The 228,352-nt window shown below is 72.2% G+C and carries 195 protein-coding genes, 5 tRNA genes, 1 other RNA gene, 4 pseudogenes and 1 riboswitch (1 of these 206 cut by a window edge); of the genes and pseudogenes, 85 read left to right on the top strand and 120 right to left on the bottom strand.

Annotated elements, in window-relative coordinates; all coding sequences use genetic code 11:
* From IO33_RS0102785 to IO33_RS0102775, 3 genes are all read left to right on the top strand, one after another.
* Positions 1–572, top strand: partial view of a carbohydrate ABC transporter permease gene (locus tag IO33_RS0102785; protein ID WP_031159713.1) — the 3' portion only. 454 nt of this gene lie to the left of the window's left edge; only the last 572 of its 1,026 coding nucleotides appear in the window; its start codon lies beyond the left edge, outside the window; its stop codon occupies positions 570–572.
* Entirely contained in the window at positions 569–1,462 is an 894-nt protein-coding gene (locus IO33_RS0102780; RefSeq protein WP_031159712.1) for a carbohydrate ABC transporter permease, read from the top strand. The genes IO33_RS0102785 and IO33_RS0102780 overlap by 4 nt, the downstream gene beginning before the upstream one ends.
* Before the next feature lie 91 nt (positions 1,463–1,553).
* On the top strand, positions 1,554–2,984 hold the full coding sequence (locus tag IO33_RS0102775) for a GH1 family beta-glucosidase (protein WP_031159710.1): 1,431 nt from the start codon (positions 1,554–1,556) through the stop codon (positions 2,982–2,984).
* 117 nt (positions 2,985–3,101) lie between these two features.
* Here IO33_RS0102775 and IO33_RS0102770 read toward each other — a convergent pair whose 3' ends face one another.
* The 3 genes from IO33_RS0102770 to IO33_RS0102760 form a co-directional block, all read right to left on the bottom strand.
* Complete coding sequence (locus IO33_RS0102770) at positions 3,102–4,577, bottom strand: glycoside hydrolase family 18 protein (RefSeq protein WP_031159709.1); 1,476 nt, start codon at positions 4,575–4,577, stop codon at positions 3,102–3,104.
* A gap of 132 nt (positions 4,578–4,709) precedes the next feature.
* Entirely contained in the window at positions 4,710–6,092 is a 1,383-nt protein-coding gene (locus IO33_RS0102765) for a sensor histidine kinase (protein ID WP_031159708.1), read from the bottom strand.
* The gene (locus IO33_RS0102760; RefSeq protein ID WP_031159707.1) at positions 6,089–6,805 is read right to left on the bottom strand and encodes a response regulator transcription factor; all 717 of its coding nucleotides are present in this window, start codon (positions 6,803–6,805) and stop codon (positions 6,089–6,091) included. The genes IO33_RS0102765 and IO33_RS0102760 overlap by 4 nt, the downstream gene beginning before the upstream one ends.
* 99 nt (positions 6,806–6,904) lie before the next feature.
* Here IO33_RS0102760 and IO33_RS0102755 point away from each other — a divergent pair, with 99 nt between their 5' ends.
* Positions 6,905–7,411 carry a hypothetical protein gene (locus IO33_RS0102755; protein ID WP_031159706.1) on the top strand — a complete coding sequence of 169 codons (507 nt, stop codon included), beginning with the start codon at positions 6,905–6,907 and terminating at the stop codon, positions 7,409–7,411.
* Between the two features lie 4 nt (positions 7,412–7,415).
* Here the strand turns inward: IO33_RS0102755 and IO33_RS0102750 are convergent, their stop codons facing one another.
* Positions 7,416–8,303, bottom strand: a complete 888-nt coding sequence (locus IO33_RS0102750; protein WP_031159705.1) for a spermidine synthase — start codon at positions 8,301–8,303, stop codon at positions 7,416–7,418.
* Positions 8,304–8,337: 34 nt separating this feature from the next.
* The gene (locus IO33_RS0102745; protein WP_031159704.1) at positions 8,338–8,733 is read right to left on the bottom strand and encodes a hypothetical protein; all 396 of its coding nucleotides are present in this window, start codon (positions 8,731–8,733) and stop codon (positions 8,338–8,340) included.
* A 266-nt stretch (positions 8,734–8,999) separates the two neighbouring features.
* On the opposite strand from IO33_RS0102745, the gene IO33_RS0102740 reads away from it, so the two are divergent.
* On the top strand, positions 9,000–10,472 hold the full coding sequence (locus IO33_RS0102740; protein WP_031159703.1) for an NsdA family TPR-like regulatory protein: 1,473 nt from the start codon (positions 9,000–9,002) through the stop codon (positions 10,470–10,472).
* A 136-nt stretch (positions 10,473–10,608) separates the two neighbouring features.
* Here the strand turns inward: IO33_RS0102740 and IO33_RS0102735 are convergent, their stop codons facing one another.
* Complete coding sequence (locus IO33_RS0102735; RefSeq protein WP_031159702.1) at positions 10,609–11,205, bottom strand: histidine phosphatase family protein; 597 nt, start codon at positions 11,203–11,205, stop codon at positions 10,609–10,611.
* 214 nt (positions 11,206–11,419) lie between these two features.
* Between IO33_RS0102735 and IO33_RS0102730 the strand changes: the two genes are divergently transcribed.
* The 7 genes from IO33_RS0102730 to IO33_RS0102700 all read left to right on the top strand — a co-directional run bounded on the left by IO33_RS0102730 (position 11,420) and on the right by IO33_RS0102700 (position 17,724).
* A complete protein-coding gene (locus IO33_RS0102730) occupies positions 11,420–12,364 on the top strand; it encodes a phosphatase PAP2 family protein (protein ID WP_031159699.1) in 945 nt (314 codons plus the stop codon).
* Positions 12,261–13,523 (top strand): hypothetical protein, encoded by a 1,263-nt coding sequence (locus IO33_RS0102725; protein WP_425347949.1) that lies wholly within the window; start codon positions 12,261–12,263, stop codon positions 13,521–13,523. The genes IO33_RS0102730 and IO33_RS0102725 overlap by 104 nt, the downstream gene beginning before the upstream one ends.
* A complete protein-coding gene (locus IO33_RS0102720) occupies positions 13,514–15,103 on the top strand; it encodes a hypothetical protein (RefSeq protein WP_031159695.1) in 1,590 nt (529 codons plus the stop codon). Before IO33_RS0102725 ends, IO33_RS0102720 begins: the two co-directional genes overlap by 10 nt.
* Positions 15,100–16,437: an AAA domain-containing protein gene (locus IO33_RS0102715; RefSeq protein WP_031159693.1), complete on the top strand. Its 1,338-nt coding sequence runs from the start codon at positions 15,100–15,102 to the stop codon at positions 16,435–16,437. Before IO33_RS0102720 ends, IO33_RS0102715 begins: the two co-directional genes overlap by 4 nt.
* Before the next feature lie 139 nt (positions 16,438–16,576).
* Positions 16,577–16,945, top strand: a complete 369-nt coding sequence (locus IO33_RS0102710) for a hypothetical protein (RefSeq protein WP_031159690.1) — start codon at positions 16,577–16,579, stop codon at positions 16,943–16,945.
* 145 nt (positions 16,946–17,090) lie between these two features.
* The gene (locus IO33_RS46555) at positions 17,091–17,660 is read left to right on the top strand and encodes a bifunctional DNA primase/polymerase (protein WP_031159688.1); all 570 of its coding nucleotides are present in this window, start codon (positions 17,091–17,093) and stop codon (positions 17,658–17,660) included.
* Positions 17,651–17,724 (top strand) — tRNA-Lys (locus tag IO33_RS0102700). Before IO33_RS46555 ends, IO33_RS0102700 begins: the two co-directional genes overlap by 10 nt.
* Before the next feature lie 102 nt (positions 17,725–17,826).
* On the opposite strand, the gene IO33_RS0102695 is transcribed toward IO33_RS0102700, so the two are convergent.
* Positions 17,827–19,086, bottom strand: coding sequence for a M6 family metalloprotease domain-containing protein (locus tag IO33_RS0102695; protein ID WP_031159685.1), 1,260 nt, complete (start codon positions 19,084–19,086; stop codon positions 17,827–17,829).
* 322 nt (positions 19,087–19,408) lie between these two features.
* Here IO33_RS0102695 and IO33_RS0102690 point away from each other — a divergent pair, with 322 nt between their 5' ends.
* A complete protein-coding gene (locus IO33_RS0102690) occupies positions 19,409–21,214 on the top strand; it encodes a putative bifunctional diguanylate cyclase/phosphodiesterase (RefSeq protein ID WP_031159683.1) in 1,806 nt (601 codons plus the stop codon).
* On the opposite strand, the gene IO33_RS0102685 is transcribed toward IO33_RS0102690, so the two are convergent.
* The 3 genes from IO33_RS0102685 to IO33_RS0102675 form a co-directional block, all read right to left on the bottom strand.
* Positions 21,193–22,290, bottom strand: a complete 1,098-nt coding sequence (locus IO33_RS0102685) for an LLM class flavin-dependent oxidoreductase (protein ID WP_031159681.1) — start codon at positions 22,288–22,290, stop codon at positions 21,193–21,195. The two genes, IO33_RS0102690 and IO33_RS0102685, sit on opposite strands and share 22 nt — an antisense overlap.
* Positions 22,291–22,396: 106 nt before the next feature.
* On the bottom strand, positions 22,397–23,128 hold the full coding sequence (locus IO33_RS0102680) for a maleate cis-trans isomerase family protein (protein ID WP_031159679.1): 732 nt from the start codon (positions 23,126–23,128) through the stop codon (positions 22,397–22,399).
* Complete coding sequence (locus tag IO33_RS0102675) at positions 23,125–23,916, bottom strand: maleate cis-trans isomerase family protein (protein WP_031159677.1); 792 nt, start codon at positions 23,914–23,916, stop codon at positions 23,125–23,127. Before IO33_RS0102675 ends, IO33_RS0102680 begins: the two co-directional genes overlap by 4 nt.
* A 207-nt stretch (positions 23,917–24,123) precedes the next feature.
* Here IO33_RS0102675 and IO33_RS0102670 point away from each other — a divergent pair, with 207 nt between their 5' ends.
* Complete coding sequence (locus tag IO33_RS0102670) at positions 24,124–25,074, top strand: D-2-hydroxyacid dehydrogenase (protein ID WP_031159675.1); 951 nt, start codon at positions 24,124–24,126, stop codon at positions 25,072–25,074.
* 15 nt (positions 25,075–25,089) lie between these two features.
* Positions 25,090–26,484 carry an amidase gene (locus IO33_RS0102665; protein WP_031159672.1) on the top strand — a complete coding sequence of 465 codons (1,395 nt, stop codon included), beginning with the start codon at positions 25,090–25,092 and terminating at the stop codon, positions 26,482–26,484.
* Positions 26,485–26,607: 123 nt separating this feature from the next.
* Here the strand turns inward: IO33_RS0102665 and IO33_RS0102660 are convergent, their stop codons facing one another.
* A complete protein-coding gene (locus tag IO33_RS0102660) occupies positions 26,608–27,069 on the bottom strand; it encodes a MarR family winged helix-turn-helix transcriptional regulator (RefSeq protein ID WP_031159670.1) in 462 nt (153 codons plus the stop codon).
* A gap of 51 nt (positions 27,070–27,120) precedes the next feature.
* On the opposite strand from IO33_RS0102660, the gene IO33_RS0102655 reads away from it, so the two are divergent.
* Positions 27,121–27,753, top strand: a complete 633-nt coding sequence (locus tag IO33_RS0102655; RefSeq protein WP_031159668.1) for a TIGR03086 family metal-binding protein — start codon at positions 27,121–27,123, stop codon at positions 27,751–27,753.
* Between the two features lie 75 nt (positions 27,754–27,828).
* Here the strand turns inward: IO33_RS0102655 and IO33_RS0102650 are convergent, their stop codons facing one another.
* Positions 27,829–28,323: a DUF3830 family protein gene (locus tag IO33_RS0102650; protein WP_031159665.1), complete on the bottom strand. Its 495-nt coding sequence runs from the start codon at positions 28,321–28,323 to the stop codon at positions 27,829–27,831.
* Positions 28,324–28,370: 47 nt separating this feature from the next.
* Here IO33_RS0102650 and ehuB point away from each other — a divergent pair, with 47 nt between their 5' ends.
* The 6 genes from ehuB (at position 28,371) to IO33_RS0102620 (ending at position 32,590) form a co-directional block, all read left to right on the top strand.
* Complete coding sequence (gene ehuB / locus IO33_RS0102645; RefSeq protein WP_031159663.1) at positions 28,371–29,288, top strand: ectoine/hydroxyectoine ABC transporter substrate-binding protein EhuB; 918 nt, start codon at positions 28,371–28,373, stop codon at positions 29,286–29,288.
* Entirely contained in the window at positions 29,285–30,028 is a 744-nt protein-coding gene (gene ehuC / locus IO33_RS0102640; protein WP_031159660.1) for an ectoine/hydroxyectoine ABC transporter permease subunit EhuC, read from the top strand. The genes ehuB and ehuC overlap by 4 nt, the downstream gene beginning before the upstream one ends.
* The gene (gene ehuD, locus IO33_RS0102635) at positions 30,025–30,675 is read left to right on the top strand and encodes an ectoine/hydroxyectoine ABC transporter permease subunit EhuD (protein ID WP_031159658.1); all 651 of its coding nucleotides are present in this window, start codon (positions 30,025–30,027) and stop codon (positions 30,673–30,675) included. Before ehuC ends, ehuD begins: the two co-directional genes overlap by 4 nt.
* Positions 30,665–31,447 (top strand): ectoine/hydroxyectoine ABC transporter ATP-binding protein EhuA, encoded by a 783-nt coding sequence (gene ehuA, locus IO33_RS0102630; protein ID WP_031159655.1) that lies wholly within the window; start codon positions 30,665–30,667, stop codon positions 31,445–31,447. Before ehuD ends, ehuA begins: the two co-directional genes overlap by 11 nt.
* Before the next feature lie 224 nt (positions 31,448–31,671).
* Positions 31,672–32,430 carry an IclR family transcriptional regulator gene (locus tag IO33_RS0102625; protein ID WP_031159652.1) on the top strand — a complete coding sequence of 253 codons (759 nt, stop codon included), beginning with the start codon at positions 31,672–31,674 and terminating at the stop codon, positions 32,428–32,430.
* An 86-nt stretch (positions 32,431–32,516) separates the two neighbouring features.
* Positions 32,517–32,590: transfer RNA gene (locus IO33_RS0102620), tRNA-Lys, on the top strand.
* 308 nt (positions 32,591–32,898) lie between these two features.
* Here the strand turns inward: IO33_RS0102620 and IO33_RS0102615 are convergent.
* The 4 genes from IO33_RS0102615 to IO33_RS0102600 all read right to left on the bottom strand — a co-directional run bounded on the left by IO33_RS0102615 (position 32,899) and on the right by IO33_RS0102600 (position 36,549).
* A complete protein-coding gene (locus IO33_RS0102615; RefSeq protein ID WP_031159650.1) occupies positions 32,899–33,366 on the bottom strand; it encodes a DUF3592 domain-containing protein in 468 nt (155 codons plus the stop codon).
* Between the two features lie 117 nt (positions 33,367–33,483).
* Positions 33,484–34,089 (bottom strand): lytic polysaccharide monooxygenase auxiliary activity family 9 protein, encoded by a 606-nt coding sequence (locus tag IO33_RS0102610; RefSeq protein ID WP_031159648.1) that lies wholly within the window; start codon positions 34,087–34,089, stop codon positions 33,484–33,486.
* Between the two features lie 132 nt (positions 34,090–34,221).
* Positions 34,222–35,364, bottom strand: coding sequence for an SPFH domain-containing protein (locus IO33_RS0102605; protein ID WP_031159646.1), 1,143 nt, complete (start codon positions 35,362–35,364; stop codon positions 34,222–34,224).
* A gap of 120 nt (positions 35,365–35,484) precedes the next feature.
* Complete coding sequence (locus tag IO33_RS0102600) at positions 35,485–36,549, bottom strand: peptidoglycan-binding protein (RefSeq protein ID WP_051926364.1); 1,065 nt, start codon at positions 36,547–36,549, stop codon at positions 35,485–35,487.
* Between the two features lie 186 nt (positions 36,550–36,735).
* Between IO33_RS0102600 and IO33_RS0102595 the strand changes: the two genes are divergently transcribed.
* The 4 genes from IO33_RS0102595 (at position 36,736) to glxA (ending at position 41,888) form a co-directional block, all read left to right on the top strand.
* Positions 36,736–36,809: transfer RNA gene (locus IO33_RS0102595), tRNA-Lys, on the top strand.
* Between the two features lie 104 nt (positions 36,810–36,913).
* Positions 36,914–37,663 carry a FadR/GntR family transcriptional regulator gene (locus tag IO33_RS0102590; RefSeq protein ID WP_031159642.1) on the top strand — a complete coding sequence of 250 codons (750 nt, stop codon included), beginning with the start codon at positions 36,914–36,916 and terminating at the stop codon, positions 37,661–37,663.
* Positions 37,664–37,974: 311 nt separating this feature from the next.
* Complete coding sequence (locus IO33_RS0102585; RefSeq protein ID WP_031159640.1) at positions 37,975–39,954, top strand: glycosyltransferase family 2 protein; 1,980 nt, start codon at positions 37,975–37,977, stop codon at positions 39,952–39,954.
* Positions 39,951–41,888 (top strand): radical copper oxidase GlxA, encoded by a 1,938-nt coding sequence (gene glxA / locus IO33_RS0102580; RefSeq protein WP_031159637.1) that lies wholly within the window; start codon positions 39,951–39,953, stop codon positions 41,886–41,888. The genes IO33_RS0102585 and glxA overlap by 4 nt, the downstream gene beginning before the upstream one ends.
* On the opposite strand, the gene IO33_RS0102575 is transcribed toward glxA, so the two are convergent.
* The 15 genes from IO33_RS0102575 to IO33_RS0102505 form a co-directional block, all read right to left on the bottom strand.
* Positions 41,889–42,911, bottom strand: coding sequence for a glycoside hydrolase family 6 protein (locus IO33_RS0102575; RefSeq protein WP_031159634.1), 1,023 nt, complete (start codon positions 42,909–42,911; stop codon positions 41,889–41,891).
* Positions 42,912–43,009: 98 nt separating this feature from the next.
* Positions 43,010–43,678: a class F sortase gene (locus tag IO33_RS0102570; RefSeq protein ID WP_031159631.1), complete on the bottom strand. Its 669-nt coding sequence runs from the start codon at positions 43,676–43,678 to the stop codon at positions 43,010–43,012.
* A gap of 9 nt (positions 43,679–43,687) precedes the next feature.
* Entirely contained in the window at positions 43,688–44,245 is a 558-nt protein-coding gene (locus tag IO33_RS0102565; protein WP_031159629.1) for an LPXTG cell wall anchor domain-containing protein, read from the bottom strand.
* 116 nt (positions 44,246–44,361) lie between these two features.
* A complete protein-coding gene (locus tag IO33_RS0102560) occupies positions 44,362–45,141 on the bottom strand; it encodes an HAD-IIA family hydrolase (RefSeq protein ID WP_031159628.1) in 780 nt (259 codons plus the stop codon).
* Positions 45,142–45,294: 153 nt separating this feature from the next.
* Positions 45,295–46,350, bottom strand: a complete 1,056-nt coding sequence (locus IO33_RS0102555) for a 2-aminoethylphosphonate ABC transporter substrate-binding protein (RefSeq protein ID WP_031159627.1) — start codon at positions 46,348–46,350, stop codon at positions 45,295–45,297.
* Between the two features lie 37 nt (positions 46,351–46,387).
* Positions 46,388–47,185 carry an ABC transporter permease gene (locus IO33_RS0102550; protein WP_031159626.1) on the bottom strand — a complete coding sequence of 266 codons (798 nt, stop codon included), beginning with the start codon at positions 47,183–47,185 and terminating at the stop codon, positions 46,388–46,390.
* Positions 47,172–48,020 carry a 2-aminoethylphosphonate ABC transporter permease subunit gene (locus tag IO33_RS0102545; RefSeq protein ID WP_078963251.1) on the bottom strand — a complete coding sequence of 283 codons (849 nt, stop codon included), beginning with the start codon at positions 48,018–48,020 and terminating at the stop codon, positions 47,172–47,174. The genes IO33_RS0102550 and IO33_RS0102545 overlap by 14 nt, the downstream gene beginning before the upstream one ends.
* Entirely contained in the window at positions 48,010–49,071 is a 1,062-nt protein-coding gene (locus IO33_RS0102540; protein ID WP_031159622.1) for an ABC transporter ATP-binding protein, read from the bottom strand. The genes IO33_RS0102545 and IO33_RS0102540 overlap by 11 nt, the downstream gene beginning before the upstream one ends.
* A 1-nt stretch (position 49,072) precedes the next feature.
* Positions 49,073–49,771: an HAD family hydrolase gene (locus IO33_RS0102535; RefSeq protein ID WP_031159619.1), complete on the bottom strand. Its 699-nt coding sequence runs from the start codon at positions 49,769–49,771 to the stop codon at positions 49,073–49,075.
* An 8-nt stretch (positions 49,772–49,779) separates the two neighbouring features.
* A complete protein-coding gene (locus tag IO33_RS0102530) occupies positions 49,780–50,904 on the bottom strand; it encodes a TIGR03364 family FAD-dependent oxidoreductase (protein WP_037684817.1) in 1,125 nt (374 codons plus the stop codon).
* A 153-nt stretch (positions 50,905–51,057) separates the two neighbouring features.
* Entirely contained in the window at positions 51,058–51,813 is a 756-nt protein-coding gene (locus IO33_RS0102525) for a GntR family transcriptional regulator (protein ID WP_031159615.1), read from the bottom strand.
* Positions 51,814–51,866: 53 nt separating this feature from the next.
* Positions 51,867–52,757, bottom strand: coding sequence for a hypothetical protein (locus IO33_RS0102520; protein ID WP_031159613.1), 891 nt, complete (start codon positions 52,755–52,757; stop codon positions 51,867–51,869).
* A 93-nt stretch (positions 52,758–52,850) separates the two neighbouring features.
* Entirely contained in the window at positions 52,851–53,135 is a 285-nt protein-coding gene (locus tag IO33_RS0102515) for a hypothetical protein (RefSeq protein ID WP_031159611.1), read from the bottom strand.
* Positions 53,136–53,179: 44 nt separating this feature from the next.
* A complete protein-coding gene (locus IO33_RS0102510) occupies positions 53,180–53,536 on the bottom strand; it encodes a hypothetical protein (RefSeq protein WP_245235661.1) in 357 nt (118 codons plus the stop codon).
* A gap of 263 nt (positions 53,537–53,799) precedes the next feature.
* On the bottom strand, positions 53,800–55,005 hold the full coding sequence (locus IO33_RS0102505; RefSeq protein ID WP_031159606.1) for an ROK family transcriptional regulator: 1,206 nt from the start codon (positions 55,003–55,005) through the stop codon (positions 53,800–53,802).
* A 55-nt stretch (positions 55,006–55,060) separates the two neighbouring features.
* Here IO33_RS0102505 and IO33_RS0102500 point away from each other — a divergent pair, with 55 nt between their 5' ends.
* Positions 55,061–56,128 carry a Gfo/Idh/MocA family protein gene (locus IO33_RS0102500; RefSeq protein WP_031159605.1) on the top strand — a complete coding sequence of 356 codons (1,068 nt, stop codon included), beginning with the start codon at positions 55,061–55,063 and terminating at the stop codon, positions 56,126–56,128.
* The gene (locus IO33_RS0102495; protein ID WP_031159604.1) at positions 56,128–56,640 is read left to right on the top strand and encodes a heme-degrading domain-containing protein; all 513 of its coding nucleotides are present in this window, start codon (positions 56,128–56,130) and stop codon (positions 56,638–56,640) included. Before IO33_RS0102500 ends, IO33_RS0102495 begins: the two co-directional genes overlap by 1 nt.
* Positions 56,641–56,745: 105 nt before the next feature.
* Here the strand turns inward: IO33_RS0102495 and IO33_RS0102490 are convergent, their stop codons facing one another.
* The 3 genes from IO33_RS0102490 to IO33_RS0102480 all read right to left on the bottom strand — a co-directional run bounded on the left by IO33_RS0102490 (position 56,746) and on the right by IO33_RS0102480 (position 58,897).
* The gene (locus tag IO33_RS0102490; protein ID WP_031159603.1) at positions 56,746–57,603 is read right to left on the bottom strand and encodes a fumarylacetoacetate hydrolase family protein; all 858 of its coding nucleotides are present in this window, start codon (positions 57,601–57,603) and stop codon (positions 56,746–56,748) included.
* A gap of 128 nt (positions 57,604–57,731) precedes the next feature.
* Positions 57,732–58,457, bottom strand: coding sequence for a YidC/Oxa1 family membrane protein insertase (locus IO33_RS0102485; protein WP_031159602.1), 726 nt, complete (start codon positions 58,455–58,457; stop codon positions 57,732–57,734).
* An 86-nt stretch (positions 58,458–58,543) separates the two neighbouring features.
* Positions 58,544–58,897, bottom strand: coding sequence for a DUF6412 domain-containing protein (locus IO33_RS0102480; protein ID WP_051926362.1), 354 nt, complete (start codon positions 58,895–58,897; stop codon positions 58,544–58,546).
* A 184-nt stretch (positions 58,898–59,081) separates the two neighbouring features.
* Between IO33_RS0102480 and IO33_RS0102475 the strand changes: the two genes are divergently transcribed.
* The gene (locus tag IO33_RS0102475) at positions 59,082–59,918 is read left to right on the top strand and encodes a serine hydrolase domain-containing protein (RefSeq protein WP_031159598.1); all 837 of its coding nucleotides are present in this window, start codon (positions 59,082–59,084) and stop codon (positions 59,916–59,918) included.
* 31 nt (positions 59,919–59,949) lie between these two features.
* Here the strand turns inward: IO33_RS0102475 and IO33_RS0102470 are convergent, their stop codons facing one another.
* Positions 59,950–60,477, bottom strand: a complete 528-nt coding sequence (locus IO33_RS0102470) for a winged helix-turn-helix transcriptional regulator (RefSeq protein ID WP_031159596.1) — start codon at positions 60,475–60,477, stop codon at positions 59,950–59,952.
* 146 nt (positions 60,478–60,623) lie between these two features.
* Between IO33_RS0102470 and IO33_RS0102465 the strand changes: the two genes are divergently transcribed.
* Entirely contained in the window at positions 60,624–62,018 is a 1,395-nt protein-coding gene (locus IO33_RS0102465; RefSeq protein ID WP_031159594.1) for an MFS transporter, read from the top strand.
* Positions 62,019–62,040: 22 nt separating this feature from the next.
* On the opposite strand, the gene IO33_RS0102460 is transcribed toward IO33_RS0102465, so the two are convergent.
* Positions 62,041–62,862 carry a class E sortase gene (locus tag IO33_RS0102460; protein WP_031159592.1) on the bottom strand — a complete coding sequence of 274 codons (822 nt, stop codon included), beginning with the start codon at positions 62,860–62,862 and terminating at the stop codon, positions 62,041–62,043.
* A 218-nt stretch (positions 62,863–63,080) separates the two neighbouring features.
* Between IO33_RS0102460 and IO33_RS0102455 the strand changes: the two genes are divergently transcribed.
* A complete protein-coding gene (locus IO33_RS0102455; protein ID WP_031159590.1) occupies positions 63,081–64,556 on the top strand; it encodes a glycoside hydrolase in 1,476 nt (491 codons plus the stop codon).
* Here IO33_RS0102455 and IO33_RS0102450 read toward each other — a convergent pair.
* Both IO33_RS0102450 and IO33_RS0102445 read right to left on the bottom strand, forming a co-directional pair.
* Positions 64,546–65,295 carry a TIGR03943 family putative permease subunit gene (locus IO33_RS0102450; protein ID WP_031159588.1) on the bottom strand — a complete coding sequence of 250 codons (750 nt, stop codon included), beginning with the start codon at positions 65,293–65,295 and terminating at the stop codon, positions 64,546–64,548. The two genes, IO33_RS0102455 and IO33_RS0102450, sit on opposite strands and share 11 nt — an antisense overlap.
* The gene (locus IO33_RS0102445) at positions 65,292–66,347 is read right to left on the bottom strand and encodes a permease (protein WP_078963248.1); all 1,056 of its coding nucleotides are present in this window, start codon (positions 66,345–66,347) and stop codon (positions 65,292–65,294) included. The genes IO33_RS0102450 and IO33_RS0102445 overlap by 4 nt, the downstream gene beginning before the upstream one ends.
* Before the next feature lie 207 nt (positions 66,348–66,554).
* On the opposite strand from IO33_RS0102445, the gene IO33_RS0102440 reads away from it, so the two are divergent.
* Positions 66,555–67,565 (top strand): hypothetical protein, encoded by a 1,011-nt coding sequence (locus IO33_RS0102440; RefSeq protein WP_031159584.1) that lies wholly within the window; start codon positions 66,555–66,557, stop codon positions 67,563–67,565.
* A gap of 126 nt (positions 67,566–67,691) precedes the next feature.
* Here IO33_RS0102440 and IO33_RS53995 read toward each other — a convergent pair whose 3' ends face one another.
* Together IO33_RS53995 and IO33_RS53990 are read right to left on the bottom strand one after the other, a co-directional pair.
* Positions 67,692–68,147 (bottom strand): HNH endonuclease, encoded by a 456-nt coding sequence (locus tag IO33_RS53995; protein ID WP_425347952.1) that lies wholly within the window; start codon positions 68,145–68,147, stop codon positions 67,692–67,694.
* Positions 68,148–68,285: 138 nt separating this feature from the next.
* Positions 68,286–68,691 (bottom strand): annotated as a pseudogene (locus IO33_RS53990) (YDG/SRA domain-containing protein); the annotation flags it as partial.
* Between the two features lie 47 nt (positions 68,692–68,738).
* On the opposite strand from IO33_RS53990, the pseudogene IO33_RS0102435 reads away from it, so the two are divergent.
* Positions 68,739–69,056 (top strand): annotated as a pseudogene (locus IO33_RS0102435) (HAD family hydrolase); the annotation flags it as partial.
* A 4-nt stretch (positions 69,057–69,060) separates the two neighbouring features.
* Here IO33_RS0102435 and IO33_RS52055 read toward each other — a convergent pair.
* Together IO33_RS52055 and IO33_RS0102425 are read right to left on the bottom strand one after the other, a co-directional pair.
* A pseudogene (locus IO33_RS52055) lies at positions 69,061–69,420 on the bottom strand (NsdA family TPR-like regulatory protein); the annotation flags it as partial.
* A gap of 309 nt (positions 69,421–69,729) precedes the next feature.
* The gene (locus IO33_RS0102425; protein ID WP_031159576.1) at positions 69,730–70,221 is read right to left on the bottom strand and encodes a DUF2267 domain-containing protein; all 492 of its coding nucleotides are present in this window, start codon (positions 70,219–70,221) and stop codon (positions 69,730–69,732) included.
* 384 nt (positions 70,222–70,605) lie between these two features.
* Between IO33_RS0102425 and IO33_RS0102420 the strand changes: the two genes are divergently transcribed.
* On the top strand, positions 70,606–70,908 hold the full coding sequence (locus IO33_RS0102420) for a hypothetical protein (RefSeq protein WP_031159575.1): 303 nt from the start codon (positions 70,606–70,608) through the stop codon (positions 70,906–70,908).
* Between the two features lie 41 nt (positions 70,909–70,949).
* On the opposite strand, the gene IO33_RS0102415 is transcribed toward IO33_RS0102420, so the two are convergent.
* Together IO33_RS0102415 and IO33_RS0102410 are read right to left on the bottom strand one after the other, a co-directional pair.
* Positions 70,950–71,750, bottom strand: a complete 801-nt coding sequence (locus tag IO33_RS0102415; protein WP_031159573.1) for a hypothetical protein — start codon at positions 71,748–71,750, stop codon at positions 70,950–70,952.
* 79 nt (positions 71,751–71,829) lie between these two features.
* Positions 71,830–72,798 carry a GlxA family transcriptional regulator gene (locus tag IO33_RS0102410; RefSeq protein ID WP_031159571.1) on the bottom strand — a complete coding sequence of 323 codons (969 nt, stop codon included), beginning with the start codon at positions 72,796–72,798 and terminating at the stop codon, positions 71,830–71,832.
* Positions 72,799–72,940: 142 nt separating this feature from the next.
* On the opposite strand from IO33_RS0102410, the gene IO33_RS0102405 reads away from it, so the two are divergent.
* A complete protein-coding gene (locus IO33_RS0102405; protein ID WP_031159569.1) occupies positions 72,941–73,384 on the top strand; it encodes a hypothetical protein in 444 nt (147 codons plus the stop codon).
* A gap of 12 nt (positions 73,385–73,396) precedes the next feature.
* Here the strand turns inward: IO33_RS0102405 and IO33_RS0102400 are convergent, their stop codons facing one another.
* Both IO33_RS0102400 and IO33_RS0102395 read right to left on the bottom strand, forming a co-directional pair.
* Positions 73,397–74,953: an MFS transporter gene (locus IO33_RS0102400; RefSeq protein ID WP_031159567.1), complete on the bottom strand. Its 1,557-nt coding sequence runs from the start codon at positions 74,951–74,953 to the stop codon at positions 73,397–73,399.
* A gap of 88 nt (positions 74,954–75,041) precedes the next feature.
* Positions 75,042–76,385, bottom strand: coding sequence for a DUF445 domain-containing protein (locus tag IO33_RS0102395; RefSeq protein ID WP_031159564.1), 1,344 nt, complete (start codon positions 76,383–76,385; stop codon positions 75,042–75,044).
* Positions 76,386–76,566: 181 nt separating this feature from the next.
* Between IO33_RS0102395 and IO33_RS0102390 the strand changes: the two genes are divergently transcribed.
* Positions 76,567–77,901, top strand: coding sequence for an SGNH/GDSL hydrolase family protein (locus IO33_RS0102390; RefSeq protein WP_031159562.1), 1,335 nt, complete (start codon positions 76,567–76,569; stop codon positions 77,899–77,901).
* Between the two features lie 92 nt (positions 77,902–77,993).
* Positions 77,994–78,596 (top strand): RdgB/HAM1 family non-canonical purine NTP pyrophosphatase, encoded by a 603-nt coding sequence (rdgB, locus tag IO33_RS0102385; RefSeq protein WP_031159560.1) that lies wholly within the window; start codon positions 77,994–77,996, stop codon positions 78,594–78,596.
* A 4-nt stretch (positions 78,597–78,600) separates the two neighbouring features.
* On the opposite strand, the gene IO33_RS0102380 is transcribed toward rdgB, so the two are convergent.
* A tRNA-Leu gene (locus IO33_RS0102380) sits at positions 78,601–78,687 on the bottom strand.
* A 47-nt stretch (positions 78,688–78,734) separates the two neighbouring features.
* Positions 78,735–79,202, bottom strand: a complete 468-nt coding sequence (gene bcp, locus IO33_RS0102375) for a thioredoxin-dependent thiol peroxidase (RefSeq protein WP_031159558.1) — start codon at positions 79,200–79,202, stop codon at positions 78,735–78,737.
* A 93-nt stretch (positions 79,203–79,295) separates the two neighbouring features.
* On the opposite strand from bcp, the gene IO33_RS0102370 reads away from it, so the two are divergent.
* From IO33_RS0102370 to IO33_RS0102360, 3 genes are all read left to right on the top strand, one after another.
* A complete protein-coding gene (locus IO33_RS0102370) occupies positions 79,296–79,625 on the top strand; it encodes a DUF3618 domain-containing protein (protein WP_031159556.1) in 330 nt (109 codons plus the stop codon).
* Positions 79,626–79,668: 43 nt separating this feature from the next.
* Complete coding sequence (locus tag IO33_RS0102365) at positions 79,669–80,028, top strand: GroES family chaperonin (RefSeq protein ID WP_031159553.1); 360 nt, start codon at positions 79,669–79,671, stop codon at positions 80,026–80,028.
* Positions 80,029–80,114: 86 nt separating this feature from the next.
* Positions 80,115–80,183, top strand: a riboswitch (guanidine-III (ykkC-III) riboswitch).
* Positions 80,184–80,219: 36 nt separating this feature from the next.
* A complete protein-coding gene (locus tag IO33_RS0102360; protein WP_031159550.1) occupies positions 80,220–80,540 on the top strand; it encodes a DMT family transporter in 321 nt (106 codons plus the stop codon).
* A gap of 11 nt (positions 80,541–80,551) precedes the next feature.
* Here the strand turns inward: IO33_RS0102360 and IO33_RS0102355 are convergent, their stop codons facing one another.
* Complete coding sequence (locus tag IO33_RS0102355; protein ID WP_031159548.1) at positions 80,552–83,371, bottom strand: transglycosylase domain-containing protein; 2,820 nt, start codon at positions 83,369–83,371, stop codon at positions 80,552–80,554.
* Between the two features lie 1,235 nt (positions 83,372–84,606).
* On the opposite strand from IO33_RS0102355, the gene IO33_RS0102345 reads away from it, so the two are divergent.
* The 4 genes and pseudogenes from IO33_RS0102345 to IO33_RS0102330 all read left to right on the top strand — a co-directional run bounded on the left by IO33_RS0102345 (position 84,607) and on the right by IO33_RS0102330 (position 88,100).
* Positions 84,607–85,407, top strand: a complete 801-nt coding sequence (locus IO33_RS0102345; RefSeq protein WP_031159546.1) for an ABC transporter permease — start codon at positions 84,607–84,609, stop codon at positions 85,405–85,407.
* 37 nt (positions 85,408–85,444) lie between these two features.
* The gene (locus IO33_RS0102340) at positions 85,445–86,221 is read left to right on the top strand and encodes an ABC transporter permease (RefSeq protein WP_107069215.1); all 777 of its coding nucleotides are present in this window, start codon (positions 85,445–85,447) and stop codon (positions 86,219–86,221) included.
* Positions 86,222–86,224: 3 nt separating this feature from the next.
* Positions 86,225–87,193, top strand: coding sequence for an ABC transporter ATP-binding protein (locus tag IO33_RS0102335; RefSeq protein WP_031159542.1), 969 nt, complete (start codon positions 86,225–86,227; stop codon positions 87,191–87,193).
* A 9-nt stretch (positions 87,194–87,202) separates the two neighbouring features.
* Positions 87,203–88,100, top strand: a pseudogene (locus IO33_RS0102330) (DUF1707 SHOCT-like domain-containing protein).
* On the opposite strand, the gene IO33_RS0102325 reads toward IO33_RS0102330, so the two are convergent.
* The 3 genes from IO33_RS0102325 to IO33_RS0102315 all read right to left on the bottom strand — a co-directional run bounded on the left by IO33_RS0102325 (position 88,057) and on the right by IO33_RS0102315 (position 89,602).
* Positions 88,057–88,449: a hypothetical protein gene (locus tag IO33_RS0102325; RefSeq protein ID WP_031159537.1), complete on the bottom strand. Its 393-nt coding sequence runs from the start codon at positions 88,447–88,449 to the stop codon at positions 88,057–88,059. The pseudogene IO33_RS0102330 and the gene IO33_RS0102325 overlap by 44 nt on opposite strands.
* A 95-nt stretch (positions 88,450–88,544) precedes the next feature.
* On the bottom strand, positions 88,545–89,282 hold the full coding sequence (gene rph / locus IO33_RS0102320) for a ribonuclease PH (protein ID WP_031159534.1): 738 nt from the start codon (positions 89,280–89,282) through the stop codon (positions 88,545–88,547).
* Between the two features lie 86 nt (positions 89,283–89,368).
* Positions 89,369–89,602 (bottom strand): PTS sugar transporter subunit IIB, encoded by a 234-nt coding sequence (locus tag IO33_RS0102315; RefSeq protein ID WP_031159531.1) that lies wholly within the window; start codon positions 89,600–89,602, stop codon positions 89,369–89,371.
* Between the two features lie 185 nt (positions 89,603–89,787).
* On the opposite strand from IO33_RS0102315, the gene IO33_RS0102310 reads away from it, so the two are divergent.
* Both IO33_RS0102310 and IO33_RS0102305 read left to right on the top strand, forming a co-directional pair.
* Positions 89,788–91,104, top strand: coding sequence for a PTS transporter subunit EIIC (locus IO33_RS0102310; protein WP_031159530.1), 1,317 nt, complete (start codon positions 89,788–89,790; stop codon positions 91,102–91,104).
* A gap of 133 nt (positions 91,105–91,237) precedes the next feature.
* Positions 91,238–92,488 (top strand): PTS transporter subunit EIIC, encoded by a 1,251-nt coding sequence (locus IO33_RS0102305; protein ID WP_031159528.1) that lies wholly within the window; start codon positions 91,238–91,240, stop codon positions 92,486–92,488.
* Between the two features lie 83 nt (positions 92,489–92,571).
* On the opposite strand, the gene IO33_RS0102300 is transcribed toward IO33_RS0102305, so the two are convergent.
* Positions 92,572–93,324: an MBL fold metallo-hydrolase gene (locus IO33_RS0102300; protein ID WP_031159525.1), complete on the bottom strand. Its 753-nt coding sequence runs from the start codon at positions 93,322–93,324 to the stop codon at positions 92,572–92,574.
* A 213-nt stretch (positions 93,325–93,537) separates the two neighbouring features.
* Here IO33_RS0102300 and IO33_RS0102295 point away from each other — a divergent pair, with 213 nt between their 5' ends.
* On the top strand, positions 93,538–93,996 hold the full coding sequence (locus tag IO33_RS0102295; protein WP_031159523.1) for a type II toxin-antitoxin system PemK/MazF family toxin: 459 nt from the start codon (positions 93,538–93,540) through the stop codon (positions 93,994–93,996).
* A 27-nt stretch (positions 93,997–94,023) separates the two neighbouring features.
* Here IO33_RS0102295 and IO33_RS0102290 read toward each other — a convergent pair whose 3' ends face one another.
* From IO33_RS0102290 to clpS, 9 genes are all read right to left on the bottom strand, one after another.
* Positions 94,024–94,479 carry a hypothetical protein gene (locus IO33_RS0102290; RefSeq protein WP_031159521.1) on the bottom strand — a complete coding sequence of 152 codons (456 nt, stop codon included), beginning with the start codon at positions 94,477–94,479 and terminating at the stop codon, positions 94,024–94,026.
* A 132-nt stretch (positions 94,480–94,611) separates the two neighbouring features.
* A complete protein-coding gene (locus IO33_RS0102285; protein ID WP_031159520.1) occupies positions 94,612–96,678 on the bottom strand; it encodes a putative Ig domain-containing protein in 2,067 nt (688 codons plus the stop codon).
* 274 nt (positions 96,679–96,952) lie between these two features.
* The gene (locus tag IO33_RS0102280) at positions 96,953–97,903 is read right to left on the bottom strand and encodes a PLP-dependent cysteine synthase family protein (protein WP_031159519.1); all 951 of its coding nucleotides are present in this window, start codon (positions 97,901–97,903) and stop codon (positions 96,953–96,955) included.
* 17 nt (positions 97,904–97,920) lie between these two features.
* Positions 97,921–98,199 carry a MoaD/ThiS family protein gene (locus IO33_RS0102275; RefSeq protein WP_031159518.1) on the bottom strand — a complete coding sequence of 93 codons (279 nt, stop codon included), beginning with the start codon at positions 98,197–98,199 and terminating at the stop codon, positions 97,921–97,923.
* A 93-nt stretch (positions 98,200–98,292) separates the two neighbouring features.
* Complete coding sequence (locus IO33_RS53730) at positions 98,293–98,388, bottom strand: putative leader peptide (RefSeq protein ID WP_342448257.1); 96 nt, start codon at positions 98,386–98,388, stop codon at positions 98,293–98,295.
* A gap of 79 nt (positions 98,389–98,467) precedes the next feature.
* Positions 98,468–98,890, bottom strand: a complete 423-nt coding sequence (locus IO33_RS0102265; protein WP_031159517.1) for a M67 family metallopeptidase — start codon at positions 98,888–98,890, stop codon at positions 98,468–98,470.
* A gap of 145 nt (positions 98,891–99,035) precedes the next feature.
* Positions 99,036–100,472, bottom strand: a complete 1,437-nt coding sequence (locus IO33_RS0102260; RefSeq protein WP_031159511.1) for an amino acid permease — start codon at positions 100,470–100,472, stop codon at positions 99,036–99,038.
* Between the two features lie 339 nt (positions 100,473–100,811).
* A complete protein-coding gene (locus IO33_RS0102255) occupies positions 100,812–101,417 on the bottom strand; it encodes a DUF2017 domain-containing protein (RefSeq protein ID WP_031159509.1) in 606 nt (201 codons plus the stop codon).
* A 13-nt stretch (positions 101,418–101,430) separates the two neighbouring features.
* Positions 101,431–101,748, bottom strand: coding sequence for an ATP-dependent Clp protease adapter ClpS (clpS, locus tag IO33_RS0102250; protein ID WP_031159507.1), 318 nt, complete (start codon positions 101,746–101,748; stop codon positions 101,431–101,433).
* A gap of 57 nt (positions 101,749–101,805) precedes the next feature.
* Here clpS and IO33_RS0102245 point away from each other — a divergent pair, with 57 nt between their 5' ends.
* Both IO33_RS0102245 and IO33_RS0102240 read left to right on the top strand, forming a co-directional pair.
* On the top strand, positions 101,806–103,152 hold the full coding sequence (locus IO33_RS0102245; RefSeq protein ID WP_031159505.1) for a nicotinate phosphoribosyltransferase: 1,347 nt from the start codon (positions 101,806–101,808) through the stop codon (positions 103,150–103,152).
* A gap of 97 nt (positions 103,153–103,249) precedes the next feature.
* Complete coding sequence (locus IO33_RS0102240; protein WP_031159503.1) at positions 103,250–103,837, top strand: nicotinamidase; 588 nt, start codon at positions 103,250–103,252, stop codon at positions 103,835–103,837.
* 19 nt (positions 103,838–103,856) lie between these two features.
* Here the strand turns inward: IO33_RS0102240 and IO33_RS0102235 are convergent, their stop codons facing one another.
* From IO33_RS0102235 to IO33_RS0102225, 3 genes are all read right to left on the bottom strand, one after another.
* Positions 103,857–105,392 (bottom strand): hypothetical protein, encoded by a 1,536-nt coding sequence (locus tag IO33_RS0102235; protein WP_031159501.1) that lies wholly within the window; start codon positions 105,390–105,392, stop codon positions 103,857–103,859.
* A gap of 115 nt (positions 105,393–105,507) precedes the next feature.
* Positions 105,508–105,825 carry a hypothetical protein gene (locus tag IO33_RS0102230; RefSeq protein ID WP_031159498.1) on the bottom strand — a complete coding sequence of 106 codons (318 nt, stop codon included), beginning with the start codon at positions 105,823–105,825 and terminating at the stop codon, positions 105,508–105,510.
* 121 nt (positions 105,826–105,946) lie between these two features.
* Complete coding sequence (locus IO33_RS0102225; protein WP_031159496.1) at positions 105,947–108,301, bottom strand: immune inhibitor A domain-containing protein; 2,355 nt, start codon at positions 108,299–108,301, stop codon at positions 105,947–105,949.
* A gap of 393 nt (positions 108,302–108,694) precedes the next feature.
* Here IO33_RS0102225 and IO33_RS0102220 point away from each other — a divergent pair, with 393 nt between their 5' ends.
* A complete protein-coding gene (locus tag IO33_RS0102220; protein WP_425347948.1) occupies positions 108,695–108,895 on the top strand; it encodes a hypothetical protein in 201 nt (66 codons plus the stop codon).
* A gap of 78 nt (positions 108,896–108,973) precedes the next feature.
* Here IO33_RS0102220 and IO33_RS0102215 read toward each other — a convergent pair whose 3' ends face one another.
* Both IO33_RS0102215 and IO33_RS0102210 read right to left on the bottom strand, forming a co-directional pair.
* Positions 108,974–109,771: an RDD family protein gene (locus tag IO33_RS0102215; RefSeq protein WP_031159490.1), complete on the bottom strand. Its 798-nt coding sequence runs from the start codon at positions 109,769–109,771 to the stop codon at positions 108,974–108,976.
* A gap of 95 nt (positions 109,772–109,866) precedes the next feature.
* Positions 109,867–111,774 carry an RDD family protein gene (locus tag IO33_RS0102210; RefSeq protein WP_031159489.1) on the bottom strand — a complete coding sequence of 636 codons (1,908 nt, stop codon included), beginning with the start codon at positions 111,772–111,774 and terminating at the stop codon, positions 109,867–109,869.
* A 245-nt stretch (positions 111,775–112,019) separates the two neighbouring features.
* Between IO33_RS0102210 and IO33_RS0102205 the strand changes: the two genes are divergently transcribed.
* Positions 112,020–112,433: an SsgA family sporulation/cell division regulator gene (locus IO33_RS0102205; protein WP_031159488.1), complete on the top strand. Its 414-nt coding sequence runs from the start codon at positions 112,020–112,022 to the stop codon at positions 112,431–112,433.
* Between the two features lie 17 nt (positions 112,434–112,450).
* Here the strand turns inward: IO33_RS0102205 and IO33_RS0102200 are convergent, their stop codons facing one another.
* Positions 112,451–113,866 (bottom strand): FAD-binding oxidoreductase, encoded by a 1,416-nt coding sequence (locus tag IO33_RS0102200; protein WP_031159486.1) that lies wholly within the window; start codon positions 113,864–113,866, stop codon positions 112,451–112,453.
* A 92-nt stretch (positions 113,867–113,958) separates the two neighbouring features.
* On the opposite strand from IO33_RS0102200, the gene IO33_RS0102195 reads away from it, so the two are divergent.
* A complete protein-coding gene (locus IO33_RS0102195) occupies positions 113,959–115,422 on the top strand; it encodes a tetratricopeptide repeat protein (RefSeq protein ID WP_031159484.1) in 1,464 nt (487 codons plus the stop codon).
* A gap of 8 nt (positions 115,423–115,430) precedes the next feature.
* On the opposite strand, the gene hppD is transcribed toward IO33_RS0102195, so the two are convergent.
* Complete coding sequence (gene hppD / locus IO33_RS0102190) at positions 115,431–116,576, bottom strand: 4-hydroxyphenylpyruvate dioxygenase (protein WP_031159482.1); 1,146 nt, start codon at positions 116,574–116,576, stop codon at positions 115,431–115,433.
* A gap of 121 nt (positions 116,577–116,697) precedes the next feature.
* Between hppD and IO33_RS0102185 the strand changes: the two genes are divergently transcribed.
* Positions 116,698–117,180, top strand: a complete 483-nt coding sequence (locus IO33_RS0102185; RefSeq protein WP_031159480.1) for an Lrp/AsnC family transcriptional regulator — start codon at positions 116,698–116,700, stop codon at positions 117,178–117,180.
* Between the two features lie 34 nt (positions 117,181–117,214).
* Here the strand turns inward: IO33_RS0102185 and IO33_RS0102180 are convergent, their stop codons facing one another.
* Genes IO33_RS0102180 through IO33_RS0102170 form a run of 3 tightly spaced genes read right to left on the bottom strand, consistent with a single transcriptional unit; the run spans position 117,215 to position 119,915 of the window.
* Positions 117,215–118,006, bottom strand: a complete 792-nt coding sequence (locus IO33_RS0102180; RefSeq protein WP_031159478.1) for a S16 family serine protease — start codon at positions 118,004–118,006, stop codon at positions 117,215–117,217.
* Between the two features lie 32 nt (positions 118,007–118,038).
* Positions 118,039–119,148, bottom strand: a complete 1,110-nt coding sequence (gene menC / locus IO33_RS0102175) for an o-succinylbenzoate synthase (protein WP_031159476.1) — start codon at positions 119,146–119,148, stop codon at positions 118,039–118,041.
* Positions 119,145–119,915 (bottom strand): chorismate synthase, encoded by a 771-nt coding sequence (locus tag IO33_RS0102170; RefSeq protein WP_037684807.1) that lies wholly within the window; start codon positions 119,913–119,915, stop codon positions 119,145–119,147. The genes menC and IO33_RS0102170 overlap by 4 nt, the downstream gene beginning before the upstream one ends.
* Positions 119,916–120,017: 102 nt before the next feature.
* Between IO33_RS0102170 and IO33_RS0102165 the strand changes: the two genes are divergently transcribed.
* Positions 120,018–121,574: a PucR family transcriptional regulator gene (locus IO33_RS0102165; RefSeq protein ID WP_031159472.1), complete on the top strand. Its 1,557-nt coding sequence runs from the start codon at positions 120,018–120,020 to the stop codon at positions 121,572–121,574.
* Here IO33_RS0102165 and dapE read toward each other — a convergent pair.
* The 6 genes from dapE to IO33_RS0102130 form a co-directional block, all read right to left on the bottom strand.
* A complete protein-coding gene (dapE, locus tag IO33_RS0102160) occupies positions 121,555–122,610 on the bottom strand; it encodes a succinyl-diaminopimelate desuccinylase (protein WP_031159469.1) in 1,056 nt (351 codons plus the stop codon). The genes IO33_RS0102165 and dapE overlap by 20 nt on opposite strands.
* Positions 122,607–124,061: an amino acid permease gene (locus IO33_RS0102155; RefSeq protein ID WP_031159467.1), complete on the bottom strand. Its 1,455-nt coding sequence runs from the start codon at positions 124,059–124,061 to the stop codon at positions 122,607–122,609. The genes dapE and IO33_RS0102155 overlap by 4 nt, the downstream gene beginning before the upstream one ends.
* 511 nt (positions 124,062–124,572) lie before the next feature.
* A complete protein-coding gene (locus IO33_RS0102150) occupies positions 124,573–125,214 on the bottom strand; it encodes an IclR family transcriptional regulator (RefSeq protein WP_031159464.1) in 642 nt (213 codons plus the stop codon).
* Between the two features lie 294 nt (positions 125,215–125,508).
* A complete protein-coding gene (locus IO33_RS0102145) occupies positions 125,509–127,308 on the bottom strand; it encodes a DEAD/DEAH box helicase (protein ID WP_031159461.1) in 1,800 nt (599 codons plus the stop codon).
* 117 nt (positions 127,309–127,425) lie between these two features.
* Positions 127,426–127,800, bottom strand: a complete 375-nt coding sequence (locus IO33_RS0102140) for a type II toxin-antitoxin system death-on-curing family toxin (RefSeq protein WP_031159459.1) — start codon at positions 127,798–127,800, stop codon at positions 127,426–127,428.
* Between the two features lie 259 nt (positions 127,801–128,059).
* On the bottom strand, positions 128,060–129,490 hold the full coding sequence (locus IO33_RS0102130; RefSeq protein WP_031159458.1) for an MFS transporter: 1,431 nt from the start codon (positions 129,488–129,490) through the stop codon (positions 128,060–128,062).
* A gap of 173 nt (positions 129,491–129,663) precedes the next feature.
* Here IO33_RS0102130 and IO33_RS0102125 point away from each other — a divergent pair.
* Together IO33_RS0102125 and IO33_RS0102115 are read left to right on the top strand one after the other, a co-directional pair.
* A tRNA-Cys gene (locus IO33_RS0102125) sits at positions 129,664–129,738 on the top strand.
* 529 nt (positions 129,739–130,267) lie between these two features.
* Positions 130,268–132,406, top strand: coding sequence for an FG-GAP-like repeat-containing protein (locus IO33_RS0102115; RefSeq protein WP_031159456.1), 2,139 nt, complete (start codon positions 130,268–130,270; stop codon positions 132,404–132,406).
* A 19-nt stretch (positions 132,407–132,425) separates the two neighbouring features.
* Here the strand turns inward: IO33_RS0102115 and IO33_RS0102110 are convergent, their stop codons facing one another.
* The 8 genes from IO33_RS0102110 to IO33_RS0102075 all read right to left on the bottom strand — a co-directional run bounded on the left by IO33_RS0102110 (position 132,426) and on the right by IO33_RS0102075 (position 142,135).
* Entirely contained in the window at positions 132,426–133,586 is a 1,161-nt protein-coding gene (locus IO33_RS0102110) for an SUKH-4 family immunity protein (RefSeq protein ID WP_031159453.1), read from the bottom strand.
* A gap of 136 nt (positions 133,587–133,722) precedes the next feature.
* Positions 133,723–133,863: a hypothetical protein gene (locus IO33_RS50240; protein ID WP_157857782.1), complete on the bottom strand. Its 141-nt coding sequence runs from the start codon at positions 133,861–133,863 to the stop codon at positions 133,723–133,725.
* Positions 133,860–136,172 (bottom strand): xanthine dehydrogenase family protein molybdopterin-binding subunit, encoded by a 2,313-nt coding sequence (locus IO33_RS0102100; RefSeq protein WP_031159450.1) that lies wholly within the window; start codon positions 136,170–136,172, stop codon positions 133,860–133,862. The genes IO33_RS50240 and IO33_RS0102100 overlap by 4 nt, the downstream gene beginning before the upstream one ends.
* Positions 136,169–138,166: a 2Fe-2S iron-sulfur cluster-binding protein gene (locus IO33_RS0102095; RefSeq protein WP_031159447.1), complete on the bottom strand. Its 1,998-nt coding sequence runs from the start codon at positions 138,164–138,166 to the stop codon at positions 136,169–136,171. Before IO33_RS0102095 ends, IO33_RS0102100 begins: the two co-directional genes overlap by 4 nt.
* Entirely contained in the window at positions 138,163–139,056 is an 894-nt protein-coding gene (locus IO33_RS0102090) for an FAD binding domain-containing protein (RefSeq protein ID WP_031159445.1), read from the bottom strand. The genes IO33_RS0102095 and IO33_RS0102090 overlap by 4 nt, the downstream gene beginning before the upstream one ends.
* A 257-nt stretch (positions 139,057–139,313) precedes the next feature.
* The gene (locus IO33_RS0102085) at positions 139,314–140,936 is read right to left on the bottom strand and encodes a beta-N-acetylhexosaminidase (RefSeq protein ID WP_031159442.1); all 1,623 of its coding nucleotides are present in this window, start codon (positions 140,934–140,936) and stop codon (positions 139,314–139,316) included.
* Between the two features lie 315 nt (positions 140,937–141,251).
* Positions 141,252–141,533, bottom strand: coding sequence for a DUF3039 domain-containing protein (locus IO33_RS0102080; RefSeq protein WP_031159440.1), 282 nt, complete (start codon positions 141,531–141,533; stop codon positions 141,252–141,254).
* Between the two features lie 29 nt (positions 141,534–141,562).
* On the bottom strand, positions 141,563–142,135 hold the full coding sequence (locus tag IO33_RS0102075) for a YqgE/AlgH family protein (RefSeq protein ID WP_031159437.1): 573 nt from the start codon (positions 142,133–142,135) through the stop codon (positions 141,563–141,565).
* 286 nt (positions 142,136–142,421) lie between these two features.
* Between IO33_RS0102075 and murA the strand changes: the two genes are divergently transcribed.
* On the top strand, positions 142,422–143,762 hold the full coding sequence (gene murA, locus IO33_RS0102070; protein WP_031159434.1) for a UDP-N-acetylglucosamine 1-carboxyvinyltransferase: 1,341 nt from the start codon (positions 142,422–142,424) through the stop codon (positions 143,760–143,762).
* Between the two features lie 186 nt (positions 143,763–143,948).
* Here the strand turns inward: murA and IO33_RS0102065 are convergent, their stop codons facing one another.
* The 6 genes from IO33_RS0102065 to IO33_RS0102040 all read right to left on the bottom strand — a co-directional run bounded on the left by IO33_RS0102065 (position 143,949) and on the right by IO33_RS0102040 (position 151,111).
* Positions 143,949–144,230, bottom strand: a complete 282-nt coding sequence (locus tag IO33_RS0102065) for an HU family DNA-binding protein (RefSeq protein WP_023550134.1) — start codon at positions 144,228–144,230, stop codon at positions 143,949–143,951.
* 392 nt (positions 144,231–144,622) lie between these two features.
* Positions 144,623–146,038, bottom strand: coding sequence for an NAD-dependent malic enzyme (locus IO33_RS0102060; RefSeq protein ID WP_031159429.1), 1,416 nt, complete (start codon positions 146,036–146,038; stop codon positions 144,623–144,625).
* A 390-nt stretch (positions 146,039–146,428) separates the two neighbouring features.
* Positions 146,429–148,792, bottom strand: coding sequence for a HelD family protein (locus tag IO33_RS0102055; protein WP_031159427.1), 2,364 nt, complete (start codon positions 148,790–148,792; stop codon positions 146,429–146,431).
* 60 nt (positions 148,793–148,852) lie between these two features.
* Complete coding sequence (locus IO33_RS0102050; RefSeq protein WP_245235659.1) at positions 148,853–149,635, bottom strand: anti-sigma factor family protein; 783 nt, start codon at positions 149,633–149,635, stop codon at positions 148,853–148,855.
* Between the two features lie 50 nt (positions 149,636–149,685).
* A complete protein-coding gene (locus IO33_RS0102045) occupies positions 149,686–150,270 on the bottom strand; it encodes a sigma-70 family RNA polymerase sigma factor (RefSeq protein WP_030167252.1) in 585 nt (194 codons plus the stop codon).
* 247 nt (positions 150,271–150,517) lie between these two features.
* The gene (locus IO33_RS0102040) at positions 150,518–151,111 is read right to left on the bottom strand and encodes a CGNR zinc finger domain-containing protein (RefSeq protein WP_031159419.1); all 594 of its coding nucleotides are present in this window, start codon (positions 151,109–151,111) and stop codon (positions 150,518–150,520) included.
* A gap of 163 nt (positions 151,112–151,274) precedes the next feature.
* Between IO33_RS0102040 and IO33_RS0102035 the strand changes: the two genes are divergently transcribed.
* On the top strand, positions 151,275–151,793 hold the full coding sequence (locus IO33_RS0102035; protein ID WP_245235658.1) for an anthrone oxygenase family protein: 519 nt from the start codon (positions 151,275–151,277) through the stop codon (positions 151,791–151,793).
* 117 nt (positions 151,794–151,910) lie between these two features.
* The gene (locus IO33_RS0102030; RefSeq protein ID WP_107069204.1) at positions 151,911–153,386 is read left to right on the top strand and encodes an FG-GAP and VCBS repeat-containing protein; all 1,476 of its coding nucleotides are present in this window, start codon (positions 151,911–151,913) and stop codon (positions 153,384–153,386) included.
* 76 nt (positions 153,387–153,462) lie between these two features.
* On the opposite strand, the gene IO33_RS0102025 is transcribed toward IO33_RS0102030, so the two are convergent.
* From IO33_RS0102025 to IO33_RS0102015, 3 genes are all read right to left on the bottom strand, one after another.
* Positions 153,463–154,623 (bottom strand): uroporphyrinogen-III synthase, encoded by a 1,161-nt coding sequence (locus IO33_RS0102025; RefSeq protein WP_031159412.1) that lies wholly within the window; start codon positions 154,621–154,623, stop codon positions 153,463–153,465.
* Positions 154,624–154,709: 86 nt separating this feature from the next.
* The gene (locus IO33_RS0102020) at positions 154,710–156,092 is read right to left on the bottom strand and encodes a nitrate/nitrite transporter (protein WP_031159409.1); all 1,383 of its coding nucleotides are present in this window, start codon (positions 156,090–156,092) and stop codon (positions 154,710–154,712) included.
* Positions 156,093–156,231: 139 nt separating this feature from the next.
* Positions 156,232–157,209 (bottom strand): LysR family transcriptional regulator, encoded by a 978-nt coding sequence (locus IO33_RS0102015; RefSeq protein WP_031159407.1) that lies wholly within the window; start codon positions 157,207–157,209, stop codon positions 156,232–156,234.
* Between the two features lie 84 nt (positions 157,210–157,293).
* Between IO33_RS0102015 and IO33_RS0102010 the strand changes: the two genes are divergently transcribed.
* On the top strand, positions 157,294–158,487 hold the full coding sequence (locus tag IO33_RS0102010) for an MFS transporter (protein WP_031159405.1): 1,194 nt from the start codon (positions 157,294–157,296) through the stop codon (positions 158,485–158,487).
* 80 nt (positions 158,488–158,567) lie between these two features.
* Here the strand turns inward: IO33_RS0102010 and ssrA are convergent.
* The 5 genes from ssrA to ftsE form a co-directional block, all read right to left on the bottom strand.
* Positions 158,568–158,936: a transfer-messenger RNA gene (gene ssrA, locus IO33_RS46550) on the bottom strand.
* A gap of 125 nt (positions 158,937–159,061) precedes the next feature.
* Positions 159,062–159,604: an SsrA-binding protein SmpB gene (gene smpB / locus IO33_RS0102005; RefSeq protein ID WP_031159403.1), complete on the bottom strand. Its 543-nt coding sequence runs from the start codon at positions 159,602–159,604 to the stop codon at positions 159,062–159,064.
* Positions 159,605–159,691: 87 nt separating this feature from the next.
* Entirely contained in the window at positions 159,692–160,864 is a 1,173-nt protein-coding gene (locus IO33_RS0102000) for a S41 family peptidase (RefSeq protein WP_078963246.1), read from the bottom strand.
* Between the two features lie 67 nt (positions 160,865–160,931).
* Positions 160,932–161,849, bottom strand: a complete 918-nt coding sequence (gene ftsX / locus IO33_RS0101995; protein ID WP_031159398.1) for a permease-like cell division protein FtsX — start codon at positions 161,847–161,849, stop codon at positions 160,932–160,934.
* Positions 161,850–161,882: 33 nt separating this feature from the next.
* Positions 161,883–162,572, bottom strand: coding sequence for a cell division ATP-binding protein FtsE (gene ftsE, locus IO33_RS0101990; RefSeq protein ID WP_031159396.1), 690 nt, complete (start codon positions 162,570–162,572; stop codon positions 161,883–161,885).
* A gap of 244 nt (positions 162,573–162,816) precedes the next feature.
* Here ftsE and IO33_RS0101985 point away from each other — a divergent pair, with 244 nt between their 5' ends.
* Entirely contained in the window at positions 162,817–163,008 is a 192-nt protein-coding gene (locus IO33_RS0101985) for a hypothetical protein (protein WP_031159393.1), read from the top strand.
* A 93-nt stretch (positions 163,009–163,101) separates the two neighbouring features.
* Here the strand turns inward: IO33_RS0101985 and IO33_RS0101980 are convergent, their stop codons facing one another.
* From IO33_RS0101980 to IO33_RS0101965, 4 genes are all read right to left on the bottom strand, one after another.
* Entirely contained in the window at positions 163,102–164,082 is a 981-nt protein-coding gene (locus IO33_RS0101980) for a hypothetical protein (RefSeq protein ID WP_031159391.1), read from the bottom strand.
* A 295-nt stretch (positions 164,083–164,377) separates the two neighbouring features.
* Positions 164,378–165,484: a peptide chain release factor 2 gene (prfB, locus tag IO33_RS0101975; RefSeq protein ID WP_031159389.1), complete on the bottom strand. Its 1,107-nt coding sequence runs from the start codon at positions 165,482–165,484 to the stop codon at positions 164,378–164,380.
* A 112-nt stretch (positions 165,485–165,596) separates the two neighbouring features.
* Complete coding sequence (locus IO33_RS0101970; protein ID WP_031159386.1) at positions 165,597–166,820, bottom strand: serine/threonine-protein kinase; 1,224 nt, start codon at positions 166,818–166,820, stop codon at positions 165,597–165,599.
* A 143-nt stretch (positions 166,821–166,963) separates the two neighbouring features.
* Entirely contained in the window at positions 166,964–168,655 is a 1,692-nt protein-coding gene (locus IO33_RS0101965) for a serine/threonine-protein kinase (RefSeq protein ID WP_031159383.1), read from the bottom strand.
* A gap of 301 nt (positions 168,656–168,956) precedes the next feature.
* Between IO33_RS0101965 and IO33_RS0101960 the strand changes: the two genes are divergently transcribed.
* The 7 genes from IO33_RS0101960 to IO33_RS0101930 all read left to right on the top strand — a co-directional run bounded on the left by IO33_RS0101960 (position 168,957) and on the right by IO33_RS0101930 (position 183,837).
* Positions 168,957–173,141 carry an FtsK/SpoIIIE domain-containing protein gene (locus IO33_RS0101960; protein ID WP_031159380.1) on the top strand — a complete coding sequence of 1,395 codons (4,185 nt, stop codon included), beginning with the start codon at positions 168,957–168,959 and terminating at the stop codon, positions 173,139–173,141.
* A gap of 164 nt (positions 173,142–173,305) precedes the next feature.
* The gene (locus IO33_RS0101955; RefSeq protein ID WP_031159377.1) at positions 173,306–174,685 is read left to right on the top strand and encodes an ABC transporter substrate-binding protein; all 1,380 of its coding nucleotides are present in this window, start codon (positions 173,306–173,308) and stop codon (positions 174,683–174,685) included.
* Positions 174,686–174,758: 73 nt separating this feature from the next.
* Positions 174,759–176,039 (top strand): ABC transporter permease subunit, encoded by a 1,281-nt coding sequence (locus tag IO33_RS0101950; RefSeq protein WP_031159374.1) that lies wholly within the window; start codon positions 174,759–174,761, stop codon positions 176,037–176,039.
* On the top strand, positions 176,036–176,875 hold the full coding sequence (locus IO33_RS0101945) for a carbohydrate ABC transporter permease (RefSeq protein ID WP_031159371.1): 840 nt from the start codon (positions 176,036–176,038) through the stop codon (positions 176,873–176,875). Before IO33_RS0101950 ends, IO33_RS0101945 begins: the two co-directional genes overlap by 4 nt.
* A gap of 156 nt (positions 176,876–177,031) precedes the next feature.
* Positions 177,032–179,269: a bifunctional glycosyltransferase/CDP-glycerol:glycerophosphate glycerophosphotransferase gene (locus IO33_RS0101940; RefSeq protein WP_031159368.1), complete on the top strand. Its 2,238-nt coding sequence runs from the start codon at positions 177,032–177,034 to the stop codon at positions 179,267–179,269.
* Between the two features lie 152 nt (positions 179,270–179,421).
* A complete protein-coding gene (locus IO33_RS0101935; protein WP_031159365.1) occupies positions 179,422–181,623 on the top strand; it encodes a bifunctional glycosyltransferase/CDP-glycerol:glycerophosphate glycerophosphotransferase in 2,202 nt (733 codons plus the stop codon).
* A 6-nt stretch (positions 181,624–181,629) separates the two neighbouring features.
* The gene (locus IO33_RS0101930; protein ID WP_031159362.1) at positions 181,630–183,837 is read left to right on the top strand and encodes a bifunctional glycosyltransferase/CDP-glycerol:glycerophosphate glycerophosphotransferase; all 2,208 of its coding nucleotides are present in this window, start codon (positions 181,630–181,632) and stop codon (positions 183,835–183,837) included.
* Between the two features lie 59 nt (positions 183,838–183,896).
* Here IO33_RS0101930 and IO33_RS0101925 read toward each other — a convergent pair whose 3' ends face one another.
* The gene (locus IO33_RS0101925) at positions 183,897–184,310 is read right to left on the bottom strand and encodes an organic hydroperoxide resistance protein (RefSeq protein ID WP_031159360.1); all 414 of its coding nucleotides are present in this window, start codon (positions 184,308–184,310) and stop codon (positions 183,897–183,899) included.
* A gap of 96 nt (positions 184,311–184,406) precedes the next feature.
* Between IO33_RS0101925 and IO33_RS0101920 the strand changes: the two genes are divergently transcribed.
* Positions 184,407–184,889 carry a MarR family winged helix-turn-helix transcriptional regulator gene (locus IO33_RS0101920; RefSeq protein WP_078963245.1) on the top strand — a complete coding sequence of 161 codons (483 nt, stop codon included), beginning with the start codon at positions 184,407–184,409 and terminating at the stop codon, positions 184,887–184,889.
* Here IO33_RS0101920 and IO33_RS0101915 read toward each other — a convergent pair.
* Positions 184,846–186,384: a glycosyltransferase family 39 protein gene (locus IO33_RS0101915; RefSeq protein ID WP_031159355.1), complete on the bottom strand. Its 1,539-nt coding sequence runs from the start codon at positions 186,382–186,384 to the stop codon at positions 184,846–184,848. The two genes, IO33_RS0101920 and IO33_RS0101915, sit on opposite strands and share 44 nt — an antisense overlap.
* A 242-nt stretch (positions 186,385–186,626) precedes the next feature.
* Here IO33_RS0101915 and IO33_RS0101910 point away from each other — a divergent pair, with 242 nt between their 5' ends.
* From IO33_RS0101910 to galE, 3 genes are all read left to right on the top strand, one after another.
* Positions 186,627–187,895 carry a glycosyltransferase 87 family protein gene (locus IO33_RS0101910; RefSeq protein WP_031159353.1) on the top strand — a complete coding sequence of 423 codons (1,269 nt, stop codon included), beginning with the start codon at positions 186,627–186,629 and terminating at the stop codon, positions 187,893–187,895.
* Positions 187,896–187,939: 44 nt separating this feature from the next.
* A complete protein-coding gene (locus IO33_RS0101905) occupies positions 187,940–189,589 on the top strand; it encodes a glycosyltransferase family 2 protein (protein WP_078963260.1) in 1,650 nt (549 codons plus the stop codon).
* 117 nt (positions 189,590–189,706) lie between these two features.
* The gene (gene galE, locus IO33_RS0101900; RefSeq protein ID WP_031159348.1) at positions 189,707–190,687 is read left to right on the top strand and encodes a UDP-glucose 4-epimerase GalE; all 981 of its coding nucleotides are present in this window, start codon (positions 189,707–189,709) and stop codon (positions 190,685–190,687) included.
* Positions 190,688–190,714: 27 nt separating this feature from the next.
* Here galE and IO33_RS0101895 read toward each other — a convergent pair whose 3' ends face one another.
* The gene (locus IO33_RS0101895) at positions 190,715–191,341 is read right to left on the bottom strand and encodes a TetR/AcrR family transcriptional regulator (protein WP_037684838.1); all 627 of its coding nucleotides are present in this window, start codon (positions 191,339–191,341) and stop codon (positions 190,715–190,717) included.
* A 220-nt stretch (positions 191,342–191,561) separates the two neighbouring features.
* Between IO33_RS0101895 and IO33_RS0101890 the strand changes: the two genes are divergently transcribed.
* The 4 genes from IO33_RS0101890 to IO33_RS0101875 all read left to right on the top strand — a co-directional run bounded on the left by IO33_RS0101890 (position 191,562) and on the right by IO33_RS0101875 (position 197,266).
* Positions 191,562–192,476 carry an ABC transporter permease gene (locus tag IO33_RS0101890; protein WP_031159343.1) on the top strand — a complete coding sequence of 305 codons (915 nt, stop codon included), beginning with the start codon at positions 191,562–191,564 and terminating at the stop codon, positions 192,474–192,476.
* Positions 192,469–193,203 (top strand): ABC transporter ATP-binding protein, encoded by a 735-nt coding sequence (locus IO33_RS0101885; protein WP_031159341.1) that lies wholly within the window; start codon positions 192,469–192,471, stop codon positions 193,201–193,203. Before IO33_RS0101890 ends, IO33_RS0101885 begins: the two co-directional genes overlap by 8 nt.
* A gap of 164 nt (positions 193,204–193,367) precedes the next feature.
* Complete coding sequence (locus tag IO33_RS0101880) at positions 193,368–195,590, top strand: CDP-glycerol glycerophosphotransferase family protein (RefSeq protein ID WP_031159339.1); 2,223 nt, start codon at positions 193,368–193,370, stop codon at positions 195,588–195,590.
* Positions 195,587–197,266: a glycosyltransferase family 2 protein gene (locus tag IO33_RS0101875; RefSeq protein WP_031159337.1), complete on the top strand. Its 1,680-nt coding sequence runs from the start codon at positions 195,587–195,589 to the stop codon at positions 197,264–197,266. The genes IO33_RS0101880 and IO33_RS0101875 overlap by 4 nt, the downstream gene beginning before the upstream one ends.
* 113 nt (positions 197,267–197,379) lie before the next feature.
* Here the strand turns inward: IO33_RS0101875 and IO33_RS0101870 are convergent, their stop codons facing one another.
* From IO33_RS0101870 to IO33_RS0101860, 3 genes are all read right to left on the bottom strand, one after another.
* A complete protein-coding gene (locus tag IO33_RS0101870; RefSeq protein WP_245235657.1) occupies positions 197,380–198,891 on the bottom strand; it encodes a hypothetical protein in 1,512 nt (503 codons plus the stop codon).
* Complete coding sequence (locus tag IO33_RS0101865) at positions 198,872–199,354, bottom strand: GtrA family protein (protein ID WP_037684799.1); 483 nt, start codon at positions 199,352–199,354, stop codon at positions 198,872–198,874. Before IO33_RS0101865 ends, IO33_RS0101870 begins: the two co-directional genes overlap by 20 nt.
* Positions 199,355–199,507: 153 nt before the next feature.
* Complete coding sequence (locus IO33_RS0101860; protein WP_031159331.1) at positions 199,508–204,445, bottom strand: NAD-glutamate dehydrogenase; 4,938 nt, start codon at positions 204,443–204,445, stop codon at positions 199,508–199,510.
* A gap of 704 nt (positions 204,446–205,149) precedes the next feature.
* Here IO33_RS0101860 and IO33_RS0101855 point away from each other — a divergent pair.
* Positions 205,150–205,716, top strand: coding sequence for a DJ-1/PfpI family protein (locus tag IO33_RS0101855; RefSeq protein WP_031159329.1), 567 nt, complete (start codon positions 205,150–205,152; stop codon positions 205,714–205,716).
* 547 nt (positions 205,717–206,263) lie between these two features.
* Here the strand turns inward: IO33_RS0101855 and IO33_RS0101850 are convergent.
* Positions 206,264–206,932, bottom strand: coding sequence for an HAD family hydrolase (locus IO33_RS0101850; protein ID WP_031159328.1), 669 nt, complete (start codon positions 206,930–206,932; stop codon positions 206,264–206,266).
* A gap of 156 nt (positions 206,933–207,088) precedes the next feature.
* Positions 207,089–207,601 carry a DUF6912 family protein gene (locus IO33_RS0101845; RefSeq protein ID WP_031159327.1) on the bottom strand — a complete coding sequence of 171 codons (513 nt, stop codon included), beginning with the start codon at positions 207,599–207,601 and terminating at the stop codon, positions 207,089–207,091.
* A 277-nt stretch (positions 207,602–207,878) separates the two neighbouring features.
* Here IO33_RS0101845 and IO33_RS46840 point away from each other — a divergent pair, with 277 nt between their 5' ends.
* Entirely contained in the window at positions 207,879–208,358 is a 480-nt protein-coding gene (locus IO33_RS46840) for an Rv3235 family protein (protein WP_425347951.1), read from the top strand.
* Between the two features lie 109 nt (positions 208,359–208,467).
* Here the strand turns inward: IO33_RS46840 and secA are convergent, their stop codons facing one another.
* A complete protein-coding gene (gene secA, locus IO33_RS0101835) occupies positions 208,468–211,278 on the bottom strand; it encodes a preprotein translocase subunit SecA (RefSeq protein WP_031159325.1) in 2,811 nt (936 codons plus the stop codon).
* A gap of 252 nt (positions 211,279–211,530) precedes the next feature.
* Between secA and IO33_RS0101830 the strand changes: the two genes are divergently transcribed.
* Both IO33_RS0101830 and IO33_RS0101825 read left to right on the top strand, forming a co-directional pair.
* Positions 211,531–212,103, top strand: a complete 573-nt coding sequence (locus IO33_RS0101830; RefSeq protein ID WP_031159323.1) for a GNAT family N-acetyltransferase — start codon at positions 211,531–211,533, stop codon at positions 212,101–212,103.
* A gap of 49 nt (positions 212,104–212,152) precedes the next feature.
* Entirely contained in the window at positions 212,153–213,355 is a 1,203-nt protein-coding gene (locus IO33_RS0101825) for a winged helix-turn-helix domain-containing protein (protein WP_031159321.1), read from the top strand.
* A 10-nt stretch (positions 213,356–213,365) separates the two neighbouring features.
* Here the strand turns inward: IO33_RS0101825 and IO33_RS0101820 are convergent, their stop codons facing one another.
* The 7 genes from IO33_RS0101820 to mtnA form a co-directional block, all read right to left on the bottom strand.
* A complete protein-coding gene (locus IO33_RS0101820; protein WP_031159318.1) occupies positions 213,366–214,112 on the bottom strand; it encodes a response regulator in 747 nt (248 codons plus the stop codon).
* A gap of 202 nt (positions 214,113–214,314) precedes the next feature.
* The gene (gene hpf, locus IO33_RS0101815; RefSeq protein WP_031159316.1) at positions 214,315–215,007 is read right to left on the bottom strand and encodes a ribosome hibernation-promoting factor, HPF/YfiA family; all 693 of its coding nucleotides are present in this window, start codon (positions 215,005–215,007) and stop codon (positions 214,315–214,317) included.
* Positions 215,008–215,319: 312 nt separating this feature from the next.
* The gene (locus IO33_RS0101810) at positions 215,320–216,180 is read right to left on the bottom strand and encodes a ComF family protein (RefSeq protein ID WP_031159312.1); all 861 of its coding nucleotides are present in this window, start codon (positions 216,178–216,180) and stop codon (positions 215,320–215,322) included.
* Between the two features lie 125 nt (positions 216,181–216,305).
* Complete coding sequence (locus tag IO33_RS0101805) at positions 216,306–218,141, bottom strand: LpqB family beta-propeller domain-containing protein (protein ID WP_031159310.1); 1,836 nt, start codon at positions 218,139–218,141, stop codon at positions 216,306–216,308.
* Complete coding sequence (gene mtrB, locus IO33_RS0101800; RefSeq protein WP_031159308.1) at positions 218,131–220,233, bottom strand: MtrAB system histidine kinase MtrB; 2,103 nt, start codon at positions 220,231–220,233, stop codon at positions 218,131–218,133. Before mtrB ends, IO33_RS0101805 begins: the two co-directional genes overlap by 11 nt.
* Position 220,234: 1 nt before the next feature.
* Positions 220,235–220,924, bottom strand: coding sequence for a two-component system response regulator MtrA (gene mtrA / locus IO33_RS0101795; protein WP_191870552.1), 690 nt, complete (start codon positions 220,922–220,924; stop codon positions 220,235–220,237).
* 367 nt (positions 220,925–221,291) lie between these two features.
* Positions 221,292–222,434 carry an S-methyl-5-thioribose-1-phosphate isomerase gene (gene mtnA, locus IO33_RS0101790; protein ID WP_031159307.1) on the bottom strand — a complete coding sequence of 381 codons (1,143 nt, stop codon included), beginning with the start codon at positions 222,432–222,434 and terminating at the stop codon, positions 221,292–221,294.
* A gap of 140 nt (positions 222,435–222,574) precedes the next feature.
* Here mtnA and IO33_RS0101785 point away from each other — a divergent pair, with 140 nt between their 5' ends.
* The 5 genes from IO33_RS0101785 to IO33_RS0101765 are packed head-to-tail and all read left to right on the top strand — an operon-like array spanning position 222,575 to position 228,206.
* On the top strand, positions 222,575–223,930 hold the full coding sequence (locus IO33_RS0101785; protein ID WP_031159306.1) for a glycerophosphoryl diester phosphodiesterase membrane domain-containing protein: 1,356 nt from the start codon (positions 222,575–222,577) through the stop codon (positions 223,928–223,930).
* 4 nt (positions 223,931–223,934) lie between these two features.
* A complete protein-coding gene (locus tag IO33_RS0101780; protein WP_031159305.1) occupies positions 223,935–224,714 on the top strand; it encodes a DUF4129 domain-containing protein in 780 nt (259 codons plus the stop codon).
* Complete coding sequence (locus tag IO33_RS0101775) at positions 224,711–225,907, top strand: DUF4350 domain-containing protein (protein WP_031159304.1); 1,197 nt, start codon at positions 224,711–224,713, stop codon at positions 225,905–225,907. The genes IO33_RS0101780 and IO33_RS0101775 overlap by 4 nt, the downstream gene beginning before the upstream one ends.
* Positions 225,907–226,896, top strand: a complete 990-nt coding sequence (locus IO33_RS0101770) for an AAA family ATPase (RefSeq protein ID WP_107069203.1) — start codon at positions 225,907–225,909, stop codon at positions 226,894–226,896. Before IO33_RS0101775 ends, IO33_RS0101770 begins: the two co-directional genes overlap by 1 nt.
* Positions 226,896–228,206 (top strand): DUF58 domain-containing protein, encoded by a 1,311-nt coding sequence (locus IO33_RS0101765; protein WP_031159302.1) that lies wholly within the window; start codon positions 226,896–226,898, stop codon positions 228,204–228,206. Before IO33_RS0101770 ends, IO33_RS0101765 begins: the two co-directional genes overlap by 1 nt.
* Positions 228,207–228,352: the final 146 nt, after the last annotated feature.

Below are 228,352 nucleotides of genomic sequence, written 5' to 3'. Positions count from 1 at the left end.
TGCTGACCCCGTACGCCACCTCGGTGGCGGCGGCGACCCTGGTGTTCACGCTGCTGTACTCCTGGGACGGCGGCATGGTCAACTGGCTGCTGCACTTCCTCGGGTTCGGCCCCGTCAACTGGCGTGAGTCCGACTGGGGTTCGCAGTTCGCGGTGTCGTCGATCGTGATCTGGCGGTGGACGGGCTACAACGCGCTGATCTACCTCGCCGCGATGCAGGCGATCCCGACGGACCTGTACGAGTCGGCGGCGCTCGACGGCGCGAACCGCTGGCAGCAGTTCCGGCATGTGACCGTCCCGCAGCTGCGTCCGACGATCCTGTTCACGGTCGTCGTGTCGACCATCGGCGCGACCCAGCTCTTCGGTGAGCCCCTGCTGTTCGGCGGGGTCAGCGGGTCCAAGGGCGGGTCCGAGCACCAGTACCAGACGCTCGGTCTGTACATGTACGACCAGGGCTGGATCATCGGCAACCTCGGCAAGGCGTCCGCGATCGCCTGGTCGATGTTCCTGATCCTGCTGGTCATCGCCGCGATCAACCTGCTGCTGACCCGACGGCTGAGGAAGTCCCAATGACCACCAGCGAACTGACCCTGCCCCGGAGTCCCGGTCGGACGCGGCGGTCCCGGGGCCGCGGGGGCGCCGGCAAGCAGCTGCACGCGGGCCCTCTGACGTACGTCGTGCTCACCGTGTTCGCGCTGGTCTCCCTGGCCCCGCTGGTGTGGACGGCGATCGCCGCCTCCCGCACCTCCCACCGGCTGGACGAGACCCCGCCGCCGCTGTGGTTCGGCGGCAATCTGTTCAGGAACCTCCAGTCGGCCTGGGACCAGGCGGGGCTCGGCACCGCGATGTTCAACTCGGTGATCGTGGCGGGCACCATCACGGTGAGCACGGTGCTGTTCTCCACCCTGGCCGGGTTCGCCTTCGCCAAGCTGCGGTTCCGCTTCTCCGGCCTGCTGTTGCTGCTGACCATCGGCACGATGATGATCCCGCCGCAACTGGCAGTCGTACCGCTGTACCTGTGGATGTCGGATCTCGGCTGGTCGAACCAGCTGCAGACGGTGATCCTGCCGAGTCTGGTGACGGCGTTCGGCACCTTCTTCATGCGCCAGTACCTGGTGCAGGCGCTGCCGACCGAGCTGATCGAGGCGGCCCGGGTGGACGGCGCGAGCAGCGTCCGGATCGTGTGGCACGTGGTCTTCCCCGCCGCGCGGCCCGCGATGGCGGTGCTCGGCCTGCTGACGTTCGTCTTCGCCTGGAACGACTTCCTGTGGCCGATCATCGCCCTGAACCAGCAGAACCCGACCGTGCAGGTGGCCCTGAACTCGCTCGGCACCGGCTATGTCCCGGACCAGGCGGTGATCATGGCGGGCGCGCTGCTCGGCACGCTGCCGCTGCTGCTCGCGTTCGTCCTGTTCGGCAAGCAGATCGTGGGCGGGATCATGCAAGGCGCGATCAAGGGCTGACGTCTCCTTCCCAGGGGGCCGGGCCACCGCCGCCCCGGCCCCTCGGCCACCACTACGCCAGGTCTCCTCCGACCCCCATGGGAGCGCTTCCATGCCTGAACCCGTTACCTCCGTGACCTTTCCTCCCGCCTTCCTCTGGGGCGCCGCGACCTCGGCGTACCAGATCGAGGGGGCGGTGCGGGAGGACGGCCGTACGCCCTCGATCTGGGACACCTTCAGCCATACGCCGGGCAGGACGGCCGGCGGCGAGACCGGTGACATCGCCGTCGACCACTACCACCGCTACCGCGACGACGTGGCGCTGATGGCGGAGCTGGGCCTGACCGCGTACCGCTTCTCGGTCTCCTGGTCCCGGGTGCAGCCCACGGGCCGGGGCCCGGCGGTCCAGCGCGGCCTGGACTTCTACCGCCGTCTGGTGGACGAGCTCCTCGCCCATGGGATCAAACCGGCGCTCACCCTCTACCACTGGGACCTGCCGCAGGAGCTGGAGGACGCGGGCGGCTGGCCGCAGCGGGACACCGCGTTCCGGTTCGCCGAGTACGCCCGGCTGGTCGGCGAGGCGCTGGGTGACCGGGTGGAGCAGTGGATCACCCTCAACGAGCCCTGGTGCAGCGCCTTCCTGGGCTACGGCTCCGGTGTGCACGCCCCGGGCCGCACCGACCCGGCGGCCTCCCTGCGCGCCGCCCACCACCTGAACCTGGCGCACGGCCTGGCGGCCTCGGCGCTGCGCTCGGTGATGCCGGCCCGGAACGAGGTCGCGATCAGCCTCAACTCGTCGGTCGTACGGCCCCTTTCCGAGGACTCGGCCGACCTCGCGGCGGCGCGCCGGATCGACGACCTGGCCAACGGGATCTTCCACGGCCCGATGCTGCACGGGGCGTACCCCGCGTCACTGCTGGAGGCAACGTCCTCGGTCACCGACTGGTCGTACGTCCAGGACGGCGACACGCGCACGATCAACGCCCCGCTGGACGCGCTGGGCCTGAACTACTACACCCCGGCCCTGGTGTCGGCCGCGCCCGGCGGGGTCGGGGGCCCGCGCGCGGACGGCCACGGCGCCAGCGAGCACTCCCCCTGGCCGGGCGCCGACGACGTGCGGTTCCACCAGACGCCGGGCGAGCGCACGGAGATGGGCTGGACGATCGATCCGACGGGCCTGTACGACCTGATCACGCGGTACACGAGGGAGGCACCCGGACTGCCCCTGTACGTCACGGAGAACGGGGCCGCCTACGACGACAAGCCCGACCCCGACGGTCGTGTGCACGACCCCGAGCGCATCGCGTACCTGCACGGCCATCTCTCCGAGGTCCGCCGGGCCATCGCGGACGGCGCCGACGTCCGGGGCTACTACCTGTGGTCGCTGATGGACAACTTCGAGTGGGCGTACGGCTACGGCAAGCGGTTCGGGGCGGTCTACGTGGACTACGCGACGCTGCGGCGAACACCGAAGTCGAGCGCCCGGTGGTACGGGGAGGCGGCACGGACGGGGGTGTTGCCGGGGGTGGAGCCGCGCATCTGAGGACGCCGGAAGGGGTACGGCACCCGCCTTGGGTGCCGTACCCCGCGTCCGCCGGGCCCCGCCCCGCCGGATGCCCCGACGCCGCCGGCCCGCTCTCCGCTCGCGCCGTCCGGCGTGTCAGTTGAAGGCGCCGAACGCCTTCGCGAAGGCGTTCTTGTCCTGGGCGATCGAGCTGCAGGTGGCGTCGGCGGTGGGCTTGGTGCCGCCGGCGCACTGCTTGTCGCGGGTCGCGGACCACATCGACAGGCCGCCGAGGCCCTTGGACTTCGCGAAGCCGGCCAGCTGGGTGGCGTCGTCCACCGTGAAGACCTCGGAGGAGACGTCGTTGACACCGATCATCGGGGTGACCGCGACGGTCTTCCAGGCGGCGGAGTCGGACCGGCCCAGGACGCTCTTGACCTGCGCCTGGGTGGCGGTCGCGGCCTGCTCGGCGTAGGTGCCCATGTCGCCGTTGTACGAGGGGCCGTAGTCCATCGCCATGATGTTGACCGTGCTGATCTCCACGCCGTTCGACTTGGCGTCGGACAGGAGGTTCACGCCGTCCTGGGTGAGGCCCTCGGGCATCACCGGGAGGGTGAAGGAGACGTCCAGGTCCGGGTGCTGGGCCTGGAGCTTGGCTATCGCCTTCGCCCGGAGCGTGTTGGCGGCCGCGTTCGGCAGTGCGCCGCCCTCGACGTCGAAGTCGACCTTGGTGAGCTTGAACGCGTCGACCGCCTTGCCGTACGCCGCCGCCAGCGCGTCGGCCGAGGAGCAGGTGGTGGCCAGTTCGGAGCCGGAGGCGCCGCCGAAGGAGACCCGGACGTCACCGCCCTCGGCGCGCAGGGAGCCGATCTGCGCGGCGACGCCGTCGCTGGTCAGGTCGGTCACGCCGCCCCATTTGGGGGTGCAGCCGCCGCCGTCGGTGACGAAGGCCAGGTTGTAGTTCTTCACGCCGGTCGCGTCGGCCGCGCCGAGCAGGTCGAACGCGGGGTAGAGGGAGGTGTCGACGTACGGGGCGAAGCGGGCGGAGGCGGTGGTGCCGCTGCCCGTTCCGCTGCCGGTCGTCCGGGAGGCGGTCGGGGTCGGGGTGGCGGTCCGGGTCGGGGTAGGCGTGCTCCCGGTCGGGGTGGCGGTCGGCGCCGGCGGCCGGGTCGCGGTGGGACGGCCGCTCGGCTCGGGGGTGGGGCTCGCGTCCGCGGAACACTGGGCCGTGTCGATACGACAGCCGGTCGGGGCGCCCTTGCCGTCGACCACGAAGCCGACGGTCACCGACTTGCCGGGGGCGAGGCCCTCGGTGTCCCACTTCGCGGGCTTCACGGTGACATGCGTGCCGCTGACGCTCGACTCGGCGTTCCACAGGGAGCTGAGCCTGGCGCCCGCCGGGAGGTCGAACTCCAGCGTCCAGGTCTTCTCCTGCTGCCCGCTGTTGTTGGTGACGACGTACTGGGCGGTGTAGCCGGTGGACCAGTCGCTGGTCCTGGTGTACGCGGCGTTCACGCCGGCCGCGTTGGCGGTGCCGGTGAGCAGGAGCGCGCCACCGCCGACGACGGCCGCGGCGACGAGGCCGCCTATCGCCTTGTTCCTGCCACTGATCCTGCGCCGGTGCGTGCTCATGCGCGTGCCTGCCTTCGCTGTTCACGGGGTGGGGGTGCGGCAGCACGCTAGCGATCCGGAATCGGGCAAACGACCTGATAGGGACGGCCGTTGCAGACCTTAGGGTTCGCTTAAGGAAGGGATCGGGGACGATTAATGGTCGAGACCAGTCAGGACCGGTTTGCCCGATCGGCGTCTGCGCACCCGCCCGCGCGCCACCGGCTTGCGCCCGTCCAGCTGGAACCAGATCCGCACCTCGGTGCCGCCCAGCACCGAGGAGCCGATGCGGACGTCCCCGCCGGTGGACTCGGCGAGCCGGCGCACGATGTCGAGGCCGAGACCGGTCGAGCCGGTGTTCCCGGAGCCGCGGCCACGGGCCATCGCGGCGCCGGGGTCGGGTATGCCGGGGCCCGCGTCGGAGACCAGCACGATCACCGCGTCCTCGCCGTTGTGCACGTCGACCGCGAAGGCGGTGCCCTCGGCGGTGTGCCGGAAGACATTGCCGAGCAGGGCGTCGAGGGCCGCGGCCAGGTCGGGGCGGGCCACGGGTACGCGCACCGGCCGCTCGACGCCGGCCACCCGCCACTTGCGGCCCTCGTCCTCGGCGAGCGCGGACCAGAACCCCATGCGTTCGCGCACCACTTCGGCCGCGTCGCATCCGGCGCCGGGCCCGGCCGCGGCCGTCTGCGGCTTGGCCTCCCGGGCCGTACGGATGATGGTGTCGACCTCGCGCTCCAGCTGGGCGACGGCGGCCCGGGTCTGCTCGGCGGCCGGTCCGCCGCCCAGGGAGGCCGCGTTGAGCCGCAGGACGGTGAGCGGGGTGCGCAGCCGGTGGGAGAGGTCCGCCGCCAGCTCCCTCTCGTTGGCGAGGAGCTGGACGACCTGGTCGGCCATGGCGTTGAACGCCACCGCCGCCAGCCGCAGTTCGTTCGGGCCGTCCTCCGGCACCCGGGCGCCCAGCCTGCCCTCGCCCAGTTCTTGCGCGCCCCGGACCAGCCGCTGGGCGGGCCGCACCATGCGCACCCCGAGCCGGTCGGCGACCGCGACCGAGCCGACGACCAGCGCCAGTCCGACGGCCGTGAGCACCGCCCAGGCGGTGCCGACACCGTGGGTCACCTCGGACTCGGGGACGTAGACCTCGACGACCGCTATGGCGGCGGAGCCGAGCGCGACCGGCTGGAGCAGCGTGAAGCCGCCGGAGACGGAGGTCGTGGAGGCGCGGCCCATCTTGCGCACCGCCTGGATGTCGCGGCCGGCGGCGCGCTGTCTGCCGAGGTCGAGGGCGGGCCGGCCGTCGGTGGCGGGCAGATGGACGGCCATGCCGGAGTCGGCGCCGGCGGAGGCGACGACGCGCTCCAGTTTGTCCCGGTCGGTGGTGATGGACAGCGCGGGCGCCACCGCGGCGGCCTGCCGCTCGGCGCCTGCGAACGCCCGGTCGCGGGCCATCTCCTTGACGACCAGCCCGAGCGGGACCGCGAAGGCGACCACGACCATCGTGGTGACCGCCAGGCAGACCTTGACCAGGGCCCATCTCATCGCGCCGGCTCCCCCTCGCGCCCGTCGGCCGGGGGTTCGATCTTCACGCCGACGCCCCGGAGGGTGTGCAGATAGCGCGGCCGGGCGGCCGTCTCCCCCAGCTTCCGGCGCAGCCAGGACAGATGCACATCGATGGTCTGGTCGTCGCCGTAGGACTGCTGCCAGACCTCGGCGAGGAGTTCCTTGCGCGCGACGACGACCCCGGGGCGGCCGGCGAGGAAGGCGAGCAGGTCGAACTCGCGGCGGGTGAGGTCGAGGCGGACGCCGTCCAGTTCGGCCTGGCGGCGCAGCGGGTCCACGGTCAGGCCGCCGACGCGGAGCACGGACGAGGGCGGGGCCTCCGCGCCGCCGGAGCGGGCCCGGCGCAGTACGGCCGCGATCCGGGCGGAGAGGTGCTCGACGGAGAACGGCTTGGTCAGGTAGTCGTCCGCGCCGGCGTTGAGCAGCCGGACGACCTCCGTCTCGTCGTCCCGGGCGGTGGCGATGATGACGGGCACGTCGGTGATGCCGCGGAGCATCTTCAGCGCCTCGGAGCCGTCCAGGTCCGGCAGTCCGAGGTCCAGGATGACCACGTCGAAGGGGAAATGCGCGACCTCGCGCAGCGCCTCCAGCGCCGTACCGACACTGCGCACGGTGTGTGCGGCGTCGGTCAGATGCCGGATGAGCGCCGAGCGTACGAACTGGTCGTCCTCGACCACGAGCACACTTGCCATGCGCCGCACCGTACGCCATGCGGAGCACACCGGGCGGGCGCCTGTGGACAACTCGGAGCATGTGCGCACCGCGGTGTCCCTGAGGCAGGATGGCCCGCGATGCGCAGAGGACTCGTACACGTACTGGCGTGGCTGCTCGCGACGGGAGCGGCGGTCACGCTGTCGTGGTGGGGTGTGCACACGGTGATGGCCGGGACGGCGTACGACCCCCCGCGCGCCCTGCCCGTCACGGACGCCGGCGCCACCGCGCCGGGCACGAAGGCGCTCGGCTCGCCGACGCACCGGCCGTCCCCGTCGAGGCGGCCGGCGGCCGGTCCGCCGGCGCGCACGCCGGCCCCCGCCCGCAGGCCGGCGCCCTCCGCCACCTCGTCCGCGTCCGCCGCAGGCCAGGTCAAGTCCTACGACACCGACGGCGGGCGGGCGGTGTTCGAGCTGGACACGTCCAGCGCCACCCTCGTGTCGGCGACGCCGGGTACCGGCTGGTCGATGCAGGTGTGGAAGACCGAGACGTGGATCCGCGTGGAGTTCAGCCGGGGCACGGACCGTGTGTCGGTGTTCTGCACCTGGCACGACGGGCCGCCGCACGTGGAGATCGGGAACTACTGAGCGCTCACCGGAACACCGAGGGCGGCGGTGCCGGTGAGGCGACCGCCGCCGCGTCCGTCACGGGGGCCGCGCCGCCGGTGAAGTCGCTCAGCGGCCTGCCGTGTTCGACCCGGCCCGGGTGCGGGTCGGAGGCGGCGCGGCGGGTGAGTTCGGCGAGCGGGAGCGGCGCGTCGGAGGCGACCAGGACGGCGTTGCCGAAGCGCCTGCCGCGCAGGACGGCCGGGTCGGCGATCAGCGCGAGTTCGGTGAACCGGGCGGCGGCGGTGGCGATCTGGCCGCGCAGATGGGCGAGCGGCGGGCCGTCGGCGAGGTTGGCGGCGTAGACCCCGGACGGTTTCAGGGCGCGGCGGACCTCGTCCAGGAACTCGGTGGAGGTGAGGTGGGCGGGGGTGCGGGCGCCGCTGAAGACGTCCGCGATGACCAGGTCCGCCCAGCCGTCCGGCACCCTGGCGAGACCCGCGCGGGCGTCGGCCGAGCGGACCCGGATCCGGGCGTTCGGGTCCAGCGGCAGTTCCCGGCGGACCAGTTGGACCAGGCTCGCGTCCCGTTCGACGACCTGCTGGGTGGAGCGGGGCCGGGTGGCGGCGGCGTACCGGGCGAGGGTGAACGCGCCGCCGCCGAGGTGCACGGCGTGCACGGGCTTGCCGGGCGGGGCGACGAGGTCGATGACATGGCCGAGGCGGCGCTGGTACTCGAAGGAGAGGTACGCGGGGTCGTCCAGGTCGACGTGCGACTGGGGCGCGCCGTCGATCAGCAGCGTCCAGGCCCGGCTGCGGTCGGGATCGGGGACGAGCTGTGCGAGGCCGCCGTCCACCGCCTCCACGACGGCTTCGACGGCGGCCGGCCTGCGCCTCGTGTCCCGTGTCTGCCGTGGGTTCCTGGACCTGCCCATCGGACCATTTTCGCAGCAGGCCGGGGCGGGCGCCTCACCGGCAGTTGTCGGCCGCCTCGATCGTCCGGGCCGCCTCCCCGAGGGCCCGGCGCAGCACCGCCGGGTCGGTGGCGAGGTCGGCCTCGCCGGGCGGCAGCAGCCAGTCGGAGCCCTCCACCGGCGGCTGCGGGGTGAGTCTGAGTCCGCGCCCGTCCGTCTTCGTGCAGGTGCTGCCCGGCACGTCCCAGCCGGCCGCCGTGCCGGCCGGGACCAGGAAGCCGAGGGTGGCGCAGCCGCCGTCGTGCAGCACGGGGCCCATCGCGTCACCGGCGCCGCGCCGCAGGATGTCGACCGCCTCAAGGCCCTGCCGGGCCGGTACCGTCACGAGGTCGCAGGCCTCCGCGGCCGACGACGGCGACGTACACGGTTCGTTGCTCTGGCTGGTCTCCATGCCGGCCTCCACCACACAGCCCTGTTGCGGTCCACGGGGTCCAACGCGTGAACGCGTCAACGGCTACGGCACAAGTGCGCCGCAAAGGATGGCACTTCATGGCAGATCGTGGATGAGATATCCGGTTTGTAGCTAAACACTGCGTGGCGGGTCCTTCACAGCAGGTACGTTCATGCCCGCCGGAACCAGGGCGTCACTCGGACAACTCGTCACGAAACCGTCCCGGATCCGGCATGGTTCGACGGTTCGCACGAGAGGACCCGGCCATGGCGTCGTCAACCGTGACCTCGTCACAGCCCGAACGGCCACCCCGGCCGAACCTCGCCTTCCGGCACCTGCGTGGCAGTCGTTCACCCGCCGAGTTCGCGGCACTGGTACGCCGTGCCGCGCGCGAGATCGGTGAACGGGTCAGCTGTGACGCGCGTTACGTCGGCAGGGTGGAGGCGGGCGAGATCCGCTGCCCCAACTACGCGTACGAACGGGTGTTCCTGCATATGTTCCCCGGCCGCACGCTCACCGACCTGGGCTTCGCGCCCCGCTCGTCCGTCCGCGGGCGCGCGGCGCGGACGACGGCGGACGGACCCGAGGCGCTCCTCACCGCTGAGGGTGAGGGCCACGGCGCCGGTGAGTCGTCTGCGGCCTTCGAACCGTATGACACGCAGGACCCGTACGGCCCGCACGAGCCGTGCGCGAAAGACCATCTGAACCACGAGGAGAGCGACGTGCTGCGTCGCGCATTCATGACCGGCGGCGCCACGGTGGCCGCCGCCACGCTGGGCCCGCTGCGGCTCACCACGGACGCCGCGGCCCCGGTCCGGCCCGCGCGCCGGGCCGGCGGCCCCGAGGCGGCCGCCCTGGAGGAGGCGGTCCGCCGTATCCGGTTGCTGGACGACCGGCACGGCGCGGACGGTCTCTACCGGCGCGCGGCAGCTCCGTTGCGGGCGGCCTACGCGCTGCTGGACGCCGGCGCGACCCGGCAGACCACCGCCGACCGGCTGCACTCGGGCGCCGGTGAACTCGCCATCTCCGTGGGCTGGCTGGCGCACGACTCCGGCCGCTTCGACGACGCCCGCTCGCACTACGCGGAGGCGCTGGCCACGGCCCGTATGACCGGGGACCCGGCACTGGAGGCGCACGCCTTCTGCAACACCGCGTTCCTGGCACGGGACGCCGGCCGTCCCCGGGAGGCGGTCCGCGCCGCGCAGGCCGCCCAGCGCGCCGCCCGTCCGCTGGGCTCCGCCCGCCTGATGTCGCTGCTCGCGCTGCGCGAGGCGGGCGGCTGGGCGGGCCTCGCCGACCGCACCGGCTGCGAGCAGGCGCTGGTGCGGGCACAGGCCCTCTTCGAGCGGGGCCACTCGGACGCCGACCCCGAGTGGATGAGCTTCTACGGAGAGGCCGAGCTGGAGGGGCTCGAGGCACAGTGCTGGTCCACGCTCGGCGACTGGCGGCGCGCGTCCCGGCACGCCCGCCGGGCGGCGCATCTGCAGGATCCGCACTTCACCCGGAACATCGCCCTGTACACGGCCGAGCTGGCCGACGACCTGGCCCGCGAGGGCCGTCCCGACGAGGCGGCCGCCGCCGGGCTGCGGGTGCTGGCCCTGCTGGACCAGGTCCAGTCCTCGCGGATCCAGAGCATGCTGGCGGGCACGGCCCGGGTGCTGTTGCCGCACCGGCGGGCTTCGGGGGTGTCGGAGTTTCTCGACCGGCACGCCTCGGTGCCGAGGACGGGGAGGGCGTAGGCGGTCCGGGGAGGGTCTGCCGGTGGTCTTCGGGCTGCGGGCCGGACGCACGGTTTCCCTCGCCCGGGGAGCCGCGGTCCCGTCGGCCTTGCGGCACCCGGCATCCCGCACGCGCGGGTGAGCGGCCCACCCCGGCTCAGCCGGCCAGGTGCCCCACGTCGTTCCAGCTCTCGATCGCCGGCTCGCCGTAGGCCCAGCCGAGGACGGACAGCGAGGTCGGGTTCAGGCGTATCCGCGCGGCGAAGTCCAGCGGCAGGCCCAGCCAGCGCGCGCCTATGGAACGCAGTACGTGGCCGTGTGCGAAGACCAGGACGTCGCGGTCGGACGAGCGGGCCCAGGAGACCACCTCGTCCGCGCGCGCGGTCACCTCGGCGAGGGTCTCGCCCCGCGGCACCCCGTCCCGCCAGATCAGCCACCCCGGCCGCACCGCCTGGATCTCGGCCGGCGTCATGCCCTCGTAGGCGCCGTAGTCCCACTCCATGAGCGTGTCCCACACGGTGGCCCGGTCCCCGAAGCCGGCCAGTTCGCACGTCTCACGCGCGCGTGCCAGCGGGCTGGTGCGCACCTCCACCCCGGGCAGCCCGTCCAGCGGGGCGCGGTGCAGACGCTCACCGAGCAGCTTGGCTCCCCGCCGGCCCTCCTCCAGCAGCGGCACGTCGGTCCTGCCGGTGTGCTTGCCGGACAGCGACCATTCCGTCTGTCCGTGCCGGGCCAGCAGGATGCGCGGTGCCATGGGGGGCCTTTCCGGGAAGGGGACGCCGCACGGACGCCACGGGAACGACGAGAGAGGACTTCTCCATCATCGCTCACACCCGTTCGGGGCAACCCGGCGGGCGATCCCCGCGTCTTTGTGGGCCGGAGCGCCGTCATGGGCGGGATACGGACACCGTAAAGTGGCACGGTCGCCCTCCGGGGCGGGCCGCACGCAGAAGGGGGAGGGCGATCGGATGCCGCAGACCGAGACACCGGGCACCGAGGTGGCCCCGCGAACCCGGCTGCGCTGGTGGACCGAGCTGCCCCTGATCCTCCTGGTCTACGGCTGCTACTCGGCCGGCCGGCTCCTCGCCCGCGGTGACGTCTCCTCCGCCGTCGACCACGGCCTGGCGATCCTGCGCTTCGAGAAGGCCCTGCACCTCAACGCGGAGCACCCGCTCAACCGGCTGTTCACGCGCGAGCCCTGGCTCGGAGTGCCGGCGGACTTCTGGTACGCCTCGCTGCACTACGTGGTCACGCCCGCGCTCCTGATCTGGCTGTTCCGGACCCGCGCCGAGCACTACCGGCGGGCCCGCACCTGGCTGATGACGTCCACGTTCATCGGCCTGATCGGCTTCACGCTGCTGCCCACCTGCCCGCCCCGGCTGCTCTCCGCCGGTCACGGGTTCGTGGACACCATGGCGCACTACAGCTCGTACGGCTGGTGGGGCGCCGAGGCGAGTGCACCGCGCGGCATGGGCGGGATGACCAACCAGTACGCGGCGATGCCGAGCCTGCACGTCGGCTGGGCGCTGTGGTGCGGGGTGATGCTGTGGCGCCACGGCCGCACCCGGCTCGCCAAGGTCCTCGCGGTCGGCTATCCGCTCGGGACCGCGCTCGTGGTCATGGGCACGGCCAACCACTACTTCCTCGACGCGGTCGCGGGCGTCGCCGTGATGGGCGTCGGCCTGCTGCTGGCGCCGCCGGTGATGCGGCTCGTGGACCTGCTCCGGGCCCGCCTGTCCCCACGCCGCACACCGGTCACGGACGGCACGGGTTCCCCGATTGTCAGTGCCGGGTGCCAGACTTCCGCGGGTGAGCGAATTCCACGGCAGCGCGAGTCCCGGCTCGACGCCGGGGCCGAACCGGACGCATCCCCCAGCGACGCGGGCGAAGGGGCTGCGGCACCGGCTCGCTGAGCTGCGCGGTCCCGACGTACCCGCCAAAGCCCTGGACGCGCGCGCCCTCGCGGCGCTCGCCGCGAACCCCGGGTGCGCCAGGCGGGCGATCCTGGACGGCGCCGGGGTGGACAAGGCGCGGCTGGCGAGCGCGCTGGGCACGCCGTCCGCGTTCGGTCAGTCACAGTTCGCGCTGACGCGCGGGAACGCGTTCGAGGCGAGGGTGAAGGCCGACGGCGGCGCCGAGCTGCTCCGGCTGGTGCACGCCCGGCTCGACCCCGGCGCCCCGGCGCCGGAGGGGGCCGCCGTACCCGACCTGACCGCGCACGGCCCCGAGGGGCGTACGGCCCGTACGGCGCTGGCGCTGCGCGAGGCCACCCGCGCGGGCGGCTGGACGCTGCTGGACCATCCGATGCTGGCGCTGGACGTGGCCGGCTCACTCGCCTTCCTGGAGCCGGACGCGGTGGTGGTGCACCCGGACGGCAGCTGGTCGGTGGTGGAGATCAAGTCCTTCCCGATGCTGGACGGGGCGGCGGACCCGGCGAAGGTCGGCGCGGCGGCCCGGCAGGCGGCGGTGTACGTGCTGGCGCTGGAGGAGGTCGCCACGCGTCTCGGCGCGGAACCGGCACCGGCTCGGGCGCCCCGTGACGGGAGCGCCCACCCGAGCGGTCCGCCCGCGCGCGTGCACCACCGGGTGCTGCTGGTGTGCCCGAAGGACTTCTCGAACCTGCCCGCCGGTTCCGCCGTCGACGTACGCAAGCAGCGCGCGGTCACCGCCCGTCAGCTGGCCCGGCTGACCCGGATCGAGGAGATCGCCGGGGCCTTGCCCGAGGGCACGTGCTTCGCGCCCGACCGGAGCGCCGAGGAGCTGACGGCGGCCGTGGCGGCCGTCCCGGCGACGTACGCGCCCGAGTGCCTCTCCGCGTGCGAACTGGCCTTCCACTGCCGGGAACGCTCCCGCGAGCAGGGCGCCGTCACCCGCCTCGGCCGTCCCCTGCGCGCGGAACTGGGCGGGCTGACCACGGTCGAGGACGTCCTCGCGGCGGCCCGCGGCGAGAGGGGCGACCCGGACGACCCGGCGATCGCGGCCCTGCGCCGGGCGGCGGCCCTGCGTGCCGAGGCCCTCCGGACGGCGGCCGCGCACGCCAAGGCCCGGGCGGAGGTCGCCCCGTGTCCCTGATGACCACCCTCGCCCGGCTGGAGGCCGTCGCCACCGGCCGGGCCCAGCCCGCCGCGACCGTCCGGCACCGGCATCTGTCCGCACACCCCCTGGTGTTCGTGCCGCTGACCACCGCCGGTGAGGCCGGCGCCCCGCTCGGCGCGCTCGTCGGCACCGACCGGGACGCCCCGCGCCTGCTCGTCGTACCGCAGCCCCGCGACCGCGATCTGCGCTTCACGTTCCTCGCCGAGCTGGCCGACGTCGTGCTGCCGTACATCGACGCCTACGCCGCCTCCGTGGAGGCGGCCGAGCGCACCGAGACCGACCCGGAGACCGGCAAGCGGGTCAAGGTCGAGGCGGAACTGTGCGCGGACGCGCCCCAGCTGATCGTGCCGAGCCGCGCGGGCCTGGACTTCGTACGGCTGCTGGGCCGCTCGATGCGTTTCCGCCGTACGGCCGAGCAGGACCCCGAGGCGCCCTATCCGGCGCCGCCCCGGGTGCCGCTGCTCGGCCGCTGGCTGACCCACTACGGCGAGCGTGCCCGGGTCCCCGGCTCTGCCCTGCTCCTCGCCCTGACCGAGCTGCTGTCCCGGCACTGGGCGACCGGCCAGTCCAGCCTGGAGGACCAGCACCTGGGCGCCCTGCTCGCCTGGATCGACCCACCGCGGGACACGAGCGGCGCCGAGGCCGCGCGCCGGGCCGAGCTCGCCCGGGACGCCGCCGGGCAGCTGCTGTGCCCGCCGGCCGGTCCCGCCACCGACCCGGCGTTCGACAACAAGCTGCTGGCCCCGGCGATCGAGCGCTACGACCGCGCCCGCAGCGCCCTCGCCGCCGCCGAGGACGCCCTGGCCGCCGACGACCGGATGGCCGCGCTCACGGCGGCCGAGCGGGAGATCCGCGACCTGGTGGCGAGCCGCACCCGGCCCACCTGGGACGCGGTGTGGCGGGGCCTGGACCTGCTGCGGACGCTGCCCGAGGGCGCGCGTGCCGAGGAGCGCTGGACCCGCGACCGCTGGTCCTTCACCGGCCACCGTGACCGGGTGCTGGCGGGCGAACCCCCGCAGCCGCGCCGGGACGACGCGGTGACGGCGGCGAACAAGCTGGCCACCCGCGAGCGCGAGCAGGCCCGGCTGGAGGCGCAGGAGGCGCTGGACGACCCGCTGGTGATGGCGGGGCGGCGGCTGGCCGGGGAGGCGTTCGCGGGCGAGGTGACCGAGGTCGTCCTGGCGTACAGCGAGGGCAGGCGGCCGAGCCCGCGCCCGCTGGTGACGGTCCGCACGGACGACCGGCCGCATCTGGCGGAGGGCGCGAGGGTGTACCGCTCGCTGGGCGGCAGGCCGCAGTCGGCGGAGTTCGCCGGGTACGACGGCGAGGACGGTCTCGTGCTGCGGATCGTGGACAAGATGGGCTGCGGCAAGGAGCCCGAGCCCGGTTCGGTGCCGGAGAAGGGCGATGGGGTGTGCTTCACCCTCTTCGAGCACGAGCAGCGCGGCGGGGCGAAGCTGCCCGACCCGGAGGAGACCCCGTGGACGCACGGCGGGCCGCCGGGCGAGGCCGTACCGGAGGCACCGGACACCGTGACCGAGGAGGACGCGCTGTGACGACCGCCGACCTCGATCCCGGAGCCGCGGCCGCCCGCGCCACCGAGGCGATCCTCCACGACACCCTGCACGGCACCGCCCGCGGTGTGGTCGTGGACTCCCCGCCGGGCGCCGGCAAGTCGACGCTCGTGGTCCGCGCGGCGCTCGAACTGGCGGAGGCGGGCCGCCCGTTGATGGTGGTGGCACAGACGAACGCCCAGGTCGACGATCTCGTCCTCAGGCTCGCCGAGAAGAACCCGGACCTGCCGGTCGGCCGCCTGCACAGCAGCGACGGCGACCCGTACGACAAGGCGCTGGACGACCTGCCGCAGGTCCGCACGTCCGCGAAGGCGGCCGACCTGAACGGCCTGCCCGTGGTCCTCTCCACGGCGGCGAAGTGGGCGCACGTGAAGGTCGACGAGCCCTGGCGGCACGCGATCGTGGACGAGGCCTACCAGATGCGCTCCGACTCCCTGCTGGCCGTGGCCGGACTCTTCGAGCGGGCCCTGTTCGTCGGCGACCCCGGCCAGCTGGACCCGTTCGCGATCGTCGGCAGCGAGCAGTGGGCGGGCCTGTCGCACGACCCCTCGGCCTCCGCGGTGACCACCCTGCTGGCCCACAACCCGGACCTGCCGCAGCACCGCCTCCCGGTCTCCTGGCGTCTGCCGGCCTCCGCCGCGCCCCTGGTCTCGGACGCCTTCTACCCCTACACGCCCTTCCGCAGCGGTACCGGCCCCGACGACCGCCGCCTCACCTTCGCCGTCCCGTCCGACGGCTCCGGCCCCGACCGGGTGATCGACGAGGCGGCGGCATCCGGCTGGGGCCTGCTGGAGCTGCCCGCCCGGCACACCCCGCGCACGGACCCGGAGGCGGTGCGGGCGGTGGCGACGGTCGTACGCCGCCTGCTGGACCGGGGCGGCGCGGCGACCTCGGAACGCTCGCCCGCCCCCACCCCCCTCACCGCGGACCGCGTCGCCGTCGGTACGGCCCACCGCGACCAGGCGGCGGCGGTCCGCGCGGCGCTGGCCGAGCTGGGCGTCACGGACGTCACGGTCGACACCGCGAACCGTCTCCAGGGTCGTGAGTACGACATCACGGTCGTCCTGCACCCGCTCTCGGGCCGCCCCGACGCCACCGCCTTCCACCTGGAGACGGGCCGCCTGTGCGTGCTGGCCTCCCGGCACCGGCACGCCTGCATCGTGGTCTGCCGCGCGGGCGTGGCCGACCTCCTGGACGACTACCCGTCCACGGAACCGGTCCAGCTGGGCACGCTGGTGAAGTTCCCGGACGGCTGGGAGGCGAACCACGCGGTGCTGGCCCACCTCACGGAACACCGGGTGACCTGGCAGGCGTGAGCGGGCTCCGCCGGTCGGCGCACTCATGGAACACCGCGTGAACTCGCGGCCATGAGGGGCCCTTGCGCGGGCGCGGGACAATGGACGATGGCCCACCTGAAGGCGGTGCCCAGCGAACCGTACGAGGAGGAGACAAGACATGGCGGAGCCCACGCCGCGTCGTAACGAACCGCGGCTACGCCCCGCGCCCCTGATCTTCGAGCCCGCGGAGGCGGCCGCCGATCCCGAGCACTTCTTCGACCTGGAGTCGATCGAGGATCCGCGGGCGCTGCTGGCCCGGGCCACGGAGCTGACCCAGGCGTTCCGCGCGGCCGCCGACCGGGCCGTGGAGTTCCAGGCCGTCGCGGCGGCCCAGCTCGCCGATCCGCGCCGGTTCGACCGGCTGACCCCGGCGGACATCGCCGAGCGGGCGGAGTGGACCGAGGACTACGCGAAGAAGATGGTCGAGTTCGGGCGGGACCTGATGCGCGGCAACACCGAGGGCCGGACCTCCGCCGACCCCGTGTGACCCCGCGCCCGCGTCAACCCGGAGCCCGTGAGTCAACCCTTCTGGCATATGCCAGCGGGGCAAGATACTCCCCCTCCACCGCCTCTGTCCCGATTATCGGCAACTCAGCGGAACAGCCCCCTCACGCCCGGTACATCTGGGTGGCATGAGCAGCACACCGAACGTCACCCGGGTCACCTCCGACGGAGTCGGCTGGCTCGCCTCGGCGGCCACGTACCCCCGCAGCACGCTGGCCCTCTGGGAGGAGCGCCCGGACGCCCCCGTCGTCCTGCCCTGCGGCACCGTCTTCGACGTGGTGAGCGCGCCGGCGATCTTCGGCCGCCGGATGCTGGACCGGCTGTGGGACGACGGCCCGGGCTCCGGCCCGGTCGCGATGTTCCGGGGCCGTGTGCTGCTGTTCGCCGCGCCGGGCACGGCCCAGCGGCTGCCCTCGCTGCTGGCGTGGGAGGAGTGGGGCTCGAACCGTACGGAGGCGGTGCCGCCGCTGCTGTGCCACGGCACGGGCGACGCCGTGACGGTCCCGGCACCCACCGGGGACGACGGCGCCGGCGCCGCACGCTGGCTGGTCGCCCCGGACACGCGTCACCCCTGGCTGCCGGGTCCGGAGGTGGTGCTCTGGGCGGCCGTACGGGCGGCCCGCGCGGCCGTGCGGATATCGATTTTTCCTCCCGCCGACCAGGATGCTAATGTCTACGACGTCAGCAGGCGCCGCTAGCTCAGTTGGTTAGAGCAGCTGACTCTTAATCAGCGGGTCCGGGGTTCGAGTCCCTGGCGGCGCACGATGACGAATGGCGAGGCATGTCCGCTAAAAGCGCGGAAATGCCTCGCCATCGTTTTTTCGCGCGGCTTCACCGTGCGTTGCGGGGGCTTCGCCCCGTGTGTCAGCCGGTGACTCTCGGCGTGAGCCGTACCGTCCACGTCCCCGAGGCCGACCTCCCCTCCACCTCCACCTGTACGCCCTCGCCGGGCACGGTGAAGCTCTCGCCGAGGGCGACCGGGGCGTCGGCGAGCGGCGGGTAGACCGAGTCCTCCCAGCAGGCCTCGGTGTGCGGGTGGGCGTCCACGACCTCCACCGGGCCGCCGCCGGATTCCGCTCCGCTGCGGATCCGGTACACCAGCACCCCCTGCCGGCAGCCGGCCCGGTCGTTCCCGGCCGGACCACGCACCTCGAAGCCCAGGGCGCTGTCCGGCCCGGTGCGCACGATCGCCAGCTTCACCCCGTGCCCGAGGCCGAAGGCCGGGGCGCCCGCCGTGCCCTGCACCGGGCTTCCCTGGCCGGCTTCCAGCGGCTCCAGGGTCAGCCGGGTCGACCCCGCGCCGCGCACGCACATCACCTGACGCGGATCCAGCCAGCCCAGCTTCCACTTGTGCCAGGCGAACAGGTCCGGGGACAGCCCGAACTGGCTTCCCATCAGGTCCCAGTCTCCGACGTACGTGTCCCAGTCGCCCTTGCCGTCGACGGGACGGTGGTAGAGGTCGGGCAGGTCGAAGACATGGCCGGTCTCGTGGGCGAGGACCAGCCGGTCCGGCGGGTGTTTCTCGAACACGGTGACGACCCGGCGGACGTCTGTGCCGTCCACGTGCAGGGGTGTGTCGAGGTTCACGACCTTCGTGGCGTCCGAGTCCACTCCGGGCGCGTCCGGATCGGCGACGAGGTACACGACCTGATAGCGGGAGAAGTCGACCTCCCTGTCGGCGATCGCGAACGCGTCCCGCAGATAGGCGGCCCGGTCCTGCACGCTCCAGTCCCGCCTTATGGCGTACGCGGTGGACGGCCGGGGCATGCGCAGCCAGTGCTTGACCGGGTGCGGGCGCAGGGTGAACCTGCCGTAGGAGGCCCGTTCGAAGTAGCGGCTGGTGGCCGGGAAGTGGTCGGCGGTCAGCTGGGCGGGCGTGGTGCGCGGAGCGGAGTCCGGGAAGGAGAGGAAGACCATCACGGCGTCCAGCACGCCGGTCGGGCGGGTGTAGTCCGGGTTCCAGGTGTCCACACCCTCGGAGTGGTGGGCGTCGGTGCGGTGCAGGGCACAGGGGGTGGTGGAGAACGGCTCGGCGACCGACGGGCTACCGAGGATCGAGGTCGCGGCGAGCGCCGACAGCGTGGTGCACACGGCGGCGGTGCTGCGCAGCATGGGCACGGACATGACCTCCGGACGCGGTTCGACAGGACCCACATCCAGATTGCTGTTATTTAGTGCGGTATGCCCTGTTCATCTGCACCACAAGGGTGAGTGCGCCCCCCTGATGCTCCGGCGCGCTCCGGCGCCCGACACCCCGAAACACTCACGGAACGTCACAACTGGTCGGGGGCCCTTAGAACCCGCCCACGCGCGGGCAGAAACGATCTGTCAGAACCAGTGTTCGGTCCGGGACACTGGACACCGGCTGGAAGGGCCCGGTGCCAGCCTCTATGATCGGCACACTTTCCGGCACGGACAGCGATCGAGTGCACTGCGGGAGCGAGCGGTGAGCGGAACGTCCGAAGGGCCGACGCCCGCGGCAGACCTCGACCGGTCAGCCGTCACAGACAGTGACCACACCACCTACCAACGTGTCTTCGCGACGGCCCCGCTCGCCATGGCCGTCGTGGACCGCGCCGGACTCGTCACCGGCGCCAACGCGGCCTTCGGCGAGCTGCTCGGCACCGATCCGGCCACGCTCACCGGGCGGGTCGCCGCCGATCTGGTGGACCTGTCCTCGGACACCCGCAGCTGGCACGCCTACCGCGAGGTGCTGCGCGGCCGGCAGGCGAAGCTGCGCTGCACCCGCCGGCTGAAACATCCCGAGGGGCACTCGGTGTGGGTGCAGGTGACCGTGGCCCCCCTGAGCGGGGAGGCCGGGGTGCTGCTGTCCGTCGCCGACATCAGTGCCCGCCGCGAACTCCAGGCGCGGCTGCGGCACTTGCAGATGCACGATCCGGTGACCCGGCTGCCCAACCGCACGCTGTTCTTCGAGCGGCTGTCGGCCGCGCTGGAGGCGGAGTCGTACGAGCAGAGCGGCACCGGCCGGATCGGCCTGTGCTATCTGGACCTCGACGGCTTCAAGGCCGTCAACGACACCCTCGGCCACCGCGTCGGCGACCGGCTGCTCGCCGCCGTCGCCGAGCGCCTGACCCGGGTGGCCGACGAGGCCGGCTACGCCCGCGCCGTGACCCCGCTGGTGGCGCGGCTCGGCGGCGACGAGTTCGCCCTGCTCGTGGAGGACTCCACCGGCACCGAACAGCTCGCCGAGCTCGCCGAGTCGGCGCTGAAGGCGCTGGAGGACCCCTTCGACCTGGCCGGGCAGCGGCTGTCGTTGACGGCGTCCATCGGTGTCGTCGAGCGGCACGCGGCGGGTACGACGGCCACGGGCCTGATGCAGGCGGCCGATACGACCCTGTACTGGGCGAAGGCCGACGGCAAGGCCCGCTGGACCCTGTTCGACCCCGAGCGCAACGCGCACCGGATGACCCGTCAGGCCCTCTCGTCCACTCTGCGCCCCGCCATCGACCGCAACGAATTCGCGCTCGAATACCAGCCGTTGGTCGGCATGGAGGACGGCCGTCTCTCCGGGGTCGAGGCGTTGATCCGCTGGAATCATCCTCAGTTCGGCACACTGACGCCGAATCGGTTCATCGGACTGGCCGAGGAGGACGGCTCGATCGTGCAGCTCGGCCGCTGGGCGCTGGCCACCGCCTGCCGCCAGGCCCGCCGCTGGCAGCTGGACCACCCCGAGGAGCCGCCCATCTTCGTCAGCGTCAACGTGGCCGTACGGCAGGTGTGGGACTCGGACCTCGTGGCCGATGTGGCCAAGACCCTCTCCGAGACGGGACTCGCCCCGCACCTGCTCCAGCTGGAGCTGACCGAGTCGGCGGTGATGGGCTCGGCCGGCCGGCCGCTGCAGGCCCTGCAGGCCCTCAGCGACATGGGCGTCCGCATCGCCATCGACGACTTCGGCACCGGCTACTCGAACCTCGCCTACCTCAGCCGGCTGCCGGTCTCGACGCTGAAGCTGGACGGTTCCTTCGTGCGCGGCTTCCAGTACGAGGCCGACAAGAACCCCGCGAGCACGCCCAACCCCGCCGACGAGGTCATCGTGGAGGCGATGATCCAGCTCGCCCACCGGCTGGGCATCACCGTCACCGCCGAGTGCGTGGAGACCTCGGCCCAGGCCACCCGGCTGCGCCGGATCGGCTGCGACACCGGCCAGGGCTGGCTGTACTCCCGCCCGGTGCCGCCGGATCGTATCTCCGAACTCCTCGGCGAGCAGACCTACGCGGTCGGCAACCCGTAGGCGTCCGCGATCAGCTCGTAGGACCGCAGGCGCAGTTCACCGCGGTGGGCGTGGGAGACGAGCATCAGCTCGTCGGCGCCGGTGCGCTTGTGCAGGTCGTCCAGGCCAAAGCGGACCTCGTCGGCGGTGCCGTGCACGATGTTGGCCGTCCAGGAGGTGATGAACTCCTCCTCCATCGGGCTGAACTCGTGCTTCTCGGCCTCCTCCGGGTCGGGGAAGAGGCCGGGGCGGCCGGTGCGCAGCCGGAGCATGTTCAGGGCCACCGCGCGGGTCTGGCGGCGGGCCTCCCGCTCGTCGTCGGCGGCGAGGGCGGAGACACCGATGAGGGCGTACGGCGCGTCGAGGACGGCGGAGGGGCGGAAGGTCTGCCGGTACAGGTCCAGGGCCGGGATGGTGTTCTGCGCGGAGAAGTGGTGTGCGAAGGCGAACGGCAGGCCCAGCATTCCGGCGAGGCGGGCACTGAAGCCGGAGGAGCCGAGCAGCCAGACGGGCGGCCGGTGCGGGGACTGGACGCCGCCGGGGGCGGTGGCCTGGACGGGGCCGGGGATGGCGTGGATCCGGCGGTAGGGGTGCCCGTCGGGGAAGTCGTCGTCCAGGAAGCGGACGAGTTCCGCGAGCTGCTCCGGGAAGTCGTCGGCGCCCTCGTTCAGGGTGTCGGTGCGGCGCAGGGCCGCGGCCGTGGCGCCGTCCGTGCCCGGCGCCCGCCCCAGGCCCAGATCGATCCGCCCCGGCGCCATCGCCTCCAGGGTGCCGAACTGCTCGGCGATCACCAGGGGGGCGTGGTTGGGCAGCATCACACCGCCCGAGCCGAGCCGGATGCGGTCGGTGTGGGCGGCCAGGTGGGCGAGCATCACGGCGGGCGAGGAGGAGGCGACGCCGGGCATGGAGTGGTGCTCCGCCACCCAGTACCGGTGGAAGCCGCGCGACTCCGTCAGCCGGGACAGCGCCACGCTGGTGCGCAGGGCGTCGGTCGCGGTACTGCCCGCGCCGACGGTCACCAGGTCCAGTACGGAGAGGGGGGCGGGGGCGGTCCCGTGCGTCGTGCCCCGGATCTCGTCTGCCTCGTCTGCCGACACGGTGTGGGCCTCCTGTTCGTGGCGTGGGCGCTGTCCTGCCCGCACTTAACAGGAGACGGTCTCCGGTTATTCCGTGAGGCGGGTCTCCGGTCGTTCCGCGAGGCGCTCAGACCTGCACGATCGGCTCCCTCGTGAACAGCGTCCCCAGCGTCGGCGCGTTCACCCGCCGGTCCGCGAGCCTGAGCCCCTCCCACACCGACACCTGGTTCGCCGTGAGCACCGGCTTGGACAGCGCCTTCTCCAGCAGCGACAGATGCGCGGCCGTGTGCAGGGCGGTGTCCGGGAGCAGTACCGCCTCCGCGTCCGGGACGTCGGCCGCGCGGGCCAGCGTCAGCACGTCCTCCTCGCCCCACGTACCGACCTCCGCGGCCGTGACGATCCCGGACGCGCGCATCCCGGTCACCTCCAGGCCCCCGGCCCGCAGGAAGTCCGCGAACAGCGCGGCCACGTCCTGCGGATACGTCGCCCCGACCGCGACCCGCCGTACGCCGATCTCCCGGGCGGCGTGCACGAAGGCGAACGACGTCGAGGACGCCGGCATGCCGGCCAGCCGGGCGAGGGTGCGCACCTGCTCCTGCGCGCCCTCCCAGCCGTGCACGAAGCCGCCACTGGTGCAGGCCCACACCACCGTCTCGGCGCCGGTCAGCCGCAGTGCCTCCATGCCCGCCGCGAGCCGCTCGGCGGACCCCATCTCGCGCAGCGTCGCCACCCGGTGCGCGTCCTCGCCGATGTCGGTGTGGACCAGGTCCACCCGGATGTCGCTGCCCAGGAGCTGCTCGATGCGTGGATAGTCGTCCTCGGCGGAGTGGCCCGGGTAGAGGAATCCGAGTGCGGTCATGTCCAGCCTTCCTGCGTCTCTTCGGGCAGTACGGGAGGCCAGGCACGCGCGGCCTCGTCCAGCAGCGCCTGATAGGGCCCCACGGCCCGGGTACCCAGCCGGCGCAGTGCAGCCCACATCGTGACCTGGTTGGCGGTCAGCACCGGAATGCGCAGCTCGGCCTCCAGCTGGGGGATCACGTCGTACGTCGGCAGGTTGGTGCAGGAGATGAACAGCGCGTCGGCGCTTCCGGGGCGGACCACCGCCCGCCGTGCCATGGCGACGACGTCCCGGTACGGCACCTGCCAGATGTGCCGGGTCAGCCCCATGAAGGCGCACCCGCTGACCTGGACGCCGGCCTCGGCGATGAACTCCTCCAGCGCCCGGGTCACCGACACCGTGTACGGCGTGACCAGCGCGACCCGTCGTATCCGCAGCTCGTCCAGCGCCTCCAGCAGCGCGCCGGAGGTCGTCACGGAGGGGGGCGCGCCCGCCAGGCTCATCGCCGCGCGCATCGCCCGCTCCCCGGCGATCCCGCCGACGAAGCTGCCGGAGGTGCAGGCGTAGGCGACGGCCTCGGGCGCGACGGCGGTCAGCGCACGCACCGCGTCACCGAGGGTCTCGTGCTCGCTGACCAGCCGGGCCAGGTCCAGGCTCACCTCCACCGGCACGAACGGGGTCCGGGTCAGATGCAGCGACACCTCGTCGGGCACCCAGCGCCACAGCTCGCGGTCGAGGGCGAAGTCGAAGGGGGCCACCACGCCGACACCGCGCTGGGGGCGGGGGCCGCCGAGAAAGGAGACGTCCATGGCACTGGCCTCACGGTGAGAGACGAGTGGGTAACGGATCGCGAGTACGCCCGTGTTGACGAAGGTAGATTCGGGTGCGAGCGTGGTCAATCCGCGCATGTCACCGTGCCTGTCACCGCGCTTCTCACCGCGCATGTCACGCCACCGTGCCACGCCGCTGTGTCACGCGTACGTCAGACGCCTGTCCGACGCCGGGAGCCGCCCCGTATGACGACCCTCCCCACCGTCCTCGTCCTGGACGCCGAGCCGCCGCCCCGGCTCGGCCGGCTCACCGGCCGCGCCCGGATCGTGCACACCGACGCCGCGCACCTGGCCGAGCGGCTGCCGCAGGCGGACGTCCTGCTGGTGTGGGACTTCACCTCGCACGCGGTGCGCGAGGCATGGCCGGGTGACGGGCCCCGGCCGGCCTGGGTGCACACGGCGAGCGCGGGCGTGGACCATCTGATGTGCCCGGAGCTCGCCGGGTCCGACACGGTGGTGACCAACGCGCGCGGGATCTTCGACCAGCCGATCGCCGAGTACGTGACGGCCCTGGTGCTGGCGGTCGCCAAGGACCTGCCGCGCACGCTGGAGCTGCAGCGGGAGCGGGTCTGGCGGCACCGGGAGGGCCGGCGGGTGGCGGGCACGCGCGCGTGCGTGGTCGGCTCGGGTCCGATCGGCCGGGCGATCGTACGGACCCTGAAGGCCCTCGGCGTGACGACGGCGTTGGTCGGGCGGGTGCCGCGGACGGGCATCCACGGCCCGGCGGACCTGGACCGGCTGATCTCCCGCGCGGACTGGGTGATCGCGGCGGCGCCGCTCACCGAGGAGACGTACCGCATGTTCGACCGCCGCCGGTTCGGCGTGATGCAGCCGTCGGCGTTCTTCGTGAACGTCGGGCGGGGCGCCCTGGTGGACGAGGAGGCCCTCGCCGACGCGCTGACCCGGCGCTGGATCGCGGGAGCCGCACTGGACGTGTTCACCGCCGAACCGCTGCCCGGGGACAGCCCGTTGTGGACGCTGCCGGGGCTGATCGTCTCCCCGCACATGAGCGGGGACACGGTCGGCTGGCGGGACGACCTGGGCGCGCAGTTCGTGGAGTTGTACGAGCGGTGGGCGGCGGGCAGATCACTGGTGAACGTCGTCGACAAACAGCGTGGCTACGTACCCGGGCACTGACCTCTTGGAGGGTGCATGCAGCTCACCGACCTCACCGCCGTCCAGCTCCTCGCGGGGTACCGCAAGGGCGAGTTCAGTCCCGTGGAGGCGACCGAGCAGGCCCTGGAGCGGGCGCGGCGCGGTCAGCCGGAGGTGAACGCGTTCGTACGGCTCACCGAGGAGGACGCGCTGGCACGGGCGCGGGAGTCGGCTGAGCGCTGGCGGCGCGGTGAACCGGCCGGGCTGGTCGACGGGGTGCCGGTGACGGTGAAGGACCTCCTGCTGCTGCGTGGCCACCCGACCCTGCGCGGCTCCAGGGCGGTCTCCGAGCAGGGGACCTGGCAGGAGGACGCGCCCTCGGTGGCCCGGCTGCGCGAGCACGGCGCGGTGTTCCTCGGCAAGACCACGACCCCCGAGTTCGGCTGGAAGGGTGTCACCGACTCGCCGCTCACCGGCGTCACCCGCAACCCGCACGACCCCTCGCGCACCGCCGGCGGCTCCAGCGGGGGCAGCGCGGCGGCCGTGGCGCTCGGCGCGGGGCCGCTGTCACTGGGCACGGACGGCGGCGGCAGCATCCGCATCCCGGCCGCGTTCTGCGGGATCTTCGGGCTGAAGCCGACGTACGGCCGGGTGCCCCTGTATCCGGCGAGCCCGTTCGGCACCCTGTCCCATGTGGGCCCGATGACCCGGGACGCGGCCGACGCGGCCCTGCTGCTGGACGTCATCGCCGCGCCCGACCCCCGCGACTGGTCGGCGCTGCCGGTGGCGCAGAGGTCCTTCGTGGCGGCCCTGGAGGGCGGGGTGCACGGGCTGCGGGTGGCGTACTCGCCGTCGCTGGGCGGGCAGGTGCCGGTCCAGCCGGCGGTCGCGGCGGCCGTACGGCGCACGGTGGCCTCCCTCGCCGACCTCGGCGCGTACGTCGAGGAGACCGACCCCGACTTCAGTGAGCCGCTGGAGGCGTTCCACACCCTGTGGTTCAGCGGCGCGGCCCGTCTCACCGAGCGGTTCTCCCCGCGCCGCCGCCAGTTGCTGGACCCCGGCCTGCGGGAGATCTGCGTCCGGGGCGCCCGGTACAGCGCGCTGGACTACCTGGCCGCGGTGGACGTCCGCATGGACCTCGGCCGGCGCATGGGCCGCTTCCACGAGCGCTACGACCTGCTGGTGACGCCGACCCTGCCGGTGACGGCGTTCGAGGCGGGGGCGGAGGTGCCGGCCCGCTCCGCCTTCCGGCGCTGGACGGGGTGGACCCCCTTCACCTACCCCTTCAACCTCACCCAGCAGCCCGCGGCGAGCGTCCCGGTGGGGACGGACGGGGACGGGCTGCCGGTGGGCCTGCAGATCGTCGCGGCCCGGCACCGGGACGACCTGGTGCTCAGGGCTGCGCATGCGTTGTACGAGGCTGGGGTGGCTCAGAGCCTTCGCTCTGCGTGACCGCTGGATCGGGCGCGAACGACCCGCCGGGACGAGAGCTTGCGGTACCCCTGGTGACAGGAGACCCGGGCGGGCTGGTGCCGGGGCGTCAGCCCGCCGGGCGCCGAGGACCGGTCCTCAGGATCAGCTGGGCTCTCCGGTGATCTCGGCGGGGGGCATGGCGGCCAGTGCCTGCAGAGCGCGCAGGAAGCCACGCCGGTCCTCCTCCGAAAGCCGCGCCAGCAGCCGCTCCTCCCGCTCCTGGATCGCCGACTGCGCCGCGTCGCGCACCCGGCGCCCCTGCGCGGTGAGCGAGAGCAGACGAGCGCGCCGGTCGCTCGGATCGGGCTGTCGACGGATGAGCCCGCGCTCCTCCAGGTCGTCGAGGACGCCGATGATCCGCGTCTTGTCCGCACCGATGTCCCGGGCCAACGCGGCCTGGGTGCGTACGGGTTCGTCGTCGAGCCGCAGCAGCACCCCATAGGCCCACATCGTCAGCCCGTGCTCGCGCAGTACCGGCAGCTCCGCGGCCACCAGCGCGCGACCCAGCGGAACGATCATGGCCGCGAGGTCGGGGCGCCTTTCCGATCCGGTGTCTCCAGCCATGAGGAGACCATACTCGTTGACAGACCATAAACACCTGCTTACCGTAAGCAGATGCATACGAAATTATCCTCCCTCAGGGACCTGGACACCCGCGCCGTACGCGACAGCGTCACCGTGGTCGGCCACGCGACCGTGGACGACCTCAGACGTCCCACCCCTTGCGCGGCGTGGAATCTTGGCGAGCTGCTCGAACACATGACGGTCCAGCACCGGGGTTTCGCGGCAGCGGCACGAGGGGAAGGCGCCGACCCCGCGCTGTGGAAGGCCGAGCATCCGGGGCCGGAGACCATCGAGCGGTACATGACCGCCGCGGAAGCGGTCATCGAGGCCTTCGCCGAAGTGCGCTCCGCGGACCAGGACTTCACCCTGCCGGAATTCGGCACCGGATCCGCCTTCCCCGCGGTCCGGGCCATCGGCTTCCACTTCCTTGACTACGTGGTGCACGCCTGGGACGCGGCCCGCGCTCTCGACGTCCCCTTCACCCCCGCCCCCGGCCTCCCGGACGCGGCCCTCCCCATCGCGCTCGCCGTCCCGGACGGCGCTCACCGGCTACGGCCGGGCGCCGCGTTCGCCCCGCCCCTTTCCCGGTCCATCGCCCGGAACCCCCTGCCCCGCATCCTGCTCCACCTCGGCCGGTCCCCCTCCTGGGCTCCTCCACCGCGTCACGCTTCGGCCCGTCGGTGAGCCGGGGACCCCGACGGCGCCCCACACCTCGGCCCGGATGACAAGGAAGGGCCGGGGACCGGACCTTCCCCGCCCTCACGCCCGGCGGAAACTGAGCGTCTCCCCCGCCGCACCGCTGCGCCACAGGTCGTTGCAGGCCTCGGCCATCGCCTCCAGGCCCTCCACCACCTGGCCCCACACGATTCCGGGTACCCAGCCCACGTCGCCGTTGAGCAGCAGGTTGTTGCGCTCGTAGAAGAGGGCCAGGTCGACGACCGTGGTGCCGGGGCGGACCTCGCGGTCGTAGCCGTAGGCGTTCGTGCCGAGTTCGGTGCCGGCGAAGGAGAAGTAACAGAGGTCGCCGGGAATCGGGGTGACCGTCGGGTTCTCCAGTGGGGGTTCCGTGGAGGCGAACGGCGGGAAGAGGGCGTAGATCTCGTTGCGGGCGTATTTGGCGTGGTAGACCTCGCCCGTGAGGGGCAGCGCCTGCCAGACCGCCGCGCAGGTCAGGGGCGCGCGGTCGTCCAGCAGTCGTGCCGTGCAGCGCACGTCCCGCTTGTCGAGCGAGACGGTGACGAATCGATCGGCCATGAGAACAAGGGTGCATAGCCGCAGAGCGCTTGGGTAGCCGCGCCGCCATGGCTCCACCACTTGGGAACGACGTACACACAATTCGGGCGGAACACAGACGCACCCGGCGGTCCGTGCTCGGTGGTCTCGCCGCCCTCGGTGCGCTGGGCGCGGCGGGCTGCACGCGGGTGGCCGCGGCCTCGGGCAAGGCGGGCGGTGACCTGCTGGACCGGCTCCGCGCGCAGGGCGTCGTGCGGCTCGGGATCGCCGGCGAGGTCCCGTTCGGGTACATCGACAAGGACGGCCGTCTCACCGGCGAGGCCCCCGAGCTGGCGAAGGTGATCTTCAAGCGGCTGGGGGTCGGCCGGGTGCAGCCGGTGCCCACCGAGTTCGGTTCGCTGATCCCGGGGCTGAACTCGCAGCAGTTCGATGTCGTGGCCGCCGGGATGTACGTCAATCCGGAGCGCTGCCAGCAGGTGATCTTCGCCGATCCGGACTACCAGATGCTGGACTCGTTCATCGTGCGCAAGGGGAACCCGTTGGGGCTGCACTCCTACCGCGATGTCGTGGCGAAGAAGGCGAAGTTCGCCACCGGCACCGGATACGCCGAGATCCAGTACGCGGTCGAGGCCGGGTACGAGGAGGGCGACATCCTCATCGTCCCGGACCAGGTCGCCGGGCTGAACGCCGTCGAGGCGGGCCGGGTCGACGTGTTCGCCGGTACGGCGCTCACCACGCGGGAGGTGGTGAAGAAGTCCGCCAAGGCGGAGGCCACACGGCCGTTCGCGCCGCTGGTCAAGGGCACACCGCACGTCGACGGCGGCGCGTTCGCGTTCCGGCCGGCCGAGACGAGCCTGCGGGACGCCTTCAACGGGGAGCTGCGCAAGCTGAAGAAGAGCGGCGAACTGTTCCGGATCCTGCGGCCGTTCGGCTTCACCAAGGCCGAGATGACCGGCCTCACCGCGAAGGAGCTGTGCGGCGGATGACCCCGGGACTGTGGGACCTCGTACTCAAGGGCGTCTGGACCACGGTCCAGCTGCTGGTGTTCAGCGCGCTGCTGACCGCGGCGGTGTCGTTCGTCGTCGGTGTCGCGCGCACCCACCGGCTGTGGATCGTGCGCTTCGTCGCCGGCTTCTACACCGAGGTGTTCCGCGGCACCTCGGCGCTGGTGATGATCTTCTGGGTGTACTTCGTGCTGCCGGTCGCCGTGGGCTGGCAGCTGGTGCCGATGTGGGCGGGCACGCTGGCGCTGGGGCTGACGTACGGCGCGTACGGCTCGGAGATCGTGCGCGGCGCGCTGAACGCGGTGGACCCGGCGCAGAAGGAGGGCGGGATCGCGCTCGGCTTCACGCCCTGGCAGCGGCTGCGGCTGATCGTGCTGCCGCAGGCGGTGCCGGAGATGATCCCGACCTTCTGCAACCTGCTGGTCGAGCTGCTCAAGGGCACGGCCCTGGTGTCGGTCATGGGCATGGGTGATCTGACGTTCAGCGCGAACCTGGTGCGGCTGGCGTTGCAGCAGAGCGCGGAGATCTACACCTACGTCCTGGTGATCTACTTCGCGATCGCCTTCGTGCTGACGCGGCTGATGCGCGGACTGGAGAAGCGGCTGAAGGCCGGGGTCGGCAAGGACCCCGGGACGGAGTGGGCGGCGCGTGAGCTCAAGCGGGCCCAGACGACCGGCGTGGGCGCCGCGGGCGGCGTGGGCATGGGCGGGGGTGCCGCATGAAGTGGGACTGGAACGCCGTCGGCGACTTCATGCCGGCGTTCTGGCACGGGCTGCTGGTCACGCTGCAGGTCCTCGCGCTCGGTTCGCTGGTGTCCTTCACGCTCGGCCTGGTGTGGACGCTGCTGATCCGGACGCCGCCGCGGTGGGTGCGCTGGCCGGTCGGGGTGGTCACGGAGTTCGTGCGCAACACCCCGCTGCTGGTGCAGCTGTTCTTCCTGTTCTATGTGCTGCCCGAGTGGGGTCTGACGTTCTCGGCGCTGGCCACCGGCGTCTTCGCGGTCGGCCTGCACTACTCGACGTACACCATGCAGGTCTACCGGGCCGGTATCGAGGCGGTCCCGGCCGGCCAGTGGGAGGCGGCGACCGCGCTGAACCTGCCCCGGCGGCGGACCTGGACCGCGGTGATCCTGCCGCAGGCGATCCGCAGGGTGGTGCCGGCCCTCGGCAACTACGTGATCGCCATGCTCAAGGACACACCGATCCTGATGCTGATCACCGTGCCGGAGATGCTCCAGCGGGCCCGGCTCTTCTCGCAGCAGCACTTCCAGTTCACCGAGCCGATCACGGTGATCGGTGTGGCCTTCGTCCTCATCTCCTACCTGGCCTCCCTTCTCCTGCGAGCCCTGGAGCGTCGCCTTGTCCGTTGAGACCCATCCGCAGCCGTCCCTGTCCGACGCCCAGCCGGGCGAGCTGATCCGCCTCGCGAACATCACCAAGCGGTTCGGCGCGAACACCGTGCTCGACGATCTGAGCTTCACCGTCGACCCGGGCAAGCACGTGACCCTGATCGGCCCCTCCGGTTCCGGCAAGACCACGATCCTCAGACTTCTGATGACCCTCACCCGGCCGGACGAGGGCACGATCACCGTCGACGGGGACCAGCTGTTCCCGGCGCCGGAGAAACGGGTCCGGGAGGTCCGCAAGAAGATCGGAATGGTGTTCCAGCAGTTCAACCTGTTCCCGAACATGAGCGTGCTGCGCAACATCACCGAGGCCCCGGTGCAGGTCCTCGGCATGTCCGGGGACGAGGCCGAGGAGCGGGCCCGGGAGCTGCTGGACCTGGTGGGACTGGCCGACAAGTGCGACGCGAAGCCGACCCGGCTGTCCGGCGGGCAGCAGCAGCGGGTGGCGATCGCCCGGGCACTGGCGATGCGGCCCCGGGTGCTGCTGCTGGACGAGGTGACCTCCGCCCTCGACCCGGAGCTGGTGGCGGGCGTGCTCGACCTGCTCAGGGACATCGCCCGCAGCACGGACATCACGATGCTCTGCGTGACCCACGAGATGGGTTTCGCCCGCGACATCTCCGACCAGGTCCTGATGTTCGACGAAGGCCGGGTGATCGAGTCGGGCTCCCCGGAGAAGATCTTCACCGACCCGGAGCAGGACCGGACCCGGGAATTCCTCAGCGCGGTGCTGTGACCGCGGCGGCCGGGTCCGGACGATACCGAGGTCCGGCCGCTGGGTCATACCCGTGGCATATGCCAACGGATCTGCCCGCAGCTGAGAGGGGACGGCGAGCGGAACAATCTCGCCAACCCCCTCTCCCGGCAGGGGGTTTGCCCGTTATCGTGGTAGCGATCCGCCGACCGGATCTCGCGGCTACCGACAGGCGAACAGACAGGCGAGCGCAGGGGGAGACCACCGTGGCGCTGATGCACGAGCCGACCGCCCCGTACCACTCCGCCCAGGACGCGCTGCGCGTGCTGGAGACCGTCGCCCGCCACTCCGCCGGCGTCACCGACACCGAGCTGGCCCGCCGCACCGGCCTCGGCTCCGAGCGGCTCACCGCCCTGCTGCGGATGCTGCGCCGCGAGGGCTATGTCGAGCAGATCACCGACGGGGCGTACGTCACCGGCGACACCCTGCGCCGCCTCACCTCCGCGCACGATCGCGAGCGGGCCCTGCGCGAGAAGCTCCAGCACACCCTGGACCAGTTGCGCGACTCGGTCGGCGCGGCGGTCTACATGAGCCGGTACGTCGACGGCGAGGTCAAGGTCACCCAGTACGCCGCCGGGCCCACCACCCCGGCGGTCAACGAGTGGGTCGACTTCCGCTGCTCCGCCCATGCCACGGCCGTCGGCAAGAGCCTGCTGACCCAGCTGGACCACAACGCCCGCCGCGACCACCTCTCCCGGTACAAGATGGCGCGCCTCACCTCGCGCACCATCACCAGCGACAAGCTGCTGCTCTCCCGCCTGGAGTCCCAGCCGCCGACGGTGCCGGTGCTGGACCTGCAGGAGTACGCGGTCGGCACGGTCTGCGCCGCGGTCCCGATCACCGCGGGCTCCTCGGTCGGCTGTCTGGCGCTGTCGCTTCCCGTGGAGCACGCGCACCGGCTGAAGCAGGCCGCGGACACGCTCAACCGGAGCGCGACACCGGTGCTGCTGTCCCTGGCCCTGTAGGTGGTCACGAGCACCCCTGGGGACCAGGTAGTATTTTCTTCGTCGCCAGCCGCGGAGGGCAGAAATCCGCGGGAGGCGAGAGTCATGCGCCGCTAGCTCAGTTGGTTAGAGCAGCTGACTCTTAATCAGCGGGTCCGGGGTTCGAGTCCCTGGCGGCGCACATGGACGAAGGGTCCTTCGCGAAAGCGAGGGGCCCTTCGGCGTTCTCCGCGGCGAGGCGCCGGTACGAGGTCTCCCCTGGTGGCCTCCACCACACCGGATCGGTACCCCTCACGCCTGAGCAGGGACCCCCGTACACGGCGACGGCCGCGGCGGCACCCGTGGCCACCTCGTGCTGGGTCAGCACTCGCGCCTCACACACCGGCCCCGGCCGGTGGTCCCCCCACCGGGCCGCGACCAGCTCCGCGACCGTGCGCGCCGTGGAATCCACGGGGCACACGGTGGCTGGCACGCCATCAGATCGGGAGGCTAGGGAAGGAAGTCGTCCGCCATCGAGAACGCGGCGTGGGCGGTGATCATGAAGAGGACGCAGCCCCCGATGAACACGCCGAAGAACGCCACCATGCAGCCGGATTCGGCGGCGAGCTTCCCGCGCGCCGGGGCGTGCGCCGTCGCCCGCTCGGGATGCTCCGCCGCGTAGTACACGGTGACGACGTCGCCGACGATCCGCGTCCCCGGCCCGTTGCCCTCTTCGAAGCGCACGGTACGGCCCTCGCGGGTGGTGAACTCGTACACATGGTGGAGCGTCGTGCTCACGGAGGTCTCACCGCCGCCGCCGCTGGTCGTGGTGTACGTCTGCAGGCAGCGCGCCTCGGCCGTCAGTCCGCCGTTCCACGCCCGGCGCACCTCCCGCGACCGGCGCAGCAGCCTGACCAGGCCGAAGACGGCCAGGGTGATCATGAGCGCGGGCACGGCATAGAAAAGCAGCTCGAACATGAGGTTCCCCCGAGGTCGTACGCCGTCCCGCTCGGCCGGCGTGCGAGGAACGTACCCGGCGGTAGGGCCGGCCCGCCTCAAGGGAACCTCAGTTTCCGTGCTGTGGCGGTACGGCCGTCAGAAGGTGACGTCCGAGCAGGCGTAGAACGCGTTGCCCGTGTCGGCGATCGTCCACACCGCGAGGATGACGTGGTGTCCGCTCAGCCCGGTCGGCAGGGTGCCGCTGTGGCTGAGGGTCTGCGGCGGGCGCTGACCGTTGTACGGCACCGTCAGGAACGGGGTGAGGGTGAGGTCCGAGCGGGACAGGGGGTGGTTCTGGTTCCAGCCCTGCCTGGTGACGTAGTACTTGAAGTCCGTCGTGGCGTGCATGGCGGTGAACTGCCAGCGGAAGGTGTACGACTGGCCGCCCGTCACCCTGGTGGTGGGCCAGGCTCCGCCGGACGGGGTGACCGGCGAGCTGAGCTGGGCGAACCGGCTCAGACCGCCGTTGCAGAGCTGGCCGTCGGCGGGCCCCGCGGCCGGGAAGCCCTTGGGGCCCTCGACGCTCTGCGGCTCGTACTGGATGTCGCCGCAGCCCGTCACGGTGCCGTTGGCACAGAGTTTCTGCCTGCTGATGGGGAGGTCGGTGTAGCCGTGCCCGCTGGCGGCGCCGCTGGAGAGCGCGAACGCTCCGGCGGTCACCGCGCCCAGCACGACCGCGGACAACTTGGTCCTCGTGCGCATACTGCCGCTCCTGGAGAACGTGGGGAGTTCGATGAGCTGTGCAGGTAGGTCTAGACCAAGTGTCAGATTATTACCGGCCATTGACTGTGTCCATACAAACGACGCCCGCCGTGGAGTTCCGGTGATCGCCCGCTACAGCGGCTCCCCCCGCCCCGAGCAGAAGGCGACCGTCAGGTCCTTCACCAGCGCCTTGCGCTCGTAGTCGTCCAGTTCCACCAGGCCGCGCACCGTCAGCCGGGTCACCGTGTCCTCCACCGAGTCCACCACCGAGCTGAGCACACTCGCCCGCTGCCGGGCGTCCAGCGCGGCGATCCTGCGCCGGTGCATCGCGGCGGCGACCTCCGGGGCGTACTCCACCCGCACCGGCTGCACCGAGAACACCTCCACACCGACCGGCGCGGTCTCCTCCGCCACCAGCCGGGTCAGCGCGTCCCCGGCCGCCGTCACCCCGCCCCGCGGCCCACCCGCCGGCTCCACCGGCACCCGGGCCAGCGCCGCCTCCACGCACTCGCGCAGATACGTCTCGTGGTCCTCCAGGCCGAGCGCGGCCCGCGCGGTGTCCCGCACCCGCCACACCACCAGCACCGTCACCCGCAGGGCCATCCCCTCGGGATCCGCCGCCGGCACCGCCTCGCTGCGCCAGTGCCGCAGCCGCACATCGACCCGGCGGCGGCGCAACAGCGGATTCACCCAGAGCAGCCCCGTGCGCCGGACCGTCCCCCGGTAGCCGCCGAACATCCCGAGCACCCAGGCCCGCCCGGTCCGCCCCCGGGCCAGCCCGGCGAAGCCGAACATCCCGAGCGCCCCGGCCCCGGCGTACGCCGCCCACTGCGCCGGGCCGAGACCCGCGGCCGCCGAGGCGGGCAGCCCCAGCGCCTCCAGCGCGGCCGACGGCAGCAGCCCCGCCCACCAGGAGGTCGCCAGACATCCGGTGAGTCCGCAGGCCCCGGCGAGCAGTCCGGCCATCCCCGGCAGCACCCGCCCCGGGCGCTCGACCAGTGCCGCGTCGACCTCCGGCAGCGGACGGCGGCGCACCGGCGCCGGGCGCCCGAGGCGCGGCTGCTCACCGGTGCCCTGGCGGCGGCCCACCACGGCGGGCTTGAGCGGCACCTTCACCGGGTTGAGGGGGTCGGGATCGTCACGGAAGAGCAGATGGACGGGGATCTCGGTGGTCACCTCGTTCTGGATCAGCCGGGCCGGGCGCCCGCCCGGCACCGGACCGCCCTCCGGCTGCCCCTCGGATTCGGGCGGTGTGTGTGACGTGGTCGTACTCATGCGTTCCTCCAGCCTCCGCGCCAGATACGTCATGAAGGGGGTGGACAGGGGGATGGACAGGGGGTGGTGCGGGTGAGGGCGGGACGTGGCGGCCGGGCAGCGGCCGCCACGGTCAGGCGCTCAGCCGCCACTCTCGTGGCCGGGGTCCGCCTCCATGAAGAGCCGTCGCCAGGTCTCCGGCCCCGGGTAGCCGTCCGCGGCGCCGCCGCGCCAGCCCTGAGCACGCTGGAAGGCCTCCACGGCACGCCGGTCCGCTTCGCCCCAGCGTGGGCCGGGGCCGCCGGCGTAGAACCTGCCGAACCCCTTCTTCACCAGCCGGCGGCCCAGCTGGGTGACGTACGGGTTCTCCGCGCCCGGGCGGAACAGGCTCCGGCCGGGATAGCCGGGCACCCGGTGCGAGGCGGGCCGGCCCGGGACTCTCGCCTTGCCGTCGTCCCGCTCGGCGTCCGCCGTGCCGGCGGTCACGCCCTTGTAGCGGTAGGGGACGTACTTGTCGGCGTTGCTCCAGTAGGGGTACGGGGTGGGCTGGCTGCGGGTGTGCGGGGGCGTCTGCTCGTAGACCGTGTAGGTGGTGTGCGCGGTGTCCGTCCAGCCGCCGAAGATCACCACGTGGGAGCCCTTCTCGGGGTTGTCGGGGTTGTGGAAGAGCAGCATGTCCCCGGGCTGCAGCTCCTCCTTGGTGATCTTCACGCCGAACTGGTCGAGGCTGCCGGTCCATTCGTTGGTGCCCAGGTTCCAGGCCATGGAGACGTAGCCGGAGCAGTCCTGCCGGTAGCCGTCGGACCAGTAGTCCGACATGCTGTACGGCACCTGTGCGGCCACCCAGACCTTGGCCCGCTTGATGATGTCGGCCCGGGTGGTCGCGGGAGTGGGGACGTCGGCGGGCGCGACCGGCTTGCCCGCCGCGCCGTGCAGCTGGGACCTGCCGCCCTGGGGGGTCTCGGGCTCGCCGTCGGCGGGGACGTGGGGACGGTGCCCGGCGGGCCGGGCGGGGGTGACGGCCGCGGCCGGGGTGACCGCGCCGAGTACGGCCGACGCGGCGGCCACGACGACGATTCCGCACGCCGCCGGGCGGCCGCCTTGTCGGCCGGACGACGGGCGGGGGCTCGCCCGTCGTCCTTCGACACAACCGGGGCAGTCGCAGTCCCTCGCGGGCTCGACTTCCTCGAACACCGGAGTGGTCATGCGATCTACCTCACATTCGGGGGTGTTTTGTCCGCGCTTGTGCACGATGATCAGTTTCTCAACTGTCCATCCGGCCGCCACTTTGACGGTCCGAACGATGTACGCGGCCCCAGGGGAGGCCTTCCGGCCATCCCTGGATGGTCGGAGGCACCCCGAAAGGTCGGGTAGAGTTCTCTCTGTCAGCAGGCGCCGCTAGCTCAGTTGGTTAGAGCAGCTGACTCTTAATCAGCGGGTCCGGGGTTCGAGTCCCTGGCGGCGCACCGACCGGAAGGCCCCTCGCGAAAGCGGGGGGCCTTTCGCACACCCGGACATCCCCCTGTCCGGAACCGGGCCGTCCCCCCGATTGGCCGGATACCCTCTCGCCATGGCAGCCCGGGACCTTCAGGAGCGCATCAAGAAGCTGATCATCGATCGGCGGCTGCCCTCGGGCGCCCCGCTGCCGACCGAACCGGAGCTGATGGAGTACCTCGGCGCGAGCCGGAACTCGGTGCGCGAGGCCCTGAAGGCGCTGCAGGCGATGGGGATCGTGGAGATCCGGCACGGCTTCGGGACGTACGTCGGCTCCATGTCGTTCGCACCCATGATCGAGGGGCTGGCCTTCCGCACCGTCGCCGGGCACTACCGGGGCGAGGAGTCCCTGCTGCAGCTGCTGGAGCTGCGCGAGGCCGTGGAGACCGGACTGGTCTCGCGGCTGGCCGGGCGGCTGCCCGAGGCGGACCTCGTTGAACTGGACGCCCTCGTGGACCGTATGGAACAGGAGGCCGCACAGGGAGCCGGCCTCGCCGAGACCGACCGCGCTTTTCACGCCACCCTCTACCGGGGGCTGGACAACGTGCTGCTGAGCGAGGTACTGGAGGCGTTCTGGGACGCCTTCCACCGGGTGCAGCGGGATCTGGTGGAGGTGCCGCAGGACCCCCGGGTCACCTGCCGCCAGCACCGGGAGATCCTGGACGCGGTCCGGTCCGGCGACTCGCTGCGGGCGGAGGAGGCCATAAGGGACCACTTCGGCAACATCCGTGTCCGCCTCTCCACCAGCGGCGCGCCGCGGTCCCCCGAGACCACCGGCGCACCCCGGCCTCCCGAGCCCCACCCGCGCCACAATGAACGGGTTTGACCGGTAAACACCGCGTTTCGCATCTTGCGATCATGCGGAGCGCCGTAGAACCCTGGACATTCAACCTGCCGCTGTCTGACGGCAGTTGGGGGGAATCAAGCGGTTGCCCGCAGGCGGGGAGGGGGCCCCGCTCATGAATCGATGCCGAGGGGGGCATCATGCAACCGGAAGCTCGCCGTCCCGTGTCTATAACGTGGGGAAGACGTGGGTATGGCAGCCACCACTGATCCGCGCGCGGGCTTAAGGGGAGCCTGCCGGGCGGAAGAGGACCGACGAAACACGCGGTGACCTGCGTGTGGGGGGAATGACTCATGACGTCGTCGACGCCGCCGGGCGCCGGACCGAGCCACGCTCACAACGACTCGCAGACCACACAGCTCAGGGCGGTCACACACCGGACGGGCCAGTTCCGCCGGATAAGGAAGAGCCTGCCGAGATACGACTACGAGCACTACAGCCGGCTCGCGGGCCCCCTCACCCAGCCCGACCCGACGAAGCCGTACACGGTGCAGTACCGCTCGCTGCTCTCGCAGGAGCCGCACCGCGTGCGCGCCGCGCTCATGCTGGGCGCGGCCCCCGTGCTCTCCCTCGTCCTGCTGTTCTGGCTGCTCCAGCCCGAACACTGGACCGAACGCGACTACCCGGCCTACGACTTCCTGCCGGCGCTCGACACCGTCATGCTCGTCTCGATCGGCCTGATCGAGTTCTTCCGCTGCATGAACGTGCTGTCCAACGCGCACGCCACACTCGTCGCTCGCGACCCGGTCCCGGTCGTCCCGGAGGCCGGCACCCGCGTGGCCTTCCTCACCTCCTTCGTGCCCGGCAAGGAGCCGCTGGAGATGGTGACGAAGACCCTGGAAGCGGCGGTGAAGCTCCGTCACCGGGGGCTGCTGCACGTGTGGTTGCTGGACGAGGGCGACGACCCGGCCGTCAAGGAGGTCTGCGCCCGGCTCGGCGTGCACCACTTCTCCCGTAAGGGCGTCGCGCGGTGGAACCAGCCCAAGGGCCCGCACCGCGCCAGGACCAAGCACGGCAACTACAACGCCTGGCTGGAGGCGCACGGCGGCGACTACGACTTCTTCGCCTCCGTCGACACCGACCACGTGCCGCTGCCCAACTACCTGGAGCGGATGCTCGGCTACTTCCGCGACCCGGACGTCGGCTTCGTCATCGGCCCGCAGGTCTACGGCAACTACGACACGTTCGTCACCAAGGCCGCCGAGTCGCAGCAGTTCCTCTTCCACGCCCTGATCCAGCGCGCCGGCAACCGCTACGGCGCCCCGATGTTCGTCGGCACCTCCAACGCCGTACGGATCAGGGCGCTCAAGCAGATCGGCGGACTGTACGACTCGATCACCGAGGACATGGCGACGGGCTTCGAGATGCACCGCGCCAAGAACCCGGTGACAGGGCGGAAGTGGAAGTCGGTCTACACCCCGGACGTGCTCGCCGTCGGCGAGGGACCGAACGCCTGGACGGACTTCTTCACCCAGCAGCTGCGCTGGTCCCGGGGCACCTACGAGACGATCCTGAAGCAGTACTGGAAGGGCCTGTTCACGCTGGGGCCGGGCAAGCTCTTCAACTACACCATGATGATCATCTTCTATCCGATGTCCGCCCTCAACTGGATCCTCGCCGCGCTGAGCTGCGCGCTGTTCCTGGGCCTGGGCGCCTCGGGTGTGAACATCGACCCGACCGTGTGGCTGATGCTGTACGGCAACGCCTCCGCGCTGCAGATCGGCCTGTACATCTGGAACCGGCGGCACAACGTCTCCCCGCACGAGCCGGAGGGCTCCGGCGGTGTCGCGGGCATGGTGATGTCCGCGCTGTCCGCGCCGGTCTACGCGCGCTCCCTCATGGACGCCGTACTGCGCCGCAAGAGCAAGTTCGTGGTGACGCCCAAGGGCGAATCGGCGAGCCCCGACACGCTGTTCGGGACGTTCCGGATCCACTGGTTCTTCATCCTGGTCTTCGCCGGCTCCCTCGCGGCCGGCTTCGTGTTCGGGCACTCCCACCCCGCGATGATCACCTGGGCGTGCTTCGCGCTGCTGATCACCGCCTCGCCGATCTTCGCCTGGCAGTACACGCTGTGGCAGGAGAAGAGGAGGCCGAAGCCGGCGCCGGCCGTCGCCGAACCGCAGGACGCGGTACCGGCGCCGTACGCGGCCCGCGCGCCGCATGTGCCGCAGCAGCGGCCCACCTGGGCGAACGCCGGGCAGGGCGACCGGGACGGGGAGAACGAGCAGTCCATGCAGATCGCCCTTGGCGGACTTGGGGGACGTAAGGAATGAAGGACCAGGCAGGCCGCCGTCGCGCCCGTCGACTCGCGATCGGGACGGCGGTGGTACTCGCGCTGGCCGGGATGAACGGGCCGTGGGTGTACCGCTTCGGCACCGCGCAGTACCACCAGTACAAGATCAACAGACCCGAGTACAAGGCCGGGAACGGCCACTGGGACATCATCGAGTTCCCACCGGAGTACCGGCAGGACACCATCCACGCGGCGCTCCTGCACACCGGCAAGGTGCTGCTGGTCGCCGGCTCGGGCAACAACCAGGACAACTTCGACAAGAAGAAGTTCGACACCCGGATCTGGGACCCGGTCAAGGGCACGATCAAGAAGATCCCCACGCCCAACGACCTGTTCTGCACCGGCCACACCCAGCTGGCCAACGGCAATCTGCTGATCGCGGGCGGCACCAAGCGCTACGAGAAGCTCAAGGGCGACGTCACCAAGGCCGGCGGCCTGATGATCGTCCACAACGAGAACCCGGACAAGCCGATCACGCTGCCCGCGGGCACCAGGTTCACCGGCAGGACCAACGGCAGGACGTTCGTCTCCAAGGACCCGGTGCTGGTGCCGCGCGCGAAGAAGGTGTTCGACCCGGGCACGGGCGCCTGGCTGCGCAACGACCCGGGGCTGGGCCGGATCTACGTCGAGGCGCAGCGAAGCGGCACCAGGTACGAGACCGGCACCCAGGACAACTACCGGATCCAGGGGCTGACCGGCACCGACGCGCGCAACACGTACGGCATCGCGCAGAAGCTCGCCCTCGACAAGAAGGACTTCCAGGGCATCCGCGACGCCTACGAGTTCGATCCGGTCGCCGAGCGGTACATCAAGGTCGACCCGATGAACGAGGCCCGCTGGTACCCGACGCTCACCACGCTGTCGGACGGCAGGATCCTCAGTGTCTCCGGGCTGGACGACATCGGTCAGCTGGTGCCGGGCAAGAACGAGATCTTCGACCCCACGACCAAGAAGTGGACGTACACGAAGAAGATCCGGCAGTTCCCGACGTATCCGGCGCTGTTCCTGATGCAGAACGGGAAGATCTTCTACTCGGGGTCGAACGCGGGGTACGGGCCGGACGACGTGGGCCGCGACCCCGGGATCTGGGACGTCGGCACCAACAAGTTCACCAGGCTGCCCGGGCTCTCCGATCCGAACATGATGGAGACCTCCGGGACCGTGCTGCTGCCTCCGGCGCAGAACGAGAAGTTCATGGTGATCGGGGGTGGCGGCGTCGGTGAGTCGGAGCTGTCCAGCAGGAAGACGCGGCTGATCGACCTGAAGGCCAAGGCGCCCAGGTTCGTGGACGGGCCCGAGCTGGAGAAGGGCACCCGGTATCCGCAGTCCTCGATCCTGCCCGACGACACGGTTCTGGTGTCCGGCGGCTCGGAGGACTACCGGGGGCGCGGCGACTCCGACATCCTGCAGGCCCGGCTGTACCACCCCGACAGCAACAGCTTCACGCAGGTCGCCGACCCGCTGGTGGGGCGGAACTACCACTCCGGGTCGATCCTGCTGCCGGACGGACGGGTGATGTTCTTCGGGTCCGACTCGCTGTACGCGGACAAGGCGAACACCAGGCCGGGGAAGTTCGAGCAGCGGATCGAGATCTACACACCGCCCTATCTGTACCGGGATTCCCGGCCGACGCTGAGCGGGGGGCCGCAGACGATCGCCCGGGGCGCCTCGGGCACGTTCACGTCGAAGCACGCGGCCGGCATCAAGAAGGTGCGGTTGATCCGGCCGAGTGCGTCGACGCATGTGACGGACGTGGACCAGCGGTCCATCGCGCTGGACTTCAGGACGGCCGGCGACCGGGTCACGGTGACCGTCCCGAAGGACCGCAACCTGGTGCAGTCCGGGTGGTACATGCTGTTCGTGGACGACGACCAGGGGACACCGTCGACGGCACAGTGGGTCAGGGTGCCGTGATCACCTGCTGTTCCGGGCGAGGGTGAGTGCGTAACTCGCCCACCACTGCCCGGCCTTCGGCCCTCCCTTGCAGGTGCCGTCGGACTCGCCGGGCCGCTTGACCCACAGATAGGCGTCCACCAGGGGGTCGGCCGTCTTCGTCGTCGGGGTCTCTCCCAGGGCCCGGCCCGGCGGGTTGCACCAGCGCTGGGCCGGGTCGCCGCCGGTGTAGGGGCCGTTGCCGTTGCGGCTGGTGTCGATGACGAAGTGCTTGCCGCCCACCTTCGACGACAGCTGCTTGCCGTAGGCGAGGGAGTCCTTCGTGGAGTAGAAGTTGGAGACGTTGACGGAGAAGCCGTCGGCCCGGTCGACGCCGGCCTGCTGGAGGGACTGGTAGATCTGGTCGGGGTGGCCCCAGCCGGCGTTGCCCGCGTCCAGGTAGACCTTGGTGTTCTTCAGGGACTTGAGCCTGGCGATCGCGCCCCGCAGGAGGTCGTAGCGCTCCTCGTGGAACTCGGCCGGGGTGCAGCCGTCCACGAGGTGCAGGATGGCATCGGGTTCGAGGACCACCATCGCGGAGCGGTCGCCGATGCCCCTGGCCACGGCGTCGACCCAGGCGCGGTAGGCGTTGCCGTCGGCGGCACCGCCCTGGGAGTACTGGCCGCAGTCGCGGTGCGGGATGTCGTAGAGGACGAGCAGGGCCGTGCGGTCGGACTTCTCGGCGGCCTCGGTGAAGCCGCGGGCCTCGTTCTCCGGGTTCTCGGGGCCGATCCACTCCCCCACCGGCTGCTCGGCGAGCTTGCGGACCTGCGCGGCCTCGGTCTTCCGGCCGGCCTTCGCGTAGGCGGCCAGCTGGCGGGCCGCGGTGCCGTCCGGGTTGACCCAGAACGGGTCGGCCGCCTTGGGCTGTTGGGTGATCCGGGACGCCGGGTCACCGCTCCCGTCCCCGCCGCCGGAGGAGCATCCGGCGAGCAGCAGTGCCGCCCCCAGCACCGCCGCCGCCGACACCCGTGCGGAAGGGTGGGCCCCCCTGCTGCCGTCCATGCGCATCCCCCTGGTCCCCCTGGGCGAACTGGTCCGGGTGCCAATCGTGGCATATCCGGCCGGTGCGTCACGAGGTCGCGTGGCGGGGCGTACGGGGGTCAGCGGGTGGTACCGGTGAGGTACGCGGAGACCACCACGTTGGCCGTGTAGCTGTGGCTGGCGCGGTCGAAGGAGCCGCCGCAGGTGATCAGGCGCAGCTCGGCCCGGCCGGGCCGGTGGGGGCCGTAGGCCTGGTCGGCGTCGAAGCCGGCGCGGGGCAGGACCCGGACGTCGTCGATGGTGAACTCGGCGACCGTGCCGTCCGAGCGGACCACCCGGACCGTCTCGCCGGCCTTGAGGGTGCTGAGCTTGTAGAAGACCGCGGGCCGGGTGGCGGTGTCGACGTGCCCGACCAGGAGCGCCGCACCCTTGGCGCCCGGGGCGGTGCCGGCGCCGTACCAGCCGACCACGCCCGGTTGGTCGAGGGGCGGCGGGTCGACGGCGCCCTGGGCGTCGAGGCCCCTGCTCACCACCGGTGCCCGCACCCCCAGCTGGGGGATGTCGACCCGCTGGGGCACGGCGTCGCCGAGCGGCGTGGCGGGGCGGGGCAGCCGGGCGGGGTCGACGGGGGTGACGGCGAACAGGTCACCCGTGGCGGGGTCGCCCGTGCCGTGCGGTGTGCCGGTCACCCCGAGCCCCCACAGCCACAGGCCGAGCAGCAGCAGCGCCCAGGTGAGGCCGGTGATCAGCCGTCCGCTGCCGGTGGCGGGCTCGCGGTCGTCGGACATCCGGCCGCTTCAGCGGTTACGGCGGCTGCGGCGGGCGCCGAGTCCGACGGCGACCGCCGCGATCCCGGCGAGGGCCAGACCGGTCACCTCCTGGCCGGTGTCGGGTCCGGACTCACTGGTGGCCACCGTGGCGAAGTGGGCGGTGCCACCGCCGCCCGCGCGGACGGGGGCGACGGGCGTGGCGTCGGCGCCGGGCTGCCGGCTGGGTTCCTGGCTCTGGGCGGCTCCTTTGCCGCCCACGGTGATCTTTCTGGTGATCACGGAGTCGGCGCAGGTGATCCGGACGTCGTAGAGGCCGGGCTCAAGGGAGGAGCGGACGCGCGTCTCACCGGAGAGGGTGCCCTGGCCGCCGGTCAGCCGGGCGTCGGAGACGAACGCGGCCGAGGTGGCGGTGGCCTGCTGCCCGGAGCAGCCGCGGACCTGCAGGGACACGTCGGAACCGGGGGCGGGGAAGGCGGGGGTCACGGAGACCGAGCCCGCGTCGGCAGCGGGGGCCGCGTGCGCCGCCGGCGCGAGCGCGGTGCAGGCCAGGATGCCGGTACAGAACGTGAGGCGTAGTGAGCCCATCGTGAACCTCCAGATATCAGGAGGCTCCCCCGGCCGGAGCGCCCCCGCATCCTCGGGGGGCGCCCCATTGCTCCGAATGGGTGGTTCGGGGTGTGGGAATCCCTGGAAACCCCTGGTCAGACCAGATCGACCAGGTCCGCGATGGAGTCGGCGACCTGGGAGGGGCGGAAGGGGTAGCGGTCGACGTCGTCGGGCTGGGTGACGCCGCTGAGCACCAGGAAGGTGCGCATGCCGGCCTCCAGGCCCGCGAGGACGTCGGTGTCCATGCGGTCGCCGATCATCGCGGAGGTCTCGGAGTGGGCACCGATCGCGTTCAGGCCGGCCCGCATCATCAGCGGGTTCGGCTTGCCGACGAAGTACGGCTTCTTGCCGGTCGCGGCGGTGATCAGAGCGGCGACCGAACCGGTGGCGGGCAGGTCGCCCTCGGTGGACGGGCCCACGTTGTCGGGGTTGGTGGCGATGAACCGGGCACCGTCGTTGATCAGCCGCACGGCCTTCGTCAGCGCCTCGAAGGAGTAGGTGCGGGTCTCGCCGAGGATCACGAAGTCGGGGGCGTGGTCGGTGAGGATGTAGCCGATGTCGTGCAGGGCCGTGGTCAGACCGGCCTCGCCGATCACGTAGGCGCTGCCGCCGGGGCGCTGGTCGTCGAGGAACTGGGCGGTGGCCAGCGCGGAGGTCCAGATGTTCTCCTCCGGCACGTCCAGGCCCATACGGCGCAGGCGGGCGTGCAGGTCACGGGCGGTGTAGATGGAGTTGTTGGTCAGCACCAGGAAGGGCCGCCCGGACTCGCGCAGCTTCTTCAGGAAGGCGTCGGCGCCGGGGATCGGGACACCCTCGTGGATCAGGACACCGTCCATGTCGGTCAGCCACGACTCGATCGGCTTGCGGTCTGGCATGTTGTGCGTCTCCTGGCGTACGTACGGTCAAGAAAGCGGGGGCGCCGGAACCACGGCGTACCGACGCCCTCAGCCTAGTCAGACCTGGCTGATCCGTACCCCCTCGATCACCTCGGCGGCAGGTGCCGCAAGGGCGGCGAGTTACCGGAGGGCTCAGCTGCCGGTGGCCGACTTCCAGTCCTCCACGTACGAGGCGAGGTTCTTGTCGACGTCGTTCCAGTCCGGTGCGAAGAACTCGACGCCGTCCATCACCTTGGTGAGGGCGATGGCGTTGGTGTCGGTGGCCTTGACGTCCTGGCGGGCGGCGAACCCGCCGCCGATCTCGCTGACCTCCTGCTGCTGCTTCCGGGCGAGCATGAAGTCGAGGAGCTTTCTGCCGTTCTCGCTGTGCGGGGCCTTGGTGACCAGGCCGGCCGCGTAGGGCAGCGCGAAGGTGGTGGGCTTGCCGTCCTTGCCCGCCGGGAACCAGATGCCGAGGTTCGGCATGGTCTTGGACTGGGCGTAGTTCATCTGCACATCGCCGTTGGCGACGAGCAGTTCGCCCTTGTCGACCTTGGGGGCGAGCTTGCCGGTGGAGGCGGACGGGCCGACGTTGTTGGCCTGCAGCTTCTTCAGGTAGGCGAGGGCCGCCTCCTTGCCGCCGAAGTCGTGGACGGCCTTGATGAGCACGGCGGTGCCGTCACCGGCGACGCCCGGGGTGGAGTACTGCAGCTTGTTCTTGTAGGTGGCGTCGAGCAGTTCGTCCCAGGTCCTGGGGGCCCGCTTCAGTTCCTTCTTGTTGTAGACGAACCCGAAGTAGTTGCCGACCACGGAGGTCCAGGTGCCGTCCTCGGCCTTGTCGGCGCCGCTGACCTGGTCGGAGTCCTTCGGCTCGTACTTCTGCAGCAGGCCCTTGCTGTCGGCCTCCTGGATGAACGGCGGCAGGGTGACCAGCACGTCGGCCTGCGGGTTGCTCCTCTCGCGGACGGCGCGCTGCACCATCTCGCCGGAGCCGCCCTCCACGTACTTGACCTTGATGCCGGTCTGCTTCTGGAAGTCCGCGAAGACCTTGTCGTACCAGCCGTCGCCGTTCTCGCCCTTGAGGCCGTCGGCACTGTAGACGGTGACGACCTTGGCGTCGGAGGCGGCGGAGGAACCGCCGCAGGCGGACAGCACGGGGGTGGCGAGCAGAGCGAGGGCTACGGCGAGCGCGAGGCGGTTTCTGGGCATGGCGAGGCGAACTCCTTGCCTGGGGAGGGGGAAGGGATCAGCGGTAGGAGGCCCGGGTGCGGACCCGGGAGACGGCGAACAGGACGAGCAGGGTCCCCGCCATCAGGACGACGGCGACGGCGGAGCCGGTGAACAGGGCGCCGCGGTCGGTGGCCGCGTAGATCAGGACGGGCAGCGGGGTCCAGTCGGGCGGGTAGAGCATCATCGTGGCGCTCAGTTCGCCCATGGACAGGGCGAAGCAGAGGCCGGCCGCGGCGGTCAGCGAGGGCAGCAGCAGGGGCAGCCGTACCCGCAGCAGCACGTAGGAGGGCCGGGCGCCGAGGGAGGCGGCGGCCTGTTCGCAGGCCGGGTCGAGGCGGGCGATCGCCGCGGACACGGACTGGTGGGCGAAGGCGGTGACCAGCACGGTGTGCGCGAGGATCACGATCCACCGGGTGCCGTTGAGCAGCATCGGCGGCTGGGAGAAGGCGACCAGGACCGACAGTCCGACCACGACCGACGGCACGGCGACCGGCAGCACGAACAGCGCGTCCATGAGCCGCCGGTACCGCCGGTTCAGGGCCGCCCCGGCCAGCGCGGCCCAGGTCCCGACGACCAGCGCGAGCAGGCTGGCGCCGGTGGCGGTGAGCAGGCTGGTGGTGAGGGCCTGCAGGGCGTCGCCCCGGGTCGCCGCCCGGTAGTTGGCGGTGGTCAGCCCGGCGGGCAGGACGCCGGACCAGTGGGTGGCGAAGGAGGCGCCGAGGACGACGAGGAGCGGAAGCGCGAACAGCGGCAGGAACAGGACGAGGAACACCGCCCACACGGCCCACCTGGCCCCGCGACTATGCACCAGCACGACGGCTCACCACCCGGTAGAGGCCGTACAGCCCCACGGAGAGCAGGACGTTGACGACGGCGACCACGCACGCGCCCGGGTAGTCGGACTCCAGGATCGCCTTGCTGTAGACGAGCATCGGCAGGGTGGTGACCCCTTTCGCTCCGGTGAACAGGACGATCCCGAACTCGTTGAGGCAGAGCACGAGGACGAGGCTCCCGCCGGCCGCGAGCGCGGGCAGCGCCTCGGGCAGGATCACCCGGCGCACGATCCGCGGCGCCCGCGCCCCCAGCGAACTGGCCGCCTCCAGCTGCGCGGTGTCCAGCTGCGAGAAGGCGGCGAGCAGCGGGCGCATCACGAACGGCGTGAAGTAGGTGACCTCCGCCAGCAGCACCCCCCAGGGCGTGGTCAGGAACTGGAAGGAGCCGATGATGCCGGTCGTGCCGTAGATGAACAGCAGCGCCAGCGTGATCAGGAAGGACGGGAAGGACAGGTACACATCGATGAACCGCGCCACCCCCTTCGCCCCCGGGAAGGGCACGAAGGAGATGACCAGCGCCAGCAGGAAGCCGAGCACCAGGCACCCGGCCGTGGACGCGACGGCCAGCCAGACGGTGGTCCACAGCGCGTGCCGGAACGCCTGGGAGGCGAACACATCGGCGTAGGGCCGGAGCGAGGTGCCTTTGCTGTCCGGCTGGAAGGACTGCCGGACGACGAGGGCGAGGGGGTAGAGGAAGAAGAGGGCGAGTGCGGCTGCCGGGGGAGCGGCCCACAGCTGTGGGCTCCACCGCCGTGGGCGGTCGGTCCGCGGGGCGGAACGGGTGGGCACGGCCCGCAGTACCGGGTCACCTGCCATCGCCGGCCACCCCCGCGGGCAGCAGCACCGCGTCCTCCGCGGCGAAGTGCAGACTCACGGACTCCCCGTGCAGGGGCGGGTCCCTCAGCTCACGGAGGTCGGCCATGACAGCGTGCCCGTCGACCTCGACGTACAGCCGGTGTGTGGCCCCCCGCCACTGGATCTCCCGTACGACACCCACGAGTTGGTTGGGCCCGGCCCCCAGCCCCACCAGATGCGGCCGCACGCACAGCGTGGCCCGCGCCCCCGCGACGACGTCCCCGGTCTCGACCTTCAGCTCGGCACCGGCGAAGGACACGCCCCCGGAACCCACCGTCACCGGCAGCAGATTCGCCCCGCCCACGAACGACGCCGTGAACGCGTCGGTGGGCGCCCGGTACAGCTCCCTCGGCGTCCCGCACGCCCGCAGCCGCGCCTTGTCCATGACCGCGATCCGGTCGGCCAGGGTGAGCGCCTCGACCTGGTCGTGGGTGACGTACAGCATCGACACGTCCGGCAGCTCCCGGTGCAGCCGGGCCAGTTCGGCCAGCATCCCGGACCGCAGCTGGGTGTCCAGCGCGGACAGCGGCTCGTCCAGGAGCAGCACGCGGGGCCGGATGGCCAGCGCGCGGGCGATGGCGACCCGCTGCTGCTGCCCGCCGGACAGCTCACGCGGGTGCCGGCGGGCGTAGGCGGCCATGCCGGTCATCTCCAGCGCCTCGCCGACCCGCTGCCGTATCTCGCCCCTGGGCGTCCTGCGGGCGCGCAGCCCGAAGGCCACGTTCTCGTCGACGCGCAGGTGCGGGAAGAGCGCGTACTGCTGGACGACCATCCCGATGCCACGCCGGTACGGCGGCAGGTCCGTCACATCCCGGCCGCCGAGGAGCACCCGCCCGGACACGGGCCGTACGAACCCGGCGACCGCCCGCAGCGCGGTGGTCTTGCCGGAGCCGGACGGCCCGAGCAGCGCCATGACCTCACCGGGCTCGACGGTCAGGTCGAGCGCGTCGAGGGCGAGGCTGTCGACGTTGCCGTCGTAGGCGACGGTGACGGAGTCGAAGCGGATGCTCATCTCACCGGGCTCCCGAAAGGAGGGCGGGCAGGCCGGCGACGGAGTCGAGGACGTGGGTGGCGCCGGCGGCGCGGAACTCCTCGTCCCCGTGGGCCCCGGTGCGTACCCCGGCGACCAGGCCGGCCCCCGCCCGTACGCCGCTGAGCACGTCGTAGGAGGTGTCCCCGACGACGGCGACCTGCGTGACGGCCTCAGCGGCCTTGGTGCGCACGAAGGCCTCCAGGACCATGTCCGGGTAGGGCCGTCCGCGCCCACCCGCGTCGGCCGGGCACAGGGTGAGCGGGACGAGGCCCCGCCAGCCGAGGGCGTCGAGGACGGCATCCTGGGTGACGCGGGCGAATCCGGTGGTCAGGACGACGGTACGACCGCCGTCGGCCAGCTCCTCGATGGCCTCGCGGGCGCCCGGCACGGGGGCGATCAGTCCGCCCTGGACGAGTTCGCCGTACGCCTTCTCGAAGGCGGTGTTGGCGCGCCGGGCGCTCTCCTCGTCGCCGAACAGATGGCGGAAGACGGAGATCTTGGACTCGCCCATGGTGGCGCGGACGTAGGCGAGGTGTTCGGCGTGCCGGGCCGAGCCGGGTTCGACGTCCAGTTCGGTGGCGGCGGCCTCGAAGGCGCGCTCGACGAGGCCGCCGTCGGCGACGGTCGTGCCCGCCATGTCGAGGACGACCAGACGGATGTCGGTGGTCTGTGCGGTCATGGGATCGGTCACCAGCCCAGTTCGTTCGCGGTGGTCTCGGCTATCGCGGGGGAGCAGGTCATACCGCGCCCACCGGGCCCGGTGACCAGCCACACTCCCTCACTCACCCGCTGGCGGTGCACCACCCGGCCGGGGTCGGTGCACTGTGCGTACACGCCCGCCCAGCGGCGGCGGATGCGTGGCAGCGGCCGGCCGAGGAGGGACTCGACGACAGCGGTGAGGTGCTCGTAGGGCTCCTCGACGGTGTCGAAGGCGAAGGGGTGTTCGTACTCGTGGGTGTCGCCGATGGTCAGGCCTCCGTCGGCGCGCTGCACCATGAGCAGCTGCATCCGGTGCGTGGCGGGGATCTCCGGCTGCGGCTGCCGGGCGTTGAGTTCGTCCAGCGCCGGGGAGGCGTAGGCCGGGTAGTAGCGGAAGCTGTCGGCGTCGGCGACCGAGGTGGTCAGCGGTTCGCCCAGCGGGTCGGTCTGCATCATCTGCAGGCGGACGCGGCGCACGGGCAGCTCGGGTCCGGCCAGTTCGCGCACGAGTCCGCCGAGCCAGGCGCCGGTGCACAGCACGACGGCGTCGGCCCGGTGCACGACCCCGTGGTCGTCCCGGACGGTGCCGGCGCCGACCACCTCGCGCACCTCCCGGCCCGGCAGGAAGGTGTAGTTCGGGGACTTCAGCAGTTCTTCCCGCAGGGCCAGCTGGGCGGTGCGCGGCTCCACGGCTGCGTCCCGCTCGCAGTACAGGGCGGCGGTGAAGTCGCCGCGCAGGGCCGGGTTGAGGGCGCGGGCCTCGCCCGGGGTCAGGAGCTTGTAGCCGCGGGCGGCGGCGTCCGGGCGGGCCGCGGCGGCCTCGGCGACGGCGCGTTCGAGGGGGCCCCGGACGGGGGTCAGGGACCCGTTGGCCCGGAAGCCCAGCGCCGGGACGCGGCCCCCGATCCCCTCCCACAGCTCTCGCGCCCGCAGCGCGGTCTCCAGCTCTTCTCCACCGGCGCGGCCACTGACCCAGATCTGCCCGAAGTTGCGCAGCGAGGCGCCGCGCGCCTCGGTCTCGCGCTCGATCTGGACGACCTGATGGCCGCGCTCCACGGCGTGCCAGGCATGCATGGTGCCCACCACGCCGGCTCCGACGACTGTCACTCTCACGGCTGCAACGCTCCTCGCGATCGGGTAACCGGAAGGGTCCGGCTGACAACGAGAGCGTGAACGACCCATCACGTTTGGGCTAGACCCGTTATCTTTTCGTGATACTACGGCGCCCGTCGGCAGGGTGCTTTTCAGCCTTTGAGCTGCGTGGTGTCAGCCTTTGAGATGCGTGGTGAAGGAGAACCGGTCGCCCCGGTACAGCGACCGCACGCGCTCCAGGGGCCGCCCCTCGGTGTCCCGGGAGATCCGGTGGATCAGCAGCATGGGCAGGGCGGGCGGGGTGCCGATGAGCAGGGCTTCGCGGGGCGTGGCCAGCACGGTCTCGATCCGCTCGTCGGCGTCGCCGAAGGAGATGCCCTGGGTGGTGAGGTAGCCGTAGAAGGAGGAGTCGGGGTCGAAGTCGCCGTCCAGCCGTGGCACCCGCGCGACGGCGACGTACGTGCTCTCCAGGCCGACCCGCTCCTCGTCGGCGAGCAGCACGCGCTCCAGGTGCCAGACGGGCTCGCCCCGGGTGAGCCCGGTCTCGGCGGCGAGGGCGTCCGGGCAGGGGAAGCGGTCCAGGGTGACGAGGGTCCGTCCGGGCGTACGGCCCTGCCGGCGCACCCCCTCGGTGTAGCTGGCGAGGGACAGCGGCTGGGCGAGCTTGGGCCCGGCGACGACGGTCCCCCGGCCGCGCCGTTTCAGCCGGCCCTCCAGCACCAGCTCCCGCACGGCCTGCCGCACGGTCTCCCGGGCGACGTCGTACCGCTCGGCGAGGTCCCGCTCGGTGGGGATGACGCTGTCCTGACCGAGTTCCTCCAGCAGGGCGGCGATGCGCGCCTTCACCGCGTAGTACTTGGGGATGCGCCCGTGCTCGGGAATGCCGGAGCGGACGGGGGCGCCGGGAGCCTGGTCGTTCGGGTAGTCCACGAGAGGGATCGTCGCAGACGGGACGGGCCCCGCCCGACGGGGCCCCGGACAGGTCAGCGGCGTCCGCGGGCCAGCAGCAGCGCCCCCGCGCCGGCGGCGACGAGCACGGCGGCGCCCGCGAGCAGCCCGCCGGCCCGGCCGGGTCCCGTACGTGCCAGCTCCCGGGCCCACGCCCCGGCCTCCACCGGCTGCTGGGCGAACGACAGGGAGGGGTCGGGCGTGGCGGCGGGGGTCGCGGCCACGGGTGTGGCCCGGGGGCTGCCGGAGACGCCGGGGTCCACGCCGCCCTCCTGCGTGCCGTCCGGGTCCGGCGTCGCTTCCCGCGTCGGGCCCGGCGTCGCTTCCTGCGTCGGGTCCTGCGTCGCGTCCCCGCCGTCCTCGCCGACGCCGAACCGGTACGCGTTGGACTCCCCGACCCAGTCACCGTCGTCACCCCGGCGCTGGACGACGGCGGCGGTGGCGGTGATCCGGTCGATCGCCACGTCGGAGCGCAGCGCGAGTCTGACCCGGACGCTGACGGTCGCGCCGGCCGGTACGGCGAACCCGTCGAACCCCGCGCCGTCGAGCACGCCGACCAGCTCCTTCTCGTCGGTGCTCTCGAACGTCACCGGCCGGGCCCGGGCACCGTCGTAGAACTGCAGGTCCGGCTGGTCGGGCCGCAGGACGCGCTGGTCGTCGACGAGGACGATCACCGGGTGGACGCCGGCGCAGGCCCGTCGGGTGGTGTTGGTGAGGTCGATGTACCAGGTGCCGTATCCGCCGCCCGCCTCGTAGGAGCCCGGGCCGCCGCGGATCCGGGTGGTCAGCGGGAAGGAGCGCGCGTCGGCGCCGACGCAGGCCGGGGGCGTGTCGGCGAACGCGGGTGCCGGCGACGACACGGGGACGACCACGGCGGCGGCTGCGGCAAGGCAGAGGGACAGGGGCGTGCACAGTCGCATGAACACATGACCATGCCGGGTCGCGGGCGGGGGCCGCGCACGCCACCCCGGGACGGGCCGGAACTCCGCCCGATCAGCGCAGTTCCGCCCGCCGGGACGTCAGGTCCCGCAGACACGCCGGGCCTGGGAGGCCGTCGAGACCCGCTGGGCACCGGCGTCCTGGAGTGCCTGCAGCTCGGCCGCGCCCGGATGCCCTCCGTCGGCGATCTGGCGCTCGATGCCCTTCTTCAGTGCTTCGTAGTCGTGTTCGGCCCTGTCGGCGGCCGCGACGGCCCTGTCGCAGGCGCTGTCCGTGCCGCCCGCGGAGGCGGCACGGGCCGCCGGGGAGAACGCGAGGAGCAGCACGGCACCGGCGGCGAGCGCCGGCAGGCGTTCGGACACCATGAGGAACCTCCGGGGCGAGGGAGTGGGGCCGGGCGGGGCCGCGGTCAGGACGTCAGTGTGACCAGCCGGGTGGCGTCCCGGGTGTCGGCGCACTGCTGGTACGGGTCGGGGTCGCCCTGGCGTTCCCGGCACCTCCATACGGCTCCGGCCGCGCGCACCTGGACGGGGGCGCCGGCCGTGCCGTGCCAGACCTCGGTGTAGGCGGCCGCGACCTGCAGCGCGGCGGCGCAGGACACGCTCCCGCCGGCGGACACCCCGAGCCCGGTGGCCCGGTCCGTACCGCAGTAGGGGGTGGATCCCGGGGGCGCGCCGGTGTCCGCGGACGGCTGGGCGGGCACCGCGAGGCAGAACGCGGCGGCTCCCAGCAGACCGACGGCCGTTCTCATCCTGGTCGAGCGCACGGGGTACCTCCTTGCGGGGAGCCCGGGCCGGGCCCTGGGCGCACCGAGTACCCGGGATGCGAGGAACAGGTGCGCGGGGAGTTCCGTCGGGGGCAGGCGGTGCACGTGGTGCCGGTGCGTCGTGGCTGGTCGCACGCGCCCCAGGAAGCACGATGCCGCCGGCCCGCCCCGGCGGTCTCAGCAGCCCGCGGCGAACACCTCCGGCGCCCCCGCGACCGTCCGCCGCCAGGAAGCCACGGTGCCACCGGCCCGCCCCCGCTGTCTCAGCCGTCGCCCCGCCCGAACAACGGCCCCAGCAGCAACTGCGCCGCACCCTCGGCGACCACCCGTTCCCCGCCCGCGGCCACCCGGACCGGCACCGTCCCCCCGAGCACGCCCTCCCTGCGGGACCGGGCCTCAAGGACCTCCCGCACGCCCGCGGCGAACACCTCCGGCGCCCCCGCGACCGTCCGCCCCCCGAGCAGCACCAGGTCGATGTCCAGCAACCCGACCAGATTCGCCGCCCCCACCCCCAGGACCCGCGCCGCCTCCCCGGGCTCCCCCCGGCCCACCGCCGTCAGGCACAGCACCTCCACGCACCCTCGGTTCCCGCACCCGCACAGCGGTCCGTCCAGCTGGATCACCTGGTGTCCGAACTCCCCCGCCCCGGTCCGTGCCCCCCGGTGCACGCGCCCACCGATCACCAGCCCGGCGCCGAGCCCGGTACCGAGATGCAGATACGCGAAGGAACCGCCCTCACCGCCCACCGACAGCCCGAGCGCCGCGGCGTTGGTGTCCTTGTCCACCACCACCGGCACCCCGAGCCGCTCCCCGAGCGCCTCCCGCAGCGGAAAGCCGTCCCACTCGGGAAACCCGGTGACCCGGTGCAGCACACCCCGCGCGTGGTCGAGCGGCCCCGGCAGCGCCACCCCCACCCCGAGCAGCGTCCCGCCCCCGGCGCGCCCCTCCTCGCCGAAGCCGCCCAAGCCGCCCAAGCCGCCGACGCCGCCGACGCCGAGCCCCAGGCCGTCGCGGACGACTCCTTCCACCACACCGGCGACCATCCCGAGCACGGTCTCCGCCCCGGCCCCCAGATCCAGCCCGGTCCGCCGCTCCCCCACCACGGCCCCGTCCAGGTCGGCCAGCACCACCCGCAGCTCGTCCCGGTCCAGGTGCACGCCCACCGCGTGCCCCGCCTCCGGCACGAGCCGCAGCACGGTCCGCGGCTTGCCGCCCGTCGACGCCCGCCGCCCGGCCTCCGCGGCGAGCCCCGCCTCCCGCAGCCGCGCGGTGATCTTGCTGACGGCCTGCGGGGTCAGCCCGGTCCGCTCGGCCAGTTCCAGCCGGCTGACGCCCTCCGCTCCCGCTTCCCGCAGCAGCCCCAGCACCAACGCGGTGTTGTGGCTGCGTACGGCGCCGAGGTTCGCCCCCGCCGCCCCGCCGCTCCCGGCCCCGCTCCCCGTGCCGGTCCCCGGCCTCGTCCTGTTCACGCCCCCATTGTCCCCGCCACTTGCACTTTGGCAACAGCGTTGCGAAAGTGGACGCATGACAGCTACCCCCCTCCGCGTCGGCCTGATCGGCTACGGCCTCGCCGGCTCCGTCTTCCACGCCCCGCTGATCGCCGCCACCGAGGGCCTCCGCCTGGACACCGTGGTCACCTCCCGCCCCGAGCGGCAGGAGCAGGCCCGTGCCGAGTTCCCGGACGTGACGGCCCTCGCCACGCCCGAGGAGCTGTTCGACCGCGCGGACCGGCTGGACCTGGTCGTCGTCGCCTCCCCGAACAGGACGCACGTCCCGCTGGCCTCCGCCGCCCTGAAGGCGGGTCTGCCGGTCGTCGTCGACAAGCCGCTCGCCGGCACGGCGGCCGAGGCCCGCGGCCTCGCCGCCCTCGCCGAGGAGCGCGGCCTGCTCCTGTCCGTCTTCCAGAACCGCCGCTGGGACAACGACTTCCTGACCGTCCGCCGGCTGGTCTCCCAGGGCGAACTGGGCGACGTATGGCGCTTCGAGTCCCGCTTCGAGCGCTGGCGCCCGCAACCGAAGGGCGGCTGGCGCGAGTCCGGCGATCCCGCAGAGATCGGAGGTCTGCTCTACGACCTCGGCAGCCATGTCGTCGACCAGGCCCTGGTCCTCTTCGGCCCGGTCACCGAGGTCTACGCCGAGACCGACGTCCGCCGCCCCGGTACCGAGACCGACGACGACACCTTCCTCGCGCTCACCCACGCGAACGGCGTCCGCTCCCACCTCTACGTCTCCGCGACGACCGCCCAGTCGGGCCCCCGCTTCCGCGTCCTGGGCTCCCGCGCCGGCTATGTGAAGTACGGCCTCGACCCGCAGGAGGCGGCGCTGCGCGAGGGCCTGCGCCCGGGTCCCGGGTGGGGCGCGGAGGACGAGGCCCTGCACGGCCGTATCGGCGCCGGCACCTCACCGGCGACCGGCGGCGGCACCCCCGTACCGACCCTGCCCGGCGACTACCCCGCCTACTACGCGGCCGTCGCGCGCGCCCTGACCGGTACCGGCCCCAACCCGGTGACCGCGCTGGAGGCGGCCGCCGCCCTGGACGTGCTGGAAGCGGCCCGCAGGTCCGCACGGGACAAGGTGACGGTGACCCTCTGATGCAGCACCAGCAGCACCCTGCGCGGACCACGCCCGGGACCACCCCCGAACCGCCCCCGTCCGTCGAGGAACTGGAGGCCCAGGAACGCCGCCTGGTCTTCCGGCGGTTCACCCACGACGACGCCTGGGCCCTCGGCTCGCTCCTGGTCGGGCTGGCCCGGGAGCGCCGGGCCCCGGTCGCCGTCGACATCCACCGCGCCGGGCAGCAGCTCTTCCACGCGGCCCTGCCGGGCTCCACCCCGGACAACGACGCCTGGATCGCCCGCAAGCGCCGCGTGGTGGAGCGCTACGGCGCCTCCTCCTACCTGGTCGGCGCCCGCTTCCGCGCCAAGGGCACGACGTTCGAGGACTCCTCGCGCCTGGACCCCGGCACCCATGCGGCGCACGGCGGCTCGTTCCCGATCACCGTCGAGGACGTGGGCGTGATCGGCGCGGTCACGGTGTCCGGCCTGCCCCAGCTGCAGGACCACAGGCTGGTCGTGGAGGCGCTGGAGCGGTTCCTGGAGGTGTGACGCGGCCGGGACGGCCGGGGGCTGCCAGGTGCCGGCCGCCCCCGGCCCCGAAGGCCCTTAGGCCGCCCGGCCCGCCCGGCCCGCCCGGCCCGCGCGGCCCCGGCCTCAGGCGTCCTTGAGCTCCTGCCGCTGACGGCCGAGCCCGGCGATCTCCAGCTCGACCACGTCTCCGGCCCTCAGGTACGGCTTGGGTTCGGGCTGCCCCATGGCCACCCCCGCCGGCGTCCCCGTGTTGACGACGTCCCCGGGGTACAGCGTCATGAACTGGCTGACGTACCGCACGACCTCCCCCACGGGAAAGATCTGCTCGGCCGTCGTGCCGTCCTGCTTCAGCTCCCCGTTGACCCACAGCTTCAGCGACAGCGCCTGCGGATCGGGCACCTCGTCCGCCGTCACCAGCCACGGGCCCAGCGGATTGAACGTCTCGCAGTTCTTGCCCTTGTCCCAGGTCCCCCCGCGCTCGATCTGGAACTCCCGCTCGGACACGTCGTGCGCCACCGCGTACCCCGCGACGTGCGCGAGCCCCTCCTCGGCGGACCCCAGGTAGCGGGCGGTGCGCCCGATGACGACCGCCAGCTCCACCTCCCAGTCGGTCTTGGCCGATCCCCTGGGGACGAGAACCGTGTCGTGGGGCCCGACCACCGTGTCCGGCGCCTTGAAGAAGACCACCGGCTCGGCGGGCGGCTCGGCACCGGTCTCGCGGGCGTGGTCGTGGTAGTTGAGCCCGATGCACACGACCTTCCCGATCCGGGCGAGCGGCGGCCCGACCCTGAGGCCCGTCGCGTCCAGCGCGGGCAGCTCGCCGGCCTCGGCCGCCGCCCGCACCCGGCCGAGGGCGGCCTCGTCGGCGAGCAGCGTGCCGTCGATGTCGTCCACGATGCCCGACAGGTCCCGCAGGGTCCCCTCGGCGTCGAGCAGCGCAGGCCGCTCCGCCCCTGCCGTACCGACGCGCAGCAGCTTCATGGTCACCATCTCCCTCGATCGCGGGCGCCCGACCGACGGGTGCAGCCATCGGAGGACTGGTCGATCCTCCAAGCGGACCGTCCACTCCGCAAGACCCTGTTCAGGTACTGGACCGTAACCGCACGCCTCTACCGGTACAGCGCGGCCCGCTCCACCGCGCTCCAGGCCGTGCTGGTGACGACGTACAGCGCGGCGGCGAGCGGTACGACCGCCACGGTGACGAGGGTGAAGAAGGACATGAACGGCATGACCTTGCCGACCGCGCCGAGCCCCGGTATCTGCTCACCGCCCCCGGCGGCCACGGCGCCGGAGCCGGCCGCCGTCATCCGCTTGGTCCGCAGGAAGTTGAAGGTGGCAATGACCGCGACGACCGCGAAGAGCCCGAGATAGACCAGCCCGGCCGGGCCGAACACCCCGCCCCCGCCGAGCGCGTCGGCCCACCGCCCGCCGAGCGGCGCGGCGAGCAGCTGGTGGCTGAGCAGGCCGTTGCCCTCGCCGCCGATCGTGGAGCTGGAGAACAGGTGGTAGAGCAGGAAGAAGGCGGGCAGCTGCAGCAGGCTGGGCAGACAGCCGGAGAGCGGCGAGACCCGTTCCTCCGCGTGCAGTTCGAGCACGGCCCGCTGCAGCCGCTGCGGGTCCTCGGCGTGCTTCTCGCGCAGCTCGGCGATCGCCGGCTGGAGCGCGGCGCGGGCGCGCTGGCCACGGGCGGCGGCGCGGGACAGGGGGTGGACGAGGAGTCGTACCAGCGCGGTGAACAGGACGATCGCGGCGGCGGCCGCGGAGGCGTGGAAGAGCGGCTGGAGCAGGTCGGCGAGCTGCCCGACCAGGCGGGCGAAAACAGAGAAGACGGACATGGGTGAGCCCTCCGGGGGTCTCGTCGTGCCGGAAAGTTCCGGAATGCTCCGGAAGCGAGCAGAACGGCATGACGACCCGCGCGGGGTCACGTACGGGACGAGTGAGGCGTGCCCTGGTGAGAGGTGCCCTGCGCGGCGGTCGCCGGAAGGGCCTGTCCGGGTGCCCTGGGCCGGCGCCGGCCGGGCGCGTCGGGATCGCGTTGCGGCAGGAAGGCCGTGCGCCGGGCCCGGTCGCGGATGGCCGTGCGTACCCGGGTGGGCGGGACGGCGGGCGCCGAGCGGGCGGTGAGGAGGGAGCAGAGGGCGAGCGCGGAACCGGCGGCGGCGGTGGCGGCGAGGGCCACGGTCGCGGAGAGACTGCCGGTGTCGAGCAGCAGGACGGGCAGCAGCAGAAGCAGCAGCGAGGCGAGCGCACGCGACCGCTCCGGTGTGCGGATCACCCGGCCCCCTCCCCGTGGTCCCAACTGCCGACGTTTCTCCGCCTTTTATACCTGAACGGCGGGAACAGCGCGTACAGCGGCCGGTGATGACCGAAAGGCGCTCCCCTCGCCGCGCCCCTGACGGACAATGGGCGTGGCCCACCGGCCCGATGACACCGCCCGCCACACCCCGAAGGGCCCGCACGTGCCTCGCACCCCCACCTGCGTCCTGAGCAGCGCGTCTCCCGCACGGGCCGCGGACGGTCACGCGGTGGACCGGTTCGTCGAGATCGGCTCCTTCACCAAGGTGCTCACGGGTACGGCGATGACGCGCATGGCCGCCGCGGGCCTGCTCGACGTCGACGCCCCGGTCGAGCGCCTGCTCCCCGCCGCTCCCGGCACCGGGATCACACTGCGGCACCTGGCCGAGCACACCTCCGGGCTGCCGCGCCTCCCGCCCGGCACCCGGTTCCTCGACCCGTACGCCCCGTTCGACGAAGCCGCCCTGCACCGGCTGCTCGGCCGGCTGGACAAGGTCGCCCTCCGGCCGCCGGGACAGCGGGAGGAGTACTCCAACCTCGGGTACGCCGTCCTGGGCGCGGCCCTGGTGAGCGCGGCCGGTACGGCGTACGAGGAACTGCTCGCCGAGCACGTCCTGCGGCCGCTGGAGGTCGAGGAGGTGAGCGTCCGGCCCGACCCCGCCCGGCGCCTCCTGGCGCCCGGGCTGTTCGGCGGGGAGCGCCGGCCCTGGACCATGGACGGGGCGATCCTCCCGGCGGGCGGCCTGTGGGCCACCCCGCGCGCGGTCGCCGATCTGCTGGTCCGGCTGGCGGTCGAGCGCCGGCTGGGGGATCCCGCCCCCTCCTGGGTGACGACCGGCCGGCTGCGCTGGCACAACGGCGCGACCCGTCACGCCTCCCTCTTCGCCGGGGCCACGGAGGACGGCCGGTGGGTGGTGGTCCACCGGCTGGGCGGCCGGTCGGTCCGGACCGACCGGATGGCCGTCGAACTGCTCGGGAACAGCGGCTCACAGGCCTCCTGAGCGGTCCGGCACCGCTTGAGGGCCCGCGCGGTCAGGCGGGGTCCGTCTCCAGCGGCTCCAGCAGCCGCTTCGGCTTCAGCAGCGCCCGGCTGACCGGATCCGCCGGCTGCGGGTCGAGACCCGGACCGGGCTCCATGAGCACGTCCTCGACCGGTACGACGGTTCCGCACACCGCGCATTCGCCGTACGGGCCGAGTTCGGTGCCGCAGGCCGCGTGCCGGAAGTACCGCAGCTGGGTCTCGCCGAAGTGCCGGCGCCCCCACAGGCCGAGGGCGCGCAGGGTGGGCCACAGGGCGATGCCGCGCTCGGTGAGGACGTACTCGTCGCGCGGCGGCGACTGCTGGTAGCGGCGCTTTTCGAGGATGCCCTCGGCGGTCAGGGCCTGCAGGCGGGCGGCCAGGACGGCGCGCGGGATGCCGAGGTGGACCAGGAAGTCGTTGTAGCGCCGCACCCCGTACAGCGCGTCCCGGACGACGAGCAGCGTCCAGCGTTCGCCGACGACCTCGAGCGCGCGGGCGATCGAGCACTCCTGTGTCGCGTAGTCCTTGCCCAGTGCCATGCCGTCCACTGTAGCCACTTTCCGACACCTTGGTTCGGTGACCGAACCTATGGTGCTACGGTGGTGGAGTCAGGTCAGTTCAATGAACGAACCTAGAAGCGGTCCGACGTACGTCGCCGCAGCCCCCGGAAGGACAGGACCACGCCATGACCGGGCTCGACTCCGCCACCACCCCCGCGGCCACCGCCACCGGCGGCGAACCCGCCCGGGACACCCCCGCACGCCCCCGGGCCACCCTCGCCCTGACCAGCGCGGCCACCGCCGTGGCGCTGATGACCTACACGGCCCCGATGGTCACGCTGCCGGACACCGCGGCCGCCCTGCACACCCCGCTCTCCGCCCAGGCCTGGCTGCTCAACGGCACCCCGCTCGGCCTGGCCGCCCTGCTGCTGGTGGCCGGCAGCCTCGCCGACGACTACGGCCGCCGCCGGATCTTCCTCGGCGGCACGCTGGCCCTCGGCCTCACCACCGCCCTCGGCGCCCTCACGACGTCGACCTGGCAGTTCACCCTCGCCCGCATCGCCCAGGGCGCGGCGAGCGCGGCGATCCTGGCGAGCAGCCTCGGCCTGCTGGTGGCGGCCTACCCCTCGCCGCGCGGCCGGCTGCACGCGACCGGCGTGTGGGGCGCGTTCGTCAGCGGCGGGATCGCGGCGGGCCCGCTGGTCGCGGGCGCGCTGCCGACCTGGCGGATCGCGTACGGCGTCCTGGGCGCCGCCGCCCTCCTGGCCACCGCGCTCGGCGCCCGCGCGCTGACCGAGTCCCGCGCCCCGCGCGGCGGCCGGCCGGACATACGCGGCGCCCTGACCTTCGGCCTGGCCCTGGTGGCCCTGGTCGCCGCCCTGACCCTGGGCCGCGACGGCTGGCTGCGCGCCCCGGTCGAGCTCCTCCTGGCGGCCGCCGCCGTCCTGATCGCGCTCTTCGCCGCGGTGGAACACCGCACCGAGACCCCGATGATCGACCTCGGTCTGCTGCGCCACGCCCGCTTCCTGGCCTCCGCCGCCGGCGGTCTGTTCACCGGCCTCGCGGTGATCGGCATGTTCAGCTTCCTGCCCGCCCTGCTCCAGCAGACGCTCCGGCTGTCCCCGATGGCGACGGCCTGGCTGTTCCTGCTCTGGTCCGGGCTGAGCTTCGCGGTGGCCCTCCAGGTCAAGCACCTGGCCGGCCGTGTCGCCCCGCGCGTCCAGCTCGCCGTCGGCTTCGCCCTGCACACCGTCGCCGTCCTGACCATGCTCGGCGCCGTCGCCTCCGGCTCCTGGACCCGGCTGCTGCCCGGCCTGATCGTCGGCGGATTGGGCAGCGGCCTGCTCAACGGCGCGCTGCCGCTGCTCGCCGTGGAGTCGGTCCCGCGCGAACGCGCCGCGATGGGCTCCGGCGCCCAGCAGACCTTCCGCTACATCGGCTCCTGCGCCGGAGTCGCCCTGACCATCGCCCTCGCCACCTCGGCCCGCACCCTGGCCGCCGGCACGAACACCGCCCTACTGGTGTCGGCGGGGCTGGCGGCGGTCGGCGCGGTGAGTGTGGTGGCGCTGCGGGAGCGGTGAGGGCCGGCGTCTTTCACGGGGCTCACCGGGGCCGCACGGACACCAGCTTCCCCCACACCACCATCCGGTAGCGCGAGGTGAACTCCGGGGTGCAGGTGGTCAGGGTGATGTAGTGGCCGGGCTCGTCGTACCCGTACGCCGGCCGGACGAGGGAGCGCGGAACGGCGCGCACGACCCCGGAGTCCGTCGCCGAGGTCCGCGGCAGGATCTGGTCGACGTCGTAGGTGTACGTCGCCGTCCGCGTCTCCACCTCGATGTCGTCCCCGCGCCGCAGCCGGGGCAGATACCGGAAGGGCTCTCCGTGGGTGTTCCGGTGCCCGGCGAGCGCGAAGTTCCCCACCCGGCCCGGCTGCTGGGTCCCCCGGTAGTGGCCGACGTACCCCTTGTCGAGGACGCCGGCCTTGCTCACCCCCTCGGCGACGGGGACGCGCAGACCCAGCCGCGGGACGGTGAGCACGGCGTACGCCTGGGACCGCCGGGGCAGGACGACGGGGACGTACGACCGCTTCGATGCACGGGACGGTGCCGAGCCGTCGTCCGACGCCCCGGCGTCCGGCGCGGGCGTGGCGGCCGGGGCGGACACGGTCGGCGCCGCGGCCCCGCCACCGCCGCCGGCCGTACCGGCCCGCACACTCCCCCACTCCCGCTCCAGCGCCTCCACCTGCCGCTCGGCCGCGCGCCTGGCCTCCCGGTTGGTCCACCACAGCTGGTGCACGACCAGCAGCATGAGCAGCACCCCGACGGTGACGAGCACCTCGCCCCCGCCCCACAGTGCCCGTCTGCGCCGGGCACGCCTGCGCCGATCACTGTGCCGTACCACCCGCGCGCCCGACCATGCCGGCATCCGCACCCACCTCCACGGGAGCCGCCCGCACGATAGGCGCAACACCGTCAACTGGCCATACCCGTAAGGGACCAGGACACCGTCCGGTCTTCCTCAACGGGCCGCACCCGGCTTTCGCAACGGGTTTGAGAAACCCCTGTCAGAACCCTCGACAACCCGACCCCGACCCCCGATGCTTCCTGCTGCCGAAGCCGCGACGAAGAGGCGGAGAAGAAGCCATGATCCGACGCAGAACCCTGTTGGCCGCAGCGGGCGGCGGCCTCGCCGGCAGCGCCCTGGCCACGGGCACGGCACGGGCGGACGCGACGACAACGGTCGACCCGGCGATCACCTACGGCAGTTGGGAGGGCTGGGGTACCTCGCTGGCCTGGTGGGCGAACGTCTTCGGCGCGCGGGACGACTTCGCCGACCTCTTCTTCACGACGAGGACGACGACGTACAACGGCACCTCGCTCCCCGGTCTAGGCCTCACCATCGCCCGCTACAACCTGGGCGCGTGCAGCTGGAACAGCGTGGGCGGCGAGTCGATGACCGCCTCCCCCGACATCCCGGGGTTCAAGCAGATCGAGGGCTACTGGCAGGACTGGACGAACGAGGACCCGACGTCGTCGTCCTGGAAGTGGACGGCGGACGCGGCACAGCGCGCGATGCTGGTGAAGGCGACCCGACGAGGCGCGACCAGCGAACTGTTCGCCAACTCCCCGATGTGGTGGATGTGCCTCAACCACAACCCGTCAGGCGCGTCCGGGGGCGGAAACAACCTCCAGTCCTGGAACTACCGCCGGCACGCCTCCCACCTGGCGGCCGTGGCGCTGTACGCGCGACAGCACTGGGGTGTCACCTTCACCTCGGTGGAGGCCTTCAACGAACCGTCCTCCTCCTGGTGGACGGCGACGGGCACCCAGGAGGGCTGCCACATGGACGCGGCCGTCCAGGCCGCCGTCCTCCCCTGCCTCCGCAGCGAGCTGGACAAACGGGGCCTGACGGCGACGAGGATCTCCGCGTCGGACGAGACGAGCTACGACCTGGCCCGCACCACATGGAACTCCTTCTCCGCGACGGCGAAGGGCTGTGTGGACCGCGTCAACGTCCACGGCTACCAGGGCTCGGGCGGCCGCCGCGACCTCCTCTACACGGACGTGGTGACGACGGCCGGCAAGGCCCTGTGGAACTCCGAGACAGGGGACGGCGACGCCACGGGCCTCACCCTGGCCGGCAACCTCCTCTACGACTTCCGCTGGCTGCACCCCACGGCCTGGGTCTACTGGCAGGTGATGGACCCCAGCGCCGGCTGGGCGGCCATCGCGTACGACGCCTCGACCCTCCAGCCCGGCGCAGTACAGACGAAGTACTACGTACTGGCGCAGTTCACCCGGCACATCCGCCCGGGCATGACGATCCTGGACGCGGGAGCGAGCTACGCGGCGGCGGCCCTGGACAAGCAGGCGAAACGCCTGGTGATCGTGGCCGCGAACACCTCGTCCTCGGCCCAGAACCTGACCTTCGACCTCTCCCGCTTCTCCTCCGTGACCGGCGGCCCGGGAGGCCTGGTCCCCCGCTGGAACACGGTCACGACGGGCGGCGCGGACCTGTACACGCCCCACGCGGACACGTACCTGTCGGGGAAGGCGGTGACGGTCCCCTTCGCGGCGAAGTCGGTGCAGACGCTGCAGGTGGACGGTGTCACCGTGTGAGGGTCGAGGGCAGCGGAAGGGCGTCCTGGTAGCCGTTGACCGGCCGCGGGACCTTCTTCACCGTCTGCACGTCCAGCGCGACCGGCGCGGACGCGGTCCCCAGCGTCCCGCCGGGGTGCCAGGTCCCGGTGACGGTCACCCAGCTGTCGGCAGACGGGACGGTACCGCCGTAGACGCGCACCTTGACCGACTGGGCGTCCGCCGCACAGCAGCTGATGATGATCCGCGTCAGATCCCAGCCGCCCTCACGCGGGGTGACGATCCCGGTCATCAGGACGGTCCGCCCGCTGATGGCCCGCTCGCGGTCCTGCTGCACCCGGCTGGTGAAGTCGGAGAGCGTCATGGGCAGCGGCGAGACGGCGGGCAGCGGGCCGAAGTCGCTCTGCCGGGCGACCGGCTTGGCCGGCTGCCGGGAGGCGGTGTAGGCACCGAGGGCGGGCGGGGCGTGGAAGAGGAGGCTCAGCGCGGGCAGGAGCAGCAGCCAGGCGACACGGGGAAGACCGGAGTGGTCGTGTCCGTGGCCGTCATGCCCGTCGTCCTGGTTCCTGAGGTCGGCCCCGGCGCGGCGGTCGAGGACGGCACTCGCCGCCCCCAGCAGGACCAGGACGGCCCCGGAGACGATGAGCATGGGCCGCATGCTCTCCTTCACGTACCGCAGGCAGAGGTCGGTGAGGAGGGAGACGCGCAGCAGACCGAGCCCGCACAGGACGAGCAGCACCGCCCGAAGCGACCGTTTCACAGCAGTCCTCCCCCGATCAGTGCGCTGCACGCGACGGCGACGACGACGGTGGCGGCGGAGAACCGCACGGCGAAGGGCCGCCCGAACGTCCCCGCCTGCAACGCGATGAGTTTCAGATCGACCATGGGCCCGACGACCATGAACGCCAGCCGCGCCACCGGCGGGAACCCGGTGAGCGAGGCGGCGAGGAACGCGTCCGCCTCGGAACAGACGGCGAGCAGTACGGCGAGCCCGGCCAGGAAGAGCACGGAGAGCCAGGCGGACCCGGCGAAGGTGTCGAGCACGGACCGGGGCACGGTGACGTTGAAGGTGGCCGCCGCCATCGCCCCGAGCACGAGGAACCCGCCGGCATGCAGGAAGTCGTGCTGGAACCCGGCCCTGAACTCCTCCCAGCGGTTGCCGCCGTCCCGGTGCCCGGTGTGCCGCACGGCGGGTCGCAGCCACTGCGCCCGCCCGAACCGCAGCCACAGCCAGCCCATGACGACGGCGGTGGCGAGCGAGGCGAGCAGCCGGGCCAGCACCATGGCGGGATTCCCGGGGAACGCGATGGCGGTGGCGGTCAGCACCACGGGATTGACGGCCGGCGCGGACAACAGGAACGCGAAGGCGGCGGCCGGCGGAACCCCCCGCCCGATAAGACTGTTGGCGACCGGCACGGACGCGCATTCGCATCCCGGCAGGACGACCCCGGCGACCCCGGCGACCGGCACGGCGAGGACGGGATGCCGCGGCAGCACACGCCGGAACACCCGCTCGGGCACGAAGGCGTTGATGGCCCCGGACAGAGCCGTACCGAGCAGCAGGAACGGCAGCGCCTGCACGGTCACGGCAAGACACACGGTCCGCCACGCCTGCACGGCCGGCGCGTCCCCGAAGCGCGCGACGAGATAGAGCACGGTGCCCGGCACGACGGCGGCACCGACAAGCAGCAGGGGCCAGTACCGGGGCGGCTCGGCCCGACCCGGGACAGCGCCGACCGGATCCCCCGCACCCGCTGGATCCCGCTCGCGCGCCGTGGCCTCCTCGCCCGCGATGAGCCCCTCGTCCGCCATGCGCCCCTCGTCCGCTATGAGCCCCTCGTCCGCTGTGACTCCCTCGTCTGCCACGTCGTCGCCCGCGGCCGACCCACCCGACGTCCTCTGCACGCCACCCCCACCGCTCGCCCACACCTGTGGCTGTCCGCCCCGAAGATAGCGACCCTGTCCGAGCGCCCCCTCCGCGCCTCACTTTTGTCACCGGGCGGCAGTACGGTGTCCCCCATGCGCCCCGACACTCCTGCCGAGAACGTCGACCACACCGCCGAAGCGGCACGCCTGGAGCGGACCGCCGGACTGTATCCCGAGGACACCGAGGCCCTGCTGCTGAGGGCGGCGGCCCACCTCGAACTCTCCGGCGACCGCCCCGCGGCCACCGCGCTCTACGACCGCCTCCTGTCCGCTTCGGACGGCCTGGAGAACCCCGCCCTGATCCGTGCCCTCAAGGCGTCGAACCTGTGGGAGTACGACCACGAGGCCGAGGCACGGGCGATCATCGACGGCGTCCGGCTGACCGCCCCGCGCGACCCCGCCCCCTGGGTGATCGTCGCGGAGAGCCTGGAGTCGCACGACGAGCTGGAGGCGGCGGAGGAGACCTTCACGGAGGCGGCTCGCCTGCTGCTGACCGAAGGGCAGGAGCCGCCCGCGTCCACTCACGCCCTCCTCTACGGCCGCCACCGGGTGCGCCGCATGCGCGGCCTCCCGCACGACGACTGGGACACCCTGGCGGACAGCCTCCACTCCGCCCCCGTCTCCCTGGACGAACTCCACGACCCCAAGCGGGTCTGGTCCCTGGGCTCGGACAACCCGGCGGAGCTCGAAGCCGAGATCTCCCGGCTGCGAGCCGAACTGGGCGCCTACCGGGAGGCACTGTCCCGCCCCTTCCCGGTGGCGGTCCTCCACTGGCCGGTCCCCGAACTGGCGGAGCTGCTGTCGGCGTACCCGGCCCTGACCTCGGAGTACCCGTCCCACGAGACGCACCTGTCGACCATAGAGTCCTCGCTGCGCGAGCTGTCTTCGTCGGGCACGGGGAATCTGGGCATCGTGACGGGCACGGTCCCGTCGTACGAGGCCTTCGCGGCGTCGGAGGGCTCGTCCCCGGACGATGCGACCCTGCTCCCCCAGTACGCGACGACACTGGCGGCCCGGGGGCGGGCGGTGGCTTGGCCGCCACAGAGGGGGGCGGAGTGCTGGTGCGGGGCGGGGGAGGTCTATGTGGAGTGCCACGGAGCATAAAGACCGGGACGCACTGCTCACTCCGGCCGCCCCAGCCGGCCAAACAGCCACTCACCTGGAGCCGACCTTGCCCGGGCCGCCCGCTCGCTTCCTTGCGTCCTAGAGCGGCCCGGCTTTTCCTCACGCCTAGCTGGGCCGGCTCTTTTTCTGCCACCAGTCCCTGTGGTACTGAACGTACTCCTCATGCACCCTGTGCTTCTTGTGCCGCTTGAGCTCTGACCGCACGTCATGCCCAAAGACTCCGGCCCGCACAATGATCGACCAATCTTCGTCGATGACTACGGCGCCGATATCAAGGCGGACGTGACAGTTAGGACAGAGGCACAGAATGTTCCTCTCAACATCAGGCCCGTTATGCGGATTACCCAGCGGCCTTATATGCGCGCCTTCGCTATAAGGCTTGCCATCCGGCCCGACCAAACGCATGCCACACACTTGACATTCATGATCGTACAGCTCTTTGATTCGTCGCGCCGCGGCGGCGTCACGGACAATCCTCTGAATAGAGGTGGCCCGTGTCGTAGGGAACCGCTCACTCTCCCCATCGGCAAACTCGCTGGGGTCAGAAGCAGTCTCGTTCATCTCCTCCTTTAGTCGCACCTCCTGCCGCACCAGCACGGAGGCGACCTCGCGTTCGACCGGGGTCAACTCCTGCTCAGGGTCTGGGAGTCGCTCAAGGTCAACCTGGCATATTTCTATCGGGGAACCATCAGGAGCTGGCGTTTTGGAGAAAGTCGTCCGAGACGCAGTGATCCGGTATAGGCCGTCATACCGATAGTTCCCAGGCAGCGAATAGCGCGAGTCTCCCTCGGGGCCGCGGATGATGCGTATAGGGTAGCCGCGCTCAAAGCTCAGTTTGAGTGCGACGTTATCACGATACTCCCAAGACTGGCTGCGCAGGAGCCTCTTGCCGTCCTTACTCTTCTCTTTGTCCGGGGAGGCGCCGGTGTACATAGCCACCGTTCAAGACAATCGCGTCTGCAACGTAGCTACCGTCGGTATCCTTCAACCGCGAGATGCCTCGCATAGTGTCCCCATGCAGGTTCGCTCGCTTCACATTCGTCCGACGCGGAAAGACCGCACCAGGGACTACGCCGCCTATGTGACCGATGACTCGCTCTCCCATCGCCCCATACTGACGCAGGTTGATCACCCGTGTCACACCTCATGCGCGATCTGTACACAGACGTACGGCCTGCTCTGGCCAGACTGCGGGATGACGGGCTGTGGCTCGGTATCGCCGGGAACCAGACCACGCGCGCTGGGCGGATACTGCGTGAGCTGTTTGCAAGCGACGTCGACTTGATCGGCACCTCTGATGACTGGGGTGCCAGCAAGCCCGACCCCGAGTTCTTCAAGCGGGTCGCCGAGGCGGTGCCGTTCGACGTCGGTGAAATCCTTTACGTCGGGGACCGCTGCGACAACGACATCCGGCCGGCACGTGAGGCAGGTATGCATACGGCACTCGTGCATCGCGGACCCTGGGCAACGGCACGTTGACCGTCGTCGACCAGTCGTACAGCCGATCGTCTAGGTCCCGGACGCAGCGCTCATGCTGGTAGGGCGCTAGCGCACGGCGAGCCTCACGCACTCGATCCATGCCGGCGGCGTACCAGGTGACCGCCAATTGGTCGAGGGCCTGCCCCACGTACCCGCATGCCTGCTCCACGTTTCCCGACGCCACCTCCACTGCTGCCAGGTCACCGTGGATCACTGAACGCTGTTTGTCCTCGGCAGACGTCATCGAGGACAAAGCGTGGAGCAAGCTCTCGCGAGCCTGTGGCAGGTGGCCCGCGATCACCTGGGTGTTGCCCTTGAAGGCCGCCAGACGGGCCGGGGAGAACCAGTCCAACCACGTTCCTTGGTGCGGGGGACGCGGGAGGAGGGGAGGGGCGCCGCTGCCTGGGTCGAAGCGCGTGTGGCCGAGTACGCGCACCGATTCGCCTCCGCCTGGGAGCGCGACTCCGGCGATCCGGGGGCGCTGGTGGCCTCTGTGGCGGACAAGCTCTGTTCGGGCAGCGACGTGTCCCTCGGGTTCTATCTCGAACGCCCCTCGTACCTGTCCCTTGCGGCGGTGACATGCTCGCCGAACCGGTCGAAGCCCGAACTGACGTGCCCTGTTGATGACCTGGCCGTTGCTAACGGGTTGCCGTAGGGCGGGCCGTCAAGTCGTCGGTGCCAGGTCCGCCCGGCCGAAGAGGAGGGCGTAGCCCGGGGGGAGTTGGGTGAGGAGGTGGGTGGTCAGGGGGGCGCCTGCCCACGTTGCCAGGACGGTCAGGACCGAGCTGACGTGCCAGCGGGCCGTCGCCGGGGTCGCGCCGTCGATGCGGGTGGCCACCGAGTCGACGAACTCCCGGGCTGTGAGGAGGTGTGTCGTGGGGATCTGGGAGGCGATCAGCCGGGCTGCCTCCCGGGGGAGGGACTGGGCGAGGGCGACGCGTTCGTCGCCGGTCACGTGGCCGCCCAGGGCCGAGAGGACCGTGCAAGTCACGCGTTCCGCTTCCGCCCTCGTCGGGTACTGGCCCGCCTCTCGTACCGCCTCGGTCAGCTTCTCCCAGCCCGCGGACTCGGCGTCGGCGTCACGGCCACGGTCGCGGGTCAGGGGGGATGCGGCGGGGATCGTCGTTCTCTGCGGCGGGGTCGTCGTCACGGTCATCGCGGTGGCTCCTTCTCCGGGACGCTGCGAAGCATCGGCGCTTCGACAGTTCGGGGTACCGGGGGGCAGTACCCCCGGTACCCCGTAATGCGAGCTGCATGAGCTGGAGTTCGGCCAATGTGCGGCTTGGGGCGGGGGTGCCGGGGGGTGCAGGGTGGTGGTGTTGAGGGGCACCGAGGCGGTCGCCGGGACCCTGGGGCGGTCGGCCGGGGTCGCCGGGGTTGCCCGCGGCCGCCGGCGGTCGACCGGGGTCGACTGGGTGGCCCGCGGTCGACGGGGTCGCCTGCGGGGACTGCACTTGACAGCGGCCGACTCAAGTCGGCGGGGTCCGGTCGCCTGCGCGTTAGCCTCGGCCCGAGACATAGGGCAACAGAGGAGGCAGTCATGGCCAGGGTTCCCAGTGCGGTCGTCGCCGGTGCCGGGCTCGTCGGCGGTTACGGCGTCGCCCGGTGGACCAAGAAGCGGCAGCTGGGCGGTGCCGTGCTGGCCGTCGCCGGGGTCACCGCCGCTCAGCAGTGGCGCAGGCAGGCCGGCGGGAAGGCCGCGGGTGCGCTGAGCGCCGCGTACGTCGCCGCGTTCGCCGGGTCCCACCCGCTGGCGAAGAAGGTCGGCGCCTGGCCGTCCGTCCTCGGTGTCGCCGGCGCCGTCGCCCTCGCCTCCTGGGCCGTCGCCGACCGCCGGGGCTGATCGGCTCCGTCGGACACCTGCTCCGAGTGGGGCGCCGGGAGCTACCTTCCCAGCGCCCGCCGAAGCGTCACCCCGTGCCGCGCCCGCAGCCTTCGCACCTCCCAGACCGACAGTGCCGTCACCGACACGGGGCCGCCGAGCAGGAAGGTGTAGAGCACCACGGGCGGCGCCGCCACGTCCGGGCCGTCGAAGAGGCCGAGGGCGAAGAGGGACCAGATCAGGAGGGGGGAGATCCAGGGCGGCAGGAGCTCGTGCACATCACCGAGGCGGAAGCAGGAGTTCAGCCCGTACACCAGCGCGGCCAGAGTGAAGAGCACCGCGAAGACCAGGGCCACCACGCAGATCAGCCAGCCGACGAAGAACAGCAACAGCACCAGCAGGCCGATCAGGAAGCCGTGGTAGCCGACGTCGGCCGTCGAGATGATCTCGCCCTTCAGCATCTTCACCATCAGCCACGATCCCCCGGCGCCCAGCGCGATCCCGGCCAGCGAGCACAGCGGGCCGGCCAGCCGGGCGGCGTACCGGCGGCCCAGCGGTGAGCGGGCCGCGATGATGAAGGTGGTCACCGCGGCAGCCCCGACGGCGAGGGTGAGCCCGCTGCCGACGAGCAGGTCCTCCACCTTGCCCATGACGAACTGCTCGCCCCCCTCCGCCAGCGGATATGCCATCAGCAGCCACAGCGTGGCGATGAGCCCCACCGCCGTACGGGCCCGCTGCAGGCCGGTGACGACCGGGTCCTCGACGCGGTCGGGACGAGACGGCGCGGCCACCGTCGTGGCGAGCGTGAACGGGCTGGGTATCGACCAGAAGGACGCGGACGCGCCCCTGCTGCTGTTGTGCACCGATTGCTCCCCCGAAGACATGCCGGACAGTGACACGCCACGGCGTTCCACCTGCCCGTGCCTGCCACGGCCCGGAATCCTAGCTGATCGTGAGGGGCTTTTCGTCACCCTGCCGAAAAGACCTCCGGTACGCCTGCGGGCTCGTCCCCACCACCCTGCGGAAGCGTTCGCGGAAGGCCGTCGGCGAACCGAAGCCGGTCTGGGCGGCGATGCGTTCCACCGGGTGCGCCGTGGTTTCCAGCAGGTGCTGGGCCCGCCGTACCCGGGCCCGGTGCAGCCACTGCAGCGGAGTCGTGCCGGTCTGTTCGCGGAAGCGGCGGTTGAGGGTGCGGGTGCTCATGCCCGCCCGGGCCGCGATCTCGTCCACCGTCATGGCGCGGTCGCAGTGGTCCTCCAGCCAGTGCAGCAGGGGCTCCAGCGTGGCGCCCGACGGCGCTGGGGGCAGGTCGTGGACGATGAACTGGGCCTGGCCGCCCTCCCGTTCCAGCGGCATGACGGACATGCGTGCCGCGTGCGCCGCCACGGCCGAGCCGAAGTCCCTGCGGATCAGGTGCAGGCACATGTCCAGCGCCGCCGCCGCGCCCGCCGACGTCAGGAACTGGCCGTCGTCGACGTACAGGACGTTCGGGTCCACCGTCACCTCCGGGTACCTCGCCGCCAGGTCCCGCGCCGCGACCCAGTGCGTCGTCGCGCGCCGTCCGTCCAGCAGGCCCGTCGCCGCGAAGAGGAACGCGCCCACGCAGATGGAGGCGATGCGGGTGCCGGCCGCCGCCGCGGCGCGCAGTGCCTCGGCCACCCCCGGTGGCAACACCTCCGGCGGTTCCGCCACGCCGGGCAGGATGATCGTGTCCGCCTCCGCCAGCGCGTCCAGGCCGTACGGCGCCCGCACCGTGAAGGCGCCCGCGCTCACCTCCTCCCGCACCGAGCACACCCGTACCCGGTACGGCTGACGGCCGTCGGGCAGCCGCGCCCAGCCGAAGGTGTCGACGGGGGCGGAGAGGTCGAACGGGATGACGCCGTCCAGCGCCAGTACGGCCACGGTGTGCATGGCGGGATCGTAGGTCTGCGACGGATGACCGCCGACGGCACCTGTCCGTGCAGGGGGCACGTGCGTCCTGCTGGCGGGAATCCGTCGGAGCCTGGCACTCCCGCCACTTCTGCGCGGTCCCGCCGCCTCCTACCGTCACCGCGTGACCAAGTTCCTCCTCGCCGTCCACGTCCTCGCCGCCATCGTCGCCGTAGGCCCCGTGACCGTCGCCGCCAGCATGTTCCCGCCCGCCGCACGCCGCGTCCTCGCCGCACCCGACGACCCGAGCGCCGTCGGAACCCTGACCGTGCTGCACCGGATCTGCCGGGTGTACGCCCTTGTCGGCGTCGTCGTCCCGGCCTTCGGGTTCGCCACCGCGAGCGAGATGGGCGTCCTCGGCAGCGCCTGGCTGATCGTGTCGATCGCGCTGACCGCCCTCGCCGCCGTGGTCCTCGGCGCGCTGGTGCTGCCCGCGCAGGGCGCGCTGCTGGAGGGCCGGGGGGCGAATCCGGCGCGGCTGGCCATGTTCACCGGTGCGTTCAACCTGCTGTGGGCCACCGTGACCGTGCTGATGATCGTGCGGCCGGGGTCCACGACGGGTGCCTGACCGTCGTGGCCGTCACGGCCTGCTCGCCGCCGGCGGTGCCGAGGGCCCCGGCATGCCCTGCGTACCCGGCGTGCCCTGGGCACCCCGCGCCGCCGCCCTGGCCCGGTCCGCCACCGCCGTCAGCGGGCGGGCGATGTCCTCCAGGGAGCGGCGTTCGGCCCGTACGGCCAGGAAGGCGGCGACCAGGCCCGCCGCGCACATCAGGGCCGCGCCGATGGAGAAGGCCAGGACCGTGTCGCCGACCCTGCCGGTACCGGTGAGGTCGGCGAACAGCAGCGGGCCGCTGATCCCGCCGGCCGCGGTGCCGAGGGCGTAGAAGAAGGCGATGGACATCGCCCTGGTCTCCATCGGGAAGATCTCGGACACGGTCAGATACGCGCTGGAGGCTCCCGCCGAGGCGAAGAACAGCACCGCGCACCAGCAGGCGGTCAGCGTGACCGCGCTCAGCACACCCCGGTCGAACAGCCACGCCGTGCCGAACAGCAGCAGGCCCGACAGCAGGTAGGTCGAGGAGATCATCACCCGGCGGCCCACCGTGTCGAACAGCCTGCCCAGCAGCAGCGGGCCGCAGAAGTTGCCGACCGCGATCACCGCGAAGTAGTAGCCGGTGCGGTCGGCGGGCACGGCGAAGAACCTGGTCAGGATGGCGCCGAAGCCGAAGGTGATCGCGTTGTACAGGAACGCCTGGCCGATGAAGAGGGAGAAGCCGAGCACCGCCCGCCTGCGGTACCGGCCGAAGACCGTGCGGGCGATCTCCAGGAACGTCACGCTCTCGCGCTGACGGATCTCCAGTTCGCCCCGCGGCTGGGGCAGCGTGACCCCGGTGTGCTGCTCCACCTGGCGTTCGATGCCGGAGACGATCTCCTCCGCCTCCCGGTCCCTGCCGTGGATGAGCAGCCAGCGGGGGCTCTCCGGGACGTGCCGCCGTACGAGCAGGATGACCAGGGCCAGGACCGCGCCGAGGGCGAACGTCAGCCGCCAGCCGACGTTCCTGGCCAGCAGGCCGGTGTCGAGCGCGACGATCGAAAGCAGGGAACCGCCGACCGCGCCGAGCCAGAAGCTGCCGTTGATGACCAGGTCCACCCGGCCCCGGTAGTCCGCCGGGATCAGCTCGTCGATCGCGGAGTTGATCGCCGCGTACTCACCGCCGATGCCGAAGCCGGTCAGGAAGCGGAACAGGAAGAACCACCAGGCCTCCCAGGACACGGCCGTCAGAGCCGTGGCCGCCAGATACACCGCCAGGGTGATCATGAAGAGCTTCTTGCGGCCGAAGCGGTCGGTCAGCCGGCCCCAGAACAGCGCGCCCGAGCAGGCGCCGGCCACGTACAGCGCGGCGGCGGCGCCGGTGATCTGGCCCGAGGTGATCGACAGCCCGCTGCCGGGTTCGGCCAGTCGGCCGGCGATGTTGCCGACGACCGTCACCTCCAGGCCGTCGAGGATCCATACGGTTCCCAGGCCGATCACGATCGTCCAGTGCCAGCGGGACCAGGGCAGACGGTCCAGGCGGGCCGGGATGTCGGTGGTGATCGTGCGGCCGGTCTGCGGCGACGGCGCGTCGGCTGTGGCCATGGGGCCCCCTCCTCGTCGAAGGACGTCCCCTCACGTGCGGGGACGGCAACACGGGTGCCCCCGCCGCGCGGAAACACTCGGAACCGGCTCAGGCACCCAGTGTCCGCGTCACCGCGAAGATCAGCAGCCCCGCCAGCGACCCCACCACCGTGCCGTTGATCCGGATGAACTGCAGATCCCGGCCGATGTGCGCCTCGATCTTCCGGGTGGTGTGCTCGGCGTCCCAGCTCGCCACCGTGTCGGTGATCAGCGAGGTGATCTCCTTGCGGTACGTCGTCACGACGTGCACCGCCGCGCCCTCGACCCAGCTGTCGACCTTCCCCTGCACCTTCGGCTCGGTCGCCATCCGCGCGCCCAGCGACAGCAGCGCCGCCCGCACCCGCGTCCGCAGCTCGCTCCGCTCGTCCTCGGCCGCCGCCACGATCATGGACCGTACGGCCGTCCAGGCGGACGCGATCAGGTCCTGCACCTCGCCCCGGCCCAGCACCTCGCCCTTGAGCCGCTCCACCCGCTCCCGGGTGTCGGTGTCGGACTGCAGGTCGGAGGCGAAGTCGGTGAGAAAGCGGTCCAGCGCGCCGCGCGCCGGATGCGAGGGCATGTCCCGCATCTCCGTGACGAACCGCAGCAGCTCCTTGTAGACCCGCTCACCGACCCTGCGGTCCACGAACCGCGGCGTCCAGCCCGGCGCGCCCCCCTCCACGGCGACCATCACATCGTCCCGGTGCAGCACCAGCCAGTCGTGCGCCCGCGCCACCACCAGGTCCACCGCTCTGCGGTGCCCGCCGTCGGCGACGATCCCCTCCAGCATCTTGCCGATGCCCGGCGCGATCTCCTTGGTGTTGGCGCGCCGCGTGATCGCCTCGCTCACGACCGCCTGGACGTCCCTGTCGCGCAGGACCGTCAGCGCGCCCCGCAACGCCGTGGCCAGCTCCGCCGTCACCCGGTCCGCGTGCTCCGGCTCCGCCAGCCACGCCCCGAGCCGGCTGCCGATGCCGACCGACCGCAGCCGCTGCCGTACGACGTCCTCGGAGAGGAAGTTCTCCCCGACGAACTCGCCCAGCGACACACCCAGCTGGTCCTTCTTCGTGGGGATGATCGCGGTGTGCGGGATGGGCAGCCCCATCGGGTGCCGGAAGAGCGCGGTGACCGCGAACCAGTCGGCCAGCGCGCCCACCATGCCGGCCTCGGCGGCCGCGGCCACGTACTCCGCCCAGGGCCCCGCGCCCTCGTGCCCGGCGAGCTTGGCCGCGACGTACACCACCGCCACGAACAGCAGCAGGGCCGTCGCCGTCAGCTTCATCCGCCGCACCCCGCGCCGGCGCTCCTCGTCGGCCGGGGTGAAGGCCGTCATGGTGCGATACGACACACCCCGCCCCGGCGCCGTTCCGGTCTCCGTCGGTCCCATCAGCTCCACCCGTTCGACTCCACCCATGCGGTGATCCCGCACACAATTGTCCCTTCCTGACCGACTCCCGGAACGGAACAAGAGTTCCCGGCGTCTGTCCGCACGGGGGTTTGGGCAGGGCCCTGACAGCTCTCCCCGGCCCATGACGCATCATGGGCACATCACGATCGGAGCCTCGGGCTCCCATCCCTAGGAGAACAACACAAGCGTGACCAAGCGTCATGGTTATGCGGTCCTGAGTGCGATCGTCGCACTGATCCTGGCCGTGTCCGCCGCCATCTACCTCACCGTGGCGTCCGACGACGGCACCCCGCCCGGCACCCTCGCCGACAACCGCCCCCATCACGGCTCCTCCGCCGCCCCCGCCTCCACCGGCACCTGGGTGGGCTCCTGGTCCACCGCCCCGGTCGCCGGCGAGCCCGGCACCGAGACCGCGGGCCTCGCGGGCCACTCGGTCCGCAACGTCGTCCACGCGGGCACCGGCGGCACCAGTGCCCGCATCACGCTGTCCAACCTCTACGGCCACGCCCCGCTGGCCCTCACCCACGCCTCGATCGCGCTGTCCGCGGGCGACGGCACCGCCGCGGCCGACCCCGAGTCGATGCGCCGCCTCACCTTCAACGGCGCCACCAGCGTCGTCATACCCGCCGGCGGACAGATCGTCAGCGACGCCGTACGCCTCACCGTCCCGCACGACAGCGACGTCCTGGTCACCACCTTCTCCCCCACCCCGTCCGGCCCGGTCACCTACCACCCGCACGCCCGGCAGATCTCCTACCTCGCGGACGGCGACCGCACCGAGGACGCGACCGGCGCCCCGTACACCCGACAGACGCCCTACTGGCGCTACCTCACGAGCCTGGACGTCCTCAGCAACGAAGCCGACGGCACCGTCGTCGTCTTCGGCGACTCCATCACCGACGGCATCACCTCCACCACCGGCGCCAACCACCGCTGGCCGGACATCCTCGCAGGCCGGCTGCGCACCGCCGTCGAGGGCGGCCGGCAACTGCCGCGCTACAGCGTCGTCAACGAAGGCATCAGCGGCAACCAGGTGCTCGCCGACGGCCTCGGCCGGCCCGCCGAGAACCAGAGCGGCCTCGGCCGCTTCGGCCGCGACGCGCTCTCCCACCCGGGCGTCAAGGTCGTCGTCATCGACCTCGGCGTCAACGACATCCTGCGCAACCCGAGACTCGCCGACCCGAACCGCATCCTCACCGGCCTGCGCACCCTGGTCCGCGAGGCCCACGCCCGCGGCCTGAAGGTGGTGGGCGCCACGCTGATGCCCTTCCAGGGCCACCGCGGCTACAGCCCGGCCCGCGAGGCGGTACGCCAGCAGGTCAACGCGCAGATCCGGGCCGGCGGGGTGTACGACGCCGTCGTCGACTTCGACAAGGCCCTCCGCGACCCCTACGCCCCCGGCCGCCTGCGCCCCGACTACGACTCCGGTGACCACCTGCACCCCAGCGACCTGGGCTTCAGCAGGATGGCCGAGGTCTTCGACCTGAGCACGCTGGGCGGCGCCGGGCAGGCGGAGCTGTAGCCGGCGGGCGCGCGGCCGAAACCGCCGGGCGCGCCGGGAGCGGGCTCGGGCCGGAGGGATCCGTGATCGGCGGGCGAGGAATACTGGCGGGCATGACCCGCTTGATCCTCGCCACCCGTAACGCCGGAAAGATCACCGAACTGAGGGCGATCCTCGCCGAGGCCGGTCTCCCCCACGAGCTGATCGGCGCCGACGCCTACCCCCATGTCCCCGACGTCAGGGAGACAGGCGTCACCTTCGCCGAGAACGCGCTGCTCAAGGCCCACGCCCTCGCCCAGGCCACCGGCTTGCCCGCGGTCGCCGACGACTCGGGCCTGTGCGTCGACGTCCTGAACGGGGCCCCCGGCATCTTCTCCGCCCGCTGGGCCGGCCGCCACGGCGACGACAAGGCCAACCTGGACCTCCTGCTGGCCCAGCTCGCCGACATCGCGCCGGAGCACCGCGGGGCGCACTTCGCCTGCGCCGCCGCCCTGGCCCTGCCGGACGGCACGGAACGGGTGGTCGAGGGCCGGCTCCGGGGCGTCCTCCGGCACGCCCCGGCGGGCACGAACGGCTTCGGCTACGACCCGGTCCTCCAGCCGGAGGGCGAGACCCGCACCTGCGCCGAGCTGAGCCCGGACGAGAAGAACGCGATCAGCCACCGGGGGAAGGCGTTCCGGGCGCTGGTGCCGGTGGTGCGGGAGCTGCTCGGCTGAACTCTGGTGCGGCCGGAGGGACTCGAACCCTCACGGGAGTTACCCCACTGGGACCTAAACCCAGCGTGACTGCCAATTCCACCACGGCCGCTCGGTGCTGCCCGGCCATGCTAGCGGCCGGGCAGCGGGACCCGTTGGTCAGATGCCAAGGTCCTTGATGATCTTTGCCACGTGGCCCGTGGCGCGGACGTTGTAGAGGGCCCGTTCGACCTTGCCGTCCTCGTCCACGACGACCGTGGAGCGGATGACGCCCATGTACGTCTTGCCGTAGTTCTTCTTCTCGCCGTAGGCGCCGTAGGCCTCGGTGACCTTCTTCTCCGGGTCGGCCAGCAGCGTGACCTTCAGGGACTCCTTCTCGCGGAATTTCGCCAGCTTCTCCGGGGCGTCCGGGGAGATACCGATGACGTCGTAGCCCGCGGAGGCCAGGACCTCCAGGTTGTCCGTGAAGTCGCAGGCCTGCTTGGTGCATCCGGGAGTCAGGGCGGCCGGGTAGAAGTAGACGATGACCTTGCGGCCCTTGTGGGCGGCAAGGGACACCTCGTTGCCGTCGGCGTCCGGGAGGGTGAAGGCGGGGGCCACGTCCCCCGGCTGGAGTCGCTCGCTCATCGGGCCAGGGTAACCGGGGGGCCTTGCGGTGCGCCGGGAGCAGAAGCTGACAGACTGTCCGGGACAGCATCAGGAGACTTCGGAGGCCGTACGGTGGCGGACACGTCGGACACCAGAACCCCGGCGCAGATCGAGGCGGACATCAAGCGCCGCCGCGAAGTGCTGGCCGAGACGCTCGACGAGATCGGGGTGCGGGTGCATCCGAAGACGATCGTCGGGGACGCCAAGGCCAAGGCCGTCGCCCATCTCGATCACACGGTCGGACGGGCGTACGTCCAGGTCAATCGCGTGGTGAGCGAGGTGCGGGCGCAGTTCGTGGACGCGGAGGGCGACCTGCGGCTGGAGCGGGTCGTGCCGGTGGCGCTGCTCGCCGTCGGCGTGGTCGGGCTGCTGACCGTGGGCTCCCGGCGGCGCAAGGACTGACCCGGGCGGGTACGGGCAGGGCGAGGACAGGTAGGTTCGAGGCGTGAGCGCCAACAGAAACCAGCACAGCACCCCCCATCACGACAAGCTCCCGATCCGGATGCTGCACGACCGGGTTCTGGTCAAGCAGGAGACCGGTGAGGGTGAGCGGCGGTCGGGGGGCGGCATTCTGATTCCCGCCACCGCGGCGGTCGGTCGGCGGCTGGCCTGGGCCGAGGTCGTCGCGGTGGGGCAGAACGTACGGACCGTGGAGCCGGGCGACCGGGTGCTGTTCGACCCGGAGGACCGGGCCGAGGTGGAGGTGCGTGGGGTGGCGTACGTGCTCATGCGCGAGCGGGACCTGCACGCCGTGGCCGCGGACCGCTTCGAGGGGTCGGAGGACTCCACGGGCCTGTACCTGTGAGCGGGTCCGCCCGTTAAACGGGTCCGCCCGTCTTTCGGCAGTGCAAAAGGGGCCGGTGACCATCGTCACCGGCCCCTTTTGCACTGCCTTTGCTATGTTCGGGAGTGAGCCCGACGAGACGCGCCGTACCGGGATGAAGGCAAAGACGACGCACCGCAAGAGAGTCGTCATCCGTCTCGGAGGTGCCTGTCATGGCCTGGGTTCTGCTGATCGTCGCCGGACTGCTGGAAGTCGGCTGGTCGATCGGGATGAAGTACACGGACGGTTTCACCCGGCTGGTGCCCAGTGTGTGCACCGGTGCCGGGATCGTCGCCAGCATGCTCCTGTTGTCGTACGCCGCGAGGTCGCTGCCCATCGGTACCGCCTACGGCGTGTGGGTGGGCATCGGGGCGGCCGGTGCGGCGGTGCTCGGCATGGTGGTGCTCGGTGAGCCGGTCACCGCCGCCCGGATCTTCTTCGTGTGTCTGCTGCTGGTCGCCGTGGTGGGACTGAAGGCGACCAGCGGTCACTAGGCGGGCGGGCGTCAGGTGAGGGGGCCGCCTCCCGCGCCGGCGGCGGTGCCCGTCGTGCCGCCGCCGTCGGTGCCGCCGCCCGTGTCCGTTCCTCCCCCGGTCGCGTCGCCGCCGGTTGCGTCCCCGCCGGTGGTGTCCCCGCCCGTGGTGCCCCCGCCGGTCGTGTCCCCGCCGGTGGTGGTGCCACCGCCGTCGGTCGTGGTGGCGCCGCCGGTGGTGTGGGTGCCGCCGGTGGGGGTGCCGCCGCCGGTCGGGGTACCGGTGGTGCCGCCGCCGGACGGGGTCGCGGTGCCGCCGCCGGTCGGGGTCGCGGTCGTGCCGCCGTCGTTCTGGCCGCCGGTGGTGCCCGGCTGGGCCGAGGAGGTGGAGCTGGGCGGCTGGGGCTCGTCGGCGCCCTGCTGCAGTTGCAGGTCGAAGTCGCCGGCCGGGGTGCCCTTGAGGGCGTTACGGGTGTACTGCGCCCAGATCTGGGTGGGCGGGCCGCCACCGTTCATACGGGGCTGGCCGAGGGCGCCGTACAGCGGCATGTGCTTGGCGGTCACCGGGTCCTGGCCCATGACGGAGACCACGGTGGCCAGGTCGGGGGTGTAGCCGGCGAACCAGGCGGCGGTGTCGTTCTCCGCGGTACCGGTCTTGCCGGCCGCGGGACGGCCGGCGCCCTGCGCGGCGACGGCGGTGCCGTTGTCGACCACGCTCTGCAGCATCGACGTGGTGGTGTCGGCCGCTTCCCGGCTGACGGCCTGCTTGACCGACTGCTCGGGCAGCTTGACCACGTCCGAGCCGTTCTTGGTGAGCTTCTCGACCAAGGTGTACGTGCCGTGCTTGCCGTGGTTGGCGAGCGTCGCGTACGACTCCGCCATGTCCAGCACGCTGGCGGTGGCGGTACCGAGGGCGATCGACGGGTACGGCTGGAGGTCCGGGGTGCCGGAGGGGACGCCCAGGTCGACGGCGGTCTCCTTGACCTTGCTGGGGCCGACGTCGACGGCCATCTGCGCGTAGACGGCGTTCACGGACAGGTCCGTCGCCTTGGTGACGGTGATCTGGCCGTACGACTTCTGGTCCTCGTTCTGCGGGGCGTAGGTGCCGCCGCTCCAGCCCTGTACGGGGCGCTCGTTGGTGCCGTCGTACATGGTGTTCGGGGTGATGGTGCGGCCGTCCTGGGTGGTCGAGCCGTTCTGCACCGCCGAGGTGAACACGAACGGCTTGAACGTCGAGCCGACCTGGAAGTCACCGCGGGTCGCGCCGTTGGTGTACTGCTTCACGTAGTCGATGCCGCCGTACATCGCGACGACCTCGCCGGTCTTCGGGTCGACGGAGGCGCCGCCCGCGCGGACGTACTTGTCGGCCGTCACGTTCTTCTTGTCCAGCTTGGAGATCAGCTGGTCGTTCACCGCCTTGACGAAGGCGTTCTGCTTGTTCTTCTGGATCGTGGTGGTGATGCGGTAGCCGCCTGCGGCGAGCTGGTCCTCGGTGAGGATGTTGTTGGTGGTCAGGTAGTGCTTGACCGCCTCCACGAGGTAGCCGCGCTGACCGGTCAGGCCGGTGGAGACCGTCTGCTCCTTGGGCATGGGGAACTTCATGCCGGCGCGCTCGGACTCGCTGAGCCAGCCCTTCTTGACCATGCCGTCCAGGACGTAGTTCCAGCGGGCGAGGGCCGCGGCCTTGTTCTCGGGGTGGGCGACGACGTCGTACTCGCTGGGCGCGTTGACGAGCGCGGCGAGGTAGGCGGCGCGGGCCGGGTCGAGGCCGGCGGCGTCGCGGCCGTAGTACGCCTGGGCGGCGGCCTGGATGCCGTAGGCGCTGCGGCCGAAGTAGCTGGTGTTGAGGTAGCCCTCCAGGATCTGGTCCTTGGACTTGGTGCGGTCCAGCTTGATCGAGATGAAGAACTCCTTGGCCTTGCGGGTGAGCGTCTGTTCCTGGCCCAGGTAGTAGTTCTTCACGTACTGCTGAGTGATCGTCGAGCCGGACTGCTTGCCCTTGCCGGTGGCGGTGTTCCAGCCGGCGCGGAGCATGGCCTTGGGGTCGACGGCCGACTCCGTGTAGAAGTCGCGGTCCTCGGCGGCCAGCACGGCGTGCTGGGCGTCCTTGGAGACCTCGGCGAGGCTGACGCTCTCCCGGTTGACCTGGCTGTCGCGTGTGTCGCGGGCGATCTGGGAGCCGTCGGCGTAGAGGTAGACGTTGGCCTGCTTGGTGGCGAGGGCGTTGGCCGGCGGGATCTTGACCAGGGAGTAGCCGAGGAAGAAGAGGCCGACGAGCAGGAGGATGCCGATGATGAAGGTGCCGAGCACCATGCGCCAGGTCGGGATGATCCGCCGCCACCCGGTCCGCTTGGGCCGCTTGGGCTTCTTCGCCTTCCCCTTGCCGTCGCCGTCGCCTCCGGGGGGCTGAGCGTCACCGGGGGTGGCGGCGAGGACGGTGGTGTCGCGGTCGGGGGCGGTGGTGGTGCCCGTAGGGCCGGTGCGGGGGCCGCCGGTGGCTGCTCCGGCCGCACCGAGCGCGCCCGCGGGGCCCGCCTGGGCGGCCTGCCCGGCGGCGGCGCCCGCGGCACCGGCCGCGGCACCGGCCGCACCGGCGGCGCCGTTCGTACGAGGGCGGCCGGGGGCGCTCGCACCGGTCGCCCGGGAGGTGCGGCCCGTGGGGTTCGCCGCGTCGGCCGGAGAGGCGGCCGTCTTGGCGGGGCCGCCGGGCTCGGCCGCTCGGGGCGCGCCGACGCGCCGCAGGACCTGGGTGGTCTCGGGCGCCCGCGTCTCGCCGGCGCCCTGAGCCGCGTCGGCCGTCTCGCCGGACTGGTTCTCCTGCGATCCCCGGGGCGGGGTGACCCGCCGGAGCACCTGGGTGCTCTCGGCCGACTGCGCCGGCCCGGAGCCGTCCCCGGCCCCCGCGGCCTGCGGCGCAGAGCCACCACGCGGCCGGCCGGCCGCGCCGGCGTCGTCCGCCGCATCGGACGCCCGGGAGGCCTGGGAGGCCTGGGACGCCGTGGCCCCACCGGACCCCGGCCTCTCACCGGCCGCGGAGCCCCCGCGAGCCGCCGGCCCCCTGCCGGAACCGGAGGCCGCCCCCTCACCGGAACCCGAGCCGCCACGAGCCGCCGGACCGCCACCGGAAGCCGAGCCCTCGCGGGCCGCCCGGCCGTCGCCAGGGGCCGGACCACCGCGAGGTGCCGGACCACCGGCCGAGGCCGAAGCCGAACCCTCGCGGGCCCCCGAACCCCCACCGGAGCCCGAACCGCCGCGAGCCCCCGGCACGCCGGCAGCCCCGCCGGGGCCCGCGTCGGACGCCGAACCCGCACCGGAGCCCGAGCCGCCGCGGGCCCCCGAACCCTCACCAGAGCCCGAGCCCCCGCGCGCCCCCGGACCGCCGGCCGAAGCCGAACCCTCGCGGGCCGCCCGGCCATCACCGGAGCCCGAGCTGCCGCGAGGTGCCGGGGCGGCGTCGGTGTCGGTGTTCTCGCGGGACGTCGGTGCGCCGGTGGCGGGACGCGGCGCGGAAGCCCCTTCGGGGGCCGTGGCGGATGCCCGGGCCCCGTCGGAACCCTGTGCGGGCGTCGGCTCGTCCGTGCGGCCGCCTCGGGCCGCCTGGCGGGCTCGGGCCATGGAGGCCGTCCGCTCCTGGGCAGAGCGGTCCGCCGGAACCGGCACCACCCCGTCACCCGTACGGCCGTCGCCGGTCCTGCGGTCACCGGCGGCCCCCTCGGGCCGTGCCGGTGCGCCGGGCTGCTCGGGCGGTGTCGGCCTGCCGGTCCCCCTGACCGTGCCGGTGGCCTGCGCGTCGCGGCCCCCCGGGTCACCGGGCCCTTCAGCCGGCAGCGGCTTTTTCGGCGGCACGCCTTCGTTCGGCTGCTGCGGCTGCGGCTCGTCGCTCATGTCGTGCACGGACTCCTGTTTCGCGTCGTACGTTCCCGTACGCCTCGTACGCTTCTGCGCCCCCGGTTTGAAGACTCTCGCACCTGGCGTTCCGTTCCCGGATCCCGGCACGCTTCGGGCACGAATATTGCGTGGCCGACAGCCGGACCCCGGGACTAGGCTCCTGCGCTTCGGTGTCGAGCGGTCCAGGGAGGTCGACTGACGTGGGCGCGGGACGGTTGTACGGGGCCGTCGCGGCGGGGGGATTCAGACGGTACGCGACGTATCGGGCCGCCACCGCGGCAGGGGTGTTCACGAACACGGTCTTCGGGCTGATCCTCGTCTACGCGTATCGCGCGCTGTGGGACGAGAGACCGCACCTCGGCGGGTGGGATCAGTCGCAGGTCGTGACGTATGTGTGGCTGGGGCAGGCCCTGCTGGCGACGCTCGCGATCGGCGGCGGGGGCGTCGAGAACGAGTTGATGGAACGCATCCGTACGGGGGACGTGGCGATCGACCTGTACCGGCCCGCCGACCTGCAGCTGTGGTGGCTGGCGACGGACCTGGGCCGGGCGTTCTTCCAGCTGCTGGGACGGGGGGTGGTCCCCTTCCTCTTCGGCGCGCTGTGCTTCCCCGTGTACTTACCGCGGGACGCCGGCACCTGGATCGCCTTCCTCGTCGCCGTGCTGCTGGCGATGCTCGTCGGGTTCGGGATCCGGTACCTGGTGGCGCTGAGCGCGTTCTGGCTGATGGACGGCATGGGTGTGACGCAGATGGCATGGCTCGCGGGCTATTTCTGCTCGGGCATGCTGCTGCCGCTGAACGTCTTCCCGGGGGCCCTCGGCGAGGTCGTACGGGCTCTGCCGTGGTCCTCGCTGCTCCAGGCGCCGGCGCAGATCCTGCTGGGGCACGCGGATCCGTTCGGCACGTATCTCTTCCAGGGGGCGTGGGCGGTGGTGCTGCTGGGCGCGGGGCGGCTGGTGCAGGCGGCGGCGACACGTCAGGTGGTGGTCCAGGGTGGGTGAGACCGGCCGGGTGCGGGAGGGCCTGCGGACCTATCTGATGATCGCCGGGATGTGGGTGCGGTCCACGATGGCCTACCGCGCCTCGTTCGTGATGACGACGTTCGGCAGTTTCGCGACGACCTTGTTCGACTTCGTCGGGATCTTGCTGATGTTCTCGCGGGTCGACGCCCTCGGCGGCTGGTCGCTGCCCGAGGTGGCCTTTCTCTACGGTGTGTCCGGTACCGCCTTCGGGCTGGCCGACCTGGTGATCGGGTCGATGGAGCGGCTGGGGCGGCGGGTGCGCGACGGCACGCTGGACACGCTGCTGGTGCGCCCGGCGCCGGTGCTGGCGCAGGTGGCGGCCGACCAGTTCGCGCTCAGGCGGCTGGGCCGGGTGGTGCAGGGCCTGCTGGTGCTGGGCTGGTCGCTGCCGCGGCTGGACGTCGACTGGACGGCGCTGAAGCTGCTGCTGATGCCGGTGATGCTGGTGAGCGGCTGCGGGATCTTCTGCGCGGTGTTCGTGGCGGGGGCGGCCTTCCAGTTCCTGGCGCAGGACGCCTCGGAGGTGCAGAACGCCTTCACCTACGGCGGCGGGGCGCTGCTGCAGTATCCGCCGACGGTGTTCGCGAAGGAGCTGGTGCGCGGGGTGACGTTCGTGCTGCCGCTGGCCTTCGTCAACTGGCTGCCCGTGACCTATGTGCTGGGGCGGCCGTATCCGCTGGGGCTGCCACGGTGGGTGGCGTTCTCCTCGCCGCTGGTGGCGGTGGGGTGCTGCGCGCTGGCGGGGCTGGCCTGGCGGGCGGGACTTCGTTCGTACCGGAGCACAGGGAGCTGACAGATGACGGACGGCGACTTCATCGTGCTGGAGCGGGTCGAGAAGGTCTTCGACGTGCGCAGGAAGACGGGGTTCCTGAAACGGGAGCGGCGTCAGGTACGGGCGGTGGACTCGATCTCGTTCACCGTGGCGCGCGGGGAGATGGTCGGGTACATCGGGCCGAACGGTGCCGGGAAGTCGACGACGATCAAGATGCTGACCGGGATCCTGACGCCGAGCGCGGGGCGGCTGCGGGTGGCCGGCATCGACCCGTCGAGCGAGCGCAGGCGGCTGGCGCACCGGATCGGGGTGGTGTTCGGGCAGCGTACGACCCTGTGGTGGGACCTGCCGCTGATCGACTCCTACCGGCTGGCGCACCGCATGTACCGGATCCCGGACGCCCGTTACCGGGAGAACCTGGACCGCTGCGTCGAACTCCTCGAACTGGGCGAGCTGCTGGAGGTGCCGGTACGGCAGCTGTCGCTCGGTCAGCGGATGCGCGGGGACATCGCGGCGGCCCTGCTGCACGACCCGGAGGTGCTGTACCTGGACGAGCCGACGATCGGTCTGGACGTCGTGTCGAAGGCGAAGGTCCGCGGGTTCCTGCGGGAGTTGAACTCCGAGCGCGGCACCACCGTGCTGCTGACCACGCACGACCTGCAGGACATCGAGCAGTTGTGCTCGCGGGTGATGGTGATCGACCACGGGCGGCTGATGTACGACGGTCCGCTCGCGGGGCTGCACGAGGCGGGGGAGAGCGAGCGGACGCTGGTGGTGGACCTGGAGCGGGAGCTGCCGCCGGTCCGGGTGCCGTCGGCGCGGGTGGTGCGGGTGGAGGGGCCGCGGCAGTGGCTGGCGTTCCCGGCGGGGCAGTCGGCGGCGCCGCTCGTGGCGCATCTGGCGGCGGAGTACCCCCTGGTGGACCTGTCGGTGCGGGAGCCGGACATCGAGGCCGTCATCGCGAAGATGTACGCGGAGAAGGCGGTCTCGTAGGCTTCTGCCATGACCGACGACGCACGTCCGGATCTCCGGGCCGCCGACGCCGACCGTGAGCGGGTCGCCGAGGTCCTCAGGGACGCTCTGGCCGAGGGCCGGCTCGACATGGAGGAGTTCGAGGAGCGGCTGGAGGCGGCCTACAAGGCGCGCACGTACGGCGAACTGGCGCCGCTCACCCGCGACCTGCCGGCGGCCGGCGCCGCGGCGCCGCCCGCCCCCGTGTCCTTCACCAAGGCCCCGGCGCAGAGCGGAGGTTGGGCCGATCGGATCGTGGGGGGCGAGGGTTCCTCGACGGGCGCGGTCGCGATCATGTCGGGGTTCGAGCGCAAGGGCCGCTGGACGGTGCCCAGGCGGTTCAACTGCTTCGCGTTCTGGGGCGGCGGTGAGATCGACCTGCGTGAGGCGAACTTCGCGGACCACGAGGTCGAGATCAACTGTGTGGCGATCATGGGCGGGATGCAGGTCACCGTGCCGCCGGGGGTCGAGGTGGTCGTCCGCGGCATCGGCATCATGGGCGGCTTCGAGCACCCGAGGGACGGCGGACCGCCCGAGCCGGGCGCGCCGCGGGTGGTCATCAGCGGGCTCGCCTTCTGGGGCGGGGTCGGTGTGGAACGCAAGGTCACGCGGGCGGAGCAGAAACGCCTGAAGGAGGAGCGCCGTCAGGAGCGGCTGGAGCGCAGGGAGTCCCGCCGCGAGCTGCACCGGGCGCGCCGTGAGGACCGGTACGAGGAGCGGGAGCGGCGTCGGGGGCACTGAGCGCCCTCGCCGGCTGCGGACCCGTCGCCGGCTGCGGGCCCGTCGTGGCCGGTCGCGCCCGCGCCGTCAGGGCCTCGTGTCGCCCCGGCCCCGCGCCCCCCGGGTCACTTCGTGCAGACCTTGGTCAGTTCGCCGGCGGCGTCCGTGACCGGGCCGACGTCCGGTGTCCTGTCGCCGTTCTTGATGGCCGTACGCACGTTGCCCACAGCCTTGTTGAGGTCGTCGACGGCCTTGTTGACATCGGCGTTGTCGGTCTTGTCGCCGATCTTCTGCAGGTTCTTCTCGATGGAGTCGAGGGAGGCGTCGGCCTGGCCGGGGTCCTTCGCGGCGTTCTCCACGGCCTGCTGGAGGTCGGTGACGCTGTCGGCGATGGAGTCGGCGGTCTGGACGCAGTCCAGCGCCTTGTTCACGGCGTCGCAGCCGGTGGTGAGCCCGGTCGTGAGCGCGGCGAGCGCCACGGCGGCGACGGCGGTGAGACGGCGTCGGCTGACGGCCATGGTGGTGTTCCCTCCCCTGGTGAAACTGTCCGTAGCTAGGACGTCGGGGAGGGCGCGCGGGTTGCCCGCGCGCACCTGTTTTGTTGGTCTGCCCTTTACTTTGCGAGCGTGGCCTCCAGGGCGGCGCGCTGGTGGGCGGCGAGTTCGCCGCAGCCGGCGACGGCGAGGTCCAGCAGGGCGTCGAGTTCCGCGCGGGCGAACGGCTCGGCCTCGGCGGTGCCCTGGACCTCGACGAAGCGGCCGTCGCCGGTGCAGACGACGTTCATGTCGGTCTCGGCGCGTACGTCTTCCTCGTAGCGCAGGTCGAGCAGCGGGACGCCGCCGACGATGCCGACGGAGACCGCGCTGACGGTGCCGGTGAGCGGCTGCCGGCCGGCCTTGATCAGCTTCTTGCCCTGGGCCCAGGCGACGGCGTCGGCGAGGGCGACGTAGGCGCCGGTGATGGCGGCGGTGCGGGTGCCGCCGTCGGCCTGGAGGACGTCGCAGTCGAGGACGATGGTGTTCTCGCCGAGCGCCTTGTAGTCGATGACGGCGCGCAGGGAGCGGCCGATGAGCCGGGAGATCTCGTGGGTCCGGCCGCCGATCTTGCCCTTGACGGACTCGCGGTCGCCGCGGGTGTTGGTGGCGCGCGGGAGCATGGCGTACTCCGCGGTGACCCAGCCTTCGCCGCTGCCCTTGCGCCAGCGCGGGACGCCTTCGGTCACGGAGGCGGTGCAGAAGACCTTGGTGTCGCCGAAGGAGACGAGGACGGAGCCCTCGGCGTGCTTGCTCCATCCTCGTTCGATGGTGACCGGGCGGAGCTGTTCGGGGGTACGGCCGTCGATGCGAGACATGCCGATGAGCCTAGCCGTACCCGGGAAAGGGGCTCCTCCCGTGTCGGGAAGAGCCCCTTACAGGTGACCCCGGCTCGAACGGGGTCTCACATCATGTCTTCGATCTCCGCGGCGATCGGGTCGGCGTCGGTGCCGATGACGACCTGGATGGCGCTGCCCATCTTGACGACGCCGTGGGCGCCGGCGACCTTCAGGGCGGCCTCGTCGACCAGCGAGGGGTTGGACACCTCGGTGCGCAGCCGGGTGATGCAGCCCTCGATCTCCTCGATGTTGTCGATGCCGCCGAGGCCGGCGACGATCTTCTCAGCCTTGCTGGCCATGTTGCTTCTCCCTGATCCGAACCGCTTTGTCGCAGTAACCCACAGTTGGCTCATCTTCGCGAGCGGTCATGCCGCGCGTGCCGAATGATGGCGATCACGACAGCGGAACCGTCCGCCAACTGGTCTACACCACAGGGGGGACGGTCGCCAAACCGCGCCTGAGTCGAGTGGCCGGGAGGACGCCCATGAGCGCCGAGAGCGCACCCGCGGACAGCACGGTGAGCCCGGCGCGGGAGCGCTGGAACCGGCTGTTCCAGGGGCTGCAGAAGATGGGCCGCAGTCTCCAGCTGCCCATCGCGGTGCTGCCGGCCGCGGGCATCCTGAACCGGCTGGGGCAGCCGGACGTCTTCGGCGGCCAGGGCCTGGACTGGACGGTCGTGTCGAAGGTGATGAAGGGGGCGGGCGGCGCGCTGCTCGACGGCTCCCTCGGTCTTCCGCTGCTGTTCTGCGTGGGCGTCGCGATCGGCATGGCGAAGAAGTCGGACGGCTCGACGGCGCTCGCGGCGGTGGCCGGCTTCCTCGTCTACTACGGCGTCCTGCACCAGTTCCCCCAGGCGTGCCCGGGCGGTTCGAAGGCGTTGCCGGACATCGGCTGCCAGGTGACCGTGGGCGCGGGGAGCGGTGCGGTGACGCCGTACACCTTCCAGAACCCCGGCGTGTTCGGCGGCATCGTCATGGGCCTGCTGGCGGCCTTCTTCTGGGCCCGCTTCCACCGCACCCGGCTGGTGGACTGGCTGGGCTTCTTCAACGGCCGCCGGCTCGTCCCGATCATCATGGCGTTCGTCGGCATCGCCTTCGCGGCGCTGTGCCTGTGGATCTGGCCGCCGGTCGGCGCCGGCCTGGAGAGCTTCAGCCACTGGCTGCGGGACGCGGGGGCCTGGGGCGCGGGCATCTTCGGCGTCACCAACCGCGCGCTGCTCGTCATCGGGCTGCACCAGTTCCTGAACGTGCCCATCTGGTTCCAGTTCGGGACGTACACGCCGCCGGGCGGCACGCCGGTGCACGGCGACATCAACATGTTCCTCGCGGGCGATCCGCACGCGGGCCAGTTCACCTCCGGGTTCTTCCCGATCATGATGTTCGCGCTGCCGGCCGCCGCGCTGGCCATGACCCACTGCGCCAGGCCGCAGCGCCGCAAGGAGGTCGGCGGGCTGATGCTGTCGGTGGCGCTGACGTCGTTCGTCACGGGCATCACCGAGCCGATCGAGTACTCGTTCCTGTTCATCGCCCCGGCGCTGTACGCGGTCCACGCCGTGCTCACGGGTGTGTCGATGGCGGTGACCTGGGCGCTCGGGGTACACGACGGCTTCAGCTTCTCGGCCGGCCTCATCGACTACGTGATCAACTGGGGCCTGGCGACGCGGCCGTGGCTGATCATCCCGATCGGCCTGTGCTTCGCGGTGGTCTACTACGCCGTCTTCCGGTTCGCGATCACCCGGTTCGACCTGAGGACTCCGGGGCGCGAGCCGGAGGAGCAGGTCGAGGACGTCACCAAGGCCTGAGCCCCTTTAGCACACCGGCACGCCGCGTAGCGTTGCGGTAGCGGATTTCGTGGTTCCTTATCCCGCCTTCATCGTGCTACAACAGGTCTACACCACTGAGTGGTGTAGACCACCACCGATGGAGGAACCATCCATGAGCACCGCCACCGCCACGGCGGCTCCCGCGAAGAAGCGGGGATCCGGCCTGTTCCAGGGCCTTCAGAAGGTCGGCCGCAGCCTGCAGCTCCCGATCGCCGTGCTCCCGGCGGCGGGCATCCTGTTGCGTCTCGGCCAGGACGATGTGTTCGGTAAGGACGGCCTCGGCTGGAACAAGGTCGCGGCCGTGTTCGCCACCGCGGGCGACGCCGTCTTCAGCAACCTGCCGCTGCTGTTCTGCGTGGGTATCGCCATCGGTTTCGCCAAGAAGGCCGACGGCTCCACCGCCCTGGCCGCGCTCGTGGGCTTCCTGGTGTACAAGAACGTGCTGACCGCGTTCCCGATCACCGAGGCGGTGATAACCAAGGGCGCGGACATCCCCGCCACGTACAACGACCCCAAGGTGCTCGGCGGCATCGTCATGGGCCTCATCGCCGCCGTCGTCTGGCAGCGCTTCCACCGCACCAAGCTGCCGGACTGGCTGGGCTTCTTCAACGGCCGCCGGCTGGTCCCCATCCTGATGGCCTTCATCGGCACCGGCGTCGGTGTGCTCTTCGGTCTGATCTGGGAGCCCATCGGCAACGTCATCACCGACTTCGGCAAGTGGATGACCGGCCTCGGCGCGGTCGGCGCGGGCCTGTTCGGTCTGATCAACCGCGGTCTGCTGCCCATCGGCATGCACCAGTTCGTGAACACCGTGGCCTGGCAGGAGATCGGCAGCTACAAGGACTCCGCCGGTGCCCTGTGGCACGGTGACCTGCCCCGCTTCTTCCACGGCGACCCGACCGCCGGCCAGTTCATGACGGGCTTCTTCCCGATCATGATGTTCGCCCTTCCGGCCGCCGCCCTGGCGATCACCCACTGCGCCCGCCCGGAGCGCCGCAAGGCCGTCGGCGGCATGATGCTGTCCCTCGCCCTGACCTCGTTCGTCACCGGTATCACCGAGCCGATCGAGTTCGCGTTCATGTTCATCGCCCCGCTGCTCTACGCGATCCACGCGGTCCTCACCGCGGTGTCGATGGCGGTGACCTGGTCGCTGGGCGTGCACCACGGCTTCAGCTTCTCGGCCGGCGCGATCGACTACGTCCTCAACTGGGGTCTGGCGACCAAGCCCTGGATGATCATCCCCATCGGTCTGGTCTTCGCGGCGATCTACTACACGGTCTTCCGCTTCGCGATCATCAGGTTCAACCTCCCCACCCCGGGCCGCGAGCCCGAGGAGGAGGTCGAGGACCTCACCAAGGCGTAGCGCTCCGCTGGAACGCGCCCCCTCAGAGCACGCGAAAGCCCCGGAACCGAGGGAGGTTCCGGGGCTTTGCGCTGTGCGGTCGGCTAGATCTCGTACGTCAGCCTCGGCGCGGCCAGTTCCACCGGGCCGCCGAAGACCTCGCGGGCGTCGCGGAGGTTGACCTGCGGGTCGGTCCACGGCGGGATGTGGGTGAGGACCAGGCGGCGTGCGCCCGCGCGGGCCGCCGACTCACCCGCCTCCCTGCCGTTGAGGTGCAGGTCGGGGATGCTCTCCTTGCCGTGCGTGAACGCCGCCTCGCAGAGGAACAGGTCGGCGTCCCGGGCCAGCTCGTCCAGCGCCGCGCTGACCCCCGTGTCGCCGGAGTACGTCAGCGACCGTCCGCCGTGCTCGATGCGGATGGCGTACGCCTCCACGGGGTGGCGGACCCGCTCGGTGTGCACCGTGAACGGGCCGATCTCGAACGTGGACGGCTTCACGGTGTGGAAGTCGAAGACCTCGCTCATGGACGAGGCGGAGGGGGTGTCGGCGTAGGCCGTGGTCAGGCGGTGTTCGGTGCCCTCGGGGCCGTAGACCGGGATCGGGGCACAGCGGCCGCCGTCGTGGCGGTAGTAGCGCGCGACGAAGTAGGCGAGCATGTCGATGCAGTGATCGGCGTGCAGATGACTCAGGAAGATCGCGTCGAGGTCGTAGAGACCGCAGTGGCGCTGCAGCTCGCCGAGGGCGCCGTTGCCCATGTCGAGAAGCAGCCGGAAGCCGTCGGCCTCGACGAGGTAGCTCGAGCAGGCCGATTCCGCGGACGGGAACGACCCCGAGCAGCCGACGACGGTGAGCTTCATGAAGCAGAAACCTCCGTTGGCGGAAAGATCAAAAGGGCAGGAAACGGGGTCGTGCGGTGCGTCGAGCGTAAGGCGCGAAAGCGCGGGTCGCTCCTCCGCCAGGGGCCGTTGTGGGCGAACTCACCTGTGCTGTCACCGGTTCGGCTGGACCCGGGGCGCAGAAGGATACGAAGAGGGCGCGCGATCCTCGGCGCGCGCCGGTAACGTCGTCGTATGGACACGTCCTGGTGGCTGGCGCTCGCGGCGGTGGTACTCCTCGCCCTGGTCGCCACGCTCGTCGACGGCTGGGGACGCGGCCGCAGGCCCGCCGGGCGCCGCCTGAGGCCGCCCGGCCGCCCGGGAACGCGCCGGGCGCAGGCCGCCCGGCCGGTCCCGGGGGACATCTGGTGGGCGGACGTCCCCTACGAGGACCGCGCCGAGGTGAAGGACCGGCCCTGTCTGGTGCTGGCGGTGCGCGGGAACCGGGCCACGGTCGCGAAGATCACCAGTAAGTACCACGACGAGCGGGCCGGGGTGATCCCGCTGCCCCCGGGCGCGGTCGGCGACGCCCGGGGCAGGCCCAGCTTCCTGGAGACCGACGAGCTGCGCGAGGTGCCGGTCGGCGACTTCCGCCGCCGGGTCGGTGTGGTCGACCCGGTCCTGTGGGACCAGGTACGGCACCTGGCGGGTTAGGAAGCGCCCCCACGGGGCGCGGGGCGGTCACCGCACGTTCACCGTCACCGTCCACTCCTGGATGCCCTTGCACGAAACCTGGCCGGAGGCCGTCGGCTGGGCGCACAGCGGACGGGACGACGTCAGCTTCACCGTTCCGGGCGCCACCGCCTGGTACGCGGCCGTGGCCTGGCCCGGCTGGATGACGAAGCCCGCGTTGATGCCCTTCAGCCCGGTGCCGGCGGCCGCGACCGGCTTCCACGGGCGGGACTTGGTGCCGTCCAGGGCGAGGCGGACCTCGCCGCCCTTGGCCACGCACACGGTACGGCCGCTGTCGGCGGCCTTGAGCTGGACGAGGGCCGCGCAGCCGCCCTTGCCCGGTGCGGAGGAGGCCGGCGCTGACGGCTTGCCGGCGCTTCCGGTGTCGGTGCCGCTGTGCGAGCCGCATCCCGCGAGGAGAAGCGCTGCCGCCGCGAGGGCGAGGGACGTCGTCGTACGGCGCATGGGAATTCGCCTTTCTGCCGTGGCCGCACGGGGTCGGCCGCCTGGTGCAGATGTGACGTACCAGCACGACGAAAGGATCCCGCACGCGGAGGGTTTCCGCGTGCGGGACCGCTTGTCCGGTTTCGCGGGGGATCAGCCGGTCGTCAGGGCGGTGTCGTCCACGACGAAGCTGGTCTGCAGCGAGGAGTCCTCCACGCCGTTGAACTTCAGGGTGACCGTCTGGCCCGCCAGCGAGGACAGGTCGAAGGTCTTCTGCGCGTACCCGGAGGCGGCGTTGACGTTCGAGTACGTCGCCAGGGTGGTCGAACCGGCGGTGACGGTCAGCTTGTCGTACGCGGTGCTGCCGGTCTCGGCGGTGTCGATGTGCAGGTAGAAGGTGAGTGTGGCCTTGCAGCCGGCCGGGATCGTCACCGACTGGGACAGCGTGTCGGTGTGCGAGGAGCCGTAGCCGTCGAGCCAGGCCTTGTAGGAGCCGCTGTGGGCGGCCTCACCGGAGTCGGTGGTGATGACGCCGCTGCTCGCGCTCCAGCCGGTGCTACCGGACTCGAAGCCGGGGTTGGCCAACAGCTGGGAGGAACTGCAGCCGCCCCCGCCGGAGCCGACGGTCCAGGTGAAGGAGGCCGAGCCGGAGGCGCCGGTGGAGTCCTTCGCGGTGACCGTGACCTGGTAGGTGCCCGCGGTGGACGCCGTACCGGAGATCAGGCCGGTGGAGCTGTCGACGGACAGTCCGGTGGGCAGGCCGGATGCGCTGTAGGTCAGGGCCGCGCCGGCGCTGTCGCTGGCGTGGATCTGCAGGCTGACCGAGCTTCCGGTGGTGGTGGACTGGCTGCCGGGGTTGGTGACGTTCACCGTGTTGCCGCTGCTGGAGCCGGCGGTGAAGGCGGCGGTGCCGTTCGGGGTGCCCCAGCCGGTCGGGCCGTCGTAGCCGGCGGTCGCGGTGCAGAAGTACGAGGTCGAGCAGGAGCCGTTGCTGCCGCTGGTGACGTCGTACAGGTTGCCCGTGTGCTGGTACGGGTACTTCGCCGGGTAGTCGCCGGAGCCCGGGGTGCCCGCCAGGGCGTAGACGCCGGCCACGATCGGGGCGGAGGCGCTGGTGCCGCCGTAGACCGCCCAGCCGGAGCCGCCGTAGGTGTCGTAGACCGCGACGCCGGTGGCCGGGTCGGCGACCGCGGAGACGTCGGCCTCCATGCGCTTGGAGCAGCCGGAGTCGGTCTGCCAGCTCGGCTTGGCGTCGTAGGCGGAGCAGCCGGAGCCGGTGCCCTCGGTGGAGCTGGTGTGCCACACGGACTCGGACCAGCCGCGGGAGTTGGAGGCGGTGGTGAGCGCGGTGCCGCCGACGGCGGTCACGTACTGGGAGGTCGCCGGGTACTCGGCGCCGTAGGCGGAGTCACCGGAGGAGACGGTGATGGCGACGCCCGGGTGCTTGAAGTACTGGGTGTCCTCGCCGGTCTGGGCGGAGGACTCGGAGCCGCCCCAGCTGTTGGAGACGACCTTGGCGCCGAGCGCGACGGCCTCGTTCTCGGCGGTGCCGAGGTCGGAGTCGTTCGCGGAGTTCGCCTCGACCAGGACGATGCTGCAGTTCGGGCAGACCGCGCTGACCATGTCGAGGTCGAGGGCCTCTTCACCGGCCCAGCCCGTGTCGTTGGTCGGCAGCGAGGTGGTGGAGCCGGTCTGGCTGACCTGCTTGAAGCAGCCGTTGGCCTTGGTGCAGGCGGACAGGCCGTAGGTGGAGCGGTAGGTGGCCAGGTCCGACTCGGCGTTGGGGTCGTTGTAGGCGTCGACGATGGCGACCGTCAGGCCGGAGCCGCCCGTGGTGGGCAGGTTGTAGGCGCTGTGCAGGTTGGCCGGGGAGAGGCCGGAGGGCGCCGCGGCGGCGAGCGCCGAGGCGAGGCGCTGCTTGATGTCGGTGCGGCGCTGGGCGAAGCAGGACGCGTGGCCCGGCTGGGCGGTGGCGCACAGACGGGTCGTGGGGACCTTCTGGCCGGCCTTGCCGGTGGAGTGGTAGGTCTGGCGGCCCGGGGCGGTCAGCGCCTTGTTGTTCTGCGTGACCTTGGAGGTGGGGGGGTGGGCCGCTGCGGGCCGGGCCCCGGCCGCCGGCGCCGCGACGAGCCCGGCGACGGTGAGGGTGAGGGCGGGGAAGGCGACGGCGACGAGTCTTCGCAGACTCCGTCTCCGCCGGCTCGGGTGTGACTCACGCATGGGGTACTGCCTCCGTTGACGTGGGGATGCGCACTGGATTGGCAGGCCCGTGACGCGCGTAGCGGCGGCGAGACCGCGCAGTCATGAGCATGACATTCGCAGACACCTGACATGGCCGCTGGGTGAGCGTGACATGTCAGGGTGCGGGGAGGAACGTAGCTCCGGGCCGGGCGCGACCGGCAGTGCCGCACACATTTCTTTGCCTGGCCATAGGAATGGCTTAGCCCCCTCTAGGGAGGGGGCTGGTGACCGCTTGAGGCACGTTAATGCGGTGTTACGCCCAGAGCTGGCCCTGCAGCGTCTCGATGGCCTCCTCGGTGGTGGCCGCCGTGTAGACGCCGGTGGACAGGTACTTCCAGCCGCCGTCGGCCACGATGAAGACGATGTCCGCGGACTCCCCCGCCTTGACCGCCTTGCGGCCCACACCGATCGCCGCGTGCAGGGCGGCGCCGGTCGACACGCCCGCGAAGATGCCTTCCTGCTGCAGGAGTTCACGGGTGCGGGTGACCGCGTCGGCCGAGCCGACCGAGAAGCGGGTGGTGAGGACGGAGGCGTCGTAGAGCTCGGGTACGAAGCCCTCGTCGAGGTTCCTGAGGCCGTACACCAGGTCGTCGTAGCGCGGTTCGGCGGCCACGATCCGGATGTCCGGCTTGTGCTCGCGCAGGTACCGGCCGACGCCCATCAGGGTGCCGGTGGTGCCGAGGCCCGCGACGAAGTGGGTGATCGAGGGGAGGTCCGCCAGGATCTCGGGGCCGGTCGTGGCGTAGTGGGCGCCCGCGTTGTCCGGGTTGCCGTACTGGTAGAGCATCACCCAGTCGGGGTGCTCGGCGGCCAGCTCCTTGGCCACGCGCACGGCGGTGTTGGAGCCGCCCGCCGCCGGCGAGGAGATGATCTCGGCACCCCACATGCCCAGCAGGTCCCGGCGCTCCTGCGAGGTGTTCTCCGGCATCACGCACACCATGCGGTAGCCCTTGAGCTTGGCCGCCATGGCGAGGGAGATGCCGGTGTTGCCGGAGGTGGGCTCCAGGATGGTGCAGCCGGGGGTGAGCCGGCCGTCCTTCTCCGCCTGCTCGACCATGTGCAGGGCGGGGCGGTCCTTGACCGAGCCCGTGGGGTTGCGGTCCTCCAGCTTGGCCCAGATGCGGACGTCGGGGGACGGCGACAGCCGCGGCAGGCGCACCAGGGGTGTGTTGCCCACCGCGGCCAGCGGGGAGTCGTAGCGCATCGCTGCTCAGGCGCCGATCAGCGCATGCCGCCGGCGACGGCCGGCAGGATCGTGACGCTGTCGCCGTCGGACAGCTTGGTGTTGATGCCGTCCAGGAAGCGGACGTCCTCGTCGTTCAGGTAGACGTTCACGAAGCGGCGCAGCTGGTCGCCGTCCACGATGCGGGCCTGGATGCCCGCATGCCGGGTCTCGAGGTCGGCGAACAGCTCGGCGAGGGTCTCTCCGCTGCCCTCCACCGCCTTCTGACCGTCGGTGTACGTGCGGAGGATGGTCGGGATGCGGACCTCGATGGCCATGGTGGTGGGCTCCTGTCGGAAAGGGTTCGTCGATTCGGTGCGCGCGCACGCGACTGCGCGCCGCGGCTCACGGCCGTACGGCGGCGGGGAACGTCAACAGATGGCGCTGTTCAGCCTGCACAGGTCGACGTGCAGCCGCGCCACGAGCAGCACGCTCGGCGTCTTGTCGCTCACGTCTGTCAGAACCATGCGCTCATCGTAACGATTCCCGGTCCGTGTCCCGGAGTGTGATTCCGTATGCCGGACGCTTTTGGTCCGGTGCGCGAGACTAGTAGGCCTCCACCACGGTGACCTGCTCCTCCGTGACCTCACCTGCGACGATCCGGAAGGAGCGGAACTGGAACTCGCCGAGGCCGTCGGTGTCGGCGGTGGACACCAGGACGTAGTGGGCACCGGGCTCGTTGGCGTAGGAGATGTCGGTGCGGGACGGGCGGGCCTCGGTGGCCGTGTGCGAGTGGTAGATGACCACCGGCTCCTCGTCGCGGTCGTCCATCTCCCGGTAGAGCTTGAGCAGGTCGCCCGAGTCGAACTCGTAGAACGTCGGCGACATGGCCGCGTTCAGCATCGGGATGAAGCGCTCGGGGCGGTCCGAGCCCGCCGGACCCGCCACGACACCGCACGCCTCGTCGGGGTGGTCCTTGCGCGCGTGGGCGACGATCTGGTCGTACAGGGCCTGGGTGATGGTCAGCATGTCGGCCAGCATAAGCAGAGGGGCCGTCCCGTACCGAGGGATGGTACGGGACGGCCCATATGGTGGACGTCCTGAGCGGCGGCCGCCGGGGGCGCCACGAGAGCTCCCGACGGCCGGACGTCCTTTCCGGTGGCTTGTCGCCCGGTCAGCGCTTGCGGAAGGCCGCGGCCTCCGGGTTGCGGCGCTTGAGCAGCCAGTAGGAGACGCCGAGGATCGCGGCCCACAGCGGAGCACAGTAAAGCGACACCCGGGCGTCCTTGTCGATCCCCATGAGCACGATCACCATGAGGATGAACAGCAGGGCGAAGACGCTCGTGTACGGCGCGCCCGGCGCACGGAACTCGCTCTGCGGCAGCAGCCCGCGGTTCGCCTTCGCCCGGTAGCGGATCTGGCAGAGCAGGATGACGATCCAGGCCCACATGCCGGAGATGGTCGCGAAGGAGACGACGTAGTCGAACGCCTTGCCCGGCCACTGGTAGTTGATCCAGACGCCGACCAGCATCAGCGCGGCGGAGAACGTGGTGCCGACCAGCGGCGTACCGCTGCGCGTCAGCTTGGTGAAGAACTTCGGGCCCTGGCTGTTGAGCGCCAGGTCGCGCAGCATGCGGCCGGTGGAGTACATGCCGGAGTTGCAGGACGACAGCGCGGCGGTGAGCACGACGAAGTTGACGATGCCGGCGCCGGCGGCGAGGCCCATCTTCTGGAAGGCGGCGACGAACGGGCTGACACCCGGGTGGAAGTTCGTCCACGGCACGACCGACAGGATCATGATCAGCGCGCCGACGTAGAAGACGGCGATGCGCCACGGCACGGTGTTGATCGCCTTCGGCAGCACCTTCTTGGGGTCCTTGGACTCGCCCGCGGTGACACCGACCAGCTCGACGGCGAGGAAGGCGAACATCACCATCTGCAGGGTCATCAGGGTGTTGCCGACGCCGTGCGGGAAGAAGCCGCCGTCGTTCCACAGGTGGGCCACGGAGGCGGTGTCGCCGGCGTCGGAGAAGCCGATCGTCAGGATGCCGGCGCAGATCAGGATCATGCCGATGATCGCGGTGACCTTGACCATGGAGAACCAGAACTCCAGCTCACCGAAGAGCTTCACGGAGATCAGGTTGGCGGCGTACAGCACGATCGTGAAGATCAGGGCCGAGACCCACTGCGGGATGTCGAACCAGTACGTCATGTAGGCGGCCGCGGCCGTGACCTCGGTGATGCCGGTGACCACCCAGAACAGCCAGTACGTCCAGCCGGTCACGAAGCCCGCGAAGGGGCCGATGAACTCGCGCGCGTACTCCGAGAACGAACCCGACACCGGGCGGTACATCAGCAGCTCGCCGAGGGCCCGCATGATCAGGAAGATCACGAAACCCGCGACGGCGTACGCCAGGATCAGGCTGGGGCCGGCCTTCGAGATGCCCTTGCCCGCGCCGAGGAAGAGGCCGGTGCCGATGGCACCGCCGATGGCGATCATCTGGATCTGGCGGGATCCGAGCCCGCGCTGATACCCCTCGCCGCCCTCGCTGTCCTCTGCCCGCACGGCCTCGTTGCCGTCGCGATGCTGGTCGACCTGCGCTGAGGTCATGTGTGGTGCGCCTTTCTCCATGCCGACCCGGGCCTTTCGTCGGCCTCGGATCGGGTTTCGATCCCCCCGGATTGCTGGAGCTGTTGCCTGGCCGACGGTCGTCGGCTCGGTGGCGCACCCGGCTGCACATGGGTGGTGCGGGCCGGGCGGTCGTGAAGATTTATCACGGCCGCAATATTGATCACCGCAAGGGAGTGTGACGCACCACACAGGTAAAAGCGGACAAACAACGCCTGAATGCGTCAAACCAGGCCGCAACGGTGACGGGATCGTTATCCGGATTTGAGTGTCCTCTGAGCGAACACTCCGGGCGACACCTTTGGTGACGTAATCCCCCGATCAGGGCATAAGGGTGGCGACCAAGGTCTCCTGGAGTCCGCCGAGCCACAGATAGGCCATCACCATCGGCTTGCGCGGGTCCTCGTCGGGGAGGCCGTAGAGCAGATCGGTGTCGTCCTCGTCGGTGATCTCCAGCCGGGCGCCGATCGCGAGCCGCAGGTCGTTGAGGACGCCGAGCCACTGCCGGGACTCCTGCGGCACCAGCTTCAGTACGGCACCGCCCTCGTCCACCGGGGCGAGCGCGTCCAGGGCGCGGATCACCGCGAGCGCGTTCTCGCGCTTGCCGGCGCGCAGGTCGTTCTCGGTGTAGCGGCGGAACTCGGCGGAGTGGGCCCGGCGCCGCTCGGCCTCGGCGGGCGAGTCCGGGGCCTGCTCGGGGTCGCTGTAGGCGTCCGGGAAGAGCCTCCTGAGCACCGGGTCGGCGGGGGGCTCGCTCGGTCCCTCCGCGAACAGCCCGGCGAGCGGGTCCTCGGAGCCGCCGGCGCCGGGGCCGGGTCCGATGAGCTCCAGGAGCTGGACGGCCAGCGACCGGATGATGGAGATCTCGACGTCGTCGAGCGCGACGGCCGCGCCGCCGCCGGGAAGCGGTTCGAAATGTCCGGGCATGTAAGTCGGTTCGCTACTTCCGGTCCTGCTGGAGGGTGGCCCACAGACCGTAACCGTGCATCGCCTGCACGTCACGCTCCATCTCCTCGCGCGTACCGCTGGAGACGACCGCCCGGCCCTTGTGGTGGACGTCGAGCATGAGCTTGGTGGCCTTGTCCTTGGTGTAGCCGAAGTACATCTGGAAGACGTACGTCACATAGCTCATGAGGTTGACCGGGTCGTTGTGCACGATCGTGACCCAGGGGACGTCGGGCTCGGGTACGGCGAAGACCTCCTCCGCCGACTCGGTGCGTTCGATCTCTACGGGCGCGGGTGACGTCACAGTGCCCATGCTGCCACGGCGAGGAAAAATCGTCACACTGACGAAATGGGGGTAGGATCGCTTGCCATGAACACAGCGGACCTTGGGCTGCCGGTGGATGTCCCCTCGACGGCGCTCTTCACGGACCAGTACGAGCTGACGATGCTGCAGGCCGCTCTGAAGGCCGGTACGGCCGAACGGCGCAGCGTGTTCGAGGTCTTCACCCGGCGGCTGCCCGAGGGACGCCGGTACGGCGTGGTGGCGGGCACCGGACGCGTCCTGGACGCGGTGGAGAACTTCCGCTTCGACCCGGGCGTCCTGGGCTTCCTGCGCGAGCGGAAGATCGTCGACGAGGACACCCTGAAGTGGCTGGCCGACTACCGCTTCAACGGGGACGTGTGGGGCTATGCCGAGGGCGAGGTCTACTTCCCCGGCTCGCCGGTCATGCGGGTCGAGGGCACCTTCGCCGAATGCGTCCTGCTGGAGACGGTCATCCTCTCCATCCTCAACCACGACTCGGCCATCGCGGCGGCCGCCTCCCGCATGGCCTCCGCCGCGGGTGACCGCCCGCTGATCGAGATGGGCGCGCGCCGCACCCACGAGCTGGCGGCCGTCGCCGCGGCACGGGCGGCGTACGTCGGCGGCTTCACCACCACCTCCGACCTCGCGGCCGGCTTCCGCTACGGCATCCCGACCGTCGGCACCTCGGCCCACGCCTTCACCCTCCTCCACGACCGCGAGCGGGACGCCTTCCAGGCCCAGGTCGACACCCTCGGCCGGGGCACCACGCTGCTCGTGGACACCTACGACGTCGCCGAGGCCGTCCGTACGGCGGTGGAGGTGGCCGGCCCCGAGCTGGGCGCGGTCCGCATCGACTCCGGCGACCTGCTGCTCGTGGCCCACCGGGTGCGGCAGCAGCTGGACGAGCTGGGCGCGACGAACACGAAGATCGTCGTGACCTCGGACCTGGACGAGTACGCGATCGCCTCGCTGGCCGCCGCCCCCGTGGACGCCTACGGCGTGGGCACCCAGCTGGTGACCGGCTCCGGGCACCCGACCGCCTCCATGGTCTACAAGCTGGTCGCCCGCGCCGAGACCGCCGACCCGAAGGCCGCACTGGTGCCGGTCGCGAAGAAGTCCAGCGGCGGCAAGACCTCGCTCGGGGGCCGCAAGTGGGCGGCGCGCCGGCTGGACGAGGACGGGGTGGCGGAGGCCGAGGTCGTGGGCACCGGCCCGGTCCCGGCGGACCTCGCCGACCGTCAGCTGCTGGTCGAGCTGATCAAGGGCGGTGACGTGGTGGCCCGCGAGCCCCTGGACGTGCCGAGGGACCGCCACATCGCCGCCCGCGCCAATCTCCCGCTCTCCGCCACCCAGCTGTCCCGGGGGGAACCCGTCATTCCGACGGAGTACGTCAACGGGCGCTCGGGTAGCTAAAGCGGGACCGTCGTCCGCCCCCTCGAACGCCCCCTCCCGCACGGGCCCGGAAGTCTCTAGGCTCAGTTACTTAACCCTTAGTCGAAGGACACCCACCATGCGCCGCGCCTTGATCGTCGTAGATGTGCAGAACGACTTCTGCGAGGGGGGCAGCCTCGCGGTGTCCGGAGGTGCGGACGTGGCCGCCGCCATCACCGAACTGATCGGCCAGGCGGCCGGCACCGGGTACCGGCACGTGGTGGCCACCCGCGACCACCACATCGCCCCCGGCGGCCACTTCGCCGACAACCCCGACTTCGTCCGCTCCTGGCCCGCGCACTGCGTCGCGGGCACGGAGGGCGTCGGCTTCCACCCGAACTTCGCCCCCGCCGTCGCCTCCGGCGCGGTCGACGCCGTCTTCGACAAGGGCGCCTACTCGGCGGCCTACAGCGGCTTCGAGGGCGCCGACGAGAACGGCGTCCCGCTGGCCGACTGGCTCCGCGCCCGCCACATCGACGAGGTCGACGTGGTCGGCATAGCCACGGACCACTGCGTGCGCGCCACCGCGCTGGACGCGGCGCGGGAGGGTTTCCGTACGCAGGTCCTGCTGGACCTGACGGCGGGGGTCGCCGAGGAGACCACCGAGCGGGCGCTGGAGGAGCTGCGGGGGGCCGGGGTGGAGCTGACCGGTAAGCCCGTCGTCTGAGCGCCGCCCGGCGCACCCCTCAGCGCAGCAGCGACCCGAAGACGTGCTGCCACTCGTTGATCACCTGGGTGATCTGTGACGACGCGCCCGCCGCGGCGCTGAGGGCGGCCAGGGCGTTCCTGCCGCGGCGCCGGTTCCCGTCCGCGTCCGGATCGGCCACCGCCGCGGCCACGTCCACGACGTTCTCCAGGTGGTCCGCACGGTCCTCCTGCGCGAGGTCCGGGTCTGCCTGGACGGCCGCGGTCAGGGCGTTGACCGCTTCCGCGGCCTGCGTGTCCCCGCGCTGCATCACGGCCGCCATGTTCGAGTTGATGATCTTCAGCGAGTTGGCGATGTTGATCACGCCGATGTTGATCCTGCTCCCCTGCCCGTTCTCTCCGGAGTTCTCCGCGTACTGGGGCATGAACCTCAACACCTCCACCAGGTAGTGCAACCCGAAGGTCACATGGACGCGATGCATACGGGACCGGACCTCGGGCACGACCGCGTCGGGCCCCCAGGAGCCGACCGCCTCGAACCCCTCGGTGGTGCTCCTGAAGCCGTCGGGGACGGCGTCCGTGACGAACCCCTGCAGCAGCCGGCCGGCGGTGCTCCAGTCCTGCGGCGCCATCGTGAACCCGCCGTGCGGGGTCGTGGCGAGGCGCCGGGCGTGCCTGTCCACGTACTCGGCGATGCGGGGTCCGAGCACTTCCGTGGTCATGTTCTCCCTGAGCCTGGCGGACCCGACCGGAGACAGCCGCGGCGGCGCCGGGAACGGCGGGAGCGCGCGCAGCCCGCGGGCGGCCGTGAGCAGTTCCTCGCGCAGGCCCCGCAGGAAGTCCTCCCACTGCCCGGCCGGCCGTACGGGGGTGCCCGGCGGCTCGGAGACGGTGTCGCCGCCGGTGCGCCACCGCCGCAGCGTCGCGCCCCGCTCCTGCACCCGGTCCGTCTCGGCCGCCGCACGCGGATGCAGCACGGACAGCAGCTCCGTTCTGGCCCCCGCCCAGGCGAGGACCCGGTACAGCGTCTGCGCTGCCTCGGGGCGCAGCCGGAAGCCCTCCTCGACGGGGCCCCAGTCGTAGCCGTTCCTGGCGCGGTAGCGGCCGGGACGGCGGCCGCCGCCCGCGGCGAGCGGACGCAGGGCCTCGGCGTGCGCCTCGGCCTCCCGGGCCAGGGACCGTACGAGCCCCGTCACGACCTCGGTGCACAGCCGGCGTGCCTGCTCAGGATCGGGAAGGTCCAGCGCGGGGCGGGAGGGCAGCTCGGTCCGCACGAACCGGATGGCCTCCAGACCTGATCCGGCCGGTTCGACCGTGGCGGGAGCGGGCCGCAGCCCGCTGCTCTCCTCGGGCCGCTCCAGGCCGCCGCGCTCCCACTCCCGTACCTCGGTCCCGATGCGGGACCGCTCCCTGCTCGCCGTCTGCCGCGCCCGCGCCTGCCGCTCCGGCGCGTACCTGCCCCACAGCCACACGCCGCCGCCGATCAGGCTGCCCCAGACGTAGAGGTTCCCCGCGGTCTGCCCGGCCCAGGCCGCGACGCACAGCCCCACGATCCACAGAACGACGCCCCCGCACATCCCGCACCCCCGCCTCCTCAGCTCCTCAGGGGATGCCCATCCGGGGGGCGCGGGGAACCGCGCGAGCGGCCGCGACGGGCCCGAGAGCCGGCCGCGCACCCCACTCGCTCGGCGGCTAGACCACCGCTGACCTGCGAAGCAACGCCCGGATGGGGTGCCACAGCTCATTGACGATGACACCGTTGTCCGCCGGTGCCGTGCGCCATATCAGGCCGTCCGGGTGGTGCAGCACCGCCGTGATCTCGTCCGGCGTGGGGGGTGCGGCGTTCCCCCGGAGGTAGATCGCCCGCAACCCCAGGTTGCGGAGCCTGGTCAGGGCCCGGGCCCGGTTCTGGGCGTGCACCAGGACGCGCACCCCGGCGGAGCCGTAGGGCAGGTTCAGTGCCACCACGACCGTGCCGTTCGGCAGTTTGCAGAAGCCTCCAGCGGCCATGCGGTCACATCCCCGTTTCGGTCGGTGTCAATAAGCGGTCCACAGGACGCACCTAAACACGATCGGCGGCAACCCGCCAAGGGGTTGCCGCCGATACGCGCCTGACCTGCGGAAATGCGGGCTACTTCACCGCGGGACCAACCTTGAGCAAGATCGTCGAGCCGTCCTTGGCCTCCTTGACGATCGCGATCTTGGTGTTGGTGTCAGTGACCTTCACGCCCCCGGCGGGGTTGGCCGGGTCGTAGTAGGTGCTGGTGTGGTCGTTGAAGACCGGCACGCCCTTCGACGCCTTGATCACCGTGGCGACGTCCGCCTTGTGCAGCGTGATGCCGTCGGTGCCGTACAGGCTGAACGGGGAGTCGTAGGCCTGCATCCGGTTGCGCAGCAGCGTGCCGTCGGCCCACTTCAGCGCCGTCGGGTGCGAGTCGATCGGCAGGATCAGACCGGTACCCGGGTGGTCCTTGGCGTTGGTGTTGTTGTCCGCCTGGGAGGTGTCCCACTTCCAGATCAACAGGCCGTTCTGGTAGGGGTAGTGCTCCACCCAGCCGGGACGCTCGGCCGAACCGAAGTTGTACGGGCCGACCTTGAGCGTCTTGTCGTACGACACGTACTGCCGGTTCTCGGCGATGTAGTACTGCTTGTAGTCCTTGGTGAAGGACGCGCCGATGCGGGAGAAGCCGTTCGACGTCCAAGCGGCGTCCTGGGTCTCGGCGTTGTCCGAGAAGAGCGCGGTGCCGTCGGCGGTCACGCTGATCTGGTCGGCCGCGAAACCGTTCTCCGCGACACCGCCGTCGGTGGCGTAGCGGAAGCGCAGGTCGATCTTCTTGCCCGCGTAGGCGTCCAGCGAGAACGACAGCTTCTTGTGCGTCTGCGAGAAGCCGGTCAGCGCCGGCTTGCCGCTGGCGTCACGCGGGACGGGCTGGCCGTCCGCGGTGCCGTCCAGGGGCGTCCAGTTGGCGCCGCCGTCGGTCGACGCCTCGGTGTAGACGTAGTCGAAGCCGTCCTCGGTGGCCCACCAGCCGTCCAGGTCCAGCTTCGCCGACGACTTGCCGGTGAGGTCCACGGACCGGGTCAGCGTGTTGTTCAGGTCGTTGCCGCTGCCGCTCCACCACTGGGCCTTGCCCTCGGCCGGCTCGGTGATCGTGGTGGTGACCGCCTTGTCGGGCAGGTTGACCACGAGGGCCTGCTTGTTCCAGGTGTTGTACTCGGCGACGCCCAGCTTGTGCGTGGACTGCGTGCCGGCCTTGGCGGTGTCGTAGTTCAGCCAGCCCAGCTGCAGCTTGTCCCAGGCGTTCATGTCGCCGGGCAGGTTGCCGATGGACTCCTTGCCGGTGCCGAGCCAGGAGCCGGACGACATCAGGGTCCAGAAGCCGGTGGAGTTGTCGCCGCCGTCGGTGTCGTACTCGTCCGGCAGACCGAGGTCGTGGCCGTACTCGTGGGCGAAGACGCCGAGGCCGCCGTTCTCCGGCTGGATGGTGTAGTCGCCGACCCAGACACCGGTGTCGCCGACCTGCGCACCGCCGAGCTTGTTGTTCACGGGACCGGTCGAGCCCTTGTCGGTACCGAAGGCGTACCAGCGGTGGGCCCAGATCGCGTCCTTGCCCTGGGCGCCGCCGCCCGCGGACTCGTCCTCACCGGCGTGCACGATCTGGAAGTGGTCGACGTAGCCGTCGGGCTCGTTGAAGTTGCCGTCGTGGTCGTAGTCGTAGCGGTCCCACTGGTCGTACCGGGCGAGGTCCTTCTTGATGTCGGCGTCGGACTTGCCGGCCGCCTTCTGCTGGGCCACCCAGGCGTTCAGGCCGTCGCTGACCACGTTCCACACGCTGGGGCAGTTGGTCTGGCCGCAGGCGTTGTTGCCGTAGCGGGCCTCGTTGTAGGGGACCTTGACCCAGTCCGAGACCTCCCCGTTGACCGAGTAGCGGCCCGAGGACTGCTTCTCGTAGTACTTCTTCAGCGACTCGGTCTTCTTGCCGGTGCCGAAGTAGAGGTCCTGGTAGTGCTTCTGGTCGTAGTCCTTCTGCCAGGCCGTGGAGTTGTCCTTCTTGCGGTCCGGCGCGGCGATCTGGTTGTGCAGCGGGCCCGCGGTGCCGCCGAACTTGGGGTCGGTCTTGTCCCCGAACTCCACCAGGATGGTGAAGATCTTGTCGGTCTTCTCGCGGCTGAGCTCGACGTACTTGCTCTTGCCCTTGCGGCTCTTGAGCGCCACGACCTTGGAGCCGTTCCGCTCCTGGGCCTTGGCCTTGCCCGATATGAGCTGGTTCAGCGCCTCCCGGCGCTGGGCTTCCTGGGTCTTGCTCAGCGGGCCGTCCAGGTCGTGGGCCTGCTGCTTCACCGGGGCCGGGTCGTGCCGGTTGGCGGCGGCGGGCCGGGCCTGGGTGCTCGCCTCCGCGACGGCGAAGGTGGCGAACGTGGCAGAGGCCGCCGCGAGCGTCACCCCGATCGCGGCCGCTCTGAACGTCCAGGATCTGCTGGTCACTTGAGTTCCTCCCCCGCGCCGCGCACACGGACAGGGGGTTCCGGGTCATGGAGGGATCCGTGGGCGCATGATCAACGCGTGTAATCAAGTGCCGTAATTTGACTAGAGGTTTAGAAGAAAAGACAGTCCTTGACTTGTGCAGGCCAAGTGCACTATGCGGATTGAACGTCCGCTTTACGAACCTGCTCGCGGCCTATGCCTCCACCCCATGACTCCGTGCGCCCCCCGTGCACCCCGTAGCGTGGGTTAGGTCACGCTTACCAGGGCTCTTGTTCGGGCATGCACGCGAAGAGAGTCGAACGGCACGCCTCAGCCCCTCCCCCGAAGTCTTCCTAGGACACGATTGCCATGCCTCGTCCGACTGCCGCACAGCTCGTTTACGGTTCCTGCACCGTGATCTTCTCGACGCTCGCCATGCTGCTGCTGTCCCAGACGAGTTCGGGCCTCGGGATCACCGTCATCGCCCTGGCGGCACTGGCCCTGGGGCTGCTCGTGGCGATGACGGTGCCACTGCCGACGGTCCGCACGACCGAGGCACCGGCCGCATCCACCGAGCCCGCGCCCCAGGAACAGCCGGTGTCCAGCGCCCTGTGACGGGTGGCCGTACGACAGCGGCGGGCCCATGCTCGCCACGGATCCGCCGCTGTCGTATGGCCACCCATCACACTTCGCTCAACGGGTGGTGACCACCACCGTCTTGGCCGCTTTGTCATGCAGGCCCTGTTTGTACGGCTTGTCGAAGAAACTCCAGCCGCCGCAGATCGCCGTCCAGACGCAGGCGCAGCAGAAGGCGAACGGCAGCCACAGCACCAGGGCGCGGATCAGGTTGGTCTGCGCCGACGGGGTGGCGCCGTCGTGCAGGTTCGCCACCCTCATGTTCAGCCACTGCTTGCCGAGGGTCTGGCCGTACTTGGTCATCATGAACGTGTCGTACGCGATGTACAGCACGGCCGCGATGACGGACTGCGCGACGGACCGGCCGACCTCGATGTGATCGCCGTTGACCTGGTACTCGCGCACCCCGAACGCCCAGGTGAGCAGCCAGACGACGATCCCGACGAGGATCATGTCGACGATGCGCGCGAGCGTTCGCCTGCCGCTGTCGGCGAGCGGCGGCATACCGGCCAGCGGGTCGGCGGGATAACCACCGGCGCCGGCACCATAGGGGCCCCCGTAGGGACCGGCACCTCCGTACGGGCCACCGCCGGGGGGAGGGGGCTGCCCTCCTTCGTACGGCGGCGGGGGCTGGTCGCCGTACGGCGGCGGAGGCTCGCCGCCGCCGTAGGGGGGCGGCTGGTCGCCGCCCGGCGGCTTCCCGCCGCCGCCCGGTGGCGGGGGCTGCTGGGCTCCGCCGTACGGGGTGTCGTACGGCGAGCCCGACCGCTGCCCCTGGTCCGACGGGGGCCGCTTCCTGAACGGGTCGTCCTCGGGGGGCTGCTCTCCGGAGCCGGGGGGCGGTTCGCTGCTCATGGCCCGAGTGGACCGCGAACGCCCCGGTTCCGCACCCGGCGGGCGGCCGTACGGAGTACCCGGTGCCGGGGCCCGGGCACCCCCGGGCCCTCGGGTCAGCCGGCGACGAAGGTGTGGGCCGCCTTGTCGTGCCAGCACTGGTGCCAGGGCCGGTCGAACAGGCACCACAGCACGCCCACGATCCCGATGCCGAGCAGCCCGGGCACGCTGTACACCAGCCAGCGGCGCAGCGCGGGGCCGAAGGCCGGGGGCTCGTGCGCCTCGATGTCCCGCACCTCCAGCCCCAGCAGCTTCTTGCCGAGGGTGCGGCCCCACTTGGCGGTCGGCAGCACCTCGTACACGACGCCGAAGACGAGCAGGACGGCGAGCACGATGCCGAGGCTGGTGGCGGTCGTGCCGTCGAGCAGCCAGACGGTGACCTCGCGGCCGGACAGCTTGGCCGCGTCGACCTTCTCCTGGATGTGGTCGGCCGCCCGGAGGCCGAGCGGTACGGCGGCGGCCGCCGTCACCGCGCCCACCACCAGGCTGTCGATCAGCCGGGCGGCGAACCGCTTGCCGAGTCCGGCCGGGCGGGCGGCTGCCTGGCGGCGCGCGGCCGCCTGGAACGGGTCCTCGACCGGCGGCTTCCACGGCACCACGGGCTGCTCGTCACCACCCCCGGCCAACTGGTGCACCTGCTGCGCCCAGGAGGCCTGACCACCACCGGGCCCGCTGGTCACCGGGGTCGCCGGGGCTCCGCCCTGCGCCGGCACCGAGGGCGCCAGGGACGCGGGCGCGGCCTGGGCCGGTTGTCCCGCCTGCCCGCCGGCGGCACGCGCCGCGGCGGCCTTGCCGGCCCCGAAGCCGGGACCTCCGGCCGGGGCGGGGTTCGGGGAGGACGCGGCGGCGGGCGGGGTGGGCGCGCCGACGGGGCCCTGCGGTCCGAAGCCGCCGGACACCCCGGGGGTACCGGCCGAAGCGGCGGCCGAGCCCGCGCCCGCGGCCCCGCCGGGCGCCGATCCCGAGCCGGCGGCCTGCGCGCCGGGGACGTGGCCCTGGCCCGGAAGGGCCGGCCCCTGTGCCCCGAATCCGGCACCCGGCCCGGCCTCGGCACCGGGGGCGGGGGCGCCGAAGCCGGTGCCCTGCGCCGCACCCTGCGGACCGAAACCGGCGCCCGGACCGGAACCGTACGCACCCGGAGCCGCACCCTGACCGGGACCATGCGCACCCGAGCCCGCGCCCTGAGCCGGACCGTACACACCCGGACCCGCGTGCGCGCCGGCTTCCGCGCCGGGCGCCGGCCGTGTGCCATGGGCCGCGTCCGCCGCCCCGGTGCCCCGGCCGCCCGACGCCGGCGCCCGGCCCTGGCCGGGTACCGGGCGGAAGGTCATCGTGCCGTCGTCCGTGACGGCCGCGGGCCCCGGGACCGGGCGGCGGAAGAGGAACGTGCCACCGGGGTCCGGCTCGTCGCCCTCGGCCGGCTGGACCGGGGCCGTGCCGGCCTGACCGGCCGGCCGGGCCGTGCTCTCCGCGGGCACCCTCGGGTCAGCGGCGGTACGGCCGGCACCACCGGCACCGGCCTGCCCCGCGCCCTGGCCGCCACCGCCCCGCTGCCCGTGCGGGCCCCCGGCCCCGGGCTCCGTCTGACCGCCCGCACCGGGGCGCCCCGCGCCGTAGCCGGACGCGCCCGCACCCGCCTGCCCCGTCGTGCCCGGTGTGCCGTACCCGGCGTGGCCCGTGCCGCCGGGTCCGTCGGCCGTCCACGCACGGGCCCCGTCCTGCCCGGAGGGCGTCGGCCGGGGGTCCTCGTCGAAGAAGTGCGGGCCCGTTTCCTCCACGGCCGCGGGCGCGGCGCGGACGCCGGGCGGCGGGATGAGCGGTTCGCCGTCCTTCGGCGCCGGCCGGCTGGTGCCGGGCACCCAGGAGGCGCCGTTCCAGTACCGGACGTATCCGGGGATGGACGGGTCCGGGTAGTAGCCCTCGCGGGGCCTGTCGTCACCTGGGGCCGGGGTTGGGGCGCTCATGTCCGTCGTCCCGTATCTGCTCGGGGGTGGGATGGGGGCCTCCACATCTATCAGACCGGGGCAGCCCTCAGCGCCAGTCCCGCAGGACCCACCCCTTTCCGGGCATCGCCGTGCTGGGCTCTCACAGATCCACGAAAAAAATTTCCCCGAACCCGCGTAATGGCCCGCCCGCCGCCCGCTCTCCCCCGGTGCGGGCCCGTCCCGAGCGGGTCCGGCCAGCGCAGACGAGGAAAGGAACGCAGGTCATGGAGCTCATCGTGGTGGAGCGCGAGCTGGAACTGAGGCTCATCCTGTCGCCGGAGCGCAGCATCCCGGTGCCGGCCCGGCTGAGCTACCGCTCCGACGATCCGTACGCCGTCCACATCGTCTTCCACATCACCTCCGAGTCTCCCGTCAACTGGACGTTCGCCCGCGACCTGCTGGTGGAGGGGGTGTTCCGGCCGCGCGGGCAGGGGGACGTGCGGGTGTGGCCGACGAAGGTCGACGGGCGCAGTGTCGTGCTCATGGCGCTCAGCTCGCCGGACGGGGACGCGCTGCTGGAGGCGCCCGTCCCGCAGGTGTCGGCCTGGCTGGAGCGGACCCTGCGGGCGGTGCCGCCGGGCACGGAGGGCGGGCAGCTGGGCATCGACGACGCGCTGGACCAGCTGCTCGCCCGGTGACGGGCCGTACCGAGGCGTCAGAGGACCTTGCCCGGGTTGAGGATGCCCAAGGGGTCGAAGGCCTGCTTCACGGCCCGCTGCATCTCGACCCCGACCGGGCCGATCTCCCGGGCCAGCCACTCCTTCTTCAGCACGCCGACGCCGTGTTCGCCGGTGATGGTGCCGCCCAGCTCCAGGCCGAGGGCCATGATCTCGTCGAAGGACTCGCGGGCCCGCCGGGACTCGTCGGCGTCCTGGGCGTCGAAGCAGACGGTCGGATGGGTGTTGCCGTCGCCGGCGTGCGCGCAGACGCCGATGGTCAGGTCGTACTTGGCGGCGATCCGCTCGACGCCCTCCAGCATCGCGCCGAGCTGCGAGCGGGGCACGCACACGTCGTCGATCATCGTCGTGCCCTTGACCGCCTCCAGCGCGGTCAGCGAGAGCCGCCGGGCCTGGAGCAGCAGCTCGGACTCGGCCGCGTCGTCGGCCGGGACGACCTGCGTGGCACCGGCGGCCTCGCACAGCGCGCCGACGGCGGCGAGGTCGGCGGCGGGGTGCGGGGTGTCGAAGGCGGCGAGCAGCAGCGCCTCGGTGGTCTCCGGGAGGCCCATGTGGGCGAGGTCGTTGACGGCCTTGACGGTCGTACGGTCCATCAGTTCGAGGAGGGAGGGGACGTGACCGCCCTCCATGATCCGGCAGACGGCCGCGCAGGCGGCGGTCGCGGAGGGGAACTCGGCGGCCAGCACCAGCTGCTGCGGCGGCTTGGGTCTGAGGGCGAGGACGGCCCGGACGACGATGCCGAGCGAGCCCTCGGAACCGACGAACAGCCGGGTGAGGTCGTAGCCGGCGACGCCCTTGGCCGTGCGGCGGCCGGTGGACATCAGGCGGCCGTCGGCGAGGACGACGTCCAGGCCGAGGACGTACTCGGCGGTCACGCCGTACTTGACGCAGCACAGGCCGCCCGAGCCCGTGCCGATGTTGCCGCCGATGGTGCACATCTCCCAGCTGGAGGGGTCCGGCGGGTAGTACAGGCCGTGTTCCTCGACCGCGTGGGAGAGGGTCGCGTTGATCACGCCCGGCTCGACCACGGCGATCCGGTCGACGGGGCTGATCTCCAGGATCCGGTCCATCTTGGTCAGGGACAGCACGATGCAGCCGTCGGTGGCGTTGGCGGCGCCGGACAGGCCGCTGCGGGCGCCCTGCGGGACGACCGGGACGCGCAGCTCGGTGGCGACCCGCATGACGTGCTGGACCTGTTCGACGGTGCGCGGCAGGACGACGACGGCCGGGGCGCCGGCCGGGCAGAAGCTCGCCATGTCGTGCGAGTAGGAGGCGGTGACGCCGGGGTCGGTCAGGACGGCCTCGGCCGGCAGGCCGGCCAGGAGCCGGCCGGGAAGGTCTCCGGTCACCACAGCGTCTTCAAGGCGGGGCGCTTCGCTACGGCTCATGATCAAAGGGTGACACTCACGGCCATCGGTGTGAACCCCGGCCGCCCTCCGGTTGGGCCACCCGGATGTGATCGTCATATTGACGCACAGTGAGCGCCATGGACAACCGAGTGGGCGTGCCGGGTACGTCCCTGCCGAGCGAGCCGCCGGCGCCGCGCCGCTCGCGGCGGTGGCCGCGGCGGGTGCTGGTCACCGCGCTGGCGGGCGGGGTCGCCGCGGGCGCGGTGCTGACCCTGCTGCCCGGGGGACGGCCGCACCGGGCGGTACCGCCGCCCGCCGCCGGACCGCAGGCCCAGGCGCAGGCGCTGACGGCGGTGACCTCGGGACTGCCGGCCGCGCTGCCGCAGCTGGGGGCGCTCATCGCGCTGCAGGAGCAGCGGGTGCGGGCGCAGCCCCGGGACGCGCGGGCGTGGGCCGTGCTGGGGGCGGCGTACGCGGCGCGGGCCCGCCGGACGGCCGACCCGGCGGACTGTCCGCGGGCCGAGCAGGCACTGCAGACGTCCCTGCGGCTGCGGACGGCCCAGAACACCGAGGCGCTGGACGGGCTGACCGCGCTGGCGCTGACGCGCCGGGACTTCCCCGCGGCGAAACGGTACGGCGAGGAGGCGCTGAAGTCGGCGCCGAAGCGGTGGACCGCGTATCCGCCGCTGATCGAGGCCTACACCGGGCTCGGCGACTACAAGAGCGCCCGCGCCACGCTGGACAAGCTGCTGGGGCTGCGCACCGGCGCGGCGGCCCGGCCCGCGGTGATGGCGCGGGCCGCGGCGGTGTACCGGGACCGGGGCTGGCGCGAGGACGCGGCGGCCCAGCTGGCCGACGCCGCGGCCGCCGCCGGCACCCCGGCCGAGCAGGCCGCCTATCTGACCGGGCTGGGGCAGCTGGCGTGGGAGCGCGGGGACCTCCAGGACGCGCTGCGGCACTTCGAGGCGGCCGTACGCCTCGATGCGGACCAGGGGGCGGCGCTGACCGGGCGGGGCCGGGTGCTGGCGGCGCTGGGCCGCACCACGGAGGCGTACGAGGCGTACCGGGCGGCGCTCGCCGGGCATCCGAGTCCGCAGGGCGCCTATGAGCTGGGCGAGCTGTACGAGGCGCGGGGCATGACCGAGCAGGCCGGGGAGCGCTACGAGCAGGTGCGGGAGCTGGTGCGGCGCGGGATGGCGGCCGGGGTCGACGAGGAGCTGCTGATCGGGCGGTACGAGGCGGACCACGGGGACCCGCAGGAGGCCGTGGAGCGGCTGGAGGCGGAGTGGGAGCGGCAGCCGGGGACCGAGGTGGCCGACGCGCTCGGCTGGGCGCTGCACCGGGCCGGCGACGACGAGGAGGCGCTGACCTACGCCACCACCGCGACGGACGCGACGAAGGGCGGCGGGGTGCGCAGCGCGCTGTTCGCCTTCCACCGGGGCATGATCGAGCTGGAGCTGGACGAGCAGGCTCCGGCGCGCCGGCACCTTCAGCAGGCGCTGCGGTTCAACCCGTACTTCTCGCCGTTGCAGGTCCCCGTCGCGCAGGAGGCGCTGCGGGCGCTGGGCGACGTCCCGGAGGAACCGCCGCCCAGCGCCTAGCGTGCCGCTTACAGGTTGCCCCGCTTCTCCTGCTCGCGTTCGATCGCCTCGAACAGGGCCTTGAAGTTGCCCTTGCCGAAGCCCATGGAGCCGTGCCGCTCGATGATCTCGAAGAAGACCGTCGGGCGGTCCTGGACCGGCTTGGTGAAGATCTGCAGCAGATAGCCGTCCTCGTCGCGGTCGGCGAGGATCTTCAGCTCGCGCAGGGTCTCGATCGGCACACGGGTGTCGCCGACCCACTCGCCGAGGGTGTCGTAGTAGGAGTCGGGCGTGTCGAGGAACTCGACGCCGGCCGCGCGCATGGTGCGGACCGTCTGCACGATGTCGTTGGTGTTCAGCGCGATGTGCTGGACGCCGGCGCCGCCGTAGAACTCCAGGTACTCGTCGATCTGGGACTTCTTCTTGGCGATCGCGGGCTCGTTGATCGGGAACTTGACCTTCAGGGTGCCGTCCGCGACGACCTTCGACATCAGCGCGCTGTACTCGGTGGCGATGTCGTCGCCCACGAACTCCTTCATGTTCGTGAAGCCCATGACCTTGTTGTAGAAGGCCACCCACTCGTTCATCCTGCCGAGTTCGACGTTGCCGACGCAGTGGTCGATGGCCTGGAAGGTGCGCTGGGCCGGCGGCTCGACCATCGGCTTGGCGGCGACGTAGCCGGGCAGGTAGGGACCGTCGTAGCCGGAGCGGTCGACCAGGGTGTGGCGGGTCTCGCCGTAGGTGGCGATCGCGGCGAGGACGACGGTGCCGTGCTCGTCCTTCACCTCGTACGGCTCGGCGACGCTCCGCGCGCCGTGCTCGATCGCGTAGGCGTACGCGGCGCGGGCGTCCGGGACCTCGATGGCCAGGTCGACGACACCGTCGCCGTGCTCGGCCACGTGCCGGGCGAGGAAGCGGCCCCAGTCGGTGCCCGGCTTGATCACCGAGGTGAACACGAAGCGGGCGGAGCCGTTCTCCAGCACGTAACTGGCGGTCTCGCGGCTGCCGTTCTCCGGTCCGGAGTACGCGACCACCTTCATGCCGAAGGCGGTGGAGTAGTAGTGCGCCGCCTGCTTGGCGTTGCCCACGGCGAAGACGACCGCGTCCATTCCCTTGACCGGGAAGGGGTCGGCCTGCCGTGCGGTGTCGGGAGTGTGGTGTGTGGTCTGCGTCATAGCGGAAGGGTGGCCCCGCTCTGCAAGGTGCGCAATAGTTCGCGTATTCACTGGGCAACCTGACCAGTGGTACGGCCGTGTCGGCTGCCTATCTGTACAGGATGACCATCTCGGGGGTCCCATGGCGATCGATCATCTGGACGGGCGCATCATCGTGCTGCTGGCCCAGGAGCCGCGCATCGGCGTGCTGGAGATGTCCCGGCGGCTCGGGGTCGCGCGGGGCACGGTGCAGGCACGGCTGGACCGGCTCCAGTCGAACGGGGTCATCCGCGGATTCGGCCCCCAGGTGGATCCGGCGGCCCTCGGCTACCCCGTCACCGCGTTCGCGACGCTGCAGATCCGGCAGGGCCAGGGGACCGACGTCCGGGCGCACCTGTCGACCGTGCCGGAGGTGCTGGAGCTGCTCACGACCACCGGCAGCGGGGACATGCTGTGCCGGCTGGTGGCCCGCTCCAACGCCGATCTGCAACGGGTGATCGACCGGGTCGTCGGCTTCGACGGCATCGTCCGCGCCTCCACGACGATCGTCATGGAGAACCCCGTTCCACTGCGGATCATCCCCCTGGTGGAACAGGCGGCGGCGGAGGGCCGGGACAGGGACTAGGACCTTTGCGCCGGCACGATCCGAAAGAGAGGCCCTAGCAGCTCGGGACCGGGCCCTTGCCCTTCTCCAGGGCCACCAGGGCGTTCACCGCGCCCTTCAGCGTGGTGACCGGGACGAGCCTGAGGCCCTTGGGCAGTTCCGCCCCGGCGTCGGCGCACTCGGCCTTCGGCACCAGGAAGACGGTCGCCCCGTCCCGCCGGGCGGCCTGCGTCTTGAGGGCCACTCCGCCGACCGCGCCGACCTTGCCGTCGGCGTCGATGGTGCCCGTACCGGCGATGGTGCGGCCGCCCGTGAGCTCGCCGCCGCTGCCGTCGCCGTCCAGTTTGTCGATGATCCCCAGGGTGAACAGCAGGCCCGCGCTCGGCCCGCCCACGCCGGCGAGCTTCAGCGTGACCTTGACCTTGTCCGCGCTCAGCCCCAGGTACTTCAGCGCCGCCTGGGTCGCCGCGTCCTGGGACTGCTTCATCTGCGCCACATTGTGCTTCTCGATCTCCTTCAGCGTGTCGCCGCTCGGGTAGACGGCGTCGCGCGGCATGACGGCCCGGTCGGTGCGGAACCAGTTGGAGGCCACGTCACCGAGGGTCACCGTGGTGTCCGGGCCGGTCGCCACGATCGTGACCATCCGCAGCTGCCCGGTGGTCCCGCGGACGGGCGCGCCGGAGATGGTGATCACCTGGCTTCCCTCGGCCGCGCCGAGCACGTTCGCGGTCGTGCCGGGCTGGGCCACCGAGAACGGCAGCGGCGCGAACGCCGCCGTGGCCAGCAGGGCCACGAGGGGCAGCGCGCAGACGGCTACGGCCTGGGAACGCTTGAGACGTGAGAGCACGAGATCAATCTAACGTGGTCACCGTCCGTGCCTTATGCCGTGTACAGGTCCCGCCGCTCCACGGTGAAGCGGCGCAGCGCGTCCGGGAGCGGTGTGACGCCGATGCCGGGGCCCGCCGGGACCGGGAGGTGGCCGTCCTGCAGGACGAACGGCTCCGTGATGTCCTCGGCGAAGTAGCGGGAGGAGGCGGAGGTGTCCCCGGGGAGGGTGAAGCCGGGGAGCGCGGCCAGGGCCAGGTTCGGGGCACGGCCGATGCCCGTCTCCAGCATGCCGCCGCACCACACCGGGACGCCGTGCGCGTGCGCCACGTCGTGGACCCGGCGTGCCTCCAGGTAGCCGCCGACCCGGGCGGGCTTGACGTTCACCACCCGGCAGGCGTCCAGCGCGATCGCGGAGGCGGTGTCGCGCGCGTGGTGCAGGGACTCGTCCAGGCAGACCGGCGTCCGCAGGCGCTGCTGCAGCCGGGCGTGGGCGTGCAGGTTGTTCTCCTCCAGCGGTTCCTCGATCAGCAGGAGCCCGAACTCGTCCAGCCGCCGCAGATGCTCGGCGTCCGCGAGGGTGTAGGCGGTGTTGGCGTCGACCTGGAGCGGGAGGGCGGTGCCGAAGCGCTCGCGGACCGCGCGGACCGGGTCGACGTCCCAGCCGGGCTCTATCTTCAGCTTGATGCGGACATAGCCCTCGGCGAGGTAGCGCTCGACGTCCTCCAGCAGCTCGGGGACCGAGTTCTTGATGCCGACGGAGACTCCGGCGGGCACCCGGTCCCGGACCGCGCCGAGGTAGGTCGCGAGCGGCATGCCGTACGACCGCAGCTCGGCGTCCAGGAGCGCCGTCTCCAGGGCGGCCTTCGCCAGCTCGTGGCCCTTGGTCTTCGCCAGGGCGGGGGCGAGCGCGGCCGTGGTGAGGTGCGGGAGGGCGGCGGCGCGCGGGATCAGGAAGTCGCGCAGCACGATCTCGGCGCCGGCGACGAACTCCGGGCAGTACAGCGGTTCGGGGTCGGCGGCGAACTCGGACCAGCCCTCGGCGGTGTCCGTGACGGCCCGCAGCAGGAAGGTGTCCTTCGCCGTCATCGTCCCGAAGGACGTGCGGAAGGGGGTGACCAGCGGGATCGCCACGTGCACGATCTCGACGCGTTCGAGCTTCATGCGGCCGCCCCCTCGCGGGTGAGGGTGTACCAGCCGTCGCGCGACATGCCGGTGGCCCGGAACCCCTCCGTGAAGGCGTCCAGGAGCACGTCGCGCACGGCGTGCCGCCAGCGCAGCGCCAGGGCCGGCTCGGCGGCGCGCAGTTTGACGATGTCCTCGGGCACCCGGCACCAGACGTGCCGGCCGGCCGGGTCGCGGCGGGCGAGGGGGTCGCCGTCGGGGGCCCTGCGGACGACCGGACAGGCCCCGGCCCCGGTCTCGTCCTCGTACGGGGCCGGGGCACCGGCCGCCGTCAGATCCCAGGTCACCGTCAGCCGGTCGCTCTCGTCGCCGTCGTTCACGCCGTCGGTCATGGGGCCGTAGAAGTCGACCAGGTACTCCGTGCCGACGGCGCCCAGCTTGGCCAGGTTGAAGCGGGCGTTGCGGCCGACCAGCGGGTCGAAGGTCCAGCGCATGGTGCGCGCGCCGCGCCCGGCCGCCCAGTCGCGCTGGGCCAGCTTCACCGCGTGCCCGAGCCCCTGGTCGGCGGCGGCCACCAGCGAGTAGGTGCTGTGCTCGGGGCCGAGGACGGCGACGGACGCCCCGGCGAGCCGCTGCCCGGCGTAGGCGGCGTGGACCGCGCCGCCGGCGTGCACCAGGCTGTGCAGGACCTCGGCCGGGTAGGGCGGGGCGGTGCGGGGTGTCTGCCAGACGTCGCTGAAGTAGTCGGCCACGGCCGCGAGGCGGGCGACGTCCTGGACGGTGCGGATGGTGACTCCTGCTGTCATGGCACGAGTCTCGAAGGAGCCGGGGACGCGTGTGTTGTGCGAGCGGCCAAGGGATGCGTACGTTCGTTTCACCATCCGCCAACAGACTGCTGGGGACCCCTCATGGACGTCTGCACTCTCGGCGATCTCCTGGACGTCGTCGGCGGCCCCGCCCTGCGCCTGCACACGGCGCCCGCCGGGCAGGCCGTACCGGTCACCGAGGCCGTGCTCCACGACGGCAGCACTCCGCTGCCCCGGCTGCCCGGCGCGCTGCTGCTGGCGGTCGGCGTGCCGGCGGACCGGGCGGGCCCGCTGCTGCGGGCGGCGGCGGAGGCGGGGCTGACCGGCGTGGTGGTGCGCGGCGCGGACGGCCCGGTCGCGGAGGCCGAGGCCCAGGGCGTGGCGCTGCTGTCCGTCGCCGAGGACGCCGCCTGGCACCACGTGCATCTGCTGCTGGCCTCGGCCATCGCCGCCCGGCCCGGCGCCGCCGGCTCCGACAGCGGCCTCGGCGACCTGTTCGCGCTGGCCGACGCGATCGCGACGGCGACCGGTGGGGCCACCGCCATCGAGGACCCCCGGCAGCGGATCCTCGCCTACTCCACCGTCTCCGGCCAGCCGATCGACGAGGACCGCCGGCAGGGCATCCTCGGCCGTCAGGTGCCGACGACGGGTACGGCGAACACCGAGCAGTACCGCCGGCTGTTCGCCGCCGCCGGCCCGCTCCGGCTGCCCGCGCTGTCCGACGGGGACCTGCCCCGGCTGGCGGTGCCGGTGCGGGCCGGCGGGGAGACGCTCGGCTCGGTGTGGGTGGTCGACGGCGGCTCGCTCGCCCCGGACGCCGAGGACACCCTCGCCCAGGGCGCCTCGACGGCCGCCCTGCTCCTGCTGCGGGCGCGCGCGGCCCGGGAGCTGGCCCGGCACCGGGGCAGCGAGCTGCTGCGCCGGCTGCTGGACGGCACGGCGGCGGACGCGGCGACGGCCGCCGAACGCCTGGGCGTCACCGGCCCGGCCCGGGTGGCGGCCTTCGTGCTGGACTCCGCCGCGAGCGTCCCGGACGCCGAGCGCACGGCGTCGCGGCTGCTGGACGTCGTACGGCTGCAGTGCGAGGCGCGCTACGGGCGGCACGCGGGCGTGCTGGTGGACGGGGTGGTGTACGCGGTGCTGCCCGGCCCCGGCGAGCGGCACAGGAGGCTCGCCGAGGACATCGTGGCGCGGGCCGGGCAGGCGCTGCGGGTGCCGGTGCGGGCCGCGCTCGGCGAGGTCGTACCGGACGCGGAGGGGCTCGCTCACTCGCGGGCGGACGCGGACCTGGTGCTGCGGGTGCTGGACGAGGAGCTGCCGGTGGCCACGGTGGACGAGGTCCGGGCGCGGGTGACGCTGCTGCGGCTGGGTGAGGTGATGGGCGGACGGCGGGAGTTGAGCGCGGGCGCGTGGCGGCGGGTGCTGGCGTACGACGCGGAGCACGGCACGGAGTACGCGCGCACGCTGGTCTGCTGGTTCGACGCGGGCTGCGACATGGCGGGCGCGGCGAAGCTGCTGGCCGTGCACCCCAACACCTGCCGCTACCGCCTCAGACAGCTCCAGCAGCACGCCGGGGTCGATCTGGACGACCCCGACGAACGGCTGGTGCTGTGGCTTCAGCTGCGGGTGCTGGCGGGCCTCAGCCCAGCCACGCCCTGAGTCCGGCCTCGCACCGCTGCAGGTGCTCCACGGGGACGTACTCCCCCGCCGTGTGCGCCAGCGCGGGGTCCCCGGGGCCGTAGTTGAGCGCGGGCACGCCCAGCGCGGCGAACCGGGCGACGTCCGTCCAGCCCAGCTTGGGCCTCGGCTCGGCCCCGAGCGCCGCGACGAGCCCGCCGACCCGGTCCAGGTGCGGCAGGGCACCCGCGACGGCCTCGGTGACCCGCACCTCGTACTCCGGGAACAGCCCGCGCACGCAGGCCTCCGCCTCCTCGGGTGAACGGCTGGGCGCGAAACGGCAGTTGACGGTGACGACGCACTCGTCGGGGACGACGTTCCCGGCGACCCCGGCCCGTACGGCGACGGCGCCGAGCCCCTCCCGGTACTCCAGCCCGTCGATCACCACCCGCTCCGGCCGGTGCGCGTCGAGCCGCCGCAGGACCTCGCCCGCCTTGTGCGCGGCGTTGACGCCCTGCCAGGCGCGGGCGGTGTGCGCGCGGGCGCCCCTGACCACGATGTCGGCGGTGAGGATGCCCTGGCAGCCGGCCTCCACGCCCGCGTCGGAGGGTTCCATCAGGATCGCCAGGCCGGCGTCGGCGAGCAGCTCGGGCCGCTCGGCACCGATGCGGGCGAGCCCGTTGCGGTCGCCCTCGACCTCCTCGCACTCGTAGAAGACGTAGGTGAGGTCGCGTTCGGGCGCGGGCACGGTGGCGGCCAGCCGCAGGGCGACGGCGACCCCGCCCTTCATGTCGCAGGCGCCGAGCCCGTGCACACGGCCGTCGGCAAGCCGTGCGGGCAGGTTCCCGGCGGCCGGGACGGTGTCCAGGTGCCCGGCGATCAGGGCGCGTGCGGAACGGCCGAGGCCCGTGCGGGCGACGACGGAGTTGCCGACCCGGTCGACGGTGAGGTGGGGCAGGGCGCGCAGGGCGCCTTCGACGGCGTCCGCGATCCGCGCCTCCGCACCGCTCTCGGAGGGCAGGTCGACGAGGGCACGGGTGAGGGTGACGACGTCGGCGGTCGGGTCGAGCGTGCTCATGCGAGGTCCTCGGGCCGGTTGAGCTTGGAGTGGCGGATGCCGTAGAGGCCGTAGACGACGAGCCCGGCCGCCATCCAGGCGCCGAACGCGATCCAGGTGTCGGCACCCAGGCTGCCCAGCATGTAGACGCAGAAGCCGACGCCGAGGAGGGGTGTGACCGGCGAGAACGGCACCCGGAAGGAGCGCGGGGTGCCGGGGCTGCGCCGGCGCAGCAGCACGACCGCCAGGTTGACCAGCATGAACGCGAAGAGGGTGCCGATGCTGGTGGCGTCGGCGAGGCTGCCGAGCGGCACGAGGGCGGCGAGGACGGCGATGAAGCCGGACACGATCACGGTGTTGGCGCGGGGCACGCCGGTGCGCGGGTGCACCTTGGCGAACAGGGGCGGTACGAGACCGTCCCGGGCCATCGCGAAGAGGATGCGGATCTGCCCGTACTGCACGGTCAGCACCACGCTGGTGGTGGCGACGACCGCACCGACGGACAGCAGCACCGGCCACAGGTTCCCGCCGCCGACGGACCGCACGAGCACCTCGCTGAGCGTGGCCTCGGTCCCCGCGAACTGCTTCCACGGCATGGCCCCGAGTGCGGCGAGGGCCACCAGCACGTACAGGGCGGTGACGAGGACCAGCGACAGGATGATGGCGCGCGGCAGGTCCCGTTGCGGGTCGCGGGCCTCCTCGCCCGCGGTGGAGGCGGCGTCGAAGCCGATGTAGGAGAAGAAGAGGGAGGCCGCTCCGGCGCTCATGCCGGCGGCGCCGAGGGGGAAGAGGGGGTGGAAGTTCCCGGCGCGGAAGGCGGTGAAGGCGACGGCGCAGAACAGCACGAGAGCGGCGATCTTGACGGTGACCATGACGGTGTTGGCCACGGCGCTCTCCCTGGCCCCGCGCAGCAGGACGACCATGGCGAGGACCACGATGAGGGCGGCGGGGATGTTGAGGGTGCCCCCGGCGCCGGGCGGGGCGCTGAGCGAGGCGGGGAGCGTCACCCCGAAGGTCAGCTCCAGCAACTCGTTGACGTACTGCCCCCAGCCCACGGCGACGGCCGCCACGGAGACGCCGTACTCCAGGATCAGACACCATCCGCACACCCAGGCGACCAGCTCGCCGAGGGTGGCGTAGGCGTAGCTGTAGGAGGAGCCCGAGCCGGGGATCATGCCGGCCAGTTCGGCGTACGACAGCGCGGAGAACAGGGCGGTGACGCCGGCCAGCAGGAAGGAGACGACGACGGCGGGTCCGGCCTCGGGTACGGCCTGGCCCAGGACGACGAAGATGCCGGTGCCCAGGGTGGCGCCGACGCTGAGCAGCGTCAGCTGGGCCACACCCATGGTCCGCCTGAGGGGGCTGCCGGCGGCTTCGCCGACGAGGCGTTGCACCGGCTGGCGCCGGGTGAGTGTGCCTGTGCGTGGTCTGCGCCGGCCGGCCTCCGGCCGGGTGCCCGCTGTGTCCACCATGCTGTTCCCTCCGCCTCGGGGTGTATGGCCCTTGATGATGCGGAGGGGCGGGGACGGCGGGGTGTGCGCATCGGCCAAAGCTGCGGGGGGCTGTTTGGCCGGATGAGCAAAGGGGCGGGGCCTTTGCGGTGAGGGCGTGCGGGTCGGCCAAGGGCGCGGGGCCTGTGCTGCGGCCGGGCCGGCTCTGTCTCGTTCGCGGGAGCCGGTGAGGCGCTGCGGCTGATCACCGGGTCGGTCCGCCTGCCCCGGCCGACGGGGTGCCGCCGCGCCCACCCGTGCCGCCCCAGCGGCACGACTGCCCGCGGCTGGGACGGCATGGCGGCCGGGGCGGTACGACTGCTCGCGGCCGGGCAAGCGCCCCGCAGGGGCGCGGGGAACTGCGCGAGCGGGCCCCACCCGGTCGCACCCGGCGAACGGCCCCCGCCACACCTGTGCTCATCCGGCCAAGAAGCCCCGGCCCCGGTGGCCGACCCGCACACCCTCACGCAAACCGCACCGCTCGGGACGCGCGTCAGCGCAACGCCTCGGCCACCTCCCGCGCCGCCTCCACCACCCTCGGCCCGACCCGCTCCGGCACGGAGTCCGCCAGCATCACGACACCCACGCTGCCCTCGACCCCCGTGACCCCGACCAGCGGCGCCGCGGCCCCGCTCGCCCCGGCCTCCAGCTCGCCGTGCGTGAGGGTGTACCCGGGATCCGCGGACGGTGCCTGCCGGGCCGACAGGATCGCCCTGCCCGCGGCCCCACGGTCCAGCGGATGCCGGAACCCGGCCCGGTAGGCCACGTGATAGTCGGTCCACGTCGGCTCGACCACGGCGACGGCCAGCGCCTCCGTCCCGTCCACCAGCGTCAGATGCGCCGTCGCCCCGATGTCCTCGGCCAGCGACCGCAGCGCGGGCAACGCGGCCTCCCGCACCAGCGGATGCACCTGCCGGCCGAGTCGCAGCACCCCGAGCCCCACCCGGGCCCGTCCGCCCAAGTCCCGCCGTACGAGGGCGTGTTGTTCCAGCGTGGCGAGCAACCGGTACACCACGGTACGGTTCACGCCCAGTTTCGTGGACAGCTCGGTGACGGTCAGCCCGTGGTCGGTGTCGGCCAGCAGCTTGAGGACGCGCAGTCCCCGGTCGAGCGTCTGAGAGGTCTCCGCGGTCACGACGCCCACTCCTTTGGTGGTGAGGGCGGCGACCCCTGAGCGGCGAATGCGTCACCGAGTCCCGTCGGCGACGCGCATCAGAGGCCGCCGATCGGCAGGACGGCCCGGCGGCTCCGGACCCTGTCGCTTCACGGCTGCGCTCCGCGGCGGCGCTGCCACGGGGCGTGTGCGTAGCGGGACAGTAGCGAAGCCGGTTCGCTGAGCGGAAGTCTCAGTCCAGAATCCGGGCAAGACCGGATCCGGCCTGCCGGGATTCGTCCGGATACGCACACGCGGCGAGCGCCGGCGGGAGCGTCACCGCATCCGGGTCGCCCACTCCTGCACCTTGGCGATCCGCTGCCGCAGCTGCCCCGCCGTGGCCTCCGCGCTCGGCGGTCCCCCGCACACCCGCCGCAGCTCGGTGTGGATCACCCCGTGCGGCTTGCCGCTCTGGTGCACGTAGGCGCTGACCATCGTGTTGAGCTGCTTGCGCAGCTCCATCATCTCCTTGTGCGTGACCACCGGCCGCCGCTCGGCGGGCAGCTCCAGCAGGTCGGCCTCGGTGTCCGGCTTCTTCCGGCTGTGCGCGATCTGCCGGGCCTGCCGCTTCTGCAGCAGCATCTGCACCTGGTCGGGCTCCAGCAGGCCGGGGATGCCGAGGTAGTCCTGCTCCTCCTCGCTGCCCGGGTGGGCCTGCATGCCGAACTCGGCGCCGTCGTACAGCACCCGGTCGAAGACGGCCTCGGACTCCAGCGCCTCGAAGGAGAACTGCTCCTGCTCGCCTGTGTCCTCGTCCTGCTGCTTGTTCGCCTCCTCCATCTCCTTCTCGGATTCGGCGTACGGGTCCTCCTCGCCCTCCTTCTTCGGCTTGTCGAGGGCGTGGTCCCGTTCCTTCTCCATCTCGTTGGCGAAGGTCAGCAGGTCGGGCACGGTCGGCAGGAACACGGACGCGGTCTCGCCGCGCCTCCGGGACCGTACGAAACGCCCGACGGCCTGCGCGAAGAAGAGCGGGGTCGAGATCGTCGTCGCGTACACGCCGACCGCGAGCCGGGGCACGTCGACGCCCTCGGACACCATGCGGACCGCGACCATCCACCGGTCGTTGCTCCCGCTGAACTCGTCGATCCTCTTCGAGGCGCCGGCGTCGTCGGACAGGACGAGCGTCGCCCTCGTCCCCGTGATCTCGCGGATGAGCTTGGCGTAGGCGCGCGCCGAGTCCTGGTCGGAGGCGATGACCAACGCCCCCGCGTCCGGGATGGCCTTGCGGACCTCGGTCAGCCGCTGGTCGGCGGCGCGCAGCACGCTGGGCATCCACTCGCCGCGCGGGTCGAGCGCCGTACGCCAGGCCTGGCTGACCGCGTCCTTGGTCATCGGCTCGCCGAGCCGGGCGGCGATCTCGTCACCGGCCTTCGTGCGCCAGCGCATGTTGCCGCTGTAGGACAGGAAGATGACCGGCCGCACGACGTGGTCGGCGAGGGCGTTGCCGTACCCGTACGTGTAGTCGGCGGCGGACCGCCGGATGCCCGCGTTGTCCTCCTCGTACGTCACGAAGGGGATCGGGTTGGTGTCGGAGCGGAACGGCGTACCGGTCAGCGCGAGCCGGCGCGTCGCGGGCTCGAACGCCTCCAGACAGGCCTCGCCCCAGGACTTGGAGTCACCGGCGTGGTGGATCTCGTCGAGGATGACGAGGGTCTTGCGCTGCTCGACGCGGTTGCGGTGCAGCATGGGCCGCACGCCGACACCGGCGTACGTGACCGCGACGCCGTCGTAGTCCTTGCCGAGCGGTCCCGCGCTGTACTCGGGGTCGAGCTTGATCCCGATCCGGCCCGCCGCCTCGGCCCACTGCTTCTTCAGGTGCTCGGTCGGCGCGACCACGGTCACCTGCTGCACGACGTGGTGGTGCAGCAGCCAGGAGGCGAGCGTCAGCGCGAAGGTGGTCTTGCCGGCGCCGGGCGTGGCGACGGCGAGGAAGTCACGCGGCTGCTCCTGGATGTACTTCTCCATCGCCCCCTGCTGCCAGGCACGCAGCCTGCTGGCGGTACCCCAGGGCGCGCGGCCCGGGAAGGCGGGCGAGAGGTGGTGGGAGTGAGCGGAGGAAGCGGCGGTGGTAGTCACGGTCTCCGTTTTTTGTGGGGCTCGGCTCGGCTACGTATGACAACCGGGCCACCCTACCGGCGCCGTCCTCCCGTCAACGCCCGGACGAGGCCCGGTCGCCCGCGGGTGGGACCCACATCACAACTGCCGCAACCGCCCCGCGATCACCGCGACATCACCGACGTCTCCGGAGGCCACGTCGATGACCAGGTCGTATGCGATGTCCTGGTCGCCGTCGGCGAGATCGACGCCGTTGCGGGCGAGGAAGGTGGCCGTCGCCGGCCAGGCGGTGCGCTTGTCGCCGTCGACCAGCGGGTGGTCGGCGGCGAGGGCGTGCAGCAGGGCGGCGGCCTGTTCGCACAGGTCGTCGCAGGCGGCCGTGCCGGACATCCGGGCCCGGGGCCGGTGCACGGCGGAGGCCGGCAGCCCGGGCTCGCGCGCCTCGGGCGGGCGGCCGCCGAAGGCGCTCTCGGCGATGGCGGTGACCTCGGCGACGGTGAGGTGCCGGCTCATTCGCCCAGCCTCCGCAGCAGGTCGGCGTGGCCGCGCGCGAGGCGCTCGGCGTGGGCGCGGACGACCGCCTCCTCCTCGTGCAGATACCGGCGTACGGCCTCCAGCACCACCTCGCCGGCCCGGCGTCCGCAGGCGTCGGCGAAGTCGCCCAGCGCCTCCCCGGAGGCGGCGTCGAGGGAGAGGGGCAGCTCGTGCAGGGGGACGGGGCAGGGCCCGGAAGATCGCCGGACGGCGGGTCTCGGGGCAGGCCACAGCCCGGTCAGCGGGCTCGCAGCCGGCGCGTCACCCAGGCCCCGGCCAGCGCCACGCCCGCCATCGGCAGGAACACGGCGGCGAACGCGGCCGGGTGCGCACCGTCGGCCGCCGTGGCCGGGGCGGCCGTGCTGCCGCCGCCCAGGGTCGCGAAGGCGGCGCCGGCCGCGGCGAGGAGGACGACGTTGGAGAGGGCGTCGGAGATCTGGAGCGCGGCGGAGTTGGTGCCGGCCTCCTCCGGGGCGGACAGGTGGAGCAGGAGCACACTGGTGGAGGAGATCACCAGGCCCATGCCGAAGCAGCCGAAGCCCCAGGCGACCGCGACGGTCCAGACGGGCACGGAGTGCAGCAGCACGCTGGGCGCGGTGGTGATCGCGGCGGCGACCAGCAGCATTCCGACGGTCATCAGCCGCTCCCGGTACGGCTGCACACGCGGCCGGGACTGCACCCACGAGCCGAGCGCCCAGGTGCCGCCGCCCGCCGCCAGCGAGAACCCGGCGAGCGTCGGCGACAGCCCGCGCTGGGTGACCAGCATCAGCGGGACGAAGGACTCGGCGGCGATGAAGGAACCGGCGGACAGTCCGCGCAGCAGCACGACGGAGGGCAGTCCGCGGGCCGCCCGGTAGGTGCCGCGCGGCAGCAGGCCGAGGACGGCGGGCACCAGCAGGGCGGCGCCGGCCAGGCCCGGGAGGAGGGAAAGGGGACGCAGGTCCTCGGCGGCGTACTGCAGCAGGCCGGCGCCGAGGGATATACCGAGGGCGAGCCGGATCCGCCGGCGGTCGAAGGAGTGGGCCCCGGCCCCCTCGTCCACCGGGCCCGACGCCCTGCGCCGTATCTGCGGCAGGGCCAGGGCGAGCGGGAACACGACGAGGACCGGGATGCCGAGGAAGACCCAGCGCCAGCCGAGGTGCTCGGTGACGGCGCCGGAGGCGAGCGGGCCGACGATCGAGGGCACGACCCATCCCGCGGCGAACGCCGCCATGATCGCGGGCCGCAGCCGCTCCGGGTAGGCGCGGCCGACGACGACGTACAGTGCGACGATCACCAGTCCGCCGCCCAGGCCCTGCACGGCCCGGCCGAGGATGAACACCCACATGGCCTGCGCGGTCCCGGCGACGACGAGTCCGGCCGCGAAGGCGCCGATGCCGGTGGTGAGTGCGCCGAGGGGACCGCGCCGGTCGGACCACTGCCCCGCCAGCACCATGCCGAACAGACTGGTCGTGAAGTACCCGGAGAAGGCGAACGCGTACAGGGCCACGCCGTCCAGTTCCCGCGCCGCGACCGGCATGGCGGTCCCGACGGCGGTCGCCTCGAAGGCGATCAGCAGCACGACGGAGACGATCCCGACACTGAGCGCCCGGTGGGAGCGGCTCAGGACGCCGGCCCCTGGTCCGACAGGGTCCGCGGCGGCGGCGTCACGGGATTCGAGGGCGGTCATGGTCGTCAGAGTAAGGGCCACGGGGCGGTTTGACCCCTGTCGGTGGTCCCGCTCGTCCTGCGACCTTGGTCGTACGCCCCGGCTTCATGAACGGCGTATGGCAGTCCCGTTGCAGCCCCGCCCGTCCCCTTGAGCCGCTTCCGCACGACGGCCTACGTTTACTCCATCAACACGGCCGTGTGCCCGAGTGGTTCAGGGGCTCGCCTGCAAAGCGAGTTACGTGGGTTCGAATCCCGCCACGGCCTCCACGCGCTCTGCTGCCCCTCCGCGAAGGGCCCAGCCAGACAAGTCGTTCGACTGCGACTCCTTGAGTGGCAGGGCGGGCGACCTCGGATCACCCTGGAAGAGGGGCTCGGCTGTAAGGCGACATCGACCGCAGTTCGATACCGCAACCCGCGATGGACGAAGCGGCGCCAACGGCGAACTCTGGTGGAAGCATGCCTGGACCCAACAAGGAGAGTCACCCGGTCCGGTACGCGACCAGGTGACGGCCGATCTCCGCGTGGTCAAGAAAGCACTCCCGCAGAAGTTCGGTTCACTGATGGCCACGCCTGAAGTGCGGGCATGGTTCGAACGCAACAACATCGACCCTGAATCGCTCTGACATCACCGCACGGACGCGCGCCGGCTCCCGTCGGACGCGGCGTCCGAGGCCGCCCGGCTGCCCTCCTGATCTTGGCTGATATACGCTGCGCCTACTTTCATCGCAGCTTGCCCGGGGGGGCCTTACAGATGATGACGCAGTCGCGTGCGCTCTGGGGGAGCGCGCTTGTTTCCGTGCTTCTGGTGGGTGCCGGTGCGCCCGGTGCGGTCGCGGCTCCGGCGTCGGCGTCGGCGTCGGTCACGGGTGCCGCCGTCGCGGCCGGGCTCGGACCGTGGGCCGCGCCGACGGAGTTGCCCGGTGTCAGCCAGGTGGTCGATCTGAAGTCGGCCCGGAACGGGACGCTGGCGGGGCTCTTCGTCCAGGGCGGCGAGACGGTGCTCGCGGTCCGGCCCGCGGGCAGCGCCACCTGGCGGCCGACCGCGCCTGCGCCGGGAGCCACGCTGCAGCGGACGGACGACGGTTCCCTCACGCTGCTGTGGTGGGCGGCGGGGACCGGCGGCGCGCCCAGCACCCTGCGGATGTCCCGACTGGCTCCCGACGGCACCGCCTTCGGCCCGGCCGAGGACGTGGCGACGGGCACGCCCGCCGGCGCCGGGGTCGACCGGCGGACGCCGGTGACCACCATCGCCGCCGACGCGGCGGGCAGGCAGGCCGTCGCCTGGATGGACGCCGACCGCCGGCTGACGGTCGTGGAGCGTTCCGGCCCGCGGGCGGCCTGGTCCGCGCCGGCGGCCCTGGACCGGCTCCCCGACCCGGTGATCCGGCCCGACCACACCTACGACTACACGCTGCGGGACCTGCACCTCGCCATGGCCGCCGACGGATCGCTGGCGCTGCTCTGGGGCGGCGACAGCTCCTACACGGGCGACGGGGTGGACCCGGACCCGACGGCGTACCAGTGGCACTACCGGTTCCTGGAGAAGCCCGCGGGGTCCGGGTCCTGGAGCGCGCCGCGTGCCCTGCCGCAGCTGGGCGACAAGCCCCGGCTGGTCACGCTGGCCGCCCATCCGCAGGGCGGTTTCCAGCTGCTGGCCGGGGGCGCCTACGTCCGCAAGCCGGCCGGTGCGGCGGACTGGGGTGCCGCCCAGCCCACCGGGATCGACGCGGGCCCGTCCGCCCCGGCCGAGTTGCTGACCGCCGCGAACGGCGACGTCACCGCGGTCGGCTGGCAGGGCGGCGGCCCGGCCGTCGCCACGCGTCTCGCGTCCCGGGGCGGCTGGGGCGCCCCGCAGCAGCTGACCCGCTACGCCGAGGACGGCTCGCTCGGCAGCACCCGGGCCGCGAACGGCTCGGTGGTCGTCACCTACACGCAGAAACGGTTCGTCTCCAGTCGTACGGTCCGCCGTGACTTCGTCGCCCAGACCGTGGCGGGCGGCAGCGTGTCGAAGCCGCGCACCCTCAGCTCCCAGAAGGACGGCACCACCAGCGCCGGCCGGGTGGCGACCGACGACAAGGGGCGCCCGCTGGCGGTCTGGACGCAGTCGGCCGACGACGGCTCCTCGCACACGTCGTACACCGCGACCACCGCGAGCCGGGCCCTGCCCAGGTGGCACGACTACGCCGACGACGGCCGCGCGGACCTCGTGGGCATCGGCAAGGGCGACACGATGAACCTGCTCACGCGGGACTCCGCCAATCCGCTGACCACGTATCAGACACGCACGTGGGCGGACACGGCCCGCGTCGTGCCGTTCGGGGACGCCGACGGCGACCGCTGCAACGACCTCGTCGTACGGCTGCCCGGCGGCGAGACCCGGCTCTACACGCCGGTCTGCGGCGGCCTGCCCGCACCCGACTCCGCGTACCGGCGCCTCGCCAGGGACTGGAGCGGCTACGACACGCTGCTCTCCAGCGGCGACCAGACCGGCGACGGCCGGCCCGACCTGCTGGCCCGCGACGCCCGCACCGGCGATCTGTACCTCTACGCGCTGGACGGCACCGACGGCTTCCTGCCCCGCAAGAAGATCCGCTCCGCCTGGACCGGCTACAAGCGCGTCATCGGCGCCGGCGATCTCAACGGCGACGGCATCGGTGACGTCCTCGCGCTCGACACGTCCGGCGAGCTCTGGCGCTACGACGGCACCCGCAGCGGCACCCTCAGGGACCGCGTCCTGGTCTTCAAGGACTGGGGCGGCTCCTACCAGGACGTCGTGGGCGCCGGGGACGTCGACGGCGACGGCCGCGGCGACCTGGTCTCCCGCGACACGTCGAACAGGCTGTGGCTCAACGCGGGCACCGGTACCGGAACTTTCAGGAGCCGCGTCCAGGCCGGCGACGCGAGCTACTGGAAGAGCTGGGCGTCCCTCGGCTGACCGGGGCGGGCGGCCCGGGTCACAGAACCCCGCCCGCCTCGTCCCGGAACAGGTGCGTCCAGTAGTGCCAGGTCGTGTCCGGGAGGCCGGCCGTGGGGTCGAGGGCGGTCAGGGTGTGCAGCATGGCCGCGGCCAGGTGGTCGTAGGCCCGGGTCGTCAGTTCGTTGCCCAGGTGTTCGTCGATGGTGCGCTCGTGGTGCAGGAGCCAGAGCGTGAAGGCGAGGGTGGAGACGTCGGTGTTGAGGGGGTGGAGCGTCCCCTCGGGCCCGCTGTAGGTCAGGACCGCGCCCGTTCTGCCGTCGACCACCAGGCTGTGGTCCCCTACCAGGCAGCCGAGACGGATCAAGTGGTCGGCGTGCGCGGGGAGTTCACCGAGGAGGTCACCGTCCGCGCGGTCCTCGGCGACGTGCTCCCGCAGCGTCGGCAGCGGGAGGTCCGTGTCGGCGTGGAAGAGGACCGCCGCCTCCGGCAGCCCGGTCTCGCGCAGGAAGCGCCGGGTCGGCTCGTGCGTGAGCGTGGCGGGGAAGTCGACCTCCTCGAAGCGCACCACCCGGCCGTGCCCGAACTCCTGGTCCAGCAGGCGGGCGGGGACGTCCAGGGTCAGCCCCGACGCCGTACCGGGGCCCGCGGCGAGCGCGAGCGGGCGGATCAGGGCCGCCGCCTTCCAGTACGGCGGGACCTCGCCGTCCGCGCCCTCCTCGAACAGGGAGAGCAGCCGGCGGGTCGCCTCGGCCGCCGTCCGGGGACCGTACTGACCCGCCAGGGAGGCGAAACGGCCGCGCAGACCGGCCAGTTCCTCCGTGACCGCGGCGAAGCGCAGCAGGGTGTCCAGGGACGGCGCGAAGGGACGCGGGTCGGACGGGGTGAAGAGGTACGCCGTCGTCAGCTCGCCGGTGCCGCCGTCGAGCAGGATCGACTCGCGCTGCATGCCGGCCGGGTTGAGCAGTTCGCCGATCACCAGCCGGTCCCGCAGCTCGTCGGCCACGCGGAACGGGCCCTCGGCTGCGTCGGCGAGCGTGCGCAGACCGTGCGTGCGCAGCGGGGAGAAGGTCAGCAGGTCGGTGGCCGCGGGCAGGCCGGTGCCGCCGAGCAGGCCGCGTGTCGGCGCGTGCGTGACATAGCGGTCCAGCTCCGCCTCGGTCAGCGTGATCGCCGTGACGCCGGCGTCGGTCGTGCTCATCGCTCCCCCGCGATCTTCCCCGTACGGTGCTCGGTCGAGTCCGTGAGTGCCGCTGCCCCCACCACCGAGCACCCTACGCCGCCCTACTGACAACGGCCCCCACCAGGAAGGACGTCGGGCGCCGGACGGGGACGGCTCAGGTGAAGTAGATGCCGCCCAGGACGACGGCCAGGGCCGCCACGAGGAACAGCAGGACCCACCCGAACAGCTTGCCCATGGTGGGCGGGGGCTCGTAGCGCGGCTCCTCCGGGCCGGGCGGGGTCTCGGGAGTGCTCACGGGGCCGTCACCACCGCTGCCTGCGGACGGATCGGGAGCCGGTTGACCGGACGGCCGGTGGCCGCGCGGACGGCGGAGGCGATCGCGGCCGGTGCCGTCACGACCGGGACCGCGCTGACGGACTTGGCGCCGAAGGGGGCGACCACGTCCCGTTCCTCGACCAGTTTGACGATGCGGATGTCCGGCGCGTCCAGGGCGGTCGGCAGGGCGTATCCGGTCAGGTCGGGGTGGCGGATCAGGCCGCGCGGCGTACGGAGGTTCTCGGTGAGGGCGATGCCGACGCCCTGGGTGACGCCCGCCTCGATCCGGGCGGCCAGCTGGGTGGGGTTGAGCACCCGGCCCACGTCCTGGGCGACCGCCAGTTCCACCACCCGGACCGAGCCCAGCTCGATGTCGACGTCCACCACCGCGCGGATCGCGCAGAAGGCGAGGCCCACGAAGGCGTCGCCCTGCCCGGAGGCGTTCAGCGGCTCGGTGGGGTGCGGGCGGCACTGGGCGGTGGCCCACAGCTCCTTGCCGTCCATCGCCTCGGTGACGGTCGTCGAGAGCACGCCGTCGTACGAGGTGATCTTGCCGTCCGTGATCTGCAGCAGTTCGGTGGACATGCCGAACTTGTGTGCCAGGGGCTGCAGCAGCTGGGTGCGGACCATCTTCGCCGCCCGCTCCACCGCGCCGCCCGACACCCAGGTGTGCCGGCCCCGGCAGCCCGGGCCGGCCGGCGGCTGGTCGGTGTCGACCGGCGCCACGTGGACCTCCTCGATGCCGAGGGTCTCCTGGACGATCTGCCGGGCGAGGGTGGTGAAGCCCTGGCCGGTCTCGACGGCCGCGCACAGCACGGTCGCGACGCCGTCGTGGACCTTGACGGTCGCCGTGGACACCTCGTCGGCGCCCTCCGCACCGAGCATGTGCACCATGCCCAGGCCGTAGCCGACGCCCCGGCGCACCGCGTCCGGTTCGCCCGCGCCCTCGGGGCCGCCGGGCAGCAGCCACTCCTCCTCGGGGGTGTCCTTGGGGAGGGCCGGGAGCGGGAAGTCGCGGACGGCCTGGAGAAGTTCGGCCACCGGTGCCGGGCACGTCACCGTCTGGCCGATCGGGAGGACGTCCCCCGTCGCCAGGACGTTGCGCAGACGCAGCTCGGCCGGGTCCAGGCCCAGCTTCTTGGCCAGCTTGTCCATCTGCGCCTCGTAGGCGGCGCACACCTGCATCGCGCCCTCGCCGCGCACATGGCCGGAGGGCGGGTTGTTGGTGCGTACGGCCCAGCCCTCGATGAAGGCGTTGGGGACGACGTACGGGCCGCAGGCGAAGGAGACCGCGGCGGCCAGGGCGTCGGCGGAGGTGTCGGCGTACGCGCCCGCGTCCAGGAGGATCTGGGCCTCGACCTTCACCAGCTTGCCCTCGCCGTCGGCGTGGTGGCGGTACCGGAGCAGCGTCGGGTGACGGTGGGCGTGGCCGAGGAAGGACTCCTCGCGGGTGGCCGTGAGCTTCACCGGGCAGCCGGTCTTCAGGGCGAGCAGGCCGAGCGGCAGCTGGAAGCCCTGGTCCTCACGGTCGGCGGTGGCGCCGGGCACCCCGGTGACCACGATCTTCACCCGATCCGGGGACAGGCCGTAGCAGGCCGCGGCGGTGTTGCGGTCGCTGTGCGGGTCGGTGGAGGCGAGGTACAGCTCCACGCCGCCGTCGGGGCGGGGCACGGCGAGGCCGGCCTCGGCGCCGATCGGGGCCGGGTCCTGGCGCCCAATGCGGTACAGGCCCTCGACGACGACCTCGCCGGCGGCCTCCGGGTCGCCGTGGTGCAGCGGGATGTGCCGGATCAGGTTGCCGTCGGGGTGCAGCGGCTCGGCCTCGAAGGCCTGCTCGGGGTCGGTGACCGGGTCGAGCACCTCGTACTCGACGATGACGGCGGCGGCGGCCATCCGCGCGGTGTCCGGGTGGTCGGCGGCCACGGCCGCGATGGGCTCGCCGTGGTGGCGTACGACCTCGGAGGCGAACACCGGCCGGTCGGGGACGCCCCGGCCGTGGCGGGGGGTCCCGGGCACGTCCTCGTGGGTGACGACGGCCCGTACGCCGGGCATCTCACGCGCGTGGCTGGTGTCGACGGACACGATGCGCGCGTGCGCGTGCGGGGAGCGCAGGACGGCCGCCCACAGCAGGCCCTCGGCCCACAGGTCGGCGGCGTACGGGAAGGTGCCCTCGGTCTTGGCGCGGGCGTCGGCGTGCGGCAGGGAGGCGCCGAGGCCGTGCGGCCATCCGCCCTCGGTCTCGGCGGCGGGTTCCGCGGCGGTGGTCGCCGTGCCGGCTTCGTTGCTCACACCTGGCCTCCGTCCTGGCCGTAGTGCTGGTCGTGCGGGTCGTGCGGTCCCGGGGTGCCGTGCGGCGGTGTGCCGTACGGGCCGGGCGCGCCGTACGCGTCCGGTGCGTCGCCGTAGCCGCCGGGAGCGGCCCGCGGCGTGTCGAACGCCCCCGGCGCCTCGAACGCCGACGGGTTGACGCCGCCGGCGCCGGGGCCCGCCTGATGGGGGATACGGGCCTCGCCCGCGTCCGTCTCGGTGTCGGCTCCGTGCGAGGCCTCGCGTTCGGCGACGACCTCCTGGACGGCCTGCAGGACGCCCCGGTAGCCGGAGCAGCGGCAGAGGTTGCCGCACAGCGCCTGCCGCGTCTCCAGCTCGGTCGGCGCGGGGTTGCCCTCCAGCAGGTCGTGCAGGGTCATCGCCATGCCCGGCACGCAGAAGCCGCACTGCACGGCACCGCACCGGGCGAGCGCGCGCTGCACGTCGGAGGGCTGTCCGTCGGCGGCCAGGCCCTCGACCGTGCGCACCTCGCTGCCGGCCGCGGTCACCGCCGGGACCAGGCAGGAGGCCACCAGGCGTCCGTCGACCTGGACGTTGCAGGCCCCGCACTCGCCCTGCGAGCAGCCGTCCTTGGCGCCCGCGAGTCCGAGCCGCTCCCGCAGGACGTACAGCAGCGACTCGCCGATCCAGGCGTCGGTGACGGGCCGGTCGGCGCCGTTGACGCGCAGGACGTACGAGGCGAGCGGGTGGTCGTCGTGCGGCGGGAGGGGCGCGGTGTGCTCCTGGGCCGCCTCGGGAGCGGGGCCGTCGGCGGGTGCCTCCGCTGCCTCGGCGGCGGTCTCGCCTTCGGGCGTGTCGTCCTCGTCCGGATGCGGATGCGGTTCGGCGGCGTCGGCCGGTTCCTCCGCCACGGCCGCTACGGCTGCCTCGGCGGGGTTCTCCGGTGCCGCCGGGGCGGCGGTCGGGGGCGTGTCCGGCGGGGCGGGCGTGGCGGGGGCTGTGGCGGCCTGCGGGGCCTCGGCCGGGACCTCGGGGCCCTCATGGCCTGCCGGGCCGTCAGCGGGGCGCTCAGGGGCCCCCGCGGGGCCGTGTCCGTCCGTGTCCGCCGCCACCCGCTGCTCGGCGGGCGCGGCGAACTCCCCGGGGTGCCCGGCCTGGACCTGCGCGACGGAGTCGCCCGGGTGGACGGCGCCGGCGTGCTTCCGGAGCCCGTCCGGGTGCCCGGTGCCCGCCTGGCCGGCCTGCTCGTCGCCGGTGCCGGCCTGGTCGTCCGGGCGGCCGGCCGCGGACCGTCCGGTCTCCTCGTGGCCGGCACGATCGTGCCCGTACCGCTCCTCGGGCGCGTATCCCTGCTCGTCCGGCGCGTACCCCTGCGCCGGCGCGCCGCCGGGGCCGGGCTCGGCCGGACCGCCCGCGGGGTGCGCGTCGGTGTGGTCGGGCAGGGCGGGGTGGCCGGTGTCCGCGGGCCGGTTCCAGGGGCGGCCCGTGTCCTGTGTCGCCCACGGCGCGGGCGCGCCGCCGGGCAGGGTGGCCGGCGGGGTGCCGCCCCACTGCTCGACCAGGGAGGACGTGGTGAACTCCCCTGACTCGTCCGGAAGATCACCGCCGGCGACCGGGATGGACCACTGCCCGGTGACGTCGTGCCCGGGTGCGGCCGGGGCCGCGGGCTCCTCGAAGGTCCAGTGCTGCGTCGCACCGGGCTGGTAGGTGAACCGGTCGTCCGCGGCGGGCACCTGGGGTGTGGCGTTCGGGTCGGGCCACTCGGCGCCGCCCGCGGGCGCGGTCCAGGTCCCGGCCGAGCCGGGGTCCCCGGTGCCGGGGGCGGCCGTTATCCGCGGCGGCACATAGCCGTGACCCGGCGCGGCCAGCGGGCTGTCGCCGGACAGCAGGGCGTCGATGCCGCCCTCGGGGAGCTTGACGAAGGCGGTGGCGCCGTCGTCGTAGTCGCCCTGGGGCAGCGGGTCCCAGCGTCCGCCGCCCTGGGGCGTGCCCTCTCCGTGCTGGTCGTCGGTCACGACAGCGCCCTCCCCAGTGCTCGTCGGGCCAGTGCGGCGACGGTGCGCCGCAGGTGCAGTACGGCGGGCGGAAGCGGGGCCACCGAGCCGTCGGGCTCCGGTGCCGGGTCCGGGATGCAGGCCGCGGCGACGTACTCGCCGAAGGCGTTCAGGGCCTCCGGGACGAGCGCGCGGTCGTTGTCCCAGTCGATCAGCTGGGCGACCCACTGCTCGGCCTCCAGGGGCCTGAGCGGCATCGGCGCTATGGCGCCGACGGCGCACCGCACTCCGCGCCGGGCGGGGTCGAGGACGAGGGCCACGGAGGCCAGCGCGCGGCCCGGTCCGGTGCGCCCGGTGGCCTTCAGGAAGACCTGCGGGGCGTGCAGCAGCGGCACGCGCACGTAGCCGATGAGCTCGCCGCCGCGCAGCATCTCCATGCCGGCCAGCAGGTGCGACACCGGGATCTCCCGGCGGGCTCCGCCCGGGCCCGCGATGATCAGCGTCGCCTCCAGGGCGGCCAGCACCGGCAGCGCGTCCCCGGTGGGGGAGGCGGAGGCGATGTTGCCGCCGAGGGTGCCCGCGTTGCGGATGTGCGGCGGGCCCGCGGCGCGCGCGGCGGCCGCGAGCGCCGGGATCAGGGCCGCGAAGTCGGGGCGGCCCATGCGTGCGTGCGTGAGGCCCGCGCCGAGCAGCGCGTGGCCGTCCTGGTACTGCCAGCCCCGGATCTCGCTGATCCGCCCGAGACCCACCAGGGCGGTGGGCCTGAGCTGACCGGAGTTGACGGCGGCCATCAAGTCGGTGCCACCCGCGACGGGCACGGCGGCGGGCATGGCCGCGAGGGCCGCCACCGCCTCGTCCAGCGTCGTGGGCAGCGTGACGGCCTGCGCCGCCTGCGGTGCGTGCGTGGTCAAACCGGCTGCCCCTTCCCGCTGCCCCACTGGTCCCACCTGTGTGGCCGTACGGTACGTGCTCACAGGGCGGACGTGGCAACTCTGGCACATCTTCGCAACGGCCGAACGCGGGGGTCCGCTAGGAGGCATTCGCCCACCTCACCACGGAGATGGTCCGTTTTCGCACGCCATCACCGGTGCGCACCGATTGACACTCTTCGGTGACTCTTGGAGCGAATTTCCATTACATGTTCGCAGCGGTCATGCGTTCGGGGCGGTCACTTGTTCGGCGGCCGCCCCTCGATCGGGCGACCCGGGACGCCGGGGCGCTTCTGCCACGGCCGGGGCCCGGCGGGCGGCCGGTAGGCGACCCCGAGGGCGTCGAGGCGCGCGTAATGGGCGGCCATCCGGCGTTCGAAGCCGGCGAAGTCCCGTTCCTCCGGGGCGGGCAGCCGGCTCCAGGCCACCTCGGCGAAGGCCGCGAGCCGGGGGAAGGTCTGGTAGTCCACGCGGGCGGCGTCCTCCATCACCTCGGTCCAGACGTTGGCCTGAGTGCCCAGCACATGCCGGGCCTCCTCCTCGGTGAGCCCGGGCGGGACGGGTTCGAACCGGTAGACGTCCTCCAGGGTGCGCACGAACCCGATCGGCACCGGCTCGTCCTCGCCCGGGGCCTGACGGTGGTCCAGGTAGACGTACTGTTCCGGACACATGACGACGTCGTGGCCGGCCCGCGCGGCCGCGATCCCGCCGCCGTAGCCGCGCCAGGACGACACCGCGGCCCCTGGGGCGAGTCCGCCCTCCAGGATCTCGTCCCAGCCGATGAGCCGCCGTCCGCGCGCGGACAGCCACGCGTCGAAGTGCCCGATGAACCACGCCTGCAGCTCGTCCTCGTCGGCCAGACCGAGGTCCGCGATGCGGTTCTTGGCGGTCACCGACCCGCTCCACTGCTCCTTGCGGCACTCGTCGCCGCCGACGTGGATGAACTGCGAGGGGAACAGTTCCAGGATCTCCTCGAACACTCCCTCGTAGAAGCGCAGCGTGTTGTCGGTGGGGGCCAGTACGTTGGAGGAGATCCCCCAGGTGTCCCACACGGAGAGGGCGGTGGTGTCGATGACGTCGGTGTTGCCGAGTTCCGGGTACGCGGCGATGGCGGCCTGCGAGTGGCCCGGTACGTCGATTTCCGGGACGACGGTGATATGCCGCTCGGCGGCGTAGGCCACGATCTCCCGGATGTCGTCCTGGGTGTAGTAACCCCCGTGCGGCTTCTCCTCCCACAGCGGCGAGGCACGGTGACCGAATTTCGTCCGCGACCGCCAGGAGGCGGTCTCCGCGAGCCTCGGGTGGCGCTCGATCTCGATCCGCCAGCCCTGGTCGTCCGTCAGATGGAAGTGGAAGACGTTGAGTTTGTGCGCGGCCATCACGTCCAGGTAGCGCAGCACGCCTTCCTTGGGCATGAAGTGCCGGGCCACGTCGAGGAGGAGACCGCGCCAGCGGAACCGCGGGGAATCGTCGATGATCCGGTACGGGACGCCGACGGTGCGGCCGGGGCGTACGGGCGCGCGCCGGAACGCCTCGGGACCAAGGAGTTGACGCAGGGTCTGCGCACCCCAGAAGACGCCGGCCGGGTCACCGCCACGGATCTCCACACCCTGGTCGGCGGCCACGCTCAGGCGGTAGGCCTCCGGCTCCAGCGAGCCGTCCAGGAGCAGGCGTACGCCGTCGCGGGCGTCCTCTGGGCCGGGCCGCAGCGGCAGCCCCAGGGCCGCGCCGAGCGCGCTGCGCAGCCAGCGTTCCGTGGTCTCCGTGCCCGGAGCCGCCCACAGGGTGGTGTCGCCGTCCAGCGGGACGCCAGGGCCCATCGGTTCCTGGACGGCGTGCGGCGCCGGAATCAGATCCGTCATGTTCAGTCCTTCACCTGATCGGCAAGGTGGTCCGGAAGCGGAAACGGAATCGCGTGAGGATGGTCGCGGCAAGCAGGCGATGAAGGCGGTCAGGCGGTCGGCACCGAAACGATCGATCACCATTCGTTGCAATATGTGCAATGACTATTTCGCCCTGCACAACACTCAGGCTAAGGACTGCATGGACATGGCGACAAGAGGCCTGAGCCACTCCGCCCGGAAAACGCGAAGACCCCCGGGGCGCGCGTGTCGCACGCGTGCACCCCAGGGGTCTCGCGAAGACTCAGACCGACGGGCGGACCGCCACAGGACCGGCTACTTCTTGTCGCCGCCCTTGTCGTCGCCACCGCTGCCCATGGACTCGTAGATCTCCTTGCACATGGGGCACACGGGGTACTTCTTCGGGTCGCGGCCCGGCACCCAGACCTTGCCGCACAGCGCCACGACGGGGGTGCCGTCGAGGGCGCTCGCCATGATCTTGTCCTTCTGGACGTAATGGGCGAAGCGCTCGTGGTCGCCGTCGCCGTGGGACACCTGTGGCGTCGGCTCTACGAGGGTCCCCGTACCAGTCCCGCGCTCGGGCTCAAGAGTGCTCATACCAGACAGGGTACTGAAGCGCACCCGCATCAGTTGAGCGAAGGGTCGTCCGGATACGTGGCCACCATGGCCAGTTCGTTGCGCTGGCGGCGCAGGACCTCGCGCCAGAGTCTCTCCGGGGCCGGCGAGGAGACGTCTCCGGGCTCGGACTCGACCACGTACCAGGCACCCTCGACCAGCTCGTCCTCCAGCTGACCGGGGCCCCAGCCGGAGTATCCGGCGAAGATCCGCAAGGACCCGAGGGCCGCGGCGAGCAGTTCGGGCGGGGCCTCCAGGTCGACCAGGCCGATCGCGCCGTGCACCCGGCGCCAGCCGAGCGGTGCGAGGTCGCCGTTCGCGCCGCCCGGGATGACCGCGACGCCGAGCGCCGAGTCCAGCGAGACCGGGCCGCCCTGGAACACCACACCGGGCTCACCGGCGAGGTCGGCCCAGCCCTCCAGGATGTCGCCCACGTCCACCGGCGTGGGGCGGTTGAGGACGACACCGAGGGAACCCTCCTCGTCGTGGTCGAGAAGGAGCACCACCGCGCGGTCGAAGTTCGGGTCCGCCAGGGCGGGAGTGGCCACGAGCAGCCGCCCTGTGAGCGAGGACACCTCGGTCATGCCAGACATGATCCCGCATCTTCCCCTTCAGTGGGGAGCCAATCGGAGCCGGGGAGTGAACGCAGCTCAGGGAGCACGGAAGCGCCCTGGGCGCACACCCGCGACCGGCGGCCGGGCGGTGACCCCATGTGCCCGAAAGGGAACGGTTCGTGTTGTGACACAGCTATGACGTGGCTGGACGGTACGGGGACTTACGGACGGGGGGTAATCGGCGATTACCCTGTCTTCCCGGCCCCTGCGCATGTGATCGGCCGGACCCTGCCCAACTCATCGGAACGCGAGATACATGACCGTCAACGACGATGTCCTCCTTGTCCACGGCGGAACCCCGCTGGAGGGCGAGATCCGTGTCCGCGGTGCGAAGAACCTCGTACCGAAGGCCATGGTCGCCGCCCTGCTGGGCAGCGCGCCGAGCCGACTGCGCAACGTTCCCGACATCCGTGACGTGCGGGTCGTCCGCGGCCTGCTCCAGCTGCACGGCGTGACGGTCCGTCCGGGCGACGAGCCCGGCGAGCTGGTGCTCGACCCGACGCATGTCGAGAGCGCCAACGTGGCTGACATCGATGCCCACGCGGGGTCGAGCCGTATCCCGATCCTGTTCTGCGGCCCGCTGCTGCACCGTCTCGGGCACGCGTTCATCCCGGGCCTCGGCGGCTGCGACATCGGCGGCCGTCCCATCGACTTCCACTTCGACGTGCTGCGGCAGTTCGGCGCGACGATCGAGAAGCGCGCGGACGGACAGTACCTGGAGGCCCCGCAGCGGCTGCGCGGTACGAAGATCCGGCTGCCGTACCCGTCCGTGGGCGCGACCGAGCAGGTGCTGCTGACGGCCGTACTCGCCGAGGGCGTCACCGAGTTGTCCAACGCGGCCGTCGAGCCGGAGATCGAGGACCTCATCTGCGTGCTGCAGAAGATGGGCGCGATCATCGCGATGGACACCGACCGCACGATCCGCATCACCGGTGTGGACAAGCTCGGCGGCTACACCCACCGCGCCCTGTCGGACCGCCTGGAGGCGGCGTCCTGGGCGTCGGCGGCGCTCGCGACCAACGGCAACATCTACGTCCGCGGCGCCCAGCAGCGCTCGATGATGACGTTCCTGAACACCTACCGGAAGGTGGGCGGTGCCTTCGAGATCGACGACGAGGGCATCCGTTTCTGGCACCCTGGCGGCCAGTTGAAGTCCATCGCGCTGGAGACGGACGTCCACCCCGGTTTCCAGACCGACTGGCAGCAGCCGCTGGTCGTGGCCCTCACGCAGGCCACGGGCCTGTCCATCATCCACGAGACGGTCTACGAGTCCCGTCTGGGCTTCACCTCGGCCCTGAACCAGATGGGCGCCCACATCCAGCTCTACCGCGAGTGCCTGGGCGGCTCCGACTGCCGCTTCGGCCAGCGCAACTTCCTGCACTCCGCGGTCGTCTCCGGACCCACCAAGCTGCAGGGCGCCGACCTGGTCATCCCCGACCTGCGCGGCGGCTTCTCGTACCTGATCGCGGCCCTGGCCGCCGAGGGCACGTCCCGCGTCCACGGCATCGACCTGATCAACCGCGGCTACGAGAACTTCATGGAGAAGCTCGTGGAACTCGGCGCGAAGGTGGAACTGCCGGGCAAGGCGCTCGGCTGACCCTCGCACACGCCAAAGGGCGGCCCCCCTCGGCAAGAGGGGGGCCGCCCTTTTCGGCGTCTTCACCTGAGGCGCCCCAAGGGGGCGCGGGGAACTGCGCGACCGGCCTCGACGGGCCCGCAGTCACCCACGGCGCTCCACCGAACGGCGCTCAGTGGACCGGCGCTCACAGCGGAGCGCTCACGCCTACTTGCCCTTGGCCGCTTCCTTGAGCTTGGAGCCCGCGGTGACCTTCACGCTGTAGCCGGCGGGGATGTTGATGGGCTCGCCGGTCTGCGGGTTGCGCGCGGTGCGAGCGGCACGGTGGGTGCGCTCGAAGGTCAGGAAGCCCGGGATGGTGACCTTCTCGTCGCCCTTGGCGACGATCTCGCCGACGGTCTCGGCGAACGCGGCCAGCACGGCGTCGGCGTCCTTGCGGGTCACCTCGGCGCGGTCGGCCAGCGCGGCCACCAGCTCACTGCGGTTCATGTTGTTACTCCCGTGTATTTCTTGCCGTTGGGGTGTGCCGCGCGGCGGATCCGCCCGTGGCACTGCGATGCCGATGCGCTCGCGCCCAGGGACGCATCCTGCCCCTACCTGCGGCGGTAAAGCCAATCCGGCACCCGTAGGAGTCGTGAGAACACCCTGGGGAGTCACACGAAAGGCGCCCGCCCGGCGTCACCCTAGAGCGCGCCCGGCATCAGCTGGTTCCACGACGCGCCGGTGCACGAGCCGTCGTGGTGATCCTCACAGCCTCTGCCACAGTACGACACGCCGTCACCGGGCCGACGCCCGGCCGCATCTTTTGCTTCACCTGGCCGGGCGCGTCTTGACCTGGCCGGGCGCGAGGGCGCCCGGCCGGATCCGTTCCGGGGCGGGGGCTAGGCCGTCGCCCCGGCCGCCTTCGCGGCCTCGCGGACCGCACCGGCGACCGCGCCCGCGACCTTGTCGTTGAAGACGCTGGGGATGATGTAGTTCGGGTTCAGCTCGTCCTGGCTGACCACGTCGGCCAGGGCCTGGGCGGCGGCGAGCATCATCTCGGTGTTGACGGTGCGGGACTGGGCGTCCAGCAGGCCGCGGAAGACACCCGGGAAGACCAGCACGTTGTTGATCTGGTTCGGGAAGTCGGAGCGGCCGGTGGCCACAACGGCCGCCGTCTGCCGGGCGATTGCCGGGTCCACCTCGGGGTCGGGGTTCGCGAGCGCGAACACGATGGCGCCGTCGGCCATGGCGGCCACGTCGTCGCCGTCGAGGACGTTGGGGGCCGAGACACCGATGAAGACGTCGGCGCCGCGCACGGCCTCCTTGAGGGTGCCGGTGAGGCCCTCGGGGTTGGTGTTGTCGGCGATCCAGCGCAGCGGCGAGTCGACGGGGGCGTTCACCAGGTCCTCGCGGCCGGAGTGGACGACACCGTGGATGTCGGCGACGACGGCGTTCTTCACGCCCGCGGCGAGCAGCAGCTTGAGGATGGCCGTACCGGCCGCGCCGGCGCCGGACATGACGACCCGGATGTTCTCGATCGCCTTGTCCGTGACGCGCAGGGCGTTGGTGAGGGCGGCGAGGACGACGATGGCGGTGCCGTGCTGGTCGTCGTGGAAGACGGGGATGTCGAGGGCCTCGCGCAGCCGGGCCTCGATCTCGAAGCAGCGCGGCGCGGAGATGTCCTCCAGGTTGATGCCGGCGAACCCGGGGGCGATCGCCTTGACGATCTCGACGATGGCGTCGCTGTCCTGGGTGTCCAGGCAGATCGGCCAGGCGTCGATGCCGGCGAAGCGCTTGAAGAGGGCCGCCTTGCCCTCCATGACGGGCAGCGCGGCCTTGGGGCCGATGTTGCCGAGGCCGAGCACGGCGGATCCGTCCGTCACGACCGCAACGGAGTTGCGCTTGATGGTGAGGCGGCGGGCGTCCTCGGGGTTCTGGGCGATCGCCATGCAGACGCGGGCCACACCCGGCGTGTAGACCATGGACAGGTCGTCACGGTTGCGGATGGGGTGCTTCGACGCCATCTCGATCTTGCCGCCGAGGTGCATCAGGAACGTACGGTCGGAGACCTTGCCGAGCGTGACGCCCTCGATGCCGCGGAGTTTCTCGACGATCTCGTCGGCGTGCGCGGTGGACGAGGCCGCGATGGTGACGTCGATACGGAGCTTCTCGTGACCGGACGCGGTGACGTCGAGGCCGGTCACCGAGCCTCCGGAGGACTCCACCGCGGTGGTGAGCTGCGAGACGGCGGTTCCGCTCGCGGGCACCTCCAGCCGGATGGTCATCGAGTAGGAGACGCTGGGCGCCGTTGCCATGGCCGACTTCCTCTGCTTTCACCGAGTCGCGAGTTGTGCCGTCCGATCGTCGCACCTACCCGTGAGTACGTGATAGCCGCCCGGCATTGCGGACGTTTTGTTCACAGCAGGCGCACGGTCAGGCGCGCAGTTTCGGAAAACCACTTCCACCATACGAGAAACGATCAGGTGGTGGAAGGGACATGCGTGACAAAGAAGGAGGCCCACGTCACATGTGTGTGACGTGGGCCTCCCACGCTTACGGCACCGACCCGCCATGCTCGCCTCGCGGCAAGTGGTCCCTCTCAGGGACGAAGGTTGGGCCCGGGGGCTTGGATCGAGCCGGTGCCGTAATCAGGCTAACAAACGGATGCCGGGGACCATTCCCCCCGCGGGGAGTTCACCGGAAAGTCAGTCCCTCAGCAGATCCGGCACCCCGGCCGCGTCCGGCTCGTCCCGCTCCCCCGACACCACCGTCAGCTGCTGCGTGGCCCGGGTCAGCGCCACGTACAGCACGCGCAGGCCGGCCGGGGACTCGTCGGCGATCTCCGCCGGCGAGACGACCACGGTCGCGTCGTACTCCAGGCCCTTGGCCTCCAGGCTGCCCAGCGCCACCACCCGGTCGCCGAGCCCGGCCAGCCAGCGCCGAGCCTCCTCGCGCCGGTTCATGGCGACGACCACGCCGACCGTGCCGTCCACCAGGTCCAGCAGCCGCTCGGCCTCGGCCCGCACGGTCCGCTCCAGGCCCTGCCGCACGACACGGAAGCGCGGCTCGATCCCGGTGGACCGCACGGCGGTGGGCGCCTCTGAGCCGGGCATGGCCAGCGCCAGCACCTTGGCGGCCAGCTCGGCGATCTCGGCGGGGTTGCGGTAGTTCACGGTGAGCTGGAAACGGCGCCGCGGGCGGCTGCCGAGGGCCTCGTCGCGGGCCTCGGCCGCCTCGTCCGGGTCGGACCAGGAGGACTGGGCCGGGTCACCGACGACCGTCCAGGTGGCGTGCCGGCCGCGGCGGCCGACCATGCGCCACTGCATCGGCGTGAGGTCCTGTGCCTCGTCCACGATGACGTGCGCGTACTCGGTGCGCTCCTGGGCGAGGCGCTCGGCCCGCTCCCGCTGGGTCTCCTCGCGCACCGGCATCAGTTCCTCCAGCCCGGTGAGCTGGTCCAGCGGGTCCAGCTCGCGCCGCTTCTTCGGGCGGGCCGGGGCGCCGAGGACGGCCTGCAGCTCGTCCAGCATGGCGATGTCGTGCACGGAGTGGCCGTCGCGCTGGAGCGACCGGGCCACCTTGCGGACCTCGCCGGGATTGAGGATCCGGCGGGCCCAGCGGCCGAGCCGTCTCTCGTCGGCCATCGCGGCGAGCACCGTCTTCGGCGTCAGCTCGGGCCACCAGGCGTCCAGGAAGGCGATGAAGGGGTCCTCGCCGGTGACGTCCTCGTCGAAGGAGGCGCGCAGCTCGGCGGCCAGCTCGGGGTCGGCGTGCCGGGCGGCCGCGCCGGACTTGGCCCACAGGGCGTCCAGGAGCAGCTTGCGGGCGCGCGGGCGCAGCAGGTTGACGGGCGCGGTGCCGCCGAGGGCGCTACGGCGGACGCGTTCCAGTTCCTGTGCCTCCAGCTCCAGGCGGCGGCCGAAGGCGACGACGCGGAGCCGGGTGGGAGGGCCGTCGACGGCCCGCGGTGCGCCGTCCTCGCTCTGGGCGGCCGGGCCGGCCGGGCCCAGCTCCAGCGCGCCCCTGGCGGCCTTCCGCAGCACCTTCAGCATCCGGTAGGAGCCCTTGGCGCGGGCCACGGACGGGGAGTCGTAGAGGGTGGCCTCGGCGCCGACGGTGTCCACGGCGAGTGAGCCGATCGCGCGGATCGCGACCTGGCCCTCCTCGCCGAGCGAGGGCAGCACGCCCTCGGTGTAGGCCACGAGCAGCGGGGTCGGCGAGACGATCAGGATGCCGCCCGCGTAGCGTCTGCGGTCCTGGTAGAGCAGGTAGGCGGCGCGGTGCAGGGCGACGGCGGTCTTCCCGGTGCCGGGGCCGCCCTCGACGTAGGTGATGGAGGCGGCGGGGGCGCGGATGACCAGGTCCTGCTCGGCCTGGATGGAGGAGACGATGTCCCGCATGGTGTGGCTGCGGGCCTGGCCGAGGGCGGCCATGAGGGCGCCGTCGCCGATGACGGGCAGCTCGCGGCCGTCGAGGCGGGCGGTCAGCTCGGGGCGCATCAGGTCGTCCTCGACGCCGAGGACGCGGCGCCCCTTGGACCGGATGACCCGGCGCCGTACGACCCGTCCGGGATCCACCGGCGTGGCCCGGTAGAAGGGCGCGGCGGCGGGTGCCCGCCAGTCGATGACCAGCGGCGCGTAGTCCTGGTCGAGGACGCCGATGCGGCCGATGTGCAGGGTCTCGGCGATGTCGGCGGTGTTGTCGTCCCGCACGGCGCCTTCGGCCGGTTCCACGGCGGTGTAGGCGCCGTCGGGCCCCTTCTTGCCGTCCTTGCCGAGGAGCAGGTCGATACGGCCGAAGAGGAAGTCCTCGAACTCGTTGTTGAGGCGGTTCAGGTGGATGCCGGCCCGGAAGACCTGCGCGTCGCGCTCGGCCAGCGCGCCCGGGGTGCCGACCTGGCCGCGCTTGGCCGCGTCGTTCATCAGGAACTCGGCTTCGTGGATCTTCTCTTCCAGCCGCCGGTACACCCGGTCCAGGTGTTCCTGTTCGACGCTGATCTCCCGGTCACGCACGGAATCATGTCCGTCGTGCACCGAGCCGACCGCGGACTGCTGAACCTGAGCGGCCACCGGGCCCCCTTCTGACGTGCTGGGCAGCCGTCAACCGTACGCGAAGGGGACCCGTGGAAGCTACGCGTCTACTTGGACCAGCTTCTTGCCCTCGAAGGTCACCACCTCGAAGTGGTCGATCTCGTTGGGCTTGAAGGCCGCCGCTCCGCCGATGTAGAGCGGTTTCTTGGACTCCGGGGTCGTCCCGTCCGGGATGCCGTAGCCCCAGTTCGGCACGGACCAGGAGGACATCGTCACCCGCTGGCCGTTCTTCGCGACGAGCACGAGCGAGCACTTCAGGGGGCCCTTGACGTTCTTCAGCTCCAGGACCGCCTGGGTGCCCCAGTCCTTCTGCGCCATGCCGACGGTCGCGCTGACCTGGGACGACGGGTCCGTGGCCGACTTCTTGTCGGGCATGGCGGAGAACGTGGTCTGGGCGGTGGACGCCGCGACCTGGTCTCCGCCGCCGCCCGAGCCGCTGTTGACGGCGACCGCCGCCAGCGGACCGGCGATGATCAGGGCAGCCGCGGCCGCGATCATGTAGAAGCTGCGCCTGCGCTTCTGGGCGCGCTTCTCGGCGACCTCGTCGACCAGCTTCTCCACCAGTCGCGGACTGGGCTTGGCGGACAGCGAGTCGCCGATCGCGGGAGTGCTGCCGGAGCCCGGCAGGTCCGCGAGCGCGGCCAGCATCGGCTCCATCCCGGCCAGCTCGTCCAGCTGCTGGGCGCACCACTCGCAACCGGCGAGGTGCGCTTCGAAAGCGGTCGCCTCGGCGTCGTCGAGGATCCCGAGGGCGTAGGCGCCGACGGTCTCGTGCTCACTCGGCACCGAAGATCCCGATGGGGGGCTCATAGGCCCAGACATACCCGGACCACCTGCACCGAATCCCTGCATCCCCCCGTAACCACTGCTCATCACGCCGTCACCCCCCGCTCCTCCAGTGCCAGCTTCATCGATCGCAGGGCGTAGAACACCCGAGACCGCACCGTGCCACTGGGGATACCCAGCGTCTCGGCTGCCTCATTGACCGTACGCCCCTTGAAGTACGTCTCGACGAGGACCTCCCGGTGGGCCGGGGTCAGGTCGTCGAGCGCGTCCGACAGCGTCATCAGCCACAGCGCCTTGTCGATCTCGTCCTCCGCGGGGATGACCTCCAGCGGCGACGGATCGACCTCCTGCGGCCGGGCCTGCCGGCTGCGGTGGCCGTCGATGACGATGCGGCGTGCGACCGTCACCAGCCAGGGGCGTACCGAACCGGTCGCCCGATTGAGCTGACCGGCGTTCTTCCAGGCACGGATGAGCGTTTCCTGTACGACGTCCTCGGCGCGCTGGCGGTCACCGGCGACCAGCCGAAGGACATACGCGAGCAGAGGTCCGGCGTGCTCGCGATACAGCGCACGCATCAGCTCCTCATCTGGTTCCGAGGGCTGTGAGGACATGCGATGTCGGGCCCTCGATCCACGTTCATTGGCCACGGCCGCATCCTTGCGCACGCCCACCTCCGGTGTCCGGGGGTTCCCCCAGTCGGTCGCTCGCCCACCCGTACGGAAGGGAGTGCTGAGGTGTTCAAACGCAGGTGACAGTTTTCTTCGGGGTGACGTGACGAGCGGGACATGCGCACACATTCCCACCGCGTGATCTTTGCATTTCCGACACATCGCCGGGGGTGACGGAAAATACCCGTGTAGACAGCAACGAAACCTGGTGTTACAGAAATCACTCCGCGCGCGGCGGCTCCCGGGCCCCTCAGGCGCGCGCCAGCGCGGCCCGGCGCCGGTGCCGGGCCACCCGCTCCCGGTTCCCGCAGACCTCGCTGGAGCACCACCGCCGGCGCCGCCCCCGGGAGGTGTCCAGGTACACGAGCGGGCAGTTGTCACCCTCGCACTCCCGCACGGCCGCCCGCGCCAGGGGGTCGGTGAGCAACTCCACGGCGTCCCGCGCGAGGAGCGCGAGCAGCCCCGCGCAACCGGGCGGTTCCACCAGCTCGCGGACCAGCGCGCCACCTTCGCCGCGCACGGCACGCAGGGGCGGAGGGGCGGCGCGGGCGGCCTCGTTGACCCGCCCGAGCGCCCGCGCGTACGAGGACGTGTCCGGCACCCGGGGGCCGCGCACCAACTGCCCGATATGGACGCGCAGTTCCCGGAACCCCACGAGCCAGGAGGCGTCGGCGTGACCGAGCGCCGCGCCCCGCGGCACCAGGCCGGCCCCGTCGATCCACGCGCGCAACGCCTCGACGCTGTCGAGCCGTTCGATCGGATGCGTGGTCGCGAGCAGGTCCAGACAGATCCGTCCGGCGTCGAACCGCAGCTCGTACGCGGGCGTGGCCGTACCCAGTGCCATGTGCCTGTCACCGCCTAGGCAGGAAGCGAGGGGCTCTCCTCTTCACAGTGCCCGCCCGGGGCCCCGGCCGGAACCCCTCGTACCGCGCCGGCCTGGACGCACACGCATGGAACCGCGCGCCTCGGCCATGTCCGGCAGCGGTGGGCCCCGGTTGGCTGGAGACATGACGCACACGACGCACACACGCACGACGACGGCGAGGACGGCACCGGCGGGGACCGCCGTGCTGATCGCGGCCACGGTCACCACGGGCCTGAGCGCCGGGGTCTTCTACATCTTCGCCTGCGCGGTGATGCCGGCCCTGGCCCGCAGCGACGACCGGACGTACGTCGAGGTCATGCGGAACATCGACTCCGTCATCCAGAACCCGGTGTTCTTCCTGAGCTTCATGGGGGCGCCGCTGCTGACGGGATGGTCGGCGTGGCAACTGCGCCGGACCCCCTGCGCCCGCTGGGTCCGGGCGGCCCTGCTGTCGTACGCCCTGGTCTTCCTCGTCACGATGGCGTTCAACATCCCGCTGAACAACGCCCTTGCCGCGAACGGCGCCCCCTCCGCTCTGCGCGCGCACTTCGAGGGCCCCTGGGTGGCGTGGAACGTGGTGCGGGCGCTGGGCTCGACGCTGGCGCTGGGCCTCCTGGCCCGTGCGCTGACGCTGCACGGCCGTCCCGGCCGCTCCGCGTAGCCGGGACCCGGCGACCACGCGCGCGACCCGTGCCGGGCGGACGCAAAGATCCGCACAACCGTTCTGGCCCGTCAGAGGTCTCCCGGATGCAATCAACCGAGTTCTCAGAGTTCTCACATGGGGGGAACGGACGTGCGCAGCCACCTCCGTCACGCCGTCGTGATCGCCGCCGCGGCCACGACGATCACGGCTCTCACCGGGGGCCTGCTGGTCTCCACCGGCACCCAGGCCCGGGCCGCCACCACCACGGGTCCCGCGCCCACCCGGTACGCCGACGACTTCAACGGTGACGGGTACCACGACCTCGCGATCGGCGCCCCGGACGGCGCGGTCAACGTCTCCGGCCCGGACGGGAACCCCGCCAAGGCCCTGAACGCCGGTTACGTCACTGTCTCGTACGGCTCGAAGTACGGCGCCCAGAAGACCGGCCTGAAGGCCGTCACCCAGAACAGCCCCGGCGTGCCGGGCGACGCGGGGCAGGACCACCGGTTCGGCCGGACGCTCGCCAACGGCGACTTCAACGGCGACGGCTACGCGGACCTCGCGGTCGCCTCGCGTTCCCAGAACGTCGACGAGGTCACCCTGCTCTGGGGCAGCCCCACCGGCCTCAAGGGCGGCACCCGGATGCCCGGCGGCGACACGGCGCCCGGGTTCGGCGCGGTGCTGAAGACCGGCGACTTCACCGGAGACGGGAAGACCGACCTGATCGTCGGCTACTCCACGTCGATCCGCCTGTTCCGGGGCCCCTTCAAGGCGGACGGCTCGCCCGCCTCCGTCCAGCCGGTGGACGTGGGCGCCTCGTTCCTCTACGGCGGCGCCCAGAAGCGGCTGGCCGTGGGCCGGATCAACAAGGGCGCCACCGACGACCTCGTGGTGCTCGGCGAGAACCGCAGGCGGGGCCGGGTGCTGCTCGGCGGCGCGTCCGGGCTGCGCCGGACCGCGGCCACCGTCCCGGGCGGCGAGAGCGTCGCGATCGCCGACTTCGACAAGGACGGGTACGGCGACATCGCGGTGGGCGACCCGGCGTACGAGACGGGCGCCGAGCGCCGCGCGGGCCGGATCCAGATCAGCTATGGCGCCTTTGGCGGCGTGGACGAGAACCGCAGCACCAAGGCGTTCACCGAGGACAGCACCGGCATCCCGGGCGGCGTGGAGGCGGAGGACAACTTCGGCGCCGACATCGCCGCGGGCGACCTCGACCGGGACGGCTACGCCGATCTGGTGGTCGGCGCCCCCGGCGAGCGGCACCCCACCTGCGAACACTGCTACATCAGCGGGGGCGGCATGTACGTGCTCAAGGGTTCGGCCAAGGGGGTGACCGGCACGGGTGCCGCGTTCTACGGCTACGACGCGGCCGGCCTGCCCCGCCCCGCCGGCGTCTACCGCATCCCCCACCTGCTCAGGATCACCGACCTGAACGGGGACAGGCAGCCCGAGATCACCTTGCCGGTCCAGGCGGACACGCCTGAGGTGTGGTCGGTCGGGACGAAGGACGGCAAGGTCGCCGGGAGCACGCCCACCCGCGTGGTGAAGCCTCCGGTCGACTCCCGGCTCGCGTGGGCCGGGAACGAGTTCGGCGTGTTCACCGGCTGACCGTCCGGCGCGCTGCCGCCGCGTCGCCTCGCGCGGGAGTACGCGGACGCCTGGGCGGGCCGGCCTTCGCCGACCGCTACGCGTCCGCGTACTTCGCGTCGCTCGCCGGGTCCAGCGCCAGCCGGTAGCCCCGCTTGACCACCGTCTGGATCAGCTTCGGTGCGCCGAGGGCCGTGCGCAGGCGGGCCATCGCCGTCTCCACCGCGTGTTCGTCGCGGCCCGCGCCCGGCAGCGCGCGCAGGAGGTCCGCTCGGGGGACGACCCAGCCCGGGCGCCTGGACAGCGCCCGCAACAACGCCATGCCCGCCGGCGGGACCGGCTTCAGGGCGCCGTCGACGAGGACCGCGTGGCCCCGGATCTCCACCCGGTGGCCGGCGACCGGCAGGGCGCGGGCGCGGGCCGGGAGTTCCTGGCAGAGGAGTTGGACGAGGGGGCCCAGACGGAAGCGCTCCGGCTGGACCGTGTCCACGCCGTGCGCCTGCAGGGGGAGGGCGGTCACCGGGCCCACGCAGGCCGGCAGGACGTCGTGGGTCAGGGCCGACAGCAGCTCGGGCAGGAGGCCCCGGTCCTCGGCGCGGGTCAGCAGGGACGCGGCGGCCGGGGCGCTGGTGAAGGTGAGGGCGTCCAGGGACCGGTTGACGGTGGCGTCCAGGAGGCGGTCCAGCGGGGTGATGTCCTCCGGGGGCATCCAGCGGTACACCGGCACCGGGACGACCTCCGCCCCGCCGGCCCGCAGGGACTCGACGAATCCCGGGAGCGGCTCACCGTGCAGCTGGACGGCGACACGGCGCCCGTCGACGCCCTCCTCCAGGAGCCGGTCCAGCACCTCGGCCAGGGACTCCGAGGAGGGCGACCACTCCTCCGTCAGACCGGCCGCCCGGATCGCCCCCTTGACCTTGGGGCCCCGGGCCAGCAGCTCCGCGCCGCGCAGCCGCCCGAGCAGGTGCTCGCCGAGCCCCCAGCCGTCGGCGGCCTCGATCCAGCCCCGGAAGCCGATCGCCGTGGTGGCCACGACCACGTCCGGCACCTGGTCGATGATCTCCTTGGTGGCGGCGAGGAGTTCACTGTCGTCGGCGAGCGGCACGATGCGCAGGGCGGGGGCGTGCAGGACGGCGGCACCGCGCCGCTGGAGCAGGGCGCCCAGCTCGTCGGCCCGGCGCGCGGCGGTGACGCCCACGGTGAATCCCGCGAGCGGACCGTGCTCGGGGGCTCCGGGTTGCTGCTCTTCGTCGTACATGGGCTCTCCTAGCTGACCGGCACGCCGAGCGAGCCTGTCAACGGCGCGTGACAGGCTCGGTTCGGCTTGATGTCCCCGGTGTTACGTCACACTTCCGCGTAGCTGAGCTGCGTCTTCGTCTCCGAAGCCGCCACTGTCACAGCCTGCCCCGCCGGGCGGCGAAGGTATACGGCCCACGTCACCGCGAAGCAGAGGGCGTAGAAGGCGAGGAAGGCGACGAACGCTCCGGTGCCGGTGCCGTAGGACAGGAAGGACTGGCGGAAGGCGAGGTTGATGCCGACGCCGCCGAGTGCGCCGACCGCGCCGATCAGGCCCATGGAGGCACCGGACAGGCGACGGCCGTGGGCCACGGCCGCTTCCCCGGTCAGGCCCTTGGCCAGGGCCTTGTTCTGGAAGATGCCCGGGATCATCTTGTACGTCGAGCCGTTGCCGAGGCCGCTGAGCACGAACAGGACGACGAAGACGGACACGAACACCGGCAGCGACTTCTGGGTGCTCGCGACGATCAGGACGCCCGTCGCGGCGGCCATGCCGACGTAGTTCCACAGGGTGATGCGGGCGCCGCCGTACCGGTCGGCGAGCCGGCCGCCGAGGGGGCGGATCAGGGAGCCGAGCAGCGGGCCGATGAACGTGAGGTAGGCCGCCTGGAGCGGGGTGCGGCCGAACTGGATCGTCAGGACCTGGCCGAAGGCGAAGCTGTAGCCGATGAAGGAGCCGAAGGTGCCGACGTAGAGGAACGACATGATCCAGGTGTGGGCGTCCCGGGCGGCGTCCTTGGCCGCGCCGGTGTCGTTCTTCACCGTCGCCAGGTTGTCCATGAAGGAGGCGGCGCACACGGCGGCCACGACGATCAGCGGGATGTAGATGCCGAGCAGCACGCGCGGGCCGCCGCTCGCGCCGATGACCGCGAGGGCGACGAGCTGGATGACGGGCACGCCGATGTTGCCGCCGCCCGCGTTGAGACCCAGTGCCCAGCCTTTCTTCCGCAGCGGGAAGAAGGCGTTGATGTTGGTCATGGACGAGGCGAAGTTGCCACCGCCGATCCCGGCCAGGAGCCCGACCAGGAGGAACGTGGTGAAGGACGTACCCGGCTTCATCACGGTGAACGCGGCGACCGTCGGGACGAGCAGCAGGCCCGCCGAGATCACCGTCCAGTTGCGGCCGCCGAAGACGGCGACGGCGAAGGTGTAGGGCACGCGGACGACTGCGCCGACGAGCGTGACCACCGAGGTCAGCAGGAACTTGTCGGCGGGGGTGAGGCCGTACTCCGGGCCCATGAAGAGGACCAGGACGGACCACATGGTCCAGATCGAGAAGCCGATGTGCTCGGAGAGCACCGAGAACCAGAGGTTCCGGTTGGCGGTCCGCTCCCCGCCCTCCTTCCAGAACCCCTCGTCCTCCGGGTCCCAGCGCTCGATCCAGCGGCCACTGCGACGGGTTGGGGCTGGGGCTGGAGCTGGAGCTGTCATCACGCCTCCACGGGATCCGGGCTGCTCTGCCGTACGACTGACTGAGCCCGAAGGTAGGGAGGGCGCGTTTCCTGCCTGTGGCTGTGGGTGACCGCGAGGGAACTTTGCTCTCACTCGGGGATCCGGCGCCCGGTGAGGGTCATCCCGCGCTGCGCATGACCTCACCGTCGACGGCTGGAATCCATCCCTCGGCGGGCCGCCGCAGCCAGCCGTGCGCCCGGGCCAGCTCGGCCGCCGCCCGGCGCAGCGCGTCCAGCGCGGGATGGGCCAGCCCCTTCCGCCACACCAGGGAGACCGGCGACAGCGGGACGGGATCGACGAGGGGCCGGCGAACCGTGCGGGGCAGGGCCGGGAAGTCCACCACGGCCAGCACCGGATGACGGGTCTTGGCCATGATCCGCTCGAACTCCTCGTCCCCGACGGCCAGCGGAAGGGGGGCGGCGAGCCGGATGCCGCGCCCCTCGAAGAGCCGGCAGGCCAGGTCGGTCCACTCCCCGGTGCGCGGGTTCCCGGCACCGGCGTACACCGTCTCGCCGGCCAGCGCGGCCAGCGGTACCTCGGGGAGGGCGGCCAGCGGATGGTCCTCGGGCAGGACGACGGCCATCGGCTCGTAGCGCACCGGCTGCTGCTCCAGCGCGGACCGCAGCGCCGGGTCCAGGCCGGCGAACCGGCCGAAGGAGGCGTCCAGCCGGCCGGCCAGCAGTTCGGCGGCGGCTCCGGTCAGGCCGCTCTCGTAACGGGCCATCAGCTCGCAGTCGGGGGCGAGTTCACGGGCCCGGCGCAGTACCCGGCGGCCGGTGGCCAGGCCGGGCGAGTTGAGGTCCACCAGCAGCGGGCGCGACTGGCCGGGGGCGAAGGCGGCGAGCAGGTCGTCCTCGGCGGCGAGGACCCGCCGGGCGTGCGGCAGCAGCCGTGCGCCGTCCGCGGTCAGCGTCACCTGCCGGGTCGTCCGCACGAACAGCTCCGCGCCCAACTCCCGCTCCAGCCGCCGCACATCCCGGCTGAGTGCCTGCTGGGCGACGTACAGGCGGGCCGCGGCACGGGTGAAGTGCAACTCCTCGGCGACGGTGACGAAGGCACGCAGGAGACGGGGATCGACGTGGGCGGGAGCGGGCATGGCAGGGAACTTACAACACAGGTGCGTGAATTGGCGTCCGGAAGGTGTTGGACCCCTTGATCCACTCGGGGCGAGGGTGGGTCCATGCCCTCCGTCATACCCACCGCCGGCGGCTACCGCCGCCTCTTCGCCCTGCCCGGCACCCGCGCCTTCACCGCCGGCAACCTCCTCGCCCGGCTGCCCATGGGCATGTTCAGCGTGAGCGCCGTCGTGATGATCGCCGGGTCGCGGGGGTCGTACGCGCTGGCCGGTGCCGTCACCGCGACCGGTCTCGCGGCGACCGCGGTGGCCGGGCCGTGGATCGCCCGGCTCGTCGACCGGCACGGGCAGGCCCGGGTGGCCGTACCGGCCACGCTCGCGTCCGTGCTCGGCAGCCTCGCGCTGCTGCTGTGCGTACGCTACGGCGCCCCGGACTGGACCTTGTTCGCCGCGTACGCCGGCACCGCGGCCACCCCGAACATCGGCGGCCTGTCCCGCGCCCGCTGGGCGCATCTGCTGCGTGCCGACCCCGGCGCGCTGCACACCGCGAACTCCTTCGAGCAGGCCGCGGACGAGCTGTGCTTCATGCTCGGCCCGGTGCTGGCCGCCTTCCTCACCGGCACGTTCTTCCCGGAGGCGGGCACGCTCGTGGGTGCCGTGCTGCTGCTGGCCGGCATGCTGCTGTTCACCGCGCAGCGGGCCACCGAGCCGCCGCCGCGGGCCCGTTCGCAGGCGCCCTCGCCGCTGCGCAGCCCGGGCATCCCGCCGCTGCTGGCCTGTTTCCTCGCGACCGGCGCGGTGTTCGGCTCGATGGAGGTGGTCACGATCGCGTACGTCGACGCGCAGGGACACCGCACGGCGGCCGGCGCGGTCCTCGCGCTGCAGGCGGCGGGCTCGTGTGTGGCGGGGCTGGTGTACGGGGCGCGGGAGCGGGCGCGGGTGCGCTTCTCCTGGTGTCTGGCGGCCATGGCCGTGCTGATGACGCTGCCCTGGCTCGCGGCCGCCACCCGGTCCCTTCCGGTGCTGGCGGGGGCGCTGCTGGTGGCGGGGATGGCGACGGCGCCGACGATGGTGACGGCGATGACGCTGGTGCAGCGGCGGACCCCGGCGGACCGCCTCAACGAGGGGATGAGCCTGGTGGTGACCACCCTGCTCACGGGGATCGCCTGCGGCTCGGCGACGGGGGGCTGGGCGGCGGAGCACCTGTCCCCCACGCTCGGGTACGCCGTACCGGTGACCGCCGCCGCCCTCGCATGGGGACTGGCCTGGCTCACCCGCGCCGGCGGGGTACGCCCCTAGGGCCGGGTCCCCATGGCGAAGGCCCCGCCGCTCGGAAGCGACGGGGCCTTGCCCACATGGGGTGAACCCCCGGAGGGGCTTGGTGGAGATGGCGGGAATCGAACCCGCGTCCAACGGTGCGGAATCAGGGCTTCTCCGTGTGCAGTCCGCTTCGCTTTTCTCAGCCCCGGCGATCACGCGAACAAGTCGCCGACGGGCTCAGTCACTGTTTGGTTTCCCTCTTCACCCCGTGACCGGGATCAAGGTTTAGTCCCCTAGCTGATGCCAGGATCCGGGTCGGGAACAGCCCCGGGCTGACACTTCGCAAGTCGCTACTTAGGCAGCGAGGGCGAAGGAATCGCGCTTGGTGTTGGCGATTATTTTTTGCGACATATGGTTTACGAGATCATTGCCGCTTCCTCGACACGCTTCCCCTGCTTCGACAGCCGCTGTCGAAACCGATCATCCCCATGTTGCTGTATTTAATTTACAACAGTTCGATCCCTCCGAAGAGGGGGCGTGCACCCTCTGTGGAGTGCGGTGCCATCGTACGTGACCAACGCACGCCGATGCCAGCTTATTCCCGGCGGCCCGGCTAGACGCCTCGCTGCCGCCGCTTCGCCGCCGCGATCGCCCGGTCCGACTCCCGCCGGTCCTGCTTCTCCCGCAGCGTCTGGCGCTTGTCGTACTCCTTCTTGCCCCGTGCGAGCGCGATCTCGGCCTTCGCCCGGCCGTCCTTGAAGTAGATGGCCAGGGGCACGATCGTGTGACCCGTCTCCTGAGACTTCGACTCCAGCTTGTCGATCTCCTCGCGGTGCAGCAGCAGCTTGCGCTTGCGGCGCGCGGAGTGGTTGGTCCAGCTGCCCTGGTGGTACTCGGGGATGTGGGCGTTGTGCAGCCACGCCTCACCCCGGTCGACCTGGACGAAGCCGTCGGTCAGAGAGGTCCGTCCCTCGCGCAGCGACTTGACCTCGGTGCCGGTGAGCACGAGCCCGGCCTCGTAGGTGTCGACGATCGCGTAGTCGTGCCGGGCCTTCTTGTTCTGGGCGACGATCTTGCGCTTGCCGCCCTTCTCGCCGTCCCTGGCCTTCGCGGCCCCGCTGCCCTGCTTGGGCTGGGACTCCTTCGGTACGTACATTCCCTTGCTCATAGTGCCGACCATTTTCGCACCACACAGGGGGTGTGAGTACAGCCGATTACGGAGCGCCGCACGGGGTGTGACTAGCTAGGAGGGGTCGCCCAGGCCCGTGAGGACCGTCTGCGCCCTCGGCAGGGCCTCCCGCGGCGCCGCCTCCAGGTCGGGGGTGATGCCCCGGCCGTCGACGGCGTGACCCGAGGGGGTGCGGTAGTGGCCGACGGTCAGCTCGGCCACCGAGCCGTCGGGGAGTTTCGTCGGCATCTGGATGGAGCCCTTGCCGAAGGTGCGCGAGCCGATCACCACCGCGCGGCCCCGGTCCTGCAGGGCGCCGGTGAGCAGTTCGGCCGCGCTCATCGTGCCGCCGTCGACCAGGGTGACCAGCGGCCGGGAGGTGTCGCCGCCGGGGTCGGCGTGCAGGGAGCACGGGGCGCCGTCGACGTCGTAGGTGGCGACCAGGCCGCCGTCGAGGAAGGCGGAGGAGGTCTCCACCGCCTCGGTGACCAGGCCGCCGGAGTTGCCGCGCAGGTCGAGGACGATCCCGGTGTCGGCCGGGGCCTGCCGTACCGCGGTGCGGACGGCGCCCCCGGTGCCCTTGGTGAACGCGGAGATCTTGATGACGGTGACCCCGCCGGGCAGTCTGCTCACCGCCACGGAATCGGTGGACAGGCTGGCCCGGTGCAGTTTCTCGGTCCACGCGCGCGTGCCGCGCTCCAGGCCCAGGGTGACGGTCGTACCGGCGGCCGCGTCGTCGGCGTCGCCGCGCAGTAAGGAGACGACCTCGGTGACCGGCCGCCCGTCGACCTTGCTGCCGTCGACGCTGCGCAGCCGGTCGCCCCTGCGGACCCCGGCCTCGGCGGCCGGCGAGCCGGGCTGCACCCGGGTCACCTCGATCCGGCCGTCCCGGTCGCTGCGCGCCCACAGTCCGACGCCGGTGTACCGGCCGTCGAGGGCGTCCTGGAACTCCTGGTACTCGCCCTCGGAGTAGACGGCGCCCCAGCGGTCCCCACTGCGGCTGACGGCCCGCTCGGCGGCCTCCATCGGGGACTTGCCGTCGGCCATCGCCTCGGCGGCGGCCTTCTGCACGGCCTCGTGCCGGGTGGCCGCGGGCGCCGGCCCGGCGGCGGCCTCACGCAGGGGGGTGCCGGTCTCCGGGAAGGACCCGGTGGCGGCGCCGGTGACCAGGACGCCGGCGAAGACCAATGTCAGGGCGGCCCCGCGGCGGACGCGACGGGGCGGACAGAACAGGTCTCGGCCTGACATGGCGGTGAGTCTAGGACAACGCGAAGGGCCGTACGGCCGGATGCCCGTACGACCCTCTTGGCGTGCGTCACACCTTCAGGTACTTGCGCAGCGCGAAGAACGCCGCCAGCGACGGCATCACCACGCTCGTGGCGAGGATCAGCGGCAGCTTGGTCAACACCGCGTCCCAGCCGACGAAGTTGATGAGCGTGAGCTTGGCGGACAGGGCCATGCCGTGGTCGATCGTGAAGTACCGGCCGACCACCAGGGCCACGCAGGCGAGCCCGCCGCCGATGAGTCCGGCGACCGCGGCCTCGGCGATGAACGGCGCCTGGATGTAGAAGCCCGAGGCGCCGACCAGTCGCATGATCCCGGTCTCACGCCGACGGCTGAACGCCGAGACGCGCACCGTGTTGACGATCAGCAGCAGGGCGACGACCAGCATCAGCGCCATCACGCCGAGCGCGCCCCGGTTCATCAGGTTCAGCAGCGTGAAGAGGTTGTCCAGGATGCCCTTCTGGTCCTGCACGGACTGCACACCGGCGCGCCCGTTGAAGGCGGAGGCGATGACCTGGTACTTCTGCGGGTCCTTGAGCTTGATCCGGTACGACTCCTGCATCTGGTCCGGCGTGAGCGAACTGGCCAGCGGGGAGTTGCCGAACTGCTCCTTGTAGTGCTTGTACGCCTCGTCCTGCGACTCGTAGGTGACCTTCTCGACGACCGTCATCTTGTGCAGGTCCGATTGGATCTGCTTCTTCTGGTCCTCGGTGACCGCGCCCTTGGCGCAGTTGACGTCCGAGTCGGCGTCGTGCTTGTTGCACAGGAAGATCGAGACGTTGACCTTGTCGTACCAGTAGCCCTTCATGGTGCTCACCTGGTCGCTCATCAGCAGCGAGCCGCCGAAGAGGGCCAGGGACAGGGCGACGGAGACGATGACGGCGAAGGTCATCGTCAGGTTGCGGCGGAGACCGACACCGATCTCCGACAGGACGAACTGGGCGCGCATGGCGTCTGGTCGAGCCTTTCGTCGTGAACTTGCTTAGTGCTGGTAGCCGTAGACGCCGCGGGCCTGGTCGCGGACTAGGCGGCCCTTCTCCAGCTCGATGACGCGCTTGCGCATCTGGTCCACGATGTTCTGATCGTGTGTCGCCATGATGACGGTGGTGCCCGTCCGGTTGATGCGGTCGAGCAGCTTCATGATGCCGACGGAGGTCTGCGGGTCGAGGTTGCCGGTGGGCTCGTCGGCGATGAGCAGCTTGGGCCGGTTGACGAAGGCCCGCGCGATGGCCACGCGCTGCTGCTCACCACCGGACAGCTCGCCCGGCATCCGGTCCTCCTTGCCGCCGAGCCCGACGAGATCGAGCACCTGCGGCACGGACTTGCGGATCTCGCCGCGGGACTTGCCGATGACCTCCTGGGCGAAGGCCACGTTCTCCGCGACGGTCTTGTTCGGCAGGAGCCGGAAGTCCTGGAACACGGTCCCCAGCTGGCGGCGCATCTGCGGCACCTTCCAGTTGGAGAGACGCGCGAGGTCCTTGCCCAGTACGTGCACCTGGCCGTGGCTGCACCGCTCTTCACGGAGGACGAGCCGCAGGAAGGTGGACTTTCCGGAGCCGGAGGACCCCACGAGAAAGACGAACTCGCCCTTCTCCACCTCTAGGGAGACATCCCTGAGTGCGGGGCGGGTCTGCTTGGGGTAGACCTTGGAGACGTTGTCGAATCGGATCACGGATGCACCACGGGTCGCCGGGGGTAGATGAGCGTGACCATACGCGAACCGGGTCTGCAAGTGCAGTCGCAGGTCGGGGTTGGGTAAGGCTTGTGCGTTTTTGTACCGGCACCCGGCGCCTGTCCTGGGCCCTCTCTTCGAGGCCCCGCGCACGCGCTGCGCGAACCTGGCACAGTGGAGGGGGGAACGTTCCCGTTCCCGTGAGCGTTGTAGAAGTGATGACCGGTGCAAGGAGGGCGAGCGCATGACGTACGACCGGTTGGTGTGCGCGAACTGCGCGGCGCCCGTGAGCGAGGGCCGGTGCCCGGTGTGCCGTGCCAACCGCGAGCGACTGCAGCAAGAAGGCTTCCTGGGCGGGGTGAACCCGATGGCGCTGATCGCGCTGCTGGCGATGCTGGTCGCCGCGGTGGCGCTGCTGGCGCACCAGACGGTGTGAGAAAAGTCTGAGAAACCCGTAAGGGCCCGGAGCGCCGAGCTCCGGGCCCTTACGTGTGCGTGCTGCGCGCGCAGCGTGACCGCAGGGTTACGCTCAGGCCGCAGCGCCGCCGCGGCCGTTGGCCAGACGCGGCAGGACACGGAAGCCGATGCCGCCGGCGATCATCGTCGCGGCACCGATGAGCAGGAACGCGGTCTGGCCGGCACCGGTCTCGGCGAGCTGCTTGCCGTTGCCCTTGCCCTGAGCCTGGGTGTCCGAGCCGGTGTCGGTGAGCTCCGAGGAGCCCTCGTCCTGCGAGGCGTTGTTGTTGCCGCCCTGCGGGGTGTCGTTGTTGCCACCGGTGCTGGAGCCGCCGCCGGTGCTGTGACCACCCGTGTCACCGCCACCGGAGGTGCCGGTGCTGGTCCCGCCGTTGTTACCGGTCCCGCCGTTGTCACCGGTCCCGCCGTTGTCACCGGTACCACCGTTGTCGCCGGTACCACCGTTGTCGCCGGTACCACCGTTGTCGCCGGTACCACCGTTGTCGCCGGTACCACCGTTGTCGCCGGTACCACCGTTGTCGCCAGTGCCACCGTTGTCGCCGGTACCACCGTTGTCGCCAGTACCACCGTTGTCGCCAGTACCACCGTTGTCGCCAGTACCACCGTTGTCGCCAGTACCGCCGTTGTCGCCGGTACCACCGTTGTCGCCAGTGCCACCGTTGTCACCGGTACCACCGTCGGTGCCAGCGATGACGCCGCCGATGGTGGCGTCGCCGGAGGCGTTGCCGCCGTTGTCGCCGGTACCGCCGTTGTCGCCAGTACCGCCGTTGTCACCGGTACCACCGTTGTCGCCCGTGCCACCGTTGTCACCGGTACCACCGTTGTCGCCCGTGCCACCGTTGTCGCCGGTGCAGATCGCGATCGGGCAGCCGCCGTCGTCCGCGGTGTTCGTGTGCGCACCCAGGCTGATCGGGCCCGCCTGGACATCGAAGTCCAGGGCGGACGCCGCGCCGGCTGCGGTCAGTGACGCACCGGCCGCGATCACGGCGCCGGCGGCTATCCGCGCGACCCGGACCCGCGTCTTCTTCGTCATATGGTTGCTACCCCCAGTAGCTGTTCGTCAATGAGGCGGCGCGTGGGGCGGTGCCGTGATCGACGGAGGCAGCTGGCGACGAAGTACGCGTCTCGATCCCCCGGTTCACATGCGCCCCAGATGTACGCATGCCGCGCCTCACCCTTCCGATTTTTCAAAGCAACGTCAAGGCCGTTGCGGGCGCGATGTCCGGTGAGGTGGCGTTTGGGGGAAGTTGGCGTCTGTGAGTGTGACGTAAAACCCAGACAAAAAGACAACTGCCGCCTCTCGGGCGGCAGTTGTCCTGTCGACAAAGTTACTTCTCCTGCTGCTTGCGCCAGCGAATACCGGCCTCCAGGAAGCCCTCGATCTCACCGTTGAACACGGCCTCGGGGTTGCCGACCTCGAACTCGGTGCGCAGGTCCTTGACCATCTGGTACGGGTGCAGGACGTAGGACCGCATCTGGTTGCCCCAGGAGTTGCCGCCGTCGCCCTTGAGGGCGTCCATCTTGGCCTGCTCCTCCTGGCGGCGCCGCTCCAGCAGCTTGGCCTGCAGGACGTTCATCGCCGTGGCCTTGTTCTGGATCTGCGAGCGCTCGTTCTGGCAGGAGACCACGATTCCGGTGGGGAGATGCGTGATGCGGACCGCGGAGTCGGTCGTGTTGACGCCCTGGCCGCCGGGGCCGGAGGAGCGGTAGACGTCGATCCGCAGGTCGGACTCGTCGATCTCGACGTGGTCGGACTGCTCGACGACGGGGAGCACCTCGACGCCCGCGAAGGAGGTCTGGCGGCGGCCCTGGTTGTCGAAGGGCGAGATGCGCACCAGGCGGTGCGTGCCCTGCTCGACGGAGAGGGTGCCGTAGGCGTACGGCGCCTGCACGGAGAAGGTGGTCGACTTGATGCCGGCCTCTTCGGCGTACGACGTCTCGATGAGCTCGGTCTTGTAGCCGCGCTGCTCGGCCCAGCGCAGATACATGCGCTGCAGCTTCTCGGCGAAGTCGGCGGCGTCGACGCCACCGGCCTCGGCGCGGATGTTGACGAGCGCCTCACGGGAGTCGTACTCGCCGGACAGGAGGGTACGGACCTCCATCTCGTCCAGCGACTTCTTCACGGCGGTCAGCTCGGACTCGGCCTCGGCGCGGGTGTCCGGGTCGTCCTCCTCCTCGGCCATCTCGAAGAGGACGGCGAGATCGTCGATCCGGCCGCGCAGCGCCTCCGCCTTCCTGACCTCGGCCTGGAGGTGGGAGAGCTTGCTGGTGATCTTCTGCGCCTCGTCCGGGTTGTCCCAGAGGGACGGCGCGGCCGCCTGCTCCTCGAGCACGGCGATGTCTGCCCTCATCCGGTCGAGGTCCAGGACGGCCTCGATCGACTCCATGGTCGAGGAGAGGGACTTCAGCTCTTCGGATACATCGACGACTGCCACGCCTTCCAGCGTAACGGCTACGGCAAGCGGTCCGGCCCGCCTCCCTGCCGACCAAGGCCGACGGGCGGGCGGGAAGCCCTTGGTCACGGCGTCGGCGTGCGGGTTACGACGGTTACGGCGTCGAGGTGCTGTGGGTGGCCGGCGCCGGGTGGTCGTCCCCGTCGGAAGAGGCGAACCACGCGCCGACGCCCACGACGGCGGCCAGGACCACCCCGGCCACTCCCAGGGTCACCCTCCGGCGCCGCACCGCGGCCTTGTGCCGGGCCGACCCCGGCCGCGGCGCACCGCTGGCCCGGGGCGCGCGAGCGGTGCCGTGCGCGCCGCCCGCCAGCTCGTCCGGCGCCGGCACCCGCATCGACGTGTGCGTGTCCCGGTTGGAGTCCGGCTTGGCACCGGGCACGAGGGACACCGCCCCCCGCCGCCGTACCGGCTCGCCCTGCGGAGCCGACGGCGCGGGCTCCTCGGCGGCCTCCTCGGAGGGGTCCGGCTCGTCCACGTCCAGCGGCGGCATCCCGGTCAGCGTCGGCAGCTGCTCGCGCAGCCGCGCCGCCAGCTCCGAGGCGCGCAGCCGGGAGGCGGGCGCCTTGGCCAGGCACTGCACGATCAGCTGCCACAGCTCCTCGGGGATACCGGGCAGCGGTACGACGGTCTCGGTGACGTGGCGCCGGAGCACCGCGCCGGGGTGACCGCCACCGAAGGGGGTGAAGCCCGCCAGCAGCTCGTACAGGACCGTCGCGAGGGCGTAGATGTCCACGGCCGCGCGCGGCGGCAGGCCCTCGACGATCTCCGGGGCCAGATAGTCCGGCGTGCCGATGATCTTCGTGGCCCGGGTCCGCTTGGGCGAGTCGATCAGCTTGGCGACGCCGAAGTCGGTGAGCAGCGCCGGGTGCGCGCCGCCAGGGCCGAGCGGGCCCTGCATGTCGAGGAGCACGTTCTCCGGCTTGACGTCCCGGTGCACGACCCCGGCCGCGTGGGCGGCCGCCAGCGCGTCGGCGACGTCGGCGACGATCGCCACGGCCGCCTCGGGGGCGAGCCGCCGCTCGCGCTCCAGGCGGGTGCGCAGGTCCGTTCCGCGCACGAGGTCCATGACCAGGGCCAGGTCGTTGCCGTCGACCACCAGGTCGCGCACGGTGACGATGTGCGGGTGTTCCAGGCCGAGCAGCGCGGTGCGTTCCTGGACGAAGCGTCCGACCAGCTCCTGGTCGGAGGCGAGGTCCTCGCGCAGCAGCTTGACGGCGACGGGGCCCTCCGGCCCCTCGCCCAGCCACACCGTGCCGGCGCTGCCCCGCCCCAGGATCTGGTTGGCGGTGTACCGGCTGCCGATCTTCCGTGCCAAGGCTGCTCCTACAGACGCGTGTTGTCGTTAAAACTACGCGTCCGGCGAGCCAACCTTCACCGCGGAGACGGAAATCACCCGCCAGATGTCGACAAATCCGCAAACTCGCGGTCTGTTACCGCGGGTTCGTGTGTGCGGTCCGCTCAGTTGCCGCCACCGGAGGAACCGCTCAGATCCTTGATCCACTTGCTGGTCTGGTGGACCCAGTGGGTGACCTCGTGCCAGTAGCTGCGGCCCTGGCCGATCCAGGTGTGCAGCGGGGTCAGCTCATAGATCAGCCAGCTCGCCACGACCAGGATGACGATCGTGAAGAGGCAGCCCTTCAGGCAACCGAGCCCCGGGATCTTCATCGGGTTGGCACTGCGCTGCCGCGGCGCGCGGGGCTCGCGCGCGGGCCGCTGGGGCTCCGGAGCGGGGGGCGCGTACCGCTGCGGCTGCTGCGGCGGGGCGTACTGCTGCGGCTGGTGGGGCTGCTGGGGCGCGTAGCCGTACCCCTGCTGGTACCCCTGCTGCCGGCCACGCGGCTGCGGCTGCTGGGGGCGGGGCTGCGGAGCCTGGCGCGGCTGCTGCTGGGGCCGGGCGACCTGCCGCTGGGGCCGGTGGCGCAGCGGGTCGTCCTCCGGGGACAGGAACTGCTGGACCTGCGTCTGCTCGTTGCGGTCGCGGGCCGCGGCCAGCTGACTCTGCCAGGGGTGCGGCTGCTCGGGCTGTTGCCCCTGCGGGCCCGTGTTCGGCAGCACCGCCGTCGGGTCCGCCGCGCCCGTGTTCGGCAGGACGGCGGTGGGGTCGGCCGCGCCGACCGGGCCGCCGGTGTGCGGCAGGACGCTGGTCGCGGCGTTCGGGTCGTACGCCCCCCGCGGCGCGTTCGACGGCAGCACCTGGGTGGGGTCGGCGGCGCCGGGCGCACCCGGGACGGCGGCCGGGTCCGGGTCCGGCGCGAGCAGCGCGCCGACGCCCTCGGCCGCGGCGATCTGCGCCGGGTTGGCGTGCACGCCGATGCCCTCGGCGACCACCCTGAGACCGCGCGCGAGGTTCTCGGCACTCGGCCGTTCGTCGGGGTTCTTGCGCAGACACCGCTCTATGACCGTCCACAGGGGGTCCGGGACGGTGGAGGGGCGGCGCGGCTCGGCGCTCAGGTGCTGGTGCAGGACCTCCAGCGCGGTGCTGCCGGAGAACGGCGGGCGGCCCGTGACCAGTTCGTACAGCAGGATGCCGGCGCCGTAGATGTCGACGGCGGAGGTCTGCGGGCGGCCCTCGGCGGACTCCGGTGCCACGTACGCGGGCGTGCCGACGAACTCGTGGGTGCGGGTCAGGCCCGGGGAGTCGGCGAGGCGGGCGATGCCGAAGTCGGTCAGCATCGGGTGCATCTGGCCGTCCTGCTGCATGAGCAGGACGTTGGCGGGCTTCAGGTCGCGGTGGACGACGCCGTCGGCGTGGCTCGCGGCCAGCGCGTCGGCGATCTGCGCGGTCATCAGCGCGGTGGCGACCGGTGTGAAGGAGCCGTTCTCGCGCAGGTAGCGGTGCAGGTCGGGGCCGTCGACGAGGTCCATGACCAGCGCCAGCAGGTCGCCCTCGACGACCAGGTCGCGGACCCGGACGATGTTCGGGTGGGTCAGGCGGAGCAGGACGGAGCGCTCACGCAGGAAGCGCATCACGATGTCCGGATCGCTCGCCAGCTCCTCCTTGAGGACCTTGATCGCGACCGTCTCGCCGGGCTGCCCGGGTACGGCCGCCTCGGCGCCCGCGGTCTCGCGCTGGCGGGCACGCCAGACGGTGCCCGTGGCGCCGCGTCCGAGCGGCTCCTCAAGCAGGTACTTGCTGCCGACTGGCCGCACGTCACGCGCTCCCTGATTGCTTGCTGATGCTTGCTTGCCTGCATTCCGCTTGTTCCGACCCACTGTAGTGCCGCTCTCGGGGGCGTCAGGGGCTCGACGGAAAGACGCACGTCCCGGTCCGCTGGTTGCCCGGACCGGACGTGACCGATCTCAAGTGATCGCCCGTGGCCTCATGGTCAGGCACTTTTGGGGGCAGAGCCGACCAATCAAGATCACTTGTCATCGGGTTCCGGGCACGCTGTCAGTGGCAGGTGCGAGGATGCCTTTCAGTACTGGCCGACGTGCTCGTGTTGGGGTGGGGATGCAGATCCGGCTGACCGTCGTAGACCCGCTGGGCCCGTCCCCGCAGCGGGGCCGCGCCGCAAGCCGCGACGTGCTGGTCACGGCGCCCACGGGCACGGAGCTGGCCGCGGTCGTCTCGGCGCTGGCCGGTGCGGTCACCGGGGAGGGCCGCGACGCCTCCAACACCTCCGTCGTGCTGTACGCCGGCCCCGAACGGCTCGACCCGCGCCGCTGCACCCTCGGCGAGCCTCCCCTGGTCGACGGCGCCGTGCTGTCCCTGGGCGCCCCGGCGGCCGCCGAGCCGCATCCCGGACCGGCCGACGCACCGACCCAGCTGCGTGTCGTCGCGGGCCCGGACGCGGGCGGGGTCCATCTGCTGCACGGCGGCCGGATCACCGTGGGCCGCTCGGCCGAGGCGGACGTACCGCTGGACGATCCCGACGTGTCCCGGCTGCACTGCGCGGTCACCGTCGGAGCGGACGGGCGCGTCTCGGTCGCCGACCTCGACTCCACGAACGGGACGACGCTGGACGGGGTGCGGGTGGACTCGCGTCCGGTGCGGTTCCCTGCGGGGGGCTTGCTGCGGGTCGGCGAGTCCGCGCTGCGGGTTGCTCCGTCCGGGGGCCCGGGGGCGCGGGTGGTCTCCGACGGTGAGGGGTGCCTTCGGGTGGTCCGGGAAGCGTCTGCGGGTGGGGGTGTGTCGGGGCCCGGGTCTGGATCCGGGTTCCCGCCCGCGCCTGCCGCGCAGGCATCGCCGTCGGGTGGCCCCGGCGGGGGTGGAGGACCGTCTGCGGGTGCCGGTGAGGCACGTCGGGTCGAGGGAGCGTCAGGCGCGGGGGGCCCTGGTGGCGCGGCGTCGGCGGATGACGGCTGGGCCGGTGGGCCGGTCGCTGGTGGCCGTGGTGCGGCGTGGGCCGCGTCGACGGGGGCCGGTGAGGCACGTGGGATCGAGGGAGCGTCAGGCGCGGGTGGCCCTGGTGGCGCGGCGTCGGCGGATGACGGCTGGGCCGGTGGGCCGGTCGCTGGTGACCGTGGTGGGGCGTCGGCGGGTGCCGGTGGGGCGGGTGCGGGTGTCGGGGAGGTGCCTCCCGTCGGCCCTGGTCAGCACGGCTACGACTCCGCCGGGTGGGGGGCCTCCGGTGGCGGGGGGCTGGAGCACCGGCGCCGGGAGCCGGGGGTGGTGCCGGGCCAGGCCGGGGCCCCGGCGATCGAGAACCGGCGCGGCGCGGACACGCATGCCGGGCGCTTCGGTGTCGGCGGACCGAACCCGGTGGCCGCGGAGCCGTACGCCGGTGCGCCGGAACACGGCCCGGCGGGCGGCCGGCCCGAGCCCGGCGAGGATCCGCGCGCTTCCGGCCGCAGAGGCGCCCCGGCGCGGGGCACCGGCATCCCCCAGGGCGGCCGGCGGCGTGGGCTCGGTGCCTGGGCGCGCAAGCTGACCGGCGGGCGCGGGGAGCAGCCCGCCGGCTCCGGGACGTACGAGGCCCCCGCCTCCCGCGCCGACGCCGGTGCGGCCGCCCTGGCCCGGAAGCAGCCCGAGACCTGGCCGGATCCGGCGGCGCTGCTGCTGACGGCGCTCGGTCCCGGGCCCCGGCTGTGGGAGCGCGGGCCCGACCATGCGGAGGTCCTGACCGTGCGGCTCGGCACGGCCGACCGAAGCACGCCGGACGGCTCCGGACTGCTGCCCGCGGTGCCCGTGACGGCGGCGCTGCGCGAGGCGGGCGCCCTGGGCCTGGCCGGTCCGCGCCCCCGGCTGTCCGGGCTGGCCCGCGCGGTGCTGGCGCAGCTGGCCGCGCTGCACTCCCCCGACCTGCTGGAGATCGTGCTGATCAGTGCCGACCGCGCCCGTCCCGTGGAGGAGCGCACGGCGGAGTGGTCCTGGCTGGGCTGGCTCCCGCACGTCCGGCCGGCCCATGGCCAGGACTGCCGACTGCTGCTCGCCTACGACCGCGAACAGGCGGCGGCCCGCGCGGAGGAGCTGCTGCGCCGGGTGGAGGACCACGCGGCGACCGGCCGAAGCGCGGCCCACCCCGGCCGCGTCCCGGCATCCGGCGCCGCGCCGGCCGCCCCCGCTCCCGGCGGGCCGTCCGCCCCACCCGGCCCCCGCCCGGCCCCCGCCGCACAGGGCCCGCTCCCGGACAGCCCCGCCCAGTCCGGTGCGGCCGAGCCCCACATCCGCCCGGAAGCCTCCGCACAAGGCCCCGTCCCGGGCACCCCCGGCACCCACCCGGCCCCCAGCAACGTCCACGGCACCCCCGCACCCGGCGACCCGTCCGGTGCGGCCACGCTCCACATCCGCCCGGGCGCCACCGCACCAGGACCCTTCCCGGACGCCCCCGCGCACAGCGACCCGTCCGGCGGCTCCGGTCACCCCGGCAGCCCGGCGCACCCCGCCGGGATCCCCGGCGCTCCCACCGGCCCCTCCCTCGGCTCCGGTCACCACGCCAACCCCTCACACCCCTCCGAAACCCCCGCCGCCCCGGCCCCGGCCCCCCTCTCCGGCCGGCCCGGTGCCCCCGCGCCCGTCTCCGCGGAGCTCAGCCCCGCCCGCCCGGGGGACCCCGCCCCGCGGCGCCACCCCTCGGCCGCGCCCGCCCCCCGGACCGGCGACGTCGCCCGCCGCCCTTCCTGGGCCAGGGAGGACGCCGGGCTCGGCGCAGGCAGCGGGTTCCCCGGGCCCTACACCGTCGTCGTCGTGGACGGGGACCCCGGAGGGACCGCGCTGCGGGAGGCCGTGGCGCGGCTCGCGTCCGCCGGGCCGCGGGCCGGGATCCATGTGGTGTGTCTCGCCGAGACCGAGCCCGCCTCGCCCGCCTCCCCGGTGTCCCTGACGTACGAGGCCGCGTGCGCGGTGACGCCGACGTTCCGGCACTGCGGTGCCGTGGCGCTGCTCAGCGGCGATGTCGCGACGGCACTGCAGCTGATGCGGGTGGCGCCGGGCGGGCCGGTCGGACCGGGCTCGCCGGCCACCGTCGACGCCGTGTCCCCCGCCTGGGCGGAGCGGTTCGCGCGGGCGCTGGCACCGCTGCGGCCGGACACCCCGGCCGGCGAGCGGGACACCCGCGTGGCCACGCCGCTGCCGCAGTCGGCGCGGCTGCTGGACGAGTTGGGGCTGGCCCGGGCCACCCCGGCGTCGCTGATGGCCCGCTGGGCGGACGCGGCGGACGACCCGCAGGCGCTGGGCGGACGGGCCCGGGCGGTGCTCGGTGCCGGGCCGCGCGGGCCGCTCACCGCCGATCTGGTGGCCGACGGACCGCATCTGCTGATCGAGGGGCCGGCCGGCAGCGGTCGTACGGAGTTGCTGCGGGCCGTGGTGGCCTCGCTGGCCGCCGCCGAGCGGCCGGACCGGCTGGGCGTGGTGCTGATCGACGGCCGGGACGGCGTCGGGACGGGTGGGGCGCACGGCGAGGGCCTGCGGGTGTGCACCGACATACCCCATGTCACCACCCACCTCGTCGCCAACGACCCGGTGCGGATGCGGGAGTTCGCCCAGTCGCTGGCCACCGAGCTGAAGCGGCGGGCGGAGCTGCTGGGCCGGTCGGACTTCGCCCAGTGGCACACGGGGCGTGAGGTGTCGGGCCGGATCGTGACGCAGCGCACGCCCTCGAACGGTGACATAGAGGCGCCGCCCAGTTCGACCCTGCGGCTGCGGCCGGGCGCGGCCGCGCGGCGGCAGGCCGAGGCCGTACCGCCGCTGCCCCGGCTCGTGGTCGTCGTCGACGACCTGGACGCGCTGGTCTCGCCCCCGCTCGGCTCGCCGGGCCGGCCCGCCGCCGGGTCGGTGATGCGCGCGCTGGAGGCGGTGGCCCGGGACGGCGAGCGGCTGGGTGTGCATCTGGTGGCGGCGGCCGGGACGGGGGGCCGTACGGCGGAGACGGAACCGGCGCGCCGGGCCACGCTGCGGGCCGTGCTCGACGCCCCGCAGCAGGGGCCGGACGAGCCGGTGCCGGGGCGTGGACGGTTGGCGTACGCCGACGGGCGGGCCGTGGGTTTCCAGGGCGGCCGGGTGACGGGCCGTATCCCGCGCACCGCGACCCAGCGGCCCACGGTCGTCGCGCTGGACTGGCAGCGCATGGGCGATCCGCCGGCCCGCCGGCCCGTACGGGAGCTGGGCAACGGCCCCACCGACCTGGCCCTGCTGGCGAGCGCGGTGCAGCGGGCGGCGCGGGAGGTGTCCGCCGCGGAGGTTCCCTCGCTGCTCTGAGCGGAACCAGCCGGAACCGGTACGCATACCTCCCTGATCACGAGCCGGTCACGATGAGCCGCCGGACGGCGCAGGCGCTCTTGCCGCGCTTGTGCGGCCCGGCGTACACCGGAGCGCACGGACACAGTTCTGACGTTCAACGGAGAACGACGAACGGGGAAGTGATGCGCAGCAAGAGCAGCACCATCCGGACCCACAGGACCGTCACCGCACTCGCCGCGCTGCTCGCGGGAGCCCTCGCGCTCAGCGCCTGCTCCAGCAGTGACAAGGACAGGGAGGGCAGCGGGGAGAAGACCGGCGGGGCCACCGGCTCCACCGTCAGCCTGCCGAAGCTGAACGGCGCCAGTCTGGAGATCGCCGCCGTCTGGACCGGTCAGGAGCAGAAGAACTTCAAGCAGGTTCTGGCGGAGTTCGAGAAGCGCACCGGTGCGAAGGTCACCTTCGTGCCCGCCCAGGACCCGATCATCAACTTCCTCGGCTCGAAGATCGCCGGTGGCCAGCCGCCGGACGTGGCGCTGCTGCCGCAGCCCGGCGCCATCAAGCAGGCCGTGCAGCGGGGGTGGGCCAAGCCGCTCGGGCCCGAGGCCCTGAAGGAGCTGCAGAAGAACTACTCGCAGGGCTGGCAGGACATCGGCAAGGTCGACGGCAAGCAGTACGGCGTCTACTACAAGGCCGCCAACAAGTCGCTGATCTGGTACAACGCCAAGGTCTTCGAGGGCGCGGGCGCCAAGGAGCCGAAGACCTGGAAGGACCTGCTGGACGCGGCGCGGGCGGTGGACGACTCCGGTGTCACGCCGTTCTCGGTGGCCGGTGCGGACGGCTGGCCGCTGACGGACTGGTTCGAGAACGTCTATCTGTCCCAGGCGGGCCCGGAGAAGTACGACCAGCTCGCGCAGCACAAGATCAAGTGGACGGATCCCTCGGTCAAGCAGGCGCTGACGACGCTGGCGCAGATCTGGGGCAAGAAGGAGTACCTCGCGGGCGGCCAGGACGGCGCGCTGCAGACGGAGTTCCCGGCCTCGGTCACCCAGACCTTCACCGGCGGTGACCAGCCGAAGTCCGCGATGGTCTACGAGGGCGACTTCGTGCAGGTCAACATCGGGGAGACCAAGGCGAAGGTGGGCACGGACGCGAAGGTGTTCCCGTTCCCGGCGGTCGGCTCCACCGCGCCGGTGGTCTCCGGCGGTGACGCGGCGGTGATCCTGAAGGACTCCAAGGCGGCGCAGGCCCTGGCCACCTTCCTCGCCTCCCCGGACGCGGCGACCATCCAGGCGAAGCTCGGCGGCTATCTCTCGCCGAACAGGAACGTGGCCGTCACCGCGTACCCGAACGCGGTGCAGCAGAAGATCGCCAAGGCGCTGATCGCGTCCGGCGACGACTTCCGTTTCGACATGTCCGACCAGGCCCCGCAGGCCTTCGGCGGTACCCCGGGCAAGGGTGAGTGGAAGGACCTGCAGGACTTCCTGAAGAACCCGGCGGACGTGGCGGGCGCCCAGGCGAAGCTGGAGAAGGACGCGGCGGCCGCGTACGGAAGCGGGAGCTGATCCGGCGATGGCGTCGGCGGCAACGGCGGCGGGGGCCCCACCGGGCCCCGCCGCACCCCGCGGTCGCAAGAGCGTGACCGGCACCCGCAGGACGGTGGCAGCGCTGTTCCTGCTGCCTGCCCTGGTGCTGCTCGGCGCGCTCGTGGTCTACCCGATCGGGTACTCGGTCATCCGCAGCTTCTACAACGCCTCCGGCGACGGTTTCGCCGGCGTCGACAACTACCGGACGCTCTTCACCGACGACGGCATCCGCACCGCCCTGAAGAACAACGTCGTCTGGGTGGTGTTCGCGCCCACGGTCTCCACCGCGCTCGGCCTGGTCTTCGCGGTGCTGACCGAACGGGTGCGCTGGGGGACGGCGTTCAAGCTGGTCGTCTTCATGCCGATGGCGATCTCGATGCTGGCGGCCGGGATCATCTTCCGGCTGGTGTACGACCAGGATCCGCACAAGGGTGTCGCGAACGCGGTGTGGGTGGGCGTGCACGACACCTTCGCACAGTCGTCCGCGTTCCCCAGGGCGCACCCGGGGCGCGAGTCGCCGCTCGTCGCACAGGACGGCGGCTTCGTCACCAGGGCCACCGTCCGGCCCGGGCAGCCGGTGGCCCTGCCCCTCGTGGGCGTCGCCCCGGACCAGATGCCGGACGGCGCGAGGAAGGCCGTGGCCGCGAGGCCGGAGCCGGGGAAGATCACCGGTACCACCTGGCAGGACTTCACGCGGGGCAAGGGCGTGGGGCGGCTCGGCGCACCCGACCCGTCGGAGCTGGGGTACGCGGGGATGCGGATCGAGGCGGTGAAGGACGGCGCGGTGGTCGCCTCCACGACAGCGGCCGGCGACGGCACCTTCACGCTGCCCGCGTCCGCCGCCGGCGCCCGCCTCAGGCTCCCCGCGAGCAACTTCCGGGAGCCGTACAACGGTGTCGAGTGGCTCGGCCCGGCCCTGGTCACCCCGGCGGTCATCGGGGCGTACGTGTGGATGTGGGCGGGCTTCGCGATGGTGCTGATCGCGGCCGGGCTCGCGGGCGTGCCCCGGGAGCTGCTGGAGGCGGCGCGGGTGGACGGCGCCACCGAGTGGCAGGTGTTCCGCAAGGTCACCGTGCCGCTGCTGGCGCCGGTCCTCGCGGTGGTCACCGTCACGCTGATGATCAACGTGCTGAAGGTGTTCGACCTCGTCTACATCATCGCGCCGGGTTCCTCCCAGGACGACGCCAACGTGCTCGCCCTGGAGCTGTACCGCAAGGGCTTCGCGGAGAACCAGCCGGGCGTCGCGAGCGCGATCGCGGTGCTGCTGCTGGTGCTCGTGATTCCGGTGATGGCGTTCAACATCCGTCGGCTGAGGCGGGAGGGGCGGCGATGACCTGGCTGCTGGAGAAGATCAACGGTGGTCTGGTCCGCGTCTTCCTGATCCTGGTGGGCCTGTTCTGGCTGGTGCCGACGATCGGGCTGCTCGCCTCCTCGCTGCGTTCACCGGAGGACATGAGTGCGAGCGGCTGGTGGAGGGTCCTCACCAAACCGTCCCAGCTGACGTTCGACAGCTACCGGAAGCTCCTTGAGAACGGGGACATCACCCACTCCCTGTGGAGCACCGTGCTGATCACCGTCCCGGCGACGGTCCTGGTCGTCGTGGTCGGCTCCCTCGCGGGCTACGCGTTCGCGTGGATGGAGTTCCCCGGCCGGGACTGGTGGTTCCTGGGTGTGGTGAGTCTGCTGGTGGTGCCGGTGCAGGTGGCGCTGATCCCGATCGCCGAACTGTTCGGCAGGATAGGCCTGTTCGGGTCGATCCTCGGGGTGATCCTGTTCCACACCGGCTTCGGTCTGCCGTTCGCTGTGTTCCTGCTGCGGAACTTCTTCGCGGAGATCCCGCGCGAGCTGCTGGAGGCGGCCCGGCTGGACGGCGCCGGTGAACTGAGGCTGTTCGCACGGGTGGTGATGCCGCTCGGCGGGCCGGCGATCGCGAGCCTCGGCATCTTCCAGTTCCTGTGGGTGTGGAACGACATGCTGGTCGCTCTGGTGTTCACCAAGTCGGGCACCCAGCCGATCACGGTCGCACTGCAGACGCAGGTACGGCAGTTCGGGAACAACATCGACGTGCTGGCGCCGGGCGCGTTCATCTCCATGGTGATCCCGCTGGCGGTTTTCTTCGCGTTCCAGCGGCAGTTCGTGTCCGGGGTGATGGCGGGCGCGGTCAAGTAGTAACAAAAGCGACACTTTTCGGGGGGCGGGCCTTAAGCGGCCCGCTCCTCGACGTTCACCTCATGTCCCCCACATGCCGTACGAACCGTAACCAATTCACTCCATCGGCCGTTTCCGGTCAGAACCCCGCGCCGACCGACGACCCTTGGATGTCCCTTGCCCAGGTTCAGTGTCATTGTCCCCGCGTACAAGGTCCAGGCGTATCTCTCCGAGTGCCTGGACTCGGTGCTCTCGCAGTCGTATCCCGATCTGGAACTGATCGCCGTGGACGACTGCTCACCGGACGCCTGCGGGGCGATCATCGACGAGTACGCGGCCCGTGACACGCGCGTACGGCCCGTGCACCTGACCGCGAACCAGGGCCTCGGGCGGGCCCGGAACGCGGGGATGGCCGAGGCGAGCGGCGACTACCTGGTCTTCCTGGACAGCGACGACACGCTCACCCCGGACGCGCTGCGCGCGATCGCCGACCGGCTCAAGGAGTCCGGCGAGCCCGACGTCCTGGTGTACGACTACGCGCGCACGTACTGGGACGGCCGGACGGTCCGCAACCAGCTCGCCGCCCCGCTCACCGAGCAGGGCCCGGCGCCGTTCCGGCTGGAGGACCGGCCGGGGCTGCTGAGGGTGCTGATGGTGGCCTGGAACAAGGCCTATCGGCGGGAGTTCGTCGAGGACAACGGCTTCGGGTTCCCGCCGGGCTACTACGAGGACACCCCCTGGACCTTCCCGGTGCTGATGACGGCGGAGTCGATCGCCACGCTCGACCGGGTGTGCGTGCACTACCGGCAGCGCCGGCAGGGCAGCATCCTCGGCACCACCAGCCGCGGCCACTTCGACCTGTTCGAGCAGTACGACCGGGTGTTCGACTACGTCGAGGAGCGTCCCGAACTGGCGCGGTGGCGCCCGGAGTTGTTCCGCCGCATGATCGACCACTACGCGACCGTGTTCACCAAGCGGGGCCGGCTGCCGCGCGGCAGCCACGGGGAGTTCCTGTGCCGGGCCCGCGCCCACTACCGCCGCTACCGCGTCCCCGGCACCCGGATGCGGCGGCGGAGCATCCTGGTCCGCTTCGGCCTGCACCGCACGTTCCGCGCCCTGCAGCTGGCCTCGGCCGTGCGCCGGCGGGCGCTGAAGGCGGCGGTGAAGCTGGCCCGCGCCTTGCGCACCGGCGCGCTGCGGCTGCACTACCGGATCCAGCTGCGGCTGCCCGTCCGCTCCGACCGGGCGGTGTTCGCCTCCGGTGCGGGCCGCGGCCACGGCGGCGACCCGGGCGCCCTGGAGGAGGCGTTCCGCGCGCACGCCCCGCACATCCGCACCGCGTGGATCGCCCGGCCCGAGCACCAGCACACGCTCCCGCCGGGCCCGCGCCGGCTGCGGCCCGGGACGGCCGCCTACTGGACGGCGCTGGCCCGCTCCAGGTTCCTGGTCACCGACGACGACCTGGGCCGGGGGCTGCGCAAGCGGCCGGGGCAGCTGCTGATCCAGACCCGGCAGGGCACCCCGCTCAAGCACATGGGCCTGGACCTCCAGGAGCGCCCGGCGGCCGCCCACGGCACCGACTTCGCCGACCTGCTGCGCGGGGTCGACCAGTGGGACCTCGTCCTGTCCGGCAACCGGCACTCGACGCTCGTCTGGGAGCGGGTCCTGCCGGGCCGGTACGGCACGCTGGAGTACGGGTCGCCGCGCAACGACGTCTTCCAGCGGGCGACCTCCGCGGACGTGGCCCGGCTGCGCGAGTCGCTGGGCGTCCCCGAGGGCGCGGTCGCGATCCTGTACGCACCGACCTTCCGCGACCATCTGCGCACCCAGCGCCCGCTGCTGGACCTGGAGCGGATCGCGCGCCGCCTCGGCCCGCGCTTCGTGATCCTGGCCCGCCCGCACCCCACCCGCGGCGGCCCGCTCGGCACGGGCACCCGGATCATCGACGTCGGCGACCACCCGAGCGTGCAGTCGCTCTGTCTGGCCTCCGACGCGCTGCTCACCGACTACTCGTCGATCATGTTCGACTACGCGAACCTGGACCGGCCGATCGTCGTGCACACCGAGGACTGGGAGGCGTACGCGGCGGCCCGCGGCACCTACTTCGACCTGCGCGCCTTCCCGCCGGGCGCGGTCGCGCGCAGCGAGGACGAGCTGATCGACATCTTCGCGACCGGTCACTGGCGCGGCTCGCGGTCGGCCCAGCTGCGGGCGGCGTTCCGGGAGCGGTTCTGCCCGTACGACGACGGACGCGCCGCCGAGCGGATCGTCAGGCATGTGGTGCGGGGCGAGACGGACCTGCCGCCGGTGGTGCCGCTCGCGGAACGCGGGCCGGTGCCGTCGGCCTGCACACATTCCCCGCTGGCCACCGTGCCGCAACCTTCCGGTCCCCTCCCCGTCACCGAGGGGCGCTGAACACCGTTGGTCCCCACGGGAGTTCCCCCGCCCCTCGGCTCGACGCGGCCCACCCCGAGCCGGCCGTCCACCTGGCGTCCGGCGGGGCGGCCCGGTCGCGTGCCACGCCTCGCCCGCGGGACGCGCGTCCGCAAGACAACAGAGAGAGCAGAATGCCCCGCTTCAGCATCATCGTCCCCTCCCACGGGGTCGCCGCCCGGCTGTCCCAGGCGCTGGACTCGGTTCTCGGCCAGTCCTTCGGCGATCTGCAGCTGATCCCGGTCTGCGACGCCCCCGACTCCCCGGCCGCCGCGGTGGCCGACGAACACGCGCAGCGGGACTCCCGGGTGACCCCGGTCGACTCGCCGCCGTCCGCCGGTCTGAGCGGGGCGCGCAACGCCGGGATGCGGGCGGCGACCGGCGCGTATGTGCTGTTCCTCGACGGCGACGACCTGCTGCTGCCGGGCGCGCTCGCGGCGCTGGACGCCCGGTTGACCGAGACCGACGGCGTGGACGTGCTCTACGTCGAGCACGAGCGCGTCCCCTGGTGGGAGGGGGAGCCGACCAACCCGGCCGCGCCGCTGCTCGCGGGGGCCCCGGAGGGCGCCTTCGCCCCGGACGACCTGCCGGAACTGACCGGCGTGCAGCTCCCGGCGTGGAGCGCGGTCTACCGCCGCGCCTTCCTCACCGAGCACCGGCTCGCCTTCCCCGACAGCCACTTCACCGACCTCGGCTGGGGCGGGCTGACCACGCTCGCCGCCGGGCGGATCGCGGTGCTGCGCCGGGTCGTCGTACGGCACCGGCTGCGCCGGCAGGGCAGCCGGCTCAATCTGCCGGGGCCGCACCAGCACGCCCTGCTCGACCAGGTGGACCTCGTGCTGACCCGGGCAGCCGAGGCCGCGCTGCCCGCCGAGCGGATCCGGCCACTGTTCGAGCAGCTGTTCTCCCAGGTGCTGAAGACCGCGTCCCGGCCGGAGCGGCTGCCGGCCGGGCGCCGGGCGTTCTTCCGCCGCGCGGCCCGTCTCTACCGGCGTCACCGGCCGACCGGCTTCCGGCCGCCGGGCGGCAGCCTGGGCGTGCAGCACCGGCTGCTGGCGACGGGCGCGTACACGGCGTTCCGCGGTCTGCGCGGCGCCAACCAGCTGACGTCCGGGGCCGCCGAGCGGCTGCCGCGCCCGCGCATGCTGCGCACCCGGCTGCGCTACGCCCGCGACCTGCACCGCCCGCTCGACCCGAACCTGGCCGTGTACTGCGCCTACTGGGGCCGGGGTTACGCCTGCAACCCGGCCGCGATCCACGCCAAGGCCCGCGAACTCGCCCCGCACCTGCGCGCGGTGTTCCTGGTCGAGTCCGGCCAGGAACACGCCCTGCCGAAGGACGTGGACTACGCGGTGATCGGTTCGCGCCGCTACTGGGAGGTGCTGGCCCGTGCGACGTACCTGGTCAACAACGCCAACTTCGCCGAGGGGGTCGTCAAGCGGCCTGGCAGTGTGCACCTGCAGACCCAGCACGGCACCCCGCTGAAGACGATGGGCGTGGACCAGTCGTCGTACCCGGTGGTGGCCGCCCGGTCGGGCAGCTTCACCCGGCTGCTGGGCCGGGTCGACCGCTGGGACTTCAACCTCTCCTCCAACCGCCACTCGACCCAGATGTGGGAGCGCGCCTTCCCCGGCTCGTACGAGCATCTGGAGTACGGCTATCCGCGCAACGACGTGTACTACACGGCGACCGCCGAGGACGTGGCACGGATCAGGCGGCGGCTGGGGATCCCCGAGGGCAAGACCGCCGTGCTGTACGCGCCGACCCACCGCGACCACCACACCGGTTTCGAGCCCGGGCTGGACCTGGAGGCGTTCTGCGCGGCGGCCGGCGAGGACGTCGTCGTCCTGCTGCGCGCCCACTACTTCTACGACCGGGGGCACGCGAAGAGTTCCGCCCGCATCATCGACGTCACCGCGCACCGCTCCTCGGAGGACGTGTGCCTGGCGGCGGACGCGCTGGTCACCGACTACTCGTCGATCATGTTCGACTACGCCAACCTGGACCGGCCGATCGTCGTGTACGCCGACGACTGGGAGGTCTACCGGGAGACGCGGGGCGTCTACTTCGACCTGATGACCGAGCCGCCCGGCCCGGTCGCGCGCACCCCGCAGGAGCTGGCCGCCGTCTTCCGCGACGGCTCGTACGCGGGCGAGGAGGCGAGGGCCCTGCGGGCCGCGTTCCGGGAGCGGTTCTGCGACTTCGACGACGGGCGGGCCGCCGAGCGGGTCGTACGGCGGGTGCTGCTCGGTGAGCCGCCGGAGGCGATCCCGCCGGTGATCCCGCTCGCGGAGCGCGTTCCCGCCCCCGCCGCCGCGACCCTCGTGAGGAGCTGACCCGCCGTGCCCCGCTTCAGTCTGATCGTGCCCTGTTTCAAGGTGCAGGGCTTTCTGCGCGAGTGCCTGGACTCGGTGCTGCTGCAGTCCTTCAACGACTTCGAGCTGATCGCCGTGGACGACCGTTCCCCGGACGGCTGCGGCGCCATCCTCGACGAGTACGCCGCGCGTGACCCGCGGGTGAGGGTGCTGCACCTGCCGGAGAACGTGGGCCTCGGGCGGGCCCGCAACGCGGGGATGCCGCACGCCACCGGCGACTACCTGTTCTTCCTGGACAGCGACGACACCCTCACCCCGGGCGCGCTGCGGGCCATCACCGACCGGCTGGCCGAGGCCGGGGACCCGGACGTGCTGGTCTTCGACTACGCGCGCACCTACTGGTGGGGCGGCACCCGGCGCAACGTCCTCGCCCACCTCCTCGGCGAGGCCGGCCCGGACCCGTTCACCGCCGAGGAGTTCCCGCAGATCCTGGATCTGCTGATGGTGGTGTGGAACAAGGTGTACCGGCGGGAGTTCGTGGAGTCGGAGGGCTTCGCGTTCCCGCCCGGCTACTACGAGGACACTCCCTGGACCTTCCCGGCCATGCTCAGCGCCCGCCGGATCGCCACGCTGGACCGGGTCTGCGTGAACTACCGGCAGCGCCGGCAGGGCAACATCCTGTCCACGACCAGCCGCAAGCACTTCGACATCCACGACCAGTACGAGCGGGTCTTCGCGTTCGTCGGGCAGCGGCCGGAGCTGGCGTGCTGGCGGCCGTATCTGCACCGCAAGATGGGCGAGCACTGTCTGGACATCCTGGCCAAGCCGGACCGGCTGCCGCCCGCGGACAAGGCCGAGTTCTTCCGGCGTACGGCGCGGATGTTCCGCGCGCACAAGCCCGAGGGCGCCCTGGTCGACGGCGAGCTCCGCATGCTGGAGGGCTCCTGGACGGCGTACCGGGTCAGGCGGCAGGTGACGCGGGCCGGGCGGGAGACGGCTCGGCGGGCGGCCCTGGTCCGCGGCTCGGCCGCCGCGCGGGCCCGCTCCGGCTGGGCGTCCGTGCACACGCACCGCCCGCTGGACCCGCGCCTGGTGGTCTACTCGGCGTCCTCGCACCGGGGCATGCTCGGCGACCCGGCCGCCGTGTACGCCAAGGCCCGCGAGATCGCCCCGCAGCTGCGCGGGGTGTGGGTGGTCCGGGACGCGGAGACCGCCGCGCAGCTGCCGCCCGGCGTGGAGCACGTGCTCGTCGGCTCCCGGCGCTATCTGGAGGTCACCGCGCGGGCGGGGTTCTTCGTCAACGACGTCAACTGGCCCGGCGCTCTGGCCAAGCGGCCCGGCAGCGTGCACATCCACACCCACCAGGGCACCCCGCTGAAGTACATGGGCGCCGATCTGCGCGACAAGCCGGGCGCCCGGCTCGGCTTCGACGTTCCGCAGATGCTGCGCCGGGCCGACCGCTGGGACTACAGCCTGGTCGCCAACCGCCACTCCGAGCTGATGTGGGAGCGCGCTTACCCCTGCCACTTCACCTCGCTGCGCACCGGCAGCCCGCGCAACGACGTGCTGGTGAACGGCGGGCCGAGCGGCTTCCGGGTACGGCACGGCATCCCCGCGGACCACACGGTGGTGCTGTACGCGCCGACCCGCCGGGACTACCGGCGCAGCGGGCACGTGGACCGGATCGACCTGGCCCGGTTCGCGGCCGACCTGGGCGAGGGGCGCACCCTCGTGGTGCGGCTGCATCCGTCGCTGGCCGACGGTCCCGCGCGCGGGACGGGCCTCGCGGAGCTGGCCCGGCGCGGGGTGGTGGTCGACGCGACCGAGGAGCCGCGCGTGGAGGAGGTCCTGCTCGCGGCGGACGTGCTGGTCACCGACTATTCGTCCGTGATGTTCGACTACGCCAACCTGGACCGGCCGATCGTGGTGCACGCCGACGACTGGTCCGCGTACACGGCGAGCCGGGGTACGTACGTCGACATCACCGCCGAGCCGCCGGGCCATGTCTCGCGCTCCTACCGGGAGCTGGCCTGGCTGTTCGCCTCGGGGTCCTGGCGGGACGAGGAGTCGGCGCGGCTGCGGGCGGACTTCCGGGCCCGGTTCTGCGAGTTCGACGACGGTCTGGCCGCCGAGCGCGTCGTACGGACGCTGCTGCTGGGCGAGCCGATGACCGGCGCGGGCACGGTGCGGATCCCCGGCCAGGCGACCGGCCGGTCCACGCTGACCTCGGCGTGAGCGCGTGACGAGGGTGCCGGCCCCCCGTCCGGCACCCTCGTCACGGCTGTCCCGCGGGCTTACTCGATGACGAGGTCGACGTCGATGTTGCCGCGGGTGGCGTTGGAGTACGGGCAGACCTGGTGGGCGGTCTCGACCAGCTTGCGGCCGGTCGCCTCGTCCACGGTGTCGGGCAGCTCGATGCGCAGCGTGACCTTCAGCCCGAAGCCCTCGCCCTGCTTGCCGATGCCGACCTCGGCGGTCACCGCCGCCTGGCTGACGTCCACCTTCGCCTGCCGGCCGACGAGTCCGAGGGCGCTGCCGAAGCAGGCGGCGTAACCGGCGGCGAAGAGCTGCTCGGGGTTGGTGCCCTGGCCGTTGCCGCCCAGCTCCACCGGCGGGGCCAGCTGGAGGTCGATCTTGCCGTCGGAGGAGACGGCGCGACCGTCACGGCCGTGGGTGGCGGTGGCGACAGCGGTGTAGAGCGCGTCCATGAAGACCATCCCTTTACGAAATCGGGTTCCGGCGGCCCCTGTCCTGACCGCCTGACAGTCATAAGTAGAGCACACAATTAAGTTGTGCACAACTAAATGGGCCGCAAGAGCTACCCTGGAGCCATGACCGACACGGAGTGGCTGCGCCTGGACCGCCAGATCTGCTTTTCGCTGCACGCGGCGTCCCGCGCCTTCAACGGCGTCTACCGCGTGATCCTCAAGGACCTCGGGCTGACCTACCCGCAGTACCTCGTGATGCTCGTCCTGTGGGAGCAGGGCGACCTGCCCGTCAAGGCGCTCGGCGAACATCTGCGGCTCGACTCCGGCACGCTGTCCCCGCTGGTCAAGCGGCTGGAGGGGATCGGTCTGGTGCGCCGGGAGCGCAGCGCGCAGGACGAACGCTCGGTACAGGTGCGGCTGACCGAGGAGGGCGCGGCACTGCGCGAGCGGGCCCTGGAGGTGCCGCGCCGGATCATGGGCGCGACCGGCTTCGACCTGACGGAGATCGCCGAGCTGCGCGAACGCCTCGACCGGCTCACCACCGCGCTGGACGCGGCAGCACTGGCGGAGGGACGCTAGGCGGGCCGGCCGGTCCGGCCAGATCCTTCCGGACGTACAGCCGTACGGCCGTCCTGCCCCGCGGGATGTCCTCCCGTTCGGTGAAGTCCCTGCGCAGCACGGCGAGTTCGGTCCGCTCGACGGGGTTGCGGGGGCTCCAGCGCCCGGCCAGCAGATCCCGGTCGGCCACGATCCACACCCGGCCCAGCCGGGCCAGCCTGCGCCGCACCTCCCGGGCCCCCGCCTCCCGCCCGTACAGGGTCCCCGACTCGGCCGCGCCCCGCACCAGCGCCACATCCCGCGTTCCCCGGAACGCCCCCGGATAGGCGAGGGCCACGTTGCGGACGCTCACCGGCAGGAACACCACCGGGTCGCCGGGCCGCACCTCCCGCGCCACCACCCGGGAAACGGCCCCGAGATCGTCGGGCCGGGTAGCGGGATCGCGATCCGCGCGCAGGAGCGGGAACTGGAGGAGGAAGACGAGACAGACCCCTAAGACACCGCCCAGGGCGACCATCGGGGACCGCGGCGCGGAAGGCTCTTCCGGCAGCGGGGGGCGCCCTGTGCGCCGAGCGCGGGCGTGCAGCCGGCCCACCGTCCCGGCCACCGTCCCGGCCACCCGCTCGGCCCCGGCGGCGACCAGCAACGGCGCCCCGCCCAAGGCGTACAGCACGTACCGGTCGACGTACAGCGGCGAGACCTGGGACGCCAGCATCAACACCGTCGGCGGTACCACGGTCAACGGCAACGCCACCCCCGGAAGAGTGATGTCCCCCCGCCGCCCCACCAGCCCCGCCACCCCGGCCAGGGCGAGCCCCAGACACACCCAGTACACCGAGTCGGCGGGCCCGAGAAACCCCCGCAGCAGCGCCTGGCCCGAAGCCGCCGTAGGCCTGCGCAGCCATGCCACCTGCGCCGCCTGCCCCCGGGACACCACCACCATCGGCAGCAGCGCGAGCAGGATCCCGCCCGCCGCACACCCCCAGCCCCGCCACACCCGCGCCCCCGCCCGGGCCAGCGCCAGCGACCCCGCGTGGGCGCACAGCAGCAGCACCGCGAACTCGTGCAGCCAGCAGGTGAGGCCGAGGACGGCCCCGTACGCCCACCAGGAGCCGCCCTGCACCGCCCGTACGAGCAGCAGCGTCGCGCCCGTGGCCCCGGCGGCCACCAGGGCGTAGGAACGGCCCTCCTGGGAGTAGTGGCCGGCCATCGGCGCGACGGCGTAGAGCAGCCCGGCCCACAGTCCGACGCGCGGCCGGGCCAGCCGGGTGCCGAGCGCCGCCACCAGCGCGGCCGTCGCCGCCGCCGCGCACACCGAGGGCAGCCGCAGCAGGACCTCGCCGGGGTGCACGGCGAGGACGGCGTGCACGAGCAGGTAGTACAGGCCGTGCACGGCGTCGACGTCGTGCAGCAGCCGCCAGATCTGCGGCACGGTACGCCGCCCGACCTGGAAGCTGACGGCCTCGTCACGCCACATCCCGCCCCGGTCGAGGCCCCAGAGCCCGACCGCGGACATCACCAGCGCGGGCGTGCATACTGCGGCCCGGCGGCGGTGGTGCGCCCGGTCGCCCTTCGACGCGTGCCCCGTCCCACCGGCCGCTGCGACGGCTGTCGCTGCAGCCGCCTTGCGCGACTGCGGTTCCACAGGAAGCCCGACGTTCACCACGGCCCGATCTTTTGTGATTAACCAACCTTTTAGCGGTCATGACGGCGTATCGGCATGGATACACCATCCATGCGACTTAGGCTCCCATGTCGATGAACCGTCTCCGTGTCACCCCCGGCCCGGTCCTCGCGGTCCCCGCTCTCTGGCTCACCACGCGCGCCCTGATGCTGTGGCTGCTCGTCCACGACAGCGGCCCGCTGCTCGGCGGGGGCTCGGTGGCACGTGAGGTGTGGCGGCTGTACTTCCGCTGGTACGGCGTGCTGGCGCACGGTTCCTTCCCGGCGCACGACACCCTGTGGCAGTACCCGCCGGGCGCGGGCGGGGTGCTGATGGCGCCAGGTCTGCTGCCCTGGTTGACGTACTTTCAGGCGTTCGTGGTGCTCACGCTGGCCGGGGACGCGCTGGTCACGGTGGCACTGGTCCGCGCGGGCACGCGTGCGGGGCGCAGCCTGCTCGGCGCGGCCCTGTGGACGGGCGGACTGCCGCTGCTGCTGCACATCCCGCTCGCCCGGTACGACGTCCAGGTCACCGCCCTGGCCGTGCTCTCCCTGCTGGCGCTGGGCCGATCCCCGCGCATGGGCGGGGTGTTGGGGGCACTGGGCGCGCTGGTGAAGGTGTGGCCGGCGCTGGTGCTGCTCGGCACGCCCCGGGGGCGGGTGACGCGCGGGGCGTGGGGGTGGGCGGCGGCCGCCGGCACCGCCGTACTCGGCGTTCTCGCCGTGTTGTTCGACCATCCCCTGTCCTTTCTGCGGCAGCAGGGCGGGCGCGGGGTGCAGATCGAGTCGCTCGGCGGCACGGTGCTGAACCTGGCGCGGCACGCCGGCTGGCCGGGCCGGACGCGCTACCGGTACGGCGCCGTCGAACTGGTCGGCCCGCATGTGCAGGCCGTCGCCGTCGCCTCGCTGGCGCTGACGGCGGCCGCCTTCGCCCTGCTGGTGCTGTGGCGGGTGCGGGCACGGCACTGGAACGAGGCCACGCCGTACGACGCGGCGCTGAGCGCGGTGCTGCTGTTCACGGTCACCAGCCGGGTGATCAGCCCGCAGTACATGATCTGGCTGCTCGGTCTGGCCGCCGTGTGCCTGACCTCCCGGCACACCAGCCAGCGGCCGGTCGCGGCGCTGGTCCTGACGGCGACCGCGCTGAGCACCGTGGTGTTCCCGATGTACTACCGTGAGGTGATCGGCGGCACGTGGACCGGCTGTCTGCTGATGCTGACCCGCAACGGGGTCCTGGCGGCCGCCGCCGTGCTGTCCTTCGTCCGGTTGTGGCGGGCCGCGGGAGCGGATGGAAAGAACCTGCGAACGACGGAACCCCGGCCCGATTCCCACCGTCTTCCGGACCGGGTGCTAAGCATCTCTTAACGGAGTATTACTGAGCATTTCTACACTCCCGGCCCGTGGACCTGATGCGACCTGAACCGCCTGACACACCAGACCGGCCCGACCCGCCAGACCGGCCGCACGACGCCGACCCGACGCCGCGGGTCGGTGTGGTCGTCATCGGCTACAACGACCGCGCCCATGTCGGCGACGCCGTGCGTTCGGCGCTCGCCCAGGGGCCGGCGGTGGCCGAGGTCGTCGCCGTGGACGACTGCTCCACCGACGGCAGCGCCGAACTGCTCGACCGGCTGGCCGCCGGCGAGCCCCGGCTGCGGGTGGTGCGCCGGCCCGAGAACAGCGGCGGCTGCGGCAGCCCGCGCAACACCGGGATCGACGCCGTGACCACGCCCTACGTGATGTTCCTGGACAGCGACGACGTGCTGCCGCCTGGTGCGGTGGACGCGCTGCTGACGGCGGCCGGCGAGGCGCACGCCGAGGTCGCGAGTGGACTGTGCGTGCGCCGGGAGCTGCCCTCAGGGCGTGAGCAACCCTGGCAGGCGCCCCTGTACACGGAGCCCGCCACCCTCGCGCGCCCCTCCCAGCGGCCGCGTCTGGTCCACGACACGCTGTGCGTCAACAAGCTGTACCGCACCGACTTCCTGCGCGAGCACGGCATCCGCTTCCCGGAGGGCCGCTTCCTCTACGAGGACATCGTCTTCACCGCGCGCGTGCTCGCCGCCGGTCCCCGCATCGCGCTCGTACCGGACCGCGTGTACGTGTGGCATGTGCGCCGCGGCGCCGAGCGGCTGTCGCTCTCGCTGGACCGGGAGCACATCGACAACTGGCAGGCACGCGTGGAGGCGTGCGCGCTGGCGTACGACGTCCTGCTGGGCGCCGGGCAGAAGGAGCTGGCGCGGGCGGCGCGGGCCAAGTTCCTCGACCACGACGTACGCATGTACGCGCGCGAACTGGGGCTGCGTGACGCGCCCTACCAGCGCGCCTGGTGGGCGCACACCCGGGAGTACCTCACGCGCTACGACACCCCCGACTGGGAGCTGAACCCGACGGCTCCCGGCCGCCTTGTCGCGCGGGTCGTGCTGGAGTCGCCCGAGCCGCGCGACCTGCCCCGGCTGCGCGAGCTGGCCGCCCGCCCGGCACGCCTGCTGCCGCCCTACGCCCGCACCCCCGACGGCGCCCCCGTCTGGTCCGCCGACCTTCCCCAGGTCAGCCTCGCGCCGTTCCTGACCCGCCCGGTCGCCGTCCTCCCGCTCGCCCTCGACGCGGAACTGCGTCCCCGCGCGCGTGCCTCGCTGCTGTGCCTGCGGCTGCACGAGCTGTACGGCAGAGTGGGCGAGGCGGGCCCGCACGAGGTGGACGTGGAGTGGGCCGCGCGCGACGACGAGCGGACGCGCGGGCGCACGACGGTTGCGCTCGCGCCCTCCGGCACGGACAGCTGGTCGGCGGAGCTGCCCGTCGACCTTTCCGGGCTCGGGGCGGGCACCTGGGACCTGCGGGTGACCGTGCGCTTCGCGGACGGCACGCAGCGGGAGGCCACGGCGCACGCCCTGGCGGGTGCCGGCCGGCTGCGCCGGCGTGCCGTGCCGAGCCTCCGGCACGGCGTGCTTCTGGTGCAGCCCTACGCCACGCACTCCGGCGCACTGGCCGTGCGGGTGGCGACCGGCGTGCGCGGGGTCGTGCGGGTGGCGCGCGGCCGGCTCCGCCGCCTGGTGCGCTGAGCCGGCCGGTGCGTCACCGGCGCGCCCGCTGCTTGACTGAGAGACACCCACTGAACGAGAGACGCCCCCGGCCGCACCGAGCGGCCGGACGGGCCGACTGACGAGGGGACGGCCGCAATGACCTGGCTGATCACCGGCGGTGCCGGATACATCGGGGCACACGTCGTACGGGCGATGACCCAGGCGGGCGAGCGCACGGTCGTCTACGACGACCTGTCCTCGGGCGTCGCCGAGCGCGTACCGGCGGAGGTCCCGCTGGTGCGGGGCTCCGTCCTGGACGCGGACATGGTGGCCCGCACGCTCGCCGAGCACGAGATCAGCGGGGTCGTGCATCTGGCGGCGAAGAAGCAGGTGGGCGAGTCGGTGGAGCGCCCGCTGTACTACTACCGGGAGAACGTCGAGGGTCTGCGCGTCCTCCTGGAGGCGGTGACGGCGGCGGAGATCCCGTCCTTCCTCTTCTCCTCCTCGGCCGCCGTCTACGGCATGCCGGACGTCGACCTGGTGACGGAGGAGACGCCGTGCCGGCCGCTGTCCCCGTACGGCGAGACCAAGCTGGCCGGCGAGTGGCTGGTGCGCGCGACGGGCCGGACGTCCGGCATGTCGACGGCGTCCCTGCGCTACTTCAACGTGGCGGGCGCGGCCGCCCCCGAACTCGCCGACACCGGCGTGTTCAACCTGATCCCGATGGTCTTCGAGAAGCTCACCGAGGGCGCGCCGCCGCGCATCTTCGGCGACGACTACCCGACCCCGGACGGCACCTGCGTCCGCGACTACATCCACGTGGTCGACCTGGCCGAGGCCCATGTCACCGTCGCCCGCGCCCTGGCCTCCTCGCCCGGCACCGACCTGACCCTCGACATCGGCCGCGGCGAGGGGGTGTCGGTCCGCGAGATGATCGACCGCATCAACGCGGTCACCGGCTACGACCGCCCGCCGACCGTCACCCCGCGCCGTCCCGGCGACCCCGCGCGCGTCGTCGCCGCCGCCACCCGCATCGCCACCGAGCTGGGCTGGCAGGCCAAGTACGACGTCCAGGACATGATCACCTCGGCCTGGGAGGGCTGGGTACGGCACCACCCGGCGGCGGCGCGGTCGTAGTCGCGCCCGGCCGCGGCGGCGGGCGTCTCACAACGCCTTGAGCGCCCCCGCCGTGGCCCGGGCCAGCTTCTCCAGGTAGCCCTTCGGCAGCTTGGGCGAGCGGATGACCACCGCGCGCCAGTACAGCGGCCCGGAGATCAGATCGAGCGCGAGGTCGGGATCGACCCCCGCCCGCACCTCCCCCCGCTTCTCCGCCGCGGCCACGATCTTGCTGGCCACACCCTCCTGGCCGTCCCGCAGGGCCTTCTGGAAGGCGTCGGCGATGTCGGGGTTGCGGGCCGCCTCCGCCTGGAGGTCGGGGATGATCTGCGAGGCCACGGGGTGGCGCAGGGCGCGGGACGTGACCTCGTACAGCAGCCGCAGGTCGCCCTCCAGGGAGCCCGTGTCCGGCACCGGCAGGCCCAGCACCGCCATCGCCGACACCACGTCCAGCACCAGGTGCAGTTTCGAACGCCAGCGCCGGTACACCGCCGTCTTGCCGACACCCGCCCGCCGCGCGATGCCCTCGATGGACATGCGCGCGTATCCGGCGGCCGCCAGTTCCTCGAAGACCGCCGCGCGGATGGCCTCGGTCACATCCTCCCGGAGTACGGCGGCCCCGGCGGGGGTCCGGCGACGCGGACGCGTCGGGGGCTCGTCGGCGTTGGTGGTCATGACCCACAGCATAGGCCGTTACGACGAAACGGTTGCGTTCCGACGTCGATTGGTTCTACGCTCACGTTGCGACGATACGGTCCCGTTCCGACGTAAGAGAACGTGAAGAGAAGCGTAAGGAAACACGCGAAGCGAAGGAAGGCGTCGGACGGACCCATACGACGCGACCCGGCTTGCCGGCCGGACGCGCCACCCCCTCCCCCGAGCGAAAGCAGCGGATGTGAGCCAGGTCCTCGACACACCGCCCCCCACCCAGGCCCCGGCCGACGACGATCTCGCGGCGCTGGCCGCCCGGCACGGCCTGTCGGTCAGCGGCGCCCGCCCCTCCCTGCCGGAGTACGTCCGCCAGCTGTGGGCCCGGCGTCACTTCATCACCGCCTTCGCCACCGCCAAGCTCACCGCGCAGTACAGCCAGGCGAAGCTCGGCCAGATCTGGCAGGTCATGAACCCGCTGCTGAACGCGGCGGTCTACTACTTCATCTTCGGCGTGCTGCTCGGCACCAGCCGCGGCGTGCCGGACTACATCCCGTTCCTGGTGACGGGCGTGTTCATCTGGACCTTCACCCAGAGCTCGATCATGGCCGGCACCCGCGCGATCTCCGGCAACCTCGGCCTGGTCCGCGCCCTGCACTTCCCGCGCGCCGCCCTGCCGATCTCCTTCTGCCTCCAGCAGCTCCAGCAGCTGCTGTTCTCGATGACCGCGCTGGTCGTGATCGTCCTGTCCTTCGGCATCCCGGTCACCCCGCGCTGGCTGCTCGCCATCCCCGCGCTGGTCCTGCAGTCCGTCTTCAACGCGGGCGTTTCGATGATCATGGCGAGGTGGGGCGCCAAGACCCCGGACATCGCCCAGCTGATGCCGTTCGTGCTGCGCACCTGGATGTACGTGTCCGGCGTGATGTGGAGCATCAGCAAGCTCACCAAGAAGGACCACCTGCCGCACATCGTCACGGTGCTGCTGGAGACCAACCCGGCCGCGGTCCACATCGACCTCATGCGGTACGCGCTGATCCACAGCTTCCACGGCAAGCAGCTGCCCCCGCACGTCTGGGCGGCGGCCACGGGCTGGGCCCTGCTCGCCGGCATCGGCGGCTTCATCTACTTCTGGAAGGCTGAGGAGACGTACGGCCGTGGCTGAGCAGACCGAAGCAAAGATCCCCACCGTCATCGCCGACGGCGTCGACATCGTCTACCGGGTCAACGGCACCGGCGCCGGCCGTGGCACCGCCACCGCCGCCCTCAACCGCATCATGCGCCGCAAGCAGGCCGAGAAGGCGGCGGGCGTCCGCCGGGTGCACGCGGTGAAGAAGGTGTCGTTCGTCGCCTACAAGGGCGAGGCGATCGGCCTCATCGGCACCAACGGCTCCGGCAAGTCGACGCTCCTGAAGGCGGTCGCCGGGCTGCTCCCCGTGGAGAACGGCCACATCTACACCCACGGCCAGCCCTCCCTGCTCGGCGTCAACGCCGCGCTGATGAACGACCTCACCGGCGAGCGCAACGTGAAGGGTGACTTCATCACCCTGCCGATGCGCACGTACTCCTCCGGCATGGCCGCCCGGCTGCGGTTCTCCATCGCCGCCGCCAAGGACCACGACGTCCTGCTCATCGACGAGGCCCTGGCCACCGGCGACCGCAAGTTCCAGGTGCGCTCCGAGGAGCGGATCCGGGAGCTGCGCGAGCAGGCGGGCACGGTCTTCCTGGTCAGCCACAACAACAAGTCGATCCGTGACACCTGCGAGCGGGTCCTGTGGCTGGAGCGCGGCGAGCTGCGCATGGACGGGCCGACGGAGGACGTCATGAGGGAGTACGAGGCCTTCACCGGCGACAAGAGCGACAAGAAAACCGCTGCCAAGAAAGCGGCGTAAAAGTAACCAGAAGAGAAACCCGGGGTCGCGGAACCCCCTCTTCCTCCCTGAGCGTCTCTCACCAGAGCGTCTCTTACCCCGAGCGCGGTCATCCCTTTCATCCGCTTAGTGACAGTATGTTATGAAGGGTGCCCCGAGCCGACGAGCCTAAGGAGTCCACTGCGATGCCCCAACTCAGCGTCATCGTCTACGGACCGAACGCACAGGGGCATCTGACAGAGCTGTTGGGCTCCCTGGAGGCCCACCCGCTTGCCGATGCCGAGGTGGTCGTCGCCGCCGTCGGCGACTGGGCGCGGGAGACGGCCGAGGGCCACGCCCCCGAGACGGTCGTCGTACCGCTGCCGGAGGGCACCCGTGACGCGGCGGCCCGGGCCGCCGGCGCCGCCCGCGCGACCGGCCGCTGGCTGCACTTCGTGCACGCCAAGGACGGCCTGCCGGCGGGCGCCGCCCGGCTGATCGCCGAGCGGACCGCCGAACTGGACGCCGCGGACGACACGGCGGCCACGGGCGCCGGAGTGGACATCCTCCTCTTCGACCACGTCGGCACCACCTGGCAGACCGCCGCCACGCCCTCCCGCGACGGCCGCCTCCTCGCCGCCGTCGGCCGCGAGGCCCTGCCCCTGGACGAGTCCGCCGACCTGCTGCGCCTCACCCCGCTGCTCGGCAACCGCGCCCTGCGCGCCGGCTTCTGGCGGGCCCACGAGGAGCTGCTCACCACCGAGGACGAGCCGTACGCCGCGTACACGGCCCTGCTGCACGCCGGTCGCGTCGCCTGCCTGAACCAGGCGGCGTACGAGAACCGCGAACTGCGCCCCGAGAGCCTGCCGCCGCGCGCCCCCGAGGACCGGTTCGCGCTGATCGAGCGCTACGAGTCGCTGCTCGCGCTCACCCAGGACCGCCGCGCCGCCCGCGCGGTGCTGTACGACCTGATGATGCGCGACCTCGTGCGCACCTTCGCCGGTGAGAACCTCCCCGACGCGGTCGCCCGGGAGTTCTTCCGCCGCGCCTCCCTCGCCGCGGTCCGCTGGCGCCCCGCGAACCACGAGCGCCCGGCGGGCGTGGAGGGCGTACGGCACGCCCTGCTGGAGGAGGGCGCGTACACCAAGTACCGCGCCTTCCAGGCCGCGAACCGCACCCGCCGCGCCGCCAAGAAGGCCGTACGGACCCGCAAGCGCCAGGTCGGCGCCAAGCTCCGCGACCAGCAGTACCGGCGCGCCCTGAGCCGCCCCGTCGACCCGGACCTGGCCGTGTTCGCCGCCTACTGGGACCGCGGGGTGGCCTGCAACCCGGCCGCGATCGCCGCCAAGCTCGCCGAACTCGCCCCGCACATCCACCAGGTGTGGACGGTGTCGAAGGAGAACACGGCCCTGCTGCCGCCCGGCACGGACCACGTGGTCCCCGGCACGCGCCGCTACTGGGAGACCCTGGCCACCGCCAAGTACCTGACGAACAACGTCAACTTCCCCAACGCGGTGGTCAAACGCCCCGACGCCGTCCACATCCAGACCCACCACGGCACCCCGCTCAAGCGCATGGGCCTGGACCAGATGGAACACCCGGCCGCCGCCAAGGGCCTGGACTTCGCCGCGCTGCTGGCCCGCATCGACAAGTGGGACTACAGCGTCAGCGCCAACAGCCACTCCACCCGTATGTGGGAGCGTGCCTACCCGGCCCGCTACACCTCCCTCGACTACGGCTATCCGCGCAACGACGTCTTCTACACGAGCGGCGCCGCGCAGGTCCGCGCCGCCCGCGAGCGCCTCGGCATCGCCCCGGGCAAGACGGCCGTCCTGTACGCGCCCACCCACCGCGACTACGAGGCCGGCTTCACCCCGCGCCTGGACCTCGCGGCCCTCGCCGACCGGCTCGGCGAGGACACCGTGCTCCTGGTCCGCGCCCACTACTTCTACGGCGGCGCCGCCTCGCCCCTCACCGGTCTGCGCCGCTCCGGCCGGATCATCGACGTCTCCTCCTACGACCCCGTCGAGGAGCTGTGCCTGGCCGCCGACGCGCTGGTCACGGACTACTCGTCGATCATGTTCGACTACGCCAACCTCGACCGCCCGATCGTCGTCTACGCCGACGACTGGGAGACCTACCGCACCACCCGGGGCGTCTACTTCGACCTGATGACCGACCACCCCGGCCAGGTCGCCCGCACCCAGGAGGAGCTGACGGAGATCTTCGCCTCCGGTGCCTGGCGCGACGAGAGCGCGGCGAAGGCACGGGCCGCCTTCCGGCGCCGGTTCTGCGAGTACGACGACGGCCGCGCCGCCGAACGGGTCGTACGACGGGTGTTCCTGGGTGAGCCGGAGGAGTCGCTGCCCCCGGTGATCCCGCTCGAGGAACGCACCCCCGCCCCGACCCCCGAGGAGGCCTCGGCATGACGCACGCGACGACCACGACCCCTGACGTCACGGTCACCGTGATCGTCTACAACGACGCGGCCCGCCTCCCGCGGGCGGTGGCGTCCCTGTGCGCGCAGACGCACGCGAACATCGAGATCATCATCAGCGACGACCACTCCACGGACGACACGCCGACGGTGGCGCGCCGGCTGGAGGCGCAGGACGAGCGCATCCGCTATCTGCGCCTGCCGGAGAACAGCGGCGGCTGCAGCGCCCCGCGCAACCGGGCCATCGAGATCGCCCGGGCGCCGTATCTGATGTTCCTCGACAGCGACGACGAACTCCCACCCCGCGCGGTCGAGTCGCTGCTCGCCGCGCACCGCGAGCGCGAGGTGGACTTCACCATGGGCGCGGTACGCCGGGTCCGGGTGGACAACGGCCGCCGTACGACATGGATGCCGCACCTGGTGGCCGAGCACCGCACGGTCGACGGCATCGAGGCGGACCCCCGCCTGCTCTTCGAGCACCTGTCGACGAGCAAGATGTACGCGCGCGCCTTCCTGGACCGCCACGAACTCCGCTTCCCCGAGGGCATCCACTACGAGGACCAGCTGTTCTCGGCGCAGGCCTACTGCCTGGCGAAGGCGTTCACGATCATCCCGGACCCCGTGTACGTCTGGTACATCGACCCGTACGCGGCGGCGGCCTCGGCGTCCATCTCCAACCAGCGGCACAAGGTCAGCAACGTCCGCGACCGGGTCCATGTGCAGCGGCTGATCGACGACTTCCTGGTGGAGAGCGGGCACGCGGGGCTGCGGGAGGACAAGGACTACAAGTTCCTCAAGCACGACTTCCGGATGTACGCGGGCGACCTGCCCTACCGGGACGAGGAGTGGCTGAACTCCTTCGCGGACATCATGAACCCCTACCTGGACACCCTGTCTCCCGGCGCCTACGCCCGCCTTCCCCGCGCGGAGCGGGTGGTGCTGGAGCTGCTGCGGCAGGGCCGGGCGGGCGACGCCCAGCTCGCGGCGCGCGGCCTGGGCCACGGGGTGGCGCCGCGGCAGATCACGGCCGACGCGTCCGGAGTGCCGTACTGGGGCGACAGCGTGCCCCGCGACGACCGCGGCCTGAGCGAACTGGAGCTGTCCGACCTGGAGTTGGACACGCGCCCCTTCTCCAGCGCGCAGTTCCGCCATGAGATCGTCGAGCTGACACCCGGCAAGGGCGCCTCGCTCACGCTGGCCATCCGCACCTACGACCCCGGGCTGCGCCTGCCGGTCGGCCCGCAGCGCGCCGCCCTGCTCCTGTCGCCGGGCAACCGCCGCATGACGGTTCCGTTCCGCCTCGACCCGGTCCGTCCCGGCGTCTTCGAGGGCACGGTCCGGCTGGACCTGACCGCGGCCCCGGTCCCCCTCCAGGGCTTCGCGGGCGTGCGCCACCCGCTGGTCCGCCTCCAGCAGCAGGGCCTGGCCAACTCCAGCCTCCTGCTGGCGCCGCTGGTCTTCCCCACCCTCACGGCCCGCATCGACTACCGCTCCGGCGCCACCCCGCACGAGGTCACCGTCGAGCCGGAGGGCCGCAACCCCGGCCGCCTGCAGATCCGCTGGCGCCCGGTGGGGCTCACGTCGCGTGTCGTGCGGCCGGTGGTCCAGCGGGTGGCCCGGCCCCGGGTCCGCAAGGCCGTGAAGCTGCTGTCCAGCGTCCTTCGCTGAGAGGGCCGGTTCCGAAGCGCCGTCGAACGCAAGGGGCGCGGGGAACTGCGGGGCCGCCGTGGCCGCCCCGCAGTTCCCCGCGCCCCTTCGGCGCGCTCCGGCCCCGCCTCGGCTCAGCGCACCACTCGGTACAGGACCTGGCCGCCCGGGCCCCCGGTCACCTTCCGCAGCCCCGGACCGGTCAGGCTCTCCGGCCCCACGACCCACTTCACGTCGTACCTGCGCTCGATCCCGGCCCGGTCAGCGGCAGTCGTCCGGGCGGCGAAGTACCGCGCCACCGCCGCCTCCCGCCGCGCGGCGTCCCGCAGAAACACATCGGGATACCCCGGCGCCACGGTGTACGCCCCGTACGCGGGAATCTGCCGCGCGGGAAACGTCCGGGCCATGACCACGTCCCCGTACTTCACCCAGGGCGTGATCCAGTGGTATCCCACCCACGGCGTCCGGTACTTCGCCGCGACCGGCGAGGGAAGCGCGGCCCTCCCCGTCACGTACCCGAGCGTCCCGATCTGCGTCCACGCCCCCACGGCCAGCGCGGCGCACAGCACGCACGCCCACCCCGCGCGCACCGCGCGCCGCCCCGCCGACACGACCTCCAGCGCGGCCGCGAGCTGGGCCGGGATCAGGGCGGCGGGCAGGGCGCGGCCCCACGAGTAGTGCCCGGTCAGTCCGCCCGCGGCGAACACCAGCGTGCCGAGGACGAAGAACAGGACCAGGGGATCCCAGCGGTCCCGGCGAAAGCGCAGCACCAGCGCCGCGACCCCGAGCAGCACCAGCCCGAACCGCGCGGCCAGGTCCTCGTACAGCGGCTTGTGGATGGCCTCCAGGTCCGCGCCCGCGGAGAAGAGCGAGAAGAAGTCGTAGTACGGCCACAGCCACAGCAGGAGCAGGCCCAGGGCCGGCGCGGCGGCCAGTCGCAGCAGCACGGCCCGGGCCGGTCGCGCCGCGATGACCGTCGCCAGCGCCCCGAGCGAGGCCACCACGCCCGTGAACTGGTGGCACAGCAGGATCAGCGCCCACAGCGCACCGAGCCACAGCCACGTCCCCCACGCGGCCTCCTGCCGCACCGCCCGGCTGAGCCAGGCCCAGAAGTGGAAGGTGAGGCCGAGCGCGAGGACGCTGGGGTACGACACCGTCAGCGCCAGGGAGTTCAGGCCCAGGAAGCCGGACCAGTTGAACAGCACAGTGCCCCACAGGAAGAGCAGGCTGAGCAGGGCCAGCGCGGGGGCCATGGGGTGGGCGCTGAGGATGCGGACGTAGCGCCGGACACCGGTGACCAGCAGACTCAGGCCGGCGAGCGCGGCGATCCGCAGGACCACGAACACCGACAGCCCGGTGAGCTTGGCGGTCACGCCCAGCACCAGCATCCACGGTGAGTAGTAGGGGCTCGGCGTGTCCGCGTCGACCAGTGGGTTCCCGGGATGCAGCAGATCGTGACGCAGGCGCTGGATGGTCGCCGCGTGCATGCCGAGGTCCCCCGCCCACGGCAGGCGGACGACCACCAGGAGCAGCAGCACCACGACGAGCGCGGCGGCGGCCTGCGGCAGCGCCCGGCCGGCCCGCGCGGTGCCGGACGGCGGCCCGGTGCGGCTCACCGGCTCGGCCTCAGGCGGTACGGTGCGCATCCTGCTGGAACACCCAGGTGCGGTAGACCAGGAAACGGAAGGCGGAGGCGAGCACGATCGACAGTGCCTTCGCCGTGTTCGACCCCAGCACGCCGTGCAGGCCGAACCCGTGGTAGCCGACCCAGAACAGGCCGATTTCCATCACGACCCCGAGGCCGCTGAACACGAAGAACAGCATGATCTGGCGGCGGGTGCGCGAGGCCCGGTCGCGATAGGCGAAATAGCGGAAGCCCAGGTAATTGGTCGCCATCGCGATACAGCTGGCCAGGACCGTCGCGGTCATCGCCTGCCAACCCAGGCCGTGCAGTAGCAGGTTGAAGACCAGGAAATTGACCAGGACTCCGCTGCCGCCGACGATCCCGAATTTCACGACCTCCAGCACGACACGCGTGACGGGCCGGGCCGGCGCGGGTGCGGGCGCGGGGGGCGCTGCCGGGCGGGTCTCGGTGAGAGGAACAGTCACACCGCAGACCCTATCCGAAAGGCGTCGATTAGCAGGAAACGGTAAATTCGCTGATCGTTTTTCGCTAAGGGTCGGCAAGAAAGGGAACGCCCCGGGCCGATTTCACGTCGGCCCGGGGCGCTCACTGTCGTAGGGCACTCACCGCCCCGCGGTTCACGAATGCGTGCGCAGCAGCGTCCGCATCGTCCGCATCGCCACCGAGAGGTTGGCGAGGTCGAACGTCTCCGAACCGCGGATCTCCTCCAGGGTGGTGCGCGCCCGGCTCAGGATGGGCGCGTTCTTCTGCTCCCAGGCCTTGAAGCGCTGCTCGGGCGTGGAGGTGCCGTTGCCGACCGCGAGGACGTCCGCGGTGAGGGCCGCGTGGGCCGCGTACAGGTCCTCGCGGATGGAGGCGCGGGCCATGGACTGCCAGCGGTCGTTGCGGGGAAGCTCGATGATGCGGTCCATCAGCTGCGTGATGCTGAGCCGGTCGGCGAGGTCGTAGTACACCTCGGCGACGTCGAGCGGCTCCTTGCCCATGCGGTCGGACACCGACACGATGTCGAGCGCCGGGAAGGCGGAGGAGAACCCGGCCACGCGCGTGGCCAGTTCGTCCGGGACGCCGGCCGCGGACAGCTCGTCGTACACGTGCTGGTACCACTCCAGGTCCGCGCCGCGCAGCAGCTTCGGCAGCTCCTGCCAGACGCGCTCCACCCGCTCGGCGAAGAACTCGACGGTCTCGGCGAGCTCCAGCGGCTGCGGCCGGTTGTTGAGCAGCCAGCGCGTGCCGCGCTCGACCAGCCGGCGCGAGTGCAGCCGGATCCGGGTCTGGACGACCGCGTCGACCCTGTTGTCCAGGCCCTCCACCGCGTCCCACACCGGCGCCGAGCAGAAGATCGCGCGGGCCGCGGTCTGGGCCCGGACGATCTCCTCCAGGGAGGCCCCGGTCTCCTCGCGCAGCCGGTGCAGATACGTCGTACCACCTGTGTTGACCGTGTCGTTGACCAGCACGGTCGTGGTGATCTCGCGGCGCAGCGGGTGGTTGTCGATCGCCTCCGCGAACCGCTCGCGCAGCGCCGTCGGGAAGTAGGCGTGCAGCAGGCCGCGCAGGTACGGGTCGTCCGGCAGGGTGGTGGCCAGCAGCTCCTCGGCGACCGTGATCTTCGTGTACGCCAGGACGACGGCGGTCTCCGGGCTGGTCAGGCCCTGGCCCTGGCCGAGGCGCTCGCGGATCTGGCGGTCCGTGGGCAGGAACTCCAGCGCCCGGTCCAGGTGGCCCTCGCGCACCAGGTGGCGCAGGAACCGCTGCTGGGCGTGGAGCATGTCCTTGGCCTGGAACAGGGCGTTGGCCAGGGCGGTGTTCTGCGCGTAGTTGTTGCGCAGGACCAGCGCGCCGACCTCGTCGGTCATCTCGGCGAGGATCTTGTTGCGCTGCTTGACGGTCATGTCGCCGTCCGCGACCAGGCCGTTCAGCAGGATCTTGATGTTCACCTCGTGGTCGGAGGTGTCCACGCCGGCGCTGTTGTCGATCGCGTCGGTGTTGATCTTGCCGCCGTGCATGGCGAACTCGATCCGGCCGAGCTGGGTCAGGCCCAGGTTGCCGCCCTCACCGACGACCTTGACCCGCAGGTCCTTGCCGTCGACGCGGATGGCGTCGTTCGCCTTGTCGCCGACGTCCGCGTTCGACTCGACGGACGCCTTCACATACGTGCCGATGCCGCCGTTCCACAGCAGGTCGACCGGCGAGTGGAGGATCGCCTTCATCAGGTCGGCCGGGGTCATCTTGGTGACCTTGTCCTCGATGCCGAGGGCCTCGCGGATGTGGGCGTTGACCGGGATCGACTTGGCGGTGCGCGGGAAGATGCCACCGCCCGCCGACAGCAGCTCGGTGTCGTAGTCGGCCCAGCTGGAGCGGGGCAGCTCGAACAGGCGGCGGCGCTCGGCGTACGACGTCTCCGCGACCGGGTTCGGGTCGATGAAGATGTGCCGGTGGTCGAAGGCCGCGACCAGGCGGATCTTCTCGGAGAGCAGCATGCCGTTGCCGAACACGTCACCGGACATGTCACCGATGCCGACGACCGTGAAGTCCTGGCTCTGCGTGTCCACGCCCAGCTCGCGGAAGTGCCGCTTCACGGACTCCCAGGCGCCGCGCGCGGTGATGCCCATGCCCTTGTGGTCGTAGCCCGCGCTGCCGCCGGAGGCGAAGGCGTCACCGAGCCAGAAGTTGTACTTCTCGGCGACCCCGTTGGCGATGTCCGAGAAGGTCGCGGTGCCCTTGTCGGCGGCGACGACCAGGTAGGTGTCGTCCCCGTCGTGCCGGACCACGTCCTGCGGGGGCACGACCTCGCCGGCGACCATGTTGTCGGTGATGTCGAGCAGTGCCGAGATGAACGTCTTGTAGCTGGCGATGCCCTCGGCCAGCCAGGCGTCGCGGTCCTGCGCCGGGTCCGGCAGCTGCTTGGCGACGAAGCCGCCCTTGGCGCCGACCGGCACGATGACGGTGTTCTTCACCATCTGCGCCTTGACCAGGCCGAGGATCTCGGTGCGGAAGTCCTCACGCCGGTCGGACCAGCGCAGACCGCCTCGCGCGACCTTGCCGAAGCGCAGGTGCACGCCCTCGACGCGCGGCGAGTACACCCAGATCTCGTACGCCGGGCGCGGGGCCGGCAGGTCCGGGATGGCCTGCGGGTCGAACTTCATGGAGACGTAGTCGTGCGGCGTGCCGGCGGCCGCCTCCTGGAAGAAGTTCGTGCGCAGGGTCGCCTTGATGACGGTGAGGAACGACCGCAGGATGCGGTCCTCGTCCAGGCTCGCCACCTGGTCCAGGGCCGCGTCCAGCTCCTCCTGCAGGGCGTCCGTGATCTCCAGCCCGGCCTTCTGCCGGTCCGGCGACATCCGGGCCTCGAACAGCGAGACGAGGAGCCGGGTGGTGTGGACGTTGTTGCGGAGGGTGTCCTCCATGTAGTCCTGCGAGAAGGTCGAACCGGCCTGCCGCAGGTACTTGGCGTAGGCGCGCAGCACCATCGCCTGCCGCCAGGTCAGCCCGGCGCTCAGCACGAGCGCGTTGAAGCCGTCGTTCTCCGCCTTGCCGGTCCAGGTGGCGGCGAAGGCCTCCTGGAAGCGCTCACGGGCGTCGTCGCCGAGGTACTCCCCGCCGCCGGCGGCCCTCGGAACGCGCAGACCGAAGTCGTAGATCCAGGCGGTGGTGCGGTCCACACAGCGCAGCTCGTACGGCCGCTCGTCGGTGACCTCGACGCCGAGGCGGCTGAGCACCGGCAGCACCTTGGAAAGGGAGACCGTGCCGCCCTTCTGGTAGATCTTGAACCGGCGCTCCTCGGGACCGGCGCCCACCGGCTCGTACAGGCTCAGGCTGAAGGTCTTGTCCTCGCCGAGCTGCTCCAGGTGGACCAGGTCGGCGACCGCGGCACGCGGGGTGTGGTCGGCCTTGTAGCCCTCGGGGAAGGCGTTGTTGTAGCGGCGCAGCACCTCGGCCGCGCGCTCCTCGCCGCACTCGGCGGTCAGCGCCTCGGCGAACGCGTCGGCCCAGGAACGGGCGGCTTCGACCAGGCGGGCCTCGATGCGGTCCTTGTCGGCATCCGACAGCTCGGGCAGCTCCGTGCCCGGCGGGACACGCACGACGAAGTGCAGCCGGGACAGGATCGACTCGGTGTTCCAGGCGGTGAAGTCGACGCTGACGCCGCCGAGCTCCTCCTTCAGGATGTCGATGATCCTGAGGCGGACACCGGTGGTGTAGCGGTCGCGCGGCAGGTAGACGAGTGCCGAGTAGTAGCGGCCGTACTCGTCCTGGCGCAGGTAGAGCCTGAGGCGTCGCCGCTCCTGCAGGTACAGCACGGACGTGACGATGGACTGCAGTTCGGCGACGGGCGTCTGGAACAGCTCGTCGCGCGGGTACGTCTCCAGGATCTGCAGCAGGTCGCGGCCGTCGTGGCTGTGGGGCGAGAACCCGGCGCGCTCCAGCACCTCGTCGACCTTGCGGCGGATGACGGGCACGCGACGCACGGACTCGGTGTACGCGGCCGAGGAGAACAGCCCGAGGAACCGCCGCTCACCGACGACGTTGCCGTCCGCGTCGAACTTCTTGACGCCGATGTAGTCCAGGTACGACGGCCGGTGCACGGTGGCCCGGCTGTTGGCCTTGGTCAGCACGAGCAGCTTGTGCTCACGGGCCTTGGCGCGGGCGTCGGCCGGCAGCCGCTCGAAGGACGGGCTGACCGGGTGCTGCTCGTCCTCGGCGTGGTGCGGGTCGGAGCGCAGGATGCCGAGGCCGGTGCCGGCCACGGCGGCGAGCGTGTCGTCCTCGCGCAGCTGGTACTCGCGGTAGCCGAGGAAGGTGAAGTGGTCGTCGGCCAGCCAGCGCAGCAGCTCGCGGGCCTCCTCGGCCTCGGGCGCGGGCAGGTCGGCGGGAAGGGGCTCGCTCTGCATCCCGTCGGCGATCCGGGTCGCCGCGTCCCGCATCTTCTCCCAGTCCTCGACGGCCTCGCGGACGTCGGACAGTACGCGCAGCAGGTCGGCGGTGATCTGCTTCAGGTCGGCGCGGTCGGTCTCCCGGTCGATCTCGACGTGGATCCAGGACTCGAAGTGCGCGTCGTGCGGGAGCTCACCGCCGGGCGGGGTCGGCAGGACCTCGATCAGCTTGCCGGTGAGGTCGCGGCGGACGACGAACTGCGGGTGGACGACGACGTGGATGCCGCGCCCGCGCCGGGTCAGCTCATTGGTCACCGAGTCGACGAGGAAGGGCATGTCGTCGGTGACGACCTCCACGACCGAGTGACTGCAGGTCCACCCGTTCTCCTCCACGGTCGGGGTGTGGACCCGCACGTTCGCCGTGCCCTGGGGGCGGTTCTCGGCGAGCCGGTAGTGCGAGACCGCGGCGCCGAACACGTCGACCGGGTCACGGCCGGTGAGGTCTTCCGGGGCGGTGTGCAGGTAGTAGCGCTGGAGGAACGCGAGCACGGACTCGCTGTCCGGGGTGTCCGGGGAGCCCTCGCCCGTGGTCCCGGTCGGTAGGTGCCCCCCGACCGGGCTGTTCTCAGCTACCCGGGCAGCCCTCTCGAGCAGCTCGGCCTTGGCTTCGTCCAGCTTGGTCTGCATTGTCCTCTGACTCCTGTCGCGCGCCGTTGCGTGACGTAGAAGGAAGTACGGTCTCTTTCCCTCCGGCTCGACGCCACGGCCCGGGGTGTCCGGTCCGCATCGACGCTATGCCGCGAGGTGAGATGCGCGGGGGAAATTCAGCCATTCTCGACACGCCCGTGGGGTGTGACGCTGCTCTCGGCGTCGCCGTGTCCAGGGTTGTCCTCGGCGTCCCGGGGGCTCCTGCGGCCCCGTCCCGCCCGCGAAGACCAGCGACCGCCGCCCGGTCACGGAGGTGTTCCGTGCAACCCGGGCGCAGGGCAGGGGCAGGATCGCCCCCGCGAGATATCGCGCTGATCACGCCACAAGGCTATCGCTCCTCACCCCGGACCCGTCATGAGCCGTATGTGTACAAAACCGAGGGGTGAAGTTTGACGTTCTGCACAGGGGCCGGGCGGGGGGTGGTGACGTATCCGGTCGCATGGGGCCGATGGGGTTGCCGGGGGCGGCGGAGCCGGGCGGCGGTGCCCGGTCGCGTCCAGTCGCGGGGGCAGAGTCCCGACCGCACTCTGGGAACAGGGCGCTCCGACCACCGGTGAGGCGCCGAGGCCGTCGCCGGAACCGCCACGGCCCCCTTGGCAAGCACGCCCGGTCTTGGCACCTTGCCCTGGGGCAGTGCGTCCCGCCCAGGAGTACCGGAACACCGGAGCACCCGAGGAGCCGACATGCCCGCGAAGATCCTGATCGTCACCGGCGACGCGGCGGAGTCCCTGGAAGTCCTCTACCCGTACCAGCGCCTGCGCGAGGAAGGCTACGAGGTCCATATCGCGGCCCCCGCCCGCAAGACACTCCGCTTCGTCGTCCACGACTTCGAATCCGGTTACGACACCTACACCGAGAAGCCCGGCTACACCTGGCCCGCCGACCTGGCCTTCTCCGACGTGGACCCCGGCGAGTACGCGGCGGTCGTCATCCCCGGCGGCCGGGCCCCCGAGTATCTGCGCAACGACCCCGAACTCCGCAAGATCCTCAAGGCGTTCTTCGACTCCGACAAGCCGGTCGCCCAGATCTGCCACGGTCCGCTGCTCACCGCGGCGATCGACAGCCTGCGCGGTCGCCGGGTCACGGCGTACCCCGCGCTGGAGCCGGACATGCAGGCGGCCGGAGCGGGCTTCCAGGACAGCGAGGCCGTGGTCGACGGCACCCTCGTCTCCTCCCGGGCCTGGCCGGACCACCCGGCCTGGATGCGCGAGTTCCTCAGGATCCTCCGTACCAAGGCACCGGCGACCTGAGGCAGCCACACCGCCCCCGGCCTCCGCGGCCGCCGCGCCGCTCAGGCGACCCCCACCCCGAAGGGGTGCCCTTCCGGCGCCGCTACGGGCAGTCGTAGCGCTCAGGCGACCCCCGCCCCGGAGGGCAGGGCCCCGACGCCGCTACGGGCAGTCATAGTCGTGGGCGGCGGACAGTTCGGCGGCGGCGGACAGTTCGGCGGCGACGTCGAGCGCGTTCACCGCGTCGGTGCGCTCAGGGGGGATTCCACCCGGCAGACGCCCCCACAGCCCGCCGCTACGGGCAGCCTCGCCGCCCGGCCACCTCCACCGGGCGGAAGCCCCCGCCGCTACGGGCAGCCTCGCCGCCCGGGCCGCTTCCACCAGGCAGAAGCCCCCGCCGCTGCGGTCAGTCGTGCCGCTGGGGCGGCACGGGTGGGCGCAGCGGCACCTCTCCGACGCGGGCAAGCGGACCGACCCGGTGGTCAGCTACAGCGCCCCACCCCTTCGAACACCGGCAAGCGAAACGGCCCCCAGCTCAGCTGCAGCACAGGGCACCCGACAAACCCTGCTAAGCCGCTATTCGCTGCGCTTCCTCCACCGCCTCGGCCAACGTGTCCACCACCGGCGCCCCCACCCCCTCCAGGCTGGCCCGGCTGTGCGACCCCCCGGTGTACAGCACGGCCCGCGCCCCCACGCCCCGCGCCGCGACCGCGTCATCCGCCGCGTCCCCGATCACCACGGTCCGCGCGGGCTCCACAGACCCGCTCAGCGCCTCCAGATGCCGCACCATGTGCGCGGCCTTGCTGCCCCCGGAGGGCCCCGTACGCCCGTCGACCCGCAGGAAATGCGCCTCGATGCCGAACCCCCGCACCAGCGGCACCAGTTCCTCGTGCACGTACATGCTCAGCAGCGACTGGCTGTGCCCCGCCGACCGCCACCCCGCGAGCAGCTCGGCCGCGCCCTCGGTCAGCCCACACCGCACCCGGTGCTCGGCGTAGTACCGGTGGAAGACCCCGTCCATCAGCTCCCACTCGGCACCGGTCGGCAGCCGGCCGATCAGCCGCTCGTAGAACTTCGGCACCGGCACGCAGTACAGCGACCGGTACTGCTCCAGCGTGATCGGCGCGATCCCCAGCTCGGCGAAGGCCGCGTTCGTCGCCCCGATGATCGCGTCGTTGTCGTGGAACAGCGTGCCGTTCCAGTCCCAGACGATGTGCGCGCTCTGCTGCATCCCCATGCCGAAGACCGTACCCGCCACCACCGACAATGACGGCTGCCGCCCGCGTCGACCAGACCGCATCGACCAGCGCGCTCGACCAGCGCGCTCGACCAGCGCGCTCGGCCAGACCACGCGACCAGCCCGCGCGACCAGGTCGGCGCCGGTCCGGCCGGGTCAGGCCAGTCCGACCAGGTTGGGAATCTCCTGCGTGGCGTACCACAGCAGCTCGTGATCGTCCGCCCCGTCCACGACGGACTGCGCGTCGTCGTCCCCGCCGTCGGCCGCCTCCAGCGCCTGCGCCGCCGCGGCCACGTCCTGCTCCGCGTCACCCGCGTCGACATGCACCGCGGCCGCCTTGGCGAGCGGCACGGTCACCGTCACGCTCACCTCGCCGAGAGCGGTCGGGTCCGGCCCACGGTCCGGGTCGACGCCCGCCGCGCCGTCGGCCACGTCCACGGCGACCACGACCCTGCGCCGTACCGCACCCGGATCCGCCGCGAGCAGCCGCAGCGAGGCCAGCGCGGCCCGGCTCAGGGCCGCGTACTCCAGCTCCTCGATGTCCTCCGAGGCGTACCACTCGCGCAACGCGGGCGTGACGGCATACGCGGCGAAGGGGCCGCTCCCCAGCTCACCCGTCTTGTGCGCCTCGGCGAGCCCGGGGAGGGTCAGGGGGACGTAGACGCGCATGCTGGCCGCTCTTTCCTGCTCAAAGGCTCCGCTGGGCCCCGGGAGGGCCGGCTGCCGCGTCTCCCGGAGGGCCTTCAGGATACGTGCGCCCGTCCCCTTTCGGGTCTGTGCCCGCCCCCGGGGAGCCGTCCACCGCGGGCCGCTCATTCACCCGGGCCACCCGCCACATCGCAGCGTCCGACCGATCCCGCATCCCTCGGATAGGTGAACCTCTCCGCCCCCGCCGAGCCCCCCGACCCGCCACGACACCCGCCGCCCGGCAGGAGCCCCACCGAGGATCCCGCCCCGCCGTGCGGCGGCCCCACGGCCGGCGGCCACCCCGCTCACGCCCCCTCCCGCGCCCACAGACCCGGAGCCGACCCGCGCTCGCGCGTCCGCTGCGCCGGACGCCGCGCCGGAAACGGCCCCCACGGCGCCCCGGACGGCCGTACCACAGCCTCGCCCCACCGACCTCTTCGCGGACCGCCTGCTGGCCGTCCTGAGCGGTCAGCGGCCCGTCCACTGGATGCTCCGCCACACGGCGGGCCGCGCCTACGACGACCTGATCCGCCTCGCCGAACGCAGCCCCCTGCGCACGCGAGGCTCCCGCCCCCGCGTCCACGACATCGGCTACTACGTCCCCCGCGACGGCGCGCTGGAGGTCTTCGCCCGCATCGCCGCCGGCGAACGGCTCCGCGCCCTGGCCTTCCGCCTGGAACTCGGCCAGGACCTCCGCTGGCGCTGCACAGCGGTGGAAACCGGCCCGCAGCAGCCGTAGCCGCGGACGGCCCGGGCAAACCCGTCCCGGCCCGAGCACGGCGAAGGGCCGGGTCCCGAAAAAGGAACCCGGCCCTTGCGAAAACGGCTGGAGCGCCGCGGACCGGCCGCTACTTCTTACGGCGCCGTCCGCCCTTGGCCTGCCGCCGCCGCTCCGCCCGCGTCAGCCCGTCCGACTCGGACCGCACCGGCTCGTCGTCCTCCAGATCACGCTCCACGATGCCGCCCTCACCGTCCACGGTCGGCGCCGAGAAGTGCAGATCCCGCCGCTGCGGAACGTCCAGCCCCTTCGCGCGGATCTCCGGACGCGCCCCGGCCTGCGCCGGAACCGTGTCGTGGACGCCCTCGCCGACCGGCTCCGCCTCTTCGACCGGGACCTCCTCGACCTGCTGCTCGACCTGGACCTCCAGGTTGAACAGGTAGCCGACGGACTCCTCCTTGATGCCGTCCATCATCGCGGTGAACATGTCGAAGCCCTCACGCTGGTACTCGACCAGCGGGTCCTTCTGCGCCATCGCGCGCAGGCCGATGCCCTCCTGGAGGTAGTCCATCTCGTAGAGGTGCTCACGCCACTTGCGGTCGAGGACCGACAGCACGACCCGGCGCTCCAGCTCCCGCATGATCTCGGAGCCGAGCTGGGACTCACGGGCCTCGTACTGCTCGTGGATGTCCTCCTTGATGGACTCGGAGATGAACTCCGCGGTGAGGCCCGCCCGGTCGCCCGCGGCCTCCTCCAGCTCCTCCACGGTGACCTTCACCGGGTACAGCTGCCGGAAGGCGCCCCACAGCCGGTCCAGGTCCCAGTCCTCCGGGAAGCCCTCGGCGGTCTCGGCGCCGACGTACGCGTCGATCGTGTCGTCCATGAAGTGCTGGACCTGCTCGTGCAGATCCTCGCCCTCCAGCACGCGCCGGCGTTCGCCGTAGATGACCTCGCGCTGGCGGTTGAGGACCTCGTCGTACTTCAGAACGTTCTTACGGGTCTCGAAGTTCTGCTGCTCGACCTGCGACTGCGCGGACGCGATCGCGCGCGTGACCATCTTGTTCTCGATCGGGACGTCGTCCGGCACGTTGGCCATGGACATCACGCGCTCGACCATCTGGGCCTTGAACAGACGCATCAGGTCGTCGCCCAGCGAGAGGTAGAACCGGGACTCGCCGGGGTCTCCCTGACGGCCGGAACGACCGCGCAGCTGGTTGTCGATGCGCCGCGACTCGTGCCGCTCGGTGCCGAGGACGTAGAGGCCGCCGAGGTCCTTGACCTCTTCGAACTCGGCCTTGACCGCCTGCTCGGCCTTCTCCAGCGCGGCGGGCAGCGCCGCGGCCCACTCCTCGATGTGCTCCTCGGGGTCGAGGCCGCGCTGACGCAGCTCCGCCTCGGCGAGGTCGTCGGGGTTGCCGCCGAGCTTGATGTCCGTACCACGGCCGGCCATGTTGGTGGCCACGGTCACCGCGCCCTTGCGGCCGGCCTGGGCGACGATCGACGCCTCGCGCTCGTGGTGCTTGGCGTTGAGCACCTCGTGCTGGATGCCGCGCTTGCTGAGCTGCTGCGAGAGGTACTCCGACTTCTCGACGGACGTGGTGCCGACGAGGATCGGCTGGCCCTTCTCGTGCTTCTCGGCGATGTCGTCGACGACCGCCTCGAACTTGGCGACCTCGGTGCGGTAGATCAGGTCCGACTGGTCCTTGCGGACCATCGGCCTGTTCGTCGGGATCGGGACCACGCCGAGCTTGTAGATCTGGTGGAACTCGGCGGCCTCGGTCATCGCCGTACCGGTCATGCCGGAGAGCTTGTTGTAGAGGCGGAAGAAGTTCTGCAGGGTGATCGTGGCGAGCGTCTGGTTCTCGTCCTTGATGTCCACCCCTTCCTTCGCCTCGATCGCCTGGTGCATGCCCTCGTTGTAGCGGCGGCCGGCGAGGATACGGCCGGTGTGCTCGTCGACGATCATGACCTCGCCGTCGATGACGACGTAGTCCTTGTCCTTCTTGAAGAGCTCCTTGGCCTTGATGGCGTTGTTCAGGTAGCCCACGAGCGGGGTGTTCACCGACTCGTAGAGGTTGTCGATGCCCAGCCAGTCCTCGACCTTGGAGACACCGTTCTCGTGGATGGCTACCGTGCGCTTCTTCTCGTCGACGTCGTAGTCGCCGGTCTCCTCGACGCCCTTGAGCGGGTTGCCCGCCTCGCCCTTCTTCAGGCGCGTGACCAGCTTGGCGAAGTCGCCGTACCACTTGGTGGCCTGGTCGGCCGGGCCGGAGATGATCAGCGGCGTACGGGCCTCGTCGACCAGGATGGAGTCGACCTCGTCCACGATCGCGAAGTTGTGGCCGCGCTGCACCAGCTCGTCCTTCGACCACGCCATGTTGTCGCGCAGGTAGTCGAAGCCGAACTCGTTGTTCGTGCCGTAGGTGATGTCGCACGCGTACTGCTCGCGGCGCTGGGCCGGCGTCATGTTGGCCAGGATGCAGCCGACGTCCAGGCCCAGGAACTTGTGGACGCGGCCCATCATCTCGGAGTCGCGCTCGGCCAGGTAGTCGTTGACCGTGACGATGTGGACGCCGTCGCCGGACAGGGCGTTCAGATACGCGGGCAGCGTGCCGACGAGGGTCTTGCCCTCACCGGTCTTCATCTCGGCGACGTAGCCGAGGTGGAGCGCGGCGCCGCCCATCAGCTGCACGTCGTAGTGCCGCTGGCCGAGCACGCGCTTGGCGGCCTCACGGACGGTGGCGAACGCCTCGGGGAGCAGGTCGTCCAGGCTCTCACCATCGGCGTAACGCTGCTTGTACTCCTCGGTGAGAGCCCGCAGCTCGGCGTCGGAGAGGTCGACGAAGTCCTCTTCGATGGAGTTGACCTGGTCCGCGATGCGGTGCAGCTTGCGCAGGATCTTGCCTTCGCCTGCACGCATGATCTTCGAGAGGACGGACACGGGGGTTTGTCTCCTTGCCGGTCGGGCCTGGGACGGTCGGTTTCCATTTCACGTACTGAGCAACGGCCATCGTATGCGAGGACCCGGCTGGGCCGGGAGGCCTGGCGGCCCGACGGCTGCTTCACCCAGGACAACGGACGGGGCACGGCGATAGTGCCGCATCGGCGCGACGAATTGCGCGAACTGTGATCGCGTGCTCACGTACAGCGAAAACCTTTGGCCTGTCGGCGGGCGGCCGAGCACAATCGGCCGATGGAACCCCTCACGCTCCCCACGGACCGCCTGGTCCTGCGCCCGGTCGGACCGCATGACACACAGGCGGTGTACGACGCCGTGCAGGACCCCGACATCCAGCGCTGGACCACGGTGCCGTCGCCGTATCTGCCCGAGCACGCGAGCGGCTTCACCGAGCAGCTGGTCCCCGACGGCTGGGCGGACGGTTCGATGTTCACCTTCGGCGTCTTCCTCACCGGCGGGGAACTCACGGGCATGCTCGCCCTCACCATGCGCTCGCTCGGCACGGCGGAGATCGGTTTCTGGGCGGCCAAGGAGCATCGCGGCCGCGGCTACGTCACGGAGGCCACGCTCGCCGCGTGCCGGTGGATCTTCACCGAGGTCGGCGTCGACCGGGTCGAATGGCGCGCCGAGGTCGGCAACCACGCGTCCCGCACGGTGGCCGAACGCGCGGGCTTCACCATCGAGGGCACCCTGCGCTCGGCGATCAACAACAAGGGGGTACGCCGGGACTGCTGGGTCGGCTCCCTGCTCCCCTCGGACCTGGGGCTGGCGTCCACGGCGCCGTACCTGCCCGCCCGCGCCCAGTGAAACCGCAGCTCAGCACGGACTGTCAGTGGCACCCTCTATCGTCCGTGGCATGACGACCCTGCCGCGCCCCACCACCTCCCTCACCGCGGACGACGCCCGCCGTATCGCCCTGCGGGCCCAGGGCCTCCTCGGCGCGCCCGACCGGCGGGGTGGAGTCCGCGGGGTGCTGCGCCACCTCGGCGCGGTCCAGCTCGACACCATCTCGGTCCTCGCCCGCTCGCATGAGCTCATCCCCTATGCCCGGCTCGGCGCGGTGGGCCGCACCGCGGTCGAGGCCGCCTACTGGAAGTCCGCGTCCACGGGCGTGTCGCCCTCGCGCCCGCACGCCTTCGAGTACTGGTCGCACGCGGCGTGCATCCTGCCCATCGAGGAGTGGCCGCGCTTCGCCTTCCGCCGCCGCGCCTACCGCGACCGCCCGCACTGGAACCACGAGCTGCCCGAGGGCGCCTACGACCAGGTCATCAAGCAGCTGCGTGCGGAGGGCCCGCTGACGTCCACGGAGCTGGGCGGCGCGAAGAAGACGAACGAGTGGTGGGACTGGTCCGGCACCAAGGTCGCCGTGGAGCGCGCGCTGATGTACGGCGAGGTCGTGTGCGTCGAGCGGCGCGGCTGGAAGCGGGTGTACGACCTCGCCGAGCGCGCCGTCCCGGACGCGCTGCTGCACGACGAGCTGGACGACGGCGAGTGCCTGCGCCGCCTCGTCCGGCTGGCCGGCGAGTCGCTCGGGGTCGGCACACGCGCGGACATCGCCGACTACCACCGCCTCAAGGGCGAACAGGTCGACGCGGTCATCGCCGACTCGGGCCTGGTGCCGGTCGAGGTCGAGGGCTGGGGGAAGCCTGCCTGGGCGGACCCGGCGGCCCTGGCGACGCCACCGCGCGGCCGTCACCGGACCACGCTGCTGTCGCCGTTCGACTCGCTGGTCTGGGAACGGGCGCGCACGGAGCGCATCTTCGGCTTCACCCACCGCCTGGAGGCGTACGTCCCCAAGCCGAAGCGGGTCTACGGCTACTTCGCGATGCCGGTGCTGGCGGGCGGCCGGCTGGTCGGGCGGGTCGACCCGGCCCGCGAGGGCCGCACACTGGTGGCCAAGCAGGTCACCCTGGAGGGCCCGAAGGCGGTCCCGGCCCTCGCCCAGGCCCTGGTCGAGGCGGCCACGTGGGTCAACTGCACGGACGTCCGGGTGGAGCGGGTGGACGCACCCGGGCTGCGCGAGCCGCTGACGCGGGAGCTCGCCCGCGCTCTCGCCTAGGCCACGAGCGCTACCGGATCTCCAGGATCTTCTCCCGCATCGCGTAGACCACGGCTTCCATCCTGGAGTGCAGCTGGAGCTTCTCCAGGATGTTGCGGACGTGGTTCTTCACGGTGTTCTCCGAGATGAACAGCTCCTTGGCGATGTCCCGGTTGTTCATCCCGGTGGCGACGAGCTTGAGGACCTCCAGTTCCCGGTCGGTGAGCCGCGGCGCGGGCACGAGCCGCCGCTCGTCGGTGCGCTGGATCATCGACTTGAACTCGGTCAGGAGCTTGGACGCCATGGACGGGCTGATCTGCGACTGTCCGTCGGCCACCGCGCGGATGGCGGTCGCCACCTCGTCCGTCGAGATCTCCTTGAGCAGGTATCCGGTCGCGCCCGCCTTGATCGCGTCGTAGAGGTCGGCCTCCTCGTCGCTGATCGTCAGCATGATGATCTTCGCGCTGGGGGCGACCTCCTTGATGGAGGTGCAGGCCTCGATCCCGCCGCGCTTGGGCATGCGGACGTCCATCAGCACGATGTCGGGCAGCAGATCTGCGGCCTTGTCCACGGCCTCGGCGCCGTCACCGGCCTCGCCGACGACCTGGATGTCCTCCTCGGCCGCGAGCACGATCTCCAGGCCGCGCCGGAAGAGGGCGTGGTCGTCCACGACCAGGACTCTGATCGGCTCCGCGCGTACGGAGCCCGTGTCCGGCCGCATGCCGATGACTCCGTCGTCGCCATCCTCGTCCCGCATCGGTCCGAAGGTGTCCGCCATCGTTCCTCCCCCTGAGGCTGTGGCCTGTGGTCCTGTGCCATCGCCAACCCAAGGCAGCGGCCCACCGGTTGGGCCGGTCCGGCCATGATTTCATGCCCGGGCGGCACAGGGGTGACGTGCGGGGCGTGAAGTGGTCGCACACAGGTGCCCCTGGGGGCGCACACGCGCTTCCAGGGGCACCGGTTCGGCTTGGGCCGGGATGTCAGCCGCCCAGCGTGCCACCCGCCGCGGGGGTCTGCGCCTCGGCGACCATCGGGTCCGTGCTGAGGTGGATCACGCCGTAGTCGTAGGCGTGCCGCCGGTAGACGACACTCGGTTCCTTCGTCTCCGCATCGACGAACAAGTAGAAGTCGTGGCCGACCAGCTCCATCTCGTAGAGGGCCTGGTCGAGGCTCATCGGGGAGGCGACGTGGGTCTTCTCGCGGACGACGAGGGGTCCGTCACCCTTGACCTCCAGCGAGCCGATCTTCTTCGTCGGCACCCCCTCCGTCTCTTCCTCGTGGACGGGAAGGCCGTTGCCGTTCAGCGTCGCCGCGCCCGGGACGTGGTCGGCCACCTCCGCCGCCGAGATCCGGCGTGCGCCTCGCCGCGAGAAACGCTTGTCGTGCTGCTTGCGCAGCCGCGCGTCCAGCTTCTCCGCCGCAAGGTCGAGTGCCGCGTACGGATCGCTGGCCGCCGCCTCCGCCCGGATCACCGGACCGCGGGAGCGGAGCGTGATCTCCACTCGATCGCAACGGTCGGCCTGTCGGGGGTTCGGCTCCTTGGACACCTCGACGTCGAGGCTGATCACCTTGGCATCGAGCCTCTGGATCTTCTCCAGCTTCAGCTTCTCGGCCACGTGCTTGCGGAACCGCTCGGGCACCTCGGTCTTGCGGCCCTTGACGACGATGTCCACGCAGAACTCCGTTCCCGGATCGCTCCGCCCGCTCGGCGGAGCATCTCCCTTTCGCACCAGGTCCGGTGAGCACCGGACCTCGGACTCGGTGACTTCCACCTCCTCCTCCCCCGTGGGCGAGATCTCCACCCCACCGGCCCGGGTGATAGCCGAAAACCCGTGCACGGCATTCCGATATGAGAGGGACGGCCTGCGGCTTTCCTCACAACCGAACATATCTCGCTCGGACGGATGTCGTCACCCTCTACTCCGGCGTACCTCCGTTCAGGTGAATTACCCCTCCCACCACCTGCAACGATGCAGGGTAGGCGGTCAGTTCCTGTTTATTTCGAAAGAATCCCGCGGAGCGGCGATCACAGCTGCAAGGAGCGCATGCCGGAGGGTCTTCAGCGATGCCCTTTCCGGTGCACCATGCACCCACTTCTCGCTCTCCGTCCGCGCCGCGATCCGTTGTTCATCCCTTCCTTCCCGAGTTACGGCCCCGTACACGGCCGTTCTCACCCGACTTCGCTCCCCTGCCGCCTCCCGAAGGGCCCGCGCCGCCTCCGCGAGGCTGGCGCCCGTCGTGATCAGGTCGTCGACGAGCACGACCCGCCCCGCGTCGAGCAGCCGGCCGCCGCCCGCCGTCACCTCCAGCGCACCCTCGAGATTCGCCAGGCGCCGCCGCGCGTCGAGCCCTGCCTGGTCCAGCACCGGCCGACGCTGGCGCAGCACGGCCGCCACCCTGGCCGACGTCCCGGTGCGCCGCAGCTCCCCGGCCGCCGCGAGCGCCATCCGCCGCACCGGATCGTGCCCGCGCGCCCGAACGGCCCACCGGGCGGAGGGCACGGGGACGAGCAGCACGGTCCCGGAGCCTTCGGCGCCGGTCCCGGCGCCGTACCGGCCGAGACCGGCCCGCACAGCCCCCGCCAGAGCCGCGCCCAGCTCTCCCGCGAGGGCCAGCACGCCCCGCTCCTTGTGGGCGAGAAGCAGTGAGCGCACCTCCTCGGCGTAGGGAGCCGCCGCATGCACCACCGGCAGCCCGGCCGGCTCCGGCACCGGCCGCACCCGGCGCGGCTCGCGACCGCACAGCGCGGCCCGGCAACGCGGGCAGAGCACCGTACGAGGTGCCCCGCAGCCCGCGCACTCGGCCGGCAGCACCAGGTCGGTGAGGTCCCGCCACCACCCCCGCATGTCCACCACTGTGCCAACGACGCAGCCGCCCTGCCACCCCTGTGGAAAACCGCCTGTGGACAGCCCCGGGGCCCGCGCACCGCCCACCACCCACATGGGGGAACAGGCGGGGCGCAGCACCACGCTCAGCCCGGATAGACCGGTGCCGACCCGTCCTTGTCCACCTTCTGCCACTGCGCTCCGGACGGCAGCCGCACGATCCCGTCGTCCGAGTAGGCCACCAGCGGCACCCGCTCGTCCTCGGACGCGGCGATCGCCCGCACCCCGGGGAGCGCGCCGGGCGCCGGGCCGTCGAGCGTGGCGCCGTCGACCTGGACGTACCGCATCTGCAGCACGCCGCCCTGCTCCCGGCCGACGACCAGCAGTCTGCTGTCCCCGGCCCACGACAGGGCGCTGACCTGCTCCAGGTCGGGAGCCGCCGAACGCAGTTCCACCACCGAGGTGCCCTGTCCGGTCCCGTCGTCGCGCTGGATCCGTCCGATGAGCAGGGACTGCTTGCCGTCCTTCTCCACCACGAGCGCGATCCGCACCCCGTCGGCGGCGACCCGCGCGTCCTTGATCTGGCCGGACAGGTCCGGAACCGCGACCTCCCGCGGTTTGGCGGTGTCCTGCTCCATGACGTACAGCCGCCGATGGTCCGGGTCCCGGTCGGCCACCCACAGGTCGCCGCGGGCGTCCCAGCTCGGTGTCGTCAGCCGGTCGGCGGGGGTCGGGCCCTGGCTGGTCACCACGGCGTCCCCGAGCGAGCCGCCCGACGCCAGCGACGTCACGAACAACGACCTGCCCTGGTCGCCGACGCCCGCCGCGGTGTGCTCGTCCCGCGACACCGCCACCGACTCGAGCGCCTTGTCCCCCTCACCCAGCGGACCCGGCACCGGGACGGCACTGGTGCCGGTGCTGCCCGTCGGTATCCGCACCAGCCGGTGCTTGCCGTCGAGGAAGTACAGGTTGTCCGGGCTCTTGGCCGATCCCCGCCAGGCGATGGACTCGGCGCGCTCCTCGCTCAGGTCGCACAGCCGGTGGCCGCCGACGCCCTGCAGCTCCACCGACTCCAGCGTCGGCGCCAGGTTCCGCAGCGTGAACAGCACCTGCGTCGCCATCTCGGTGCACTTGGGCCCCGTGACCTGGGACGCCTTGAGGTTCAGCGGCACGGTCAGCTTGTTCTGGTCGTCCGGTGCCAGCCCCGATGCGTCCTTCTGCAGTGTCGTACCGGTGGGGAAGCTGGATCTGACGACCGGCCTGAGCCAACGGGTGGGACCGCCGACCAGCGAGCGGACCATCTGCGTCATCGGATCCACCTTGCTGCGCACGAACACCGGGTCGGCGACCGCCACCGGCTGTCCCGCCGCCCCGACCGCCGCGTCGGAGGCGAAGTAGTACTTGTCGACGGCCGTGTAGTTGCGCTGGAAGTCCGACTTGCCCATGACGACACCGTTGGGCAGCCCGTCGATGCGCCACTGGCCGTTCTTGGGGTTCCGCGTCAGGTGGACCTTCTTGCGGAAGGCGCCGCCGGCCGGCTGGTACGCCAGCTGCGCGTCCACGGTCGCGACCCGGCTGCCCGCCAGCACGCAGGTGACGCTGCTGCTCGGCTCCGTACCGCCGCCCGCCCGGCAGTCCGGCTCGATGCTCGGCCCGTTGGCGAGGACCGTGGTCGACCGCTCCGGCCGCCAGTGGCTCGCCGCATCCGACGCCAGATACTTGCGTGCCGTGTCGTAGTCCGGGTCGTCGCTGGTCAGCGCCTCCAGGAAGCCCTGCATGATCTCGGCGGGCCCGGCGCCCTCGGCGGGCGGCATGGCGAACACCCGGACCCGGGTGTCCTGCCGCGGTGTGGACTCCACATTCCGCAGATCCCCGCTGTCGGGCATCGAGGCGCACCCGGCCAGCAGTACGGCCCCCAGGGCGGCGTACGCCACCGCGCGTCCCGACCCGGGCCGGGCGCCCCCCTTGCGGTCAGCGCCCACGAAATGCCTCCCCTGGCTCGGTCGAGTCCTCCGCTTGGGCCGCATCCGGCCGGGCCGCGCCCGCGTCGGGTGCCGGAGGTGTGACGGGCTTGTCGTCCGTGCGCTGCGTGCCACCGGTAGGCCGGGGCACCACACGCGCGCCGTTGCCGTTGCCGGGCAGCGCGGCCGGGTCCGCGGTGCCCGACCGTGGCGCGATCGGGGCGCGCGGCGGCAGCGCGGGCGCCTGGACGCCACCGTGCTGGACCGGTACGGTCGCCCGCTTCTCCTCGCCCCCGCCGGGCAGACCGGCCTCGTCGAGACCGCGGTTGCGGCGCGAGTCCTTGGGCTCCAGCGGTATCGGTGAACCCCGCAGCGGCTCGTCCGCGGTCCGGGGCAGCGTCAGCCGGAACTGGGAGCCGCCGCCCGGCTCACCCCAGGCCTGCAGCCAGCCGCCGTGCAGCCGTGCGTCCTCCAGGGCGATCGACAGCCCGAGGCCCGTACCGCCGGTGGTACGCGCGCGTGCCGGGTCCGCACGCCAGAAGCGGCTGAAGACACGCGTCGCCTCGCCCGGCTTGAGCCCCACGCCGTAGTCGCGCACCGCGACCGCGACCGCGCCGCCCGCCGCGGCGAGCTTGACGACGACATCCCGGCCTTCGCCGTGCTCGACGGCGTTGACCACGAGGTTGCGCAGCACGCGCTCCACACGGCGGGCGTCGGCCTCGGCGACGACGGGCTGCTGATCGCCGATCACGCGTATGTGCGTTCCCTTGCGCTCGGCGAGCGGCTCGGCGCCGCTGACCACGCGCCGGACGACCTCCCTGAGGTCTATCGGCTCGGCCTCCAGCGCCGCCGCGCCCGCGTCGAAGCGGCTGATCTCCAACAGGTCCGCGAGCAGTGACTCGAACCGGTCCAGCTGGTCGGCGAGCAGCTCGGCCGACCGCGCGGTCACCGGGTCGAAGTCCTCGCGCGCCTCATGGATGACGTCGGCGGCCATGCGCACGGTCGTCAGCGGGGTGCGCAGCTCGTGCGACACGTCCGAGACGAACCGGCGCTGCATCCGCGAGAGGTCCTCCAGCTGCTGGATCTTCACCTGGAGGTTCTGCGCCATCTTGTTGAAGGCCTCGCCCAGGCGCGCGATGTCGTCCTCGCCGGTGACCTTCATCCGCTCCTGCAGCCGCCCGGCGGACAGCCGCTCCGCGATCCCGGCCGCCATCCGCACCGGCGTGACGACCTGGCGCACCACCAGCCAGGCGATGGCACCGAGCAGCACGACGACGAACAGCCCGGCGGTGGCCAGCGTGCCCTTGACCAGGCTCAGGGACTTCTCCTCCTGCGTGAGCGGGAAGAGGTAGTACAGCTCGTACGGCCGCCCGTTGGGGTCGTTGACCTGCTTGCCGATGACCAGCGCCGGCTGCGGGTCCTTGCCGTTCGAGTAGACGATCTGGGTGTAGCTCTGGGCGGCGGTCATCCCGTTGTTGACCCGCTCGCGCAGGTCGGCGGGCACGCTGGAGGTCGGGTTGACGTTCCCGGAGCCGCGCGGGCTGCGACCGCCGCCGCTGTCGTCGCCGACCGGCAGCGTGACGACGTCGAAGGCGCCCGCGCCGCCGCTGGACAGCGACTCCACGAGGTCACTCATCCACTGGATGACGTTCTGCGACTGCCGGCCGTCCACGGTCGCCGTGCCGTCGGCGGTGCCGGCCCCTGCGGCCGCACCGGTGCCGGCGCCGCTGGCCGCCTCGTCCGCCTTCTGCTTGGCCACCGCGAAGCCGCCCGTGGCCTGGCTCTGCGAGGCCTTCACCTTCGCGTCGAGCAGGCCGTTGCGCACCTGCCCGATCACGACGAAGCCGAGCAGCAGGACGACGCCCAGCGACATCACCAGCGTCGTGGCGACGACCCGCAGCTGGATGTTGCGCCGCCACAGCCGCATCACCGGCAGCAGCGGTCGGCGCACCCAGCGCAGGAGCAGCCTGATGACCGGGCTGCCCTGGACCCCGCCCTCCAGCAGCCCGCCCTCGAAGAGATTCCTCAGCCGCGCACCAGCCATCCGGCCGACAGGCCGCCCCGGACGGGCCCCGGACCGGCCGGGAGCCGAAGCGGCGCTGTCCCCGGACATGTCAGCTCGGTCCAGCCTTGTAACCGACACCACGGACGGTCACCACGATCTCCGGCCGTTCCGGGTCCTTCTCGACCTTGGAACGCAGCCGCTGGACGTGCACGTTGACGAGCCGCGTGTCGGCCGCGTGCCGGTAACCCCACACCTGCTCGAGCAGCACCTCACGGGTGAACACCTGCCACGGCTTGCGGGCGAGCGCGACCAGCAGGTCGAACTCCAGCGGGGTCAGCGCGATCGACTGCCCGTCCCGCTTCACCGAGTGCCCGGCCACGTCGATGACCAGGTCACCGATGGTCAGCTGCTCCGGCGCCGGCTCCTCCGACCGCCGCAGCCGCGCCCGGATCCGGGCGACCAGCTCCTTCGGCTTGAACGGCTTGACGATGTAGTCGTCGGCGCCCGACTCCAGGCCCACGACCACGTCGACGGTGTCGCTCTTCGCCGTGAGCATCACGATCGGCACCCCGGACTCCGCCCGGATCAGCCGGCACACCTCGATGCCGTCCCGTCCGGGCAGCATCAGGTCCAGCAGCACCAGATCCGGCTTGGTCTCCCGGAAAGCGGCCAGCGCCTTGTCGCCGTCGGCTACGAAAGACGGCTCAAAACCTTCACCACGCAGCACGATCCCGAGCATCTCGGCCAGTGCGGTGTCGTCGTCGACGACAAGGACTCGTCCCTTCATAAACGACATCATCCCATTCTCATAACAGCGACAGGTGCCCTGGTGAGGGAGGTCACTGGCCGGTGACCTTAGTCGTACCGGGCCGTCACTGTCTGCCCCTGTCCGCCGACGTCGATGTCCGTCACGGATGCCGGCTTGACGCCGCCCGGCCGCTGACCGGGTTCCGCCGGTCGCCATCACCCTCGTACAGGCACAGGACGGACATGACGGACCTGGCGAGTCACGCGCCAGTGCGCCGGGACGCGACAGCCGGAGGGAGGCGCTGCGCCATGCCCCAGTTCATGGCGCGGGATTTCGAGAGACCTGAACACGGCCCCTCGGCCTGCCGATCACCGCAGGCGGAGGGGCCGTTGCCGACGGTCAGCGCGACATCGTCCGATCAGCTCGCCGTCACCTGGCGCGACCTGGCACACAGCTCCGCGAGAGCCTCGGCCGTCACGGGTGAAACGGCTCCCTCCTCGGTGACGATGGCCGTCACCAGCTCGGGCGGCGTCACGTCGAACGCCGGGTTGTACGCCTGGGTCCCCAGGGGCGCCACCGGTATCCCGCCGCCCACTCCCGTCGCCGACACCTGAGGTGCTGTGACCTCGGTCACTTCGAACCCGGCTCGCTGCTCGACCTCGATGGACGCACCGTCGGGAGTGTCCGGATCGACCGTCGTGACCGGCGCCACCACGATGAACGGCACATGGTGGTACCGCGCCAGCACCGCGAGCGGATAGCTCCCCACCTTGTTCGCCACCGAGCCGTCGGCCGCGATCCGGTCCGCCCCGATCAGTACCGCGTCCACCTCACCCGCCGCGAACAGCGAACCCGCCGCGTTGTCGGTGAGCAGGGTGTACGCCATGCCGCTGCGGGCCGCCTCGTACGCCGTCAGGCGAGCGCCTTGCAGCAACGGACGCGTTTCGTCCACCCACAGCCGCCGCAGCCGCCCCTCTCGGTGCGCCGCCAGAGCCACCGCGAAGGCCGTGCCCTCGCCGCCCGACACCAGCGAACCGGAGTTGCAGTGGGTGAGAACCCGGTGCCCGCCACCGGGCAGCAACTCGTCCAGAAGCGCCAGACCGTGAGCCGCCATCCGCCTGCTGGCCTCGGCGTCCTCCCGGTGCAGCGCCCGCGCGGCGGCGAGCGCGGCGGTGGCCGCCGCGGTCGGATCGCCGGTCTTCACCAGCGCTGCCTGGTGCGCGGCCCGGGCCCGGCGCACGCCGGCGGACAGGTTCACCGCGGTGGGCCGTGCGCTCTCCAGCGCCCCTGCCGCCTCCGCCACGTCGAAGCCGCGAGCGGCGGCGAGCGCGACACCGTACGCGCCCGCGATGCCCAGCAGCGGCGCCCCGCGCACGGCCAGCGAACGGATCGCCTCCACCAGCGCCGACGCGTCCGTGCACACCAGCTCGACCTCCTCGGCCGGCAGCCGCGTCTGATCGAGAAGGACCAGTACAGGGCCTTCGGGTGGTTCCTCCCACCGGATCACAGGTATCTCGGTCGGCCGCTTGTCCCTGTCGGTTCGCGCCTGCTGATCAGCCATGCGGTCAGTCTGCCCCGTATCCGGCGGACAATTGAAGGGATCCAGCCCCTACCGTGGCCGGTCACCCGGCGACCACCCCATGGCACGATGGCTGCCAACCTGCCGCCGCGACCGCGGACGGGCACCGAGAAGGAGCTTCGATGACAGACACTCCGGGCTGGGCCTCGCCCGGATCCGCCCCGTCCTCCGAGGGGCGGGAACCCGGCGCGTCCGATCCCGTCGAGCCTGCGGACCGCCCCGGCGACACCGCACCCGCGCCGCAGCCGGGCGCCAACGCGCAGGGCCCCGGCGTGAAGTGGTCCAAGGAGCAGCCGCCACCCGGCCAGTGGTCCGCGCCCACCGGTGCCCCCAGCCCGAACCAGCCCCCTCCGCCCGGCCCGGGCTGGGGCGGCCGGCCGCCCATGGGCCCCGGCCACGGCGGCTACGCGGGCCCGCCCGCCGGCCACGGCACCCCCGGCGGCTACGGAGCCTGGAGCGGTGGCTGGGGCGGTCCCCCGCCCGCCGCCAAGCCCGGCGTCATCCCGCTGCGCCCGCTCGGCGTCGGCGAGATCCTCGACGGCGCCGTCTCCACCATGCGCACCTACTGGCGCACGGTGCTCGGAGTCTCCCTCGCGGTCGCTCTGTTCACGACAACCACCCTCGTCGTCGTACAGGGTTACGTCCTGAACAACGCCCTCGCCCAGGTACAGCTCGGCAGCCGCGACGCCAACCCCGACGACGTCTACCGCGCCCTGCCCGACATCATGATCGGCACCGGTGTCGTCGCCGTGATCGCCGCGGTCGCCGTGGTCATCGCAACCGCCCTGCTCACCACCATCACCAGCCGCGCGGTCCTCGGCAGGCCCGTCAACATCGGCGAGGCCTGGCGCGACGCCCGCCCGCAACTCCCGAGGCTGTTCGGCCTGATCCTCCTGCTGGGACTGATCGTCGTCGGCGTGATGGCCGCCGGGGCACTGCCCGGCATCCTCGTCGTCCTCGCCGGCGGCAGCGCCGCCGCGGGAGCGGGCCTGCTGGCCCTGGGCCTCCTCGGATCCGGCGTCCTCGCGACATGGCTGGTGATCCGCTTCTGCCTGGCCACGCCCGCCCTGATGCTGGAACGGCAGAGCATCGTCAAGGCCATGAGCCGCTCCGCGAAGCTGGTGCGCGGCTCCTGGTGGCGCACGTTCGGCATCCTGCTCCTCACCGGGCTCATCGTCAGGATCGTCCAGGCACTCGTCTCCATCCCCTTCACCGTCATCGGAGCCGCCGTGAGCGGCGACGGCATCAACGACCTCCTCGGCACCGGCGGCGGACACCCCAGCTGGATGTCGCTGATCATCCAGGGCGTCGGCGCCCTGATCGGCAGCACACTCACCCTGCCGATCAGCGCGGGCGTCACCGTGCTGCTCTACATCGACCAGCGCATCCGCCGGGAGGCCCTCGACCTCGAACTGGCCCGCGCCGCCGGTGTCCAGACCTCCGGCACCGGCACCCCCGGTCCCGTCCCCGGGAGCTGATGCGGTGAGTCTCACGGGGGGAGCGCTCACGGCGGCGGCCTCGTCCGGCGCCCGCGAAACGGTCGTACGAGGCCTGCTGCGCGTCGCGGACACCGCCCTGCGCGCAGCCGACGGCTCGGGAGACGAGCCACCCCTGACCACGCCCCGCGATCCCGCGCGGGAGGCGGCCCGCCGCGAGCTGTCCAAGCGGATGTACCACGAGAACGACCCCGGGCTGCTCCAGCGCGCACTGAACGCGTTCTGGGACTGGCTCGACCGGCTGTTCAGGTCGGCCGCCTCGGCGACACCCGGCGGCACCCTCGGCCTGGTCGTCGTGGTCCTGTTCGTCGTCGCCGTCCTGGCCGCCCTGTGGTGGCGCCTCGGCACCCCCCGCCGACAGCCCTCCTCCGCCACCGTCCTGTTCGACGACCGCCCCCGCAGCGCCGCCGAACACCGCGCGGCCGGCGAGGCACACGCGGCCCAGGGACACTGGAACCAGGCCGTCCAGGAACGCATGCGGGCCATCGTCCGCTCCCTGGAGGAGCGCACCCTGCTCGACGAGCGCCCGGGCCGCACCGCCGACGAAGCAGCCGCCGAGGCCGGCCGGACGCTCCCCGCGCACACGGACCGGCTGCGCACCGCGGCCCGCGACTTCGACGACGTGACATACGGCGGACGCAAGGCGACCGAGCAGTCGTACCGCCGCATCGCCGAACTCGACCGCGACCTGCAACGCACCAGGCCCGCCCTCCCCCACAGCACCACCAGCACGGCCCACAGCACCCACCAGGGGACCGCCGAGTGACCGCCCAGGCCACACTGCCGACGACCTCCACCGCGCCCACCGCCCGCCAGGTGTGGACGCGCACACGAGGCATCACGCTCGCCGTCGTGCTGATCCTGGTGGCGGCCGTCGCCATGGCGGCCGTACGCTCCACCGCCCGGCACGGAGAGCTGGACCCGCGCTCCGCCGACCCCTACGGCAGCCACGCCATCGCCCGACTCCTGTCCGACCGGGGCGTTTCCACACGGGTGGTCACCACGCTCGGCGCGGCACGCTCCGCCGCCGGGCCGGACACCACGCTTCTGGTCGCGGTGCCCGACCTGCTGACGAGCCGACAACAGACGGAACTGCACACGGCCACCGCGGCGTCCGGCGGGCGCACCGTCCTCGTCGCGGCCGGAAGCTCGTCCGTGCAACGACTGGCCCCGGGAGTGACCGCGGACCCGGCCACCAGCGCCGGCACCACACTCGCCCCCGACTGCGCCCTGCCCGAAGCCCGGCGCGCGGGCAGCGCCGACACCGGCGGGATCCGCTACACCACCAGCCGTCTCGACGCCGACTCCTGCTACTTCAGCGCGCGCCTCGCCACCCTGCTGCGCATCCCCGCGGCATCCGGGCACGGCGACACCGTCGTGCTCGGCGCGCCCGACATCCTCTACAACGACCGCCTCGACCAGCAGGGCAACGCCTCGCTGGCCCTCCAACTCCTCGGCTCCCGCCCTCATCTGGTCTGGTACCTCCCCTCGCTCTCCGACGCCGCGGCCACCGACACCGGCGACCGGAAGGACTTCCTCGACCTGCTCCCCTCGGGCTGGCTCTGGGGCACCCTGCAGCTGTTCGTCGCAGCGGTCCTCGCCGCCTTCTGGCGGGCACGCCGCTTCGGCCCTCTCGTGCCCGAAAAACTCCCCGTCGCGATCCGCGCCTCCGAGACCGCCGAAGGCCGCGCCCGCCTCTACCGCAAGGCCAACGCCCGCGACCGCGCAGCCGCCGCTCTTCGCTCCACCACCCGCACCCGCCTCGCCCCCCTCGTCGGCGTCCCCGTCACTCAGGCGCACACGCCCGAGGCCCTGCTCCCCGCCCTGTCCGCCCACCTCTCCGGCGACGGACAGGCCCTGCGCTCCCTGCTCTTCGGACCGCCGCCCGGCGACGACGCGGCCCTCATCGCACTGACCGACCAACTCGACGCCCTCGAAAGAGAGGTACGCCGTTCATGATGGACCCGACCACTGACAACGCCGGGACCGCCGGGGACGCGGCCACCGCCCGCGCATCCCTGGAAGCCCTGCGCGCCGAGATCGCCAAAGCCGTGGTCGGCCAGGATCCCGCCGTGACCGGCCTCGTCGTCGCCCTCCTGTGCCGCGGACACGTTCTCCTCGAAGGAGTCCCCGGAGTCGCCAAGACGCTGCTCGTCCGCGCCCTGGCATCCGCACTCGAACTCGACACCAAGCGCGTCCAGTTCACACCGGACCTGATGCCGAGCGACGTCACCGGCTCCCTCGTCTACGACACCCGCACCGCCGCCTTCTCCTTCCAGGAAGGCCCGGTGTTCACCAACCTCCTCCTCGCCGACGAGATCAACCGCACCCCGCCCAAGACCCAGTCCTCCCTCCTGGAAGCCATGGAGGAGCGCCAGGTCACGGTCGACGGCACCCCGCGCCCGCTCCCGGAACCGTTCCTCGTCGCGGCGACCCAGAACCCGGTCGAGTACGAAGGCACCTACCCCCTCCCGGAAGCCCAACTGGACCGCTTCCTGGTCAAACTGACGATCCCTCTGCCGTCCCGGCAGGACGAGATCGACGTCCTGACCCGCCATGCCGCCGGCTTCAACCCGCGCGACCTGCGCGCCGCCGGCGTACGCCCCGTCGCCGGACCCGCCGACCTGGAAGCGGCCCGCGCCGCCGTCGCGAAGACGACCGTGTCTCCCGAGATCACCGCCTACGTCGTGGACATCTGCCGCGCCACCCGCGAGTCGCCCTCCCTCACGCTCGGCGTCTCCCCGCGCGGTGCCACCGCCCTCCTGGCCACCTCACGCGCCTGGGCCTGGCTGACGGGCCGCGACTACGTCATCCCCGACGACGTCAAAGCCCTCGCCCTGCCCACCCTGCGCCACCGCGTCCAACTGCGGCCGGAGGCGGAGATGGAAGGCGTGACGGCGGACTCCGTCATCAACGCCATCCTCGCCCACGTCCCGGTCCCCCGCTGATGGCGCTCACCGGACGCGCCGCCCTCCTCGCGGCCCTCGGCTCGATTCCCATCGGCGTCCTGGAACCCGGCTGGACCGGAATCCTCGCGGTCAACGGCCCGCTGGCCCTCGCCTGCGCCTGCGACTACGCGCTCGCCGCCCCGGTACGCCGGCTCGTCCTGTCCCGATCCGGGGACACCTCCACCCGTCTGGGCGAGACCGCCGACGTCACGCTCACGGTCACGAACCCGTCCCGCCGCCCCCTGCGGGCACAGCTGCGGGACGCCTGGCCACCCAGCAGCTGGCAGCCGGGCACCGAGACAGAGGCCTCCCGCCACCGTCTGACCGTCCCCCCGGGCGAACGCAGACGCGTGACCACGCGACTGCGCCCGACCCGCCGCGGCGACCGCCAGGCCGACCGCGTGACGATCCGCTCGTACGGCCCCCTCGGCCTGTTCTCCCGCCAAGGCGCCCACAAGCTGCCGTGGTCGGTACGCGTCCTGCCCCCGTTCACCAGCCGAAAGCATCTCCCGTCGAAACTCGCCCGGCTGCGCGAACTCGACGGCCGCACCAGCGTGCTGACACGCGGTGAGGGAACGGAGTTCGACAGCCTGCGCGAGTACGTCCCCGGCGACGACACCCGTTCGATCGACTGGCGAGCCACAGCCCGCCAGTCCGCTGTCGCCGTCCGCACGTGGCGCCCCGAACGCGACCGGCACATCCTGCTCGTCCTGGACACCGGCCGCACCTCGGCCGGCCGCGTGGGCGACGCACCACGCCTCGACGCCTCCATGGACGCGGCACTTCTCCTCGCGGCACTGGCCTCCCGGGCCGGCGACCGCGTGGCCCTCCTGGCGTACGACCGCCGGGCACGGGCCCTTGTCCAGGGCCGCTCGGCGGGTGACGTGCTGCCGGGCCTGGTCAACGCGATGGCCACGCTGGAACCGGAGCTGGTCGAGACCGACGCTCGCGGACTCACCGCGGCTGCCCTGCGAACCGCTCCCCGCCGTTCCCTGATCGTGCTGCTCACGACGCTCGACGCGGCCCCGGTGGAAGAGGGGCTGCTGCCCGTACTGCCTCAGCTCACTCAGCGGCACACTCTTCTGGTCGCCTCGGTGGCGGATCCGCACATCGCTCGCATGGCCGAGGCCCGAGGAGACGCGGAAGCGGTGTACGAGGCCGCGGCAGCGGCTCAGGCCCAGAGCGAGCGCCAGCGCACTGCCGAGCAGCTACGACGACATGGGGTGACCGTCGTCGACGCGACACCGGAGGATCTGGCGCCGGCACTGGCGGACGCGTATCTGGCACTGAAGGCGGCGGGTCGGCTCTGATTTCTGATCCGTTTCGGCTCCGCCGCCCTCCGGGGAACGCGTGCCCCAAACGCAGAAAGGCCCACGCCATACGGCGTGGGCCTTTCTCAAAAATTGTTCGGCGGCGTCCTACTCTCCCACAGGGTCCCCCCTGCAGTACCATCGGC

Origin of the sequence: Streptomyces durhamensis, from assembly GCF_000725475.1 — a bacterium.
Lineage (GTDB): Bacteria > Actinomycetota > Actinomycetes > Streptomycetales > Streptomycetaceae > Streptomyces > Streptomyces filipinensis.
Note: the sequence above shows the minus strand (reverse complement) of the source record. Positions and strands in the feature narration are given on the sequence as shown.

Coding starts and splice junctions, on each gene's coding strand:
- IO33_RS0101810 (WP_031159312.1), bottom strand. CDS start 216,180: ATGCGGGGGTGGTGGCGGGACCTCACCGACCTGGTGCTGCCGGCCGAG.
- IO33_RS0102605 (WP_031159646.1), bottom strand. CDS start 35,364: ATGAGTACGACCACGTCACACACACCGCCCGAATCCGAGGGGCAGCCG.
- IO33_RS0102585 (WP_031159640.1), top strand. CDS start 37,975: ATGACGTCGTCGACGCCGCCGGGCGCCGGACCGAGCCACGCTCACAAC.
- IO33_RS0101870 (WP_245235657.1), bottom strand. CDS start 198,891: ATGCGCACCGTACCGCCTGAGGCCGAGCCGGTGAGCCGCACCGGGCCG.
- hppD (WP_031159482.1), bottom strand. CDS start 116,576: ATGACGCAGACCACACACCACACTCCCGACACCGCACGGCAGGCCGAC.
- ehuC (WP_031159660.1), top strand. CDS start 29,285: ATGACCCCGGGACTGTGGGACCTCGTACTCAAGGGCGTCTGGACCACG.
- IO33_RS0102540 (WP_031159622.1), bottom strand. CDS start 49,071: ATGAGCATCCGCTTCGACTCCGTCACCGTCGCCTACGACGGCAACGTC.
- IO33_RS0102305 (WP_031159528.1), top strand. CDS start 91,238: ATGAGCACCGCCACCGCCACGGCGGCTCCCGCGAAGAAGCGGGGATCC.
- IO33_RS0101770 (WP_107069203.1), top strand. CDS start 225,907: ATGGACCCGACCACTGACAACGCCGGGACCGCCGGGGACGCGGCCACC.
- IO33_RS0102555 (WP_031159627.1), bottom strand. CDS start 46,350: ATGCCCAGAAACCGCCTCGCGCTCGCCGTAGCCCTCGCTCTGCTCGCC.
- IO33_RS0102025 (WP_031159412.1), bottom strand. CDS start 154,623: ATGTACGACGAAGAGCAGCAACCCGGAGCCCCCGAGCACGGTCCGCTC.
- IO33_RS0102490 (WP_031159603.1), bottom strand. CDS start 57,603: ATGAAGCTGCTGCGCGTCGGTACGGCAGGGGCGGAGCGGCCTGCGCTG.
- IO33_RS0102765 (WP_031159708.1), bottom strand. CDS start 6,092: ATGAGATGGGCCCTGGTCAAGGTCTGCCTGGCGGTCACCACGATGGTC.
- IO33_RS0101945 (WP_031159371.1), top strand. CDS start 176,036: ATGACCTGGCTGCTGGAGAAGATCAACGGTGGTCTGGTCCGCGTCTTC.
- IO33_RS0102575 (WP_031159634.1), bottom strand. CDS start 42,911: ATGGACGGCAGCAGGGGGGCCCACCCTTCCGCACGGGTGTCGGCGGCG.
- IO33_RS0102230 (WP_031159498.1), bottom strand. CDS start 105,825: ATGGCCGCTGGAGGCTTCTGCAAACTGCCGAACGGCACGGTCGTGGTG.
- IO33_RS0102545 (WP_078963251.1), bottom strand. CDS start 48,020: ATGGCAGGTGACCCGGTACTGCGGGCCGTGCCCACCCGTTCCGCCCCG.
- IO33_RS0102030 (WP_107069204.1), top strand. CDS start 151,911: ATGGGGGGAACGGACGTGCGCAGCCACCTCCGTCACGCCGTCGTGATC.
- IO33_RS0102455 (WP_031159590.1), top strand. CDS start 63,081: ATGATCCGACGCAGAACCCTGTTGGCCGCAGCGGGCGGCGGCCTCGCC.
- IO33_RS0102770 (WP_031159709.1), bottom strand. CDS start 4,577: ATGAGCACGCACCGGCGCAGGATCAGTGGCAGGAACAAGGCGATAGGC.
- IO33_RS0101960 (WP_031159380.1), top strand. CDS start 168,957: ATGCAGATCCGGCTGACCGTCGTAGACCCGCTGGGCCCGTCCCCGCAG.
- IO33_RS0101825 (WP_031159321.1), top strand. CDS start 212,153: ATGACGACCCTGCCGCGCCCCACCACCTCCCTCACCGCGGACGACGCC.
- murA (WP_031159434.1), top strand. CDS start 142,422: ATGACCGTCAACGACGATGTCCTCCTTGTCCACGGCGGAACCCCGCTG.
- IO33_RS0101920 (WP_078963245.1), top strand. CDS start 184,407: ATGGGCCGCAAGAGCTACCCTGGAGCCATGACCGACACGGAGTGGCTG.
- IO33_RS0102570 (WP_031159631.1), bottom strand. CDS start 43,678: ATGTCCGACGACCGCGAGCCCGCCACCGGCAGCGGACGGCTGATCACC.
- IO33_RS0102600 (WP_051926364.1), bottom strand. CDS start 36,549: ATGACCACTCCGGTGTTCGAGGAAGTCGAGCCCGCGAGGGACTGCGAC.
- IO33_RS0102335 (WP_031159542.1), top strand. CDS start 86,225: ATGACGGACGGCGACTTCATCGTGCTGGAGCGGGTCGAGAAGGTCTTC.
- IO33_RS0102465 (WP_031159594.1), top strand. CDS start 60,624: ATGACCGGGCTCGACTCCGCCACCACCCCCGCGGCCACCGCCACCGGC.
- IO33_RS0102185 (WP_031159480.1), top strand. CDS start 116,698: ATGGCGATCGATCATCTGGACGGGCGCATCATCGTGCTGCTGGCCCAG.
- bcp (WP_031159558.1), bottom strand. CDS start 79,202: ATGAGCGAGCGACTCCAGCCGGGGGACGTGGCCCCCGCCTTCACCCTC.
- IO33_RS0102395 (WP_031159564.1), bottom strand. CDS start 76,385: ATGGGTGGAGTCGAACGGGTGGAGCTGATGGGACCGACGGAGACCGGA.
- IO33_RS53995 (WP_425347952.1), bottom strand. CDS start 68,147: ATGAACGAGACTGCTTCTGACCCCAGCGAGTTTGCCGATGGGGAGAGT.
- IO33_RS0101935 (WP_031159365.1), top strand. CDS start 179,422: ATGCCCCGCTTCAGCATCATCGTCCCCTCCCACGGGGTCGCCGCCCGG.
- IO33_RS0102040 (WP_031159419.1), bottom strand. CDS start 151,111: ATGGCACTGGGTACGGCCACGCCCGCGTACGAGCTGCGGTTCGACGCC.
- IO33_RS0102665 (WP_031159672.1), top strand. CDS start 25,090: ATGCAGCTCACCGACCTCACCGCCGTCCAGCTCCTCGCGGGGTACCGC.
- mtrA (WP_191870552.1), bottom strand. CDS start 220,924: ATGATGTCGTTTATGAAGGGACGAGTCCTTGTCGTCGACGACGACACC.
- IO33_RS0102675 (WP_031159677.1), bottom strand. CDS start 23,916: ATGGACGTCTCCTTTCTCGGCGGCCCCCGCCCCCAGCGCGGTGTCGGC.
- IO33_RS0102560 (WP_031159628.1), bottom strand. CDS start 45,141: ATGCCAGACCGCAAGCCGATCGAGTCGTGGCTGACCGACATGGACGGT.
- IO33_RS0102020 (WP_031159409.1), bottom strand. CDS start 156,092: ATGACAGCTCCAGCTCCAGCCCCAGCCCCAACCCGTCGCAGTGGCCGC.
- IO33_RS0102280 (WP_031159519.1), bottom strand. CDS start 97,903: ATGCGCTACGACTCCCCGCTGGCCGCGGTGGGCAACACACCCCTGGTG.
- IO33_RS0102010 (WP_031159405.1), top strand. CDS start 157,294: ATGCCCTCCGTCATACCCACCGCCGGCGGCTACCGCCGCCTCTTCGCC.
- IO33_RS0102425 (WP_031159576.1), bottom strand. CDS start 70,221: ATGACCGTGACGACGACCCCGCCGCAGAGAACGACGATCCCCGCCGCA.
- IO33_RS0102060 (WP_031159429.1), bottom strand. CDS start 146,038: ATGGCAACGGCGCCCAGCGTCTCCTACTCGATGACCATCCGGCTGGAG.
- IO33_RS0102420 (WP_031159575.1), top strand. CDS start 70,606: ATGGCCAGGGTTCCCAGTGCGGTCGTCGCCGGTGCCGGGCTCGTCGGC.
- IO33_RS0102275 (WP_031159518.1), bottom strand. CDS start 98,199: ATGGCCATCGAGGTCCGCATCCCGACCATCCTCCGCACGTACACCGAC.
- IO33_RS0102325 (WP_031159537.1), bottom strand. CDS start 88,449: ATGGCCGTCAGCCGACGCCGTCTCACCGCCGTCGCCGCCGTGGCGCTC.
- IO33_RS0102680 (WP_031159679.1), bottom strand. CDS start 23,128: ATGACCGCACTCGGATTCCTCTACCCGGGCCACTCCGCCGAGGACGAC.
- IO33_RS0102775 (WP_031159710.1), top strand. CDS start 1,554: ATGCCTGAACCCGTTACCTCCGTGACCTTTCCTCCCGCCTTCCTCTGG.
- IO33_RS0102285 (WP_031159520.1), bottom strand. CDS start 96,678: ATGCGTGAGTCACACCCGAGCCGGCGGAGACGGAGTCTGCGAAGACTC.
- IO33_RS0102410 (WP_031159571.1), bottom strand. CDS start 72,798: ATGCACACCGTGGCCGTACTGGCGCTGGACGGCGTCATCCCGTTCGAC.
- IO33_RS0102295 (WP_031159523.1), top strand. CDS start 93,538: ATGGACACGTCCTGGTGGCTGGCGCTCGCGGCGGTGGTACTCCTCGCC.
- IO33_RS0101820 (WP_031159318.1), bottom strand. CDS start 214,112: ATGGCGGACACCTTCGGACCGATGCGGGACGAGGATGGCGACGACGGA.
- clpS (WP_031159507.1), bottom strand. CDS start 101,748: ATGGGCACTGTGACGTCACCCGCGCCCGTAGAGATCGAACGCACCGAG.
- IO33_RS0102235 (WP_031159501.1), bottom strand. CDS start 105,392: ATGTGCGGGGGCGTCGTTCTGTGGATCGTGGGGCTGTGCGTCGCGGCC.
- IO33_RS53730 (WP_342448257.1), bottom strand. CDS start 98,388: ATGGTTCTGACAGACGTGAGCGACAAGACGCCGAGCGTGCTGCTCGTG.
- IO33_RS0102080 (WP_031159440.1), bottom strand. CDS start 141,533: ATGAGCACTCTTGAGCCCGAGCGCGGGACTGGTACGGGGACCCTCGTA.
- IO33_RS0102340 (WP_107069215.1), top strand. CDS start 85,445: ATGATCGCCGGGATGTGGGTGCGGTCCACGATGGCCTACCGCGCCTCG.
- IO33_RS0102255 (WP_031159509.1), bottom strand. CDS start 101,417: ATGCCCGGACATTTCGAACCGCTTCCCGGCGGCGGCGCGGCCGTCGCG.
- rph (WP_031159534.1), bottom strand. CDS start 89,282: ATGTCTCGCATCGACGGCCGTACCCCCGAACAGCTCCGCCCGGTCACC.
- IO33_RS0102300 (WP_031159525.1), bottom strand. CDS start 93,324: ATGAAGCTCACCGTCGTCGGCTGCTCGGGGTCGTTCCCGTCCGCGGAA.
- IO33_RS0102735 (WP_031159702.1), bottom strand. CDS start 11,205: ATGGCACCGCGCATCCTGCTGGCCCGGCACGGACAGACGGAATGGTCG.
- rdgB (WP_031159560.1), top strand. CDS start 77,994: ATGACCCGCTTGATCCTCGCCACCCGTAACGCCGGAAAGATCACCGAA.
- dapE (WP_031159469.1), bottom strand. CDS start 122,610: ATGAGCACGCTCGACCCGACCGCCGACGTCGTCACCCTCACCCGTGCC.
- IO33_RS0101855 (WP_031159329.1), top strand. CDS start 205,150: ATGCCCGCGAAGATCCTGATCGTCACCGGCGACGCGGCGGAGTCCCTG.
- IO33_RS0102315 (WP_031159531.1), bottom strand. CDS start 89,602: ATGGCCAGCAAGGCTGAGAAGATCGTCGCCGGCCTCGGCGGCATCGAC.
- IO33_RS0102440 (WP_031159584.1), top strand. CDS start 66,555: ATGCGCCCCGACACTCCTGCCGAGAACGTCGACCACACCGCCGAAGCG.
- IO33_RS0102750 (WP_031159705.1), bottom strand. CDS start 8,303: ATGGGCAGGTCCAGGAACCCACGGCAGACACGGGACACGAGGCGCAGG.
- IO33_RS0102650 (WP_031159665.1), bottom strand. CDS start 28,323: ATGGCCGATCGATTCGTCACCGTCTCGCTCGACAAGCGGGACGTGCGC.
- IO33_RS0102730 (WP_031159699.1), top strand. CDS start 11,420: ATGCCGCAGACCGAGACACCGGGCACCGAGGTGGCCCCGCGAACCCGG.
- IO33_RS0102245 (WP_031159505.1), top strand. CDS start 101,806: ATGAACACAGCGGACCTTGGGCTGCCGGTGGATGTCCCCTCGACGGCG.
- IO33_RS0102460 (WP_031159592.1), bottom strand. CDS start 62,862: ATGCCGGCATGGTCGGGCGCGCGGGTGGTACGGCACAGTGATCGGCGC.
- IO33_RS0101895 (WP_037684838.1), bottom strand. CDS start 191,341: ATGACCACCAACGCCGACGAGCCCCCGACGCGTCCGCGTCGCCGGACC.
- IO33_RS0102240 (WP_031159503.1), top strand. CDS start 103,250: ATGCGCCGCGCCTTGATCGTCGTAGATGTGCAGAACGACTTCTGCGAG.
- IO33_RS0102260 (WP_031159511.1), bottom strand. CDS start 100,472: ATGACCTCAGCGCAGGTCGACCAGCATCGCGACGGCAACGAGGCCGTG.
- ftsX (WP_031159398.1), bottom strand. CDS start 161,849: ATGCGCGCCCAGTTCGTCCTGTCGGAGATCGGTGTCGGTCTCCGCCGC.
- IO33_RS0102660 (WP_031159670.1), bottom strand. CDS start 27,069: ATGGCTGGAGACACCGGATCGGAAAGGCGCCCCGACCTCGCGGCCATG.
- menC (WP_031159476.1), bottom strand. CDS start 119,148: ATGAAGCTCGAACGCGTCGAGATCGTGCACGTGGCGATCCCGCTGGTC.
- mtnA (WP_031159307.1), bottom strand. CDS start 222,434: ATGGCTGATCAGCAGGCGCGAACCGACAGGGACAAGCGGCCGACCGAG.
- IO33_RS0102515 (WP_031159611.1), bottom strand. CDS start 53,135: ATGGTGTCCGAACGCCTGCCGGCGCTCGCCGCCGGTGCCGTGCTGCTC.
- IO33_RS0101910 (WP_031159353.1), top strand. CDS start 186,627: ATGAACCGTCTCCGTGTCACCCCCGGCCCGGTCCTCGCGGTCCCCGCT.
- IO33_RS0102130 (WP_031159458.1), bottom strand. CDS start 129,490: ATGACCGCCCTCGAATCCCGTGACGCCGCCGCCGCGGACCCTGTCGGA.
- IO33_RS0101765 (WP_031159302.1), top strand. CDS start 226,896: ATGGCGCTCACCGGACGCGCCGCCCTCCTCGCGGCCCTCGGCTCGATT.
- IO33_RS0101860 (WP_031159331.1), bottom strand. CDS start 204,445: ATGCAGACCAAGCTGGACGAAGCCAAGGCCGAGCTGCTCGAGAGGGCT.
- smpB (WP_031159403.1), bottom strand. CDS start 159,604: ATGTACGTACCGAAGGAGTCCCAGCCCAAGCAGGGCAGCGGGGCCGCG.
- IO33_RS0101875 (WP_031159337.1), top strand. CDS start 195,587: ATGACGCACGCGACGACCACGACCCCTGACGTCACGGTCACCGTGATC.
- IO33_RS0102075 (WP_031159437.1), bottom strand. CDS start 142,135: ATGACCGAGGTGTCCTCGCTCACAGGGCGGCTGCTCGTGGCCACTCCC.
- IO33_RS0102670 (WP_031159675.1), top strand. CDS start 24,124: ATGACGACCCTCCCCACCGTCCTCGTCCTGGACGCCGAGCCGCCGCCC.
- IO33_RS0102155 (WP_031159467.1), bottom strand. CDS start 124,061: ATGGTGGACACAGCGGGCACCCGGCCGGAGGCCGGCCGGCGCAGACCA.
- IO33_RS0102065 (WP_023550134.1), bottom strand. CDS start 144,230: ATGAACCGCAGTGAGCTGGTGGCCGCGCTGGCCGACCGCGCCGAGGTG.
- IO33_RS0102470 (WP_031159596.1), bottom strand. CDS start 60,477: ATGGCACTGGGCAAGGACTACGCGACACAGGAGTGCTCGATCGCCCGC.
- IO33_RS0102755 (WP_031159706.1), top strand. CDS start 6,905: ATGCGCAGAGGACTCGTACACGTACTGGCGTGGCTGCTCGCGACGGGA.
- IO33_RS0102590 (WP_031159642.1), top strand. CDS start 36,914: ATGGCAGCCCGGGACCTTCAGGAGCGCATCAAGAAGCTGATCATCGAT.
- IO33_RS0102015 (WP_031159407.1), bottom strand. CDS start 157,209: ATGCCCGCTCCCGCCCACGTCGATCCCCGTCTCCTGCGTGCCTTCGTC.
- IO33_RS0101915 (WP_031159355.1), bottom strand. CDS start 186,384: ATGTCCGCGGTCGGGCTCTGGGGCCTCGACCGGGGCGGGATGTGGCGT.
- IO33_RS0102535 (WP_031159619.1), bottom strand. CDS start 49,771: ATGACCGCACAGACCACCGACATCCGTCTGGTCGTCCTCGACATGGCG.
- IO33_RS0102205 (WP_031159488.1), top strand. CDS start 112,020: ATGGAGCTCATCGTGGTGGAGCGCGAGCTGGAACTGAGGCTCATCCTG.
- IO33_RS0101980 (WP_031159391.1), bottom strand. CDS start 164,082: ATGACGAAGAAGACGCGGGTCCGGGTCGCGCGGATAGCCGCCGGCGCC.
- IO33_RS0101925 (WP_031159360.1), bottom strand. CDS start 184,310: ATGGACGCGCTCTACACCGCTGTCGCCACCGCCACCCACGGCCGTGAC.
- IO33_RS0101785 (WP_031159306.1), top strand. CDS start 222,575: ATGACAGACACTCCGGGCTGGGCCTCGCCCGGATCCGCCCCGTCCTCC.
- IO33_RS0102035 (WP_245235658.1), top strand. CDS start 151,275: ATGACGCACACGACGCACACACGCACGACGACGGCGAGGACGGCACCG.
- mtrB (WP_031159308.1), bottom strand. CDS start 220,233: ATGTCCGGGGACAGCGCCGCTTCGGCTCCCGGCCGGTCCGGGGCCCGT.
- IO33_RS0102565 (WP_031159629.1), bottom strand. CDS start 44,245: ATGGGCTCACTACGCCTCACGTTCTGTACCGGCATCCTGGCCTGCACC.
- IO33_RS0102485 (WP_031159602.1), bottom strand. CDS start 58,457: ATGTCCGTCTTCTCTGTTTTCGCCCGCCTGGTCGGGCAGCTCGCCGAC.
- IO33_RS0102495 (WP_031159604.1), top strand. CDS start 56,128: ATGCAGCACCAGCAGCACCCTGCGCGGACCACGCCCGGGACCACCCCC.
- IO33_RS0102310 (WP_031159530.1), top strand. CDS start 89,788: ATGAGCGCCGAGAGCGCACCCGCGGACAGCACGGTGAGCCCGGCGCGG.
- glxA (WP_031159637.1), top strand. CDS start 39,951: ATGAAGGACCAGGCAGGCCGCCGTCGCGCCCGTCGACTCGCGATCGGG.
- IO33_RS0102610 (WP_031159648.1), bottom strand. CDS start 34,089: ATGCGCACGAGGACCAAGTTGTCCGCGGTCGTGCTGGGCGCGGTGACC.
- IO33_RS0102745 (WP_031159704.1), bottom strand. CDS start 8,733: ATGGAGACCAGCCAGAGCAACGAACCGTGTACGTCGCCGTCGTCGGCC.
- IO33_RS0101880 (WP_031159339.1), top strand. CDS start 193,368: ATGCCCCAACTCAGCGTCATCGTCTACGGACCGAACGCACAGGGGCAT.
- IO33_RS0102290 (WP_031159521.1), bottom strand. CDS start 94,479: ATGCGCCGTACGACGACGTCCCTCGCCCTCGCGGCGGCAGCGCTTCTC.
- IO33_RS0102050 (WP_245235659.1), bottom strand. CDS start 149,635: ATGTCTGGGCCTATGAGCCCCCCATCGGGATCTTCGGTGCCGAGTGAG.
- IO33_RS0102215 (WP_031159490.1), bottom strand. CDS start 109,771: ATGAGCAGCGAACCGCCCCCCGGCTCCGGAGAGCAGCCCCCCGAGGAC.
- IO33_RS0101905 (WP_078963260.1), top strand. CDS start 187,940: ATGCGACCTGAACCGCCTGACACACCAGACCGGCCCGACCCGCCAGAC.
- IO33_RS0102210 (WP_031159489.1), bottom strand. CDS start 111,774: ATGAGCGCCCCAACCCCGGCCCCAGGTGACGACAGGCCCCGCGAGGGC.
- IO33_RS0102710 (WP_031159690.1), top strand. CDS start 16,577: ATGGCGGAGCCCACGCCGCGTCGTAACGAACCGCGGCTACGCCCCGCG.
- IO33_RS0102740 (WP_031159703.1), top strand. CDS start 9,000: ATGGCGTCGTCAACCGTGACCTCGTCACAGCCCGAACGGCCACCCCGG.
- IO33_RS0102165 (WP_031159472.1), top strand. CDS start 120,018: ATGGACGTCTGCACTCTCGGCGATCTCCTGGACGTCGTCGGCGGCCCC.
- IO33_RS0102085 (WP_031159442.1), bottom strand. CDS start 140,936: ATGACGGATCTGATTCCGGCGCCGCACGCCGTCCAGGAACCGATGGGC.
- IO33_RS0101845 (WP_031159327.1), bottom strand. CDS start 207,601: ATGCGCGTCTACGTCCCCCTGACCCTCCCCGGGCTCGCCGAGGCGCAC.
- IO33_RS0102695 (WP_031159685.1), bottom strand. CDS start 19,086: ATGTCCGTGCCCATGCTGCGCAGCACCGCCGCCGTGTGCACCACGCTG.
- ehuB (WP_031159663.1), top strand. CDS start 28,371: ATGGCTCCACCACTTGGGAACGACGTACACACAATTCGGGCGGAACAC.
- IO33_RS0102760 (WP_031159707.1), bottom strand. CDS start 6,805: ATGGCAAGTGTGCTCGTGGTCGAGGACGACCAGTTCGTACGCTCGGCG.
- IO33_RS0102265 (WP_031159517.1), bottom strand. CDS start 98,890: ATGCTGACCATCACCCAGGCCCTGTACGACCAGATCGTCGCCCACGCG.
- IO33_RS0102170 (WP_037684807.1), bottom strand. CDS start 119,915: ATGACAGCAGGAGTCACCATCCGCACCGTCCAGGACGTCGCCCGCCTC.
- IO33_RS0102615 (WP_031159650.1), bottom strand. CDS start 33,366: ATGTTCGAGCTGCTTTTCTATGCCGTGCCCGCGCTCATGATCACCCTG.
- IO33_RS0102400 (WP_031159567.1), bottom strand. CDS start 74,953: ATGGCCACAGCCGACGCGCCGTCGCCGCAGACCGGCCGCACGATCACC.
- IO33_RS0102360 (WP_031159550.1), top strand. CDS start 80,220: ATGGCCTGGGTTCTGCTGATCGTCGCCGGACTGCTGGAAGTCGGCTGG.
- IO33_RS0101850 (WP_031159328.1), bottom strand. CDS start 206,932: ATGGGGATGCAGCAGAGCGCGCACATCGTCTGGGACTGGAACGGCACG.
- ehuD (WP_031159658.1), top strand. CDS start 30,025: ATGAAGTGGGACTGGAACGCCGTCGGCGACTTCATGCCGGCGTTCTGG.
- IO33_RS0102000 (WP_078963246.1), bottom strand. CDS start 160,864: ATGTCAGGCCGAGACCTGTTCTGTCCGCCCCGTCGCGTCCGCCGCGGG.
- IO33_RS0102195 (WP_031159484.1), top strand. CDS start 113,959: ATGGACAACCGAGTGGGCGTGCCGGGTACGTCCCTGCCGAGCGAGCCG.
- IO33_RS0101955 (WP_031159377.1), top strand. CDS start 173,306: ATGCGCAGCAAGAGCAGCACCATCCGGACCCACAGGACCGTCACCGCA.
- IO33_RS0101830 (WP_031159323.1), top strand. CDS start 211,531: ATGGAACCCCTCACGCTCCCCACGGACCGCCTGGTCCTGCGCCCGGTC.
- IO33_RS0102140 (WP_031159459.1), bottom strand. CDS start 127,800: ATGAGCCGGCACCTCACCGTCGCCGAGGTCACCGCCATCGCCGAGAGC.
- IO33_RS0102780 (WP_031159712.1), top strand. CDS start 569: ATGACCACCAGCGAACTGACCCTGCCCCGGAGTCCCGGTCGGACGCGG.
- IO33_RS0102655 (WP_031159668.1), top strand. CDS start 27,121: ATGCATACGAAATTATCCTCCCTCAGGGACCTGGACACCCGCGCCGTA.
- IO33_RS0102445 (WP_078963248.1), bottom strand. CDS start 66,347: ATGGCGGACGAGGGGCTCATCGCGGGCGAGGAGGCCACGGCGCGCGAG.
- galE (WP_031159348.1), top strand. CDS start 189,707: ATGACCTGGCTGATCACCGGCGGTGCCGGATACATCGGGGCACACGTC.
- IO33_RS0101985 (WP_031159393.1), top strand. CDS start 162,817: ATGACGTACGACCGGTTGGTGTGCGCGAACTGCGCGGCGCCCGTGAGC.
- IO33_RS46555 (WP_031159688.1), top strand. CDS start 17,091: ATGAGCAGCACACCGAACGTCACCCGGGTCACCTCCGACGGAGTCGGC.
- IO33_RS0102500 (WP_031159605.1), top strand. CDS start 55,061: ATGACAGCTACCCCCCTCCGCGTCGGCCTGATCGGCTACGGCCTCGCC.
- IO33_RS0102110 (WP_031159453.1), bottom strand. CDS start 133,586: ATGAGCACGACCGACGCCGGCGTCACGGCGATCACGCTGACCGAGGCG.